Source organism: Streptococcus sp. XMC, assembly GCF_021341835.1.
Classification (GTDB): Bacteria; Bacillota; Bacilli; order Lactobacillales; family Streptococcaceae; genus Streptococcus.
Window position 1 is genome coordinate 57,672 of sequence record NZ_JAJTNQ010000002.1, and the last position, 230,686, is coordinate 288,357.

192 protein-coding genes, 2 tRNA genes, 1 other RNA gene and 4 pseudogenes (1 of these 199 running past the window's edge) are annotated in these 230,686 nt (G+C 42.8%); 31 read left to right on the plus strand and 168 right to left on the minus strand.

Going from position 1 to position 230,686, the window contains the following annotated elements; all coding sequences use genetic code 11:
* Positions 1-23: 23 nt before the first annotated feature.
* From fni to LXO72_RS05250, 7 genes are all read right to left on the minus strand, one after another.
* Positions 24-1,040 (minus strand): type 2 isopentenyl-diphosphate Delta-isomerase, encoded by a 1,017-nt coding sequence (gene fni, locus LXO72_RS05220; protein ID WP_125334966.1) that lies wholly within the window; start codon positions 1,038-1,040, stop codon positions 24-26.
* Positions 1,018-2,043 (minus strand): phosphomevalonate kinase, encoded by a 1,026-nt coding sequence (locus LXO72_RS05225; RefSeq protein ID WP_023027282.1) that lies wholly within the window; start codon positions 2,041-2,043, stop codon positions 1,018-1,020. Before LXO72_RS05225 ends, fni begins: the two co-directional genes overlap by 23 nt.
* Positions 2,033-2,983 (minus strand): diphosphomevalonate decarboxylase, encoded by a 951-nt coding sequence (gene mvaD, locus LXO72_RS05230; RefSeq protein ID WP_123159582.1) that lies wholly within the window; start codon positions 2,981-2,983, stop codon positions 2,033-2,035. Before mvaD ends, LXO72_RS05225 begins: the two co-directional genes overlap by 11 nt.
* Positions 2,965-3,843 (minus strand): mevalonate kinase, encoded by an 879-nt coding sequence (mvk, locus tag LXO72_RS05235; protein WP_233331736.1) that lies wholly within the window; start codon positions 3,841-3,843, stop codon positions 2,965-2,967. The genes mvaD and mvk overlap by 19 nt, the downstream gene beginning before the upstream one ends.
* Positions 3,844-3,962: 119 nt before the next feature.
* Positions 3,963-4,916, minus strand: a complete 954-nt coding sequence (locus LXO72_RS05240; protein WP_023027285.1) for a serine hydrolase domain-containing protein — start codon at positions 4,914-4,916, stop codon at positions 3,963-3,965.
* 35 nt (positions 4,917-4,951) lie between these two features.
* Complete coding sequence (locus LXO72_RS05245; RefSeq protein ID WP_023024457.1) at positions 4,952-5,686, minus strand: CppA N-terminal domain-containing protein; 735 nt, start codon at positions 5,684-5,686, stop codon at positions 4,952-4,954.
* Positions 5,687-5,791: 105 nt separating this feature from the next.
* Positions 5,792-7,072 carry a DUF308 domain-containing protein gene (locus LXO72_RS05250; RefSeq protein WP_023024458.1) on the minus strand — a complete coding sequence of 427 codons (1,281 nt, stop codon included), beginning with the start codon at positions 7,070-7,072 and terminating at the stop codon, positions 5,792-5,794.
* Positions 7,073-7,173: 101 nt separating this feature from the next.
* Here LXO72_RS05250 and LXO72_RS05255 point away from each other — a divergent pair, with 101 nt between their 5' ends.
* The 3 genes from LXO72_RS05255 to LXO72_RS05265 all read left to right on the plus strand — a co-directional run bounded on the left by LXO72_RS05255 (position 7,174) and on the right by LXO72_RS05265 (position 10,763).
* Positions 7,174-9,453, plus strand: a complete 2,280-nt coding sequence (locus LXO72_RS05255; protein ID WP_233331737.1) for a Xaa-Pro dipeptidyl-peptidase — start codon at positions 7,174-7,176, stop codon at positions 9,451-9,453.
* Between the two features lie 112 nt (positions 9,454-9,565).
* Positions 9,566-10,081: a DUF536 domain-containing protein gene (locus LXO72_RS05260; protein WP_048690819.1), complete on the plus strand. Its 516-nt coding sequence runs from the start codon at positions 9,566-9,568 to the stop codon at positions 10,079-10,081.
* Positions 10,082-10,169: 88 nt separating this feature from the next.
* Positions 10,170-10,763 carry a 3'-5' exonuclease gene (locus LXO72_RS05265; RefSeq protein ID WP_156676977.1) on the plus strand — a complete coding sequence of 198 codons (594 nt, stop codon included), beginning with the start codon at positions 10,170-10,172 and terminating at the stop codon, positions 10,761-10,763.
* A 313-nt stretch (positions 10,764-11,076) separates the two neighbouring features.
* Here the strand turns inward: LXO72_RS05265 and LXO72_RS05270 are convergent, their stop codons facing one another.
* Together LXO72_RS05270 and LXO72_RS05275 are read right to left on the minus strand one after the other, a co-directional pair.
* Entirely contained in the window at positions 11,077-11,376 is a 300-nt protein-coding gene (locus LXO72_RS05270; RefSeq protein ID WP_233331738.1) for a YbaB/EbfC family nucleoid-associated protein, read from the minus strand.
* Between the two features lie 140 nt (positions 11,377-11,516).
* Positions 11,517-12,863: an Nramp family divalent metal transporter gene (locus LXO72_RS05275; protein ID WP_233331739.1), complete on the minus strand. Its 1,347-nt coding sequence runs from the start codon at positions 12,861-12,863 to the stop codon at positions 11,517-11,519.
* Positions 12,864-13,150: 287 nt separating this feature from the next.
* Between LXO72_RS05275 and LXO72_RS05280 the strand changes: the two genes are divergently transcribed.
* From LXO72_RS05280 to LXO72_RS05290, 3 genes are all read left to right on the plus strand, one after another.
* Positions 13,151-13,681, plus strand: a complete 531-nt coding sequence (locus LXO72_RS05280) for a hypothetical protein (RefSeq protein WP_006595548.1) — start codon at positions 13,151-13,153, stop codon at positions 13,679-13,681.
* Positions 13,682-13,768: 87 nt separating this feature from the next.
* Positions 13,769-14,941: an NAD(P)/FAD-dependent oxidoreductase gene (locus LXO72_RS05285; protein WP_233331740.1), complete on the plus strand. Its 1,173-nt coding sequence runs from the start codon at positions 13,769-13,771 to the stop codon at positions 14,939-14,941.
* 197 nt (positions 14,942-15,138) lie between these two features.
* Positions 15,139-16,476, plus strand: a complete 1,338-nt coding sequence (locus tag LXO72_RS05290; RefSeq protein ID WP_233331741.1) for a sodium-dependent transporter — start codon at positions 15,139-15,141, stop codon at positions 16,474-16,476.
* A 40-nt stretch (positions 16,477-16,516) separates the two neighbouring features.
* Here LXO72_RS05290 and LXO72_RS05295 read toward each other — a convergent pair whose 3' ends face one another.
* From LXO72_RS05295 to tsaB, 9 genes are all read right to left on the minus strand, one after another.
* On the minus strand, positions 16,517-17,188 hold the full coding sequence (locus tag LXO72_RS05295) for a hypothetical protein (protein WP_442805156.1): 672 nt from the start codon (positions 17,186-17,188) through the stop codon (positions 16,517-16,519).
* Positions 17,189-17,310: 122 nt separating this feature from the next.
* Positions 17,311-17,640 (minus strand): AzlD domain-containing protein, encoded by a 330-nt coding sequence (locus LXO72_RS05300; RefSeq protein ID WP_006595542.1) that lies wholly within the window; start codon positions 17,638-17,640, stop codon positions 17,311-17,313.
* Positions 17,627-18,322, minus strand: a complete 696-nt coding sequence (locus tag LXO72_RS05305) for an AzlC family ABC transporter permease (protein WP_233331742.1) — start codon at positions 18,320-18,322, stop codon at positions 17,627-17,629. Before LXO72_RS05305 ends, LXO72_RS05300 begins: the two co-directional genes overlap by 14 nt.
* 99 nt (positions 18,323-18,421) lie before the next feature.
* Entirely contained in the window at positions 18,422-19,339 is a 918-nt protein-coding gene (locus LXO72_RS05310; protein ID WP_233331743.1) for a hypothetical protein, read from the minus strand.
* 398 nt (positions 19,340-19,737) lie between these two features.
* Positions 19,738-19,923 carry a hypothetical protein gene (locus LXO72_RS05315; RefSeq protein ID WP_233331744.1) on the minus strand — a complete coding sequence of 62 codons (186 nt, stop codon included), beginning with the start codon at positions 19,921-19,923 and terminating at the stop codon, positions 19,738-19,740.
* Between the two features lie 48 nt (positions 19,924-19,971).
* Positions 19,972-20,949 carry a hypothetical protein gene (locus tag LXO72_RS05320; protein ID WP_233331745.1) on the minus strand — a complete coding sequence of 326 codons (978 nt, stop codon included), beginning with the start codon at positions 20,947-20,949 and terminating at the stop codon, positions 19,972-19,974.
* Between the two features lie 136 nt (positions 20,950-21,085).
* Entirely contained in the window at positions 21,086-22,096 is a 1,011-nt protein-coding gene (gene tsaD, locus LXO72_RS05325) for a tRNA (adenosine(37)-N6)-threonylcarbamoyltransferase complex transferase subunit TsaD (RefSeq protein ID WP_233331746.1), read from the minus strand.
* Positions 22,086-22,523: a ribosomal protein S18-alanine N-acetyltransferase gene (gene rimI / locus LXO72_RS05330; protein WP_006595539.1), complete on the minus strand. Its 438-nt coding sequence runs from the start codon at positions 22,521-22,523 to the stop codon at positions 22,086-22,088. The genes tsaD and rimI overlap by 11 nt, the downstream gene beginning before the upstream one ends.
* On the minus strand, positions 22,520-23,203 hold the full coding sequence (gene tsaB / locus LXO72_RS05335) for a tRNA (adenosine(37)-N6)-threonylcarbamoyltransferase complex dimerization subunit type 1 TsaB (RefSeq protein WP_233331747.1): 684 nt from the start codon (positions 23,201-23,203) through the stop codon (positions 22,520-22,522). The genes rimI and tsaB overlap by 4 nt, the downstream gene beginning before the upstream one ends.
* Positions 23,204-23,486: 283 nt before the next feature.
* Here tsaB and LXO72_RS05340 point away from each other — a divergent pair, with 283 nt between their 5' ends.
* Together LXO72_RS05340 and rnjA are read left to right on the plus strand one after the other, a co-directional pair.
* A complete protein-coding gene (locus LXO72_RS05340) occupies positions 23,487-23,717 on the plus strand; it encodes a DNA-dependent RNA polymerase subunit epsilon (RefSeq protein ID WP_006595537.1) in 231 nt (76 codons plus the stop codon).
* Between the two features lie 3 nt (positions 23,718-23,720).
* Positions 23,721-25,403 (plus strand): ribonuclease J1, encoded by a 1,683-nt coding sequence (gene rnjA / locus LXO72_RS05345; protein ID WP_233331748.1) that lies wholly within the window; start codon positions 23,721-23,723, stop codon positions 25,401-25,403.
* A gap of 97 nt (positions 25,404-25,500) precedes the next feature.
* Here the strand turns inward: rnjA and glnA are convergent, their stop codons facing one another.
* From glnA to rsgA, 16 genes are all read right to left on the minus strand, one after another.
* Positions 25,501-26,847, minus strand: coding sequence for a type I glutamate--ammonia ligase (gene glnA / locus LXO72_RS05350; protein ID WP_154857235.1), 1,347 nt, complete (start codon positions 26,845-26,847; stop codon positions 25,501-25,503).
* Positions 26,848-26,888: 41 nt separating this feature from the next.
* Positions 26,889-27,254, minus strand: coding sequence for a MerR family transcriptional regulator (locus tag LXO72_RS05355; RefSeq protein WP_048715733.1), 366 nt, complete (start codon positions 27,252-27,254; stop codon positions 26,889-26,891).
* Positions 27,255-27,323: 69 nt separating this feature from the next.
* Positions 27,324-27,857 (minus strand): FUSC family protein, encoded by a 534-nt coding sequence (locus tag LXO72_RS05360; protein ID WP_006595533.1) that lies wholly within the window; start codon positions 27,855-27,857, stop codon positions 27,324-27,326.
* Positions 27,858-28,263: 406 nt separating this feature from the next.
* Positions 28,264-29,463: a phosphoglycerate kinase gene (locus tag LXO72_RS05365; protein ID WP_048715731.1), complete on the minus strand. Its 1,200-nt coding sequence runs from the start codon at positions 29,461-29,463 to the stop codon at positions 28,264-28,266.
* A gap of 212 nt (positions 29,464-29,675) precedes the next feature.
* Positions 29,676-34,478: an endo-beta-N-acetylglucosaminidase gene (locus tag LXO72_RS05370; RefSeq protein ID WP_233331749.1), complete on the minus strand. Its 4,803-nt coding sequence runs from the start codon at positions 34,476-34,478 to the stop codon at positions 29,676-29,678.
* Positions 34,479-34,705: 227 nt separating this feature from the next.
* Complete coding sequence (gene gap / locus LXO72_RS05375; protein WP_233331750.1) at positions 34,706-35,716, minus strand: type I glyceraldehyde-3-phosphate dehydrogenase; 1,011 nt, start codon at positions 35,714-35,716, stop codon at positions 34,706-34,708.
* A 254-nt stretch (positions 35,717-35,970) separates the two neighbouring features.
* Positions 35,971-38,052 (minus strand): elongation factor G, encoded by a 2,082-nt coding sequence (gene fusA / locus LXO72_RS05380; protein ID WP_223357270.1) that lies wholly within the window; start codon positions 38,050-38,052, stop codon positions 35,971-35,973.
* Positions 38,053-38,328: 276 nt separating this feature from the next.
* Positions 38,329-38,799, minus strand: coding sequence for a 30S ribosomal protein S7 (gene rpsG / locus LXO72_RS05385; RefSeq protein WP_003003105.1), 471 nt, complete (start codon positions 38,797-38,799; stop codon positions 38,329-38,331).
* A 19-nt stretch (positions 38,800-38,818) separates the two neighbouring features.
* Complete coding sequence (gene rpsL / locus LXO72_RS05390; protein WP_001142332.1) at positions 38,819-39,232, minus strand: 30S ribosomal protein S12; 414 nt, start codon at positions 39,230-39,232, stop codon at positions 38,819-38,821.
* Between the two features lie 216 nt (positions 39,233-39,448).
* Complete coding sequence (locus LXO72_RS05395) at positions 39,449-39,985, minus strand: hypothetical protein (RefSeq protein WP_233331751.1); 537 nt, start codon at positions 39,983-39,985, stop codon at positions 39,449-39,451.
* Positions 39,986-40,007: 22 nt separating this feature from the next.
* Positions 40,008-40,832: a pur operon repressor gene (gene purR, locus LXO72_RS05400; protein WP_223355954.1), complete on the minus strand. Its 825-nt coding sequence runs from the start codon at positions 40,830-40,832 to the stop codon at positions 40,008-40,010.
* Positions 40,833-40,962: 130 nt separating this feature from the next.
* Positions 40,963-41,913 (minus strand): 3'-5' exoribonuclease YhaM family protein, encoded by a 951-nt coding sequence (locus LXO72_RS05405; RefSeq protein WP_223355955.1) that lies wholly within the window; start codon positions 41,911-41,913, stop codon positions 40,963-40,965.
* Complete coding sequence (locus LXO72_RS05410; protein WP_233331752.1) at positions 41,900-43,156, minus strand: DNA recombination protein RmuC; 1,257 nt, start codon at positions 43,154-43,156, stop codon at positions 41,900-41,902. Before LXO72_RS05410 ends, LXO72_RS05405 begins: the two co-directional genes overlap by 14 nt.
* A gap of 1 nt (position 43,157) precedes the next feature.
* Complete coding sequence (locus LXO72_RS05415) at positions 43,158-43,823, minus strand: thiamine diphosphokinase (protein WP_073690263.1); 666 nt, start codon at positions 43,821-43,823, stop codon at positions 43,158-43,160.
* Positions 43,783-44,442, minus strand: a complete 660-nt coding sequence (gene rpe / locus LXO72_RS05420) for a ribulose-phosphate 3-epimerase (protein WP_125329235.1) — start codon at positions 44,440-44,442, stop codon at positions 43,783-43,785. Before rpe ends, LXO72_RS05415 begins: the two co-directional genes overlap by 41 nt.
* 15 nt (positions 44,443-44,457) lie before the next feature.
* Positions 44,458-45,336, minus strand: a complete 879-nt coding sequence (gene rsgA / locus LXO72_RS05425) for a ribosome small subunit-dependent GTPase A (RefSeq protein ID WP_125329236.1) — start codon at positions 45,334-45,336, stop codon at positions 44,458-44,460.
* A 182-nt stretch (positions 45,337-45,518) separates the two neighbouring features.
* On the opposite strand from rsgA, the gene LXO72_RS05430 reads away from it, so the two are divergent.
* From LXO72_RS05430 to LXO72_RS05440, 3 genes are all read left to right on the plus strand, one after another.
* Positions 45,519-45,601 (plus strand) — tRNA-Leu (locus tag LXO72_RS05430).
* Between the two features lie 202 nt (positions 45,602-45,803).
* Positions 45,804-46,475: a CPBP family intramembrane glutamic endopeptidase gene (locus tag LXO72_RS05435; protein WP_223363886.1), complete on the plus strand. Its 672-nt coding sequence runs from the start codon at positions 45,804-45,806 to the stop codon at positions 46,473-46,475.
* Between the two features lie 198 nt (positions 46,476-46,673).
* The gene (locus LXO72_RS05440) at positions 46,674-47,294 is read left to right on the plus strand and encodes a tetratricopeptide repeat protein (protein WP_223363885.1); all 621 of its coding nucleotides are present in this window, start codon (positions 46,674-46,676) and stop codon (positions 47,292-47,294) included.
* A 170-nt stretch (positions 47,295-47,464) separates the two neighbouring features.
* On the opposite strand, the gene LXO72_RS05445 is transcribed toward LXO72_RS05440, so the two are convergent.
* The 47 genes and pseudogenes from LXO72_RS05445 to LXO72_RS05675 all read right to left on the minus strand — a co-directional run bounded on the left by LXO72_RS05445 (position 47,465) and on the right by LXO72_RS05675 (position 103,668).
* On the minus strand, positions 47,465-48,781 hold the full coding sequence (locus LXO72_RS05445; protein ID WP_223363884.1) for a beta-carotene 15,15'-monooxygenase: 1,317 nt from the start codon (positions 48,779-48,781) through the stop codon (positions 47,465-47,467).
* A gap of 17 nt (positions 48,782-48,798) precedes the next feature.
* Positions 48,799-49,530: an ABC transporter ATP-binding protein gene (locus LXO72_RS05450; RefSeq protein WP_233331753.1), complete on the minus strand. Its 732-nt coding sequence runs from the start codon at positions 49,528-49,530 to the stop codon at positions 48,799-48,801.
* Positions 49,531-50,083: 553 nt separating this feature from the next.
* Positions 50,084-50,959 (minus strand): 16S rRNA (adenine(1518)-N(6)/adenine(1519)-N(6))-dimethyltransferase RsmA, encoded by an 876-nt coding sequence (gene rsmA / locus LXO72_RS05455; protein WP_156676964.1) that lies wholly within the window; start codon positions 50,957-50,959, stop codon positions 50,084-50,086.
* A 63-nt stretch (positions 50,960-51,022) separates the two neighbouring features.
* Positions 51,023-51,649 (minus strand): immunity protein Imm33 domain-containing protein, encoded by a 627-nt coding sequence (locus tag LXO72_RS05460; RefSeq protein WP_125329238.1) that lies wholly within the window; start codon positions 51,647-51,649, stop codon positions 51,023-51,025.
* Between the two features lie 20 nt (positions 51,650-51,669).
* Positions 51,670-52,254 carry a ribonuclease M5 gene (gene rnmV, locus LXO72_RS05465; RefSeq protein WP_185776833.1) on the minus strand — a complete coding sequence of 195 codons (585 nt, stop codon included), beginning with the start codon at positions 52,252-52,254 and terminating at the stop codon, positions 51,670-51,672.
* Positions 52,226-53,011 (minus strand): TatD family hydrolase, encoded by a 786-nt coding sequence (locus LXO72_RS05470; protein WP_442805157.1) that lies wholly within the window; start codon positions 53,009-53,011, stop codon positions 52,226-52,228. The genes rnmV and LXO72_RS05470 overlap by 29 nt, the downstream gene beginning before the upstream one ends.
* Positions 53,012-53,139: 128 nt before the next feature.
* Positions 53,140-54,279, minus strand: a complete 1,140-nt coding sequence (locus LXO72_RS05475) for a tyrosine-type recombinase/integrase (RefSeq protein ID WP_233331754.1) — start codon at positions 54,277-54,279, stop codon at positions 53,140-53,142.
* A 54-nt stretch (positions 54,280-54,333) separates the two neighbouring features.
* Positions 54,334-54,534: a DNA-binding protein gene (locus tag LXO72_RS05480; RefSeq protein ID WP_215672567.1), complete on the minus strand. Its 201-nt coding sequence runs from the start codon at positions 54,532-54,534 to the stop codon at positions 54,334-54,336.
* Between the two features lie 58 nt (positions 54,535-54,592).
* A complete protein-coding gene (locus LXO72_RS05485) occupies positions 54,593-55,447 on the minus strand; it encodes a rolling circle replication-associated protein (protein WP_233331756.1) in 855 nt (284 codons plus the stop codon).
* A gap of 236 nt (positions 55,448-55,683) precedes the next feature.
* On the minus strand, positions 55,684-56,241 hold the full coding sequence (locus LXO72_RS05490) for a hypothetical protein (protein ID WP_233331757.1): 558 nt from the start codon (positions 56,239-56,241) through the stop codon (positions 55,684-55,686).
* Positions 56,242-56,299: 58 nt separating this feature from the next.
* The gene (locus LXO72_RS05495; RefSeq protein ID WP_215672526.1) at positions 56,300-56,674 is read right to left on the minus strand and encodes a hypothetical protein; all 375 of its coding nucleotides are present in this window, start codon (positions 56,672-56,674) and stop codon (positions 56,300-56,302) included.
* 119 nt (positions 56,675-56,793) lie between these two features.
* Positions 56,794-57,228 carry a sigma factor-like helix-turn-helix DNA-binding protein gene (locus tag LXO72_RS05500; RefSeq protein ID WP_233331758.1) on the minus strand — a complete coding sequence of 145 codons (435 nt, stop codon included), beginning with the start codon at positions 57,226-57,228 and terminating at the stop codon, positions 56,794-56,796.
* A gap of 159 nt (positions 57,229-57,387) precedes the next feature.
* On the minus strand, positions 57,388-57,537 hold the full coding sequence (locus LXO72_RS05505; RefSeq protein WP_233331759.1) for a hypothetical protein: 150 nt from the start codon (positions 57,535-57,537) through the stop codon (positions 57,388-57,390).
* 13 nt (positions 57,538-57,550) lie between these two features.
* The gene (locus tag LXO72_RS05510) at positions 57,551-58,525 is read right to left on the minus strand and encodes a hypothetical protein (RefSeq protein WP_233331760.1); all 975 of its coding nucleotides are present in this window, start codon (positions 58,523-58,525) and stop codon (positions 57,551-57,553) included.
* A gap of 1,098 nt (positions 58,526-59,623) precedes the next feature.
* Positions 59,624-59,758, minus strand: coding sequence for a 50S ribosomal protein L34 (rpmH, locus tag LXO72_RS05515; protein WP_003003086.1), 135 nt, complete (start codon positions 59,756-59,758; stop codon positions 59,624-59,626).
* Between the two features lie 170 nt (positions 59,759-59,928).
* On the minus strand, positions 59,929-60,549 hold the full coding sequence (locus tag LXO72_RS05520) for a ribonuclease P (protein ID WP_125329241.1): 621 nt from the start codon (positions 60,547-60,549) through the stop codon (positions 59,929-59,931).
* A gap of 85 nt (positions 60,550-60,634) precedes the next feature.
* A complete protein-coding gene (gene jag, locus LXO72_RS05525; RefSeq protein WP_233331761.1) occupies positions 60,635-61,579 on the minus strand; it encodes an RNA-binding cell elongation regulator Jag/EloR in 945 nt (314 codons plus the stop codon).
* A gap of 15 nt (positions 61,580-61,594) precedes the next feature.
* Positions 61,595-62,410, minus strand: a complete 816-nt coding sequence (locus LXO72_RS05530) for a YidC/Oxa1 family membrane protein insertase (RefSeq protein ID WP_023024528.1) — start codon at positions 62,408-62,410, stop codon at positions 61,595-61,597.
* Positions 62,411-62,414: 4 nt separating this feature from the next.
* A complete protein-coding gene (gene rnpA, locus LXO72_RS05535) occupies positions 62,415-62,756 on the minus strand; it encodes a ribonuclease P protein component (protein ID WP_125329244.1) in 342 nt (113 codons plus the stop codon).
* 106 nt (positions 62,757-62,862) lie between these two features.
* On the minus strand, positions 62,863-63,558 hold the full coding sequence (locus LXO72_RS05540) for a CPBP family intramembrane glutamic endopeptidase (protein ID WP_223363882.1): 696 nt from the start codon (positions 63,556-63,558) through the stop codon (positions 62,863-62,865).
* Positions 63,559-63,686: 128 nt separating this feature from the next.
* The gene (locus tag LXO72_RS05545) at positions 63,687-64,586 is read right to left on the minus strand and encodes a TDT family transporter (RefSeq protein WP_156676960.1); all 900 of its coding nucleotides are present in this window, start codon (positions 64,584-64,586) and stop codon (positions 63,687-63,689) included.
* 142 nt (positions 64,587-64,728) lie between these two features.
* Positions 64,729-65,277, minus strand: a complete 549-nt coding sequence (locus tag LXO72_RS05550; protein WP_023024535.1) for a carboxymuconolactone decarboxylase family protein — start codon at positions 65,275-65,277, stop codon at positions 64,729-64,731.
* A 186-nt stretch (positions 65,278-65,463) separates the two neighbouring features.
* Entirely contained in the window at positions 65,464-65,688 is a 225-nt protein-coding gene (gene asp5, locus LXO72_RS05555) for an accessory Sec system protein Asp5 (protein WP_233331762.1), read from the minus strand.
* Position 65,689: 1 nt separating this feature from the next.
* A complete protein-coding gene (asp4, locus tag LXO72_RS05560; protein ID WP_233331763.1) occupies positions 65,690-65,878 on the minus strand; it encodes an accessory Sec system protein Asp4 in 189 nt (62 codons plus the stop codon).
* Entirely contained in the window at positions 65,871-67,226 is a 1,356-nt protein-coding gene (gene gtfB, locus LXO72_RS05565) for an accessory Sec system glycosylation chaperone GtfB (protein WP_233331764.1), read from the minus strand. Before gtfB ends, asp4 begins: the two co-directional genes overlap by 8 nt.
* The gene (gtfA, locus tag LXO72_RS05570) at positions 67,210-68,724 is read right to left on the minus strand and encodes an accessory Sec system glycosyltransferase GtfA (RefSeq protein ID WP_233331765.1); all 1,515 of its coding nucleotides are present in this window, start codon (positions 68,722-68,724) and stop codon (positions 67,210-67,212) included. The genes gtfB and gtfA overlap by 17 nt, the downstream gene beginning before the upstream one ends.
* Positions 68,725-68,734: 10 nt before the next feature.
* Positions 68,735-71,110, minus strand: a complete 2,376-nt coding sequence (secA2, locus tag LXO72_RS05575) for an accessory Sec system translocase SecA2 (protein ID WP_233331766.1) — start codon at positions 71,108-71,110, stop codon at positions 68,735-68,737.
* A 46-nt stretch (positions 71,111-71,156) separates the two neighbouring features.
* Positions 71,157-71,612 carry an accessory Sec system protein Asp3 gene (gene asp3, locus LXO72_RS05580; RefSeq protein WP_267913774.1) on the minus strand — a complete coding sequence of 152 codons (456 nt, stop codon included), beginning with the start codon at positions 71,610-71,612 and terminating at the stop codon, positions 71,157-71,159.
* Positions 71,609-73,153, minus strand: coding sequence for an accessory Sec system protein Asp2 (gene asp2 / locus LXO72_RS05585; protein WP_233331768.1), 1,545 nt, complete (start codon positions 73,151-73,153; stop codon positions 71,609-71,611). The genes asp3 and asp2 overlap by 4 nt, the downstream gene beginning before the upstream one ends.
* 1 nt (position 73,154) lies before the next feature.
* Positions 73,155-74,732, minus strand: a complete 1,578-nt coding sequence (asp1, locus tag LXO72_RS05590; RefSeq protein ID WP_233331769.1) for an accessory Sec system protein Asp1 — start codon at positions 74,730-74,732, stop codon at positions 73,155-73,157.
* Positions 74,733-74,740: 8 nt separating this feature from the next.
* Positions 74,741-75,943, minus strand: a complete 1,203-nt coding sequence (secY2, locus tag LXO72_RS05595; protein WP_233331770.1) for an accessory Sec system protein translocase subunit SecY2 — start codon at positions 75,941-75,943, stop codon at positions 74,741-74,743.
* Between the two features lie 289 nt (positions 75,944-76,232).
* Entirely contained in the window at positions 76,233-81,071 is a 4,839-nt protein-coding gene (locus tag LXO72_RS05600) for an accessory Sec-dependent serine-rich glycoprotein adhesin (RefSeq protein ID WP_233331771.1), read from the minus strand.
* Between the two features lie 239 nt (positions 81,072-81,310).
* Complete coding sequence (locus LXO72_RS05605) at positions 81,311-84,958, minus strand: LPXTG cell wall anchor domain-containing protein (RefSeq protein WP_233331772.1); 3,648 nt, start codon at positions 84,956-84,958, stop codon at positions 81,311-81,313.
* A gap of 186 nt (positions 84,959-85,144) precedes the next feature.
* On the minus strand, positions 85,145-86,605 hold the full coding sequence (gene gltX, locus LXO72_RS05610) for a glutamate--tRNA ligase (protein ID WP_233331773.1): 1,461 nt from the start codon (positions 86,603-86,605) through the stop codon (positions 85,145-85,147).
* 98 nt (positions 86,606-86,703) lie between these two features.
* Positions 86,704-87,486 (minus strand): alpha/beta hydrolase, encoded by a 783-nt coding sequence (locus LXO72_RS05615; protein ID WP_233331774.1) that lies wholly within the window; start codon positions 87,484-87,486, stop codon positions 86,704-86,706.
* Between the two features lie 74 nt (positions 87,487-87,560).
* A complete protein-coding gene (locus LXO72_RS05620) occupies positions 87,561-89,222 on the minus strand; it encodes a ribonuclease J (RefSeq protein ID WP_117744767.1) in 1,662 nt (553 codons plus the stop codon).
* Between the two features lie 217 nt (positions 89,223-89,439).
* Positions 89,440-89,928: a hypothetical protein gene (locus LXO72_RS05625; RefSeq protein WP_233331775.1), complete on the minus strand. Its 489-nt coding sequence runs from the start codon at positions 89,926-89,928 to the stop codon at positions 89,440-89,442.
* A gap of 567 nt (positions 89,929-90,495) precedes the next feature.
* Positions 90,496-91,254, minus strand: a complete 759-nt coding sequence (locus tag LXO72_RS05630; RefSeq protein WP_233331776.1) for an ABC transporter ATP-binding protein — start codon at positions 91,252-91,254, stop codon at positions 90,496-90,498.
* Positions 91,251-92,117 carry an ABC transporter permease gene (locus LXO72_RS05635; RefSeq protein WP_233331777.1) on the minus strand — a complete coding sequence of 289 codons (867 nt, stop codon included), beginning with the start codon at positions 92,115-92,117 and terminating at the stop codon, positions 91,251-91,253. The genes LXO72_RS05630 and LXO72_RS05635 overlap by 4 nt, the downstream gene beginning before the upstream one ends.
* 168 nt (positions 92,118-92,285) lie before the next feature.
* Positions 92,286-95,534: pseudogene (locus LXO72_RS05640) on the minus strand (SspB-related isopeptide-forming adhesin); the annotation flags it as partial.
* 338 nt (positions 95,535-95,872) lie between these two features.
* Positions 95,873-96,370, minus strand: a complete 498-nt coding sequence (locus LXO72_RS05645; protein ID WP_023024580.1) for a beta-class carbonic anhydrase — start codon at positions 96,368-96,370, stop codon at positions 95,873-95,875.
* 289 nt (positions 96,371-96,659) lie between these two features.
* Positions 96,660-97,354: pseudogene (locus tag LXO72_RS05650) on the minus strand (TIGR00266 family protein).
* Between the two features lie 82 nt (positions 97,355-97,436).
* Positions 97,437-98,798 (minus strand): DNA repair protein RadA, encoded by a 1,362-nt coding sequence (radA, locus tag LXO72_RS05655; RefSeq protein ID WP_442805158.1) that lies wholly within the window; start codon positions 98,796-98,798, stop codon positions 97,437-97,439.
* 13 nt (positions 98,799-98,811) lie between these two features.
* Positions 98,812-99,369 carry a histidine phosphatase family protein gene (locus tag LXO72_RS05660; protein ID WP_233331778.1) on the minus strand — a complete coding sequence of 186 codons (558 nt, stop codon included), beginning with the start codon at positions 99,367-99,369 and terminating at the stop codon, positions 98,812-98,814.
* The gene (locus LXO72_RS05665) at positions 99,329-99,775 is read right to left on the minus strand and encodes a dUTP diphosphatase (protein WP_233331863.1); all 447 of its coding nucleotides are present in this window, start codon (positions 99,773-99,775) and stop codon (positions 99,329-99,331) included. The genes LXO72_RS05660 and LXO72_RS05665 overlap by 41 nt, the downstream gene beginning before the upstream one ends.
* 238 nt (positions 99,776-100,013) lie before the next feature.
* Positions 100,014-100,703: a gamma-glutamyl-gamma-aminobutyrate hydrolase family protein gene (locus LXO72_RS05670; RefSeq protein WP_233331779.1), complete on the minus strand. Its 690-nt coding sequence runs from the start codon at positions 100,701-100,703 to the stop codon at positions 100,014-100,016.
* A 157-nt stretch (positions 100,704-100,860) separates the two neighbouring features.
* On the minus strand, positions 100,861-103,668 hold the full coding sequence (locus LXO72_RS05675) for a SpaA isopeptide-forming pilin-related protein (RefSeq protein WP_233331780.1): 2,808 nt from the start codon (positions 103,666-103,668) through the stop codon (positions 100,861-100,863).
* Between the two features lie 229 nt (positions 103,669-103,897).
* Between LXO72_RS05675 and LXO72_RS05680 the strand changes: the two genes are divergently transcribed.
* On the plus strand, positions 103,898-104,914 hold the full coding sequence (locus LXO72_RS05680; protein WP_129269872.1) for an NAD(P)H-dependent glycerol-3-phosphate dehydrogenase: 1,017 nt from the start codon (positions 103,898-103,900) through the stop codon (positions 104,912-104,914).
* Between the two features lie 60 nt (positions 104,915-104,974).
* Complete coding sequence (gene galU / locus LXO72_RS05685) at positions 104,975-105,886, plus strand: UTP--glucose-1-phosphate uridylyltransferase GalU (protein WP_233331781.1); 912 nt, start codon at positions 104,975-104,977, stop codon at positions 105,884-105,886.
* A 352-nt stretch (positions 105,887-106,238) separates the two neighbouring features.
* Here galU and LXO72_RS10195 read toward each other — a convergent pair whose 3' ends face one another.
* The 25 genes and pseudogenes from LXO72_RS10195 to LXO72_RS05815 all read right to left on the minus strand — a co-directional run bounded on the left by LXO72_RS10195 (position 106,239) and on the right by LXO72_RS05815 (position 131,502).
* Positions 106,239-108,848, minus strand: a complete 2,610-nt coding sequence (locus LXO72_RS10195; protein WP_325167120.1) for a C69 family dipeptidase — start codon at positions 108,846-108,848, stop codon at positions 106,239-106,241.
* Positions 108,849-109,090: 242 nt separating this feature from the next.
* Complete coding sequence (locus LXO72_RS05700; protein ID WP_233331782.1) at positions 109,091-109,765, minus strand: rhomboid family intramembrane serine protease; 675 nt, start codon at positions 109,763-109,765, stop codon at positions 109,091-109,093.
* On the minus strand, positions 109,749-110,288 hold the full coding sequence (locus LXO72_RS05705; RefSeq protein WP_233331783.1) for a 5-formyltetrahydrofolate cyclo-ligase: 540 nt from the start codon (positions 110,286-110,288) through the stop codon (positions 109,749-109,751). The genes LXO72_RS05700 and LXO72_RS05705 overlap by 17 nt, the downstream gene beginning before the upstream one ends.
* 12 nt (positions 110,289-110,300) lie before the next feature.
* Positions 110,301-111,434: an N-acetyldiaminopimelate deacetylase gene (locus LXO72_RS05710; RefSeq protein ID WP_233331784.1), complete on the minus strand. Its 1,134-nt coding sequence runs from the start codon at positions 111,432-111,434 to the stop codon at positions 110,301-110,303.
* Positions 111,435-111,494: 60 nt separating this feature from the next.
* Positions 111,495-112,193, minus strand: coding sequence for a 2,3,4,5-tetrahydropyridine-2,6-dicarboxylate N-acetyltransferase (gene dapD, locus LXO72_RS05715; RefSeq protein ID WP_195550580.1), 699 nt, complete (start codon positions 112,191-112,193; stop codon positions 111,495-111,497).
* Between the two features lie 209 nt (positions 112,194-112,402).
* On the minus strand, positions 112,403-113,317 hold the full coding sequence (locus LXO72_RS05720) for a hypothetical protein (protein WP_154854325.1): 915 nt from the start codon (positions 113,315-113,317) through the stop codon (positions 112,403-112,405).
* 69 nt (positions 113,318-113,386) lie between these two features.
* Positions 113,387-114,055: a hypothetical protein gene (locus tag LXO72_RS05725; RefSeq protein ID WP_129269862.1), complete on the minus strand. Its 669-nt coding sequence runs from the start codon at positions 114,053-114,055 to the stop codon at positions 113,387-113,389.
* Between the two features lie 260 nt (positions 114,056-114,315).
* Entirely contained in the window at positions 114,316-115,062 is a 747-nt protein-coding gene (locus LXO72_RS05730) for a hypothetical protein (protein ID WP_023024614.1), read from the minus strand.
* 10 nt (positions 115,063-115,072) lie between these two features.
* On the minus strand, positions 115,073-115,804 hold the full coding sequence (locus LXO72_RS05735) for a hypothetical protein (RefSeq protein ID WP_233331785.1): 732 nt from the start codon (positions 115,802-115,804) through the stop codon (positions 115,073-115,075).
* 308 nt (positions 115,805-116,112) lie between these two features.
* On the minus strand, positions 116,113-116,910 hold the full coding sequence (locus LXO72_RS05740) for a hypothetical protein (protein WP_023027341.1): 798 nt from the start codon (positions 116,908-116,910) through the stop codon (positions 116,113-116,115).
* A gap of 21 nt (positions 116,911-116,931) precedes the next feature.
* Positions 116,932-118,137: a hypothetical protein gene (locus LXO72_RS05745; protein WP_233331786.1), complete on the minus strand. Its 1,206-nt coding sequence runs from the start codon at positions 118,135-118,137 to the stop codon at positions 116,932-116,934.
* A 183-nt stretch (positions 118,138-118,320) separates the two neighbouring features.
* Positions 118,321-118,797, minus strand: a pseudogene (pgi, locus tag LXO72_RS05750) (glucose-6-phosphate isomerase); the annotation flags it as partial.
* 440 nt (positions 118,798-119,237) lie between these two features.
* Entirely contained in the window at positions 119,238-119,609 is a 372-nt protein-coding gene (locus tag LXO72_RS05755; protein WP_008808177.1) for a PTS glucitol/sorbitol transporter subunit IIA, read from the minus strand.
* A gap of 98 nt (positions 119,610-119,707) precedes the next feature.
* Entirely contained in the window at positions 119,708-120,688 is a 981-nt protein-coding gene (gene srlE / locus LXO72_RS05760; RefSeq protein ID WP_020992831.1) for a PTS glucitol/sorbitol transporter subunit IIB, read from the minus strand.
* Between the two features lie 16 nt (positions 120,689-120,704).
* Positions 120,705-121,247: a PTS glucitol/sorbitol transporter subunit IIC gene (gene srlA, locus LXO72_RS05765; RefSeq protein WP_023024625.1), complete on the minus strand. Its 543-nt coding sequence runs from the start codon at positions 121,245-121,247 to the stop codon at positions 120,705-120,707.
* Complete coding sequence (locus tag LXO72_RS05770; protein WP_023024627.1) at positions 121,244-121,741, minus strand: transcriptional regulator GutM; 498 nt, start codon at positions 121,739-121,741, stop codon at positions 121,244-121,246. Before LXO72_RS05770 ends, srlA begins: the two co-directional genes overlap by 4 nt.
* Positions 121,741-123,567, minus strand: coding sequence for a BglG family transcription antiterminator (locus LXO72_RS05775; RefSeq protein WP_117744786.1), 1,827 nt, complete (start codon positions 123,565-123,567; stop codon positions 121,741-121,743). The genes LXO72_RS05770 and LXO72_RS05775 overlap by 1 nt, the downstream gene beginning before the upstream one ends.
* A gap of 62 nt (positions 123,568-123,629) precedes the next feature.
* Positions 123,630-124,430, minus strand: coding sequence for an SDR family oxidoreductase (locus LXO72_RS05780; RefSeq protein WP_001000837.1), 801 nt, complete (start codon positions 124,428-124,430; stop codon positions 123,630-123,632).
* Between the two features lie 186 nt (positions 124,431-124,616).
* Positions 124,617-125,966 carry a glucose-6-phosphate isomerase gene (locus LXO72_RS05785; RefSeq protein WP_008808173.1) on the minus strand — a complete coding sequence of 450 codons (1,350 nt, stop codon included), beginning with the start codon at positions 125,964-125,966 and terminating at the stop codon, positions 124,617-124,619.
* Positions 125,967-126,285: 319 nt separating this feature from the next.
* An RNA gene (gene ffs / locus LXO72_RS05790) (signal recognition particle sRNA small type) lies at positions 126,286-126,381 on the minus strand.
* Positions 126,382-126,419: 38 nt separating this feature from the next.
* Positions 126,420-126,929 carry a tRNA adenosine(34) deaminase TadA gene (tadA, locus tag LXO72_RS05795; protein ID WP_207801603.1) on the minus strand — a complete coding sequence of 170 codons (510 nt, stop codon included), beginning with the start codon at positions 126,927-126,929 and terminating at the stop codon, positions 126,420-126,422.
* Between the two features lie 302 nt (positions 126,930-127,231).
* A complete protein-coding gene (locus tag LXO72_RS05800; RefSeq protein WP_049498605.1) occupies positions 127,232-128,809 on the minus strand; it encodes an ATP-binding cassette domain-containing protein in 1,578 nt (525 codons plus the stop codon).
* Between the two features lie 144 nt (positions 128,810-128,953).
* A complete protein-coding gene (locus LXO72_RS05805; protein WP_003009004.1) occupies positions 128,954-129,232 on the minus strand; it encodes a hypothetical protein in 279 nt (92 codons plus the stop codon).
* Between the two features lie 118 nt (positions 129,233-129,350).
* Positions 129,351-129,995, minus strand: a complete 645-nt coding sequence (locus LXO72_RS05810; RefSeq protein WP_031575622.1) for an HAD family hydrolase — start codon at positions 129,993-129,995, stop codon at positions 129,351-129,353.
* A 214-nt stretch (positions 129,996-130,209) separates the two neighbouring features.
* A complete protein-coding gene (locus LXO72_RS05815; RefSeq protein ID WP_049522949.1) occupies positions 130,210-131,502 on the minus strand; it encodes an adenylosuccinate synthase in 1,293 nt (430 codons plus the stop codon).
* A gap of 375 nt (positions 131,503-131,877) precedes the next feature.
* On the opposite strand from LXO72_RS05815, the gene hslO reads away from it, so the two are divergent.
* Both hslO and dusB read left to right on the plus strand, forming a co-directional pair.
* Positions 131,878-132,750: an Hsp33 family molecular chaperone HslO gene (hslO, locus tag LXO72_RS05820; RefSeq protein ID WP_023027349.1), complete on the plus strand. Its 873-nt coding sequence runs from the start codon at positions 131,878-131,880 to the stop codon at positions 132,748-132,750.
* On the plus strand, positions 132,737-133,717 hold the full coding sequence (gene dusB, locus LXO72_RS05825) for a tRNA dihydrouridine synthase DusB (protein ID WP_165851216.1): 981 nt from the start codon (positions 132,737-132,739) through the stop codon (positions 133,715-133,717). Before hslO ends, dusB begins: the two co-directional genes overlap by 14 nt.
* 204 nt (positions 133,718-133,921) lie before the next feature.
* On the opposite strand, the gene LXO72_RS05830 is transcribed toward dusB, so the two are convergent.
* The 10 genes from LXO72_RS05830 to LXO72_RS05875 all read right to left on the minus strand — a co-directional run bounded on the left by LXO72_RS05830 (position 133,922) and on the right by LXO72_RS05875 (position 152,470).
* Positions 133,922-134,707, minus strand: coding sequence for an NUDIX domain-containing protein (locus tag LXO72_RS05830; protein WP_233331787.1), 786 nt, complete (start codon positions 134,705-134,707; stop codon positions 133,922-133,924).
* Positions 134,708-135,490: a nicotinamide riboside transporter PnuC gene (gene pnuC / locus LXO72_RS05835; RefSeq protein ID WP_233331788.1), complete on the minus strand. Its 783-nt coding sequence runs from the start codon at positions 135,488-135,490 to the stop codon at positions 134,708-134,710.
* 12 nt (positions 135,491-135,502) lie between these two features.
* Positions 135,503-136,561 carry an AAA family ATPase gene (locus LXO72_RS05840; protein ID WP_233331789.1) on the minus strand — a complete coding sequence of 353 codons (1,059 nt, stop codon included), beginning with the start codon at positions 136,559-136,561 and terminating at the stop codon, positions 135,503-135,505.
* A 202-nt stretch (positions 136,562-136,763) separates the two neighbouring features.
* Positions 136,764-137,498 (minus strand): hypothetical protein, encoded by a 735-nt coding sequence (locus tag LXO72_RS05845; protein WP_233331790.1) that lies wholly within the window; start codon positions 137,496-137,498, stop codon positions 136,764-136,766.
* Between the two features lie 161 nt (positions 137,499-137,659).
* A complete protein-coding gene (locus LXO72_RS05850; protein ID WP_233331791.1) occupies positions 137,660-138,064 on the minus strand; it encodes a DUF4430 domain-containing protein in 405 nt (134 codons plus the stop codon).
* Entirely contained in the window at positions 138,045-138,533 is a 489-nt protein-coding gene (locus tag LXO72_RS05855; RefSeq protein ID WP_233331792.1) for an ECF transporter S component, read from the minus strand. The genes LXO72_RS05850 and LXO72_RS05855 overlap by 20 nt, the downstream gene beginning before the upstream one ends.
* Before the next feature lie 11 nt (positions 138,534-138,544).
* Entirely contained in the window at positions 138,545-140,974 is a 2,430-nt protein-coding gene (locus LXO72_RS05860; protein WP_233331793.1) for an ATP-dependent Clp protease ATP-binding subunit, read from the minus strand.
* Positions 140,975-140,981: 7 nt separating this feature from the next.
* Complete coding sequence (locus LXO72_RS05865; protein WP_048716682.1) at positions 140,982-141,440, minus strand: CtsR family transcriptional regulator; 459 nt, start codon at positions 141,438-141,440, stop codon at positions 140,982-140,984.
* 231 nt (positions 141,441-141,671) lie between these two features.
* Complete coding sequence (locus LXO72_RS05870) at positions 141,672-145,361, minus strand: alpha-L-fucosidase (RefSeq protein WP_233331794.1); 3,690 nt, start codon at positions 145,359-145,361, stop codon at positions 141,672-141,674.
* Between the two features lie 104 nt (positions 145,362-145,465).
* Positions 145,466-152,470 carry an Ig-like domain-containing protein gene (locus tag LXO72_RS05875; RefSeq protein ID WP_233331795.1) on the minus strand — a complete coding sequence of 2,335 codons (7,005 nt, stop codon included), beginning with the start codon at positions 152,468-152,470 and terminating at the stop codon, positions 145,466-145,468.
* 387 nt (positions 152,471-152,857) lie between these two features.
* Between LXO72_RS05875 and LXO72_RS05880 the strand changes: the two genes are divergently transcribed.
* Positions 152,858-153,328, plus strand: a complete 471-nt coding sequence (locus LXO72_RS05880) for a COG2426 family protein (protein ID WP_129269828.1) — start codon at positions 152,858-152,860, stop codon at positions 153,326-153,328.
* Between the two features lie 320 nt (positions 153,329-153,648).
* On the opposite strand, the gene tsf is transcribed toward LXO72_RS05880, so the two are convergent.
* Entirely contained in the window at positions 153,649-154,689 is a 1,041-nt protein-coding gene (gene tsf / locus LXO72_RS05885) for a translation elongation factor Ts (protein WP_125335075.1), read from the minus strand.
* A 78-nt stretch (positions 154,690-154,767) separates the two neighbouring features.
* Complete coding sequence (rpsB, locus tag LXO72_RS05890; protein ID WP_048716695.1) at positions 154,768-155,550, minus strand: 30S ribosomal protein S2; 783 nt, start codon at positions 155,548-155,550, stop codon at positions 154,768-154,770.
* Between the two features lie 313 nt (positions 155,551-155,863).
* On the opposite strand from rpsB, the gene LXO72_RS05895 reads away from it, so the two are divergent.
* Together LXO72_RS05895 and LXO72_RS05900 are read left to right on the plus strand one after the other, a co-directional pair.
* Positions 155,864-155,934 (plus strand) — tRNA-Cys (locus LXO72_RS05895).
* 120 nt (positions 155,935-156,054) lie between these two features.
* Positions 156,055-156,765, plus strand: a complete 711-nt coding sequence (locus LXO72_RS05900; protein WP_233331796.1) for a hypothetical protein — start codon at positions 156,055-156,057, stop codon at positions 156,763-156,765.
* An 88-nt stretch (positions 156,766-156,853) separates the two neighbouring features.
* Here LXO72_RS05900 and nusG read toward each other — a convergent pair whose 3' ends face one another.
* The 3 genes from nusG to rpmG form a co-directional block, all read right to left on the minus strand.
* Entirely contained in the window at positions 156,854-157,390 is a 537-nt protein-coding gene (nusG, locus tag LXO72_RS05905; RefSeq protein ID WP_006595435.1) for a transcription termination/antitermination protein NusG, read from the minus strand.
* 186 nt (positions 157,391-157,576) lie between these two features.
* On the minus strand, positions 157,577-157,753 hold the full coding sequence (gene secE, locus LXO72_RS05910) for a preprotein translocase subunit SecE (RefSeq protein ID WP_048716699.1): 177 nt from the start codon (positions 157,751-157,753) through the stop codon (positions 157,577-157,579).
* A 9-nt stretch (positions 157,754-157,762) separates the two neighbouring features.
* On the minus strand, positions 157,763-157,915 hold the full coding sequence (gene rpmG, locus LXO72_RS05915; protein WP_006595433.1) for a 50S ribosomal protein L33: 153 nt from the start codon (positions 157,913-157,915) through the stop codon (positions 157,763-157,765).
* A 126-nt stretch (positions 157,916-158,041) separates the two neighbouring features.
* Between rpmG and ypfJ the strand changes: the two genes are divergently transcribed.
* Positions 158,042-158,962, plus strand: coding sequence for a KPN_02809 family neutral zinc metallopeptidase (gene ypfJ, locus LXO72_RS05920; protein ID WP_233331797.1), 921 nt, complete (start codon positions 158,042-158,044; stop codon positions 158,960-158,962).
* Between the two features lie 421 nt (positions 158,963-159,383).
* Here ypfJ and pbp2a read toward each other — a convergent pair whose 3' ends face one another.
* Positions 159,384-161,615 carry a penicillin-binding protein PBP2A gene (pbp2a, locus tag LXO72_RS05925; protein WP_233331798.1) on the minus strand — a complete coding sequence of 744 codons (2,232 nt, stop codon included), beginning with the start codon at positions 161,613-161,615 and terminating at the stop codon, positions 159,384-159,386.
* A 183-nt stretch (positions 161,616-161,798) separates the two neighbouring features.
* Between pbp2a and LXO72_RS05930 the strand changes: the two genes are divergently transcribed.
* A complete protein-coding gene (locus tag LXO72_RS05930) occupies positions 161,799-162,674 on the plus strand; it encodes an RluA family pseudouridine synthase (RefSeq protein ID WP_233331799.1) in 876 nt (291 codons plus the stop codon).
* A 169-nt stretch (positions 162,675-162,843) separates the two neighbouring features.
* Here the strand turns inward: LXO72_RS05930 and LXO72_RS05935 are convergent, their stop codons facing one another.
* From LXO72_RS05935 to LXO72_RS06090, 32 genes are all read right to left on the minus strand, one after another.
* Complete coding sequence (locus LXO72_RS05935) at positions 162,844-166,053, minus strand: pneumococcal-type histidine triad protein (RefSeq protein ID WP_233331800.1); 3,210 nt, start codon at positions 166,051-166,053, stop codon at positions 162,844-162,846.
* An 8-nt stretch (positions 166,054-166,061) separates the two neighbouring features.
* The gene (locus tag LXO72_RS05940; protein WP_233331801.1) at positions 166,062-166,997 is read right to left on the minus strand and encodes a metal ABC transporter solute-binding protein, Zn/Mn family; all 936 of its coding nucleotides are present in this window, start codon (positions 166,995-166,997) and stop codon (positions 166,062-166,064) included.
* Between the two features lie 181 nt (positions 166,998-167,178).
* A complete protein-coding gene (locus LXO72_RS05945) occupies positions 167,179-172,515 on the minus strand; it encodes a Cna B-type domain-containing protein (protein ID WP_233331802.1) in 5,337 nt (1,778 codons plus the stop codon).
* A 449-nt stretch (positions 172,516-172,964) separates the two neighbouring features.
* Positions 172,965-175,136, minus strand: coding sequence for a GBS Bsp-like repeat-containing protein (locus LXO72_RS05950; protein WP_233331803.1), 2,172 nt, complete (start codon positions 175,134-175,136; stop codon positions 172,965-172,967).
* Between the two features lie 115 nt (positions 175,137-175,251).
* Positions 175,252-176,307 carry a galactofuranosyltransferase gene (locus tag LXO72_RS05955; RefSeq protein WP_233331804.1) on the minus strand — a complete coding sequence of 352 codons (1,056 nt, stop codon included), beginning with the start codon at positions 176,305-176,307 and terminating at the stop codon, positions 175,252-175,254.
* 10 nt (positions 176,308-176,317) lie between these two features.
* A complete protein-coding gene (locus LXO72_RS05960; protein ID WP_233331805.1) occupies positions 176,318-177,310 on the minus strand; it encodes a stealth family protein in 993 nt (330 codons plus the stop codon).
* Entirely contained in the window at positions 177,307-178,407 is a 1,101-nt protein-coding gene (gene glf / locus LXO72_RS05965; RefSeq protein WP_233331806.1) for a UDP-galactopyranose mutase, read from the minus strand. The genes LXO72_RS05960 and glf overlap by 4 nt, the downstream gene beginning before the upstream one ends.
* A gap of 13 nt (positions 178,408-178,420) precedes the next feature.
* Positions 178,421-179,419: an acyltransferase gene (locus LXO72_RS05970; protein WP_233331807.1), complete on the minus strand. Its 999-nt coding sequence runs from the start codon at positions 179,417-179,419 to the stop codon at positions 178,421-178,423.
* Positions 179,416-180,837 (minus strand): flippase, encoded by a 1,422-nt coding sequence (locus tag LXO72_RS05975; protein WP_233331808.1) that lies wholly within the window; start codon positions 180,835-180,837, stop codon positions 179,416-179,418. The genes LXO72_RS05970 and LXO72_RS05975 overlap by 4 nt, the downstream gene beginning before the upstream one ends.
* A 49-nt stretch (positions 180,838-180,886) precedes the next feature.
* Entirely contained in the window at positions 180,887-182,053 is a 1,167-nt protein-coding gene (locus LXO72_RS05980; protein WP_233331809.1) for a polymerase, read from the minus strand.
* 36 nt (positions 182,054-182,089) lie between these two features.
* Positions 182,090-183,118, minus strand: a complete 1,029-nt coding sequence (locus tag LXO72_RS05985; protein ID WP_233331810.1) for a glycosyltransferase family 2 protein — start codon at positions 183,116-183,118, stop codon at positions 182,090-182,092.
* Between the two features lie 18 nt (positions 183,119-183,136).
* The gene (locus LXO72_RS05990) at positions 183,137-184,111 is read right to left on the minus strand and encodes a glycosyltransferase family 2 protein (protein WP_061454658.1); all 975 of its coding nucleotides are present in this window, start codon (positions 184,109-184,111) and stop codon (positions 183,137-183,139) included.
* 133 nt (positions 184,112-184,244) lie between these two features.
* A complete protein-coding gene (locus LXO72_RS05995; protein WP_233331811.1) occupies positions 184,245-185,393 on the minus strand; it encodes a glycosyltransferase family 4 protein in 1,149 nt (382 codons plus the stop codon).
* A 2-nt stretch (positions 185,394-185,395) separates the two neighbouring features.
* Complete coding sequence (cps2T, locus tag LXO72_RS06000; protein WP_233331812.1) at positions 185,396-186,568, minus strand: beta 1-4 rhamnosyltransferase Cps2T; 1,173 nt, start codon at positions 186,566-186,568, stop codon at positions 185,396-185,398.
* Between the two features lie 37 nt (positions 186,569-186,605).
* Positions 186,606-187,979: a sugar transferase gene (locus LXO72_RS06005; protein ID WP_233331813.1), complete on the minus strand. Its 1,374-nt coding sequence runs from the start codon at positions 187,977-187,979 to the stop codon at positions 186,606-186,608.
* A gap of 19 nt (positions 187,980-187,998) precedes the next feature.
* Complete coding sequence (locus LXO72_RS06010; protein WP_233331814.1) at positions 187,999-188,694, minus strand: tyrosine-protein kinase; 696 nt, start codon at positions 188,692-188,694, stop codon at positions 187,999-188,001.
* Between the two features lie 12 nt (positions 188,695-188,706).
* Positions 188,707-189,402, minus strand: a complete 696-nt coding sequence (locus LXO72_RS06015; protein WP_233331815.1) for a Wzz/FepE/Etk N-terminal domain-containing protein — start codon at positions 189,400-189,402, stop codon at positions 188,707-188,709.
* 42 nt (positions 189,403-189,444) lie between these two features.
* Complete coding sequence (cps4B, locus tag LXO72_RS06020; protein WP_233331816.1) at positions 189,445-190,176, minus strand: capsular polysaccharide biosynthesis protein Cps4B; 732 nt, start codon at positions 190,174-190,176, stop codon at positions 189,445-189,447.
* Positions 190,169-191,647: an LCP family glycopolymer transferase CpsA gene (gene cpsA, locus LXO72_RS06025; RefSeq protein ID WP_233331817.1), complete on the minus strand. Its 1,479-nt coding sequence runs from the start codon at positions 191,645-191,647 to the stop codon at positions 190,169-190,171. The genes cps4B and cpsA overlap by 8 nt, the downstream gene beginning before the upstream one ends.
* 174 nt (positions 191,648-191,821) lie before the next feature.
* Entirely contained in the window at positions 191,822-192,469 is a 648-nt protein-coding gene (locus tag LXO72_RS06030) for a hypothetical protein (RefSeq protein ID WP_233331818.1), read from the minus strand.
* A 64-nt stretch (positions 192,470-192,533) separates the two neighbouring features.
* On the minus strand, positions 192,534-192,689 hold the full coding sequence (locus tag LXO72_RS06035; RefSeq protein WP_233331819.1) for a hypothetical protein: 156 nt from the start codon (positions 192,687-192,689) through the stop codon (positions 192,534-192,536).
* 300 nt (positions 192,690-192,989) lie between these two features.
* Positions 192,990-194,525, minus strand: coding sequence for a cardiolipin synthase (gene cls / locus LXO72_RS06040; protein WP_233331820.1), 1,536 nt, complete (start codon positions 194,523-194,525; stop codon positions 192,990-192,992).
* Positions 194,526-194,789: 264 nt separating this feature from the next.
* Positions 194,790-195,212, minus strand: a complete 423-nt coding sequence (locus LXO72_RS06045) for an SP_0198 family lipoprotein (protein WP_233331821.1) — start codon at positions 195,210-195,212, stop codon at positions 194,790-194,792.
* Positions 195,213-195,333: 121 nt separating this feature from the next.
* Entirely contained in the window at positions 195,334-196,581 is a 1,248-nt protein-coding gene (locus tag LXO72_RS06050) for a bifunctional folylpolyglutamate synthase/dihydrofolate synthase (RefSeq protein WP_233331822.1), read from the minus strand.
* Positions 196,582-196,757: 176 nt separating this feature from the next.
* Positions 196,758-197,063 carry a DUF1292 domain-containing protein gene (locus LXO72_RS06055; protein ID WP_233331823.1) on the minus strand — a complete coding sequence of 102 codons (306 nt, stop codon included), beginning with the start codon at positions 197,061-197,063 and terminating at the stop codon, positions 196,758-196,760.
* Positions 197,064-197,079: 16 nt separating this feature from the next.
* Positions 197,080-197,499 carry a Holliday junction resolvase RuvX gene (gene ruvX, locus LXO72_RS06060; protein WP_023027379.1) on the minus strand — a complete coding sequence of 140 codons (420 nt, stop codon included), beginning with the start codon at positions 197,497-197,499 and terminating at the stop codon, positions 197,080-197,082.
* A complete protein-coding gene (locus tag LXO72_RS06065; RefSeq protein ID WP_006597020.1) occupies positions 197,499-197,765 on the minus strand; it encodes an IreB family regulatory phosphoprotein in 267 nt (88 codons plus the stop codon). The genes ruvX and LXO72_RS06065 overlap by 1 nt, the downstream gene beginning before the upstream one ends.
* A 142-nt stretch (positions 197,766-197,907) precedes the next feature.
* The gene (locus LXO72_RS06070; protein ID WP_233331824.1) at positions 197,908-198,459 is read right to left on the minus strand and encodes an SP0191 family lipoprotein; all 552 of its coding nucleotides are present in this window, start codon (positions 198,457-198,459) and stop codon (positions 197,908-197,910) included.
* An 11-nt stretch (positions 198,460-198,470) separates the two neighbouring features.
* Positions 198,471-199,064, minus strand: a complete 594-nt coding sequence (locus LXO72_RS06075; protein ID WP_233331825.1) for an SP0191 family lipoprotein — start codon at positions 199,062-199,064, stop codon at positions 198,471-198,473.
* A 182-nt stretch (positions 199,065-199,246) separates the two neighbouring features.
* Positions 199,247-199,645 carry a transcriptional regulator Spx gene (spx, locus tag LXO72_RS06080; RefSeq protein WP_006595399.1) on the minus strand — a complete coding sequence of 133 codons (399 nt, stop codon included), beginning with the start codon at positions 199,643-199,645 and terminating at the stop codon, positions 199,247-199,249.
* A gap of 87 nt (positions 199,646-199,732) precedes the next feature.
* Entirely contained in the window at positions 199,733-200,875 is a 1,143-nt protein-coding gene (gene recA / locus LXO72_RS06085; protein WP_125335103.1) for a recombinase RecA, read from the minus strand.
* A 47-nt stretch (positions 200,876-200,922) separates the two neighbouring features.
* The gene (locus LXO72_RS06090; protein WP_233331826.1) at positions 200,923-202,191 is read right to left on the minus strand and encodes a competence/damage-inducible protein A; all 1,269 of its coding nucleotides are present in this window, start codon (positions 202,189-202,191) and stop codon (positions 200,923-200,925) included.
* Positions 202,192-202,549: 358 nt separating this feature from the next.
* On the opposite strand from LXO72_RS06090, the gene LXO72_RS06095 reads away from it, so the two are divergent.
* Positions 202,550-203,587: a S66 family peptidase gene (locus LXO72_RS06095; protein ID WP_233331827.1), complete on the plus strand. Its 1,038-nt coding sequence runs from the start codon at positions 202,550-202,552 to the stop codon at positions 203,585-203,587.
* A gap of 44 nt (positions 203,588-203,631) precedes the next feature.
* Here LXO72_RS06095 and LXO72_RS06100 read toward each other — a convergent pair whose 3' ends face one another.
* Genes LXO72_RS06100 through mutL form a run of 4 tightly spaced genes read right to left on the minus strand, consistent with a single transcriptional unit; the run spans position 203,632 to position 207,441 of the window.
* On the minus strand, positions 203,632-204,306 hold the full coding sequence (locus tag LXO72_RS06100) for a CPBP family intramembrane glutamic endopeptidase (RefSeq protein WP_233331828.1): 675 nt from the start codon (positions 204,304-204,306) through the stop codon (positions 203,632-203,634).
* Position 204,307: 1 nt separating this feature from the next.
* Positions 204,308-204,868: a DNA-3-methyladenine glycosylase I gene (locus LXO72_RS06105; protein ID WP_233331829.1), complete on the minus strand. Its 561-nt coding sequence runs from the start codon at positions 204,866-204,868 to the stop codon at positions 204,308-204,310.
* A 9-nt stretch (positions 204,869-204,877) separates the two neighbouring features.
* Entirely contained in the window at positions 204,878-205,471 is a 594-nt protein-coding gene (gene ruvA / locus LXO72_RS06110; RefSeq protein ID WP_154857045.1) for a Holliday junction branch migration protein RuvA, read from the minus strand.
* A gap of 20 nt (positions 205,472-205,491) precedes the next feature.
* Complete coding sequence (gene mutL / locus LXO72_RS06115; protein WP_154857043.1) at positions 205,492-207,441, minus strand: DNA mismatch repair endonuclease MutL; 1,950 nt, start codon at positions 207,439-207,441, stop codon at positions 205,492-205,494.
* Positions 207,442-207,694: 253 nt separating this feature from the next.
* Here mutL and LXO72_RS06120 point away from each other — a divergent pair.
* Both LXO72_RS06120 and LXO72_RS06125 read left to right on the plus strand, forming a co-directional pair.
* Positions 207,695-208,131: pseudogene (locus tag LXO72_RS06120) on the plus strand (LytTR family DNA-binding domain-containing protein).
* Positions 208,128-208,586, plus strand: coding sequence for a DUF3021 domain-containing protein (locus LXO72_RS06125; RefSeq protein WP_233331830.1), 459 nt, complete (start codon positions 208,128-208,130; stop codon positions 208,584-208,586). Before LXO72_RS06120 ends, LXO72_RS06125 begins: the two are co-directional and overlap by 4 nt.
* Positions 208,587-208,618: 32 nt before the next feature.
* Here the strand turns inward: LXO72_RS06125 and mutS are convergent, their stop codons facing one another.
* Positions 208,619-211,162, minus strand: coding sequence for a DNA mismatch repair protein MutS (gene mutS / locus LXO72_RS06130; RefSeq protein WP_154857037.1), 2,544 nt, complete (start codon positions 211,160-211,162; stop codon positions 208,619-208,621).
* Between the two features lie 106 nt (positions 211,163-211,268).
* The gene (gene argR / locus LXO72_RS06135) at positions 211,269-211,712 is read right to left on the minus strand and encodes an arginine repressor (RefSeq protein ID WP_048691892.1); all 444 of its coding nucleotides are present in this window, start codon (positions 211,710-211,712) and stop codon (positions 211,269-211,271) included.
* Positions 211,713-211,814: 102 nt separating this feature from the next.
* On the opposite strand from argR, the gene argS reads away from it, so the two are divergent.
* Both argS and LXO72_RS06145 read left to right on the plus strand, forming a co-directional pair.
* Entirely contained in the window at positions 211,815-213,503 is a 1,689-nt protein-coding gene (gene argS / locus LXO72_RS06140; RefSeq protein ID WP_154857032.1) for an arginine--tRNA ligase, read from the plus strand.
* 166 nt (positions 213,504-213,669) lie between these two features.
* Positions 213,670-213,915, plus strand: a complete 246-nt coding sequence (locus LXO72_RS06145; RefSeq protein WP_006596982.1) for a hypothetical protein — start codon at positions 213,670-213,672, stop codon at positions 213,913-213,915.
* 87 nt (positions 213,916-214,002) lie between these two features.
* Here LXO72_RS06145 and nrdI read toward each other — a convergent pair whose 3' ends face one another.
* From nrdI to malQ, 4 genes are all read right to left on the minus strand, one after another.
* Positions 214,003-214,458 (minus strand): class Ib ribonucleoside-diphosphate reductase assembly flavoprotein NrdI, encoded by a 456-nt coding sequence (gene nrdI / locus LXO72_RS06150; protein ID WP_325167121.1) that lies wholly within the window; start codon positions 214,456-214,458, stop codon positions 214,003-214,005.
* A 67-nt stretch (positions 214,459-214,525) separates the two neighbouring features.
* Positions 214,526-215,038, minus strand: coding sequence for an ABC transporter permease (locus tag LXO72_RS06155; protein WP_233331831.1), 513 nt, complete (start codon positions 215,036-215,038; stop codon positions 214,526-214,528).
* A gap of 173 nt (positions 215,039-215,211) precedes the next feature.
* Entirely contained in the window at positions 215,212-217,470 is a 2,259-nt protein-coding gene (gene glgP, locus LXO72_RS06160; protein ID WP_154857026.1) for a glycogen/starch/alpha-glucan family phosphorylase, read from the minus strand.
* A gap of 42 nt (positions 217,471-217,512) precedes the next feature.
* Entirely contained in the window at positions 217,513-219,048 is a 1,536-nt protein-coding gene (malQ, locus tag LXO72_RS06165; protein WP_154857024.1) for a 4-alpha-glucanotransferase, read from the minus strand.
* A gap of 472 nt (positions 219,049-219,520) precedes the next feature.
* On the opposite strand from malQ, the gene LXO72_RS06170 reads away from it, so the two are divergent.
* The 6 genes from LXO72_RS06170 (at position 219,521) to pulA (ending at position 227,094) form a co-directional block, all read left to right on the plus strand.
* Entirely contained in the window at positions 219,521-220,777 is a 1,257-nt protein-coding gene (locus LXO72_RS06170) for an extracellular solute-binding protein (protein ID WP_154857022.1), read from the plus strand.
* Between the two features lie 81 nt (positions 220,778-220,858).
* Positions 220,859-222,154, plus strand: coding sequence for a sugar ABC transporter permease (locus LXO72_RS06175; RefSeq protein WP_048690290.1), 1,296 nt, complete (start codon positions 220,859-220,861; stop codon positions 222,152-222,154).
* A 1-nt stretch (position 222,155) separates the two neighbouring features.
* Positions 222,156-222,998, plus strand: coding sequence for a sugar ABC transporter permease (locus tag LXO72_RS06180; RefSeq protein ID WP_006596980.1), 843 nt, complete (start codon positions 222,156-222,158; stop codon positions 222,996-222,998).
* 228 nt (positions 222,999-223,226) lie between these two features.
* Positions 223,227-224,039, plus strand: a complete 813-nt coding sequence (locus tag LXO72_RS06185; RefSeq protein ID WP_154857020.1) for a DUF1189 family protein — start codon at positions 223,227-223,229, stop codon at positions 224,037-224,039.
* An 11-nt stretch (positions 224,040-224,050) separates the two neighbouring features.
* The gene (locus LXO72_RS06190) at positions 224,051-225,034 is read left to right on the plus strand and encodes a LacI family DNA-binding transcriptional regulator (protein WP_233331832.1); all 984 of its coding nucleotides are present in this window, start codon (positions 224,051-224,053) and stop codon (positions 225,032-225,034) included.
* An 8-nt stretch (positions 225,035-225,042) separates the two neighbouring features.
* Positions 225,043-227,094 carry a type I pullulanase gene (pulA, locus tag LXO72_RS06195; protein ID WP_233331833.1) on the plus strand — a complete coding sequence of 684 codons (2,052 nt, stop codon included), beginning with the start codon at positions 225,043-225,045 and terminating at the stop codon, positions 227,092-227,094.
* Between the two features lie 33 nt (positions 227,095-227,127).
* Here pulA and LXO72_RS06200 read toward each other — a convergent pair whose 3' ends face one another.
* From LXO72_RS06200 to dltD, 4 genes are all read right to left on the minus strand, one after another.
* Positions 227,128-228,069 (minus strand): YitT family protein, encoded by a 942-nt coding sequence (locus LXO72_RS06200; protein WP_233331834.1) that lies wholly within the window; start codon positions 228,067-228,069, stop codon positions 227,128-227,130.
* A 73-nt stretch (positions 228,070-228,142) separates the two neighbouring features.
* A complete protein-coding gene (gene aspS / locus LXO72_RS06205; RefSeq protein WP_233331835.1) occupies positions 228,143-229,897 on the minus strand; it encodes an aspartate--tRNA ligase in 1,755 nt (584 codons plus the stop codon).
* Between the two features lie 100 nt (positions 229,898-229,997).
* Complete coding sequence (locus tag LXO72_RS06210) at positions 229,998-230,234, minus strand: hypothetical protein (protein WP_233331864.1); 237 nt, start codon at positions 230,232-230,234, stop codon at positions 229,998-230,000.
* Positions 230,235-230,378: 144 nt separating this feature from the next.
* Positions 230,379-230,686: the 3' end of a D-alanyl-lipoteichoic acid biosynthesis protein DltD gene (gene dltD, locus LXO72_RS06215; protein ID WP_233331836.1), read on the minus strand. The gene runs 961 nt beyond the window's last position; the window shows 308 of its 1,269 coding nt (coding positions 962-1,269); its start codon lies off the right edge, out of view — the gene reads right to left on this strand; the stop codon is at positions 230,379-230,381.

The window sequence follows — 230,686 nt, forward strand, 5'->3', positions numbered from 1 at the left end:
GGATTTTTGCTAGTTTCTTCAAGTCAATCATGGATGGAAGAGATTTGTTCGTGTCCTTCTTTTACTCGTCCGTAAAGAATATAGGGAACCTTTCTTAAATCGGCAATTGTCTGACAAGAAAGGGCACACATAATCAGGCGTAAATCCTCTTTCCAAGCATTGACTTGGGCGATGGCCTCGTCAATCGGCTTTGTCTCTACCAATTCTAAAATGGTCCGAGAAAGACCGACCCCCTTGGCTCCTAGAACCAGTGCCTTGATCATATCCAAGGGATGACGAACGCCACCAGAGGCGAGAACCTCGACCTGATCCATCAGTGGTTGAGCCCCAAGTAGGGCTTGGACCGTTGTTTGTCCCCAGTCATTGAGATAGGAGCGATTGCCTCCCCGACGGTTTTCGATATAGGCAAAACTGGTCCCACCTCTACCAGAAATATCAACTGTCCTGACACCTAGTTCGATAGCTCTTTGGATAGTTCCGGCATCCATACCAAAACCGACCTCTTTTAGCACCAAGGGCACTGGAAGTTGCTTTGCATAACCTGCTAAATGGCCTTGCCAGTTTCTAAAGCTTCGTTCCCCTTCGGGCATGAGAAGCTCCTGCATGAGGTTGACATGGAGTTGGAGAAAGAGGGGCTGGGTCTCTTCAATCGTCTGTATGCCCAATTCAAGCGGTTTGTCAATCCCGATATTGGTCGCAAAGAGTAGGTCCGGATGAAGGTCCTTGACTCGATAGGAGCTATCCTGAGGATCCTTCAAAGCTGCACTATAAGAACCTGTCACAAAGAGAATACCACAGGCTTCTGCCACCTGGGCCAACTTCCGATTGATTTCTCCCCCCTTGGCACTGCCACCTGTCATGGCATTGATATAAAAAGGGTAGTCCCAATCACGACCCGCAAAATGAGTTGTCAAGTCCACCTCATCTAAATCGATAGTTGGTAAAGAGGAATGAATCAACTCAACCTCATCAAAGCTATTGTAACCCGGAGTTTGTTCCAAGGCCAAACGAATATGTTCATCCTTTCGGTTGGTCGTCATACTCTCCCATCCTTTCTGAATATAATAAATCAATCCCTGCTTCTTGCCAGCGTCTGACGATTTCTTGGGCAGCAGCCTCCTCAAATGCGAGGGCGATTCCACAATCTCCTCCTCCAGCGCCACTGGATTTTGCAATGACCTTTAACCCCTCTTCTGCCCTCTTTAATTGGGCTAGTTTTTTGGTATAAATTACCTCATTAAGAGATAGAAGTAAGTCACTAGCCCGACCGATAGAGGACCAGGCTAAGTCTCTGTCTGCTTCTTGAAAGGCCACTAAGAGGTCTTGTACAGCCTGCTCCGTCCCCTCTAAGAAGACAGGATCAATAGCTGAACGAACCTGGTTAATCAAGTCCCTTGAAATAGCAGGTTCTTGGGTCCAACCCACTAAAAAAGTATAGGACAACTGAGGGGAAAGAGGCCGGATTTCATATCCCCAATCAAGGGCTAAGACCTGGTCCAGATCCTGATCTTGTAATTGATCAGCCAGCGCCCGTCTGTCAAAAGAGCGGTAGCTAACCAAGCCTTCATAGGCAATACAAGCTAGGTCTCCCATTGACCCATTGTCACCACGCTGAATCAAGACCAAACAGGCCAAACGAAAGAGCAAGTCTGCAGGCAGGGGGAAATCATAAAGAGCTGCCATGGCTTTGAGGGTCAACAAGACCACACTGCCACTAGAGCCAATTCCGAATTTCTTACCCTCTCGCTCAAATTTCCCCCCAATACGTAAATCAAAGGGAGAAATCGCTACTCCTTGTGACTGGAGGTAGGCGTTCATCAGATGCACGGTTTCTTGGATCAATGCATAGTCCGTATTCGGAGTCAAATCAACCGCAAAAGGAAACATGTCCGACTGAATCCGATAAGTAGATGCTGGTTGGATTTCTGCCTGCATGTAAATAGGGATAAACTGAATGATGGCTGTTTGTCCAGGAGTTAAGATAGAATATTCCCCAGCGACATACAGCTTCCCACCTGCACGAACTTCTTTCTTAATCTTCATGGGATAAATCCTTGGTCTTGGAGACAATGATACGGTAGTCTTGTTCAAAAAGTGGAACCAATTGGTCCAGATCCTCTTCTAGACAGAGAACCTTCACATTCGGACCTGCATCCATGGTGAAGTAGCAACGTTTCCCTTCTTCACGAAGAGAGCGCACGAACTCCATGGCCTCGTAGCTCTTATCCGTCAAATAGGAAAAGGCTGGACTTGCAGTCTTGGTTGTAGAATGCATGAGAAGAGCATTCCGTTCGGTCAATTCCCCTACTTTTTCAAAATCATTGTCCTTCAGGTAACCCAGCATATCTTGGTAATCCCGGGCTGACTGGCGGATCCATTCTTGGAAATTGGTAGAGGTTTCCGTGCACCGTTTCATCCCTTCCCGACTAGAAAGAATTTTTTGTTGGTCGTTTAACACTAGCATGATCATAGCCAGTTTGAGGTCCGTTTCCACCTGGTAAATTTCCCCAGTATCCTTGTCCCAAGCAGCTAAGGGGCCAAAGAAGGAACGAGAAGACGAACCGGAGGCAAACTTAGCCGCTTGAGCTTGTTCTGCCTGCGTCATTCCCAGTTGGTAATAGCGATTGCAGGCTTTTACCAAGGCAGATAAGCCACTGGAACTAGAAGAAAGTCCTGCAGCTGTCGGCATATTGTTGCTGGTATCAACCCGCACAAAGCCTGTCTCCCCTTCTGGTTTAAAACGGTCGATGACTGCTCCAATCTTGGCCTGCTCCGCTTCATTCTGGAAGACCCCATCAATAAAGAAGGCATGGGACTTGGCTTCAGGCCCCAAAGGACTAAGTCGAGTCTCCGTATACATATTTTCCAAGGTCAAGGAAATGGAACTAGTTGATGGCACCATTGCTTCACTGTTTTCCTTGCCCCAATACTTAATAATGGCGATATTGGCATACGATTTCACGCTTACAGGTTTTCGATCCATAACTCCTCCACTCCTTTATTTCTTAGTTCTTTTGCGATCATCTCTGCTTGTTCCTGGTCTGCAGCAAGGGCAATGATACAGCCACCGAGCCCACCACCACTCATCTTGGCTCCCAAGGCTCCACTCCCTAAGGCTAGTTCCACCAATTGATCCGCTTCTGGACAACTCACTCCCACTGCTTGCAAATGATGATGGCAGTCTGTTAAGATGCGTCCCAAGGTGAAAGCATCTTTTTGAGCAAGAGCTTTTTCTGCGTACTCAGTTAGAAGTCCAATTTCATGGAAACTAGCGAGGGCTGCTGTTCCCAACTCCTTGACCTTCTGAATGGCTTCTTTGGTATGGCCATGGATACCTGTATCTGCAATGACCAGCTTGGCACCCAAATTAACCTCTAATTCACTGATGCCGACATTTCGAATGAATTTAATCGGCTGATCGCTGAGACAGGTCTTGGCATCCAGCCCACTTGGATTCACATGGGCAATCATTTCCGCTCGATTAACCAAGATTTCCAAAGTCTCTTGACTCAAATCTCGCCCAAAGTAATCAAAGACTGCTCGAATTGCCGCAATACTGACAGCAGCCGAGGACCCCATCCCCCGCTGGGACGGAATCATGGAGTCAATCCGGCAAGCGATAGCCGCCTCCTCAATCCCCAAATGCTCTAAAGAAGCGTAAACGGCCATAGATAAGCTATCATTCTCAAAAAGGACCCACGGACGCTCCGCAGGTACAATCTGACAAGTGACCTGAATGTTAAGGAGGGGCAAGGCAATGGCTGGATAGCCATAAACAACCGCATGCTCTCCTATTAAAATAATCTTGCTATGTGCTTGTCCGACACCTATCGATCTAGTCATATGTCTCTCAGTTATCTTCGTTCTTTCTGCTATAGATTGCTTAATACAATCCTCTCTCCTTCCATTTTAATATAAAAAAAGAAAAAAAGCGATGGCTAAACCACGCTTCTTTCTCCGTCTTAGGAAGGATTTTTTCCGGTTCCTTCCATTTCTCTTTTGATGAGCTCCATGAGTTGATTCCGATCCAGGATCCATTGGGCCCGCTCATCTTTTTCATAGGTCCGATTGGATAGGAAAATAGCTGCCAATTGGAGCTTGCGATTATAGAGAAGGAAGGTTCCTGTATAACCTGTATGGTCCAACCAGTCTCCTTCCAGATTCCAGGCCAGAGAGCGCATCTTCCCTTTTTCTAAAGCATAGTTCTGCGATAAAATCTCTGCAAAAGGATCCTGTAAGTAATGCTCCAGGAAAATTTCCATATCTCTAATGGTCGAAAACAGACCTGCACTTCCGGCATGGACTCCCAGTACACGCGCTTTCGGATCATGGACGACACCAGCTGGAACGCCACGAAGGGTTGGCACCGCTTGAGAAACCGGGCCAAAAGTAGTCTCCTTCATTTGCCAAGGTGCAAAGACTTGCTCCTGAAAAATCTGGGCCAAATCCTGACCATACCACTTCTCCAGAAGAAAGCCCAACAAAAGAAAATTGACATCTGTATAGTGGAACTGGCGATTGTCCTTGAGCTTCAAACGGTGCAGGGCTTCTTTTAAGCCCTCAGCATCCAAGTCATCTCGTCTAGGGATGAAAGGATCCAGCCCAGAAGTATGGGTTAAAAGCTGACGGATGGTCACCTCTGCCTGCTCCATATCCGGATAGTGAGAAGCTAAGGGACGATCGATATCAATTTGCCCTTGTCGGACCAGAAAAGCAAGAACCGTTCCAACTCCGACGACCTTACTCACACTGGCTAAATCATAGGTCAAGCCAGGAATAACTGGCTCTTGCTTGTCTGGATCAGCTAGTCCCAAGTAATACTCCTGCCAGCTTCCTTTCTGATAGAGCGCAAGAGAGGCACCTGGGTAGATGCCTGCTCCTATTTGCTCTTGAATTTTTTGGATGATTTTTTCCATTTTTCTTCACTCATTTCAATCAGCCAAAGACTTGCTTAGGCTTCGAACCACCATTCAATCTTGCTTGGATCCTCAACCAAGACAAATTGTTGCCTTTTTGGTACAAAAGTCACCTGATCTCCAAAGCAAGAGGCCACTTCACTTGCTACAAATGGCTCTAGAATGACCTTGACCTGACAAAGGTCCCAAGTCTGTCCATTAGCTAGTGTGAGGTCCGGACCATCTGATGCTTCTAAGTCTAAATACTCTTCTAAGCCAGGTAGTTGTTGATAGAAAGCTGTAGAAGTCTCTACATTAGGTACACGAAGAACTATCTTTTCTACGAAAAACTCCGTCAAGGTTGTAAACTCTTCATTCGCTTGAAAATCTGGAACTTCCTCAATTTCAGTTAAACTGTCCACTTGCTCTTCCGCATGGAGCAAGATACGATCTCCTTCTGGCGAAAGAGCTTCAAAGGCATAGCCATTTTCCCCTCTGAAGAGGCGATCAACTTGATGACCACGAGCCAGAAGCCACTCAATTTCTTGCGGGTTGGTCACGCGAATCTTTAAGCAAGCCAAGCGTTTTGGTCCCTCAACCTTACGGGTTCTCATACTAGGGGATTCCTCTAAATAGAGGCGGTCTGTCTTCGATTGATCTCCAAGGGATAATAAAGCCCCATCTTCCAACAGGGTTTTCATTCCTAAGACCTTTTCAAAAAATTCTTGATTGACATTTCGATTGTTTGTTTTTAATACGGGTGAAATACTACTAATCTTATTTATGCACATAATTCCTCCAAGTCTTTTATATTTTAAAAGATTTTCTTTTTTTTTACAAGAAATCTTGTGCAAAAAAGACAGATTTCTCAAAATTTTGAATCTGTCTTTCTTTACTTAATATACTGTTCGTGTATGGACCCGCCCGTTTGGAGCTTCAAATTCGTATTCTAAGTAATCCTGATAGGTCCCTGGTGCAATCACTCCACGCACATCTAATACAGCCGTTCCCGCCTGTCCCACAATGGAATCTGCTAACAGGCAGCAATTCGTAGACAGAACAAAGTAAGATTTAAAACGCGAAGAAGTAAATTTATATAGCTCAGCCCCTAAATCATATTTCAATTTGTAAGCGTAGGTCGGCTGACCGTCTTCCAGTAACCTACTAGGTGGATCCCAAGGTTCTAACAACTGATCAATTTCAGCTAGACGCTTCTCTACTGCCTGATTCTCTTCTTCGGTAAGGGATAGGCTGTAGCCAAACAGCGTCTTTTGACTCTCTTTTTTACATAGTTCGATGTATGGTTCCTTATCCACTTTAAACAGTACGCCATCCCCAATCGTCCCAAATAGACGCTCTGAAAAGGGATCGTAACTTCCGTAAGAAATGACCTTCCCCTGATAACAAATATCTACATGCCCAATCGCTCCAAATAAGTTGCTGTCAGAAGTATGAACCAAAATTTCTAATTCCCTTGCCTCTTCTTCTTTTTTCACCAATCGATAAGGGCCTGTGTGTCCCGCCGAGCTCCCTTTTTGAAGAAACTGGTTAAACCGTTTTAACTCCTTAGCAGGGATAAAGGCTGCAAAGATAACCGGTAGGCTAATACGAAAGCGACGTTTTAACTCTTGGCCTTGTTGGTCTTTGTCAAATAAAATACCATCTCGAATATTAGAAATCCCCAACAAGACCAGATAAGCCCCCAAGAGGATAAATTGGAAGTGCCCATCTGAACCAGGTTCCAAGACAGTTGCTAGACCAATCCCACCGTTTAAAAGCGCATCCCATAAATAGAGCCAGCCTCCTTTTACCCGATTGGCCTTATAAAGCCAAAATGTGATCCCATAGACAATGGCACTCCCCAACTGATATGCCCCTAAACAAATCACAACTAAGTTTACGGGCAGACTACTCAGTCGATTCAACCAGATCAACGCAAGTGAAAGAAAAATAAACCAAATAGAGTGGCTATAGGAAATAGACTTGCTACGTAACAAAAAGCGAAGAAGAAAGCTTCCTAGTCCATCAACTAAAAAGTAAATGGCTAATAGATCCAAGGAAAATTTTGTGAAACCAACACCGTTTCGAAAAATGAGGATCCCAAAAATGACGGCAAGAACCCCAAACAATAAAGTCCGTCTTCTTGCAACTTCTTCAACAGATAATTTTCTCACCATGACACCCTCCTTCAGAGATCAAAGGTCTTTAGACAAATACTATTTTATCACGTATAATATAAGAAGTAAAGAAACAGTGAAGCTGATAAAAGGAGCATCCTATGAAATTCAATCAATATAGCTATCTACCAGTCGACCAAGCAGACATTCTAAAGGAACTGAAAGAAATCGGGTTTGACCTTCCCCTTCATCTTACAGAGAAAGAACTGTTTGAATGGTTTGTTCGCAAGGTTTATTTCACCTACAAAAATACAGATTATCCTCTCTCTAACCTAGTGGCGGATGCTGAAACAGATCTCCTGAGCTATTTCCAATCTGACCGCGAATGGTCTCCAAATATTTTCTACACAGTGGCCCTCCAATTGCTCGGTTTCCGCTATTTTATTGACTTTGAAAATACGGACAGCTTCTTAAAAGAAGTCCAAATTCCGATTGAGTATGGAAACTTGGTTGAGAACCTCTATCACCTCCTCAATACTCGAACAGTCAAAGGGAATTTACTCATTGAACAGTTGGTCAGTGATGGCTTGATCCCTGAAGACAATCGCTACCACTTTTTCAACGGAAAAAGTCTAGCTACCTTTAACTGCCATGATGTGATTCGTGAGGTGGTCTATGTGGAAAGTCGGATTGATAGCGACCAAGATGGCCTTCCAGATTTGGTCAAGGTCAATATTATTCGCCCTCGCTATGAAGGAAAAATTCCAGCCGTCATGACTGCCAGCCCTTATCACCAAGGAACCAATGACAAGGCCAGTGACAAGGCTCTCTATAATATGAATGTGGACCTGGAGAAAAAAGAAGCAAGAAGCATCCAAGTCAGTCAACCCACGCTCGAAACCGTTGACCCAGTTGGAGAAGCCCGACTGGTCTCTGAGGCTGAAGAAACCCTCACTCATATCAACAGCAGTTATACTCTCAATGACTACCTTCTCGCCCGTGGCTTCGCCAATCTCTACGTCTCCGGTCTAGGGACCAAGGACTCCCAAGGTTTGATGACTAATGGAGATTACCGTCAAATCGAGGCCTATAAAAATGTCATCGACTGGCTCAACGGACGCTGTCGTGCCTTCACAGACCATAGTCGCCAACGCCAAATCAAGGCTGATTGGTCTAACGGCAAGGTTGCTACGACGGGCTTATCCTACCTAGGAACCATGTCCAATGGACTGGCTACCACAGGGGTTGATGGCCTAGAAGTGATCATCGCAGAAGCTGGTATTTCCTCTTGGTACAACTACTACCGCGAAAATGGCCTTGTCACAAGTCCTGGTGGCTATCCTGGAGAGGATTTTGATTCGCTCGCTGAGTTGACCTATTCACGCGCCCTTCGGGCTGGAGACTATCTCCGCCACCATGCAGCCCATCTAGCGGATTTGGAACGGCTTAAAGAGCAAATAGATCGCAAAACAGGGGACTACAACCAATTCTGGCATGACCGCAACTATCTCCTTCAGGCAGACAAAGTCAAGGCAGAGGTCGTCTTCACCCATGGTTCCCAAGACTGGAACGTGAAGCCCCTCCATGTATACCAAATGTTCCAAGCCCTTCCAGCCAACATCAAGAAACACCTCTTCTATCACAATGGGGCCCATGTCTATCTCAACAACTGGCAGTCCATTGACTTCCGTGAGAGCATGAACGCCCTCCTTTCTAAAAAATTACTGGGCTATGATTCAAGTTATGAATTGCCAACCGTCATCTGGCAGGACAATACAGGAGAACAAAGTTGGACCTCCTTGGAAGACTTTGGCAATCAAACAGCCCAACGGGCCTTCCCACTCGGAGATGGTGAGAAAGTCATCCAAAACCGCTATGCGACAGAAGACTATGAGCGCTATGGCAAGGCCTATCCGACCTTCTTAACCGACCTCTACCAAGATAAGGCCCAACAAGTGACCATCGACCTTCCGATCGAAGAAGACCTGCACCTCAACGGAAAAGCTCGCCTTCACCTACGGCTCCAATCTAGCACTGACAAGGGCTTGCTCTCAGCCCAACTGATGGAGCTAGGAAGCAAGAAGTACCTCCAGCCTTATCCAGCCGTCCTATCCGTCCGTACCCTTGATAACGGTCGTTACCATATGCTAGACAACTTGACCGAGTTGCCCTTCAAGGAAGCCGGCCAACGAGTGATTACAAAGGGGTATCTTAACCTCCAAAACCGTCATGATCTCTTACAAGTCGAACCTGTGACCCCTGGAGAATGGATGGAATTCGACTTTGAACTCCAACCAACCATCTACAAACTGGAGAAAGGGACCACTCTTCGTCTCGTCCTTTATACAACCGACTTCGAGATCACTGTCCGCGACCAAACAGACTACCAACTCACCATTGATCTGGCCAACTCCAGCTTAACCCTTCCTGAGATGGATTAAGGAATTTCATGCTTTTTCCTTGTCGTCCCTTCCCTTGCTTGATTTGACAGCCTTGCCTACTTATGATAATATCTAAGAGAGTATTTCATAGAAAAAGAGTTTAGAGGATATTATGGCTATCGAAAAAACAGTCAGCGAAATTGCTGAAATTCTAGGAGTTAGTCGCCAAGCGGTCAATAACCGTGTCAAGGCCCTAGATCCTGAAGATACAGAAAAAAATGATAAGGGAGTTACCGTCGTAACCCGTAGTGGCTTGATTAAGCTAGAAGAAATCTACAAAAAGACCATCTTTGAAGACGAGCCCGTCAGCGATGATGTGAAACAGCGTGAATTGATGGAAATTTTGGTAGATGAAAAAAATGCCGAAATCGTCCGTCTCTACGAACAACTAAAAGCAAAAGACGACCAGCTAAAATCCAAAGATGAGCAATTAGCTAAAAAGGATGAGCAGTTGCGTGTCAAAGATGTTCAGATCGCTGAAAAAGATAAACAGCTCGACCAACAACAACAGCTAACCCTTCAGGCTATGAATGACCGCGAAACATTGAAATTGGAATTAGATCAAGCCAATGAAAAGGTTCAAGAACAAGAGAGTAAAGGCTTCTGGAGACGCGTCTTTGGTCGCTAAAAACTGACTTCGGTCAGTTTTTTCTATGCCTTTGCCTCCCCTCAATAATTAGAAAATCCAAAAACACCCATTAGATGAAGGAGTTCCCTTGAAAGAATTAAGCCACTATGTCTCCTTTGATTTAGAATTTAATCAATTTGAAGGAAAGTACCACATTATCCAAGTTTCTGCTGTCCGCTTTGCAGATGGCCAAGAAGTTGCCCACTATGATTCCTATGCCTATACGGATAAACCACTGAAGAGCTTTATCAATGGCCTCACCGGGATTACATCTGATAAAATCCTCCAAGCTCCCCCACTAGAGCAAGTCCTAGCGGAGTTCCGAGATTTTGTTGCAGATAGTCCCCTCATTGGATACAATGCCATCAAGAGTGACCTCCCTATCCTAGCGGAAAACGGGCTAGAGTTCACAGACCAATATGCTGTTGATGTCTTTGAGGAAGCTTCTAAACGCCGGCCTTCTGACCTCCATGGGATTAAAAACTTGCAGCTCCATACAGTTGCTCAGTTTTTAGGAGTAGCAGGAAAATCGCATAATAGTCTAGAAGATGCCCGGATGACTGCACTTGTTTATGAAGCCTTTCTCGAATCAGACCGGGCCCGACAACTCCTAACCGAACAAGAATCCTTTTCTACCTCTCCTTTTGGTGGATTGGACCTCTCCAATTTTTTTAACGACTAAAAAACCTCTATCATCTGATAGAGGTTTTTGAATATAGATAAACTAGTGTTTTACATAAAACAGCTAGATGACTTTCAAAAAATGACTTATATTTTTTAGTCATTTAAGAAGATGCAAAACTTTCCGCTGTGAGAAAAGTGCTAGAAACACTATTGTTTCTAGCACTCGGGAGTTTTGAGACCTTAGACTCAAAACTAAGTCATGGAACTTCTTCGAAGTTCGCTGACGTCCGTACTCACCTAAGGAAAGTTTTTCATAAGACTTTATTTTCAATCTAAAACCTCTATCATCGATAGAGGTTTTCTCTGTATGCTTAGAATGGTAATTTACCAGCAAAAGCTCCCAATTTTTTCTTGGTTGCTGCATCAATTTCTTCGATGGCTACATTGATAGCTTGAACAGTCATATCAGAAAGAGTTTCTGTATCTTCTGGGTCCACGACTGCCGGGTTAAATTCGATGGATACCACCTTTTTATCACCTGTCAAGGTAGCGACAACCAAGTCCTGAGCAGACTTGCCAACAAATTGAGAAGCCACCAATTCTGCCTGACTTTGTTCCATTTGTTTCTGAAGCTTTTGTGCTTGCTTCATCATATTTTGCATATTCATCATAAGATTTTCTAGATTCCTTTCGTATCAAGGGTTTAGGCCCTGTTTCTTAATTTTTACTACCCACTTCTGCCCATTTTCTAGCTAGATGGGAACTTCCCTTCTATTATAGCATGTTTTCCCCATCCAACAAAGCTGATTTTTTATTTAAAGAGCGTCGTCACAATGAGTTGGACGTTTAAAAGAGTCAGAAGAGTAGCTACTCCGTAAGCTAAGTAGGTATTCCATTTTGCATTGACAAATTCTCCCATGATTTTTTTATTAGAGGTAAAGTAAACCAAGGGAAAAATTGAAAATGGTAGAGCCAGAGACAAGAAGACTTGAGAATAGACCAGCAAATCATCTAGAACACTTTCCTGGTCTCCAAAGAGAAAGGCGACAATCAGGACAGGAGTGAGGGCCAACATCCGTGTAAAGAGGCGGACAAGCCATTGAGGAAGACGGAATCTAAGGAAACCTTCCATGACAATTTGACCTGTCAAAGTACCTGTAATTGTTGAATTCTGACCACTTGCTAACAAAGCAACAGCAAACAAGGTGGACAAAAAAGGACTTGCAATAGCTCCTGCAATGGCATTGTTTTGCAAGGCATCATACATACTAGAGAAGGCTCCAATTTCTTCTGCGTGTCCAAAAAAGAGGGCCGCTCCGAGAATCAGCAAGAGTGAGTTGACAACAAAAGCCAGGGTCAATTCAATATTAGAGTCCCAGGTCATGAAACGCACAGCCCGACGAACATCTGCAGGATCCTCATAATCAACCTTGCGTGTCTGTGAAATGGAGGAATGCAAATAGAGATTATGGGGCATGACGGTTGCACCAATAATCCCCAAGGCCAGTGTCAAGGCTTGTGATCCCTTAGGAAGACCGATACCTACTATTTCCTTCTGAGGTAGAAAGCCAGCAAAAATGCCACCTATATCTGGTTTTGATAGGACCACAAGATAGATAAAAATCCCCAAAATGGTCAAAATCAAGGCGGAGACAATAGCCTCAATCTTTCGAAAACCTAAGTGCATAAGTCCAAGGAGGAGGAAGACATCCAGGATGGTGACCAAAATAGAAAAGAGCAAGGGCCATCCGAACAGCAAATGGAGTGCAATCCCCGAACCAATGACTTCTGCTAAATCTGTCGCTATCAAGGCTAATTCAATCACTATCCAGAGAATATAGCGGAGCCACTTGGGCAAATGCGTCGCTGTTGTTTGGGCCAAATCTTTCCGATGGACAATCCCTAGTTTCCCAGCCATCTGTTGCAATTGCATGGCAATCAAGGAAGACAAGAGAACCACCGACAAGAGCAAGTAACGATAGTGAGCCCCTCCAACAACGCTGGTGATCCAGTTCCCAGGATCCATGTAGCCCACTGCTACTAGGCTCCCCGGACCTGAAAACAATAACAAGGTCTTCCAAAAAGAAGTTCCCTTGGGAACCTTGACGGATTGATTGATTTCTTGGAGCGATTTCCGCTCTAACTGTTCTAAACTCATGATACCCTTCTTTCCATGACGTCACTTCCCCTTGATTATAGCACAAATGAAAGACTTCGGTAAATTTTCTTTGCATTTTCAAAAGAAGATGCCCTTCTTCGCCCCCACTTCCTCATTTTCTTCGTATTCCTTTAGCGATTTTTTCTCCTTTGCTCCTCTAAAATGAACCGAATAGCTTCAAAAATGAACCAAATAGATTTTTCCCCCTATCTGACTCCAAAAGCTTGTATACTATTCGTAACTGAAAGATAGCTCAGTTATTTACTCAATAGCAAAGGAAAAAAACTATGATCTATGTCATTGAATACAATTATCCCTCTAAGATGTTGGTCGAACATATTAACAACTATCTAGAGAAAAAACGGGTTCGTAATCTACCAGTCAAGCTGGTCTATAATGGAAATATATCCTATATCGACTATGACTTGAAAAACATTTACTTCTTCTCCTGTCAAGGAAATTCTGGAATCAACGCCTACAAAGAGCTCGAACGCATCCGAAGAAATGATCCCTTCGGACGCATTATCGTTCACTCTAACAAGGTGGACGGACGTAGACTCATGGACCACAAGCTTCAAGTCTATGGTTTGATGGAACTAAGCCTTAGTGACTACGGAAAGCCAGACCTTTATTATCAAGAGCTCGACTTCTTGCTCGGTGATCTCTACGAAGAGCTCTGGGAAATGGCAGCAGAAGCCAAGTACGCTGCTGGGAAGAAAACCAATCAGCTCTTCCCACGCTGGGGTCCTGAAATCGGCATTTACCCACCTAAGCGTTATTCCATCCACCTCCGTCAAAATCCAGACGAAGACAATTAACTCATAAAAAGTGGAGCCTGGGGACAGGGTCCATTTTTTATGTTACAATGAACTGGAAATAAAACGAGACGAGAAAAAGGAGACCTTATGAACCACTACGATACCATTGTCATCGGAGGAGGGCCTGCTGGCATGATGGCCACCATCTCCAGTTCCTTCTACGGGCAAGCAACCCTCCTCTTGGAAAAAAACCGCAAACTAGGGAAAAAACTAGCTGGGACTGGTGGAGGTCGGTGCAATGTGACCAACAATGGAAGCCTGGACGATCTCCTAGCAGGCATTCCAGGAAATGGACGTTTCCTCTACAGTGTCTTTTCTCAATTTGACAACCATGATATCATCCGCTTCTTCACAGAAAACGGGGTCAAGCTCAAGGTCGAAGACCATGGTCGTGTCTTTCCAGCTTCAGATCGTTCCCAAACGATTATTCAAGCTCTGACAGATAAGATTGCCGAACTCGGCGGTCAAGTTCGCTGCCAAGTAGAGGTAACCTCTGTGAAGAAAATCGATGGACAATTCGTCATCAAATCCAAAGATGAAACCTGGACGGCAGACCGCTTGATTGTGACAACTGGTGGAAAGTCCTACCCTTCGACGGGTTCCACCGGCTTTGGCCACGATATCGCCCGTCACTTTAAGCACACTATCACGGAACTAGAAGCTGCTGAAAGCCCGCTCCTGACAGATTTCCCCCACAAGGCCCTTCAAGGGATTTCCTTAGATGATGTGACCCTCCACTATGGCAAACACCACATTACCCATGACCTCCTCTTTACCCACTTTGGACTGTCTGGCCCAGCTGCCCTTCGCATGTCAAGCTTTGTCAAGGGAGGAGAGGTCCTGACACTGGACAGTCTCCCTCACTATTCTAAGGAAGAACTCACTGCAATCCTAGAGGAAAATCGTGAGAAGTCCTTAAAGAATGTTCTGAAGGCCTATCTGCCAGAACGCCTGGCGGAATTCTTTGCCCAGGATCTTCCGGAAAAGGTGAAACAACTCTCTCCTAAAGAAATCAATTCCGTACTAGCGAAAGTAAAGGAACTCCCAATCCCTGTAACAGGGAAGATGTCCTTGGCCAAATCTTTTGTAACCAAAGGTGGCGTCAGCCTCAAGGAAATCAATCCCAAGACCTTAGAAAGTAAGTTGGTCCCCGGTCTTCATTTTGCTGGAGAGGTCCTGGATATCAATGCCCATACAGGAGGCTTTAACATTACTTCTGCCCTCTGTACCGGTTGGGTGGCCGGAAGTCTCCACTATTGACAGCTTTTTCAAAAGATGTTAGGATTATTTTTAGAACAAATCCAGCAACAAACATAAGAGTCGTCTTCTTAGAGATGTCACTTTGCGTTTTTATGGCTATTTAGTTCGTACTAAATAGCCTTTTTCTTTTGTCTATGAAAGAGCCTTTGCTGGCCTTTGCTTTCTTCCTATATTTGAATTAGAAATGGAGAATCCATATGGAAAAATCTCAATGGGGTTCCAAAATTGGCTTTATCCTAGCCTCTGCAGGTTCTGCAATTGGGCTTGGGGCTGTTTGGAAGTTCCCCTATATGACCGCTGCTAACGGGGGCGGAAGTTTCCTTCTTATTTTTTTGATAGCAACTCTACTTATCGGTTTCCCCCTTTTACTGGCTGAATTCACTCTAGGACGTGCAGCTGGTGTCTCTGCCATTAAAACCTTTGGAAAACTCGGTGGCCGTCGCCTCTATGATGGGATCGGTTGGATCGGTGCCTTTGCCCTGTTTATCCTCCTCTCCTTCTACAGTGTCATCGGTGGCTGGATCCTGATTTATCTAGGAGTCGCCTTGGGAGAGTTATTCCAGCTTCTCTCAGTTAGTGACTATACCCAGCTCTTTGGAGAGATTATTTCAAATCCCTGGTTGGCTCTTGGGGCCCAGGCCATCTTCATCCTCCTCAATGTCTTGATTGTTTCCAAGGGGGTGGAACAAGGGATTGAAAAGGCCTCAAAATTCATGATGCCACTTCTCTTCATTATCTTCTTAGTCATGATTGGTCGTTCCTTGACCTTACCTGGCGCTTGGGAGGGAGTTAGCTATTTCCTCAAGCCAGACTTCTCCAAGATGACTAGCCAAGGTCTGCTCTATGCTTTGGGCCAATCCTTCTTCGCCCTCTCGCTAGGGGTGACAGCCATGTTGACCTATGCTTCTTATTTGGACAAGGACACTGACCTGGTCCAATCCGGGATTTCCGTCGTCTTCATGAATATAGCCGTTTCCATCATGGCGGGCTTGGCGATCTTCCCAGCCATGTCAGCCTTTCAAATCCCTTCTACTAGTGGACCAGGCCTCCTCTTTGTAGTCCTTCCACAAGTCTTTGACAAGATGCCTTTTGGTACCCTCTTCTACCTGCTTTTCCTTCTTCTCTTCCTCTTTGCGACCATTACCTCATCCGTCGTTATGTTAGAGATTAATGTCGGAAATGTCACCAACCAAAACAATAAACAGCGGGCTAAATGGAGCCAAATCATCGGCCTTCTGACCTTTGTCTTTGGGATTCCATCTGCCCTTTCCTATGGGGTGCTCTCCAAGTGGACCCTCTTTGGAAAATCCTTCTTTGATTGCATGGACTTTTTGGTTTCCAATCTCCTCATGCCTTTTGGAGCTCTCTGCCTCTCCCTATTTACAGGCTATATCTTTGATCAAGTCCTAGCCCAAGAAGAACTCAAGGTGGGAGAAGAGAAAGCCAAGCGCTTCTTCTTCAAGCTCTGGATTTTCTTGCTTCGCTTTGTGATTCCAATCGTCATCCTCATTGTCTTTATTACACAATTTATCTAAAACAAAATCCACGACTCCTTAGGGATTCGTGGATTTTTCTTTATTTTGTAAGGGAAACACGGAAATCATTGTATTTGCTATAATCAAAGTCTTCATTAAGCCCTGTTACAAATACAATCGGTGTATAATGGCCCTCTTCTAAGATGAAGCCGGGTTTTACCTTCATATTGGCTCCCCCAAGTCCAGCAATCCCTGGAAGAAGGGCATCAAAAGCGCCAGGTTCGTCTGTTTCCCAGTAATATACATTACCAGATGCTTGAACTGCCTTGGCCTTTGTTGTTGCAGTACGAACAGGATTCAAATCAGCTTGATAAAAGTTCGCTGTTGTAGTGACCGTACCGTCCGCAGCCACGGTCATTTGAACATCTTTGGCAATTTCAGTTGTTCCTGTCCAAGTCCCTACCAGCTCTTCTGGCACCATTTGAGACGAATCTGTGGCCTTGTCAGTGCTTGTTGCAGCAGATCCTGCATCGGTTTGACCTGAGTTTCCTGCATCTTGAGAAGCAGCTTGTGCCCCTTCTTGCGCATCCGTTTCAGTAGCTTTTGTCTCTTTCTTACCAGAAGCTGCCTTTGTTTTTTTCTGGCTAGACTTCACCGTCGTTTGTGCTTCTTTAGCAGAAGATTTGTTCTCTTCTTTTTTTGAACCACAGGCTACGAGTAGGCTTGCAGAAGTTAATCCTAAAAGTGCTAAACTTGTCCATTTTTTCATCATGATGATCCCTCACTTCATTTGATAAAAACTATTATATTACAATATTACTCAATGTCAAGTATTTTTGAAATATTTTTGTAACATTCGTAATAGAAAGTAATCTATCTAAAAATTCAGGAGATTCAGGCGACAAGCAATCGTAAGAGGGCAACCAAGACAATCCCAAATAGAACTGTACCCATTAGGTTTTTGTAGCGAAAGGCTACTATCATGGTCGGAATGGTTGCGACCAGGTCGACCCACCGAACTTGAGGAAGCTGGCCTACTTTCCCCTCAACCAGACTGGAAAGGATCAAGGCAAAAATAATAGCAATGGGGAGGTACTTTAGAAAACGAAGAACTGGATCTGGTAACCCCCGGTATTTGACCAGAACGAAGGGCAGAATGCGTGGAATCCAGGTGACCACTGCGGACGTCAAAATAACCAAGAAAATCCAACTATTCACGCGCATCGCACATCACCCCCACGAAACAGCCTGTTAAAGTAGCCACTAAAACGGCCAAGGATTGGGTCAAAAAGAAGGTCAAGAGGAAAAAGCTAAAGGCCACAGCACCTAAAACAAGGAGCAAGGTAGCCATCTTCTCCGTCAAACGCATGCCTTGAAACTGACCTGCAAAAATCCCAATAAACATAGCAACTAAGGCGAAGTCCAGGCCGAAGGCACTAGGATTGGGCAAGAGAGACCCCAGGGCTGTCCCCAAAATGGTTGATGAGCCCCAGGCCAGATAACCGACCACATTATTGCCATGCATCCAGGGAACAGTGATCCGGTCACTTTTCAATTTTTCACTCAAATAAACCCCGTAACTTTCATCTGTCAACAAACTACCAATTCCAATATTATGGACCAGGCTAGCCTCCTTAAAATCAGGGGAGGTATGCAGACTCATAAGCATATTGCGCAAATTGATGAAAAAGACGGTTAAGGCAATATTCATGAGGGACGAATGAACCGCAATCAAAGAGATCATCGCAAACTGAGAAGCCCCTGCGTAAACCAAGAGACTCATCAAGCCCATTTCTAAAGGGGAGAGATAGGGCGACGCCACCACACCACAGGCTAAGCCAATACTGATATAACCCAAGGCCGTCGGAAGGGCATCCCTGACCCCCTGGTGAAAATTCTTTTCCACTCCTTCTTCCTTTCCTTTTTTGATGCTCTCTATTATAACAAAAGAAGATGAGTAAAAAAAGGGTTCTGACAGGGAAGTTAAGGGAGTCAACTGCTCTCTCTAATCGACTAGTTCCCCACCTTTTCCATTGTAGTATTGTTTAAACTCATCATAAGAACGAATCTCATGTTCTTGACCATCTATTGAATACCGAGCTTCAATTTTTACACCAGGTAAGGTGTCCTGTCCTCTAGGTGCAAACCAGTGAAGAAGAGTATCAAACCATTCCTTACTACTTAACAACTGTAATCTAGGTTCAATCCAGTACTTACCACTCAACATTTTCTCTTTGAACTCCGGATAATGTACAAATAAATTGATATCTGTCTTTACATTCTTGGCCTGTTTCTGAAATTTAAATCCTGCTTGAAGTTCAAAACCGGTATTCTTATTAATCAACTCTTTTAAATTTGTACAGTATATAATATTTTGCTTAACTGTACTGCCCTCTGGAATGGCATACTTGCTGTAGTATTTCTGTTCATCCAACTTGTAATAAATACTTTTCTCATCACCGATATTACGTTCCATAGCTCTACGAGACACATAATATCCCATATCCACAACACTCACTCCGCTATTAACGTTTATTTGATAATCATTAATAAAAGCTTTTGGTTCTGTCTTTCGAATCTCATCTAAAACATTTACGGTTGTTTCTTTAAATTGATTGTCAATCTCGTAATATCGGAATCCAATATACTCCTTTTTTACATCTTCATCTCCATTTACATAGTCAAACCCAACCAGATACTTTCCATCAACCAAGGTCAGATCCTTACTCAAAACAAATTGATTTTTCTCACCAAATAGCTGAACATCCTTGAGATTCCCTTCATGAATGACTTTTGTTGAGCTAGGTCTCTCTTCGACAGAATTTTTCTTAGTCTCTGAAGGTTTAAAATAGAATACCAAACCGACTGCAATAATTGCTAGACAAACCAGTTTTAAACTTAAAAATTTTTTCAATACGTCCACCTACTTTTTCAAAGGCCTCATGCCCATCAGAGATTTCCTTAATTACCGTTTTCCACTTCTTGAGATATGATCTCTATCATATCGAGCCATTTAGATAATTGGTAATCAAATTTGAACATAAATATCACTATAAAACTAATCATCAAAAAGAGTGCTACAATGGTTTCATTTCCGATGACAAACAAAAGAATAGCGGCTACAGTTAGGAACCTAAAAAGATTGATCAGAAATGTAAAGTACACCTTCCGTCTCTTTAATGACTTGATTAACTTCTTGCACTGATCCTCATCCAACTTGGATGGCTGTAATTTCAGGCTTGCATGGTAATATCGAATAATCCACGCAGCTAAGAAGTAGGAGATAACACCTAAAATCGGAATCGTTCCAAGTCGGACCAACTAATTGTCAAATATTCCAGCCTCCGCTAACCCATCCGAAATTTTGTTGATAATAAATAATGTAATAGGGAGCAGTACATAAGACCAGTAGTTAGGAGAATATGTCTCTTCTAGTAAGATTTTTTCCTCCCAATCAAAATGGTAATTCTTGTTCTCCCATATCCCTAAATTAATCATTGTTTGCATAACAACCTCTTTTTCACTCTCCTTGTATGTTTTCTATAAATCCTCTTATTACCAATTTGAAATAGGTTTTCCGTTATAATACTTTTGAATCTCATCAAACTGAGAGATTTTCGTATCTTTATTTTCAATACTCAGTTCCTTAGACAGATAAGCATGATCGTACACAGAGGAACCCAATTTAAGAAATTCTGATTCTAGATCTATCAGTTCTTTCCCATTCGTAATGGCACCATTCTCAGAATTGATCACTTTATATGCAAAACCTTCTGGTTTTGAAAAGAGGTTAAATGCTGTCGGATAAGACGCTTTTAAATTGATATCCCCTTTGAAAGATTTATCTTTCCAAAAACTATTATAAAAGTGATGGACTCCAGCGGTGTAATCTTTAAGTATAGAAATAAAGAGATACACTCTATTTTTCTCATTTACTTCTTCTTCCGTTATTTCTTTATCAATTTTAAGGGTTTTAAGATTAAGTAAAAAATAACGTGGCTGAGTTTGATTCATAATTTTAATGATAGCGTAGTCATTCCCATTCATTTTTCGAAGAGTTGGAAAAGATCCATAGAGTTCGAAATCATCATTTTTCACATACTCCACCATCATCTTCCAAAGATCGACTTCCTTTCGTTTCGCCTTACTCCCTGTCAAATCATAAATCTCTAAATGGGCATATTCATCCGACTTCATTTTTTTCGATGGAATAATACCTCTTACTCTGTTTCTTTGTCTAACCAAATAATTAGAGTTCACCTCAACCCAATCTGATGAATCGGGAGACTTCAAAGATTTCTTCCGTTCTTTTTCATCAAACTTCCATTCGACCACAAGCCCATTTTTATTATGGATAAATTGAAAGTCTTTAATGTCGGATTTCGCATTATAGACCGAAAATTCGTAGGACTCTTTATTCTTATCACTTTTTTCAATTTTCTTTTTCGATTCGCATCCTGCAACTAGTAGCAAACAGACAGCAAAGACAAGAATCGTACCAATTCTATATTTAGAGCTCTTCTCTTTCTTCATATCTATTCTCTTCCTCCTAGATCTTTCATTCCCTCTATCATAACGAATTTTTCTTAGGGTCGCAAATTCGCTACTAGTTGGTGAATTTTTGTCAAAAAGCCATCTGGATAGCGGTACCCAGATGGTTCTTCAATCCTTATTCAATTCCTTCAAAAGCAAGGCTAGGCTTAGCATTTAAGTCTAAGCTAGCAAAATTTCCCTTATTCCATTCGCTGACACTGGCATAGGCAATCATCCCCGCATTGTCCCCGCAGAGGCGCAGAGGAGGAATGATGACCTTAACATCTGTGATCTCAGAAGCCAGGCGTTCACGAAGACCTTGATTGGCCGCGACTCCTCCCGCCACCACCAGGGTCTTAACAGGGTATCTTTCTAGGGCTTTTTTGGTCTTGGCCATCAAGATATCCATCACCGCTGCTTGGAAGGAAGCCGATAGGTCTTCCTTGGACAGGCTCTCACCTTTTTGCTCGGCATTGTGGTGGAGATTGATAAAGGCTGATTTGAGCCCTGAAAATGAGAACTCCAGGTTGTCTTCCTTGATCATGGCGCGTGGGAAATCGTAGATATCCTGACCCTTATGTGCCAACTCGTCAATCTCACGACCGGCTGGATAGGTCAAGCCCATGACACGGCCGACCTTATCATAGGCCTCACCCACTGCATCATCACGTGTTTCCCCAACGATCTTATAATCACCCGCCTCCGAGACATAGACCAACTCAGTGTGTCCTCCGCTGACCAGCAAGGCCAAGAGTGGAAATTCTAAAGGCTCAACGCTTTGAGCGGCCATCAAGTGCCCTGCCATATGATTGACAGGAATCAAAGGAATCCCATGGGCCCAGGCAAAGGCCTTGGCTGCAGCAAGACCGACCAAAAGAGCTCCAACCAGACCTGGTCCGTAAGTTACCGCAACTGCTGTGACTTCTTCTTCTGTAATTCCTGCTTCTTCTAGCGCTTCCTCAATACAGGCCGTAATAACTTCGACATGGTGCCGACTGGCAACTTCTGGAACCACTCCCCCGAAGCGTTTATGGCTTTCAATTTGGCTGGCAATGACATTGGACAAGAGCTCTGTATCGTTCTTTAAGACGGCGACACTGGTCTCATCACAAGATGTTTCAAATGCCAAAATATATCTATCCTTCATTTGCTTCCCTTTTCATCATAATGGCGTCTTCGGTAGGTGCATGATAATACCCTTTCCGGCAACCAATTTCTTTAAATCCTTGTTTCTGATAGAGAGTCCGAGCCGGAGTGTTTCCTTCTCTCACCTCTAAAAAGACCTCTTTCTCCTGAGGAACCGTTTCTAGTAGCTGACCAGCAATCCCGCGCCCTTGCCATTCTTTTCGAACAGCAATTTGGACGACCTCTAACTCATAGAGAGTTTCTTGCATGGCCAAGAAGCCGACCAATGCTTCCCCACTATAGGCCAAGGCATACCAATTTTGAGCTTGACCGAGATCCGCAAGGACTTGCTCCAAGGTCCAAGGACTTTGTCCATAGACATCGTCTAAGATTTCTACCAACTGAGGGGCTAGGTCTAATCGCCCCGCATCCTTCTCGATACGAATCATAGGCGTTTGATGTAGGACTGACCGGACTCTTGATGGTCCTTGAGCCAGTTTTCCTCAGCTTCTACCCGCTTGAGGTAGTTGGGCACAAAACCATGAACGGAGACAGCTTCTTTTGTAAGTCCTAGTCGACCGATCCGTACCGCATCCGGTAGGGTTTCTACCAGCTGAGCACTTGGCAAGGCTTCTTGTATCTGCTCACGAAAGGCTTCCACTTCCCCAAGGAAGGTCACCTTTTTAGCTCCCTTTGCTCTTTCTAATACGGCTTCAAAAGAAAGATGCCCCTCCGGGTAGACCAGCTGATCCTCTTGGTAAAAGCCCGCATAGACATGGTTGCGCCGCGCATCCATGACTGGAATGGCCAGACCTTCTATCTCTTCTGGTACCAAGGCTAGTAAGCTCGACACCCCTACTAAGTCAATTTTTAGCGTTTGAGCTAGGGTTTTAGCCGTTGCTACCGCGATCCGTAAGCCAGTATAAGATCCAGGCCCTTCTGCTACTACGATACGGTCCAAATCCGTCGGTTTCCAATCAATGCTGGCCATCAAAAATTCAATGGTAGGCATCAAGGTAATGCTGTGGTTTTTCTTGATCGTCAGTGTCAACTCTGCTAATCGGTTTTCTTCCTCCAAAAGGGCAACGGATAGGGCCTTACTGGAGGTGTCAAATGCTAATACTTTCATGTTTTCTCCTCGTTGTCTGCTTCATATTATACTACAAATAGACGCCAAACGGTAGAGGAAGCACCCCCAGACTGTGAAATCACCAGCTCTCTATCCCTTCTAAAAAAGCGCTTCCTTCTGCTCTCAGAACCCGCTTGCATCTTTTCCTTAGAGCCTATTTATGGTATAATGGATAATAATTGTATCGAATCAGGACAAAAGAAAGCAAGAATAGGTGTCTCAGCTAGCTACTAGCTGTTTCTTTTCTGCTACAGTCCGAACAAGTGAAAGGAACCGAAACGAAATGATTTACAAAGTTTTCTACCAAGAAACAAAAGAACGCAACCCTCGTCGTGAAACGACTCATGCCCTCTATCTCGATATTGATGCGAAGAATGAGTTAGAAGGACGCATTGAAGCTCGTCGCCTTGTTGAAGAAAATACATCTTACAACATCGAATTTATCACTCTCTTGTCAGACCAACACCTAGAATATGAAAAAGAGTCTGGCGCATTTGAAATTACGGAGTTCTAATCCATGGCATATACCTTAAAACCTGAAGAAGTTGGTGTTTTCGCCATTGGAGGTCTCGGGGAAATCGGTAAAAATACCTATGGGATTGAATACCAAGACGAAATCATCATTGTGGATGCTGGGATCAAGTTCCCTGAAGATGATTTGTTAGGGATTGATTACGTGATTCCTGACTATTCCTATATCGTTGAAAATATCGACCGTGTCAAAGGTATCTTGATTACCCACGGACACGAAGACCATATCGGAGGAATTCCCTTCCTCTTGAAGCAAGCCAATGTACCAATCTATGCTGGACCTTTGGCTCTAGCCCTTATTCGTGGAAAATTGGAAGAGCATGGCCTCCTTCGTGGTGCCAAACTCTATGAAATCAACCAAAATACGGAGTTGACCTTTAAGCATATTAAAGCGACCTTCTTCCGTACAACCCACTCCATTCCAGAACCTTTGGGGATCGTTCTTCATACGCCTCAAGGAAAAATCGTCTGCACGGGAGACTTTAAATTTGACTTCACACCTGTAGGGGAGCCGGCCGACCTTCACCGGATGGCTGCACTGGGAGAGGAAGGCGTCCTCTGTCTGCTTTCTGACTCAACCAACGCGGAAGTCCCAACCTTTACCAACTCTGAAAAAGTCGTTGGCCAATCCATCATGAAGATTATTGAAGGCATTCATGGACGCATCATCTTTGCTTCCTTTGCATCCAACATCTTCCGTCTCCAACAGGCTGCAGATGCTGCTGTTAAAACTGGCCGCAAGATTGTTGTCTTTGGACGCTCGATGGAAAAAGCTATTGTCAACGGAATTGAGCTTGGCTATATCAAGGTACCACCTGGAACGATTATTGAACCAAGTGAAATCAAAGACTACCCGGCAAACGAAATCCTCATTATGTGTACAGGTAGCCAAGGGGAGCCTATGGCGGCACTGTCTCGTATCGCTAATGGAACCCACCGCCAGGTGCAATTGCAACCGGGTGATACCGTTATCTTCTCATCTAGTCCAATTCCTGGGAATACAACTAGTGTGAATAAATTGATCAATACGATTTCCGAAGCGGGTGTCGATGTCATTCACGGGAAGATCAACAACATCCATACCTCTGGACACGGTGGCCAACAAGAACAAAAGCTCATGTTGCGCTTGATCAAACCCAAATACTTCATGCCTGTCCACGGTGAGTACCGCATGCAGAAGATTCACGCTGGACTTGCGCGTGATTGTGGAGTAGAAAAAGATAACATCTTCATCATGAGCAACGGAGATGTTCTTGCCCTAACGGCTAACTCAGCTCGTATCGCAGGAAGCTTCAATGCTCAAGATATCTATGTCGACGGAAATCGCATCGGAGAAATCGGAGCGGCTGTCCTTCGTGACCGCAAAGATTTATCAGAAGATGGGGTTGTCCTAGCTGTTGCGACAGTTGACTTCAAGTCGAAAATGATTTTAGCTGGACCAGATATCCTCAGCCGTGGCTTCATCTATATGAGAGAGTCCGGTGACCTGATCCGTGAAAGTCAACGCATCCTCTTCAATGCTATTCGAATCGCCTTGAAGAATAAGGATGCCAATATTCAAACCGTACACGGTGCTATTGTCAACGCCCTTCGTCCTTTCCTTTACGAAAGCACGGAACGTGAACCTATCATCATCCCGATGATTTTGACACCAGATGAAGAAAATTAAGTAAAAAGAATGGATGAGACCGGTCGGTCCCATCCATTTTCTTTATATGAAAAATGAGCCAGGTCATCAAACCTAGCTCATTTTTGGATAAATTTGCTTAGTACAAGTCCAAGTAGTTATCAATTTCCCATTGTGAAACAAAGGTTGCATAACTTGCCCACTCGATCCGTTTGGCTTCCAAGAAGCTGGTATAGATATGTTCACCAAGAGCATCCTTAACAACTTCATCTTCGGTCAAGGCTTTCAAAGCATTGTGAAGGGTAGATGGGAGGTCAGTGATTCCAGCTTCTTTACGCTCTTCTGCAGTCATGATGTAGATGTTTTCTTCGATAGGAGCTGGTGCTTCGATTTTGTTTTCAATACCGTGCAAACCAACTTCCAAAAGAACAGCCATAGCAATATATGGGTTGGCCATTGGGTCTACTGAGCGCAACTCAAGGCGTGTTCCCATACCGCGTGAAGCTGGTACACGGACCAACGGTGAACGATTGCGGCCAGCCCAAGCGATGTAAACAGGCGCTTCATAGCCTGGAACCAAACGTTTGTAAGAGTTAACTGTTGGGTTCATGATGGCTGTGTAGTTGTAGGCGTGCTTGATCAAACCGCCAAGGAAGTGATAAGCTGTTTCTGACAACTGCATTCCTTTTGGATCATTTGGATCAAAGAAGGCATTGTTTCCTTCCGCATCAAACAAGGACATATTGCAGTGCATCCCGGAACCAGCGATCCCAAATTTTGGCTTAGCCATAAAGGTTGCATACAAACCATGTTTGCGAGCAATGGTTTTGACAACGAGTTTAAAGATTTGAATCTTGTCACAAGCACGAAGCACTTCATCGTACTTAAAGTCAATTTCATGCTGACCTACGGCCACTTCGTGGTGACTGGCTTCTACTTCAAATCCCATTTTGGTCAAGACGTTAACAATCTCACGACGAGTGTTATCAGCAAGGTCTGTAGGCGCCAAATCAAAGTAACCACCCTTGTCATTTACCTCAAGAGTTGGATCTCCATTTTCATCAAGCTTAAAGAGGAAGAATTCTGGCTCTGGTCCAAGGTTGAAAGATTTGAAGCCAACTTCTTCCATGTGACGAAGAGCACGTTTGAGGTTCCCACGTGGGTCTCCTGCAAATGGTTCCCCTTCTGTTGTATAGACATCACAGATCAATCCTGCGACACTGCCGTTCTCATCTCCCCAAGGAAAGACTGTCCAAGTGTCCAAGTCAGGGTATAGGTACATATCTGATTCGTTGATACGAACAAACCCTTCAATAGAAGATCCATCAAACATAGCCTTGTTTGAGAGAACCTTTTCCAACTGTTCATCTGTCGCTGGAATTTCAACGTTTTTCATGGTCCCTAAGATATCTGAGAACATCAACCGAATAAAGGTTACATTTTTTTCTTTGACTTCGCGACGAATATCTTCAACAGTAATTGACATGTGTGTCTCCTTATGAGTATAGCATTAAGCAAAAAGAATGATCAGCGTAACTGACCATATGGCGATGAGGTCGTATGAAAGCGGCTTTGCTGGAGAATGTCACGGTGAAGGGCCTTGCGGACATCCTTTTCACTGACAATCTTGGCAGCTTGACGTTGAGCTTCTTTCTCAGCAATCCGTTTTTTAATCCCTGCAATATTAAGGCCTTCAGACAAATAATCCTTAATCTCCAACAGGCGATCCATATCGTTGAGAGAAAACATCCGACGATTGCCCTCTGTACGATCTGGAGTAATGAGTTGTTGATCTTCATAGTAGCGAATTTGACGAGCTGTTAAATCTGTCAATTTCATAACACTACCAATCGGAAAGACCGCTAACGTTCGTCTTAATTCCTTTTCTTTCATACAAGACCCCCTTTCTATTCTATTATAACGCAAAAAAAACCGATGTCAAGATTAAAATGTCACATAATCTCACATGGTTTTTCTTCTTTCTTTTATAAAGTCCCGAATCCGATCCACATCTGAATTGACTAAAATCGCAACGAAGACACCGATAAAGGTTTCAAAGATGCGGGCAAAAACATATAGGAACGTTTCTCCTGTTGGAATGGAGAGGGTGATTATGAGCATGGCTGAAACACCACCGATGATTCCAGCTTTATTGTTCATAGCGACGTTTGTCATTATGGTTAACATGGTCGCAATGGGCACAAAAATCAGGGTCACCCAAAAAGCATTGTGGAAAAGAATCTTGATCATAAAGAACAGCAGGGCATAAAAACCACCGATGCTGTTCCCCATCACGCGCGAAGCTCCGAAGTGAACACTCTTATCAAAATCTTCTCTCAAACTAAAGACAGCTGTCAGCGCCCCAATCTGCAAGCCGCGCCAGCCAAAGATACCAAAAATCAATAGAACCAGAAAAACGGCTATCCCTGTTTTGAAGGTTCGCATTCCTAATCGAAATTTGGAACGGTCAAATTTATGTCGTTTAAAGTAATCCATTGTCCCCTATCTTTCTATCTCTTTTATTCTAACATATTTCTAGAAAGGTTCAAGCGGGGAAATGAAGATCGACTAGCTTCCTTCTACTCTACAAAGTCACCTTAAAAACTTCCCTTAGGTGAGTACGGAGGTTAGGTGAAATTATCCAGTGGATGATTTCAGCAATCCAGGAAGTTCCATGACTTAGTTTTGGACCTAAGGTTCCAAAACTCCCGAGTGCTAGAAACAATCATGTTTCTAGCACTTTTCTCACGGCGGAAAGTTTCGGTATTTTCTTGATTAATTTCAAAAATGAGATCTCATTTTATTTCGATACAGAATCACTTAACTTATATAAAAATTAGTTTGTATGCATTCTAAAAGAAGCACCTTTCGGTGCTTCTTCTATGGTTCATGAGGAACCGTCTTATTTTTCAGTCAAGGCTGCAAGTCCTGGAAGAACTTTACCTTCAAGAAGCTCCATTGATGCTCCACCACCAGTAGAGATCCATGAGAATTTGTCTGCACGTCCAAGGTTGATCGCTGCGGCAGCTGAGTCACCACCACCGATGATTGATTTAACGCCTGGTTGTTTAACGATAGCGTCCATTACACCGATTGTACCAGCTTGGAAGTCAGGGTTTTCAAATACACCCATAGGTCCGTTCCATACAACTGTTTTCGCACCAGTCAATGCTTCATCAAATTTAGCGATAGATTTTGGACCGATGTCAAGACCAAGGAATCCTGGGTCTACTGCTTCACCTTCAGTGTCTTTCACTTCAGTGTAGTCAGCAAATGCATTAGCTTCTTTTGAGTCAACTGGCAAAATCAATTTGCCGTTTGCTTTTTCAAGAAGAGCTTTCGCAACATCCAATTTGTCTTCTTCTACAAGTGAGTTACCGATTTCGATACCTTGTGCTTTGTAGAATGTGTAAGTCATACCACCACCGATAAGAACTTTATCAGCTTTTTCAAGCAAGTTTTCGATCACACCGATCTTGTCTGAAACTTTTGAACCACCAAGGATCGCCACGAATGGACGTTCTGGAGCTTCAACTGCTTCTTGGATGTAAGCAATTTCGTTTTCAAGAAGGAATCCAGCAACTGCTTTTTCAACGTTTGCTGAGATACCAACGTTAGATGCGTGTGCACGGTGAGCTGTACCGAATGCATCGTTTACGAAGATACCATCTCCAAGTGATGCCCAGTATTTACCAAGTTCAGGATCGTTTTTAGATTCTTTCTTGCCGTCAACATCTTCGAAACGAGTGTTTTCAACCAAAAGAACTTGTCCATCTTCAAGAGCGTTAATCGCTGCTTCCAATTCAGCACCACGAGTAACACCTGGAAGGAAAGCAACGTCTTGACCCAATTTAGCAGCCAAGTCAGCCGCTACAGGAGCAAGTGATTTACCTTCTTTGTCTGCTTCTTCTTTCACACGTCCAAGGTGAGAGAAGAGGATTGCACGTCCACCTTGTTCAAGGATGTACTTGATTGTTGGAAGAGCAGCAGTGATACGGTTGTCGTTAGTGATCACGCCATCTTTTACAGGTACGTTGAAGTCAACACGAACGAGAACTTTTTTCCCTTTCAAGTCAACGTCTTTAACAGTCAATTTTGCCATTGGATATGACTCCTTCTATTTTTAATACATGATAATTATATCACAAAAGCTGTAAAAGAGGTAGAAAAATAGTGGATTTCTACCTCTTATTAGCAAGTCTGGAGCCATGCTCCTCTATTAGAATCAGCATCATAAAACCTCCCTTGTTTTTTAACAAAGGAGGTTTACGATTCATCATGACCTTTTCAGTCAGTATCAAAACACCTAAAAAGTTACTCTTCTTTCTTCTTGCCAGCCAAGAGGAATCCGCCAAGCGCTGCTAGGAGAACAGCTTCTGCTGCAAACGTAGCCTCTGAACTTGCCGTTGTTGGCAATTCCTTGTCAGTATTCTTGCTAGCTTGATCTTGTTGAGAAGTTCCTTCTTTAGATGGTGTTAAATAGCGACTCAAAACTTGTTGAACTCGTTGATCCAAAAGATCTGGTCCGTTTTCCTTTTGATTCAATGGATCAGTTGGTTTCGTCGGATTCAATTGTTCTGGTGTCGGTTGATTGCCATCCGGTTGTTCTGGTTTTGTTGGATTCTCCGGCTGAACCGGTTGATCTGGTGTCGCTGGTTGATCCGGTTTAGTAGGCTCCTCTGGTTGAATCGGTTGATCCGGTTTAGTAGGCTCCTCTGGTTGAGTCGGTTGATCCGGTCCTTCCGTTTTTGCTGCCTTATAGACAATCGCATAGTGGGTAAAGTGAGGAGCTGTAAAGATAATGGTATCTCCTTCTCGCTCAAAGGCTAAGGATTGAGGTGCTTGACCTTCTGGGAAGAAGAGGACTTGCTCCACTTCTTTATCCTTATCCACAGGGATTTTCACAAGGGATGGATGATGGGTATCGACATCCTGACCACTTGCATCGACTCCTTCGATATCAAAGATAGTCGCTTCTCGTCCCTTCAGCTCTTCTTTTTCTGCCTGATTGGCTTCAACTTTCGCGACTTTTAGTCCCTTAATAGCAGTAGGCTCCAAGTTAGAGAATTGAACTTCGACTCCAGTCGCAGAGTCTACAAAGACAGCCGGCTTATCTTCTTTCAGGAGCGCAATCAAGGTTTCTAAACCTGTTTTTGCGGTTGCAAGCGCTTCAGGAGTGAGCTCTGAAGAGTCTAGGAGTTCTTTATTTTTCTCAACCAGTGCCTGCAAAGCGTCTCCAGAAGGGTGATTTGGTTTGCTTGCTAATAGAGCAGTCGCTTCCTCTGTCAGAGCAGAAAGAGCGTCTTTCTCTTCGACTAGATTAGCTTGTCCATCCAGAGCTTTCAAGAGAGCGGTCAATTGGTTCAACTGCTCATTGACTTGATCTTGTGTGCTGGTATCATGCTCTTTCAAGACTTTTTCAGAAGCAGCCATTCCTGCTAGCAAAGCTTCTTTAACTTCAGGAGTCGCAAATGTAAAGTCTACTTTGGCTTTTGCAGCTTCAGCTTCAGCCAATTTTTGCTTGAGGTATTCATCATTGAGAGCTGGTTTTGGATTGACGAGGACATCAAAGCTTGTGCTAGCTCCTTTGTAATGGACGGTGATGGTTTGACGGCCTTCCTTGCTCGCATCAAATCCAGTTACTTCCACACCTTCATCGGTCAAGGCGTGCGTTTCGGTTGTTTCATCATCAAAGACAACTGTAAAGCGTCCGCCTTCTTTTTCAAATGCTTCTCCGACGATATATTCTACTTTTGGTTTGTCGGTCAATTCTAGACCAGCAACTGCTTTTTCACCTGCTTCCTCTGCACTGACCACAAAAACAGTGAGAGTCTTATCCAATTTCTGACCAAGGTAAGAAACTTCTAGGTGTTGTTCTCCAAGCTTGCTACTGTCAAATCCATGAATCTCTACACCTGAGTTGGTGAGGTTGACCAGTTGATCTGCTTGGCCATCTTTATAATGAACACGGAGAGTCGCCCCTTTCAAGGAAAGAGCATCCCCTTCCCGGTAAACCTTCTTGGTCAAACCATCTTCAAATTGAAGTCCCGCAATTTCTTTATCATTTTTTGGAACTTCGATCGCTAGAACATTACTGATATCTTTACCAGGTTCTTGTGCACGATAGTAGAGAAGAGATGGGGTTGATTCAAAAGCCAGTGGTTTAAAGATCAGATTTCCAGCTTGATTGGCTGTCATGGTCGCAATTGGGCTAGTCGCTTCTTTATCGGCATAAAGAGTCAGTGTGGTATTGGCCGGTACATCTTTGAAGCCGACTTGGACAAAATGATTGCCTAAGTTTTGCGCTGCAGCATGTTTCATCGGGATGTTGACCGTTTCCGTATCCAGACTTTCATACATCTTCCAGTTGTAAATCCGGATGGCTTGCCATGGGGTTCCGTTATCTGCCGTAATGACATGGAGACGCCATTCTTGAGCCTTGATTGGATGGTCGAGTGTAATGTCGGACACATGGGCTTTATTGCCACGAACTTCCTTAGCGAGCTTCCACTCACCCGCTTCATCCTTGTAGTAAAGGTCGAAGTCACGGGTATTCATCTTGCCATCGTCGACAGATTCTCCACCCGCACCGGCATGGTCCATGACCCAACGAACAATGGTCCGTGGTTGTGTCAAGCGAATATCGACGGTTCCGCTCAATTGAGCAGAAGACCATTTATCTGAAAGACTGGTAATGGTACCATTTAACATACCTTCGATGCCTTCACTACCATCCGCATCTGGGAAGCTCGAACCAATGACTTTGGCTCCAATCACCACGTTTGGTGCAAGGGCTTTTGGAAGACTGGTATCTGACACGGTCATACCCCAATCAAAGGCCACAGTTCCTGCATCTGAACGTTGGCCGTTCTTCCCAACTGCCACAACCTTGAGGTCCTGAGTCGTTCCTTCAGCACTTGCTGAACGGCTAACTTTTGGTAGATAGACGGTTGTCGCAGAAGACCCTGTTAAGAGACGCCAGTTGTCGCCGTCTTTTTCATAGACTTCATAATAATCTGCGTCCGCAACCCCTTTAAAATTAAGGACAGCCTCCGCTTCCTGGGCATTTTGCAGGCGTTTTGCCCGAACAGTCACTTCAGATGGGGCTACTGGTTTTTCTTGGTTGGACGTAATCGACAATTGACCGAGGTTGAACTTGTAATCTTTGACATCTGCATCATGATCAAAGAACATCTTAACGGCATAAATAGTCTTACCCGCCAAGCCTCCCAAATCAAAGGTTTGAGTAGACCAATCCGCACTCGGTGTCAATTCCTTCCATTCGTATTCAGAGTAGTCTTCTTTTGTGGCAACAGCTACCCAAGCAGCAGCTCCGACCCCACCCTTGTGAGACACACTTAATTTTGTCGTTTCTGTCACAGGAATCTTAGTAGAATAGAGCATAACATTTTGACTGCTATTAGCTTTCAAATCCCCTTCAAAGGTTAAAGAGTTCCCTCCATTGTAGGCTTGATCAAAATCATAGCGCCCTTTCAATGGCGTACTATCTTCACTATGCTCTACCCACCAACGCCAGGTTGGAAGGTAGCCAGATACAGAACGGTAGTTCCACTCCCCTTCTTTAGAAATCTTGCCATCCACAAACCAATGTTTGCCGTGGCCTGTATTAAAGGACGTATTGAAATCAGCACTTGTAATTGGAGTTTTATCCACTACTAGATTGGACATCCCGTACCAAGATTGGTCTGCTGGTTTTCCTTTGGTTGGATCCCCTTGGAAACCAGTCCAGAATAGATCTTCATGGGTATGGTAACCTTCTCCTGTCTTTCCTAGACCTGTAATGGTATCAGGTGCATAAAGCCCAAGAGATAGACGCAACTTGCCATGCTCATCTAGAATCGCATTCCAGTCGACATTGGTCTTATAAGAACCTCCTTTTTGAAGTTCGAGACCCGCTAAAACATCATAAGGATTGCGGTTAATCCATTTGGCTGTACTAATCGAATAATCAACTTCTGATTTGCCCCAGTTAAAGTTGGCAAAGAAGGTATCAACTGGATTTTCGCCATTTTCAGGCTGCATGAAATTGTAGTTGTATTCACCCAGTGCATTTTCATGGTAGCGACCATATTCATAAGTCATGGCATCATACCAAGAATACTTGATCGGATAGTTGACGCTCTTCGCATATTCCTTGGTATAAAGAAGGAAATCTCTTAATTTTGGCCCCAAAGGCTCTACTAAGTTCCCTGTTGTTTCTTGGTTGATAAAGTAGCCATCGAAACCATAGTACTTGGCTAGATCAACCAATTTCCGAGCAATCGGGAAGGTTTTTGAGCCTTCACTATCTTCTTTCAAGGTTTCTGCAAAGCGCTCTTGATCCTTGATGCTACTAGACCAGTTGTAGAAGAGTGTCCCGTAGATGGGAACCCCATTTCGGTGAGCCGCATCAATCACGTCTGCTGAAGGGACAAGTCCTTCCCAAAAGACCATAGAATCCAAATATTGCCAGTAGTCAAAAGCATAAGCCTTAAACTCTTCCCCACCGACGGAAGCATGATCCTTAGCCTTTGAGTTCATGTTAGAAAGGGCTTGGATCTTTGCATCTGGGTTGGCTTGCTCGTTAATTTGCTTCCCTTGAAAACGGCTAGCAAGGTGGACACTTGCTCTGTTCAAATCATCATCCACTCGTTTTCCTGGTTCCCACTTCAAGAGATCGTCCCAGGTATCGAACTTAACTTCTTTCGGTCTTAATTGTTTTTCTTCATTGGTTGGTAAATCTTCTACTTTTTCTGCGACTGCTTTTGGTTGTTCCGTCGCTGAAACGGCTGGAGTATCTGTCGTCGTCGGGCTAGCTTCTGTACTTGCAGGACCTGATTCTGGAGTTGCTGGAGTTGCTACCTCAACTGGTTTTGCTGTTTCTGCAGTTGGCAAAGCAGCATCTGCAGTGTAGACTCCCGCTTCTCTGATCAAATGATTGACATCTTCCGTATTTGCTGTGGAAGCTTCTAAGGGTTGTTCATTAGTCGCATGCGTCTCATCTGCTAAGACTGCCCCCGTTCCTAAAAATGCCAATCCAATCAATGCAGAACATACTCCCACACTAAACTTTCGGATACTAAAACGTTGTTGTTTTTCAAATTGATGACCTTTCATCTTGACCTCCATCTTATTTTACTGATTTCCAATCTCCTAAAACACTCCTCCTTCACTCGCGTGCAATCGCTTACATTTTTTGAATTGGAAATCTTCACTCAGATTTAGTTTACCCCTTTAAAGAGAGGTCTGTCAATTCATTTTAGCAAATCCTATAATAAGGTGAGGAGGAACTAAAAAAAGTACAAAAAAAGAGGAGGTTACCCTCCTCTCATCATACAGATGAATTATTTAGCAATTTTTGCGAAGTATTCAAGAGTACGAACAAGTTGTGCAGTGTAAGACATTTCGTTGTCATACCATGAAACAACTTTAACCAATTGTTTACCGTCAACGTCAAGAACTTTAGTTTGAGTTGCGTCAAACAATGAACCGTAAGCCATACCTACGATATCTGAAGATACGATTGGATCTTCTGTGTAACCGTATGATTCGTTAGATGCTGCTTTCATAGCTGCATTTACTTCATCAACAGTAACGTTCTTTTCAAGAACTGCAACCAATTCAGTAACTGATCCAGTTGGAGTTGGAACGCGTTGTGCAGATCCGTCCAATTTACCGTTCAATTCTGGGATTACAAGACCGATAGCTTTAGCAGCACCAGTTGAGTTAGGAACGATGTTAGCTGCACCAGCGCGAGCACGACGAAGGTCACCACCACGGTGTGGTCCGTCAAGGATCATTTGGTCACCAGTGTAAGCGTGGATAGTAGTCATCAATCCTTCTACAACACCGAAGTTATCTTGAAGAGCTTTAGCCATTGGAGCCAAGCAGTTTGTAGTACATGAAGCACCAGAGATAACTGTTTCAGTACCATCAAGAATGTCATGGTTAGTGTTAAATACAATTGTTTTAACGTCGTTTCCACCAGGAGCAGTGATAACAACTTTCTTAGCTCCACCTGGGTGCAAGTGTTTTTCAGCAGCTTCTTTCTTAGCAAAGAAACCAGTTGCTTCAAGAACGATTTCTACACCGTCGTTAGCCCAGTCGATTTGTTCTGGATCACGTTCAGCAGAAACTTTAACGAATTTACCGTTAACTTCGAATCCACCTTCTTTAACTTCCACAGTACCGTCGAAACGACCTTGAGTTGTGTCATATTTCAACAAGTGTGCAAGCATAACTGGATCTGTAAGGTCGTTGATGCGAGTAACTTCAACACCTTCTACGTTTTGGATACGACGGAAAGCAAGACGACCGATACGACCGAAACCGTTAATACCAACTTTAACTACCATTCGTGATTTCCTCCTTATGAAAATCAAAAAATTTTTTATGTGAAAAGAGTAACTTGATAGGTTACAAATCATCTTTCAACAATATTATTATATACTTTCTTCCCCTAAAATGCAACTGATTTCATTAGGATTAGAAATATTACACAAACTTTCATATTCATTTTCACTATCTCTTATGAGGAAGAGGTCTTAAACTCTTTTCGAATCAAAAAAGCTTTCCTCCTATGAGGAAAGCTTTTAGCTAGACGGTAAAATTATGCTTCACCTTTAGCTTTTTTAATGATTTCTTCTTGTACTGATTTCGGTACATCTTCGTAGTGGTCAAATACCATCATGAACGTACCACGTCCTTGAGTTGCAGAACGAAGGACAGTAGCGTAACCGAACATTTCAGCAAGTGGTACATAAGCACGAACGATTTGGCTTGCACCGTGTGCTTCCATACCGTCTACACGTCCACGACGAGCAGTTACGTGACCCATAACATCCCCAAGGTTTTCTTCAGGAACTGTGATGGTTACAAGCATCATTGGTTCAAGGATAGCTGGTTGTGCTGATTTAGCTGCTTCTTTAAGAGCAAGAGATGCAGCGATCTTGAAGGCAGTTTCAGATGAGTCGACATCGTGGTATGAACCATCGTAAAGCTTCGCTTTCACGTCAACCATTGGGTAACCCGCAAGAACACCGTTCGCCATAGATTCTTGAAGTCCTTTTTCTACTGCAGGGATGAATTCACGTGGAACCACACCACCGACGATCGCATTTTCGAACTCGAATCCTTTACCTTCTTCGTTTGGAGTAAATTCGATCCAAACATCACCAAACTGACCTTTACCACCAGATTGACGTTTGAAGAATCCACGTGCTTGTGTAGAAGCGCGGAATGTTTCACGGTAAGATACTTGAGGAGCACCAACGTTAGCTTCAACCTTGAATTCACGTTTCATACGGTCAACAAGGACATCCAAGTGCAACTCACCCATACCAGAGATAACTGTTTCACCAGTTTCAGGGTTTGTTTCAACGCGGAATGTTGGATCTTCTTCAGCCAATTTTTGAAGGGCGATACCCATCTTATCTTGGTCTGCTTTAGATTTTGGCTCAACCATCAATTGGATAACTGGTTCTGGAACTTCGATTGACTCAAGGATAATTTTCGCTTTTTCATCTGTCAATGAGTCACCAGTTGTTGTATCTTTCAAACCAACAGCAGCTGCGATATCTCCAGAGTAAACTGTTTCGATTTCCATACGAGTGTTGGCGTGCATTTGAAGGATACGTCCAATACGTTCACGTTTACCTTTAGATGTGTTCAATACGTAAGAACCTGAGTTCAAGACACCTGAGTAAACACGGAAGAATGTCAAACGACCTACGAATGGGTCAGTCATGATCTTGAAGGCAAGAGCTGCGAATGGCTCTTCATCAGATGCTGGACGTTCTTCTTCTTCGTCTGTATCAGGGTTTACACCCTTAATTGCAGGGATATCAAGTGGGCTTGGAAGGTAGTCAAGGACTGCATCCAACATCAATTGAACCCCTTTGTTCTTGAAGGCAGAACCACACAATACTGGGAAGAATTCAACATTGATAGTTGCTTTACGGATAGCAGCCTTCAATTCTTCGTTAGTGATTTCTTCACCTTCAAGGTATTTCATCATCAAGTCTTCATCAGTTTCAGCAACTGCTTCAACCAATTTTTCACGGTATTCTTGAGCTTGGTCAAGGTATTCAGCTGGGATATCTTCTTCAAGAATATCTGTACCAAGGTCGTTGGTGTAGATTTCAGCTTTCATCTTGATCAAGTCGATGATTCCACGGAAGTCATCTTCTGAACCGATTGGCAATTGAATTGGGTGTGCGTTTGCTTGAAGACGATCATGAAGTGTGCTTACTGAGTAAAGGAAGTCAGCACCGATTTTATCCATCTTGTTCGCAAATACGATACGAGGAACACGGTATTCAGTCGCTTGACGCCAAACTGTTTCTGTTTGAGGCTCAACACCTGATTGTGAGTCAAGAACCGTTACAGCACCGTCCAAAACGCGGAGTGAACGTTGTACTTCGATCGTGAAGTCCACGTGTCCTGGTGTGTCGATGATGTTAACACGAGTGTCTTTCCATTGAGCGGTTGTCGCAGCAGATGTGATAGTGATACCACGTTCTTGCTCTTGCTCCATCCAGTCCATTTGTGACGCACCTTCGTGAGTTTCACCGATTTTGTGAATCTTACCAGTGTAGTAAAGGATACGCTCAGTTGTAGTTGTTTTACCAGCATCGACGTGGGCCATGATACCGATATTACGAGTTTTTTCAAGTGAAAATTCGCGTGCCATGAGGTTTTGTTCTCCTATATTTTTTATTTCTATACTATTATAACATGATTTAACAAAAACGGATAGGCAGGACCTACCCGTTCTCATTGTTTATCCTGTTTGGTTGGTTTCAACTTGCAAGATGGTAAGTTGAATTGTACTCGGGCTAAAGTTAGTTAGCCGATTTGAGCCGGAACGGGATGCTGTGTGAAAAAGATAAACTTCCTTGTATTCGTCGAATACTGCGTCAGTTTCCTATTTTCACCTTGCATCCTTACCGTTCCTAGCATCATGATCTTACCAGCGGAAGTGTGCGAAGGCACGGTTAGCTTCAGCCATACGGTGAGTGTCTTCACGTTTCTTAACAGCTGCACCAGTGTTGTTTGCAGCATCCAAGATTTCTTTAGCAAGGCGGTCAACCATTGTGTGCTCACCACGTTGACGAGCGATGGTTACCAACCAACGAAGTCCAAGTGTTGTACGACGTTCTGGACGAACTTCAACTGGGACTTGGTAGTTAGATCCACCAACACGACGTGCACGTACTTCAAGTACAGGCATGATGTTTTCCATTGCTGTTTCAAATACTTCAAGCGCGTCATTTCCAGTAGCTTCTTTGATTTGCTCAAAAGCACCGTAAACGATTGAAGCTGCTGTACCACGTTTACCATCAAGCATAACGCGGTTGATAAGACGAGTAACTAGTTGTGAATTGTAAAGCGGATCTGGCAATACATCGCGCTTTGGAGCTCTATTTTTACGACTCATTTCTCTTTATCCCCTTTCCTTATGCTTTTGGACGTTTAGTACCGTATTTAGAACGGCCTTGTTTACGATCGTTAACACCTGCAGTATCAAGTGCACCACGGACGATATGGTAACGTACCCCTGGAAGGTCTTTTACACGTCCACCACGAAGAAGCACCACGCTGTGCTCTTGCAAGTTGTGTCCGATACCTGGGATGTAGGCAGTAACTTCGATCAAGTTGCTCAAACGTACACGAGCGAATTTACGAAGGGCAGAGTTAGGTTTTTTAGGTGTCATTGTTCCAACACGAGTTGCAACACCACGTTTTTGTGGTGAAGAAACGTTTGTTTGAACTTTTTTATGACTGTTGTAACCAACGTTCAAAGCTGGTGATTTAGATTTTTCTACTTTTGATTTACGCGGTTTGCGAACCAATTGGTTAATTGTAGGCATCTACATTCTCCTGTATTTTTTTATTTTTGGTGATGATACACTTGGTGACAGCTATCATCTGTGTGTACTTTTGCAACATTTGTCAGCACGTCCCTGTACACTCTTGAGAGACCAAAAGTAAAAAGTACCGTCTATTATTGTAACATAGCGGTACTTTCACTGTCAAGATTTTTTTCTCTTTTTTGCACGATTGCTTCTTCTTAAAATCGCGCTAGATTATTGTTCAGTTTGTTGCGTTACAGCTGGTGTGGTAGCATTTGAAACCTGAGGAACCTCATTGGACTGATACTGAGGGACTTCTGCGGGAACGACTTGTTGAGGTTGAACTGTTTGGCTAGCTTGATTCGTATCAGTTGATTGAGTATTCTGATTGGTTTGCATTCCGTAATAGTCTACAATGTACTGAATACGAGCTTGAAAGGCCTGTTTCTTGGTTTCGTCCTTCACTTTTTCTACAGCCTCTTGCGCAGCGGTTAAGGTTTCTTGAGTTGCTGTGGTTTCAAAATGAGCGACTGCTTTTTCAGCAACTTCAAGGATTTTCGTTTCCTCTTCTTCTTTGGCTTTTTTAGGATCTTTCTTCTTAATAGGAAGAGAACCTGTTTTTTTGGTTTCTTGTTTTACCACTGTGACCTGGTCTGCAGAATTTTTACGAACCGTATAAAGCCCACCGACAAGAACTCCAGTCAAGATGAATATCGTTGCCAATCGAAGCCATAGGGGACTACGATCAAAACGGTCTAAAATTGTTTTCATTTTCCTTTCTCCCTCTCCAGCCTTAGTTCTTATCGAAAATATTTCCGATTTCTACATCAATTTTATTTTCTGCTACATCAATGTTGGTCACACGTAGAAGTGACTTGTGATCGAATAAATCTTTACTTCTAGCCGAAGCATTGTCCGCAAAAATAGCGACTCCTGCCAACTCTGAATCGAACTCAGCTAAGAGGCTAACCATCCCACTGATCGTTCCCCCTCCTTTAAGGAAGTCATCGACAATCAAGACACGGCTTCCAGCTTTCAAACTACGTTTGGATAGGAACATTTTCTCAATCCGATCGCCACTGGAACCAGATACGTAGTTGACACTGACCGTTGAGCCTTCTGTAATTTTCAAATCGCGTCGTACAATGACAAAAGGAACATTTAAGACATTGGCTACCGCGTTTGCTAATGGGACACCCTTAGTGGCTACCGTCATGACAGCATCGATTTTTTGATCTCGGAAGGCCTTGGCAATAATGCGACCAATATTATTTAAGATTTTTGGATCACTTAGCAAATCCGAAAGGTAGATATAACCACCTGGTAAAATCCGGTTACTTTCTGACAATTGATTGCACAAATTTTGGACGATTTCTTTTGAATCTGCATCCGAAATCGATGGTGTAAAGATGACCCCTCCACCTGCACCGGTAAGAGTTTCAATGCTTCCAATTTCCATTTCTTCAAAGGCCCGTTTAATAATGACAATGTCCTCAGAAATAGATGATTTGGCAGATTCGTATCTTTCGGCAAATGTATTTAAACTCGTCAATTCGTAGGGATGATTAATCAAGTAATTCGAGATTACAACCATCCGCTCACTTCTTCTTAGCTTCATTTTCTCTCCACATAGTTTTTTTATTGTATTATACCATATTATACCAAAAAACGAACATTGTTAGTCTCACAACATTCGTTTTTGGTTTTTTTACTAACAAACCAAGAGCAGGTTATTTAAGGCCAGTTTATTAGGAATCTTTTAAATTTGGCTTATAGAAGGAGCGATTGTCCAAGGCAAAAATCTTATTGGTCATTTCACCAGGGCCTACTAAAGCTAAGGCAGAAGTCATCATCATCATTTCTGCATCTAGGTTATCAATCATATGGATGATCTCGGCTTCCATGATTTTTGGACGAACCGGGCTACCATATTCTAGTAAACCATGGTGACTCAAAATCACATGGCGCAACACAATCACATCTTCTTTTTGATCGTAAATCTTTAACTCTTGTAAGACCTTGGTAATTTCTTCATCGATGAGAGCGATGTGCCCGATGAGGTTCCCTCGAACTGTATACTCTGTATTTTCAGGCCCTGATAGCTCCAGTACCTTGGCAAGATCATGGAGCATGATGCCGGCATAGAGGAGACTCTGGTTTAATTGAGGATAAACCTGAGAGATGCTCTCAGCCAAACGAACCATGGTGGCTGTATGATAGGCTAAGCCAGTCTCAAAAGCATGGTGGTTGGTTTTGGCTGCAGGATATGAGTAGAACTCTTTGTCGTACTTGCTGTATAGCGCCCGCACCACACGTTGCCAAACTGGATTTTCTATTTTGAAAATCATTCCCGATAGGTAATCTTTCAAATCGACTGGATTTACCGGAGGTTTTTCCTTAAAGTCTGCTGGATTTGATGGCTCCCCACTTTGAGGTAAGCGCAAGGTTAACTGATTGACCTGAGGCGTATTGTTGTAGACCTCCCGACGGCCACTCATATGAACCACACGCCCAGCCTGAAATTGCTCCACATTATGTGGCTGAGCATCCCACAATTTTCCTTCAATCGTGCCTGTCTCATCTTGGAAGACAAAGGCAAGATAGTTCTTTCCAGCACGTGTCTGACGAACATCTGCTGACTTAATGAGGTAGAAGCCTTCAAATAATTCGTCTTTTTTCATTTGATTAATTTTGACCATCATCTTCTCCATCTTCTAAATTCAATAGGCTTGCTATATCTAGATTCTCTGACGTTTCAATGTTTCGGAGTGTGCGCTCGATAGCATTTGTTCTTCGGTTTAAGAGGTCATCAATGTTGCCAGAGGCATGCTTCAACTGCCGTTGGGTCTTTTCTAAAACGCCTCCAAATTTTTGGAACTCCGTCTTGACGGATGCAAGGACCTTGCTAATATCATCCGCACTTCGTTGAATATTCAGGGTCTTAAATCCAACCGATAGGGAATTCAACAAGGCTGAAAGCGTACTTGGCCCCGCGACGACGATCTGTTCCTCTCTTCGGAGGCGATCAAAGAAGGCTGGATCGCGGACCACTTCTGAATAGAGGCCTTCCGTCGGTAAAAAGAGAATCCCAAAATTAGTGGTAGCAGGCGGATAGAGGTATTTTTGATGAATGTCCTTGGCAAATTGTTTGATACTAGCCAATAGGAGCTTGCGACAACGCTCAATCTCCTCTTTCTCTCCACTTTCATAGGCTTCTTCCAGTCGGTAATATCCCTCCAGAGGAAACTTAGAGTCGATTGGCAGATAGACGTATTCCCCTCTTACCTGACCAGGCATCTTGATTGCATACTCGACGCGTTCGCTGGAATGGGGAACTGTTACGAACTCTCTCTCGTATTGGGCGGGAGTTAGGATATCTTCGATGATCTGGCCCAGTTGGAGTTCTCCCATAATCCCACGGGTTTTGGTATTGGAGAGGACCTTATTGAGACTCCCCACATCTCTAGCGACCGTCTGCATTTCCCCAAGACCTTTATTGACCGACTCCAATTGTTTGGAGACTGTCTCAAAAGAGGTTTGAAGACGACTGTGCAAGGTTTTTTCCAACTTTTCTTCGACCGTTTGACGCATCTGCTCCAAGCGCAAATCATTGGAAGCTTGAATCTGTTGCATCCGCTCGTCCGTTTTGTCTCGGTTTTTAGTGAAATTCTCAGCAAGTTCTGCTCGTAAAGCAGTCGTTTGCTGATGCATTTCTGTCCGTAATTCCATAAGACGGTCACTGATCGCCATCTCTATCTGCTGACCAGTGATTTGCTGAGCTTGTCGCTCTCTTTCAAATCGGTAATCCAGCTGATCCGAAAGATGATCTTCTTGGTCCTCCAGTAAGTCACGGACCTGTTTGTTATCAGCTGTCCGTTGCTGGTAGAGCAAGAAGAGCAAGACAAGATTTCCCACTCCTAATACAAAAAGGATTAATTCCATCTTATTTCCCATCCTTGCTATAAATGATAAGGGCGTAGCCTCGATCAACGGTTAAGGTAATCGGCTGATTGATAAACTCGTTGGAACCATAAATAGCCTTTTTAAAATAATTGGTCTGATTTAGGGGATACTTGGCTCCTTCAATCTGGAAGGAAGCTCCCTCAACTGGCATAAAAGCTACATAGATATAGCCTGCTATAGGCAGAATGGTATGGCAGCCTACTGGACGATAGCAGAGATAATTTTGTTGGTCCATCAAGTAAAGTTGCGACATAAAGGGTGCAATCTCTGGATCGCTGGGCAAAAAAACGCTGGCCAAGTGGTGATCCAGGCGACCACCAAAGGCTCCAAAAATTAGGATTTCCGCTTGAGGCCAACGTTCTAATACTTCCTTAATCGCTAATTCCAGATCCGTATCATTTTTTTCTGCTACCGAGGTCCGTAATTCATGAGCCGCAGATTGAATACTCTGGAATTCCTCTGGCTCGACAGAGTCAAAATCTCCAACTGCTAAAGATAGTTCCAATCCTTGCTCTAATAGGAAAAGGCAACCTGCATCCACTCCGACATAAACATCCAAGTCTAGCGGAATGGCTTCCACTCGGCCTCCAGCTACAATCGCAACCTTAGTCTTGGATGGCTGCTCGAAGGGTTTGAACTCGTTCATTCACATCTCCATTAAACACATAGGAACCTGCTACAAAGACGTTTGCTCCTGCTTCTTTCGCAGCGTGAATCGTCTTATCATCAATTCCCCCATCGACTTCAATATCGAAATCCAAGCTTTTTTCTTCACGCAATTGAACCAATTGACGAATCTTATCCATGGTTTCTGGCAGGAAGGCTTGCCCACCAAATCCTGGGTTGACAGTCATGACAAGTACTTGGTCTACCAAGTTCAAGATGTGTTGGATACTTTCAACAGGGGTCCCTGGATTGATGACCACACTTGGTTTTACCCCTGCCAAGCGAATTTTTTGAAGGGCCCCATGGATGTGTGGAGTCGCTTCTACGTGAATGCTAATGATATCTGCCCCGGCACGCGCAAACTCTTCAATATGTTGCTCAGGATTGGTAACCATCAAGTGGCAGTCAAACACTAACTTGCTGTGAGGACGCATACTAGCAACTACACCAGCTCCAAAGCTGATATTAGGCACAAAGTGGCCGTCCATCACATCGATGTGAGCGTACTCCGCACCAGATGCTTCTAATTTTTTCAATTCACTTTCAAAATTTGCATAATCTGCACTCAAAATAGAAGGGGCTAATTTGTTTGTTTTCATATTATTCAGATCTCCTTATTTGGGTAATTTTTTCGATACTTTTTTATAGGTTTCTCGTCTGTTTTCGATCTCACTCAAAAACTGTAAGTAATTCTCAAAACGGAAGGAAGCAATAATCCCTTCCTCGACTGCAGGCTTGACGGCACAGGATGGTTCATGTGTATGGGTACAAGTACGGAACTTGCAATCTTGGCTTACCTTGGCGATATCTGGAAAAGCATGATTCAAATCTTCCGCATTATCGACTTCGTAATCTAAAGAGGAAAAGCCAGGGGTATCCGCAATTTTGCCCCCATTGAGATCATAGAAACTGACAGCTCGTGTCGTATGGCGACCTCGTCCAAGACTATCAGAGATCTCTCCTGTCTCTAGTTCCAACTCTGGAGCCAAGGTATTCAAGAGGGTGGATTTCCCCACTCCTGTTTGGCCAATAAAGACCGTTACCTGATTCTTCAAGAGAGGCAAGAGCTCTTCCTTGTCAGTGACAAAGTCATACCCCATTTTGCGATAGACTTCCTGGAAAGGAAGCATCTCAGCTGGATCTTCTAGTAAGTCCATTTTTGAAATATAGACAATCGGATGAATCACTTTTTGTTCCAAGAGGACCAAAAATCGGTCCAATAAATTAACATTAAAATCTGGCTCTTTGGCAGACATGATGACGACAGCCTGATCTATATTCACAATCGGCGGACGGACTAAGCTATTCTTTCTTGGGAATATTTTTAAAATATAGCCTTCCGAATTTTCTTCGGCTGAAAATTCTACCTTATCTCCAACGTAGGGAGTTTGTCCCTTTTTCCGGAAATTTCCTCGGGCGCGTGTTTGGTAAATTTCTCCCTCGCACTCCACATAATAAAAACCGGCCAAGGCTTTAACAATCGTTCCTTGCAACTGGCACTCCTTTAAAGTTAATACTACCATTATATCAAAAAATATACGATAGCGCTTGCGAACCTTAAATTCTATATATATTAGAATTTTATATCACCTTAAGAGTCAGTACAGAATCACTATATAAATTCTGTTACTATTTTTTCTTGGCATTTCTTCTAAAAAGAGTATAATAGAACTATGCGGAGGTGGTGGAACGGCAGACACGCATGCTTCAGGCGCATGTGCCCCTTCGGGCGTGAGGGTTCAAATCCCTTTCTCCGCATCTTGGAAAGGTAGCTCAGCTCGGTACGGCACCGGACTCGATTACCAACGACAACAGCGAATTGTTGAGTGTGTAACTTTGCTCGTGAAATCCTAGAAATCTTTTGGCGAAAGTTTTTTAAGTCTTGAATTGTGCACCTAGTTTGACAATTCAGGACAAATGAATAACCATGTCGCCCTACTAACGTTGAGGAGAAATATTTATGCCTGATTTTGCTAAAATAGATAAAAAGTCTGTATATACTACGATCATTGGTTTGTTTCTAATGGCAGTATTGTCTTTGACAAAGATAATACCTGAACTTTCTTTGTCAGGTCTCACTGTACTGATTGGTATTCTCTTTTTCTTTGTTCTTGAACATTTTGATAAAAAATCACATATAGAATCAGGTTTGCGCTTTAAATCATTTTTCGATGATCTGAAAAAACAAGGGGTAATTCTTTTGGTCTTGCTTCCTGTAGGAACCGCCGCAGCAACTTTGCTTATCGGCGATATGATATTCAAGGGCGCTTTTGCTAGTCATGTTTTGGGAAGAACGGATGGTATGTTATCCTTCGATAAAATACCGCTCCTTATGGTTCAAATAGTAATCGCAGCCTTGGGGGAAGAAATTGCATGGAGAGGTTTCTTTCTTGGTAAGTCAATGAGAATTATACCATTTTGGCTTTGTGCCATTCTATCTTCTTTATTGTTCGCGATAGCCCATATTTCTAGTGGAAGCGTTGAGCTTGTAAGCTACGATATTTTCATGATTTTTGTTGATAGTATCATCTATGCAATGATTTATAAAAAGTCTGGGAATTGTTTGATTTCTACACTTTCTCATATTCTTGGAAATGCAACAGGAATTCTTTTGCTAATGATGTATAGCTAGACAGATTTTAATGTTATCTAGCTAATAAAGGATTTTCATTATAGGGAGGAAATGGTCACTATCAGCAAAAGTGGGCTAGATGACTTGATTTATAAAAGTATGGTTTATTTGATTAAGTTTCAATAGGTAAAGATTAGTATATTCTTGTTGAGTGATTTTATTTTATGAAGGTTGTTTATAGTTGAAAGGGGGAAATAGATGGTCTCTAAACTTGATACAGCTTGGAACTTGTTTCTGGAGGGAAAAACATCAGAAGCTAAAAAGTTGGTTGAACAAGATTTTTCCATTGATACCTGTACAGATTTTAGCCTTTTAAATCTGATGGGGTATTTATTATTGGCAGAAAAAGACTATGCCTCGTGTACCCGTATCTTTGAGAAATACATTTTATTAGCTCAACAAAATGAAGATAAAGAACATGAACACATTGGCTTACATCAATTAGCGATGATCTACAGAGATCAGGGTGATTTTCATAAGGCTTTAAAGCTCATTGAAGATGAAGAGAAGATAATTGAAGAGCATTTTCCCAATGATAATCTAAAGAAAGCTATAAATAACTACGAACAAGGCTATGTGAGATTGAAATTAAACAATCTTGATGAAGCTCTTACATTCATGAATCTGTCACTGGAACAATCTTTAGAGACTGATGATGTGATTTCTCAGGCTTGTAGCTACAGAGGGTTAGGTGAGATCTATTTAGCCTTGGAAGATACGGAATTATCCCATAGACATTTCAAACGAGCTATAGAACTTTTCGAAAGTGTTGAAGAGTTTGAAGGGATAAAGGAAATTGAGGAATTGATTAATCGATGATTTGGCATTTAGATTTTGCCATTAGTTTGTTTTTGCTTTGAAACTATGTTAGTCTAAGTTGCTAGTATTTTAAAAAGACAAGGTGTTTTATCCTTGTCTTTTTCGTTTTAGTATTGCTTTTGTTTCAATGTCAATAAGTATGTTCTTTTTGAATCAGTAACTATTCCAATTTATCTATCTTGAAATAAATAAAATCCCTTTGTAATACTATAAAAAATAACTAACAAAGAAATAACTATAAGACTCGGTTGCCAGAAACCTGATATATCTACTAAACTACGGCCTAAAAGTTGGCCAATAAAGCTAACTAAAATTAAAATAATTAAATTGAAAACTACTGATACTAATAAAATTAATACCGAATGTATTATCGCCTCGGCTATACGTATTTTAAAAAGTTGTAATCTTGAAACTCCCAGTGTCTTTAATTGTTTAATGTCCTCAATATCTTTATTAGAAGATAAAATTGTAAGAGAAATAGAACTAGTAATAATCAGAATAATTGGAGCAGACAGATAAGCAATAAAGGAAGCCCTTGCTTCTTGTACACCGTTTGCTGTATTCATGAATGAATACATATTTTGGGTGTAAAGAATAAACCCAGAAATGAGAGTTACTCCCATGCTCATTGAAGTTTGTATACTTTTCAAATAGCTAGGATTGGATAGTATATCCCAAAAGCCTGTATTGATTACATAATTTTCAGTTGGAAATATCCTCATTAAAAATTTTATTAGAAACATTTGAATTGATGGAGATAGTGATTGAATAATAAGGATGTGAATAATTAATAAAAATAATATTATGCTTGACTGTGTTGCAATTATTACTTTGTTTCTGATAAAACCTGCTGAAACAATAAAACCTATACATAGTAACCATAGGAATAAATTAACAGAGATGTTAACAAAACCAGTTATTGTAACTTTTCTTTTTTTCTTTTTTGGTTTTAATATTGATGCTATTTTAAGTATTCGACTTGAATAAAAGTAAGCTCCTATCCCGACAATTGTTGGGACTATAAAAACACTCAATAAAATTGATTGAATGTTGGCTGTAATAACTAAATCAGGTAACTCATCTCTTCCTAATAAATTTTGTAAAAATTTGTAGTAACCATCTGCCATGAAGAATGAAAGTATTGTACCAATACTACTAACAATCACTGCCATTAAATAAAACTGTCCAGATACTAATAAAGATAGCTGAGTTCTGCTTGCGCCTAAGATAGCCCATAATTGGTAATCCTTTTTAAAGATATCTATTAGCAGTCTTATATTATTTGAAATAAGGAAAAATAGAGTAGTCCCGCCAAAAACTATTAGCATTTGAAAAAGTTGTGAAGCGTTAATATTAGCAGTCTTTATTGAACTAGCAATACCAAATGAAGATGTTCCAACAATCAGGCTAGATACAAATAGTAATGGTATTGTTCCTAACCATTGTCTTTTTGAGTACTGAAATTGGTAAATGATTAATTTTAGCATAATAAATCCTCCTCAAATTAATCTTTACTACTTTCAAGTGCTTGGTAGAGCTCATCAGCTGAAGGTTTAATAATTTGTCGAGATATTTTTCCGTCTTTTAAAATGAGTGCTCTGTCAGTTTTTGAAGCCAACTCAATATCATGAGTGACCATAAAAACACATTTTCCTTGACTCGCTAAATTACAAAGTGTTTCAAAAATAAGTCTTCTTGAGACGCTGTCCAGAGCTCCTGTTGGCTCATCAGCAAAAATAATTTTACTATCAGCTATTATTGCACGAGAAATAGCCACTTTTTGCTGTTCTCCACCTGATAAGGTAGCAACTAATGACGATAGTTCTGCTTTAAAATTTAAACTATCCAACATTTTTTTAACTTTATTGCTATCAACACTCTTTCCTGAAAGTCTCAGAGGAAGTGTAACATTTTCTAGAACAGGTAGAGCGGGTACCAGATTATAATTTTGAAAAATAATTGCAATATCTTGCCTTCTAAATTTAGCAAGTTTCCCTTCTTTTAAAGTGTATGGATTCACACCATTGATAACAACTTCGCCACTTGTTGGTTCAGATAAACTTGATAAACAACTTAATAAAGTTGACTTTCCAGAACCACTGACACCAAGGATTGATACAAATTCCCCATAATTGACAGATAAAGAAACATCTTTCAAAATAGAGACAGTTTTATCTTGTCCTAGTAAAAATTCTTTTGAAAGATTTGTGACTTCAACAGCTAGATTATTAACCATAATAAATCCTCCTGGTCCCAGCGTCATATTTGATTTAATTATACAATATTGGAATCCTGTTAATATCAAGTAAGTAACTTATGAAACGTATTTTTAATGGATAAAATTTCTATTTCCTCTGGATCTCGTATAAAGGTCATTAGCGAACTAAGAATTTTTTCTATTTTCATAATAGTATCATAAACGAGGTTTCTTTGAAAGCGAAATCATAACTTTATTAAGATGTACAGCTATTCCATACAAAATTTAAACATAAAACTTAGGTATACTTAATAAATGAGAATTAAAGTTAGCTATAACGAAGATAGTAGTATATGTAAAAAGTTTTTGATACAACAGAGTTACTAAAAAGTTACTAAAATTTGAAAAATGAGTCTATTTTGAAAGATTCAAAAGTCCTAAAACCCTATTAAATCAAGGATATAAGATTTAAAAAGTGTATTCATAGAACTCAAAATCCGGCAAGTGGGTTTTCTTCATGCGCGGGTTCAAATCCCGTCCTTTCCTTCCATCATTCAAAAAGACATGAGATTCGTATCTCATGTCTTTTCTATTACTTCATTCCTGCTTCTAGAAGGCCATCTGCTAAGCGGGCGAAGTCTTCTAAACTAAGAGCTTCTCCTCGCACAGATGGTTGCAGGCCTGCAGCTTCGATCCCTACTTCTAGTTTGGCTTTGATTTCTTCTGTCTTGCCAAAGCGACTGGTTAAATTGTTCCAAAGAGTTTTACGGCGGTGAACAAAGCTAGCCTTGCTGACAGAGAAGAAGAAATCTTCATCCTTGACGGTTACTGCCGGTTCTTCTCGACGCACCATCTTGAGGATGGCAGAGTCGACATTTGGTGCTGGCACAAAGACGGTGCGAGGCACGATAAAGGCTACCTTAGCCGTCATATAGTATTGGACTGCAATGGATAACGAACCATAAGCCTTGGTGTTGGGCTCAGCTGAGATACGGTCTGCCACCTCTTTTTGCATCATGACCACAAATTCTTGGAAAGGAATCTTGGATTCAATCAAGTGCATGAGGATTGGAGTCGTGATGTAATACGGAAGGTTAGCCACTACCTTGATCGGAAGGTCCGGATTTTTAAACTCCGCGATGTACTGGTTGAGGTCTACCTTGAGGATGTCTTGGTTGACAACCGTGACATTGTCAAAATCACGCAAGGTATCCGCCAAAATGGGAACCAAGCGGTCATCGATCTCAAAGGCCATGACTTCTGCCGCATTTTCCGCCAAAAACTCAGTGAGGGCTCCAATTCCAGGACCGATTTCGATGACATTGACCTGCTTATCAATCTCAGACGTATCCACAATTTTTTGAAGGATGTTGGTATCGGTCAAGAAGTTTTGACCAAAGGATTTTTTAAAGGTAAAACCGTGACGCTCAAGGACTGCCTTGGTCACGCTATAATCTGCAATTCTCATTTTTTCTCTTTTCTAATCAGTTTAGGGTGAGACATACACTCTCTTTTTTCTCCGCAGGCTAGTCTAACAGTCTTCTACAAAGGCATTTTGCTCCGCTTGGTAGACATAAGCTTCCCCATTCTTATCTAAGACAGTCTCCAACAAGGGCTCCATTTCCAAGGCGTCTTCAAGACTGATGATGGTAATCTTAGACGGATCGTCCAAGTCTTCCTGGGACTCATAACCTGTAAAGAACTGCCAACCACTATCTTGTGGATGATGAGGGACATCGTGAATCGCCCAATTAATCTCACGTCGTAGGAAGCAATCCTTGGTAATCATGGCCCCTCTTTGCGTATCAAGATTCAGCGGAGGAACCATCAGGCTTGCGATATGTTCCTGCGCAAAATCCAGCTCATCTCCAAGCTGGATGGAGGTAATATAAACCGGTTGATTGGTTAAACGTCCTTTAAATTTTCCATCACGAATCTCAGTCAGTTCAACCCACATACGCTCTGCTCGACACCCATTCTCCATAACTGTATCCAGCACAAAGATAAGACGAACCTGATCTCCAATCTTCAATTGGTCGATTTCTTCTTGACTAGGAATCAAAAAATGTCGCGGGTTCTTTTGGTGCTCCACTTGAACATTCTCTAACGAAAAGCCCAGCTCTTTTTTCTTATCTTTAAATAGGTCGAACAATCCCATCTTCCACCTCTATCTCTTTTTTAATAACTAGCCATCGTTTCTTCGACTTGCGCCAAACAAATTCCAAACAACTCCAAACGTTTGAGCAGTTGTTTGCCATTACAATAGCCGATGCGTAAGGCTTCGCCTAGATATTCCCGTCGTTTGCGACTGTCACTGCCCATCAGCAGGCCGAGTCGCATCAGATCTGACTTGGTAATATCAAAGAAATGCTCATCTTCATAGGAGCCCACCAGTCCAGCAAGGGCTTTTTCCAAGTCTTCAAAGCTGGCATGTTCTACTCCCAAGGAACGGCCCTTGGTTTTTGATTTGGGCACTGCCTCACCACGATTTAAAAAGGCATGCTTGGCTTGCGGAATTTCTTGCATGATGATCTTCCGAATGCGCTCCCCATTGTAATCCGGATCCGTAAAAACTATGACTCCACGCAGCTCTTGCAAGGTGGCAATTCGTTCGAGGTCATCTTGATTAATGGCAGATCCACGTGTCTCATAGGTATCCACCTCATAATAGCGTTTCAGATTAGCCGTATCGTCCTTGCCTTCAACAACAATCACTTCTGGTATTTTTCTTTTCTCAGTCAAGGGCAAATACCTTTCTCGCATTATCATAGGTGGCTTGAGCTACTTCTTCACTAGTCATTCCACGAAGCTCTGCAATAAAGTCTACTACATAACGGGTATAGGCTGTTTTATTTTCCCGCCCCCGCTTAGGAACTGGTGCCAGATAAGGGGCATCTGTCTCAACCAAAATCTTATCGAGCGGAAGGCCAGCTGCGGCTTCTTGGACATCTGTCGCCTTCTTAAACGTCACTACACCTGAGAAGGAAATCATCATTCCTAGATCCATGAAGCGTTTGGCTTCTTCAAGACTACCGGAGAAGGAGTGCATAATTCCACCTCGTGGACCCACTCCTTCACTCTTGATGATGGCGTAGGTATCTACAAGAGCATCACGCGTATGCACTACAAAAGGCAAGTCCAAGTCCTTAGACAGTTGGATCTGACGGCGAAAAACCTTCTCTTGAACATCCTTAGTTGCTGTCATCCAGTGGTAGTCCAGACCGATTTCTCCTAGCGCAACTACCTTGGGATGTTTCAATTGTTCAAGCAAGTAGGCCTCTACCTCAGGACTATAATCGCCCGCCTCAGTAGGATGCCAACCAAGGGTGAGATAAACTTCTGGGTGCTGGTCTGCCAATTCTAATGCTCGCTCAATGGTCGGTTTGTCAAAACCAACAATATTATGGGCAATGACTCCCATCTCTTTTGCTAGTTCTAATTCCTCTTCTTCTCTCCCTGCAAACTCTTCAACGTTGAGGTGAGTATGGGTATCAAAAATGTTCATGGTTTGATTTTTCATAATTCCTCTTACTTCCTAATAGCATCCCGATAGGCTCTACTATGCGTTTTTCAAATTTCCCTACTTCCTCATGTTTCCCAATAATTTCTCCTGCTTTGGTTAGTTAATGGTTAATCTCATGGTTAGTTTTATAGAGAAATTCGATTAAGTTTTTCCTTGACATCATCATGCATATTCTGCGTTACATGGCTATAAACTCTAAGTGTGATTGATTCATCAATGTGACCGACACGTTCCATGATAACTTTTATAGGAACCCCCAACTCCGCTAAAAGACTAATATGGGAGTGTCTCAGCATGTGGATGCCATAAACTCTCCCTTCCCCTAAAACTGTATCACATCTATCTTTGATAAATTGATAGAGTTTAGGTTGCCTCATGATTTGCCCTTTACTTGTCACAAAAATAAAGACTTCATCAAGGCAGTTCGTCCTAAAATAGTCAATAATCTTAAGGCATCGTTGAGACAGAATAATCGTTCTGACAGAACCGACGGTCTTAGTCGTTGTCAATACCCTCTCGTCGTATTTATGGGATACATAATCTATCGTATGGTCAATTTTCAGCAAGTGATTTTCAAAATCAACATCCTCATATCTCACACCAATAAATTCAGCAAACCTCAAACCAGTTAAAAAGATAAATTCCATTGCCAAGGTGTACCGAATTTCCTTATTATGGCTGTTACAATAGGCAACTACTTGACCTAGCTCTTCTTTGGTAATGAAATTTTCTTGAGCTTTTTTCAGCTTTTCATAGTCACGCTTAACTCTTGGTATCACAACGTTTTTGACAGGAGTTTTTGCAACATATCCAATCCGCTCGGCATAGCCAAAGATACCATTGAGATAGATTTTTCTATTTTTACGAGTGACATTCGCAATATTCAACCCCAACAAATACGATTGTATCTGTGGTGTTGTATAGTCCGAAAGTCGCAGATTTCCAACTTCTTCCATGAAGTGATGTAGAAAATTCATCTCACTTTTAAAGCTGGCTGGCTTGATTTCACTTCTACGAACATTCTGCCATTCATTCAGTAATTGGCTAAATGTCATATCATTTATTTTTTGAAGTTCCAACTCCTTCTTTGTGGACGCAGATAAAACTTTATCTATCTTCACAGCTAACCGCCTTTTGGCTTCTGACTGTGACACTCTTGACTTAGAGTTCATGGTCACAGTAACCTGCTTCCATTTTTGTTCTCTATCGTCGTAAAATTTTTCATAAAAACGATATTTACCATTTTCCAATTGTTTATAAAACATATCTTCTCCTTTTTATAAAAGAAAAGCTATGTAGCATAGCCTATTATACCATAACTACATAGCTTTCTCACGCTTCGATTGTTTGTACCTCAGGAATTGACGATACCCTTCTACATTGACATACACTCGTTTATGAGAAGGTTTAAGTATCGCCTCCTGAAATTGAGATAGCTTTCGCATTTCTGTCAAATCATTATTTAAAGTTTTCAAAGGAACATCAAATAACTGAGACAAGTGCTGCTTGTTTTTATACATTTCGTTATCCACAAAGTCCCCTCCTCATGTTATAATGAACCCATTGAGAAATAAGTTCTCAATTTTTATTGGGCTTGTCAGCTGCTCCGTTAAAAGTATCTGACAGGCTTTTGACATTGTCGTAAAACTCCGTGGTATATTCTTTCATACCATATGGAGTTTCGTGTTTTGTAGTCCGTGAAAAATTTGGTGGGCTATTTATATTAAAACTCTTCATGATCTCTCCTTTGGTTGTGGTTGCCTCTAAGGGATTTTTAATCCCTCTGCTTGTACGATAAATTCGAATACCCTTGGGATACATGTACAGGCGAGCTCCCTTGACAATTGCTTTTTTATCAGATTGATTATCCTCTAAATCCAAATTTGAAAGATAGGCAATAAGGTAGTTTCCGACTTTATCAGCCCGTTTCAAACGTTTGGTTTTGGTAAAGCCTTTTCCCCACACATCGGCAAGGTTACTGTTCGGAATGGTTAATTTGGAATCATTCTTTAAGAGTACATGCAAGTGCCATCTCCCACTAGCTTGTGGTTCAATCACTGTTATGTAATCTACCTGTCCAAATTCAGCACGAACACGTCTAATAAATGATTTAAAATCCTTATAGACAGTATGCGGTTCCGTGACATGCTCACGATAAGTCAATGTAATCCAGAGCTGATTGTCTCCTCCAGTAAAATTATGAGCAATTAGACGACGCAATTTCTTCATGGTTTGCTTTGTTGACTTTAGATTATCCAATCGAGTCTTACCAGTCGTATTCATATCACGTATTTCACCTGTTTCAAGATTTACATAGCGCTTACCTTCTATCACTTTGATAGTTTGTTTTTGTTGACCGTTAGCGGTTGTCATTTCGAGCGTATTACCATACACGTAACTTTTTACAATTTTACTAAGTTCTATTTGCTCCATACTTTATACCTATAAAAATATGCTTCGTGCTTTTGTATGACGCTTATCAAGTTAAGGCGTCAAATGTTTATCTTTATTCCAATTTCCTCCTTGACAACAAGTAACCTGAGCCGATTCTTTATGTCTTGTCGGTCGATTTCACTACACTTTCGCTCCGCTACACGACCTCCCAAGCCAGTCTAATCTTGCTCAGCTTGCTGTCAAGGAGTTTTCTCGGCATAAAAAGCAAACTGATTTTATGAATTTTTTAATCGAAACAAAGCACTCTTGAGGCCTCTCACATCCTTCTTGTCGCAAATAATAAATACTAAACGGCGAGAATCATGATTGTTATATGTATCGCAAATGCCATAGAAACCATGCACCCTTAGGTAATAAGCCCATTGTTCTCGCATTTTTAGGATAATTTTTGGTTCCAACTCACCAAAAATATCAAAACCAAAGACAATACATTTAGTCTCAAATTCCTCAATGCCATTGCTACGTTTGCAAATTGGAATGATTTCATCTGCAACATGATCCTTTTGAATTGACTTTCTTCCATCCTTAAGGATGATTTCTTGCTCTTCAAAAACTTGATGAGAATAATAAGCAAATTGATCAGAATTGATTTGCTGTTTCACTGACCGCATTAGAGTCATTTGAGTTTGAAAAAGGAAATCATTCCACTTCCTCTCATTATCTTGCTCCTGCACTTTAGCAAGGTACTCGTCCAGTTTTTTCTTGGTAAACTTAAAACCTTTGATGATCATTTTGACTGCTTTTTTAGGTAACTCTTCAATAATTGATACCATTTATAACCTCCTTTAAAAAAGCTAGTCAGATAGGCCATATCTGACTAGCCTAAACATCTTACAACTCTACAATCTCATCAGATTGAACGACTTTTGCAGTTAAAGACAACTGATTGCGAAAGTCACCATAGACAACAGCTTTTTCAATATCGATAACCTCACAGGTAGTTACCATTGGTTGAAAAGCGGAGTAGTCTTCGACTGAAGCAAATGGTACTTTGACCATGATTTGCTCTCCAACATTAGTCTTTTCGTTCGGGTATTCGCTGTTATCTTTATAGATAAGCAGTGAGACCTTAACACCTTTTTCAACCTCAGTGCCTGCTTCAGTTTTTTCAACCCAGCGGGTAGCAGAAATGAAGCGAACTTCTTTTCGAGAAAGAAACTGCGAAGCATTAAACTCAGTAAAATGTGATAAATTTTTAAGTGACATAAGCACCTCTTTCTAGTATCAAAAATTATAATTGAGCAAATCGTACTACATATTTTTGCTTGACAATAAAATTACCTCCTCATGTATAAGGAGAAAATATTAACTAACTCGGAGAGAATTTAAATAATATTTTCTTCCATTAGGTTTTTCTTCATTTTTTCTCTAGCATTTTCATAGTATTTCTTGGCTGTTTTATCGCTGATACTATACATTCTTGCTAACTTTGAAAAACTCCAACTATACTCCACTTGTCCTAAGAAAATTTCTCTTTCAATCTCTGTCAAAGTATAAAGTGCTTGTCTTAGGTGATTCTTTTCTTCCTCATGAATCAGAATCTTTAGAGGGTCTCGGTTATCAGAAATCGTATCAAGTAATTCACCACTTCCGCCTACATTTACTCTATTCAAACTACACAAGCCATATGCCCTATCTTTCCGATTTAAATTTTCTTCAATTAAGTACAACTGTCTTAATACTTCTTCCCAGTTTCCTTCTTTAGACGCTCTTTGAATAGCATCTTCTCTCTTTTGTGCAACCTTTCCGTTTGCTTTCATAGCGTTAGATCCTCCTTTTGGATTTACCAACACTACGCAAATAGGATGTTTAGTTTCTTGATTTTTCGAAATGAATAGTTCTGTTATCGTTTATGGCTAGTCAGATGAATAAAAAAATAGCAGTTATACAAAAAAGTACAACTGCTATGTATAATTATATTACAGAACAATACCACGAGAAGTATATTTATTCTTTAATTTTCCTGCAAAAATCGCTTTATTTCTCATAAAGGATAACATTACTAAAGGTTCAGCAAAATCACCGAATTGTTTAGGAAAGTGAAGACCACGATCCATAAGTTCACTCAATATTAGATTTCTCCTAAATTTTTTTCTTAAGTGATTTTTTATAATAATTAATGATGTAATTCACACTTTTTACAATTTGTGACGTTCTTTCTTCATTTTGATAGGTATTAAATTTTAATGTTCCTAAAACAAAATTGGTCACAGTATAAAACTCGTCAAAAGCTAATTTTGAACCATTTTCTTTTATGATATCAGAATGCTTTATATAAGTAGCGGCCTCTTCTGAAATATTAATTACATTCTTATATAATACAAAATCTTCAAATAACTCTCTTTCATACGCTAAACCACTATAACCAAAGTATGGTTTTTCAACCATGTAGGCAAAATCTTCATAAAAAAATATTATCACACCGATATTATTATTGTAATCAATATCATGGGATGCATCCACAATCTGAAATATTGGTTGTTTTTCACCAAATAGCGAATTAATTTTTTCCTGATAGTCTTCTTCTCTGCAACCTTTGGATAACCTGATTTTTTTATGAGATTTTAATAAATTTTCAGAATCATCACCTAAATTATATTGTAATTTAGGTAATTCAAATTTAGAATAATTTTTATTTTTATGGGAAGGCGAATCTATTATACTTCTTCCTAACGCAGCGTAATCAATCGGTTCATAATGGTAACTATCTTTATTGAATTCTGAATCATCTATTGTGCTTTCACTGTCTAACTTAAAGTTATGGTGCTTATTTAAAAAGTCTGATAAAGTTATCCCTGATTTGTATGTCCCATTTGGATAACTTGATACAAATTTATTAATAAGTATTTTTGTTGTATTAACCTTACCTCGGTTTTTACCACCTTTCTCACTATAACCTTGAGTGATTGCTGAAATTTTCCAAGCATAATTCTTGTTGTTATAATACTGTTCAGCAATTTCCTGTCCACATTCTCCCTTAACAAGGTATCTATACAGTACTTCTACTCGCTCTTCAACACTAGTCGTTAAAAAGTCACTTAATAAACCAAAACTCATATCTTATCTCCTATATTTTACCTTTCCGCATATATATTGTTCCATTCTTTTTAACTGCTTTATAATCTGCCATCTTTAACATTGTTATTGTTTTTGCAAACTGTTCAGTTTCTCTCCCAGTATTAAAATATACCTACATCGAAAGTCTTTTGCTTATAGCTATACACTTAGAGTTGAAGAGTTATAAAACTCATACAATGACACACCAAACACATCACTAGAAAATACTTTTAACTTTCCACTAAAATGACAACCAGTTTTTTTGTAACGTTCTATTGCATGCTTTTTAAACACTCTACAAAATTGTTCTCTTTGGGCAGTAATCATAATTTCTGTTTTATGATACAACTTATATACTTTAGCAGTTGAAACAGAATAAACTAACATATTGAGTTACTTTTTTATACTATTATACCATATTAGTTCATTATTGTTTTATATGTTCCTTTTAATGCGTTTATTAGTAAACATTTTAATGATAATTTATCATTAAAAGGGGCTAGCGTCTGTCAATGAATTATGAATTAACAAACTATATTATCCATCGTATCAAAGAATTACCGAATCAAAAAAATCTAATACAGTAACAACTTTCTCTATATTCAGAATTAGATACCAAATATATTAAAAAATTAGAAAATGGCCATTTCAGCTTTTGTTTTGAGACACTTTCAAAGATCATAGATATACTTAACATAGATTATTTTAAATTTAGTAAAACTCAACATAGTAAAACAATGAACGAACTAGTCAGTCATCTCACCACTTTTACAGATGAAGAACAAGAAAACAACATTTAATCCATTTTACAATTAATAAAATAAAAAGAGGAACTCATCATGAATTCCTCTTTTTTTATATGCTACATTGTGCTTTTCTTTGGTTAGTTTTTTGGTTAATAATTTTCTTCAAGTTCTAAAAATGTGTTAAATTCAATGATTTCCAATTGAGGTATGGGTATCAAAAATCTGCATGATTTTCCTTTTCTTCTGAGTTTTTCTTCTTTCTATTATAGCAGAAAGAGCCTCTAAATTCACTTTCGGCAAAACAAAAACCAGTAGTCTCGAGTTTCTACTGGTTTTTAGTTTTTTATCTGAATTACGCAGCCAAAACTTTGCGTCCTTTACGACGACGAGCTGCCAATACGCGACGACCGTTTTTAGTTGCCATACGGTGACGGAAACCATGTTTGCGCGCACGACGAAGTTTACTTGGTTGATAAGTACGTTTCACGATGAATACCTCCTCATAGATTTTGTATTCGTTTAGCCGGCTATAATGTGATCAGTTACTAAACATACTTTACTATTCTATCTGATTCACGCCTGTTTGTCAATAGCTATGAAAAATTTGTTGGGTCAGGTTCTATGATTCCGCTTTTATTGGGCTTCTCTTTCTATCCTTTAACGAGTCGCTTCATAATAAGGAAGTAGGTCGTCCATTCCTTTTTTTAATTCCTCAAGAATGGCATCTTGACTAGTCGCTTGCGATAGATTGACATCGACTTTTACCAAGACCTTTCGGACCTGTCCAGTTCCCACACCTTTGAGAAGCCGTAGGCGATTGGCTTCTGTCCCTTGGAATCGTTGACTGACACCTTCTATTTGGGCAAAGTAATAGACTGGCGAAGAAACCGGAAGAGTTAAAACGCGGTTCTGCTTTTGTAGACTCTCCTCATCCTTCTTTCGTTCGATAAAACTTACTTCCAGGGACACACCAAAGTCCCTCGCATCTCCATAAAGTCGCAAGGCAAACATTGGATCCGTGATCTCTCCCTCTCCTTGGAAATAAGCCCAAAAATGAGGGCGAAGGATTTGAGCTTGATTCATCCACTGACTGGTCCGGTCTTGTTTTAAATGCGGAAAGAGCTTCTGAAATTGGCTGGCCAAGTGGGTGAATTCCTGCCGAGCTTCTTGCCCTAACTCGCGATACCCTACCATTCGATCTGCATCCTCACCAGCTTTAGCAGGGGCTAGGTACTTGATCCCCTGACAATTCAAAAAGTCTCTCATCTTACTATACATTCTAGTTTTCCTTTCTCAGACAAAAAAGGAGAGAGCAAGCTTTCACTCCTCTCTCCCTTTAGTATCTTCCTTTTTAGACGGCAGATTAACCTTCAATATCGACGACAACGTAACGATTTGGTTCTTCTCCTTCAGAATAACTGGTTACTCCATCCATTTTCGATACGATGCGGTGGATGATCTTGCGTTCGCTATTAGACATTGGATCTGTATGTTGCGCTCGACCTTCTTCTAGAGCACGACTTGCCAATTTTTGCGCATAGCTTTGAAGGACTTCTGCACGGTGTTCAACATAATCATTAACGTTGATCGCAATGTAGAAATTCTTAGAATACTGATTGTAAAGGTAGTTCTGTGCCAACAATTGAAGGGCCTTGAGAACTTTCCCGTGGTAGCCAATGACACGACCTGGCTCATTGGTATCAATCTGCATATTGATAGTGCGACGGTTGTAGCTGCTTGAGATGCTAGCTTCGACATCCATTTCATCAATAACGGTTTGAACATAGGCAGTGACATCAGAGACAACCTTTTCAATGTCATAGCTTTCTTCTACTTCAATGCCCAAGCCAGCAAAATCAGACGTTTGGCGTGACTCAGCTTCGTTAAGACTTGAATCGAGAATCTCTCCATGACCTTGTTCTTCAAGAATGGTTTCAGGAGCCTTTTCATGTTTGAGAATCTCAGCCTTCACTTCTTCAGAAACTTCTTGGCCTTCTTCTTCAACTTTTTTAATCGCTGCTACCACGCGACCCAAATCAACAGTTTCTTCACTGACACTCTTGACAGGTTCGTTTTGAGCATTAATTGCCTCAGGAACTCCCTTAACAGCTTGTTGATTGGCTTTTGTCACTGTAGTTTCTGCAATCGGTTCGATATCTACCACAGCTGGCTTCTTACCAAAGAGACCGAGGAAGCCTTTCTTTTCACGAGAAACGATTGTAATATGTGCTTTCATGCGCGGGATATCTAATTCTTTCAAACCATTTTGAATGGCTTCTTCAACATTGATTCCTGTATATTGGACCATCTGTCAAACTCCTTCTTAGTTTTTCTTTTTCTGTGCTTTATTAAATGCACGTCGTTTTTGTTTCTCTATATCTTTGATTGCCTGTTGCTCTGCTTCACGCGCCGCAATGATCTTAAAAGGATTGTTCAACAGGTAAGTTTGCCCAACTTGGTAGGCATTGGAAACTACCCAATAGAGTGCAACCCCGCTGGCTGAGTACATGGCGAAGAAGAAAATCATCACTGGCATTGCATACATCATGGCTGTCATTCCACCATTTTTTTCTGGCATGGCTTTGTTGCTCAACCAGGTACTAAAGAAGGTGAAGACCGCTGCCAAAACTGGCAAAATAAAGGTTGGGTCTGTTGCGCTCATATCCAACCAAAGGAAATGACCGACTTTTAGAAATTCTACCCGACTCAAGGCTTGGAATAAGGCCATCAAGACTGGCATTTGAATGAACAATGGCAAGAAGGCAGAAGAAGTCTTGACTCCTTTTTCTTTATAGAGGGCCCGCATTTCCTCTGACATACGAGTGCGGCTTTCCAAATCTTTCCCAGGGTACTTGGCCTGGATTTCTTTCACTAGAGGCTGAATCTCCTGCATTTTGCGCGAGGAGGTCATTTGGTATTGGAAAACTGGTAAAAGAATGGTCCGAATCAAGAGAGTGAAGAGGATAATCCCGACTCCGATGTTTCCTCCAATAGAAAGGAAACGAATGACTTCTGCAAAGAAGTAAACGAATTTTTCCCAAACTCCTGATGATTGGGAAGTCACCTCAGACGTTCCACAGGCTGTTAATAAAAGGAGGGCTCCTCCGAGTAAGCTAGCTACTTTTAGTTTCTTTTTCACGTAATTACCTTTCCTGACGATAGACTTGCGCTAATTTTAATACATGGACTAGATTTTTTTCGACCTGGTCAAAATCCAGTTCTTCAACACCCTTTCGAGCAATCACAACAAAATCATCTGCTACAAGATGATCCTGGTGCTTCATTAAAACATGCCGAATCAAGCGCTTGATTCGGTTGCGTGTCACAGCATTTCCTAATTTTTTACTCACGGATAAGCCGACACGGAAATGGGGCTGCTCTTGCGACAAACGGTAGATCACAAATTTTCTATTCGCACAATTCATACCACTTTTAAAAATGGCATTGAAATCTTTTTCTCGCTTGACACGATAGCTTTTTCTCAAACTCCCACTCCCTCTTTTAAATTTATTCTATTATACCATAATTTCAAAAAAAACCAACGACCTTCTGGCTCTTGGTTTAAAGCCTCCTCCAGTACCGTCAAAACGACTAGGAGAAGAGATGCTGGATGATGGACAAGATAATGGGTAAGCTATAAATGAAGTTCAAGCCGATATGAGCAAGGATGGGATAATACAAGGAACCCGTCTTTTCATTCAATAATCCAAAAATAAGGGCGGGGATGGTATAGATCAAAAAACTCAAAAAAGTAAAAGGATGCTGGAGGAATTGAAGTCCACTATAAATAAGGGCTGGGGCCCATACACTAGCATAGAGGGGCCAGTTTTTAAAATAAGTTTGAACAAGGGCACCACGGAAGATCAACTCCACTGTCATCGGTCGAATGACGACCACTAATATGAATAGGATGAGAGAGCCTATAGCTTCTAAATTCACTGGAAAGGAGTGATAAATAGCTAAACGTCCTTTGGTGAACCCACTAAGAAAGTAGTCTAGCCAGTAGATGGCACAACTGGAGAATATAGTAGCGTAGATAGCGGGAAGGAATTGTTTCTTCTTTGCCCACTGAAAAACGGTACGTGGACTGTATTTCTTTACCAATGAATAAACAAGCATCAAATAACCTGCCTCTAAAAAGAGAAGGGTCCAAAAATAGCTAAGAGCTTGGCCGACTTGGTTGCTGATTAGTTGGGCCAACTCGCGAAATTGTGGCCGAACTAAGATATAGAAGACCAGTAGTAAAAGTGGATAAAAGAGCTTGGCCTTTGTCTTTAAAAATTTCATACATTCCTTTCGAGGGAAACAAAAAATGATTTATTGCATCTTACCATATTCATTCCTAGGATTCAATTAGAAAGTGAACCCAAAAAGGTCGAGACAACCGTCTCTGACCTCTAATTTCTATTGGAATGCTAGTTATCCCCTTTTATGTAAATCACAAAGCCTATAAGCACGGACACAAGAATGGCTAGACACAGAATAGTTTCTAACCATACAAGAGGCCTTAACAGAGAACTGTGCAATAGGCCTTGGGCCATTTTCAGGGAAGTAGCTGTGATGACCGTCGGGAAGGTTAAAGCTGAGAAGGCTGGTTGAAAGCCCTCTTTTATCATTCTGGGTAGGCGCGTTAAAACGAAGAAATAAAAAGCTTGAGAGACTCCAACCATGGTGTATAACAGCCAAACCGGTAGACTGGCTCCACCCACACGAACCAGGGCCGCTAACAGAAGAGAAAAGGGGGCACAATAAATCCCTTCTTGTCCCAATAAGTGGCTCGGTAAAGGGCTGGTTTTCAACCCCTGGTAGATCAAGGGGTAAAGAATCGAGGTTAAGACAAAGCCAAAGCCGAGAGTCAGATAGGCCAGCTCAACCACTCCTACCACTGGATAGGTCAAGGCTGCCACAGCAATCCCCACATAAAGGACGGTCCAACTAGGGGTGGCATTGGCTCTTGGTTTTGCCAATATATGAGTCTTGGTAAAGTAGAAAATCAAGCCACAATCTAAGAGGAAGGCAGTCCACCAAACTGCCTGGGCGAGTCCTCCAAATGTCGGAAAGAGTCGTAAGAGATAAGTCGATAGAATCATCCCTGCCATGGGAAAGGTCGCCATCCCAGACAGAAGGGCCGGTTCTTGTAGTTCAATCTTGGTTTCTCGCCAGTAGATCAGATGGTGACACAAAAAGAAAGCCCATAGGATCAAACCCGTCAAACTGAAGAAATGAGCCAGAACTGGGAAAGTATCAGACAGAAGGTTTCCCGCTCCTGCTAAACCTAATAGACAACCTGAAAATGCTAAAGGAATCTTTTTCATCTTGATCTCCAATCATTTTATCGCTTTCAGTATACCATAAAAGAGAAGGAAGCATATCAAAAAAGAAGTTAGGCATAAAAGCTACTTCTCATTTCCTTATTGTTTAGCTCAACTCCATCATGTCACGCACAAGCTTTTTCGGTTACGCGTAGGGTTGCAATTCTGGGTTGATGGGTGTGTTTGCTAGGTTATTGGCATAGTTACAGAGACTAGCTAGACTCACACCTAGCACCACATCCAAAGCATTTTGGTGACTATAACCTGCTTCCAAAAATTCAGCTAAGGCTTCATCCCCAACGCGCCCCTTGGTATTGATCACTGCTAGGGTGAATTTAGCCAAGGTGTCCAGTTTCGGATCAGTTTCGATTGGAGTACGATTGCGCAGAGCTTGAAGAAGGTCATCGTTCATTTGGATTTGCTTGATCGAAAACGCTGTATGACCTGCCACACAGAAGGCACAACCATTGGTCACCGCTGCAGTGATTTGGACCACTTCACGTTCAACTGGTGTCAAACTGTTGCGGCGGTTAATCGCACCGACTGTACGATAAGCTTCCAAAGCTGTCGGTGCATTAGCTAAAAGACCGATGAGATTCGGAATGTAGCCGTTATTATCTTTTTGGACGGTTTCAAGAACCTCTTTTACCTCTTCTGGTGCTGTCTCAACTGTATGAATCTGGAATGTTGTCATAAATGTACCTCTTTTTTCTCTTGGTGACACTTAGTCTATCATAGAAATGGAAGCTTGAAAAATATATATTTCATATAACTTCCATAAAAAATAGTTATCACCAGGAAGAAAAGATTGAGACGTGACAATCCCACTTCTGTTCCCATTCAAAGCCGCTACTTCAAGAAGAAGGTCCTTCCTATCCTTCTAAACCCGTGCAAAGAGCAGATAGATAAACAAGATTAAAAAGAAGAGGACACTAACGATCAGCGTCGCTAGCTTGATCCCTCGACGGGCTAGCCAATAGCTTGGTTTCCCTAGGTTACTGGTCGCATCTGTTGACAGCGATTGTTGTTGACGAGGTTGAAACATCACCAACAAGATTAGACTGATCGATAAAAGAAAAATCAGCACAACAAATAGCATTTCCATCTTAGCCTCCAAAAACTCGGAAAAGGGTAAGCAACACCCCCAACAAGATAACGAAACCGATGACAACATTTAAAGTCAGGTTGACGGTTTCTGAGCGCGTTGCTTTCTCTTTTTCTGCGGATCGTCGCTTCAGCGCATTCATCCGTCCTTCTACTTCTTTATAGAACAAGTCCTTCTTCTGATCAGACATCTCTATCACCTATCCCTTCTTGGAATCTCGAACGGAACTCTGCCTGTTCGATCGCATTAGACTGTGCAATTTGATTTGAAACTGCGTGTCGGTAGTTCTCTATTGATTGATAAACTTCCTTGATGCGTGCCACGAGTTCGTCTTTTTCTCCTTGCCTAAAGACATTTTCTTGAGCAAGATAAGGCGGGTCATGTAAGGTCTGTTCAAAGCCTAGGATCAGCTGTTGGTGCTCAAAGGCCTTACGAACAATTCCCTGTACCTCCCCAAAATGATTGATATCTAGATAGATACTGGATTGGTGAAGGAGCTCCTTGATCCGTTTCTGGCTAATATTCTGATACAAGACCAAATTGGGGTAGCGGACCAGAGACATGAGTTCTGGTGACATTTCTGTCACAGCAGCAACTCGGAAGGTCACATCCGGTAAGTGCTCTAACAAATAAGGCAAGGCTTCAATCTGATCTGAATTTGTTAATACAAAAGCATCCTTGCGAATATCGTCTTTGACAGCAAAATCATAGATATAACCAAGAGGGGCAAAACAATCCTTTTGCTCTGGTGATACCAACTCTAGGGCACGGCGATAGGTCTCCCTTTGAGGGATGAAAATCTTCTTCGTCCGTATCTCTGGACTATTAAGGATCAGTTGCATATTGCCTGGCAGACTATCCTGTAATGTCTCTTGCCAAACCAAGACATCCCGGCCTACCAGTCCCATTTTGCCAAGTTGCAAACTCAAAGCAAAAGACTGAGCCAGCGTATTAAAGAGCACTTGATCCAGAGCAAATCCTCGGTATTGGACATAAAAGACATAGAAATCTAGTCGATTTTTGAAAATCCGCATGGGCTCATGATCCAGCGTCAAAATCAGATCACCTGTTTGATGATTTTCTGTTAGGCGCTCCATCTCTTCTTCAAAGTAGGTGGTTAACAAAGGATTGCCCTGACCATCACAAGTGGTCACCGCTATTTTTCGACCGTATTGATCATAGTGATCCACTGCGCTTACTTGTCCCTCTTGATGGAACCACTCTACCCGTTCGACGATTCGTTTATGAGTAGTATCTTGGTAATAGATGCGTGCTTTTTCTTGGCCGTAGTAGGAAATCCGTCCACCAGATGCATCACCAGTGATTTCCCAAAAATCAGGGACTAAAATTTCGTTAAAGAAGCGCCCCCGTTTTTCACCTGTTGGTCGACCTAAAAAGTAAAGAAAAGGCGACTCTACTCCATCAGGTAAAAAGCCATTCGGTTCCAAGACGATCGTTGGATGCATGTAACCTGCTCTTTGTAAAGAATAGAGCAGATCTTGGCTCTCACGCGAAAACCGATCAAATACGTTCAGCATGGGTCACCTCCTCAATCAATCGAGACCAAGCTTTTTCAACCTTACTGGTCAGAAAATCTTCTGCACGCACATAAGATGCTTGACGCATGGATGGCATCTTTTGGCTCTGGTATAGCAAGCAGATCATTTCAGCAAAGGACCTCGCTATCCTGTCCACAACCTGGTCTGGTTCGGTCGGAAGCAAGTAGCCATTCTCCCCATCTCTAACAAAGTTCTGATTGCCATAGGGCACATCAAAGCCAATGATTGGAAGACCAGAACCAATGGCCTCCATCAGGGTCAGGCCAAAGCCTTCGCTGGTAGAAGCCGAAAGGTAGACTTCATAATCTTTGTAAATATCGGTCAAGTCCCTATGGCCTTTGAGCCGGATATAGTCCATCGCTCCTAACTCTTCAATCAGTGATTGCAACTTACCTTCCTCTCCACCTTTTCCATAAATATCAAAAGAAAGGGACGGTAGCTCTTTTTTGGCTTCGACAACTGCTCGAACTAACCAGTCGATGTGTTTTTCTGTCGCCAGACGCGAAGCAGTCATCAGAGAAAAAGGTCTACGAGAGTCGTTTTGCGGTAGACTGGCGAGACTTCCTACCGGAATGGTGTAAATAACAGGAGCATGAGGGGTATATTTGGCGAACTGCGCTGCTAAAACTTCCTTTTGGCGATCGGTTGCGACAATAAAGAAGTCCACCTTGTCCGCATTGGTAAATTGGTAATCGTAATAATTGTTCCACAAAATATATTGATCATCGGTATGATTGACACTATAGTGCTCCGCATGGACCACGACTCCTAGACGAGCTTTTTGGGTCTCTTCAAAAATAGGTTGGCCGATGTCAGTCTCCCGATCCAAAATCACCAGATCTTGTTTGGTCAAGTTGAGACTTTGCATAAAGTAGCGGATCAATTCCTGCCGGCCCAGGAGATAACGATCTGGAAAACGGTAAATCTCCTGACCATCTGCTAGCTGCATCCGATAGGCCACACTTCCATCCTCATTGTAGAAACGTCGCTCAATCAAGTTTGCTTGATTATTCTTGGGGATAAAGTACTCTGTACAGTAGCGAGTATAGGAAAAATAGTCTTTTCTGACTAGGATCCCTCTGGAAACATACTCACAGCGCTCTACATAGGGACTCTTTTCGTCCCGAAGATAGCAGGTCAAAAAACTGTCTTGGTCTTCATAGAAATAGCGCTTCACCTTCCCCGTGGTCTCTTCTCGCGTTGGCTTCCCAGCGAACCCAGCCAGGACTTGATCCACCGTATAAGTGGTTGGCGCAATTTTGATATCCGTAAAATGGGTGTAGATCCATATGATTTCATGGTCTTTAAATCCAATATTCTCTGTTAAGTGTTGAATATTGTCTGCTAATATCATATCCATAAAAATAAATTTTGCAGGTTCTTGGATCTGTCTTAGCAACTTGGCCCGATAGGCTTGTGCATACTCGACGCCACTACTGGCCCATCCAATCCCAAGATTGATATTGTATACTGTCATAAATCCTCTTTTATGGGAAATACAGGACAATTTCCCCTTTTGTATTGATTTCTACTCGACTGAGTAAGAGATTGCGAACCATCTGCTCTTTTGCCAAAGCCTTCATCCAATCAAAAGATAAAGAGGCTTCTTGGTAAAACTCGACCAGTGGATTCTTTTGACTGGCGTACTGACCAGACAAGGCCACACGTAATTGTTGCAAATAATCCACTTGTTCCACCCAATTTTCGTCAATAGCCTTTAAGAGCACCATCCGTTGAAATTGGGCGATTACCTCATCGGATTCCAGCCTTTGATATTTAGCAAGCAACTCAGAGCGAGCTAGCTCCCAGAGGAAATCCTCTTTTGCCTGCCTGGAAGGAAAGGCTTGATGGATCTGAGCAGGATCAACCTGATAACTGATATGATCTAAAATATAGTGATAGAAGGCAATCGGGTCTTGATACTTCTTATTTTTAGCCACTTGGGCAAACACTTCTCGAGCAATTTTCTCGATTAGTCCATCCAAACGTCTGTCCAGCCTGATCAACCGATCCCGCTCCTTATAAACCAAATCACGCTGAATGTTCATACTCTCTGCGAACTCTAAGGTCAAGCGACGACTAGCTTGCGCAGCACTTTCACTCGCATCCTGAGCTTGAGCGACGATGCGATGGTATTTCCTCCGAGTTAGAGGTTTGGCTTTTCGAAGTCGATCCTCTACGTCGTAATCTTGATACCTATCTTGGATCCAGTTTGGTCCCCAGTGTTTGATTAAATCATCCTCCAGAGAGACAAAAAACTTGGTTTTTCCGGGATCTCCTTGACGTCCTGATCGTCCTCGAATCTGGAGATCTATCCGGCGATTCATCATCCGCTCCGTCCCGACGACAACCAAGCCACCTAAGGCAGCTACACCCTGCCCTAATTTGATATCTGTCCCCCGACCTGCCATCGAGGTCGCAACGGTCACTGCGCCTCTTTGACCAGATTCAGCAATAATCTGCGCTTCACGAGAAGCCTTATTGGCATTCAACAGATTATGGGGAATTCCTTCACGAAGGAGAAGGTTTGAATACAAGACAGACATCTCAACCGAACCGGCAAAGATCAAAATCGGGTTTCCCTTTGCATGGACTTCTTTGATGTAGGCCATAGAAGCATAGACTTTTTCTGGCAAGGTCTGGTATATCTCATCTGGAAGATCCTGCCTAATCCGTTTTCGATTGGTTGGGATCTGAACCACTGACATGGCATAGGTCTCCAAAAATTCAGCTTCTGCAACCTTCCCGGTTCCCGTCATACCGCCAAGTTTTTGAAACATCTTGAACAAATTTTGGTAAGTGATCGAAGCCATGGCCCGTGTCTCTGGCGTCAAGGAAAGTCCTTCCTTGGCTTCAAGAGCCTGATGCAGTCCCCCTTGAAGACGAGTCAATTCCATAAGACGCCCCGTTGCTTGATCCAAAAGGACAAGCTCCTGTTCTCCTTTTTCATTCGAACGGACGACATAGTCCTTGTCCCTTTTATAGTGTTGATGCGCTTGTAAAGCCAGACTAATATGGCGGACAAGATCACGGTGCTCAGGATCATACAAATGCTTCAGGGATAGAAAAGCCTCAGCTGCTTTTACACCTTTTGGGGTCAACCACACCTGTTTCTTGTCCCCGTCGGCCTTGTACTCTTCACCTTCTTTGAAGGTTCGGATCAAGGTGTCTACAATCCCATATAGATTGGACTGCACGCGAGGAGAGCCCGAAATCACTAAGGGTGTCTGAGCACTATCCAATAAGATAGAATCGATTTCATCTACAATCGCATAGTTTAAATTTGCTAGGAATTGGCCATCAACAGAGGCGGTTAAATTTTCTGAAAGATAATCAAACCCCAAGCTGCTATTGGTGGTATAGACAATGTCAGATTGATAGAGCGACCGTTTCTTAGCTGGGGAGAGTTCCCCCTCAGTATCTTGAAGTGGAACTCCGACTGTCAAACCTAGAAAACGATAAATCTTACCCATTTCTTCCGCATCACGAGTTGCCAGATAAGTATTGGGGGTAATCACCATAACCCCCTTCCCTTCTATTGCATTCAGGTAGGCGGGCATGGTTGCCGTTAGGGTCTTTCCTTCCCCGGTTTCCATCTCTGCAATATTTCCTTGGTGGAGGACGATTGCTCCCATGACTTGGACATCGTAAGGAAACATCCCCAAGACTCGCTGAGAGACTTCTCTCACGACTGCATAAGCTTCTGCTAGCAAATCGTCTAGTGACTCTCCTTGTCGGAAACGACGGCGGAATTCCTCTGTCTTTTCTTGTAACTGCTGGTCTGTCAATTGGGACATCCGATCTTTCCAGCTATTCACCTCATTTAAGATCTTTTTTATTTTTTTCAATTTTATAGAATCCACTGGGTCCTCATTTACTATCCATCTGCTTGATCTATCTCAGAATACCTCATTGTTCAGACGAAATCGGTGAAATTGTGAAATAGCGAAAGGTAAACTCTTGCATCCCTGCGCTGAGGAGACGCACTTGGTAAGAATAGGCTTGCTCTGGATACACCAACTTAACTTGCCCTTCTGTACTGACCTGCCGGTCCACTATCTTGCCAAAACGATCCTGGCAAATAACTTCTAGCAGAACCGTATGAGCAGGCCTAGAAGTCATCTGAACTTCAACTACATAGGTCTGGCCTCTCTGTAAAAGAGGCAGACTGGGTGCCATCCGATCTTCCCCATAGCTTGTGAGGGATTTCCAACTTTTTAAGACTTGACCAGAAGGCATCAAAGGATTCGTAAATCGAATCTGATCTTCTGCTAGTCTTTCTATCACAGACCCCCACAAATAATCAACTGAAGAGATCGACCCCCAATAAAGGGGACGATCTTTTTGCTTTCTCATCCTAATCATCCACTTCTTCCAAAATCTCTTTCCATGATTTCTTTGTATTGGGTCAAGAACCACTCGATGATAGACTCCGTTGCATCATTGTGGCGACCCGGGCGACTTGAACTAATGATCCGAATAGGCTGGTGATAAAGAGCTTCTAAAATATCCGAGTAAGCCTTCTGGTCGTAGTCATCGTCTCTCATATAAGCCAAGGCTAAGAGAGTATCCTTTAACTCTGCCTGATGAAATCGATCCCAAAAACGCTTGTTCAAGGCCTCTATCCCTTCACTTGACACTCGACCAAGAAGCAATTGCATCATATCGAGCGAGGTTCCAAATTCATCCGGCCGTTTAAACTTCAGATTGGCAGCTACATCCCCAAGGTTGACAATCGGTTTCCCAACCAAGATCGCATGAGGTGAGTAAGAGGCTCCATAGTAGAGAGCTCCATAAGTGCCCATCGATAGACCTGAAAAGTTCAATTCTTTGGGACCAAATCCTAAGGATTGTAGATGGTCATCGATAAAATCCTGAATCTTCTTTTCCAACTCCGGAGAGCCTAGATAGAAGCATCCCCCCTCTAGACGTGGATCCGAAAAGAGAATAAAGGGCGCTCCCATATTTTTCATCATGGCAAAGCCTTCAAAGCCCTCTGCAGGACGATAACCGGAGAAATAGACATTCAGAGGTGGCTTCAGGTCTCCTGGATGGAAATAAGCAAAAATTTCCTGACGCTTGCTGTCTCTGAGAGTCTGTGAACCAAGAGCAATTTCTCCAAAAGGGCCATGAGAGAAGCGCTTGTGCAAAGCACCGATTATGAGTCGCCCCTGGCCCTTCCCTTCTAGTGAAAAGGATAGGTAATAACGATCGGGCTCGTCAATCAGAACCGGCCTTTCCAAATCTGCTTCTGAATAGACAAGCTCCTTCACTAAAGATCCCAAGGTCCCACTCTGGAAAAATTGGACCCGCAACTGGATCTGGCAGTCTGGCGTTTTCTCGTACTCTAGCCATAGATCTGTAGGAAGGTCCCCATCATACGAATAGGTGTTGACCCACTGGGCGATGGGAGTATATTCTTCTCCATATGAACCCTCTAACTCCAAAAAGTGTTTCCCTCTGACCGTTTGACTGCCTGCAAAGTCAGCTCTAACTCGTAACTCCCTGACACTAAAGGCATCCCCATACTGGCCGTCATAAAGGAAACGATGAAGTTGATAAAGAAAGGGAGCCTTATCGGAAAAATCCCAAGCCTTAGCCTGAACCAGTTGCATCAAATGATCCAGTTCTTCTGTAACTGACTCTTGATCATATACTTGATCATAGAAAACAGTGTAGGGCTGAAAGAGACCCTGCTCTTCTTTGAAGCTCAATAACCTCTCAGGATGATCCAGCACCAAGGCCTGAAACTCCTCGATACCTTGCTCCGCCATGTAGTCCTCTATCTGTAGAGGGGTTTGGATAGAAAAATAATGCCAGTTCAGACCTTCTGGAATTGTCACTTCTTCCTGCCAATTTGTAGGTCCAATTTGAAGAATATGGCCTGTTTCCAACTTCCTGTCCATTCTAGTTTTTCATCCATCCTTCCCATTTGGCGATCAAGCGCTGGCCTGTGTATTCTTGGATCTTTTCGACGGAATAAATCAGCGCTTCATTCCACGGTTTCAGATCTCTAAGGAAATAGTCTATCGCTTTTTCTAGTTCTTCCTCCATCTCCCCCAAGACATATCCATTTTTTAAATGGTCTACATACTCCGTATGGGTACGATTGATCTGAGGAATTCCTGCCGAAATGCCTGCAATTTGTGTATACAGATTGGGTTCCTCACTTACGTCTACTATTAAGCGAGTCTGTTCTAATTCTTTGATGATATCATTTTCGTTAAAGAAATTTCGAACCTTATAACGATCTAGCTTCTTTTCAAAGAGGGAGGCATCTTCGAGGAGGTGGTTTTCTCCCAGTTCTCGAGAATCAACCTGAACACCTAGAGAAGCTATCCCCATTTCGCTAGCCAAGTCTTCTAACTGATGTTCCAGTGCCGCTACGGCTTCATCAGAAGCATTGTAAATCGCGAAAACGACCTCAAACAAGGGATTTTTCGCTAAGATTTCATACATTTTCTGTAAAACGGATTGAGAGGGGAGATCCTTTTCATCCAGGTGGAAAAAGATTTTCGATTCCTTCCTCTCCTGACTGCTTCCCAACCTCAGCCGTGAATCAAAGGACGTCAGGCGATGGATCTTAGAAGCGAGACTTGGAGCAAGACCAAGCAAGTCCTGTTTCGTTTTTTCACTATCTGTCAGCACCAAGTCAACCTCTTTTAAAGAAAAATGAAGCGACGAATCTTCTTGAGATAAGGGCTGGCGTTGCCCATAAAAAGAGAGAACCTTTGAAACACCTAGTCCCACTTGTTGGACAAAGGGTAGATTGACCGGATGGGCTGCAATCACCAGACGATCTTGACCCGGAACCAGGTCTCCTAGGTTGGCTTTCAATTTTTCAGCAACCACTTCTCTCATGTCCGGATAGGTTTCTCGTTTAAACTGCTTCTGAAAAGCTTCATTGACAAAGACCATGTGGTTCGCATCTGTCAACAACTCTCTCAAGACCCAGTCTCCTTCGGGGGTTAGATAGTCTTGGAAATAGGGACTTCCCTCTTTGTAGTAAATAACACTGGAAATAAAGCCTCGGTCATCCAGATACTGTACATAAACCGTTTCCTTATCCTTTACCCGTCTCACTGAGAGGATATTCCCGTCTACCCCCAGATCGATATTAGCAATCTCCTGGCCACGACAGAACGCCACTATTTGAAAAGGCGTATAAGTAAAGCTTGTCTGAGCAGGCCATTCCAAATCCTCGACCTGAATCGGAAGCATCTCTTGATGAGGGGAAATCCCCTGAATGTGATCAAAAATCGACAGATAGTCTGTTTCTAACAAATCTTGCCGATGGAGGTCGTAACGCAATTGCGGGCAATAGTGCGGAATCACTAATTTCCGCTCCACTCCCGCTTCCTGGAAGACCCGAAGCTGGTGAATAGTCTCATCAAATTCAATCGTAGCTTGCGTCCAATACCAAGGCGTCATCCTACTGTGCCAAATCCGCTCACTGCCATACCAGGCTGGTATAAAGTAATACATAACAACTCCTAAAACAATCTTGTATAGCCTTGGTTCACGCGAAGGGCTCTAACTTCCTCTCGGATGGTCGACATCATCCCCACAAACATGAGAAAACTCCCTGGAATCATGGCCAAACGCAAAAGTCCTCTATCCCAGAGCAGAAGAAGGAAAGGCAATGCTGTAAACAGAATTAAATAAAGTGTCCCAAAGACCGTTAAACGAAAGACAATTCGATTGATGTACCGACGTGTCTCTTCGCCAGGATAAACGAAATCAATATACTCTGAGTTTTTCATCATCTTGTCCGCAATTTCTTCCTCATTGACCGTCACAAATGCAAAAGCAAAGGACAAAATTGCTATCATCAGACCGTAGAGCAGGATCCAAGCTGGCGCTCCTATTACCAACTCCTTTGCGATACTGGCAGCCCATGACGCACGGGAATTGATAGCTTGGACCAGCAAAAAGATATACTGCGGGATAGAAACCAAGGTCATGGCATACATAAAGGGCATCCCCCCAGCTGGATTGAGCTTGACCTCTAAAAAGGTGTGAGGTTTCAAACTATTATGAATCCCCAGCTTATTCACAGGGATCCGATAGCGAGCATACTCGATGCATACGACCATGAAAATAAATGCTAACAAGAGAGGCACTAGAAACAGGAGACCCCCACTCTTTGACAAGGTTCCAAGGACATCCTCTGGCAAGTACAGGAGCATCCCCGCCATCATGATCACAATAGAATTCCCCAAGCCTAGGGCCGTATTTAAATCAGCTAACCAGACCAAGAAAAAGGTTCCTGCAATCATTATCAAGGCATTGAGCGAGACGACTAGAAGGGGGCTCAGGTCTGTTTGTATGGGGAGATAAAGAGAGATGGCCAGAGATTGAACAAGAGCCAGAGCAAATGTCAGGTACATCTTCCGTCGCTCCACAAGGTCCGAACTGGTCCTCTCCAGGTTATGACGTTTAGATACCGTAAACAAGCGCCACAAAATCATGGAAGACATCCAAGGAGAAAGTCCAAGAGCGAAGATAGACATGCCACGAAGGTTCCCACCCATGATAGCACTCGTCAACTCCAGACCCCTTGCAGCACCTTCATTCACATTTAATACCTTTGCTAGGTCTACAAAGGGCAAGGTGATTTTACTTCCTAAAACATAAACAAAAACGAATAGGATCGTCCAAAATAATCGATTCCTAACTCCAGATTGTTTCATCATATCCTACTCCTCTACTCCCCCTTCTCTCGAATGCTTATCCTAACTAAGTCCTCTCATCAAATTTGACCATTTCACCTAAATGATTTCTGATCTATAAGAGAAAAAAGTTCTTCAGAAGATGATCTGAAGAACCACTATTCATCTAGCTTTTCTCCATTCATTATACCATATTTCACTAGGCTTTTCACCCGACATTCTCAATGAAAACCGACAAATCCTCCCATGGATCTGCCGGTATATCAGAAGAATCGAAAGAAGCAAATTTTCAATTTAAGAAAGATGATTGTATTTACTTTTTACGATGGAAAAATGAGGCCAAGCCTGCAAAGAAAGCTACTACAAGCGTGATGAACAGCTCACGTGACGTCACTCCTAGAGAGTCCGACGTCGATTTTGCTTCAGAGACAGAAGCAGCCGATTTCTCGCCAGAAGAGCTCATCTGAGGAGTCGCTTGACTTTGTGAATGGGATTGGCTTGCCGAGCTAGAGGTAGAACGACTCGTTGAAAGAGAAGTCGATTCTGAGGAGAGCTGGCTTGCTTTTGATGAAGCAAGTGTGCTCGCTGGCTCCTGAAGACTCGCCGAAGCAGACCCGTACACCACTGTAGATTCGTTTACCGCATTTGAAGCCAAGGCGGAAGCGGATGACCAATTTGATGCCTGTGACATAGAATGACTAGACGAAGTCGATTCATCTGTCGAAGTCGAAGACTGATCAGAAGCACTCGTTTGATGCGATGCTGAAGTCAAGATTGAGATGGACTCCGATACGGAAATTGACTCTGATTCACTGCTTGAGATTGATGCTGAATTCAATACTGATTCAGAGCTACTTACTGATACAGACTCACTAGTTGACACTGAATCAGATGTTGACTCTAACTCAGAAGCTTGCTTGCTTGAATCTGATTCGGATGCGCTACTTGAAACTGACTCAGAAGTTAAGGCTGATTCTGATACACTCATGAAAATCGATGCACTTAATTCTGACATACTTGTCGATGCTGAAGCTGAAACACTAGTTGATTCAGAACTCAACTCTGATGTTTGCTTACTTGAGGCAGACTCAGAAGCACTTGCTGAAACCGATGTAGAATTCAATTCCGATTCGGATGCGCTGACTGAAATCAATGCACTTGTTTCTGACACACTTGTCGAAGCCGAAGTTGAAACGCTTGTTGATTTCGAAGTCAACTCAGACACTGAGGCAGATTGAAGTTCAGAAGATTCCATACGAGCTACAGATTCTGATGTGCTAGTTGAGACTGATTCAGACGCCAAAGCGGACGCCAACTCAGAAGCTTGTTTACTTGAGATTGATTCAGATCTACTTACTGAAACGGACTCGGAACTCAAGACGGATTCTGAAGCGCTACTTGAAACTGACTCAGAAGTTAAGACTGATTTAGATAGGCTTGCCGAAATCGACGCACTTGCTTCTGAAGCACTTATCGATGATGAAGTTGACACACTAGTTGATTCCGAAATCAACTCAGATACTGAAGCGGATTGAAGTTCAGAAGATTTCATTTGAGCTACAGATTCTGAAGTACTTGCCGACGTTGATGCAATCGACTCTGATACAGACAACGAACCACTCAAGGATTCTGAAGATAACTTCTCTGATGCTGACAATGAACTGCTTGCTGAAGCAGAAACTGATAATTCTGATGCTGATGCTGAAGTACTTGTCGAAGCTGAAGAAATCGACTCTGATACAGACAGGGAGCCACTCAAGGATTCAGATGCGGATTTTTCTGAAGCTGACAGAGAATCACTTAACGATTCTGAAACGACTACTTCTGATGCTGATAACGAAGCACTTGTCGAAGCTGAAGAAATCGACTCTGATACAGACAACGATCCACTCAAGGATTCTGAAGCTAACTTCTCTGATGCTGACAACGAGCTACTTGCTGATTCTGAAACGGATACTTCTGATGCTGATACCGATGAACTTGTCGAAGCTGAAGAAACCGACTCTGATACAGACAGAGATCCACTCAAGGATTCAGAAGCGAATTTCTCTGAAGCAGATAAAGAACCACTTGCTGAAGCAGAAACTGATACTTCTGATGCTGATAACGAAGCACTTGTCGAAGTTGATGAAATTGACTCCGATACAGACAAGGATCCGCTCAGTGACTCGGATGCAGATTTCTCTGAAGCAGATAAAGAACTGCTTGCTGAAGCAGAAACGGATACTTCTGATGCTGATACTGAAGCACTTGTCGATGCTGAAGTAATTGACTCTGATACAGACAAGGATTCGCTCAAGGATTCAGAAGCGAATTTCTCTGAAGCAGATAAAGAACTGCTTGCTGAAGCAGAAACGGCTACCTCTGATGCTGATAACGAAGTACTTGTCGAAACGGAAGTGATCGACTCTGATACAGACAGGGAACCACTCAAGGATTCAGATGCAGACTTCGCTGAAGTCGACAACGAATTGCTTGCTGACGTTGATGCAACCAATTCTGACACAGACAGGGAGCCACTCAAGGATTCAGATGCGGACTTCTCTGAAGCTGATAGAGAGCTACTTGCCGAAGTAGAAACAATCGATTCTGATACAGACAAGGATGCACTTACCGACGCTGAGGCTGAGACCTCTGAATCATTCTGCAAATCAGACTGAGAAGAAGATAACGATTGAGATTCAAGTACCTGTGAAATCGATAGACTATCTGATACTGAATCGCTACTTGACATCGACTCAGATAATGACCTTGATTGACGATCCGATAGAGAAACAGCTGCAGACAGAGATTGAGACTCTGAAGCAACGACTTGTGAGTTACTTTCTGAGTAAGAGAGACTATCTTGTGCTGACATCGAATGAGAAGAGGAATAACGGAGTGATTGAGATGCCAATTCAGAAGCATTCATTCTTCGGTAATAGTAATTCACACTCTTCGATGGCGAGTAGCTAACTCCGGTCGAAACTGTATGATAAAACTTAGAAAATCCATCAGTGCCTTGCAAAGATGCATCATCTCCCACAATATGGCTACCACTCGACTGTCCTTGAGTTTCTGGGGCGGAAGTATACGGTTTACGGAAAGAATATTCTTTACCCGTTTTTTCATCCGTATAGCTTACCTTTTCTTTCAAGGAGAACCAACCTGAGATCTTTAACTTAAAGTTTTTTCCATCCGAAAACTCAGGAGTAACTGTAAGAGAATAATCTTCTTTCTTACTTTTTACCTCTCGCGTCTCAAGATGTTCAAAGGTTTCATTCCAATGGTCATGTCTAAAGGCCTTTTCATACACTAAGGTATAATTTGCAAGGTCGAATACAGTTCCGTTATCACTTTTCCGGTAATACCATTGTTTAGAAGGATCTAAGACATAATATTTTAAGGTGTAATCACCATTTGGGCTCGTCACTTCTCGGACAAGCTTAATATAGTGGTCTCTTGCCCCTCCTCTATAGGATTCGACAGTCTGTTTCCCAACTTCACTAAGATCAAAGACGCCAGACATTTTATTCTGATGATAGTCTACTAGCGGAACTTGAACAAAACCATCCAATTGTCGAGCAGCTGAAGCTGTGTACTCCTGACCTTCAATACCAACCTGGGCATAAGAGGCCAAAACAGTTTCCCTACCATTCGGGACGTAAGATCCTTGCCGGAACTCACCCTTGTCGCGAATGAGCTTGTAATAGGTGACATGTTCAGCACTTCGTGATGGAACAATGGCTGATACTATCGATGGTGCATAAAGACCTACATTTTTAGGTTCTACCACATCATAAAGCTGTTGAATCATAAATTTAGGAGTCTGGTAGCTCACACTTTGCATCCGTATAACTCCAGGTTTCCCATCATCATAAATTGAGTAAAAGACCCTGTATTGGCGGTTTGTATCTGAACCAACTAATTCCTTTGGTAAATCAAATTCAACTACACTATTTGCTTTAACTGTTTGAGCATAAACCTCCGTACCACTAGACTTTTTAACCAAGCGGAAGTATACGTCGACACCTTTAGGAGTCGTTGAACCAATCGAGCTACGATCGACGGATAAGGTTGCATAATAATCCAGAGGATCCGGCTTCACTCGATTAACGAAATCCCAAATAGCAAAGGTATAACGCGTCACATCATGGGTTTCAGACAGAGACTTATGAGTCGCAGGATCGAGGTTTATTACAGATTTATCTAAATGCGGATCCTTTTCGATGTCTTCATATTCCAAAGCAGGGTCTTTTACGCTAGCCCCATTTCGATCATCCAGATTAGGAGTGATATTGGACAACTCATCAGAATCCGTTACGGTTTCATAAATCGGTGCCAACTGAGCTGCAATGGCAGGTTTGCCGTTTACACTGCTATTCCCCACAAAACCCGATGCTTTCAGAGCAAGCATCATTTCATCAACAGACTCATTTAACCGTTGACGCTGCTCCACATATGCTTGCGTCGCAACATTTTCATGAAGCAACTGAGTACTGGTTGACAATTCTGTTTGCACCTTAGCGATCGCAACCGAGAGAGCTGCTTTCTGATCCGCATCTGTAAGGTTTGAGGCATAGTTCTCGGCCATCTGGGTCAATAAGGTCGCCTCTGACAGATTCTGTTCCAGACCAACTTTATCCGTTGCTCCTAGCACCCTTTCGGTCGTTTCTACGCTTGACTCTGATGTCGTCGCAGCTTCTGAGGTTGATTCGCTCAGAGACACAGTAAGGCTCTCAGAACCGTGCTCGCTTAAAGAGACAGAAGCACTTGTCGATTCTAGACTTTCTTCTGACATTGATCCAGCTTCAGAGACAGAACCAATCACTAAGCTATGGGCCTCTGCTAAGGTTTCTTTCTGTAATTCAGAGGTTGTCACCACATCAGCACTTGCTTCATCCGCATAAGCTGTATTGATAATAGCGGTGGCGCCAACAGCTGCTCCCGTCGCCAATAAGCCTTTCAGTACGAATTGACTTGTAGAACGGATCCCATCCCGCTCCTTCTCTGACTTCGTTATGACTGTTGTTTCTACTTCTCCACGAACAATTTTAAATAAACCTAAGGTAGAATTTTCAGAACGAACCCAGTGCTTCCCAGACTTGATTAATTTAAAACGAGTCGTTCGGTCCATCTCCCTAACTTTTCCATTCAAACGTTTAAAAAACATGAATATCCCCTCAACATTATAGTCATTAAATATTATACATTATTACTATACATATTCAAGTAATTTGATGTAGATAACAATTCCATTTTCAAAAAATTTCCTCCCCAAAAGCAATTGAATTTTATTTTCCTAAAATCCGTAAAATCTAGTAGGGTAAAACAGAAAAAAGAATCTCAAAATGAGATTCTTTTGTAAACACGCTGAAAATTAGATGGCTGTTTTCTCATAGAGAAACGTCATTATTCTTCCTTTTCTTTTTTACGGCGCCCCAATGCAGTTAAGCCTATAAAAGATGCTAGGGTACCCAATATGGTTAAACTTGCAGAGCCCTTTTCACCAGTTGCTGGAAGAACTGCTTCCGCTGAGTTTTCACTGTTGGACAGGGATTGGATGAGTAATTCTGAAGTCCCATTAGATTGGACTTCGCTTGTTGAATCCAGACCTGAAAGAGACTGAGAATGACGGATTGACTCTGAGTGACTTTGCGAGTCAAATGAAGACTCAGAGCGGGTTTCACTTGTTGAGATTGAACCACTCAGGGATTCAGATGTCGACTCGGTTAGACTAACTGAATCAGACTGACTCTCAGACCTAGACTCCGGTGTTGAGACAGACTCGCTTGTTGGAGCAGATTGACTCAAAGAACTTGAGATAGAAACTGAATTTCTTACCGACTCGGATTGAGAAGTTGACATAGATTCACTTACGGAAATTGAGGCACTCATTAATTCAGAGACTGACTCGGATAACACGGCTGATGTCAACTGGCTAGTTGAAGAAAATTGGGAAGCTGAGACCGACTCTCTTGTAGAATCCGAGATACTCAAAGAGACTGACTCTGATTCCAACTCAGAAGTCGAAGCTGAGTCACTTGTGGAAACGGATGTACTCAAAGACCCAGAGACACTCTCTGACAGGCTCTCAGATGCTAATCGGCTTTCGACAACCGACTCTGACTGGAAAGTTGAAATCGACTCACTTGCCGATACCGACTGACTGAACGACTCAGATTCAGAGGTAGAAAGAGATTCACTGGTGGAAACCGAAGTGCTCAACGATTTTGAGACAGATTCTGAAACACTTTCTGATGCAGACTGACTAATCGAATCGGATTCAGAGGTAGAAAGAGATTCACTGGCGAAAACCGAAGTACTTAACGATTCCGAAACCGACTCGGAGGTGCGTTCCGACACCGACTGGCTGACAGATTCGGATTGAGACCTAGAAACTGACTCACTGGCGGAAACTGAAGCACTCAATGATTCTGAGACAGATTCAGAAACACTTTCTGATGCAGACTGACTTAACGACTTGGACTCAGAGGTCGAAACGGACTCACTTACGAAAACCGATGTGCTTAACGATCCTGAGATTGACTCGGAGGTGCTTTCCGACACCGACTGGCTGACAGATTCGGATTGAGACCTAGAAACTGACTCACTGGCGGAAACCGAAGTACTTAACGATTCCGAAACTGACTCAGAAACACTTGCCGATGTAGACTGGCTGAGCGACTCGGATTCAGAGGTCGAAAGAGATTTACCGGCGGATACAGAGGTGCTTAATGATTCTGAGACAGATTCAGAAACACTTTCTGATGCAGACTGACTTAACGACTTGGACTCAGAGGTAGAAATGAACTCGCTTGCGGAAACCGAAGCACTCAAAGAATCAGAAACTGACTCGGAGACACTTGCTGATACAGAATGGCTAATCGACTCTGATTGAGAGGTTGAAACGGACTCACTGGCGGAAACCGAAGTACTTAACGATTCCGAAACTGACTCAGAAACACTTACCGATGTAGACTGACTAATCGAATCGGATTCAGAAGTCGAAAGAGATTTTCTGGCGGATACAGAGGTGCTTAATGATTCGGAGACACTCGCCGAGGTCGACCGACTGACTGATTCGGATTCAGAGGTCGAGATAGACTCACTTGTCGAAACTGAGATACTCAACGATTCTGAGACTGACTCAGAGGTGCTCAACGATTCTGAAACTGATCCTGAAACACTTTCTGATGCGGACTGACTAATAGACTCGGATTGAGACCTAGAAACTGACTCACTGGCGGAAACCGAAGTACTCAAGGAGTCAGAAACTGCCTCGGAAACACTTGCCGAGGCAGACTGGCTGACAGATTCGGATTGAGACCTCGAAACTGACTCACTTACGGAAACCGATGTGCTTAACGATCCTGAGATTGACTCGGAGGTACTTTCTGAAGTAGACTGACTGTTCGATTCAGAGATTCTTAATGACTCCGACTCGCTGACTGATGCAGACTGACTCTCCGATACCACCTCACTGACTGATTTAGACTCACTAACAGAAACCGAAGCAGATTCCGAAAGGCTCTCTGATTCTAGAACACTCAAAGATTGAGATGCCGCTGTTGATACCGAGAGACTTGTAGAGAGCGAGCTGCTTTGAGAAGCGACGATTGAGGTTGATGCACTTTCCGATTCTGAATAGCTCTCAGACAGAGACTCTGATAGCTCAGCCGATTGTGACCGCATTTGAGAAGTACTTTGCGCTTCAGATACACTCTGGGAATAACTGATTGAGAGCGACTTCGTACGAGGATCCTCTGTCAAAGGTACCTTCACAGTATTAGACGTCAAATCCTTGAAGACAACCGTAATTTCTCCAGTTGCAGAGACTGAATAGCTCTTAAAGTCTTTAGACGCTAACAGACGTGGGTTTGCCGCTTTGAACTTTTCCCAAACCTGCGCTTTTTCAGACTCAATCAGATTGGTCAAATCAGTCACCTGAGTATTAGAAGTCACTGGAGCAATCGGATTTCGGATACCATCATTTTGAGGCAAGACCTTAATGCGGAAAGAACGATCGAGAAACTGATTTCTAGCATTGGTAAAACGAACGGTTATCGTATACGTCTTCCCTGGTTCTACAACCTCTGTGCCTCCAACTTTTCCTTCGATTAACATAGGAGCAAAAGGTGATTTCAAGGTTGCATTGGGAACGAGAACACCCTCAACCCGTTCACTGTTGGGAGCATAACCCATATAGGTGAGAATGACCCCACCATTCTGCTCTCTCACAATGTACTGCAACCGAATCGGATCTGAATTATAAGCTGTGATCAGATGATTATTTGCTGGACCACTCATGATAAAAGGAGCACGAAAAGCACTGTCCACTTCTAAGGCACTACCTGTACGCGGGTCTCTCTCCCCTGATTGTTCTCTTAACACAGAATTGACCAAGCGATTCCGAACAGACTTGGCCTGAAGAAGCGTCGCCTCTCCTTCTTGACCTGGATTGGCTAATTGGTTGCGGATAGCCTCCAGAGCTTCTTCCGCTTCCAACACAAGTCCCTCTCCATCCTTCAATTCTTTCGCTTGCTCTATATAAGAATAAAGGTCTTGAGCTATACGTTGAAGCTGTTTATCCTGAGCAGGATCTGAGACGGCTACAGACTCCTGATCCCCATTTGAAAGGACGCTAGTTTCCGCCATTGAAGTAGAGGGAACTGCTGAACTCGTCATAGATAATGTAGTAGAAAGCGAATCACTCTGTAACTCTGATGGAGACCACTCGCTCGTAGACAGACTTGTCGTGGACGACTGTTCCACACTGCTCAACACCAAGCTATCCTTACCTACTACGCCCACTTCCGAAGCCACTTCTGACTGCAAAGTTGGGCCTGCTAGCTCGTCAGCATCCGTTGGATGCGCAATTGACGTCGCACCCATAATGGATCCAGCAGCAATCAAGCCTTTTAAGGCTATGGAGCTTGGAACATCCATACTAGAATGATTGGAAACATCTATTTCTTTTTTAGCTCGCAAAAAAGAAGCATTCGAACAGGCTACTCGAATCCAATGTTTCCCCGATTTTATTAACTTAAATCTCGTCACTCTATTCCATGTTTTTTTCAGCAAGGTAAGGATGCCCCTCTCTCCTCAAAAATTATTCTCTCTTGATTATACATGATTGAATCCTATTTTCAATCATTTTGGCTAGATCTATGCTCGATCTCAGAAAAAAAGCCATCGAATCGATGACTTTTTAAAAATGAACAGCATGTTTTTAAAAGCTGGTTCCTATTTTACAATTTCTTCCAACATTTTTTCAATGTGTTGGATGGATTTCTCACGTCCAAGCAAGTAGATGGTATCTGGCAATTCAGGACCATGCATTTCACCTGAAACAGCGATACGGATTGGCATGAAGAGATTTTTCCCTTTGATACCAGTTTCTTTTTGGACCGCTTTGATTTGTGGGAAGATATTTTCTACCACAAACTCATCGTCTGACATGGCTTCGAGTTTGGCTTTAAAGGCCTCAAGTACCGTTGGCACTGTTTCACCAGCCATGACTTCTCGCTCAGCTTCTGTCAATTCTGGGAAGTCTGAGAAGAAAAGGTCTGTCAATGGAACGATTTCATCCACTGACTTCATTTGTGGTTTGTAGAGTTCAACCAATTTCTCAGCCTTGTCTGTCAAGCGTCCTGCTGCTTCAAGGAATGGTTTGGCCATTTCAAAGATGGTCGCAAGGTCTGCATTCTTGATGTAGTCATTGCTCATCCAGTCAAGTTTCTTCTGATCGAAGGCTGCTGGAGACTTGCTGAGACGGTTTTCGTCAAAGAGTTTGATGAGTTCTTCGCGAGAGAAGATTTCATCTTCCCCACCAGGATTCCAACCAAGAAGGGCGATGAAGTTAAAGACTGCTTCTGGAAGGTAACCTTTCTTACGGTAATCTTCGATAAATTGAAGAGTGTTGGTATCGCGTTTAGACAACTTCTTACCAGTTTCAGAGTTGATAATCAAGGTCATATGACCAAACTCTGGTGCTTCCCATCCAAGAGCCTCATAAACCATAAGTTGTTTTGGTGTATTGGCAATGTGGTCGTCTCCACGGATAACGTGAGAGATTTGCATATCGTGGTCATCAATCACAACGGCAAAGTTGTAAGTTGGATAGCCATCTTTCTTTTGGATAACCCAGTCTCCGCCGATATTGCCACCTTCAAACTCGATATCACCTTTGACCATATCATGCCATTTGTAGATACCTGACTCATTGACTGCCAAACGAACCGTTGGAATCACACCTGCCGCTTCGCGTTCTGCGATGTAAGCCGCTTTTTCTTCTTCGCTCATGCCGAGGTATTCGTTGATGTAGCGAGGTGTTTCACCAGCTGCTTCTTGGCGTTCACGTTCCGCTGCCAACTCTTCTTCTGTAACGTAAGATTTGTAGGCTTTTCCTTCAGCCAAGAGTTGATCGATGTATTTTTGGTAGAGTTCCAAACGCTCAGACTGGCGGTAATTTTCATGAGTCTCTGGACTTTCATCCCAGTCCATGCCCAACCAACGAAGGTTTTCCAGCTGGGAACGTTCGCCATCTTCGACGTGGCGCTTACGGTCCGTATCTTCGATACGGATAATAAAAGTTCCACCATGATGGCGCGCATACAAGTAGTTAAACAATGCTGTACGGGCATTTCCGATGTGTAGTAGTCCGGTTGGACTTGGTGCATAACGCACACGAATATCTTTAGTCACGTATGTTTCTCCTAATTGTTCATTGATTCTGGGCTTCTCGTCTAACTGGCCCAGGCACTTTTCACTCTATTATAGCACATCTCCAAAGGAGTAGCTTCCTAATCGAGTCGTTCTTCTAGTTCAAAATCGATTGGCAGGGTTGCTAAGAAATGCTCCAACTCCCGCTCCCAATAAAACCATTCATGTTTTCCTGGTCCATGGTTGTAGGTGATATCAAAACCGAGGTCCTTCAGATGATCCACAGCTGTATTGTTGGACTCATACAGAGCATCCTGCTCGCCACACCACGCCCATAAGACCGTCTTTTTATCTGAGTACTTCTCCGCAATGCTTTCCAAGGAGTAAGGACTCGTCGTCCAATCTTCTAGCTCTCCAAAGACCCCTTGCCAATAAGCCTTACTGCCAAGATCGGTATCTGCTAGTTGACGCCCCTCAAAGCTAAGAGCACCAGAAAAACTAGCAGCATGCGAGAAGCGATTGGTTTGAAGGGCCAGTTTAAAAGATCCATAGCCCCCCATCGATAGGCCAGCAATAAAGGTCTTCTCCCGCTTCTTAGTCATATTGGGGAAGAAGCGGGCCAAGGTCTTAGGCAATTCCTCTGCGATGGCTGTGTAGTAGGAATAACCATACTGGGTATCCGTATACCAACCATTATTGGTATTAGGCAAGACAACAATCAGATTGGTCGAGCGTAGGATCCGTTCGACATTGGTCCGTTTCAACCAAGAGTACTGATTGCCATTCATCCCATGAAGGAGATAGAGGACCGGGATATCTTGATCATCTGGATTTTCCACCCGAGACGCATCTGGGTAGAGGACGTTGATCCCCCATTCCATTGCGAGCGCTTCTGAATAGTATTCAATTTGCATTACTGCCATCTATCTTTCCTCACTATTTCTTCTTTTCCTTGACAAGAAAAAGCCGACGATCGACTTTTCCTCTTATCTTAATCCTAGCGTACTTCCATGACGACTGGCAAGATAGCTGGTCGACGTTTGGTCTGGTCAAAGAGGTACTTGGCCAAACTATCACGAACAGCACCCTTGAGCTCGCCCCAATCGAAGCTGTCCTGGGCTAAGTATTCTTCCACACTTTGGTTGACGATCTCTGCACTTTCGCGCAAGATATCGCGACTCTTCTTCACATAGATAAAGCCACGGGTGTGAACTTTTGCCTTTGAGATAATGCGTTTTTCACGACGGTTAACCGTAATAGCCACAATAAAGATACCATCTTCTGAAAGGACTTTCCGGTCACGGAGCACGACATTTCCTACATCCCCAATGGCATTCCCATCGATGAGGACATCTCCAGCAGAGACGCTACCTGCAGGAACGAAGTCACCATTGTCATATTCCATGATGGTGCCTTTTTTCGGAATGAAAATATTTTCAGGCAAAATCCCCACTTCCATAGCAAGCCGTGCATGGGCATCCAATTCGCGGTATTCCCCTTGGATTGGGAAGAGATAGTTGGGACGAAGGAGGTTGATCATCAATTGAAGATCACGCGCATTTCCGTGTCCTGATACACGCAAGCTTTGAGTAATCGCTTTAACGACTCCGCCTGCTTGATAGACCATGTTTTCGACACGTGCCATAACCGCTTCTTTGGCGATAGATGGAGTTGTTACGATATAGACCAAGTCGCCATCCTTGATTTCAACATAGCGGTGACGGCCAATGGACATTTTACGGAGTCCGTTGATTGGTTCACCCATCCGCCCCGTTTCAAGAATAATCAATTCATGATCCTCAAAACGAGACATTTCTTTTGGCTTGATCAATATTTTTTCGTTGGCCAAAGACAGTTTATTTAAACGAATCCCTGTCCGGACAATATTTTCTACGTCAAATCCAGTCAAAACAACCCGGCGCCCTGTCTCTGCAGCTGCGTCAAAGACTTGCTGGATCCGTGATAGGTTACTTGCAACAGCGGCTACAATGATACGGCCATCCCAGTCAGCAATGGTATCTAGGATTTCATCCCCAACCTCTTGCTCACTAGCCACTTGAATTTTACTATCAGCATTGGCAGAGTCACTCAAGAGAGCGAGGACGCCTTCTTGTCCAATCTCTGCCAAACGAGCAAAGTCAGTCGCATAAAACTCACTCGCTGTCTGGTCAAACTTGAAATCTCCGGTATAGACGATATTTCCTTCAGAAGTCTTGATGACAATTCCTAAACTTTCTGGAATAGAGTGGGTTGTCTGGAAGAAGGAAACAACGGTTCCTCCAAAATCAATCTCTGAGTTGGCATCGATCACATGGAAGTCATTGAACTTCTTGACACTATCATTGCTCTTGACAAAGAGCTTGGCCAACTCGATGGTCAACTCTGACCCAAATACGGGAACTTTAGCCTCCGCTAAAAGATAGGGAAGGGCTCCAATGGCATCCGCATGCCCGTGCGTTAAAAAGACTCCTGCGATACGATCGCTATTCTCAAAGAGGTAGTCCATGTTGGGAATAACGACATCGACCCCTAGTTGTTCATTTTCTGGATACTTGAGACCAGCATCCAAAACAAAAATAGAGTCATTTACTTCAGCTATGTAGAGGTTTTTCCCGTTTTCACGGACTCCACCTAAAGTAATCAACTTAATGTTACTCATGTTTTCTCCTTTATGTGATGGTTCATACTTACGGTCCTTGGCTCACCAAGTCGAATTACAGTTTTGCAAATTTCTTGCATATCTAGAACATTATACTATTTTTTCACGATTTTTTCAAAAGTCAGATCAAACAAAAAGCCCTCCACCATCTGATGGAGGAACCTTTACTAAGACCAAAGACGATAGCCTAGATTGTCAACTTTGTCAAAAAGAGACCCTAGTCCGTATGATAGTCATTTTTCTTATTCTCAATCACCCGTATCGCTGCCTTGATGACATGAAACTCATTTAGCAGTTCTTCTAGGTGGTGGTAATTCCGATCGCTGAGAGCCCCTTTCTTAAGGGTTTGAGACAAGCTATAAAACCGATCAACATGCTCATCAATATTGGCCAGCAATTCTTTGGCTTCTTTCAACCGGTAGCGATTCAGGAGCTTGCTTTGACTATGTTTATAGGCGAGCACATTCTCACGATGAATGTCTTGACAGACTTCCTTCTGTTCTTCATCCACCTTCAAATTGACCGCTTGGAAGCAGGTAATAAACTCCCGATTCTTCAGATCACACACAAAGACGACACCGTCCTCTGCTACATAGGCTTCCGTATCGGGTCGTTGATCAAAACTGCTATCAAAATGATGAAGCGAGGGTACGTGTTGATTGACCCAGAGTCTCAACTGCTCGTTATCGACTCCAAATCGTTCCATTGCTCTTTCTTTAAAATGATCTCGACAGCTATATTCATGTGCATATGGCAATCCCACAGCCCTCACCTCGACTTTCTACCACGACAGACAAAAAGACCTCCAGTCTTACGGGACTAGAGGTCTGGTCTGCTTCACTGACAAGAGGCGATTAACCATTTAGGCTAACGAAAACAACAGTTATGATTTTCATTTCTTTTCATGGTACGATTCACATACCAGTGGTTTTCTTTGCAAGTTCTCTTTCAGTTTTGTTACAAAGCACTCAGTTGAGCATACCGAAGTTCGAAAACCATCTAAAGCTTCCACTACTATTTCCACGTATTTCAATGTCATTTAGTAAGTTAAGCAGACTTACTTGACGGCTCAACCGATTTAACATTTCCGACGTTCTGGCTTTTCTATAAAAAGCACGATCAAGTGTCAGCGAAGGCAAACCTAAAACGAAGTAACCTAATGTATGAATCTATAAGGCATTGGTATCAACCCCTTCTCCCTTATCTTCACCTATAGTATACTCCTTTAATATCAGTATTGCAAGCGATTACACACTGAAACTAGTTTCTAAATTTACTCAAAGAAACGGTAGTAATCAGTCAAGGCCATCTTAGCCTTTTCCTCTTGATTCAAGTCCTGGATAATCTTTCCATCCTTCATGACAATCAAGCGATTTCCGTACTTGAGCGCATCCTCCATATGATGGGTAATCATCAAGGCAGTCAGGCGATCTGTTTTGACAAAACGATCCGTCAGCTCCATCAAGGATTGACTCGTCTTGGGATCGAGGGCGGCTGTATGCTCATCCAAGAGCAAGAGTTCTGGCCGTTTCAGGGTAGCCATCAACAAGCTCAGAGCCTGACGTTGTCCACCAGATAAGAATTCTACCGACGTATCGGCATGCCTTTCTAAACCATTGCCAATCTGGCTCAAAACCTCTTTAAATTCGTCTTTGTACTGGGCAAGGCGACGAGGAACCAAGCCCCGCTTTTCTCCTCGGAATTTTGCAATCAGGAGATTCTCAGCCACTGTCATACGTGGGGCTGTCCCCATCTTTGGATCTTGGAAGACACGGGATAGGTATTTTGCCCGTTTTTCTGGACCATAGTGAGTCACATCCTCTCCCTTAATCAAGACTTGACCACTGGTCAGAGGAAGGGTCCCAGCCAAGGTGTTGAAGAGGGTTGATTTCCCAGCACCATTGCCCCCAAGAATGGTGATAAAGTCATGCTCATGAATCTCCAAAGAGACATTATCCAAAATGACTTTTTCTTCATTCAAGCCATTATTCACCACGATGGTGGCATTTTTTAATTCTACAATTGCAGTCATTTGCTGAGTTTGACTCCTTTCAGCAGTTTCTCTTTAAAGGTTGGAATCATGAGACAGATTGCCAAGATGATAGCACTAAAGATACGGATGTAGCTAGTATTGACACCGATGGCAATCACAGCCCAAATCAAGAATTGATAAATGATTGATCCAATAACGATACTGAGCAAACGTTCTGCTAAGGTTAGTTTTGAGAAAAGGACCTCTCCGATAATCAAGCTGGCCAAGCCAACGACGATGACCCCGATTCCTCGAGAAGCATCTGCATAACCTTCTTGTTGGGCCATCAAGGCACCTGACAAGGCAATAATCCCATTAGAAACCACTAGTCCCATCAACTCCATCCAGCTGGTATGAATCCCAAAGCTCTTAGCCATCTCAGGATTATCCCCTGTCGCAATATAGGCCTGCCCCAATTTGGTATCCAAGAAGAAGAGCATAGAGGCAATCACTAGGGTCACAAAGATGATCCCAATGATAATCTCATTTACGCCACTGGCAATAGGAATCATATCTTGGATTTTTGAGTATCCTAATAAGCCTAGGTTAGCCCGTTGCATCACAAAGAGAATGACTGAGTTACAGGAAGTCATCACCAAAATCCCTGATAACAGCGTCGGAATCTTCCCTTTGGTATAAAGAAGACCTGTTGCTAATCCAGCCAAACAACCCGCACCAACGGCGGCTAGGGTGGCTAGCAAAGGATGAACCCCTTTGGTGATCAGAGTTACCGCAACGGCTCCCCCTAATGGGAAAGAGCCCTCTGTAGTCATATCTGGGAAATCCAAGATACGAAAGGTCATAAAAATCCCCAGTCCCAAAATAGCCCAGATCAAGCCTTGTGAAATAATCGAAATAAGCATATCTTTGTCCTAACTATTGTAAATATCCTCTATTGTATCATATTGCAAGACGTGATTTCAATGCTTTCAAGAAATAACAAAAAGGCCCCACTCCTTAGAGCGAGGCCTCCTTGTGGAAAACTAAACCATTTACGATCCTAACGGGAATCGTTAGTGTCTACCACTTGTTTAGTCTTCGTTTTTCTTGCGTCTTGCAAGACCAGCAAGTCCTACCAAACCAAGAGCAGCGCCTAACAATGCAGCAGAAGCTGATTGTTCTTCACCAGTAGAAGGAAGTTCTGGTGCTGGCGGTGTTACCGGTGGTGTTACCGGTGGTGTTACCGGTGGTGTTGGTGGTGTTACCGGTGGTGTTGGTGGTGTTACCGGTGGTGTTGGTGGTGTTACCGGTGGTGTTGGTGGTGTCACCGGTGGTGTTGGTGGAATTACCTTGTTGTTGAACTCAGTATCTTCCGGTAATTGAGAAGTTGCTGTTAAGACTTTGCCTTCTTTAGTAACTGTTACTGTTACTGTAGCTACCATCTTATCGTATTCAACTCCTGCTTCAGTACCTTTAACCTCTTCCACAGTGTAAGTGTAAGTTTTAGCTTCTTCATCTCCACGTTTGAACTCTAATGCAGAGAACTTGATGTTTCCTGATGCATCGTTCTTAACTGTTTCGATAACTTTTCCATCTTTATCTTTAAGTACGAAGCTAAATTCACCTTCTTTTAGCTCACGTCCTTCAAGTTTCTTAGTGAAGTTAAATTCAACTTTAGTTGAGATGTTAACGACACGTTTTTCTGTTGGTTTTTCTGGTTTCTCAACAGATTTCTTAGTTGGATCGTATTGGTGAACAGTTTGTGAAGCAGTGTTTTCGATATCTACACCATCTTTAGCTGTTGCTTTGATAGTTGCAGGGATCTCAAACTTGTAGTAACGTCCGAATGCCAATTTAGCAGTGTCGATTACTGGAGTGTTTTCTGCGTCTCCAAGTGACTTAGTCAAGTCTGTCTTAGAAGTTGCAGTAATCACACCATTTTCAACCTTGATATCAAATTTAGCTGTCACATCTTCTCCTGTTACAGAGTCGTATGCTTTAATTTCTGCTACGTTGACGTCTAAGTTTTCGCTGTCATATTTATCTGTTACACCTACAGATTGAATATTGTGCGCTTCAGTGAACTTAGTTGTATCCAACCATACTTGGTAGTATACTTTATCACCCTTCTTAAGTGTCTTCGTATTGATATTTTGAGCTTCGTTGTTATCATCCTTATCGGCATATGGATCTTTATTAGTATCCGCTACCTTGTCTGCTAACTCTTTATCATCGTCAACAAGTTTGTCACCTGTAATATCGAATTTAGATTCATTCAGGATATACTTCTCTGGGTTGAATTCTGGAGTTTCTGGTGGAGTCACCTTGTTGTTGAACTCTTTATCAGCGATATCGCCTACAGTAGCTACAAGAACTTTAGCTGTTCCATCGTGTTTAACTGTGACTGTTACATTCGCTTTCATCGCATCATAAGTGACAGTTCCGTCAGTACCTTTCACTTCTTCAACTGTGTAGTTGTGTACGCCTTCTTGACCCTTCTTGAATTCAAGAGCTTTGAACTTAACGTTACCAGCCGCATCATTGCTTACAGTTTCAAGAGTCTTACCTGTTGAATCTTTAAGAACGAAGCTGAATTCGTTAGCTTTAAGCTCACGACCTTCTAATTTCTTAGTGAAGTTGAATTCCACTTCAACTGGTACGTTGTTGACACGTTTTTCTGTTGGTTTTTCAGGTTTTTCAACTTTCTTAGTGGTTGGGTTGTAGTAGTTTACAACTTGAGCCGCAGTATTTTCGATATCTACACCAGCTTTAACTGTTTGTTTAACTGTTGTTGGAATATCAAATTTGTAGTAACGTCCGAAGGCGAATTTAGTTGTATCGATGATTTGAGTATTTTCTGCATCGCCAAGTGACTTCGTGAAGCCATCTTTAAGGGTTGCTGTGATTACTCCGTTATTAACTGTAATATCGAATTTATCTGTTACTTCTGCACCTGTTACTGAATCGTAGGCTTTGATCTTAGTAGAATCAAGATCCAACTTCGCTTCATCATAGTCATCTGAGATTCCTACTGATTGGATGTTTTCTTTGTTAGTTTCAGAGAATTTAGTTGTATCCAACCATACTTGGTAAACCAACTTATCGCCACGTTTAACAGTCTTGGTGTTCAAGTTTTGTTTTTCGTTGTTAGATGCATCGTCCGCATATGGGTTCGCATTGGTGTCTGCGACCTTGTCTGCCAATTCTTTGTCATCATCAACGAGTTTGTCACCTGTGATATCGAATTTCTCTTCAGAAACAACGTATTTCTCTGGTTGGAACTTAGGTTCTTCCGGAGGAGTTACACGGTTGTTGAACTCTTTATCAGCGATATCACCAACAGTAGCTACAAGAACTTTAGCTGTTCCATCGTGAGAAACAGTTACTGTTACATTCGCTTTCATGGTGTCGTATGTAACGGTTGCGTCTGTTCCAGCTACTTCTTCTACAGTGTAGTTGTGAACGCCTGCTTGTTCTTTCTTGAATTCGATAGCTGAGAACTTAACGTTTCCTGCCGCATCGTTGCTTACAGTTTCAACAACTTTACCTGTTGAATCTTTAAGCACGAAGCTGAATTCGTTAGCTTTCAACTCACGGCCTTCCAAGCGTTTAGTGAAGTTGAACTCTACTGGTACTGGTACGCTGTTGACACGTTTTTGAGTAGGTTTGTTTGGAGTTTCAACCTTCTTAGTAGTTGGGTTGTAGTAGTTTACAACTTGAGCCGCAGTATTTTCGATATCTACACCAGCCACCACATCAGCTTTCACTGTTGTTGGGATGTCGAACTTGTAGTAACGTCCAAATTCGAATTTAGTTGTGTCGATAACTTGAGTGTTTTCTGCATCACCAAGTGACTTAGTGAAGCCAGCTTTAAGAGTTGCAGTGATGACTCCGTTATTAACTGTAATATCGAATTTATCTGTTACATCTGCACCTGTTACTGAATCGTAGGCTTTGATCTTAGTAGCATCAAGTTCCAATTTCGCTTCATCGTAGTCATCTGAGATTCCTACTGATTGGATATTGTCCTTGTTAGCCGCGTCAAATTTAGTTGTATCCAACCATACTTGGTAAACCAACTTGTCGCCACGGTTAACAGTCTTCGTATTCAAGTTTTGAGCTTCGTTGTTTGATGCATCGTCCGCATATGGGTTCGCATTTGTATCTGCGTACTTGTCTGCCAATTCTTTGTCATCATCAACGAGCTTGTCGCCTGTGATATCGAATTTTTCTTCAGAAACAACGTATTTCTCTGGTTGGAACTTAGGTTCTTCCGGAGGAGTTACACGGTTGTTGAACTCTTTATCAGCGATTTCGCCAACAGTAGCTACAAGAACTTTTCCTACTTTTAATATGGACAAGGGGCGAGTGTCAAAAACAGATCTTGTGAGGTCGCGCTCAACAAGTCTACCAATAGCATTGTCAAATAGGCACTGATACCGCACATGATAACATAATCCGTTTTCACAAACAAATCGCTAAAAACTTTTTTCATCATAAAATTCCTCCAACTGATATTTTATCATAATTTTATACTTCAAACCTAGTTTGGACTAATATTTTTGGAATCTATTCATCCATTTAGTTCCTTCGATTTTCACTCCGTCTGATCTAGTTTCATAGTTTTGTCTTTGCATACAAAAACCGTTAGGCAAAAAGCTAACGGTATAAGTTTAAGTCAATCCGTCACCTCAGTGATCAATCCTGTATCGACATCATAGACAGCTCCTGAGATAATGACATCGTCTGGAATCAGCGGTGAGGCTTTTAAGAGAGCGACATCCTCCCGGACGCTCTCGTAAATATCTTGAAAGGGTAGGAAGTCTTGGTCTCCAACATCAACTCCCAGTTCCTTCTTCAGATGCTGACGGAATCCTTCATTCTCAAAGGTTTGCGCTCCACAGTCTGTATGGTGCAAGACCACGATTTCTCGAGTCCCCATCTGTTGCTGTGAGATGACCAAGGAACGAATCATGTCCTCTGTCACGCGCCCTCCTGCATTCCGTAAAATATGGGCATCCCCCAGAGCAAGCCCCAGTGCTGGTGCGACGTGAAGGCGAGAGTCCATACAGGTCACAATGGCTACTTGCGTTTTCGGTTTGATTGGAAGATGGAGGTCTCCGTGCAATTCAACATAGGCTTGATTGGCTTTTAAAAAATTCTCAAAATAGGACATTAGAAACTTCCTTTCTGGTTGGTAAAATAGTTTGAATGCCAAATTATTTACACTCTATCTTACCATCTTTTTCCCAAATTGTCAGTTGTCAGCCTACATGAAAAAGAGAGTGAGACAGAAATCGGTAATTCGTTAGAATTCGATTTCGTCGTCCCACCTCCGCACAGTTGAGTAGGGCTGTAAAAGCTGATGAAATCAGCGTAGTAGAGCACACTCAACCACTGCGTCTTGCTCGATAATCCAAATACAATTGAGAGGCTAGGACTTTTGTCCCAGCCTCTTTTATGCATTATGATCGTCTTGGTAAATAGCGATTCAGCAAGCCAGCAAAGGTCTGAAGGTTGAGACTTTGAACATAGACCTCGCCAGTCCCTCTAAAGGTATTGACAACACCCTCACCTGTTCCGATGGATTGCCAGAAACCATTTTCCAAATGGATATTATAATCCAAAGACTGGCTCCAAGCAACGACATGGGCATTATCGATGGTGATTTCTTGATTGTTTAACTCGATTTTTTAATAGAGCCATAGGCATTCACCAAGAGGGTCCCTTGCCCTTGGGTCGTCATGACGAAGAATCCTCCCTGGCCACCAAAGAGAGCCTTACCGATCGATTGGGTTTCCATTGTATAGTAAGCTGTACCATCCAGTGCAAGGAAGGCACCATCATTCAATCGATACTGCTTTTCACCCAAGTAGAGAGGCACCACCTGACCTGGTGAGTCGGGCGCCAATGCTAGGTATGCATTATTAGACTGGGCAAATACCTGGGTAATAAAGGTGCTTTCACCCGAAACCATTGACCGTCCAACTGCTTTCACAAAGCGTCCCACACCAGAGCCACTTGCATTCAATTTGGTGTTGAGGGTCACATTAGGTGTATGGTAGACCATACTCCCCCGTTGAATATAGACAGTTTCACCTTGATTGAGAGATAGCTCGACCAAAGGGAACTGCACATTGTTATCTGTAAAAAATTGCAAAATAAGTAACCCCCTATGTTTAGTAAGTATAGAAAAAGTATAGCACAGGAAAAACCTTTTTGCAAACGATTCCAAGACCTGGTTAAGAAAAGACTTTTTTCAAAACTTCCCCTACTGTGGAAACTGCTATCACTTGAATGCCATCTGGAATCGCGATCCCTTGGAGAGAATTTTTAGGCACATAAATCTTGGTGAAACCGAGCTTAGCAGCTTCATTGATCCGTTGCTCGATCCGATTGACTCGGCGGACTTCTCCGGTCAAGCCCAACTCTCCAACGAAACACTCTTGCGGGTTGGTTGGCTTGTCCTTGTAGCTCGAGGCAATGGCAACTGCAACCGCTAGGTCGATAGCTGGCTCATCCAACTTGACACCACCTGCAGACTTGAGGTAGGCATCCTGATTTTGAAGGAGTAAACCTGCGCGTTTTTCTAGCACCGCCATAATGAGACTAGCCCGATTGAAATCAAGCCCTGTCGTCGTCCGCTTGGCATTTCCAAACATGGTTGGTGTCACCAAAGCCTGCACCTCCGCCAAAATCGGACGCGTCCCTTCCATTGTCACAACGATGGACGAGCCAGTCGCCCCATCCAAGCGTTCTTCCAGAAAGACCTGGCTCGGATTGAGGACCTCAACCAGTCCACCTGATTGCATCTCGAAAATCCCGATTTCATTAGTGGAACCAAAACGATTTTTGACTGCTCTCAGGATCCGGAAGGTGTGATGGCGTTCCCCTTCAAAGTAAAGCACCGTATCCACCATGTGTTCCAGCATCCGCGGACCTGCCAAGGTTCCTTCCTTGGTCACATGCCCTACGATAAAGATAGCGATGTTATTGGTCTTGGCCAGCTGCATGAGCTCAGCTGTCACCTCACGCACCTGAGAAACAGACCCCTGCACCCCTGAAATCTCAGGAGACATAATGGTCTGAATCGAATCGATGATGAGGAAGTTAGGCTGGATGCGTTCCACTTCTGCTCGCACGCTTTGCATATTGGTCTCAGCATAGAGATAAAACTCACTGTCGATATCCCCCAAGCGCTCTGCCCGTAACTTGATCTGCTGGGCCGACTCCTCGCCACTAACGTAGAGGACCGTTCCCACTTGGGACAACTGGGTCGATACTTGAAGGAGCAAGGTCGATTTCCCGATCCCTGGATCTCCCCCGATGAGGACCAGACTTCCTGGTACCACACCGCCTCCAAGGACGCGGTTGAATTCCTCCATCTCCGTCTTGGTCCGGTGAACATTGATAGAGGTCACGTCCGCCAATTTCATGGGTTTGGTCTTTTCACCCGTCAAGGATACCCGGGCATTCCTAACTTCTGCAACTTCGACTTCCTCCACAAAGGAAGACCAAGAACCACAGTTAGGACAGCGCCCTAGGTATTTGGGTGAATTGTAGGCACAATTTTGACAAATAAATGTCGTTTTTTTCTTTGCGATGATAAACCTCTTTCTAAATCTCTATCTCACACTCAATCACTTGGCAAAAATCAATCTTCTCATTTGGCACAAACTGGCGCATGAGCATACGATGGGTAACCACTACAAGCTTTTGATAGTCTCGGTACTTGGCCAACGATTCAATAAAGCGAGCTCTCATATCCTCAGCGGTTTCATATTGAATTGGGCTATCCGGAAGGAGCTTCCCATTATTTTCTAGAAACAGAGTCCGAGCTGTTTCAAAATTCTCTATACCACTTTCGTATACCTGCCATTCGTGCAATAAGGGTTCTACTCTCAAAGGAAGTCCAGTAGCACAAGCCAGATAAGAAGCTGTTTCTAAAGCTCGCGTTACTGCTGAAGCTACTAGTAGATCAGCTGATTGCAACAAGGGGTTTTGGCAAAGGTCCTGAGCCTGTTTCCTTCCCTTCTCAGATAAGGGAGCTAAATCCATTCCAAATCCGGAATAAGCACGCTCCTCTAACACACGATAATCTGGCTCCCCATGACGGACAAAGATAATCTTCATCTTAGTGCCCTGTTGACCCAAATCCACCAGTCCGCACGCCATCTGCTTCATCCCCATCCGCGATTAAGAAAGGAGCAAAGACAGCCTGAACCACACGTTCCCCAACTTCAAGGATAACTTCCTGGTCGGTAATATTTTTCATCTGAGCAAAGATATGGCCTTCATTTCCTGGATTGCCGTAGTAGTCTCCATCGATAACCCCAACAGAGTTGATCAAGACCAGACCTTTTTTACGAGGGTTAGAGGAACGGTCATAAAGATAGAGTACTTCAGTCGGTTGCATATAGGCCTTGACCCCAGTTGGGACGAGGACGATTTCCCCAGGAGCAATCACCGTGCGCTCTGCCACCTTTAAGTCGTAACCAGCTGCATGGGCTGTCTCCCGTTTTGGCAGTAAGTCCTGATTGGTATAGCTTGATACAAGTTCAAATCCACGAATTTTAGTCATCATGATTCCTCTTTCATTCTAAAACGTTTCTATCTCTTCTATTATACCATCACTTTAGCGAACCGTCTCCTCAATTCTACTATTCGTATTTTTTCTGACAAAGACACAAAAGCCCCCTCAACCGAGGAGACTTTTGCAGGAGATTATATGAAAAAAAGTAAACTGTATCAAACAAAGTTAGGAGGTCTTTGTTGATGAGACTAGTTTACCTCTTTCTCCTTAAAAAATCCTAAAGACTTTACAATTCTTTTAACAGATAGCGGAAGAGTTCGAGATTGCCTTTTTCTTCTTTGACTAGGAACTCTGGATGCCACTGCAAACCGATGATGCGATGACCATCCACTGCTTCGATGGCTTCAATGGTCTGGTCGCGTGGGTCAATGGCTGTCACTCGAAAGTTAGGCGCCAAGTCCTTGATGCTTTGGCGATGAACAGAATTGATCTGGCTGGCTTGTCCAAAGAGACGCTCCACCACACTGCCTTTTTTGGTCTCAATCGAATGAGAAGTGCCAAAAGGAAGCCCTTGCCAGTGCCCTTCCACTTCTTGATGGAGAGTCCCACCGAAGGCCACATTGACGAGCTGAACTCCTCGGCAGATGGCTAGGACCGGCTTATTTTGACGGACTGCTTCTTTTAACAAGGCCAATTCAAACTGATCGCGCTCGAGATTGTAGTCATCACTATCGATGGCGATCTCTTCTCCATAAAAGCTAGGATGGACATTTTGCCCCCCACTGAGGATAAGCTTGTCCACTGTCTCGATGTAATCTTTGGCAAAAGACGGATCTCCCACTGGGATAACCATAGGAAGGCCACCTACTTGCTTAATGGTTTCCGCAAACTTACAAGATACAGACGAATGGATATTTTTCCCATCTGGATCCACTGCACATAGATTGGCAGATACTCCAACAATCGTTCTACACATGGCCTTCCCTCCTTTGATATTTCTATTCCCTATTTTATCATCCCACTTCAAGAGCGTCTAATATGTATTTTTTAAGGGCTTGATAAATATTTTTTATCACCTATAGACAAAAAAACAGGCTTGTCTAGCGAGGCTAGAACAAAACCTGTTTTAATGATTAATTTTCACGCTTTTTATAAACCAAGGCGCTTCCAGCTACTGCCAAAGCAAGTCCTGCAGCTACTAGTCCTTCACTCATTGATTGACCAGTAGAAGGAAGAGATTTCTTACCTTCTCCCTTAGGAGGGTTGTTTGGAGTTTTCTCATTGACAACATTTCCTTTGTCTAGAACCAAATCCTTCGCTGCTTCAAAATCTGCTGCTGAGATCTTGATTGGAGCCTCTAAAAGTTGGTAACCTTTCGGTGCTGTCAATTCTTTCACTACATAGTCCTTAGCTTCAAAGCCTACAAAGCTTACAAGACCATTAGCATCTGAAGTTGCTGTCGCTTGACCTTCGCCGTAAGGGTTGGCAACTGGAGTTGTACCATCCTTTTCGAATAGGCCGAAGACCGCACCTTCCAAAGCTTTACCTTCACCATCAACCTTGTGAAGTTGGATAGTGTAAAGTTTAGCTTCTGGCATGTCATTAACTGGTGGTGTTGGTGGGATGGCAGTAAATGGTTTATTCACCACACTACCCTTATCAACTACCAAGTCTGCAGCAGCATTCAATTCTGACGCAGAAACTGTGATTGAAATCGTTGACAATTGGTAACCTTCTGGTGCTGTCAACTCTTTCACCACATAGTCCTTCGCTGTAAAGCCTACAAAGCTGACAAGACCATTGGCATCTGAGGTTGCTGTCGCTTGACCTTCACCGTAAGGGTTGGCAACTGCTGTCACACCATCTGCTTCAAAGAGGCCGAAGACAGCTCCTGCTAGAGCTTGGTTTTCTGCATTGACCTTATGAAGTTGGATGGTATAGAGTTTCACTTCTGGCTTCTCAACAACTGGTGGTGTTGGTGGGATTTCACTTGTCACAAAAGTATTGATAAATGATTTCTTCGCACCATAGGCCACTGTTGCGCTGATGGTATTGCTTGCATCATCTTTCGTAACCGTTACTGTCACTTCGATGCTAGCTTGGTCGTAGGTCATTCCTTTTTCTTGAGATGTAGGGATCACTTCCTTAATCGTGTAGTGGAAAGTTTTTCCTGCATCTTCTTGTGAATAAGAAATTTCATCAAATGCTACTGAACCATCTGCAGCATTTTGTTTTGTTTGAAGAACTTTTCCAGCTTCATCCAACAAGCTAAAGCTGAATTCGCCATCCTTCAAGGCACGGCCTTCTAAAATCTTGCTGGCTGAAATCTGAGCTTTTGCTGGACTTGGAGCTGAGTAAGTATTTGCAAAGACCTTGCTTTCTGGATAGACAACTGTTGCTTTTAGATTGTCTCCATCTTTTGTTACCTTAACGGTTACTTGTTTTTCGGCTGTATCGTATGTGATACCTGGGGTAGTCCCCTTGACTTCCTTCACAGTGTAAGTGTGTTCACCTTCTGCTGTGTAAGAAACAGATTCAAAGGTTACTTTACCAGCTTTGTTGGTAACAGTTTGAAGTTTGTTAGTACCTTCGTACAATTCAAAGCTAAACTCACCGTCTACCAAGTCACGACCTGTAAGGGCCTTATCTAATTCGATGACCGCACTGGTTGGTGTCGGTTCTTTAACAATTTTCTTGTTTGTAACTTTTTTAAGAGCTGTTTTCGTTGTTCCAAAATCTTCTGCTTTGACTTCAATTGGAGTTGCATCCAATTCATATCCTTCTGGAGCTTTTGTTTCAACTAATTGGTAAGCTGTGTTCAACAAGCCACCAATACCTGCTTCTCCCTTTGCATTGGTTGTCAACTTACCGACAACGGCACCTGTTGCAACACGGATCACGTTAAATTCAGCACCTGCTAAAGCAGTGTTTTCATCCTGGCTATCAACTTTCTTGAGGTTGATTGAGTAGGTATAACCTTGGGCTTCCCCACCAGCAGTTTGATAAACGAACGGGTTGCTCTTCGTTTCAGTAACTTTTTGAGCCTTCAAGGTTACATTGTTAAGGAACTCTTCCCCATTTGCAGGTGTATAAGGAATCTTGACCTTATAGGCAATCGAGTAACCTTCACCTTTGGCTACATTTCCCAGGCTGATATTGAAGCTCTTCTTGTCTGCTCCAAACTCAACTGGCAAAGAAACAACTTGCCCGTTTTTCAAGGCTAATTTATGCGAACTGTTAACGACCCAATTCCCTTTTTTAATCACAAAGGAATCTTCTACATAGCTCATTCCTTCTGTTTGCAATTGGTCAGTTACAATCGCTTCTGTTAAAGCCGCATTCGCTGCATTGACACGCACTTCATATTGACGTGTGATGCTGCCATCTGCTAAGGTTTCTGTTCCCCAGCTAACCTTATCCAAAGTCTTTTCAGCATTCCCCGGGTCAACTACGAAGTCAACTTCTCCTACAGGGACAGGATTGTTGTCCACATTCAAGGTGATTGGCACCTTGCTTGGAGATTCAGTTGCCGGATCTACCCGAACTGCAAAGAACATGCTTCCTGAAATATCTGATTTCGTTTCCACATAATCTTCATAAGTCAGGGTGATGGTTTTGTTGGTAGCATTAATGACCGCTTTCGCAACCACAGACTTACCATCCGGACTCATGACATCAAATGTCTGATCCGAGATAAATTTTAAATTCTGAGGGAGGGTAATGACCGCTTGATCCCCAGATTTGACCTCCTGCGGAACATTGAAAGTTAGATCAACCTTAATGTCCGTGTACTGGTCCACGGGTGACTTAGCAGGTGTGATCGTTTTACTTGTAATTTGGATCTTTCCTGTTGCGCCATCAGCATGGGCCGATCGAATTTCGGACAAACCAAAGACACTAGCTAAAACTAAGGTCAGTATTAATTTTAAGCTCTTTTTCATCATAAACTCCTTTTTCTTTTTGTTTCTCCTATATATCACTAGCTAGAGTAATATATGAAAGGAATTTTATCATATTCAACATATAAATACAAGAATAATTTACTAAAATTACCAACATTTTTTCAGTTATCATATTATTTGCTTTTCCTATGAAATTCAGCTAGATTCCAAAGCTTTTTTCTCTATAGTATGGTAAAATAGAAATGAAATCTTCACGAAGGAGAATACTATGGATAAACAAACCGTTGCGGTCATCGGTCCTGGTTCTTGGGGAACTGCCCTTTCTCAAGTCCTCCACGACAATGGCCATGAAGTGCGGATCTGGGGAAACGTCCCAGAACAAATCGACGAAATCAATCAAGAACATACCAACAAACGCTACTTTAAGGATGTCCTGCTAGATCCAGGGATCAAGGCTTACCACAACTTGGACGAAGCTCTTTCTGGAGCAGATGCGGTCCTCTTTGTCGTCCCAACCAAGGTGACACGACTCGTTGCCAAGCAAGTAGCTGAACTCTTGGACCATCCGGTCAAGGTCATGCACGCGTCCAAAGGGTTAGAACCAAACAGTCACAAACGGATTTCTCAAATCTTAGAAGAGGAAATCCCTGCTTCTCTACGTAGCGAGATTGTGGTCGTGTCTGGTCCAAGTCACGCTGAAGAAACCATCGTTCGCGACATCACTCTGATCACAGCAGCTTCTAAGGATTTAGAAACAGCTCGTTACGTTCAGGAGCTCTTCAGCAACCACTACTTCCGCCTCTATACTAACACAGATGTGATCGGAGTAGAGACAGCCGGTGCCCTGAAAAATATTATCGCTGTTGGTGCTGGAGCCCTCCACGGACTTGGATTCGGAGACAATGCCAAGGCTGCTATTATCACGCGTGGACTAGCTGAGATTACCCGTCTAGGAGTGAAACTTGGAGCTAGCCCCTTGACCTATAGTGGACTATCCGGAGTTGGGGATCTGATCGTGACAGGCACTTCCATCCACTCTCGTAACTGGCGAGCGGGAGATGCCCTCGGTCGCGGTGAAAAACTAGAAGATATCGAAGCCAACATGGGTATGATCATCGAAGGAATTTCAACCACTAAGGCTGCCTACGAACTTGCCCAAGAGCTAGACGTCTATATGCCGATCACACAAGCCATCTACCAAGTGATTTATGAAGGGCAAGACATCCGCGAAGCCATCAACTTCATGATGAACAACGAATTTAAAGAAGAAAATGAGTGGAACTAAGGGTTATTTCTTACTACTCAGTCAACGAAACCTTCATTCTTTAGTTAGAAAGGAATTATTATGATAAAAGTTAGAAAAGCAGTCATTCCTGCGGCTGGACTTGGAACGCGTTTCCTACCTGCAACCAAGGCCCTGGCCAAAGAAATGTTGCCAATCGTGGATAAGCCAACCATCCAATTCATCGTTGAGGAAGCCCTTAAGGCTGGCATTGAGGATATTCTCGTTGTCACTGGTAAATCAAAACGTTCAATTGAAGACCACTTTGACTCAAACTTCGAACTTGAGTACAACCTCAAGGAAAAAGGAAAAAATGACCTGTTGAAACTAGTCGATGAAACTACCGGGATGCGCCTCCACTTCATTCGTCAAAAACATCCGCGTGGCCTTGGAGATGCTGTCCTTCAGGCTAAGGCCTTCGTCGGAAGTGAGCCTTTCGTCGTGATGCTGGGTGATGACCTGATGGATATCACAGATGATACAGCCACTACTCTCACCAAGCAATTGATGAATGACTACGACGAGACACATGCTTCAACCATTGCCGTCATGAAAGTTCCTCATGAAGAAGTTTCTGCTTACGGAGTCATTGCTCCTCAAGGGGAAGGCATCAACGGACTCTATAGCGTTGAAACCTTTGTCGAAAAACCGACACCAGAGGAAGCACCGAGCGACCTTGCCATTATCGGTCGCTACTTACTGACTCCTGAAATCTTCCAGATTTTGGAAAACCAAAAACCAGGCGCTGGAAATGAAATCCAATTAACTGATGCCATCGACACCTTGAACAAGACCCAACGAGTATTTGCCCGTGAATTTAAGGGCAGACGTTACGATGTGGGGGACAAGTTTGGTTTCATGAAAACATCTATTGATTATGCCTTGAAACACCCACAGGTTAAAGATGATCTCAAACAATACATCATTGATCTTGGAAAAAAATTAGAAGAAACAGGAAAAGTGACCGAGGAGTAAAAAATGCTCCCCTCGAATTTTCGACTATGAAGTAAAGAGACCGGACTAAACGTCCGGCCTCTTTTTAGTAGTGCATAAAAAGCTCAGCTACTTCTTAAAAAAATAATTTACTATTTTTTGAGTCATTGAAGAAGGAACTGGAACTTTCCGCAGTGAGAAAAGTACTTGAACCATTGGTGTTTCAAGTACTCGGGAGTTTTGGAACCTTAGATCCAAAACTAAGTCATGGAATTTCTTCGAAGTTCGCTGACGTCCGTACTCACCTAAGGAAAGTTTCTAAGATCACTTTATATTCAATTTGAAAGACCGGACAATACGTCCGGCCTCTTTTCATTTCTTAAAAAGTTGCTTTTTAGGCCTTGTTCTGTTTGCGTTTTTCTACATAGAAGGCAAATCCAAGTGCACTAATCAAGACACCGCCGATGATACCAACCATTGAAATGGTTTGTCCAGTAGATGGCAATTTCTTGCTTTCTGTTTTTTCTTCTACCTTGGCTGCTGTTTTGTAAACAACTCCATAAGATGAGAAGTGATTGGTTGTGAAGGTTACCTTGCTCTTGTCTTCATTCAAGCTGAACTGGTAAGTCTCAACCTTGCCATCTTCTCCAATGCCTACAACAGATTCTACTTCTTTAGTAGGATCAACTGGCATGGTCACCACAGTTGGGCTGAATTGATGAACGGCTCCATTTTGATTCGACAACTGAATGTCATAAATCTTATAATCTTTACCTTTAAGAGCTTGGACATCCTTCAAAACAGCAACTGCCAAATTAAAGCCACCTTGGGCAAAATCTGGGTTTTGCAGGGTGATTCCAGTAACAGGATCTACTAAAATATAGGAATTCGTCGGAAGAACTGGACGATTGTTTGTTGTTGGAGCAGGGACAATCTTAGTTGATGTGTTTACATTCTTGTTTGGATCGGTACTTGGTTGAGTTGGCTTGGTTTCGTCCTTGCTTGGTTTAGTAGTTGTAGTTGTTGTCGTGGTTTCTTCCTTACTTGGATCGGTAATTGGCTCACTTGTCGTAGTTTCTTCCTTACTTAGATCGGTAATTGGCTCACTTGTCGTGGTTTCTTCCTTACTTGGATCGGTAATTGGCTCACTTGTCGTGGTTTCTTCCTTACTTGGATCGGTAATTGGCTCACTTGTCGTGGTTTCATCCCTACTTGGATCAGTAATTGGCTCACTTGTCGTGGTTTCTTCCTTACTTGGATCGGCAATTGGCTCACTTGTCGTGGTTTCATCCCTACTTGGATCGGTACTTGGCTCACTTGTCGTGGTTTCTTCCTTACTTGGATCGGTAATTGGCTCACTTGTCGTGGTTTCATCCCTACTTGGATCGGTACTTGGAGCTGTTGTCGTGGTTGCGTCCGTTGGATCCTTGTAATCATCTGGAAGAGATGCCCGGTATGGATCATCCGTTCTACCTGCTTCTTTCAAGGTAGCTGAAAGTTCAGCTTCATATTGTTTAAATTGTTTGAACAGACGTTCAGAACGCGCTATTGCTTCGGCAGTCACTTGATCCTCTGCCCCTTTTGCAGCTGCTTCATCAGCTTTCAAAGCAGCATATTTTGCATCACTCACTTTTTGTTCAATAATGAGCTGTTCTTCTAGTGCTTTCCAGTGATTTTGGATAGATTTTCCAAAGAGATCTTGGTTATTGATGGCCATTTGGTCGATGTGCCAAACTGTCCAATACCATGAATTTGGATCATAAGTAGCTGTTTGAGGTTTAAAGGCTTCGTAAGTATCTTTTACGTTTCCATAGAACGGAACATAAGGGGTATTCCGTGAAGGACCCATTCCTAGCCAAACTGTACCACCAAATGATTTTGGAAGGTTTGGATTGATTTGATAGACATGGGCATCGATAACATTTTCGTTTCCTAAAGCATATTTATACTGGTCTTTACGAACAGTATCGTTGCTACCATCATCACCTTGCTTCTTAACACCAATTTGATCATCTGGTACAAAGCGTCCATTCAAGTGTTCAAAACGATTCCGTTGTAATGCAAAAGCATCTTCTAAGGTGTATTTTTTGTTTGGATCGGTTGGCGAACGGAAGAGCTCATACTCATCATCCTCATAAGTAACTTTAGAGTCTGGATCTAGCAAGGTGATTCCTGCATAGGTCCGTGAGCGGTCTCCTTCAGCATATTTCTCTGGGCCATAAGATTTAGCAATATGGAAGTTGCCATCTTTATCAGTCTTGTAGTTGCCAGATTCCTTGGCTACTTTTTCAACATCTTTAGAGGCAATGACATTTTCAGTATCATTCAAATCAACATGACCTAGGTAGTAGGTATTTGCAAAGACTGCGTACTTATCTTCTGGCACCTTCACCGCTACATATTGGTGACCAGAAAGAATTTCCATATACCAGGTTTCATTTTGGTCTGCAAAGACCACCACGTTTCCTTCAGCTGAACCTTTTTCTTCGATAACCTTAGCCAGTAATTCAACCCCTTCACGGGCAGTTTTAACACGTGGTAAGATAACATCTAGCATAGCTGATTCTGGAAGTCCGTCAGCTTTCAAAGGATCCGTTGTCAAGACCTTCTTATTTGGGATAGCTGTCACTGTCGCAGTCATGGATACTCCGGCCTCATTAAAACCGTGTTCCCCGAAAGCACCATTGCTACCGTCACCACGAGCAGAGTCATAAGCAGCTGTGTATTTCATTTCGTTGGCAGCATGCGGGTAGGTGAATCCGTTGGATTCATCCTCGATTTGATCTCCCTCATTATAGTTCTTGGCATCGACAACAACATAGTTTTTGTTGTGTTTTCCGCCATTTGGATAATAAGGATAGTCCTCAGTCCGACCAAAAAGGGTGGTACCATCCTTGGTTAACTGGCGACCAATAATAAACCCACAGCAGGCCTGAACGGCTTGAATTGGTAGGAGTAAGAACGTCATCGCTACCAAAGCTAGTTTAAACAACCATTTCTTCATCGCAAATCTCCTTTTTGCTTATTTTATGTCCTCAAGCGTTTTTTGGACACAAGAAGGTTTTATATACCACCAGTCTACTCTTTTCCAATCAACATTGCAAGCGCTTTCTTTTTTACATTTTTATTCATTTATTTGTGATATTTTTAGCTTTCTCTATCATTTTTAAGAGATATATACAAAAAAACTGAGACTTCACTCAGTTTTCAGATAATTTACAAATGTGCTACAAATCCTTGGAAAGACTAAGATATAAGAGCCCAAGCATATAGAAGACCTGCAACAGCTGTATAAAGGAGCAGAGCTCCCAAGCGCCAGCTTTTTTTCACGCTATCTCGCTCAACATAGACGGGAAAGACAAAGGCTAGAATCCCTCCTCCTACCAAGCCTCCTAGGTGACCTGCTAGACTAATCCCGGGCATAAAGCTAAAGAAGATATTGACCAAGATCAATGAAGTATAACTTTGGCTCAGATACTGAATGTAGGGACTCCGAGCAATGAAGCGCAAACTGGCAATAGCCCCAAAGATACCGAACAAAGCGGTAGAAGCCCCAGCTGCGACGACTTCTGGAGAAAAGGCCAAGACAAAGAGATTCCCCATCAAGCCAGATAGCAGATAGAGGGCTAAGAAGGCCTTTGAGCCAAATAAATCTTCAGCGATCCTTCCGAGGAAATAGAGGGTAATCATGTTCAAAACAAAATGCTGCAAGCCAATATGAACAAACATGGCAGCAAGCAAACGCCAGCTCTGACTCGGGTCTACCTGAATTTCAGCTCCTAGGACACCCCCAAAATCATAAACAGTCTGGACAGATTCATAGTTAAAGCCACGAACCAGCAACATGGATAGAAAAACGCCGGTTGTTAATAGAAGCAAGCTACTGGTCACTGGGTATTTCTTATCAAATAGTTGATTCATCCACTAGAACCTCCTTAACAGGGATATCATGGGGAGCAGGTGAAAAGTCTGCTTCTTGGCAAGCATAGATGGTGCTGACGGTCGCTCCGTCAAAATCTGCCAAATAGCGATCGTAATAGCCTCCTCCATAACCCAGCCGATAGCCATCCTTTTGAAAGGCTACTCCGGGAACATGGATTAGGTCAATCTCCGACTTATCTATTGCTTGAGTCCCATCCTCTGGTTCCATGAGGCCAAAGGATGTTTGTTTCAACTTCTGAGGATCATAGGCCACAAATTCCAGGCGTCCTTTTGGATAGGTTTTCGGAATGACGACCTGCTTGCCATCTGCTTGAGCTGCGTCAATCAGAATACTCGTATCCACCTCATGCGGGAAGGACAAATAGGACGCTATAACACTTGCTTCTTGGTAAGCTGACAAAGAGCGTAAACGCTGGATCAAGGCTTGATCGGCCCTTCGCTTGGTCTCCGACTCCAAACCTTTCATCTTCTTCAACACACTTTTTCGAATACTTGCTTTCATTTCCATCTTTCTTTATTGATTAGCTTTCATTTGTAAGAAAGGACTAATGGCCTTTACACCGAAGGACAAGGCCTCTTCCTTGGGACTCATCTGAGGATGATGAAGGGCATAAGGACTGTCTACTCCCAACCAGAACATGACCCCATCCACTTTTGACAAGAGATAACCAAAATCCTCTCCGGTCATCGCGGGCAGGATATCAATCAAGGTGACATCTTCTGCTTGATCAAAGAAGGTCATCAGTTCATCTGCCAAGTCTGGATTGTTTTCCACTGGCAAATAGCCCCCTTGCTTGAGTTCCAAGTCTATGTCCATATCAAAAGCAGCTGCAGCTCCTCTCGCAATCGTCTCGAGTCGCTTCTGGGTCAAGAGGTTCATTTCCATGGTCAGGGTCCGAATCGTCCCATGCAGAAAGGCCGTCTCCGCAATGACATTATTGGTCGTCCCCGCATGCATGGAACCAAAGGTCACAACTGCTCCCTCGATAGGATCGACATTACGGCTGACAATGGTTTGAACCTGGGTGACAAAATAGCTGGCAGCAACCAAGGCATCCTTAGCTTCATGCGGAAAAGCGGCGTGTCCACCTTTTCCTTTAAAGGTCAGCTTCACTTCACAGGTCCCTGCAAAGAGGGTCCCCCGATTGGTCGCAATCTCACCTACCTTTAAGTCTGGTCGGACATGGAGACCGTAGAATTGATCAGGCAGCCAGTCTCCAAAGGCACCATCTTCATACATGAGCATGCCTCCGGCTTCATTTTCCTCGGCTGGTTGAAAAAGGAACAAGAGATTGTTCTTAGGCTGTTCTTGGACCAGTTGCTCCAACAAGCCCAAGGCTAGGGTCATATGAACATCATGGCCACAGGCATGCATCCGACCTTCGTGACGGGACGCAAAGTCAAGACCAGTCTGCTCAACAATGGGCAGTCCATCAATATCCGTCCGCCAGCCAATGGTCTTTTCGGGATTGGAACCCTTCAGAAAAACCAGGATCCCCGTCCGCCAGGTCCGTTGCTCAACGAACTCTTTTCCCTCGGTGATTTCTGCAATGCGCTCCAAAAGATAGGCTTGTGTTTTAAATTCTTCTAGTCCAATTTCTGGGATTTGATGCAGGTCCCGTCGAATCTTTACTAAATCAAGTATCATATTCGTCTTTCTCTTTTGAGAAGAAGCCGAGGTATCCCCCAGCTTCCTACTTCTATACTCTTAAAGGTTACGCAAGGCATCCTCAAGTGCTGTTTTTTGTTGCGTCTGCTCGTCAATGGTCTTGATAACGCGCGCAGGTACACCGGCTACCACTACATTTTCAGGCACATCCTGGGTAACAATCGCACCTGCCGCTACGACAGAGCCATTTCCAACTTGAACCCCTTCAATGACGACGGCATTGGCTCCCACCAAAACGTTATCCCCGATTCGGACTGGTTCTGCAGAGGCTGGTTCAATGACACCAGCTAGAACCGCTCCTGCCCCGATGTGGCTGTTTTTACCAACCGTTGCACGGCCACCAAGAATAGCTCCCATATCGATCATGGTCCCTGCACCAATTTCAGCACCGATATTGATGACGGCTCCCATCATGATCACCGCATTGTCTTCAATGGTCACCTGGTCTCGAATGATCGCACCAGGTTCAATCCGAGCATTCAAATAACGCTTGTCCAGCAAAGGCACCGCCGAATTACGCCCATCTTGCTCTACGATATAATCTTTATTTTCTGTTAAGTTGACAAGAAGGGGCTCAATCTCTTTCCAGTCTCCAAATAGGACATTGCCTAGTTTCACAACGGATGCTGGAAGATCTCCTGCCAGTTCCCCTTCGAAGGTTACTTTTACATTGGTTTTCTTTTCTGCATTTCCGATAAAGGCGATAATCTCTTGTGCAGTCATTTTTTGTGCAGTCATGGCGATACCTCTTGTTCTATGTAGTCAGTCCTCTAGGAAGATAAACTCCTTTTGAACTCTTAGATTTTACTATTATAGCATAATTTGCAAGAATTCTTTCTCATCTAAAAATTTCATCAAAGCAACACGTTCTGGACCAATAGAGACAAGTAGAGAGGCCAGAATTTTTTGACAACCCCTAAATAGGAATTCTCAGATGATCTTATCGATTATGATTTATCCTCAACACTCCTTATACTCTTCAAACGGAATCTTCCCCCAGTTTCATCAAAAGACATAAAGACACTCATCTTATCCCTTGTAGTATAGACGATTGTAATTCGTTTGACTCCCCCAATAGCATAATTATTATGCATAAAGTCAGGAGTTCCTAATTCTTTTACAGCTTCTGTCAACTCTAGACCTTCTTCAGATGAAGCTTGCAAAGCCTTATAGTCTTTACTTGTTTTCGTGACTTCTCCTCTAAAACTTTTCCTAGTATAATAGGTCACACTACTGAGTTCCATAGAATCTTGTTCTTTCTGAAAATTAAGAGACAAGCGCCCTGTATCCCCGACGAGCTCATATTCTAATCCGATTCTCTGGCTACCGTCGGAGCTAGAGGACAGGTGACCAGAGACCGCTTTCCCAATCTGATCGACAATCTGCTCTGGCGTTACATTAGGTTCATTCGCTTTTCTCACTAAAGAAATGAAATCCTCTATGGACAATTCAATTCTGTGGTCCTTGTCAATATAAGGAGAATCTTCTCCAAAAAATGTAAATTCAGTTTTTACGGATGAATCTGTTGGGAGCTTCTCAGTCTTTTTAGTGGTTGAATAGGAATCTCTTTGATGGGAAAGGTATCTTACATAGTGGAGAGCCCCACAAAAGAGACACACAATGACGACAAGACCTATCCCTAGCTTCAGGAGACCACTGCGACGAGAAAACCAGGATGCTTTGAACTGGCCCATTTGGGATGCGTATACTCGATCTGATCTCGAATATTTGTCTTCCTCAAATTGATCTTTGGATTCAAATACCTCTCCTTGTGGTTGACCTTCTGAAAACACCTCCGGTACTTTTTTATTCCCCCCTGGCACTTTTGACCATTCTCGTTGAATTTTTCTACCTTTTTGCATTTCACTCTCCCTTATTCTCGTTTCTCAGGATGGAAGAAAACGGAATGAGACTCCTCCTTCTCACTTTAGTTATTCTTTTTTATCCTTTAATTTCGTCATACTTCCCAAACGGAAAAAATCTCCATCTTGATCAAAATACAAGGTAACTCGCATCTCATCACTTGCTTTATAGGAGATAGCAATTTGAGCCTCCGTCCCAGGTAAAAAACTGGAATAGAGCCAATCTGGTACTCCCAATTCTTTGATAGCTTCCATCAACTCCACCCCCTCTTGACCTGGCTGAGGAATAAGAGCACTATAATCATCACTTGTTCTTTCAGTTGATTCTCTCTGGCTTTCTAGGGTAAAATACTGAATCGAATGCAGAAGGAGGCGATTCTCCTTTTCACTAAAATCAAAGTCCAGTGCTGCTTTATTATCGGTAAGGAGATACGTCAATACACTTCCTCGACTACCATCAGAGTCTATACTCACATATCCATCTCTTGCTTTTCCTAATTGGTTGAAAATATCATCCATAGTAAGGTTGGCATCATTAATTTTTCTAATGTATGCGACAACCTCCTCTATATTGATATCAATTTTATGATTTGGGTCTGTATAGCGAGAGTTTTTATTAAAAAGATTTTTAAATTCCTTATCTGATAAACGAGCCTCTGTCCCCTTGCTTAATTTTACAGAGTGAGAATCATGCGCAGGTGATTTCACATATCGAGACACAATGTTAAAAAGGAACAAGAGGAACAGACCTCCTAGCACTAGCTTGAAGAAAATAGAGAAATGAGCTAAGTAAGACTTCTTAAGCACACTTTTTTGAAGATTCTCTCCACCATTTCGCTTCCCTGTTTTTGCTTCTTTGACCCTGCTTGGTAGTTCCATCCTATCATTCTGCAGATTACTTTTTGAAGAGAGCTCTGAAGAGATTTTATTTCCACCTGGGACCTTAGTCCATTCTCTCTGAATCTTTCTACCTTTTTCCATTCAATTTCTCCCCTCTATCAGGTAAGACTTGTAATCCCTTGAGAGTCCACCTGGCTCTTTCGCAACAAATAGCAAGAACCATCCATTATTTTAATCTCTAATAAATAAGATTTCCCCTTCTCATCCTGAAAGGATAGTTGAAATCCTTCCTGATCAGGGCTGATTTGGCGTCGGACGAAGGATTGTAGGCCCTGATAGCTACCTAGAAGTGCTTTAAGATCCATCTTTTCTCCAGGTTCTAAGCTCTGGTAAACTTTTTCTGAAAAAGCTTTGTTCCCCTCCCGGTCTAGATTGGCTAGACTGGCGTCGATCTCTTCTAGCAGATAGCTCCCATCAGCCCCCTTGCTAAAAAGCAAACGGATGGAGGCTCCCTTTCCCCTATCGTCCCATCGATAGAGCAGGGAGAGACTGGGTTGCTTGCTTGCTGTAGATTGAAAGAGAACTTTCTCTTGGGGGTGCCCCATCTCCTTCAGAAGGGTCTCCAGGCGACTTCCAGTCTGCTTCAGACTACCGTTTTGGTTCTTTATCGATAGAGGGAAGCGCTCGATCTGTTCCAAGGTCCATGGCGAATCCTTTTTTTCATTCGTTTCTTTTAAGAGTCGCTCCCCTTGAAATTCTTTCGCTTTAAAAGTTGATAAGTTCTTTATTTCACTTATCGCTGTAGAACTTTTGGGTGGATGACTAAGGACCTCTAGACCCATCCCTAAGAGGAACGCTAGCAGCAGGAGACCAGGAATTTTTAGCTTCTTGATGACTGTATCCATTTACTCCTCCTTATTCGACCTTAACTAGATGATAGTGAGCATCTTTTTGGGCTTGCAAAGTGAGAAAGACGAGCCCCTCTTGTGCACGGTAGGTTAGGACCAAAACTGTCTTTCCATCCTTATGATTCAAAAGCAATGATTGTGGCAAGCCAACCTTTTGTAAAATGTCTTCTAGTTTCATGCCAGTTTTCTCTTTCCCACTAGCAAGACTGGTCAAGGCTGCCTTTTTCAGCTGTTTACTTTCTAAATTGTGCTTAGAGCTTGGTTGATAGCCCTGAATAGCTGTTAGATAGTAGCCATCCTTCATATGGGTAAATTCAAATTGGTATCTATCTCGACCATCTTGTGTCGTTCCATAGCTGAGACGAAGGAGCTGCGTTCTAGCTTTTGACTCCAGCCGAGCTTGCTTAGCTCCCCCTAATTTTTTGACCAGGGTCTCCGGTGTCGTCCCCTTGGTGCTTAGCTCACCAGTCCCATCTCCTATTTTAAATTCTAGCAATTCCTCCAAATGCACCCCAACTTCTGGTCGATCTGATTTCGCCAGGAAGGCCTGCAGATAAGCTTCTTCCTTACGAAAGGTCACTTGCTGGTCTGGATTTAGCTGGTCTTGTGGACTCCCAGAAGCAGCAAGCCCGTATCCTACTCCCAGCATTCCGAGGAACCCTAAAATAATCCCTCTTTTTTGGATGAAAGCTAAGAGGGTCTTCAGATGTTTTCTTGTTGTTTCCTTTACATTATCCATTCTGCGATCGTATCTGTATCCCTTTCCGTCCAACTGTTCACACCTGTTTCCTTTGGCAACATATCCTACTATACCATAAATAGCCCGTCCCCGCTAGAACAGAGAAGAGAGTGGGACAGTTGAGTAGGGCTGTAAAAGCTGATGAAATCAGCGTAGTAGAGCCCACTCAACCACTGCGTCTTGCTCGACAATCCAAAGACAATTAAGAGGCTAGGACTTTTGTCCCAGCCTCTTTTCTGGCTTTTAGGTGAATGAATTTTTCTTCCTTCACATCTTTCAAAGAGAATGAATGAAGAGCCCCTTCTTCATCATAATTTTTTTTCAGATAAAAGGAAATCTCCATCAGATTGTCTCACAAAAGTCAACCTATATTCAGAAGAACTTGAGGATTTTATATTTACTGTCATTGTAGTAACAATATCTTTAGTTTTGTAGTCTTCATCTGCAGACATTGAAAGACTAGAAATAGTATGATCCTTAATCACTTCCTTGTAGGATACTCCATCCTTACCAGTTTTAGCATCTCCCACTTTCAGTTTATCATAGTAAGATGAGGTCATAAAATCGTCCTCAGCTTCTTTATGATTCCCTAAATAATAGAGGTTTTTTAAATAGTAATTGTCTCCTTTCTTCTGAAACGTAAGGCGCATTTCACGAACAGTACGATAACTAGTCAGCGTATCATCCTGATCTTCTTGTAACTCGCCCCATTCTAAATCAATTTTATCTTTTCTAAACGTGCCTTTCAAAGCTTTGCCATGTACATCCACAACATCTTCAATGCTTGTTCCTAAATCTGGAGTTTCGTATGTACCAAACTCCAAATCAGCTAAATCATCAATGTTCCAAGAAAATTCTGCTTCTTCCGGATCAATATACTTACCAGCCTGATCTCGTTTTGATTCTCCTGCGTTAGCTGTTGGGTGAAGGGCTGGTTCGCTACTTTTAGCATTTGCTGCACCAAAAGAACGACCAAGAAATAGACCTGCAATGACTCCTAAGACTGCAAAAACACTAACACAAGCGATTAACAGACCTTTCCCTGGCTTCTTTTGATTACCAGTTTCTGGCACACCAAATGGTGCCTGTGATTGATTCATATTCATCTTTCATCTATCTCCTCTATATTAATAACGTTCTGGACCAATGTATAAGAAATCTCCATCTGGTTGTGCTAAGAAGCGCAATGTCTTATAATCGTCACCGACCTTAAAGTTAACGGTTGCAATAACACGAGTAGAGTCATACTTTTCTCCGTCCTCAGTCATTTTTGTTTCTGTTCCAATTCGGACAACATTTGATTTATGCTTTTTCAAAACTTCTGATAGGGAAGTTCCACCTTCACCAGTTTTCTTATCTCCTGTTTTCAGATTTTTGAATTCTTTTGTACTTAACTCACGATCTGCAGAAGTATCTTCATCTTCATCGTCTGCATAGAATTCTTCTAAGTCAAAAGCTTCCACAGTTTTCAAATAATAGTTGCCATCAACTTTTTCAAATCGGAAATAAACATTCTGATGTTCAGCATTCTTTGCGCGATCCCAATAAAGAGTAAGGCTATTCTTATCATACTCTACACTGGAAGCCAATCCATAGGTTTCAACAATCTGATCAGCAGTCAACCCATAACCATCCTTGTTGGTATAACTCAAGGTAGCAAGGTCTTTAAGAGTCCAGGTGAAAACAGTCTCCTTCTTTTCTGTAATGAAGCTGTTTTTTACCTTCCTTGCTTCTTCATTAGCGAGTTCTAAGCGTTTTGTTCGATTAGCATCTGCTTGAGGCTTAGATGAATTTCCCCAGAAATAGCCAGCACCGCCACCAATTAATCCACCAAGAACAAGTGCAAGAAGGGAAAAGACAACAATTTTCGTCCATCCACGCTTCGGTTTTGGCTGAACATTCCATTGCGATTGGAAGGCTTGAGGGTTCCCTTGTTGGTAGAAAGGATTGTTTTCTACCTGAGGAGCTTGGTTTTGGAAAAATTGTCCCTGCCCTCCAGCTTGTGGTCCTTCTACTGGAGAAGACTGTTGAAAGGCTTGCGCTCCTGGTGCGCCAAATGGCTCATAAGCTGTTTGACCATTTTGTGCTCCAAAAGGTTCTTGAACAGTCTGCCCTCCTTGTGCTCCAAAAGGTTCTTGAACGCTTTGACCAGTTTGGGCTTCAAGAGGTGGTTGAACGGTTTGTTCATTTTGTGCTCCAAAAGGTTCTTGAACAGTTTGTCCCTCTTGTGCTCCAAAAGGTTCTTGAACAGTTTGTCCCTCTTGTGCTCCAAAAGGTTCTTGGACAGTTTGTCCCTCTTGTGTTCCAAAAGGTGTCTTGTCTTCTGTTGTCATAATCTCTCCTTTACTAAGAACCTTCGCCCATCATCCTCCCCACTTTTTGTGGCCATAGTTTGACGTGCAAAGTATAAATATCGTAGTTCTACTATATCATAAAACCGTCTACTTTTCCACCTCATTCTGAGATATTGAAAGCGATTAAAAAACGACCTCTTTTGAGATCGTTTTGTCTGTCGATTAAAGGCGAGCGTTGAGTTCTGCTCCAAGTTCTTCAAATCCTGGTTTACCAAGAAGGGCAAACATGTTGCGTTTGTATGCTTCAACACCTGGTTGGTCAAATGGGTTGATGGCATTCAAGTAACCTGAAAGGGCGATAGCCAACTCAAAGAAGTAGATAGTGTAGCCAAGAGTGAAGGCATCTTGCTCAGGAAGAGTTACGTACATGTTTGGTACGTCACCGTCAGTGTGGGCAAGAAGAACACCGTCAGTCGCTTTTTTGTTTACGAAGTCAACGTCTTTTCCTTGGAGGTAACCAAGTCCATCAAGGTCTTCTTCCAATGTAGGGATGATCACGTTCTTACGTGGTTTATCCACACGGACAACTGTTTCAAACATGATACGAGTTCCTTCTTGGATAAATTGACCCAATGAGTGCAAGTCTGTTGAGAAGTTAGCTGAAGTTGGGTAAATCCCTTTTTGGTCTTTCCCTTCTGTTCAGGCACCCCTTATGGATGCATCTGCTGGAAATTCCCTTGCACTGGCTGGCTAGTTTGATTGACTTCAAGCTCTTTGCGCTTGACCCTGACCGTCTTTTTCTGGCATGTTTTTATCCTTATAAATTTTGTTGATTTGTCATATTGCGAAAACATTGAAAAACAATGACAAATTTTACAATATTAAAACATAAATTATTTTCCCTATCAAAAAGGGAGTGGGAAAGAACTTCAAACAAGTTAAAAAGTTCATCTTCCCACCCCCGCACAGTTGATCAGGCAATCTTTGGGGCTTAAAAAGCGAAGGAAGATGCCAATCAACCACTGCGTCATCTATTTTTTCTAATTTAGACCCAGAAGCCTGGACTTTTTGTCCAAGCTCTGAATCAATTTTTTAGACTTTTATTTTTCTAAATTGCTTGATTTTAAATTTTGTTATGGTCAAGCAGTTTCGAAAATCTGAATGGTAGAGTCCTTTTCAATTACTACTGCTTGGTCTGCTGCAACATGGAGAGTGCCCGGCAGGCTGCCCTCTTTTGAACCATCAAAAGAAATAGTGATATGGCCCAGTCCAGTTAAATTTTTTTCTACTACATTTCCTACTGCAGTAATCGAATATTCCTGACTATCTACGACCAGCTTTCCACCTTCTAGTATTGCACCTAGAAGATTTTTGTTATCGATTTTAAAACAATACTCTGCTAAGTCTTCTGGAGCTTCTTCTCCAAATAAAATGAGCATATTAGCGTCTTGAATCATATTCTGAGCTTCAGGCCCCACTTGAATTACTTTAGCTTCAAAAATTTTCTTCATCTAATTCCTATTCATCCTTTCTCAAATCTGTCATAAACTTATGTTTGTAGATAAGTTTAACATAATAGTTGCTATATTTACGTGCATCTATCAAAGGTCTACTGATAAAGGCCAATACTAGCTATCCAAGCTACTAGCACCCGCGGAACACCATTGAGAAAGCGTGAATAAAGCACAGAAGGGACACCAACCTCAACTGTTTCAGCCTTGGCTTCAGATAGACCGAGTGCTACAGGAATGAAATCACAACCGTTTTGAGTGTTGATAGCAAATATAGCTGGCAGAGCCATTTGGGGCGGAATATTCCCTTTGCCGATTTCAACTCCAATTAAGGTTCCAATAATCTGACTGATAACAGCTCCGGGGCCTAACAAAGGAGATAGGAATGGCAAGGAACAGATAAAGCCAATCAAAATGAGTCCCCAGATGTTCCCAGCTAGGGGAACCATTAATTTTGCCAGCCAATTTCCAACACCTGAACCTTGAATAACCCCAATCAGCAAGGAAACAAAGGCCATGAAAGGAATGATCGTATTGAGCATTGTTTGTATGGCTTCACGAGCAGCCTGGTTGAAAGTCGCAACGACCTTCCCAGCACCCATCCCAATTCTTGCTACAATACTTGTTTCAGCTTTTTGCTCTGTAATTTTTTTACTAGTATCGTAAGTTGGCTTTTCTGTTACCACAGTTGTCGCTTTTTCGTCTTCATTAGCAGCAGAAATTTGATTAAGACCAACTGCTGACACATAGATTTCCTCGGTTATATATTGAGCTAGAGGCCCACTTTTCCCTGTAGCGACAATATTTATTGTAGGGATCCCCTTTTTAGGATAAATACCACAGCGAAGAGTACCGCCACAATCCACGATTGCTAAAGCAATTTCCTCATCTGGGATAGAAGTTTTAAACCCATTAACAGCTTCCATACCGGTCAAATCAGCAATTTTATCTACAATATCTGGCTTTTCTCCTCCGCCAGTGATATAGATGAATTTATGCTTAGCTTCACTAGGTGTAATGACCAAAGGTCCTCCGAAACCGCCATTTCCTTTAACAACTTTTATACTCTTATATGACATAATTTCACTCTTTCTATCAATCAAATGTTTTACTCAAGGTAACACCTTGCTGTTTTGCTACATAAGCAGTTGTAAAATCGGTCACCCAACCGCCTACAAAGTTCATGACAAGCCCAACAAGCATGTAACGAATGGCTAAGTCCATTTGACTTAAACCTAAAGTTTGAATTCCTGTTGCAATTCCCATCCATACAAACAATTCCCCAGGATTGATATGCGGAAATACACCATTTGAAGTATGGCAGAACTGCATCTGAGCTGCTACAAAACTAGGTTTATAATATTCTGGTAAGAAACGTCCCATACTGATTGCCATCGGATTCCCCAGCATAAAGGCTGAAATGAAAGGTAAAATCATATACCGGCTAACAGGATTTTTGGCAGAAATCTTAGCCAGGGAATTGACCTTCTCTTCTCCCAAGAAAGCGATAAGGGTATTCATTGCAATCAATAGCATTAAGACAAGCGGTACAATATTTGTCATCCAGCTAATAAAGGTTTCTCCACCTAATTGGAAGAGTTTCATAAAACTCTCTGCAAAATTTGTAATGTGATTCATAAGGAACTCCCTTTCTTATTTTTTTTTAATAACTGTTTAATAGATAATTGTAAGTAATTCGCATAAAAGCCGAATCCCAGAAAAGAATCAGATGAACTTGTCTCTTTCTCAATACCTGCCTCATGCCAAAGATAGACTTTTCTAGCATCTTCTATGGCTGATTGCATCAACTTATTTTCTTTTCTCACAAGAGGATTATACTTGTCAAAATAATGGATGTCTTCTCCAACATAATCGTCCATATTTTGAAAACGTGCTAAGATTGTGACTCCTTGCATTTTGCTAGCTTTAAGAACCCGACCGTTTTCATCAACCGCGAACATGACAATCGTACCGGATTTGATTCTTCCGGACTTCCTGCCAATCGCTACGCGCCCCAGTCTTCGGAGCATCGTATAGGTCTTATTGAAGTCTTTGAGTTGCTGCCAGCCGAGGAACATTTGAAATATATAAGCTGCCATGATAAATACAGCGAAAATTATTAGCGAATTCATTAAAATACTCCTTTGCTCTTAGAAAATGATAGAAACTCTGTCTCTGTTTCTACAGCCCTCAATGCTTCTTTTAGAGAAGGCTCTCCTGCAATTCGAAAAATGTCGTCATACAATTCCAGCAATTCACTCTCCATTTTGCTTTCAATTTCTGAGGGAATGGCGACTAGAAAGATAAATTCAATCCAATCATCTCCTTTTTGATAGGGCTCTTCTAGCTTTCCAAACATTAAAATAGTTTTTGCATAACCCTGGTTAATTGTATGGGGGAAGGCAATTCCTCCACCAAAAATGGTTGATTGTTTTTTATCCCTATCAATTATCCGATTTCTAAAACCTTCATCAATCATCTGAAGTTTCTCTAACTCTGCAACCATATTTAGCAAGTATTGCTGATAGGTTTTTTGGGGACTCAACCGAAGAAAACGTAAGCTGACTGTTTCTAGATTTTTTTGATGAAAAGCATTGACCCTCTGCCATTCTTCCTGCAGCCATTGATCATCAAAAAGATGATTAACTTGAATGACTGGAGATTTAGAATCTTTATATTTTAGAGGAACTGTCGTAAAAATCGCGAAATAGTCCTGATTCAAATCCAGATTAAAATCCTCTTCAGAATACTGAGTAATGTCTACATCATTTCCAAGTATTCGTCTGAGTTGCTGAATAATCATCGCAGCAGTTCCTCTTCCTGTTGTGCAAACTACAGCTATCTGCTTGCGAGAACCATTTACAACAGAGTTTTGCTTTCTTAAAATCATTTCAAAATACAAAGCCAGATATCCGATTTCAGATAATTCCAATTCAGAACCAAAAATTGCAGATAGTTCTTCTCCAGCAATTTTCGCCATTTCAAAAGCAAAAGGATATTGAGTTTGAACCTCGCCATGGAATATATCATTAGCTTGCACATGGAAAATCAGTCGATTGATTAAGGGGCCTAGATGAGACTTGATTTCTTCAAATAATTCTTCATCATCAAAGTTAACCAACATTGTTTCTTTGACTTTCTTGACAATCCCTTGAAAAATGTTTGCAAGCTGTTCAGATTGATAAGACGGCTTGCTTAAAGTGTCAATAAAACGGATATTAAACGGAAAACACAAAAAGTCTATCTCAAACTGACTGAGGGAAATCTTATAAGTCATCTCAATATGATAGATTAATTTTTCAACCAAAGGTGTCTCTGTTAAATCATTCCTATAGTAAGGAATAGGGCAACTCAACACCCTAGATGCATGAATACGCTCCACCATAATTGAAATTGTCTTTCGAAGGAGTTCCTTTGTTTCTTTCGGGATTTTATACTCCTGGACTAGCGTCTCCAGAAAAGAAGATGTTGCCTCGGTGAGTGTCTTTCCTTCAAAGTAAGGGGCCACTTGGTGAATATAGAGCAAGCGCAAATTCAGCTCGGACCCCAAGACCTCCAGCCCACGGTTGGGCTTTCCTGAAATAGTGATAGAGTAACTCTCTGCCAAAGATTTTACTTGTTTTAAATCCTTATTAAGGGTACTTCTACTAACACCTGCTTCCTCAGCCAAGTCGTCAATAAGAAGAGGGGAGGTTGACTTAATTAAACGTTTTAGTAAATAGGCAATTCTTTTACTGGAAGAATTGAAGTCACTCTCCCGTTTTAAACTACCAGATAAAATCCTTTCCAACTCAGTATAGTCATACACCTCTAACATTAACTTATCATCTTGTGAGATAATCTGGATACTCGGAGCCAAAACATCATTTAATTGTTGGATACTCTTTTGCAAGGTTTGCATACTAATATCCAGCTCTGAGCGCATATCTACCAAGGAATAAGTTGGCTGTGAGACCATTTTTTCTAAAATGTTATACCATCGATTTACTATGGTCAACTCTCTTCCTCACCTTCATTTTTTTAACCGCGAGTTTTCCCTCCGGCAATATTTGTAGTGACTCCAGTTATATAGCTAGAACGGTCTGAAATATAGAATGCTACAAGGTCAGCTACTTCCCGTAGTTTACCACTTCGTCCCAAAGGAGTTGTTGAAGTTGAAGCATAACCAGCTCGAATATCTTCTACCGTCTTTCCACGGGTATAAGCAAGAGCTTCCTCATAAGAAAGAGTTCGAAGTCCCGTAGCTTCCATAATTCCTGGAGCAATTCCAACCACACGTACACCATGCTTACCCAGCTCTTTTGCCCATGAACGAGTGTAACTATAGACTGCTGCTTTTGTGGCAGCATAGGCACTTTGTCCTTCAGAACCTTCCAAGCCTGCTTCTGAAGCCATGTTCACAATTACACCTTTTCCATTTTTCACTAAAATACGTCCCACTGCCTGACTAACCAGATACAAACCTTTTTGATTAATCATCGTTACTTTTTCGAACGTCTCATCGTCCAATTCGTAAGGACCTTTAGGATTTTCTGCATCGATTAATAATCTAGGGATATTAATCCCTGCATTATTGACCACTGCATCAATATTGCCAAATCTTTCAACTATTTTGGCAACACCCTCTTCTACTTCAGAGCGAGAAGTTACATCAACTTTTACAAATAATAGATTTGGATGACGCAAATCGTTGTCGCTAAGATCGAAATTCGCTACATTGACACCTAATTCCAGCAATTCTTCAACAATTGCCTTACCGATCCCAGATGACGCGCCAGTCACAAGAACTGTTTTGCCTTTTATGTTTAACCAATCATTCATTTTGATACCTCTCAAATTTTATTTACAAGGCAATTATATAGCGCTTTCATAAAAGAATTAAGACACTCTTTTTTATACTGTTCAAAAAAATAATAAACTAATTATGAGGCTTGTACTAAAAAATCCACAAGAAATGAACTTGTGGATCTCTTTTTATACTCTAAATGAACTCAAGGCATATAAGAATCAAAGGCGTGCATTCAACTCAGCACCCAGCTCTTCAAAGCCTGGTTTTCCAAGAAGGGCAAACATGTTTTTCTTATAAGCCTCAACTCCAGGCTGGTCAAATGGATTGATACCATTCAGGTAGCCAGAAAGAGCAATAGCCAACTCAAAGAAGTAAATAGTGTAGCCCAAAGTGAACTCATCTTGCTCAGGCAGTGTCACAAACATATTTGGAACTCCACCATCAGTGTGTGCTAACAGCACTCCATCTGTAGCTTTTTTATTGACAAAGTCAACATCTTTTCCTTGCAAGTAGCCAAGACCGTCCAAGTCTTCTGCCAATTCAGGAATCAGCACATTTTTGCGAGGTTTATCTACACGTACAACTGTTTCAAAGAGGATACGGGTACCTTCCTGGATAAATTGTCCCAGAGAGTGCAAGTCTGTTGAGAAGTTGGCTGAAGTTGGGTAAATCCCTTTTTGGTCTTTCCCTTCTGACTCACCAGCCAGTTGCTTCCACCACTCAGAGAAGTATTGTAGAGATGGTTCATAGTTAGCTAGAACTTCTGTCAGATAACCTTTACGGTACAAGATATTGCGTACAACTGCATATTGATATGCTTCATTTTCAGCCAACTTATCAGAAGCATAAGCCTTGCGAGCAGCATTTGCTCCTTCCATTAACTTGCTGATATCAGCCCCTGCAGCTGCGATTGGCAAGAGTCCCACTGCTGTCAATACTGTAAAACGACCACCTACACTATCAGGCACTACAAAAGTATCCCAGCCATTAGCATCTGCTTCAACCTTAACTGCACCTTTAGCGCGGTCTGTAGTTGCATAAATCCGTTTATTTGCTTCTTCCTGACCATACTTCTTAACCAAGAGTTCTTTGAAGACACGGAAAGCAATAGCAGGCTCTGTAGTCGTTCCTGACTTAGAAATAACGTTGACAGAGAAATCTTTGTCTGATACATAGTCTACCAAATCAGCCAAATAGCTTGAAGAAATAGAATTTCCAGCATAGAGGATTTGAGGTGCCTTGCGTTCTTCCTTGCTTTGTAGATTTACAAAAGAATTATTCAAGAAATCAATAGCTGCACGAGCTCCTAAATAGGAACCACCAATACCGATTACGATCAATACCTCACTATCAGATTGGATTTTAGCAGCAGCCTTTTGAATACGAGCAAATTCATCTTTGTCATATTCTTCAGGCAAGTTCAACCAGCCAGTCATTTCTGCCCCAGGACCTGTACCATTTCGCAGAGCAGAATCTGCAGCAGTCACTTGAGGCTGCATATAATCTAGTTCATGTGGTGCTACAAATTTATCTAACACCTTTGAGTAGTCAAATTTAATATGTGACATGTTTATCCTCCAATTGTTCTTTTCTTTTATGATAACGCTTTAAGAAAAAATAAGCAAGTGCTTTCGCTATTTTAAAACGTTTACATTTGTATTCTATACTATTTTTCTAAATAAGCTAACCTTAGGACATAACCGAGAGCAATCGTTTGCGTGAGTCAACAAATTTTAGGCCTATTTAGGCCTATTGAGAAGAACAATTTTGATTGACAAGAAAACAAATATGCTTCTTAAGATTGGATGTCAGCTGAATTCATTTCAGGTCCGTTCAAACTAGATTCGCTGCTCCAATATTCATCTGCACCTTTTAGGCTTGACTCATCAAGAGCAATAGAAAAGAGCACACAGTTCACTTCGCTTAGGGCTGCTGGATTCCTCCCCTGACCCGCTTCACGCAGAACTGTTGCTCCGATAGGTATTATATCATAATTTGTTCGATTTGCAAAGGTCCGGTTTTTATTCTTGTGTTTCGGCCTTGGCTGCGAGTTTGGCTTGTTTTTTTCGTTCTCGACCTTGGCGAAAAAAGGTCTGCATGATGGCTGCACATTCTGCTTCCAAGATTCCTGTTTCTACTTCGACTCGGTGATTGAGACGTTCATCTGTCAAAATGTCGTAGAGACTCCCTGCTCCACCGAACTTCTGATTGGTCGCCCCGTAAATCACCTGGGGAATCCGAGCTAGACCAATGGCACCACTACACATGACACAGGGCTCAATCGTGACAAAAAGCGTCGTATCCAGCAGGCGCCAGCTATTTTCACGCTGATTGGCCTCCTCGATCGCCATGATTTCCGCATGCATGACCGCCCGCTGCAGCTCCTCACGCGCATTATGTCCACGCCCGATAATCTGACCATCCTTGACCAAGACACAGCCAATCGGTATTTCATCATTGGCGAGGGCAATTTCCGCCTCCTTCAGGGCTTCCCTCATAAACATCGCTTTTTCCTCTATCGTGTAGTCCATCTCTTCCTTCTTCCTTTTAGTTTCTTTGTTCATTATACCATAGGCAGCTTACGACTCACAAAAAAAGCCGCCGATTGGGCGACTCTTATGGGAGATTATTATGAAAAAGTTTAGGAGGTTTAAACAAAGTTAGGAGGTCTTTGTTTATGCTTCTAGTATAGCTGGCCTATCTTAAATAAAGCTTAAGTTCTCTGAGTATTGATGATTTTGGAAATATCACCACTTAGAATCTCAAAAATATCTGACAAATTGCTGGCTTACTACTATCCGCTTTGTCGCAGAACCAACTATTGTGGCATCGCTCATCCTTTACGTAACTCAAGGATTTGGTCATAGCGCTCTTCTTCATCAATATGATGGGCTATTTCTAGTACCGTGATCGGCAAAGAAAAGATTAGGTCTCTAACCAGACGACTATTTTTTTCGTCCAAAGCTGATGTCACTTCGTCCGCTAATAAAATATCCTTCTCGCGTAAGAGAAAACGAGCCAACTCTAATCTGACACGCTGACCTCCTGAAATGTTTTCACCATTATTATGAATTTCTACATTCAAAATATCCTGAAATTCATCTATTAAGCCAACTCGGTCCAATACCTCCAATAATTCATGGTCCTGAAAAGGCTGACCAAAAGTTAGATTATAGCGGATAGTATCGTTAAACAGGAAGGGATGCTGGCTAATTAAACCGATATTCCCTTGGAAATGACTCGTTATTTGATTTCCATCATACTGAACGAAAATGTCACCCTCATCACATACTTCTTCTCCTAAAATCAAGCGAAAAAGAGTCGTCTTTCCAGACCCGCTCGGTCCTTTGATTAAGACCTTCTGACCTACTGAAATCGTCGCCGTCAAATCAGAAAAAAGCTGACGTTCAGCAAAACTTTTTGAAATATGATTTAAGCGCAACGATTCGAGATTTTCAACAAATTGATCCTTTGTCTCTTCGAAATCAGGTTCTTCCTCGATAATCTTAAACAGGCGGTTCGCAGTCGGCAAGGCACCTTGGAGATTGGCTGCACTGTACATCAGAGTTTGGATCGGTTCTACCAGCATCCCCGCAGCAACATACATAGAGATGAGGCTTGTAATAGAAATAGAATTTCCCTGTAAACTCAAATAAAAGCCTAAAGCAAGAGGAACAACCTGACTAAAAAAGACCATAAATCCATTAAAGAAAAAAATAATATTATGTGTGAAACAAAATCTTTGGATGGCTTTTTGATATTCTCCGTTTAAATCATTCACGCGCTCTTCATTCAGCCTCATGGCCTGATTAATCCGTAAGGTTTGGCTGCCTTGCATACTATCCGAGACAAGCCCATGTAATTTCGTTCTAAGCTTGGACCAGCTGTCTCCCGAATCTTGTAAACGACGATTCATGATGAACTGAGGAATAGGTCTCATAATCGTAAAAATGACAAAAATAAGTCCTAAGAGAAAATTTTGTGAAACAATATAAATGGCTGTAACAAGGGCGACAAATCCCCAACTCACCATAACATTTATATTTTCCAAATAATTATCGCCCACATATTCCATATCTTGAGTTAGCAGACTAACTTTTTCATCATTGGAAAATTTAGGATTCAATATGACTTTCTTAAATAAAAGGGCACGGACACTTTTGTTGATTTCTCTTCGGAATATATTGTGCGAATGGTTTGAAAACAGCATCAGACTATAAATAACAAGATAGACAGACAAACCAAATAAAACAAAATTGAGAATTTTTCCATAAGAAAGGCCGTCTTGATCTAACTTCAAGGCCTTCGTTAAAATCAGAGGTTGCGCCAACACCAAACCACTATTCACAATACGCCCTAAAAAAATAGGAAAAAGATACTTCTTATCAATGTACTTATAAATATTTCTCATAATTATCATCCATCAAAATAGAGGGCTAGCACAACCCTCTTCTCTAATTTATTTAAAATCGTGATTATTTACAATCACAATTATAGTTAAATACTCTAGGTTTAGCATTCATTTTGTCATCGAATTTGTTATTCACTTTAACCTTCACCGAAAATTACAATCTCCATGTGTCAAAATTGTTAGTTCCAATAATTCAGCATCTGTATCGCTTATTTTAGATAGATACTTTTCGACCTCATACTCACCCTCACTTAAATATTTATTTTTATCAAGATAAGCATGAAACTCTTTCCTAATCACATCATTGCTGTCGACTACTCTATTCAATTCATTCGTAAGAAAAAATGAATGATTGGTTTTAGTATTAAAATACAACGTACCATCATCAGTACTATATTTTAATATATATCGTGACAAATTCATATTATCACCTCTTAATCTGTGTGACTTAACCTACAGTAAGTATACACCGATAGAAATATTAAATAAAGCAATATTCAGCAGATTAGAAAAGTTCCAACTTTTAATATTTTGGAAAAGGTTATCCTATAAAAGCTGCAATTTCGCCAACTTCTTGAGCAATATAGGTGGCGCCGGCTTCTTCCAATTCTTCCCTGCTTCCAAAGCCATAAAGGACACCGATAGAATCAAACTTTTGCGCTTGAGCGCCAAGCACATCGTGCTCCCTGTCTCCAATCATGATGGTATGCGCCAAATCTGTAATCCCATTTTGCTCCAAGGCATACTGGATAACATCGCTTTTTTTACTACGTTTTCTATCCATGGTCGCACCAGCGACAAAGTCAAAATAATCATACAAACCAAAGTGTTTGAGAATTTGAATGGAAAATTCTTCAGGCTTTGACGTAGCTACAATCAACTGTTTGCCAGCCTGCTTGAGAGAAGCCAGCAAGTCAGGAACGCCTAGATAGACCTCATTTTCATAAAGGCCTTTTTCGGAAAAATACTCATGATAGTAGTCAATGGCCTTTAAACATTCTTCCTTAGAAAATCCATAAAAGCGCTCAAAAGACTCCTGCAAGGGCGGACCGATGAAAACTCTCAATGCTTTCTTGTCTGGCACTTGAATCCCATATTTTCCTAAGGCATAGGCCACCGAGTTGGTAATCCCTAGTTCTGAATTGGTCAAGGTGCCGTCTAGGTCAAATAAAATCGTTTGATACATTTTTTCCTCTTTCTGCTTTCAAAAAGAGGCTGGGACAAAAGTCCTAGCCTCTCAATTGTCTTTGGATTGTCGAGCAAGACGCAGTGGTTGAGTGGGCTCTACTACGCTGATTTCATCAGCTTTTACAGCCCTACTCAACTGTGCGGAGGTGGGACGATGAAATCGAATTCTAACGAATGACCGATTTCTGTCCCACTCTCTTATCTTCATTTGCTTATAAACTAGACCACACACTTTCAAGGATATTGGTTTGGTCACGATCTGGTCCGACTGAGAAGGTTGAAATGCGCACACCAACTAATTCACCGACACGGCGGACATAGTTGCGGGCATTTTCTGGAAGCTCATCCAAGTGGCGGACACCTGTGATGTCTTCTGACCAGCCTGGTAATTCTTCATAGATTGGTTTGCAACGTTTGAGTTGCTCCAAGCTTGCTGGGTAGTGGTCGATGCGTTCCCCATCCAAGTCGTAGGCTACACAGATTTTCACTGTATCCAAGCCGGACAGAACGTCGATCGAGTTCAAGCTAAGGTTGGTAATTCCTGACACGCGGCGGCTATGGCGCATGACAACTGAGTCAAACCAACCAACACGACGAGGACGACCGGTTGTTGTCCCATACTCATGCCCCACTTCACGGATCCGGTCCCCCACTTCATCAAAGAGTTCTGTAGGGAATGGTCCGTCACCGACACGGCTGGTATAGGCTTTACATACACCGACAACCTTGTCGATCTTGCTTGGGCCGACACCTGATCCGATGGTCACCCCACCAGCAACTGGGTTTGATGAAGTAACAAATGGATAAGTTCCTTGGTCGATATCCAACATAACCCCTTGGGCTCCTTCAAAGAGCACGCGCTTGCCGTTATCCAAAGCATCGTTCAAGATGACAGAAGTATCGGTTACATATTGTTTGATTTGTTGACCATATTCATAGTATTCTTCGAAGATATCGTCAAAGGAAAGAGCCTCTGCTTCATAGAGTTTGGTAAATTGACGGTTCTTTTCTTCCAAGTTGATGCGCAGGCGTTCTGCAAAGACGTCGCGGTCCAAAAGATCCGCGATCCGGATTCCCACACGCGCAGCCTTGTCCATGTAAGCTGGTCCAATCCCTTTGATGGTCGTTCCGATTTTGTTGTCCCCTTTTGACTCTTCTTGGAGACGGTCCAATTCGATATGGTAAGGGAGGATGACATGGGCGCGGTCTGAAATGCGCAAACTGTCTGTTGTCACACCTTCTTCATGAAGATAAGCCAACTCTTTGACCAATGATTTAGGATTGATCACAACCCCATTCCCAATGACAGAAATCTTTTCAGGGAAGAAGATACCTGAAGGAATCAAGTGCAACTTGAATTTTTTGCCGTCGATCACGATGGTGTGACCGGCATTGTCCCCACCTTGGTAACGCGCAATGACTTCTGCATTGGCTGATAGGAAGTCTGTAATCTTCCCTTTTCCTTCATCACCCCATTGGGTTCCTACTACAACAACTGATGTCATAATTCTTTTTCATATACCATAGATAGTTCCCTATCTATGCCTTTCTTCAAACTAGGGGCAGGAGTCTCACCTGCAAGTTTGTCTTACACCCTATTATAAGAAATTTCCTCTTTTTTTTCAAGGTCAGCTATTTCTTTGCTTGGTTTTTTACCCTTAAAAGTTGTCTCTCATTTTCTAAACATCCATCTTTTGGCCTTCATATCCCAGCTTATACAATGATCGTTCGTCTTTTACCTTCTTTTCTCCCTAAATTAGATCTTATTCTTTTCAGTTTTTAAGCAAGGTTCTCCTCAGAAAGATTTTTTCCCTTTCAAGTCTAAATAAATCAAGTTACTCCCTTCACCTCTTTTCTTTTTTTATGCTAAAATAGAAGCTATGGACAAAATTATTAAAACTATCTCAGAAAGTGGCTCCTTCCGTGCCTTTGTACTTGACAGTACAGAGACCGTGCGAGCAGCCCAAGAACACCATCAGACACAAGCAAGCTCAACAGTGGCCCTCGGTCGGACCCTGATCGCTAGCCAAATTTTAGCGGCCAATGAAAAGGGAAATACCAAGATTACGGTGAAAATCCTAGGTACTAGCTCACTGGGGGCTATTATCACTGTGGCAGATACTCAAGGAAACGTCAAAGGCTACGTTCAAAATCCTGGTGTGGATATCAAGAAAACAGCGACTGGTGAAGTTGTGGTCGGACCATTCGTCGGAAATGGGGAATTCCTAGTGATTACCGACTACGGCACAGGCAATCCTTACCACTCCATGACGCCCCTGGTCACTGGAGAAATCGGTGAAGACCTGGCTTATTATTTGACTGAAAGCCAACAAACGCCATCTGCAGTGGGGCTCAATGTTCTACTCGACGAAGAAGACAAGGTCAAGGTTGCTGGTGGTTTCTTGGTGCAGGTCTTGCCAAATGCCAAGGAAGAAGAAATTGCCCGCTTTGAAAAACGTATCCAAGAAATGCCGGCCATTTCTACCCTTTTAGCGTCTGACGACCATATTGAAGCTCTTCTTGCTGCCATCTATGGCGAAGATCCCTACAAACGTCTCTCTGAAGAAGAACTTCGTTTCCAATGCGACTGTAGCAAGGAACGTTTCATGGATGCCTTGGCTAGCTTACCAGCCAAAGACCTTCAAGAAATGAAGGACGAAGACCAGGGAGCGGAAATTGTTTGCCAATTCTGTCAGACAGCTTATCACTTTGACGAAAACGACTTGGAGGAACTCATTCGTGACAAATCTTAATACACCTTTTATGATTGGGAACGTCGAGATCCCAAACCGGACGGTCCTAGCACCTATGGCCGGTGTGACCAACTCCGCTTTCCGGACGATTGCTAAGGAACTGGGAGCAGGGCTTGTAGTCATGGAAATGGTCTCTGATAAAGGAATCCAATACAATAACGAAAAGACCCTGCATATGCTCCATATCGATGAAGGAGAAAATCCTGTATCGATCCAACTTTTCGGGAGCGACGAAGATAGCCTAGCACGCGCAGCAGAATTTATCCAAGAAAATACCAAGACCGATATCGTTGATATCAACATGGGCTGCCCAGTGAATAAAATCGTGAAAAACGAGGCGGGTGCTATGTGGCTCAAGGACCCTGATAAGATCTACTCCATTATCAACAAGGTCCAATCCGTCCTTGATATCCCTCTCACTGTCAAAATGCGGACAGGTTGGTCAGATCCTTCTCTAGCAGTGGAGAATGCCCTAGCAGCTGAAGCGGCTGGTGTTTCTGCCCTTGCTATGCACGGACGGACCCGGGAGCAAATGTACACTGGTCACGCTGACCTTGAGACCCTTCACAAGGTTGCGCAAGCTCTGACCAAGATTCCATTTATCGCAAACGGAGACATCCGGACGGTTCAAGACGCCAAGCAACGCATCGAAGAAGTCGGTGCAGATGCGGTCATGATTGGCCGTGCCGCTATGGGCAATCCTTACCTTTTCCATCAAATCAATCACTACTTTGAAACAGGAGAAATCCTGCCTGATTTGACCTTCGAAGACAAGATGAAGATTGCTTATGAGCACTTGAAGCGCTTGATCAATCTGAAAGGCGAGCACATTGCCGTCCGCGAATTCCGTGGCTTAGCCCCTCACTACCTCCGTGGTACCTCAGGCGCAGCCAAACTACGCGGAGCCATCTCGCAAGCAAGCACTCTGGCTGAGATTGAAGAACTTCTTCAATTAGAAAAAGCTTAATGACAAAAAGAGAGTGGGACAGAAATCGGTAATTCGTTAGAATTCGATTTCGTCGTCCCACCTCCGCACAGTTGAGTAGGGCTGTAAAAGCGATGAAATCAGCGTAGTAGAGCCCACTCAACCACTGCGTCTTGCTCGACAATCCAAAAACAATTGAGAGGCTAGGACTTTTGTCCCAGCCTCTTTTGTATCTTATTGATCCGCTTAAGATTCGCTTTCTTTCCAGCGATAGGTCTTGCGCGGTTTTTTCTTAGGTACCCGCTTAACCCCCACTTCTTCAACGTAAGAACCATAGGTCACAAGGAAATTATTGGTCAAAATTTCTTTATCTGGATGAATCAGATTCACCAACTCGGTTGCTTCGTATACGGTGAAAGGCTCTTCTAGAAGATGGAGGAAGGTTGGATTCCAGGCCAAGCGCCCTTGGATCCGCTTGATGGATTCTTGGACAATCTCATAGTGGTCAAAGGCGAAATCTTCAGCTGTCAAGACACGGCCATCTAGAGAACATTCCCCATGTTTGAAGTCCACATCGAGAAAGAGAACTTCTTTGGCATCATCTCCAGCTCGGACCATATCTACTGCTTCAGCTGGCAAATAAACCAAGTGAGCAATGGTAATGACCCAACCCCGAGGGTCCCGACCAGGAGTAGAAACTGTCATTAGTTGCTCGACCTTTTGAGGGGTCAATTCTAGTCCAACTTCTTCCTGGACTTCACGGATACAAGCCTGGATAGCATCTTCATGCTTTTGCAAGAATCCTCCAACCAAGGCCACCCGATGCTGACAAGGATGCGTTTTCCGACGAATCACTAAGAGTTTTAGGCGCCCCTCCACAAAGCAGTAGGCCACCATATCTGCTGTCACACTTGGATTTTCATAGGTGGGGTGATCCTGCTCCTTATACCAACGAAGGAATTCTTCCTCGCTGACGACCGTCTCGTAGTATTCCTTTTCATTCATCCCTTCCGGAATGCTGATTGTTGCCATCTAAGCAACCTCCTTTTTCACTGCTTTACTCCATTGGTACCAACCAACCAAACTATTGAGGGTGTAGACCCAATACATTCCCTGAATATGGATACTTTCTCCCCACCAGAGGTAGATACTGAAGAGGTTGGTCGCAATCCAGAAAATCCACTGTTCGCGATAGAGACCGGTCATGAGAAGTTGACCGACTCCATTGGTCGCATCTGTCACACTATCACGGAAAGGTCGAGCGCTGTGGATGCTTTTATAAGCATAACCCATCCCTATCCAAATGAGAGCAGTTAGGACCAAATACTTGATCCATTCCATTAAGGTTAATTTCTTGGCCTCAAAGTGAGACTCTTCTGCTCCTCCTTGGTCATTGATCCGATTCGACAACCAGACATAGAGACCGATTGGTTGCATCACGAAGAAGTACAAGGTTGTCAGAACTTCTCCATAGAAGTTTTTGTTCAAGGCTAGGATGAGGTAAATCGCTGAGTTAACTGCTCCAAAGAGATAGTTACTAGCCCGACCTTCTGCTACTAGTATAACACAAACGATTCCTGTCCAGGAGGCAAAGAGCCCTAACCAATCGTGACTTGCTTCCTGATTGGTAAACTCTAAGACAAAGGGCACGCTAGATAAAGCAAGCAAATAGAGCCATTGTGTCAAAGTGCGACCAGCGAATAGGTCTTTCCAAAGGAGTTTCATAATCCCTACGAAGCCAAGTTTGCCAGCTTCCCGATGGACATTTTTTAAATGCTCTCCAAATGTTTGAATTTTTTCTTGTAGTCGTTTCATGTTGCTTCTCCTTTAATCAGCTTGATAAATCGTATCGATGACACGCTTCGCTTCTTCGTAATTCCCCAAGTAGTCTTGCCCGAGATAAGCTGTAGGGATATCCGAGAGGTATTGGTGGCGGAGGTGATCCAGGTGATTTGAAAAACTGTTGCGAATTTCATCATCTGCCATGGTCATATCACGGAAGCCATCATTGACATAGGATCCAATGGGTTGAACAAATAAAATCAGATCCCATTTTTCCTTAGCTAGGATACTGACAAAGAGGTTGTCAAAAGTATCCGTCATACTGGTCTCTGGGCCTTCTACTTCCATATAGTAGTCGTAATAGCCCTTGGTCACTAGCGAATTCGTATCCGCAATCACTAGCCCTCGATTGGCGCTACTATCGATTAATTTAGAAGTCTGATCGTATTGCCCCAACAAGAGGTAATAGTAATCTTTTGGTGTCAGCTCATCATCCCGTACATTGTTTCTAATCTGGTACTCGCGAGCATATTCTAAGCTCACTGGTGCATCATAGAAGCGGGCCAAATCTTTTGCCAAGGTCGTCTTCCCATTACTAGCACTCCCCATGATGAGGACCTTTTTGGTAAACTGACGGCGGAAGGGTTGCGCAATGTATTTCCAATACTTGCTGGGATTTTCCCGGATGAGGGTCCCTGAGATCCCAAACTGACGCTCCTGTAGGTGCGCTTGAAAGCCTCGCGCTTCAAGCTCCTCTTGGTAAGCTTTCTCTCCAACGAAGAAAATAAGCTCTTCACTCTCTGCATCATATTGAATGGTTTCTAAGGCTGTTTTCAACCAAGGCTCCCATCCTAATGGATAGCGAGGAAGTTCTGTCTCGTCTAATTTATAAATTTGGGTAAGTTCATCATTTGAAAAACCTTCTCGAATATAACGAAAACGTTTCTGCAAAGGAAGGCCAACTTCTTCTCCTCGGTCACCTTTGTAACCAGAGACTATCACACAAACGCGGTCGCATTGGCGTTTTGCCCGTTGAATTAAATCAATATGCCCTTGATGAAGGGGGGCAAACGTTCCAAATACTACTGCCACTTTTTCTTTCATCTAACTGGCTCCTTTATCATAATGTCAAAACATGTTTTGCTTATGATTTTATTATAAACTATAATTTCAATCTGTCAATACCTTTTTATAAAAAAATATATTTTTATAAAATAAAAATTAAAAAGATTCAACTCTGTATGTTATTATACAGAATTGAATCTCTGATTTCAATCATTTTTTTAATTTTCTCATTGGCGAGCCATTATTCCCGAACCAAGGCATGCGCATGGCCATTTTCTGTCACTTGAACACTTGCCACTTGACCATCTTGACCGACAACTATATCCAAGCTAGCCGCAGATCCATCTTGGGCGGAAATCAAGCCAGCATGGTAATGGCCTTGATCCAAGTTGTATTCATAACTTCCAATTGTATAGCCCACTGCATCGCCACCCGGAGTTTGAATGGTTACTTGTCCACCTTGTCCGATGCTTACGCCTGTATCACGACCGTCGGTCCAACTACCTGCTGCTCCTGAATAATCTCCTGAGGCATAGCTCAAGACACCTTTATAGCGTGGGTTCTCTGTCTTAGAGGCTTGCTCTTTGGCGCTTGTGCGACCTTCCTCCAAGCTAGGACGTTTTTGTTTTTCTGGTGCTGGGGTCACTGCTGGTTTCATTTCTTTGCTAGGACTTGGGGCCAGGCCTTGATTGGCTTCTGGAAGTCTTGGTGTCACCGGAGTTTCTTGTCTCGCTTGTGTTTCGCTCGAAGCGATGGCAGGAGTTTGTGCTACATCAGCGCTTTGTTGACTTTGTGTGGTTTTGCTTGCAGTCTTTTTCTCTTCTTTTTTACTAGTAGAGCTTTGTTTCACTTGCGCAATTTTACTAGTTGAAGATGGACTGGTTTCCTTTTTCTTTTCTGATCCACAGCCACTTAAGAGAAGAGCAGCTGTTAGAGCAAGGGTAGATAGACTAAATAAGGTTCCTTTCGTTTTCATGGCAATACCTCTCTTTTGTAACATTTGTTACATTTTGTAATGTAATTGTAACATTCATCTATAGGGAAGTCAAGAGGATTTACAAGTCTTATAAAAATAGAAACTAGTTTCAAAAAAAGAGTGAACAAATGGAGCCCTACTCCAAGCATTCACTCTTTTTCTTATTGATAAACTTCTTGATAAAATTCGATGGTATCTCCATCTTGGACAGTCGTTTCTGCTGCCCCTTTTGGTGCCATCTCTCCATTGATCTCGTACATCCAATAGAGTCCCTTGCTTTCATCCTGGGTGACGCCATCGATCGAGGTGATGAGGCCGCTCTTCTCCTCAATCTTGTAGTTAGCTTTCAGGACTTCCATCAGGTTGGCTTTTTCAGCAACCTTCAAGGTCTTGCTTTGGGCTTCTTGGCCTTCAGGGGCGATACTGACTGTAATGGTAATTTGTTTTTCTTTGGCTACTTGTGAGCTAGAAGCTGAGCTTTCCGTAGTCGATGGTGTGCTTTGTCCGCAACTGACCAATACAAGAGCTGCTAGGACAGCAAAGAAGCTATAAAGTGTTTTTTTCATGATACAATCTCCTAAATACTACATAAAGTAGAGGGTAAAAACAGGCGGTGGAAAGGGCGTGGGCTAGGTTAAAGCTAAAGCCATTCACCAGTGCGTAGGTCCACCAAGGCATGTGATAGAGGACAGCATAAACACTATCAATCAACATCCCGTAGAGAAAGGATAAAATGCCGGCCACCAGGGTTTGGACTTCCAAAGACAAGTGGCGATAAAGCCCCCGCCAAAGAGTCAAGAGAAAGGCAAAGGCCAGTATCTGAGCGAGCACCACTGGACTCATCCCCAAGAGAAAAGCCGAGGTAAACATGGTGACCGCCATCACCAAACAGGCAAATTGCCAGTCTTCAAATAGCACTAGTAAAAAGAAAATGGCACTAATGGGTTGGACATTGGGCAAGAAGGCAAAGACTTGTCTCAGCACCACACAGAGGGCTGCTAAGAGGGTGATTCGGGTCAAGCGTTTGAGAGGCACTGCATATCCTCCTAGTCAATCGTGAAGTTAAGCTGACCAGACTTGACACCTACCTTGAGGGTTTGCCCTTCAGCCACTTCTCCTCTCAGGAGGATCTCTGCCAAGTAGTCTTCCACCTGGGTCTGAATGGTTCGGCGCAAAGGACGTGCTCCCATCTCTGGATCATATCCGTGAGTCGCCAGCCATTTAAGGGCAGACGCTTGGAATTTCAGAGTAATGCCCTTCTCTGCTAGAGATTGAACCAATGGTTTCACCATAATCTTGACAATCTCATGCATTTGGTCACTGGTCAAGCTATGGAAGACAACCTTCTCATCAATACGGTTGATAAACTCTGGTCGATAGGTCTTCTTCAACTCTTCAAAGATGCGTTTCTCCATATTGGCTTGGTCAAAGCAAATATCCTTAGCTCCAAAGCCAACCGTCTTATCATCTCGTAAAGCGGTAGCTCCCAAGTTTGAGGTCATGATAATAATCGTATTGGAGAAATCTACCTTGCGTCCCTTGCTGTCGGTCAAGACACCGTCATCCAATACTTGCAAGAGAACGTTAAAGATATCTGGATGGGCTTTTTCCACCTCATCAAACAAGAGGACTGAATAAGGTTTGTTGCGGACTTTTTCCGTCAACTCACCCCCTTCTTCATAACCGACATAGCCTGGAGGGGCTCCGTTGAGACGACTGGCCGCAAATTTCTCCATGTATTCACTCATATCAAAGCGAATCAAAGCGGACTCGTCATCAAAGAGAACTTCTGCAAGGGCCTTCGCGAGCTCGGTTTTTCCGACTCCAGTCGGACCAAGGAAGAGGAAAGAGCCAATTGGCCGTTTGTGAGACCGGATTCCAGACTGATTGCGACGAATCGCTCGGCTGATACTTGAGACTGCCTGATCCTGACCAATCACGCGCTTATGAAGTTCCGCTTCTAATTCCAGGTATTTCTTAGCCGCTGTTTGGGTTAGTTTTTCCACAGGAATGCCAGAAAGCTGACTGAGCGTCTTCAGGATATCCTCTTCCTTGACTTCTAGCTGGTAACCTTTCGGACTGGCGTCTTCTTTTAGTAGCTGAGCAACTTTTTTCCACTGTCCCTTGAGCAAGGCCTGATCGGCAGCTGTCAAATCGGACTGAAGACCCGCTTGAGGTCCCTCGTTTTGCACGGTCGCTGCCGCCTCATCCAAAAGATCAATAGCTGAGTCTGGCAAGAGGCGACTGGTCAAATACCGATGGGCATAGACAACAGCTGTCTCAATGGCTGCATCCGTAATATGGACACGGTGGTGACGCTCATAGGTCTTCTTGAGCCCTTGTAAAATCGCGATGCTATCTGCGACAGAGGGTTGCTCAATCAAGACCTTAGCAAAGCGGCGTGACAAAGCGGCATCTTTTTCAATGTGTTTCTGGTATTCTTCTTGCGTAGTAGCCCCTACGGTCCGTAAGGTTCCACGGGCCAAGGCAGGCTTTAAGATATTGGCCGCATCCAAGGTGGAGTCAATCCCTGATCCAGATCCCATAATGGTATGGAGCTCATCGATGAAGAGAATGACATGGCCATCTTCTTCAATGTCATTGATGATGTTGTTCATCCGCTCTTCAAAATCTCCACGGAACCGCGTTCCTGCGACAACATTCATCAAGTCCAACTCTAAGACCCGCATTTTAGCCAGCTCCGTTGGAACATCGCCGCTGGCAATCCGTTGGGCCAAGCCCAAAGCCAGAGCAGTCTTTCCGACACCCGCATCTCCAACGAGGACCGGATTGTTTTTTGTTTTGCGGCTCAAAATCTGAATCATCCGCGAGATTTCTTGGCCCCGGCCAATCACCGGTTCCAAACTACCATTGCGAGCCATTTCTGTCAGATCTCGGGTGTAGTCTTCCAAACCACCACTGGTAGAGGCCGGCATGCCCATCATATTTCCCATGGTTTGACGGTTTGGTTGCTGGGCCCGATAGAGCGAACGAATAGCTTTCACAGCTTCCTTGTCCCAACCTGCTCTTTGTTCCAAGCTCTTACGAAGCTCGACGATTTTAATACCCTCTTCCTGATCATCATAGCGGAAGCCGACATACTCCAATACTTGAGAAGCCAAAGTTCCTCGCTCTAGTAAGAGCGCCAAGAGGACATGCTCTGTTCCAAGACTTTTGGCATGGACTGCCTGGGCAATCTCTTGGGACCGGTTCATGATTTCTTCGACACGGAAAGAAAAAGGAAATACCTCATAGCGGCCATCCCGTTGGTAGACTTGGCCCGTGATGTGCTCCGCCGCATCTTGAAAATCATCAATCTGCATAGGATAGTCACTTAAGACGGAACCAGCTACACTATAAGGATTATTGGCTAGGGCTACTAGGATATGCCAGGTATCTAGCGTTTGAGACTCAAAATGACCCGCCAAGATTTGAGCGGCTTCAATCGTTTCTAATAGGGCTTTTGAATAGTTCATAAGGAGATTACATTCCCTTTCTATCGACTTGTTGGATAATTTTTCGTAGGATATTGGCTCGTAAGCGATGGGCTTCACTTCCCAGAACCTCGTCTGTCGTCGTCACTGACAAAAGCTCTGCTTCTCTCTTTGTAAGGAGTTTTTCTTCAAATAGCATTTGAAGGATATCGCCAAAAACAGTCTGACTGATTTGTTCCCCGATACTTGCGCCAAGCTCTTTTAGCATCTGGTGTTGGTCTGAAAATTGGACCTTGCCAATCCGGATGTACCCTCCGCCTCCACGCTTGCTCTCTACGATGTAGCCTCGACTTTCGGTGAAGCGGGTCTTGATCACATAATTGATTTGACTAGGAACAACTTGGAAAACATCCGCTAATTCGCTTCTCTTGAGCTCTGCGATGCCTGCTTGAGCCAGTAGCGACTTGATATAGGCCTCAATGCTATCTGATGTATTTTTACTTGCCATGATGCTCCTTTCTAACCTTTTCATTCTAGATGAGCCCTCTGCTTTTCAGAGGATCAAAAATGGTCTCATCATCCATGATGTCATTATTGACCTTATCTGACTATTATACAATTTTTGCGCCTGTAAATAAAGCAAAGACTACGTCGAGATAGAATCTGAAGACCCCTTGTTGGTAGCCAGAAGGAGGCCAAAAAAGAGGCTAGCCATTGCTAACCTCTTCTAGAAGGGGCATTAGGATTTCCGACGAGCGAATTTTACTCTTCCGCCTAAGAAGCCTAAGCCGAGTAGTCCGATCCAGGCTAAGAAACTTGCCTTCTCTGATCCTGTCTGTGGCAGTTTTTCTTGGGACGGCACAGGGTCCGGAGTTACAGCTTCTACCACAGGAGAAAGAGGAGTTTCTTTCAAAGCCGTCGGTGTCAACAGCCGAGAAATTCCACTTTCTTTTTTATCTTCTGGTGGAAGGAGCGGTTTCGTTTCTTGTGAGTCTTCACTTGGACTTGTTGGTAGCGGTACTTCGGGAATAATAGGACTTTCTTCCACTTCCTTTGTTCCGACTTCTGTGATCTGGTCCCGGGCCTCCACCTCGACAAAGACATCGACTTCTTTCCGAATTTCTTTGCTTTCTTCTTGTCGAACCTCGATCAATTTCAGCCGGCGTCCAACCTTCCCTGCTTGAAGGATCCGGCTTTCGCCCTTGGCTAAATCCTTGTTTTCACGCGTTTGACTCTCAAATGGAATCTCCTCCGCTTCGATGAGCAGTTCTGGTTTTTCAAGAATCAAATCCCGAACACCTTCGTCTGGGCGTGTCTGCATCAGCGGTTCATAATTGCGAGCATCTTCTAAGATGGTTGCAAGGGCTTCTACTTGATTCGCTGCAGCAACCAAATCTGGGCGCTCTTGATCCAACAACTGAGTCAAATCCGTCAATTGTCCTTGAACCGTCGGTTTGAGGTCTGCTTTCAAGCGTTCGAGAGAAGTAGCCTTGATCTTTTCTACTCCTTTTCTGATGATCTGTTGCAGCTCTTCTTGACTGAGCAACTGGCTATCTTTCCCTGATAGGATAAATCGGTCTACCTGGATGGCTCTGGATGACTGAGGGTCATTGAGGGCTGGATCCAGGTGCAAGCGTAGCTGGTGGTAGCCTTTTGCTAGACCTTGTAGATTGACCAAACTCTGGTCGAGTTTGCGTTGGTCTCCATAGCCACTGAAGTAATGGTCACCTTCGATCTCATAATCATGGCCACGACCTTCCTCGAAGGCCATTTCTTTTCCATCCAGGGTGACGCTGTAGAGTCCATGACTTGGATCAACCACTCCTCGAACCTCCACACCTGTGCCCTTAAAGGTAATGGTCACTTCAATGTGTTTCTTGCCTTCCTCATCGGTCACTTGGTTAAAGCTCGACCAGGATTCTGTTCCATTTGAGAAGTTTGGATTGTCTGTCTCGTGGTGCCAGCCCTCACTGTAGTGCAGTTTTGGATCTTGGTCATCTACTTCTTTGCGATTTTCTGGAAGCAGGTCCTCGTTCATTACTTGGACTGTCAGTTCTGGAATAAAGCCGACTAGACTTCCTTGATCCGGATGCAACAATTTGACCTTAAAGTCATAGACATCGGTCGCTTTTCCTGCAAAATCAAGGGTTGGGACTTGGACTGTTTTTTCCGTCTCGCCATCTGCGAACTCAAGAGTGACGTTGGTATCTTTGTAGACCTTGCCATGAACCCCTGTTCCCGGTTCTGTGATTAATTTAAGACTAGCGCTTCCTTTAGAGCCACCTTTTCTCTTGACGACGACTTGCGCTGGGTCGCCTTTCTTAACGGCTAGGGTTGGCTGAGCAAATTCAAAGAGACCCTTTTCTTGGTTATTGAGCGCATAAATCCCTTCCGTTGCGATCGCATCTCCCTTGCTATTGACCAAGGTCAAGGTATGAGCCCCTGCTTTCAAATCTGGTGTTTCATAAACCTTTTGGCTACGTTTCCGAGTTGGACTTTGGGTATTAACCGTCGCTAGCTTTTGGCCATCGACATAGACATCCATTTCTCCATGACCAGGGTCGACAGTTGCGACGACATAGGCTTTGGTGCCTTCAAACTGATAGGTCACGGAAGCTCCCTTTTCCTTGGTCCACATAGAGGTGCCTCGAACGCCTTCTCCCTCTTCATTCCATTGGCTATTGGCTCGGTCAGCAATCCGGTCAGAATGATAGGCCAAACCAAGCGGATAGCCATCGGTTTCTTCAATGCTAGCTGGGGTCTTATAGACAGAGACACCGTTTAAGATTGGAGTAGCTTGGGCATCGGTGATGGACACCCGGATATAGCGACTATCAACTGGTTGCCCTTTGATCAATCGGCGGTATCCTACGGTTGAACCAGCCCCAAAAGGAACCCATTGCCCATTCACTGCCACATCAATAGTGAAGCCAGAAATCCGTTGGCCTTTCTCGATGGTTTCTTTGAGCTCTACCACATCAAAATGTTGCTCTTTTCCAAGATCCAGGACAAAAGAGCCGGTCTTGGCATCATCTGCAGGTGCCCAACTGGTCTTTTCATCTCCATCCGTCAAATGGCTGGCTGAGTAATGAGCATTGCGTCGTGTCGAGTCAGCTTCGACCAAAGCTCCTGCCGCATAGTCCACACTGTAGAGTTGGTCCAAGGTCTGGCGGAATTCTTTCAAACGGGCCACATCGGCATCCGCAAATTTCCCATCTTGATTGGGTGGAATATTGAGCAAGAGTGGCGTCCCACGACCGACCGATTTGAAGTAAATGTCCATCAATTCGCGCAAGGACTTAGGCTCTTGGTTGTCATGGTAGAACCAACCGGAGCGAATAGAAACATCAGCCTCTCCCACTGAGTATTGCTTCCCTTCTGGATCCCCGTGATTGAGGTAGCTATTGGATGGATTGTTGCGGATCTTATCTGGATTGACCTTTTGCCAAACCGGATCTCCGGCAATCCCCTTTTCATTTCCAATCCAACGAACATTGGTCGGCTCAGCTGAGAAAATGGCAATGTCCCCTTGGGCCTTGCGAATGGCTTCAAACCACTTGTCAAAGGTATAGGTAACCTTTTGAGCCCCATCGCCGCGCGCTCCATCCATCCAGACTTCTACGAACTTGCCCTTGTTTCCATATTTTGGATCTTCAAGGATTTCCTTAAGCTGGTTGAGATAGTATTCATTGTATTGGTCCTCTGTATCCACATGGTAGAGTGGGCTGTGAGCATCCCAAGGCGAGAGGTAGACCCCCATGTCCATGTCATACTTGCTGGCAGAAGCTGAAACCTCGGCTAGGACATCGCCTTTCCCTTCCTTCCAACCACTTTTGGCAATGGTATGGTCGGTGTATTTAGAAGGGTACAGGAGGAAACCATCGTGGTGCTTGACGACCATGATAGTTCGTTTAAAGCCAGCATCTTTCAGGGTTTTGATCCACTGATCGGTATCCAGATGCTCTGGATAGAAATAATAAGGATCTTCTTGCCCATCTCCCCATTCACGGTCGTAGTAGGTGTTCATCCCAAAGTGGATGAAGGCTGCCAGTTCTTCGCGGTGGTATTGCATTTGGGCCTTGCTAGGAAGCGGTCCGTAGTCTGCAATTTCAGGCTCCTCATCTAGAGAAGTGGCTGGTTGGGTTGCTTCTGTCCCTTGGCTGACTGCTCGATTTTCTTTCTCACTCCTTACGGGTGAGGAAGGTTCTGATTCTTCTTGGTGTTCTTTCACAGCTGTTTCCTCCTCCCCTTGATGCTCGACATCACTGGTTTCGACCCGTTCTTCACGAGTCTCATTCCTCTCAGCTTGTTCCTCTGCATAACTGGTAGTGACTCCTAAAAAACAAGTCGCTACGACTACAGAGCAAACCCCTACTGAGAGTTTGCGAATGCCAAATCGATTTCTCTTATCAACTAATCTTTTTCCCATATTCCATTCCTTTATGTCATCAGGTAAAGAGGGTGGAGACTCCCCCATCCTCTTTCTGTTACCTGTGAACTTTTCACCGTATAGTTGCTGGCTTATCCAGCTTTTTACTTGGCCTTATCGGCTCTTTTTTTCTGATCATCCAGCACAGCACCGGCAAGTCCTGCTGCTAGGAGACCTGCAACAAGGCTTGCGACGCTTTCTTCTGATCCTGTATGTGGCAAGGAAGCTTGCTCAGAAGTCGTAGCTACTTTTACCCCTTCCCCATGTGAGTCTGAGACTACTGAGGATGATGGTGCTTGAGGATTTGCAAGAGACTCCTTGGTACCGACTTCGATGATTTCTGCTAGAGCTTCTGACTCGACCAGACTGTCAATCACCGTACGAGTCTCAACTCCATTTTCTTGAGAAACTTGTACAAAATGAAGCTGACGACCTTTGCGTCCTGCTTGAACCACTCTCTGTTCACCCTTCGGCAACTGATCATTTGGTCGCTCTTGGCGGGCAAATGCAAGCTCTTCTGCCTCAATGACAAGTTCTGGTTTATTGTGAACCAAGTTCTTCACGCCTTCTTCAGGAACGGCTGTAGCTGGAAGGATTGGCTTGTTGGTTGGATCTTCTGGAGTTGGCGTTGGCTTGTCACTAGGATTTTCCGCTGGAACTTCCTTGGTGCCGACTTCTGTGATCTCTACTACTGGTTCTACCTCGACAAAAGCATCAACTTCCTTACGAGATTCCACTCCATTTTCTTGTGATACTTCTACAAGATGGAGCTTGCGTCCTACTTGGCCTTCTTGCACCAGCTTCTTCTCACCTTTCGGCAAGCTATCATTTGGACGTTCTTCACGCGCAAAATCAAGTTCCTCTGCCTCAATGATGAGTTCTGGCTTCGTATGGACCAAATTCTTCACATCATCTTCAGGAATAGCTGTTCCTGTACGTGCTTTTGCGGATAGAGAAAGTTGATAAACTTTTTCGAGCTTGCCATCTTCTGAGACAACCTTGACAAGAACCGGAGCATTGGCACTTTTAGCATCCACGACCGTAACGACTGTTCCATTCTTGCCTTGTACTGAAACGATTGGACGTTCTCCCTCATACTCTAGATGATAATCCGTCACATCCGGATTGAACCCTTCCAACTCTTTGCCATTTACTTGGATTGAGACATCCGTCGTTGCATTAGGTTCTTCAGTTGGAGCATAGGCACTCAATTCAACGATTCCAATTCCTTTTAGATTTTCATCACGGACCATTCTTAAACGGATGGCTTTCGTTCTGGTTTCGTTGAAGCTGAGGTTAGAGATATAACCAGGCTCAAAGGCATAATCCAAGCTGTAAGGAATTTCTTCCCAGTTAGAGGCCTGGTTAAATGGATGATCTGGAAGATTCTTCAGATTGCCATAATCATCTGGGACATCAAAGTCTGGACCAATGTAGCGTTCAAGAACCGTCTTAGTTGGCAGACCGGTTTCCTGATCTGCAAAGAAGTCGACCGCTACTTTATTAACCAAACGCTCTGTTACTTGACCATTTTTCTTGAAGATGAGACCAGCAAACACTTCGGTTTGATCCGGTTCTCTCTTCCAGTTGGTCCAACGGTAGTACTCGTTGTAGCCACCATCATTGATGTAATCGATATAGTCGATTTGATTTGGATCGAGATCGTTGGTTTCACTGGCAAATGCTCTGGTATCCTCTGCATTGTAGTCACGGTTCACAGAGAGGATTTCTCCGGTTTTTTCGGACACCCGGACGGTCAGATGAGCGATCAGATCATAGCCGAGGACTTTTCCTTCTAACGTGAAGCTGCCTTCATGAGAAAGTGCATCAGCTGGGATAGCCTGCCATTCCACCGTAAGTTCCTTGCGTTCGTAACCTGTATTCCCTTTGAAGTAGACACCTACTGTAGATGGTAGAGCCAGATCTTGACCGACTTTGACAAAACGTCTACCTGCTTCTACTGCTACTGGAGCAGCTTGTTTCAGTTTTTTAGCATCACTTGTGAGATGGAGGCGGTATTCTTGTAAGATAGTACCATCTTCTGCTTTATGGATGACACGGATTGGCTCACCTTCATGGACGCTTGGCACAACTGTTGCAAGACCGTGATGACTAGCTGTCGCTTCCACCTGAGGATAAGCCCGATCACGCGCATCGATATAGTAATCGGTCACACTTGGATTGACCCCTGGCAAAACCTCACCATTGACACGAATGGTCACCTGGCTCTTTTCTTCTGCCGCAACCTTATTGGCAAATACCTGAATCTCTGAAATAGAGCTTCCACGTTTACCTTCCGGTGTCTTCATGCGGATACGAACGGCATAGGTGTCGACTTTATCAAAACTGAAATGATTCATCTTGCCAGCTGTCACTGCTTCTTGAACACTTAGGTTGCTGACTTCTTTCCAGTTGGCTGGGTTGTTAAATGGATGGTCTGTTTCGTCTTTGACGCGATTTGGATTGCTTGGTACTGTTGGGATTTGCTCCCCTACATAGTACTCAATCACGTATTCACTTGGAGCTCCAACGCCGTGGTCTTCATGGAAACCAACATGGAGATTGTCCACTGCTCGCTTGGTCAAGATACCAGAATCTCCAAACAAGATACCGACAGAATCTTCCGCATTGTCACGGCCCCAGTTGGTCCAACGGTTAGCTGGAGCATCGGTAAAGGAGATGACCTTATCATTGACCTTAGCAACTGGATCTGCATCATTAGAGTCACTTGCAAAAGCAAGTGGCAAGACTGAGCCTGTCCATTGTTCTGCTACGTTTGCTCCCTTGACTGTGTTTGCGGAAACACGGATATGGAGACGGGTTGGAAGGTTGGTTCCTTCTACACGACCGGAGATAACAACTTCTCCTTCTTGGGCCAAGAGTTGCGGATCGACCGCATCCCAGGCTACCTTAGCAGCATAGGTCTTACCATTGGAGTGATAAGTCCGCACGCTTTCTGGAAGTGCCGGTTTTTCACCGACTGGAGTTGTGGTGCTGACTTCTTCTACAGCGATAATGCCTTCAACTGTGACTTGGGCTTGGGCTTCTTTTTCCACACCCTCTACCTGACCTGTGACAGTAAAGCTATGGTAATCCTTAACTTGATCTGCTGTTACGGCATCCCAGGTCACGCGTTTTTCTTTCGGAAATCCCTTGTCATACTCAACCAAGACTGTCTCTGGAAGAGCTGGCAACACGTTTCGATCTGTACTAATCCGTACAGGACGCACCTTCACAACTGTCTTTTCTTCTGGATTTGGCGTGATAGTAAAGCTGACTTCTCCCGTTTGTCCTTGGAAGTTGGCTTCTAAATGAACCAATCCTGCTTCCCTTAGTTCCAATCCTTTCTTGCTTGCGACTGCTTTTCCTTGGCTACCAGCTGTTGTTGCCACATCGATTTGATCTGCTTGGAGGCTAGCCACACTGCCATCTTGGTAATGAGCAATGACTTCAAGTGGCACCGTTTGATCTTCCTTGAGTTCTTGCCCTTCTGGCAGACGCAATTCTAGGCGCTGGATCTGTGGACTTTCTTCTTGGAATTGTACCACATAGGTCTGTACTGCTCCCGTATCCTTAGCAGTTACAAAGATTTGAGCTTTCAAACCATTTTCACGGCTAGCTTGTAAGACTGTCACTTGGGCATTTTCTGCACTTGCTGTGACTTGACCAGGCTCTTGCCCATAAGCCAATGGGCGGAAAATAGTATGGTTGCCACTACCAAATTTTGGAAGAGCTACTCCATCTAGTTGCACGGTTGGTTTCTTAGCCTTGGCTACATCTCCTCCTGCAACCACTAGAGTCGCTTGGACGGCTTCCCCATTGCCTAGGAGTCCTGTCGCTTTCAAGCGTGCTCCTGGTGTGGACAACTGATCTTCTTGACCAGCTTCCAAGGTCCATTGATCAACTTCATAGCTAACTGTCCGGCCATCTGTGAAGACCAATTGCACAGTCTTATCCACTGTCGCTAGATCTGCTCCCTGTGGGATTTGTTTGATGACTGGAAGAACTTGCTCCACACCGATCACATCGACCAGAGCTTCGACCGTCCGTCCTTGAATATGACCGGTCACACGGACTTGGCCAGCACGACTATAGTCTGCCACATCCCATTCAACGGCTTCTTCTTGAGCCTTGCCATCGCTATAAACAACAGATACGTGACTTGGAAGTTCAGGATTTTGTCCCAAGTACACTTGAGTCCGAACCGGTTCGACTCCCAAGACAGAGCGTTCTTCCTGGTCCTTCTTCCCAGTAAAGAGGCTGACTTGGTCTGACTGCAAGCGGTCTGAGGCTGCGTACAGGGTAAAGGCACCTGCTTGCTCAGTCGATTTGACAATGACAACCCCTTTGCCGTTAAAGGCCCGACGTTGCCATGAGCCATCTTCCTGTGCTTTGTAGCGTTCACGGCTGGCTTGTTCCCCGTTGTCGACACCGACAATTTGGCCTTGCCCATGCAGATGGAAATGCACCAAGTTATTGGCAGTTGGAACCACACGGCCTGCTTCATCGACGATTTCGTAGGTAATATAGGTCAAATCTTTGCCGTCCGCTGCAATCGCGTGTTCTTCTTTCAACAAACGGACACCGGCTGGCTTCCCAGCTGTTTCAATCTGATCGCGGGCAATCACTTCTCCTGCTTCGTTGCGGGCAATAGCTTCCACCTTACCTGGCACATAAGGAACCAACCACTCTAGATAGAGTTCATCCGGATTTGCCCCTTCTTGGTAAGTCCGGCCATCTGCTGTGGTCTTCTTGGTAAAGGTCTTGACTCCTTGTGATTCCCCATTGACAATCAATTCCACACTGTGGGCATTGGAGAAGGCACGAACAGGAATCCGACCTTCTTCATCCATGACACGATTGGCTAATTCTGGATTGTCCCAGTTCCAATGTGGTAAGAGATGGACCATTGGATGTTTCTCAGCTGACAACCATTGACTTTGGTAGAGATAAAAATCATTCTTTGGAAGGCCGGCAGTATCGACAATACCGAAATAAGAACTTTTTACAGGTGTGTCATTTTGGTTGTGCCATGGTGTTGGCTCACCGATATAATCGGTACCTGTCCAGATAAATTGCCCTGCATAGCCGGCATGATCACGGTCAAAGGTCCAAGAGGCTGTTGCTGTCCGACCCCAACCAACCCGGTCATTGCCGTAATCTGATTGTTCATAGTGGCGGTCTTCTTGGTTGCTTCCGACCCATTCTCTTTCAGGATGGTAGTAAGAGCCCCGTGTCCGCGTTGCAGAAGAGGTTTCCGAACCATAAATGAGCCAGTTTGGATGTTTGGCCCGTAAGCTTTCATAGTTGGCTTCTGAATAGTTGAAACCAACCGCATCGAGCTCTGCGGCTACCTTTTCATGGCCTCCTGAACCATCACCAAAGCGGAATTTATCAGCTCCCATGGTGACATAGCGGGTTGCATCCACTTCCTTGATGGTCTTGACGAGACGACGAACGGTTGCGACAGACTTATCAGATCCATCTGCTTCACCGACTTCGTTACCGATTGACCACATCACAATAGAAGGATTGTTCTTGCCTCGCTCTACCATGGTCCGAAGGTCATAGTCAGACCACTTATCCCCTTTACGAGCTTCTGGATGTGTTGCATCCTTTTCAAAGAATCGACCGTAATCGTATTGTTTCTTGCCACCATACCAGGTATCAAAGGCTTCTTCTTGGACCATCAAGCCCAACTCAGCCGCAATTTGCAGGGTTTGTTCACTCGCTGGGTTGTGGGTCGTCCGGATGGCATTGACCCCCATGTCCTTCATCTGTTTGAGACGGCGGTATTCAGCCTTGTAATTTTCCTCAGCTCCGAGGGCTCCATGATCATGGTGAAGGGAAACACCATGGAATTTCGTAGCCGCTCCGTTAAGGAAGAAGCCACCTTCTGGTGTCCAGTTGAGAAAGCGATAACCAAAGCGTTCCTTTTGCACATCGACCAATTGCGAATCCCGATAGACCCGTGTATACAGAGTATAAAGGGCTGGGTTATTGGTTTTGACATCCCAGAGGGTTGGTTTTTCAACATGAAGGGTATGAGACAGGTTGATCTCTTGACCAGCTAAAACAGATTGCACTTCACTGCGCACCTTTTCACTGACCACTTGACCATTTTGATCGACGATTTCGTATTCCGCATAAATACTGTGGGCTTGATCATCTTGGTTGACAATACGACTCTTCACAAGAGTATCGACTGCCCCATTCTGTTGTTCTTCTAATTTTGGACTCGTGATGGTAGTCCCATACTTAGCTACATGGACCTTATCCGTCACACTGAGTTTGACATCACGATAAATCCCACTTCCAGAATACCAACGACTACTTGGTTGTTGGTTGACCACATGAACCGCGATGGTGTTTTCACTTCCATCCGCATTCAAATAAGGGGTAATATCATAAGAAAAGGCATTGTAGCCATTTGGATAATGACCCACAAATTGTCCGTTTACATAGACTTTGGAATCCATGTAAACTCCACCAAATTCCAAGCGGACTTTCTTATCTAGATCTTTATCATCCAAACGGAAGGTCTTGCGATACCAAGCATCCCCACCGTTTAATTGCCCCCCTTCATTTTGAGCAGGAGAGTTGTGATCGAAGTCAAAGAAGATTGACCAATCGTGTGGCAAATCTAATTTTTTCCAGTTTTTGACATCCACCTGGCGACCTTCTGCACCAGGAGCTGCGTTTAACTTGAAATACCAGTCCTTGTTAAAGTCTCGTTCGCGATCTTGCACCATGTCCTCCGCTACTTGTTTTTGATCCTTGGTAGCCTCTTCAGTAGCCCCAGCAGAACGTTCACTTGTTTGAGGTTCCACCTGTGGCTTTTCGATTTCGCTCTCATTTCTTTCAGGAGTAATCACAGCAGGCGCCTCTAAAGTTGTTGAAGCTTTATCACTTGTCCCAACTTCTCCATTCGTCACCTCTGACGCTTCCCTTGTAGCTGTCATCTCCTCTTCTGTTACAGCTCTTCCTTCTTCTTCAGCTAAGACAGATGGAGCTCCAAAAAAAGATACACCGATTAATACAGAACAAGCTCCAACCGCGAGCTTGCGAATACTAAATACACTGCGCTTTTCAAAAAAAGACTTTCCCATATTTAACCTCCTCTTGGGATTTTTAATAATGTAAGCGCTTTCTAAAATGCGTTTGCAAAAAAAGAAACTCTACATTTTAACTATACCAAAAGTTGAGGCTTAAACAAGAGAGCTAGCTAAGAATATATAGTTTGTACTGAAAGAACTATACTTTGTCGAACTGATTTTTATTAGCAAAAATAGCCTTATCTGGAGAATTAATCTATACTAACAGTCCTTTCATATACGAGAACTTGAGAAAGAAATCGTGAGGATGATCCCCATTTAATATAAAGGATTCGAGCTCCCTCTATTTCCATGCCTTCAAAAGGAATTCTCCTGTTTGAAATAGTTGTCATTCTAGCAGAGATAAGGTAGAATGAAAAGGATGAATTGAAAGGATGACACATGAACTACATTATTACTTTTTTAATCTCCATGATTCCTCTGGTAGAACTTCGTGGAGCCGTTCCCTACGCCATCTCTAGCGGAATTCCTCTTTGGCAAGCCCTCCTAATCGGGGTCATTGGCAATATGCTTCCTGTTCCTATTATTTTCTTTTTCGCTCGCCATATCCTGGAGTGGGGGAAAGAAAAGCCTGTTATCGGGAATTTCTTTACTTGGTGTCTCAACAAGGGCCATCGAGGAGGACAAAAACTAGAAGAAGCTGCAGGGGATAAGGGAATCTTTTGGGCCCTACTCCTATTCGTCGGCATTCCCTTGCCAGGAACTGGAGCTTGGACTGGAACCCTCGCCGCCTCTATTCTAGATTGGGACTTCAAACGGAGCGTCCTTGCTGTCATGCTGGGGGTTGTCCTAGCAGGCCTCATTATGGGATTTCTCTCACTCCTCTTTGGACTAGATACCTTTGCGCATTAATCACAAAAGGACTGAAACATCTGTTTCAGTCCTTTTTAGTATGTAGACAAACTGTTTTTTTACAAATCTAATAAATTCTATAAAACAAAAAAATTATTTAGTAGAATTATTCAGTCATCTACTAAAACTTTCCGCCGTGAGAAAAGTGCCTGAAACAATTGTATTTCAGGCACTCGGGAGTTTTGAAACTTTAGGTTCAAAACTAAGTCATGGAACTTCTTTGAAGGTCGCTGACGTCCGTTCTCACCTAAGGAAAGTTATTTAGATGACTTTATCTTGCAAAAAAAGAGGTTCCCATCGAAACCTCTTATTTTTTATTCTTAGTTGTTAAGAGCTGCTGCCATTGTAGCTGCAACTTCTGCTTCAAAGTCATTTGAAGCTTTTTCAATACCTTCACCAACTTCAAAGCGAACGAATTCAACAACTGAAGCATTTACTGATTCAAGGTAAGCTTCCACTGTCTTGCTGTCATCCATGATGTAAACTTGTGCAAGAAGAGTGTAGGCTTGGTCAACTTTCGTGTTGTCCAAGAAGAAGCGGTCCATTTTACCTGGGATGATTTTATCCCAGATTTTTTCTGGTTTACCTTCAGCTGCCAATTCAGCTTTGATATCTTCTTCAGCTTGAGCAACCACTTCGTCAGTCAATTGAGCTTTAGAACCATACTTCAAGTGTGGAAGAGCTGGTTTACCAACCATTGCACGACTTTCGTTGTCTTGGTCAATCACGTGGTTCAATTGTGCCAACTCATCTTTCACGAATTGCTCATCCAATTCTTTGTATGAAAGCACAGTTGGTTTCATTGCAGCGATGTGCATTGAAATTTGTTTAGCAAGTGCTTCGTCTCCACCTTCGACAACAGAGATAACACCGATACGTCCACCGTTGTGTTGGTATGCACCGAAGTGTTGTGCATCTGTTTTTTCAAGCAAAGCAAAACGACGGAATGAGATTTTTTCTCCGATTGTAGCAGTTGCAGATACGTATGCTGCTTCAAGAGTTTCACCTGAAGGCATTGTCAAAGCAAGAGCTTCTTCGTTGTTAGCTGGTTTACCTTCAGCGATGACTTTCGCTGTTGCGTTTACCAACTCAACGAATTGAGCGTTTTTCGCAACGAAGTCAGTTTCAGCATTTACTTCAACTACTGCTGCAACGTTACCGTTCACATAAACACCAGTCAAACCTTCAGCGGCAACACGGTCAGCTTTCTTAGCTGCCTTAGCCATACCTTTTTCGCGAAGCAATTCGATTGCTTTTTCGATGTCACCTTCAACCTCAACCAAGGCTTTCTTAGCGTCCATGACACCAGCACCAGATTTTTCACGCAACTCTTTAACAAGTTTAGCTGTAATTTCTGCCATTTTGATTCTCCTATATTTTTTTAAAAATAGGAGAGCCGGGCTAAGCCCCGCCCTCCTAGGTAATTACGATTGTGATAATTAAGCGTTGTCGCCTTCTACAACTTCAACGATTTCTTCGATTGAATCTGCTTGAGTTTCAGTTGCTGCCAATTCAGCTTCAACTGATGCAACTGCATCTTCACCTTGACGTCCTTCGATAACAGCGTCAGCCATTTTCGCAGTGATCAATTTAACAGCGCGGATCGCATCATCGTTAGCTGGGATGATTACATCGATATCGTCCGGGTCAGTGTTTGTGTCGACCATCGCTACAACTGGGATACCCAATTTCTTAGCTTCTTTAACAGCGATTTGCTCTTTGTGTGGGTCAACAACGTACATTACGTCTGGGATACGAGGCATATCTTCGATACCACCCAAGAATTTTTCAAGACGAGCGCGTTGTTTGTTAAGAAGTGCAACTTCTTTCTTAGGAAGAACGTCGAAGATTCCTTCTTCTTCCATACGTTTGATTTCTTTCAAACGAGCGATACGTTTTTGGATTGTTCCCCAGTTAGTAAGGGTACCACCCAACCAACGGTGGTTGATGTAGTATTGACCTGAACGAACAGCTTCTTCAGCAACAGCTTCAGCAGCTTGTTTCTTAGTACCAACAAACAATACAACTGCGTCGTTTGCAGCTGCTTCACGCATGAAGTCATATGCTTGGTCAGCGTATTTTACAGTTTGTTGCAAGTCGATAACGTGGATTCCGTTACGTTCAGTGAAGATGTACTTAGCCATCTTAGGGTTCCAGCGACGAGTTTGGTGACCGAAGTGTACACCAGCCTCAAGAAGTTGTTTCATTGAAATTACTGCCATGAGTAAATTCTCCTTTTTGTTTTTTTCTCCTCTCCCAGACGTCAGCTTGCAACACGACCACAAGGGCAACGGTGCCACAATGGTTCCGGGATGAGTATTTATTGCTTTACGCAACTTTATCAGTATAGCAGATTTAGAAGCTTTTTGCAAGCTATTTGAGAGAAATTCCTAGACTTTCCTGCTTTTCTTCAGAGCTCTCCCTCCTTCTTTTCTTTTTTTCTGCACGATTCTCATTCTTTCCCTTTTATAAGCCTTTTGTCCGAAATTTTTTCTTGACCTTATCTGATTTTTAAGATAAAATAGAATATGTTGTGGCGGTATAGCCAAGTGGTAAGGCACGGCTCTGCAAAAGCTTGATCGTCGGTTCAAATCCGTCTACCGCCTTCACAAACCAGTATCAATGAGCCCAGCAATGGGCTTTTTTGATACCATCACTTGATTGGACTGCATCTGCGCTCCTTTGCGAGCGATCCTGTTCTCCATTCATGAAAGGAAAAGATGATAATGAAAAAAGTTACCTTATATGCGCTTAGCATCCTCTCTTTGGCTGTGCTGGCTGCTTGCCAACCGGCCGCACCAGAGACTCACCAAAGAAAACCTCTTGTGAGCAGTTCTAAAAAATCTTCTAAGAGTTCTAAAAGTTCTTATTCTAAAAAATCAAGTAGCAAAAAGGATTTTTCATCAGGCTTAGATAAGGATGATTCTTATAGCTCTTCAGACTCTAATACCCGCGAGGATCCTAACTATACAATGAGCTTGATGGACCAAGGGGAATCGCTTGAGGCTATCGGGGATATCCCTGAAATGCCAAAATGGGCTGCCTTCAAAGAGATTAAAGTGGAAATTCTCGTTGGGAATGAAGCCCTTGCCCCTACCACAAAAGATGAAGCCATCAGCAAGTTAGGTCCTACTGATTCCACTTCTGATAATAGTGGTTACTGGCATGGGGAGGGCAGTGGTATCATGATTAGTTTTAATGAAAAAGGCCAAGCTACTAACAAAATTGCCACCTTGCCTAACTCTAAAAAGGTTACGAATCTCAAGGATATTCAACCTGGAATGACCGCTAAAGAAGTCATTGAAAAACACGGCCGTCCAGAAACTGTTTTCGTCTTTGGCTACGCGACTATCTTTACTTGGAAAGGTGAAGACGGGAAGGACTACTCTGTCGGTTTTGACAAAGAAAAAGTCTTCCAAGTCTCTGAGCCTGCATAAAAATCCCTTCTCAGCAAACACAAATCCTCCAAGACCAGCGTCTTGGAGGATTTCTTTCTATTCAAGGGGAAGACCCTTTTTTCATTTCTTACAATTCTGCGATTTGATTGAGGTTGACTTCTGCCACAGTGTCATTTCCAAACATGGTGATAATCATTTTCACCTTGTTGTTATCGATTTCTGTGATCTTACCAGTGTAATCTGCAAAAGCTCCATCGATGATGCGTACAGTATCTCCCACCTTCACATCAATATTGAAATCTTGAACTGTTTGTCCCATCGAAATCAAGATGTTGCGAATCTCGTCTTCCAAAAGTGGAGTTGGTTTTGAACGATTCCCGTGTGAACCAACAAATCCAGTAACGTTTGGTGTATTCCGAACGACAAACCAAGCTTCATCGGTCATGACCATTTCTACCAAGACATAACCCGGGAAGCGATTTTCTTCGATTTCTTTTGTTTTCCCGTTCTTCTCGATTTGCACAGTTTGAGTAGGGATTTCCACACGCAAGATGTTTTCCAACATGTTATATGTTTGTGCGCGTTGAAGAAGGTTTTCCTTCACTTTGTTTTCATATCCTGAGTAGGTCTGTAGGACAAACCAGCCTTTGTCAAAACTATCCATTTTTGTTTCCTTTCTTATCTACCAGAAGGTAATCGTTTCATCACGATACTAAAAAAAGCCTTCTGGCTCTTGTTTTCCTAGCTCCATTATAACATAAAACCGGAGAAAGCAAAGAAGTTTCTATCATTTTTTCTTCCTTAAGGCAAGAAAAAAAAGCATCCACATGGGACGCAGATTTGTTTCTTTTTAGAACATATCGATCAGCTTCAAAATACCTTTAGCCACTACTTGGTCAAACAAATAAATCAAGACCACGAAGAAAGCTGTGTACTCAATCACAGAGATAAAGTTTTTCCATCTTTCTTTACGAGTAGGCCAAGTCGTGTTTTTCAGCAAGACAAAAATATCTTTAAAAAATTTCACAACAATCTCCTATCTGGTTTCTTTATGAATTGTATATTTGCTACAATGTTTACAAAACTTGTTAACTTCTAGACGTTTTGGTTTTGGCGTCGCACTCAACTTGATTGAGTAGTTGCGTGACCCACAAACCGTACACGCTAGACTTGCTTTTTTTAATGCCATAACGCCTCCATTCACACCATTATAGCAAGTTTTCCACTTTTTGACAAGTTCTTCTACTCTCTGGGAGCGCATTTTGTTTGGCTTTTCTCTACGATTTGGTACAATATAGAGGATAAAGGAGAAATTATGAAAAGCGATCATCTGAAAGAAAGTAAAAATATTGAAGACCGTCGCGGACAAAGCGGCGGAAGCTACTCATCAGGCCGGTCTGGTGGGAATTTAGGGGGTGGTCTTTTACAGATCCTCCTCTCGCCTGGAAGTTTTAAGAGCAAACTCATCTTGATCCTGGTCCTCATCTTTTTGAGCGGGGGCGCTGGACTAAGCGGGTTCTTTGACCAGGGGCAGACCACGCAGAACTATAACTCAGGCCAAGTCACACGCCAAAGCAATACCCAGGTAAGTGACGGAGATAGTAAATTTGTCAGTCAAGTCCTTGGAACTACTGAGGATTTCTGGGGGCAAACCTTCCAAAATGAAGGCTGGACCTATCACAAGCCAACCTTGGTTTTCTATACGGGTCAAACTCGAACTGGCTGTGGTGTGGGGCAAGCATCTGCTGGTCCCTTCTACTGCCCGACAGACCAAAAGATCTATTTAGACATCAGCTTCTACAAAGAACTGACCACCAAATACAAGGCTAGCGGAGATTTTGCCATGGCTTATGTCATCGCTCACGAAGTCGGCCACCATATCCAAAACGAATTGGGGACTCTTCAGAGTTACCAAAAAGCCATCCGAGGGAAAAGCGAGACAGAAAAAAATGCCCTCAATGTCCGTTTGGAACTTCAAGCTGACTACTATGCGGGTATGTGGGCTCGCTACATTGAAGAGCAAGGCCTCATGGAGACAGGAGATATCGAAGAAGCGCTCAATGCAGCCCATGCCGTGGGAGATGATACCCTTCAAGAACAAGCCTATGGCTACTCCGTCCCTGACAGCTTCACCCACGGGACGTCTGAACAACGCATGCGCTGGTTCAAACGTGGTTACCAATACGGTGACTTTGAACACGGAGATACCTTCAGCGTCTCCGACGAAGACTTGTAATGAAACTAAAAACAAAAGCCTTTCAGATCATCATCTGAAGGCTTTTTTAGCATCCTATCTACAGTGATCTAAGCTTTATAATGGCTGGAGGTATTCAATAAATTGTTTTCTTTTTTATGGAGTTGTTCAACTCTATCTTGAAACTTTCCACCGTGAGAAAAGTGAGAGTGGGACAGAAATCGGTAATTCGTTAGAATTCGATTTCGTCGTCCCACCTCCGCGCAGTTGAGTAGGGCTGTAAAAGCTGATGAAATCAGCGTAGTAGAGCCCACTCAACCACTGCGTCTTGCTCGACAATCCAAAAACAACTAATAGGATAAGACTTTTGTCCCACTCTCACTCGGGAGTTTTGAATCTAAGGAAAGTTTCTAAGATGACTGTGAATGGCAAGGAACCTTACCATCTTTTAAACGTCTATTTTTTAAAAACCAAACCAACCTTTGAAAGTATCCCAGGCATTTTTTGCTTTTCCAGGAATATCTGCTTCATCGATGGCTTTCTTGGCATCGTCTACGATACCTGCAGCGCGTTCTTTGACCGTATCAAAGAAGCCCTTGTCCTCTTCTGGAGTCTCTGTTTCTGTTTCTTGACCGACAGGGGCAATGCCATTTTCCTGGTAAGAATTTTCCTCATTGTCAAAGCTGGTTCCTTCTGTATATGGAAGGACGCTGTTGGCTACATTTCGGAAGATCACTGAGGCCGTCTCTGCACTGGTTCCTGTCAGATAGTGGGTTTCATCCGTCTTAGGGAAGCCTAGCCACTGACTAATGACCACATCTGGCGTATAGCCGATGACCCACTGGTCACCAGAGAGATCGGGGTTGAAGTCCGTTTCAGTCGTACCTGTTTTACCAGCCATGGTATAGCCATATGGTGCTGCATTGACACCCGTTCCATTGGTAAAGGTTCCCAGCATCATATTGGTCATCTTCTTATTGGCCGATCTACTGAGCACCCGTTTTGATTTTTGACTGTGACTCTTCACGACCTGACCACTGGCATTTTCAATCTTGGTAATGAGATGGGCATCGTTCATCACTCCGTCATTGGCAAAGGTTCCATAAGCCTGAGCCATTTGAAGAGGGTTGGTCGTCACGCCTGATCCCAAGGCTACTCCGAGAGATTTGTCCACATTGTCCATGTTGAGACCAAATTTTTTCCCATAATCAAAGACAGTATTGAGCCCTAACTCATTGGCTGTCGCTACAGCTGGAAGGTTGAGAGATTCTGCCAAGGCTTGGTACATAGGAACGGTCGGGCTACCTTGAATGCCACCGTAGTTATCGACTGTATAACTGCCGTAGACTTTAGTCGTATTGTCCAATTCTTTGTTGGTCGACCAGCCGTTGGCAACAGCTGGACTATACACGACGAGAGGTTTAATGGTAGAACCAGGACTTCTAGCAGATTGAGTCGCATAGTTATAGCTTCGGAAGCCAGCATCTTGGTCACTAGCCACGCGTCCAACGATCGCCCGCACTCCTCCAGTCTTAGGATCCAAGGCCACACTACCAGATTCTGCCCGTGTACCATCTTCGGCTACAGGGAAGAGATCTACATTGTCGTAGATGACCTGCATGCTGGCTTGGTAATTCTGGTCCATCTCTGTGTAGATCCGGTACCCATTCTTAATGATATCTTCTTCTGTTAGACCATATTCGTTGACAGCCTCGTTGATAACCGCATCGAAATAGGACGGGTAGCGATAATCTTCTGACTTGCCTTCATAGGCATCCACCAGTTGGCCATGAATATCGACTGCAGCGGATTGATCTGCTGTGGCTTGGTCGATATAGCCAGCTGCGACCATATTTTGTAGGACCGTATTGCGACGATTGGTTGCGTTCTCGACTGAATAAAGGGGGTTATAAATTTCTGGCCCCTTGAGCATACCAGCGAGGACAGCCGACTGATCCAAAGTCAACTCACTAGCGGATACACCAAAATACTTCTTAGAAGCATCTTCAATCCCCCAAACCCCATTTCCAAAATAGGCATTATTGAGGTACATGGTCAGGATTTCTTTCTTACTATACTTTTTGTTAATCTCAAGGGCTAGGAAGAACTCCTTAGCCTTCCGCTCAACCGTCTGATCCTGAGAAAGATAGGCATTTTTAGCCAACTGTTGGGTGATCGTCGATCCCCCACCTGAGCGACCAGCAGTCAAAATCGCCAGGAAGAAACGACCATAGTTAATCCCACTATTTTTGTAGAAACTCCGGTCTTCCGTCGCAACAACCGCATTTTGTAAATTTTCGCTAATGGCATCTAACTCAACGTAAGTCCCTTTTTGTCCTGTTAGGCTTCCTGCTTGGTTCCCATCTTTATCATAGATGATCGTGGTTGCCTTGAGGGCATTTTGCAGATCTGCTACATTGGTGGTCTTGGCTATGTAGAAAAGATAACCTCCGACGACGAGACTAAAGGTCAAGCCAATCAGTAGGAAGATCTTGGTCAAGTGATACTTGCGCCAAAAACGTCTGATCGGATGTTGGGAGTGAGATTTTCTCCGTGACTTCTCAGAGCGGCTATAGGTTGGAGCTTGCTCCTCCCCGTCTGTTGATAACTCAACCTCTTCCGCAATTTTCGTTGGTTTTTTTTCTCGTTGGAAATGACGAATCATTCCCTCCATTAATTCTTTTAATTTGTTCATAGTCCCTATTTTATCACCTTCCTAACGTCTAGACAAGAAAGACCTTCGCAAGAAAGGATGCTTTTAGCTTTCTTTAAGGTTACCGTCAAGTCCACTCTATATAGGGGTTCAGCGTCTTGTTCCTCCCTCCCTCTTCCTCCTTCTCGCCTTTTCTTTCCCCCCGCTTTCTGATACAATAACACTATGCACTATATAATTACGATACCAAGCTCCTTGCCCGCCATGACGGTCAAAGAGGCCCTTGAAGATTACTTTCTCATCCCACGAAAGATTCGTCATTTTTTGCGAACCAAAAAACATGTCCAAGTCAATGGGGAGACTGTCCATTGGAAATCGATGCTTGAGGCTGGTGACCAACTCACCCTCACCTTTGATCCGGAAGATTATGAAGAAAAGGAGCTCCTAGCAGGAGATGCTAGCCTGGTCCAAGCCCTCTATGAAGATGAGCACCTCATCATCGTGAACAAACCGGAAGGCATGAAAACGCACGCCAATCAACCAGATGAAATCGCCCTTCTGAATCATGTCTCCACTTATGTCGGGAAGACCTGTTATGTGGTCCATCGCTTAGACAAGGAAACCAGTGGGGCTCTTGTATTTGCCAAGAATCCTTTTGTTTTACCCGTCCTGAATCGACTTTTAGAAGACAAGAAAATCCAACGAGACTATTGGGCCTTAATCCTAGGCAACTTACCCAAAAAGCAGTTAGTTTATAAGGACAAATTGGGACGAGATCGCCACGATCGACGCAAGCGTATTGTCGATCCTCGAAAGGGTCTCTATGCAGAAACCCATGTGACCAGCTTAAAGACTTTCAAACGCACCAGCTTGGTCAACTGCCAGCTCCAGACAGGTCGCACCCACCAGATCCGCGTCCACCTCTCTCACCATGGCCATCCGATTGTGGGAGATCCGCTCTATAACCCCGAAAGAGCTCCTCGCCTCATGCTCCACGCCCATCGCTTGCGGCTCACCCATCCCTTCACCTTAGAAAAAATTCAAGTCGAAGCCTTCTCACCAAGTTTTGAAAAGGGATTAAAAGAGCAGACATCTCCATAGGGACAAGCGACTGATGTTTCTAATCTAGTGGACTAGAAGAAGCTTTCAGATTGAAGATAAAGTCATTTTAGAAAATCATCTAGCTGTTTTATGTAAAAAGAAAGATTGTCTACATCTAAAAACACAGAATCAAATAGATTCTGTGTTTTCTGTTATTTCTGCAGGCTTCCTAGTTCGTCGTTTCTTCACTTGCGACTGGACTGGTTTCTGTGTTTTCTGACTCTGGAGATGGAGTCTGTGAAGGGTCCGAAGCTTCTTCCTTATTCAGACTAGGATCGCTTGTGGCAGGACTTTGAGGGGCTGGGGCTGCTTTGTCTGCTTCCGCCACTGCTGTCGATGGCGCCGCTAGCAAATCATCTCGAAGAGCTTGGATTGCTTGTAGCAAGACTTTCTTGTCGCTCTTCGGATCAGCTAGTTGATCAAAGAGGGCTTCCAAGCGTTCAAACTGAGCATCACTGGCTCCTTTTTCGACCAATTGTTGGTGGAGAGCAATCAACTGGTTATAAATCTCTTGATAGAGGGCTACGTCTCTCAGTTGAGGTTCATCTGTTTTCTTTTGCTTTTGTTGTTCAATCGTTTCACCAACTTCACGCAAAAGAGTTTTCCCAGTTGTCAAAGCCTTATCAGTATCTGGCTCTTGGCGCACCTGTTCCAAACGTTCTTCAAAAGCAGGACGTTTGCTTTCTTCTACTTGTGGCAAAAGAGAGGAGATTTGATCGAAAAGGGCTGTTAAGAGATTAGAGCGTTGACGAGACTCTGTCTTTTCATCCAGGTCCCCATAGACTCCCTTGAGGAAGTCGTAAACAGCTAGGTTATAGGACGGAGCATCTGCTCCCTTTTGATCCAGAACTGTTTTTTCAATTGGATAGGTTGGAGCATTTTCCTGAGACACTAGTTGGTCAATGGCTTGCTTGGCTTGGTAAAGCTCCATGAAATGGGCTTTTGAGTCCCAAGCTTCTTCAAAGGCCTGAGCCCGGTAAAGCTTCAAAGCAAGGTCTGCTGCTGTCGCCCGCAATTCTGGTGTCAAGCGCGCATCGCTTAAACTTTGGTAGAAATACTTGAGGTAGTCCACCGAAGTCACACCGGTCCGATCTTGCATCTCCTGAATGGCTTGGAGCAATTTTCCTTCTTGCTCCAATCGTTGACTATCCTTGGCCGTATAAGCTTCCTGCAACTGAGCAACGAGGCTTTCTTTCTTGAGTTGGAAGGCTTCGGTATCTAGCAAGCGAACCTGCTCCAACAATTCCTGGTAGCGACGGTCCAAGGCCGTCTCTTCTTTTGGTTTGACTTCCTGGGTAGCGTGGATATATTCCTTGTCAACTTGGTCAAGACTAGCCAAGTATCCTGCTGTCGAATTGCTTGGGAAGTTTTTAACAGTTTCTAAGAATTGACCCAAGTTCAACTCAATCCGTCTTTGTTGCAGAGGGTCTGAAGCGTATAAAGTCCGACTTTCTGCTAGAAGTTGATTGACCTTATCCTCTACAGCTTTCTGGTCCAAGTCACCTTTCTGGTAAGCTGATTGGATGGTCGGTAGACGATGAGCCAGGTAGTCCGCCAAGCCTGCTGAGCGCACCTTGATATAGTGGTTATGGTCCCCATGTGGAATAACAAACTGACCATTCTCGATTTGCATCGTATATGGTGAAATACCAGAACGAAGCGCTGTTGCATAAAGCTCGTTGATAAAGTCTAGCTCAGGATTTCCTGTTTCAAGTGGAATCCGGACATGTTCCTTACGAACTGCATAAGGGTGGATATGGGTTGGATCGTATTCTTGGTCTGGATTGTTAAAGACAAAGAAACCATTGGAAATCTTGATGGCTTCCCGAGGGACGCCGTAAGTCTGGCTAATGTACTGGATTTTTTCTTCATCCGAAGCATCGCGCGAATAGGTCGCCACATCATCTGTCAGTGGTTGACCCTTGTCCTCTTCCTTCTTACCAGCCAACACCGCCTCTGCAGCAGCGATTTCTTGAGGAGAAAGATCCTTCTTGTAGAAGTAATGGGCATGGTCTCCGTGAGCGACCATATAGCCCTCGTCATCCTTGCTGATGACCTGATCTGCATGGAAACCATGATCATGTTCGCCTTCATGATGATGGTCATGATCGGCTTCATGGTCCTCATGGTCATGCTTGTGATGAGGATCTTCCTTCTCATGGTCGTGGTCCTGATCGACTGGTTTTGTATCTGGACTTGAAGGTTGAGTTGGCTTTTCTTCAGTTGCGCTAGCCCCAGTTTGAGAACGGAGGATTTGGTACTGCCGTGCCAATTCCCGCTCTAAAGGCGAAAGCACACTATAAGGGATGAAATGGAAGTGATCTCCATGCGGATACACCACTCCTTGCTCTGTCCATTTGCTAATCTTACTTGGGTCAAAGACAGAACCATCCGACTCAACGTGGCGCTCTGAAAGCGGTGTATGCTGTAACTCTTCCTGAAGACTTTCCAGACTTCGTCCGTCTGTCGTCACTGTTGGGTGGGGAAGAGGAGTGGAGAGCGCTGGAGTGACAGGCGCTGGAATTGGCTGATTCGGATTAACCGGTGCAGTCAGCTGGATAGAAGGAGGCAATACAGGTTTCACCTCATTTTTTCCACCTCTACCATTTAAGATAGATAAGGCAGCCGCTAATTCTCCAGCTGATAAGGCGCTCTTCGGAATAAAGTGGTAATGCCCACCATGAGGCACGATAAAGCCATCCCCGGTATCAGAAATCACATCCCCAGGATGGAAGACATAGCCGTCATCTGTCCGGTAGCCAGCTTGACTTGGCTTGACTCCGGCTGTTAGACTAGCGACTGTTTTCCCTTCTCGTAGGGCCTGACTCGGCTGACTGAAGTCACGAGTTTGCCCAGCTTTTTGGGCACCCTCTTTCGAACCTGAAACCAGCTCTCCTTTTTTCTGTTTGGCAATGTCCTCCACTGAACGAACATTCAGCGTATGTTGCGGATCAGTTAGGTAAAGGTAGTAGGCCCCATCTTTCTTGATAATATAGCCATCTCGCACCTGTGTGACTATGTCCGATTGTTGCAGTTGGTAAGAAGGATCCCGTAAAATCAGCTCCTCACTAAAAATCGCATCATAAGGGACCTTGCCATTGTAGTAATGGAAATGATCTCCGTGGGAAGTCACAAAGCCCTCGTCAGAAATCTTGACCACAATCTGCTCTGCCTGAGTCTTTTCCTTCGAGTTGACGGATTCAATGCTTTCTTCCTGTTTGTTTGAGTGGCTAGCTGACTTTTTCTTGTCTCCTTGTAAATACTGCACCTGATTCTGACTCTTTTTGTCTTCCTTGACTGGTGCTTGTTGACTTAAGGCATAGGCACATAAACCCAAACCTAGGGTTGCTACTAATCCAATTGTTCCTTTTTTCTTCATTCTTCTACTTACTCCTGTAATTCTTTCGCTAAACTCGCCATATTTTCTTCTAGGTTCTCCAAGAAATCTTTGTTATTTTCTGGATCTGCTTCGAGAGGATCCAAGACCTTCACTTTTGCCCCTGTCGCCTTGGCAATGCTATCGGCCACCTTAGACGAGGTATGCTTCTCAACAAAGATAGTTTGAACTTGATAGTCCTTGACAAACTGCTGAATCTCAGCCAATTGACGGGCTGTTGGTTCCTGCTCAGGCGAGATCCCTGCGATTCCTAATTGTTTCAAGCCAAAGCGCTTGGCTAGATAAGAGAAGGCTGTATGCTGAGTTACGAAGGTCTTTTGTGTTGCTTTTTCAAAGAGAGGCTGGTATTTAGCCACCAAGGCCTCACAGCGTTTTTCAAGCTTTTGGGCATTGGCCTCATAATAACTTCTGTTCTCTGGATCGATGTCTCCCAACTCTTTGGCGATGATCTTTCCTTCCTCGGCAACTTTTAGTGGATCCATCCAAGTATGAGGGTCATACAAGTGCTTTGCATCCTTCCCTTCCGTATCCTCAATATCCTCTAAGCCAGAGACCTTATCCAATTCCATTCCTTTGCTGGCTTCGATGACCCGCAGTTTCGAGTCTTGCAAGCTAGGATCTAGACGTCCAGCCCAAGATTCGAGTGTTTGAGAATGGTAGACGAAGACATCCGCATCATAGATCTGGGCTGTCTCCTTGGCCGAAGGTTCGTAATCATGAATCCCAGCACCTGACTGAACCATCCAGACTTCGTTTCGATCGCCTGAAATTTCCTTCACCAGGGAATAGACAGGATAAAAACTCGTCACAATTTTAAGCCCCTTTTTAGTAGAGCCAGCTCCCGAACTCCTCTGGCTCCCACAAGCCACTAGCAACAAAAGGCAGATGAATCCTATTCCTAAGGCCCTTAGTTTCCTCCCAAACATGTATAAATCCCTTCTTTTTCTTAATTGGTTTATTAAACAGTTAATTAACTAGTTAATAATAGCGCTAATTTTTTAGTTTGTCAAGAATTTTTTTGTATTTTTCATCACACAGAAAAAAGAGGCCCCTAGGGGCCTCTTCTATTCTCTTGATTAGTTAGACAAGATGAATCAAACCATGCGCTTATTTTTTCTTCTTTTTAAGGAGATAAGCTGCACCGCTTGCGACTACAAAGGCTAATACCAAGCTAATCAAGGAGATGGTGGTTCCAGTGCTTGGCAAGATACCAACCTTCTTACCTGGTTTCTTAGGTTCTGGTATCACTGGCTCTGTTGGTTCATGTTTATTGGTCAGAACAACATTACCTTGACCGTCATCTGTTTTCGTCACTTGGTAACCGGTTGAAACATCGACTTCTTCCACCGTATAGGTGACAGCTTTGCCCTTGACATTCTTGTCTAGATCCGCAAAGGTGTGAGTCCACTTGTTCTCAGCTGACAATTCAATGACGTCACCAGATTTCTTACCATCCGCATAAAGTTGCACTTTCACACTCTTCGGACGAAGGCCATCTTTGTCCTCTTGGTCATCCCACTGTTTGGTTACAGAGAGGGTGGTCTTACCTGGAGTGTGCGTATTGGTAATAGTGTAGCTTTCTTGGTCAATACTTGGTGAATAATTCTCAACTCGTTCTTCTTGAAGGGTGTAGACGATTTTCTTACCATCCTTAAATTCAGGAAGTCCAGTAAAGGTTTCTCTCCAATCTGTCTCGCTTGTGATATCTTTGTGGGCCACCTTCTCACCGTTGGCATAAAGATTCACAGTAATCTTAGCCGGACGAAGACCATCTTGGTTGTCATTGTCCACCCAGATCTTAGTGACTGGAATATCTACCGTACTTGGAGTGTGCGTGTTGGTCAAGACGATATCGCCTTTTTCCTTGCTCTCTTCTGTTACGGTGTAACCTTCAGGGACTGCCACTTCTTTCACAGAATAGTGAATCTCTTGTCCGTTTGCTTTTTCAGCAAGTTTCTCAAAGGTATGAGTCCATTTATTGTCAGCTGACAAGGCAACTTCCTTGCCTAGCTTTTCATCACCCGCATACAATTGGACGCGAATTTCTTTTGGACGTAGGCCATCTTGGTTATTAGCATCATCCCATTTCTTAGTGACCTTGACCTGAGTGACAGCTGGTTCATGCTTATTGGTCAAGACAGGATGTGTTGGATCCTTGTCATCAATTGAAAGGGTGTAGCCTTCTGGGACATTTTCTTCTTTCACAGTGTAGTGAATAGCCTTGCCGGCTGCTTTTTCATCAAGGTTTTCAAACGTTCCTTGCCACTGATTCGCTTCTGACAATTCAAGGGTCTGATCTGTAGCGACTCCATCTTTATAAAGTTTGACCGTAATCGTCGCTGGGCGAAGGCCATCTTGGTTATTGGCATCTTCCCATTTCTTGGTTACTTGAACTTTCGTCTTAGAAGGAGCATGCGTATTGCTAATCACCACTTGACCTGGGTTCGTAGCTTCTACAGTTTGAGTATAGCCTTCTGGAACTTCTGTTTCTTTCACGGTATACTGAACAGCTTGACCAGCTTTTTTCTCATCCAAATCAGAGAAGGTGTAGGTCCAGTCGTTGTCTGCAGAAAGTTCTACCTCTTTGCCTGATTTTTGATCATTCGCATAGAGTTGAACCTTGATGCTCTTCGGACGAAGGCCATCTTGGTTTTCTGCATCAGCCCACTTCTTGGTTACTGTCAAGCTAGTTTTACCTGGTTTGTAGGTATTGGTAATCGTCGAACCTTCGATAGCTGTTGAGTAGTTGGCAACTGTATCTTCCGTTACCGTATAGACTAGTTTTTGACCATTCTTGTAGACTGGTAGGTCTGTGAAGCTATGGCTCCATGTATCTCCCTCACCAGATAGAGTAGCAGTCTGTACTTCCTCTCCGTTGGCTAGGAGATGGACCGTGATGGTTGATGGACGGAGACCGTCTTGATTTTGAGCATCGTCCCAAACTTTTTTCACGGTTACTTCTGTAGTTTCAGGAGTACGCTTGTTGGTAATCGTTGCTTTTCCATCGACGAACTGAGCTTCTTGACTTTCAGCTGTATAATGAGTCGGTACGTTGACTTCTTTTACAGTATAGGTAATCATATTACCATCATTGTCTTTGTCTGGAAGAGCACTAAAGGTTACTTTCCAATCATTTCCTGCTGAAAGAGCTACTGGCTTACCTTCTGCTTTTCCATTCTTGTACAATTGGAATTCAATCTTTTCTGGGCGAAGACCTTCGACGTTGTCTTGGTCATCCCAGACTTTTGAAGCTTCCAAATCAATATAATGGATATCTTTCTCATTTGCAATCACTTTTGGTGAAGCCTTTGAACCAATCGCTTCGCCATCAATCGTGACATGGTAGAGCTGTTGATCTGCATCGTAGGTCACCACGACTGCATGTTCAGTCTCATCCAACTTGTAGTTGTTTGGAGCTTTCGTCTCTTTAAGTGTGTAAGTTCCTTCTGTTAGGGTGGTGAAGGAAAGGTCGCCATCCTTATCAGAAACTTGGGTCGCAAGGACTGCACCACTAGCATCCAATAAATTGAACTCAGCACCTGCTAAGCCTTTGCTTGTATCGTCTTTATCTACTTTCTTCACATGGAAGCTTGCTGCGAAGATTTGAGACGTTACGGTATTGGACTCACGGTTTCCTTCATGGCCTTTAGCCTTGTAACCAAATTGGTTATGAGCTTGGACGACACCTGAACGGCCACCATTATCCTTGTTATCTTCTGTCCGTTCTAGCATCAACTGCTTGACTTGGTCTGTCAATTCGCTTGGGTTGACCACTGGCACCGCAACATCTACTTGGCTACGTGCACCGATAGTGGTTCCCTCATTTGCAACGACCTTAATTCCTGTTACTTTACTAAAGTCTGTGACATCTGCTGACCAAATATCTTTATCTGCAGCTTGTGCCATGGTACTAGCTGTAACTGTAGTATCTGTTGTGTAATATGCTGTCCATCCTTCTGGAGCAGTGATAGGACCGCGAAGACTTACAGTGTATTCTGTCTTACGGGCTGAAGCATCAAGTGTATTGACATCCCCAACTTTAGGGAGGACGTCATAGATAACCGTATTTTCGACAGGAGTATCTGTATTATTTTTGATTGTTAATTTATAATTAAAGGTTTCCCCTGGTTTAAAGGTACGAGTTACTGTTGAGGCATCAGATAAGTCGTCATTCTTGGCGATGAACTTACGAGAATAAACTCCTTCAGCTGCAACAATAGTATAGTTGGATTCTGCATGTGGGATTTTATCCGTTGTCGAACCATTGTTATTCAAATCGTAGCTATCAACTGCAACCTTATTGGGGTTAGCAGTTTCTAGATCCCAGAGACCTTCTCCTGCCATATACATATGGTTGGTAAAGGTTCCCCCATCTGCCTTCCCTTTTAGTTTGGTATAGATAAATGGCAAACGAACTTGACCACCCGTTTCTAGGGAGCGTTTGATAAATTCCTTTTGATCCAAATGGATAATCAAAGCAGAACGTCCAGAGTTGTGGTAGTTTTCGATGACCTCATAGGATTTGTACCAAGGGGCATAAAGACGAGTGTTATTCTTATCAAAATATTGATCTAGGTAATTGAAGTCAATATCTAAGGTATTTGGATCAAAGAGATCGATGACACGTAAGTCTTTGTAGTCCTTACCTGGATCCAAGCGAACATTATCAGCAGATAGGGCAAAACGAATGGTTCTTCCATCTGTGAATTGGACATTGTTATAATCTGTATTCTTGGTCAGATTAACATTTTCTGTCAATGGAAGAAGTTTGAACTGCCATTTAGCAGATTGGTCTCTGTCTGCCCCTGACTGAGTTTTGTAAGTAATCCGTCCAGTATTTTCATAAGCATTCTTGGTATCATCATTCTGATCAATATGAGTCTTTTCTGGATCCTTGAAGGCTGTATAGGTAGAAATATAAATCCCTTGACCAGATGGAAGTTCAAAGTCGTCCTTCATCTCTAGTCTCCAGCCGACGACCGTTCCATATTTGGTCAAATCAGTGCTTCCATATCCATCCTTGTCTATCTCTGGTTGGATTTCTTTGGTCGAACCATCTTCCATTGTAAGGATGATGCGTTTTACATATTGATTGATTAGAGGCCCGTTTCCATAGTTCCCAATCATCATACGAGCATATTCAATCTTAGTAAACTTCAAGCGAGAGTCTACTTGCTCATCATAAAAGACAACATTCTTTTGAGCAAATGGTGTAATGTTATTGTATTTCAAGAGCCACTTATAGTTGGCTGACTTGTAGTCGGTTGAGTCGTAAACATTTCCTTCTGCTTGCTTAGCAAAAGCTCCTTTTCCTTCTAAGTCACGAGAAGTGAGTCGGAAGATGAGAGAATCTTCAGCCGTTACATCCGGTTCTCCCTCACCACGTTCTGCAGGAATTCCCACTACAGTTGCGGTGTTGGTCAAGTCTTTGACTAAGACATCTTCTAGGGTTTGGTCTTTTTCCATGACCAAATCAGGGAATTTCAAGTACAAGAAACTCTTGTCTTGAATCTTTTGCATCAAATCTGAGTGGTAACTTTGAACATTTTTATTTTCATCAGCTACAAAAGTTTTTGATACAGTTCCGTCTCCGTTATCAACCCAGCCTTCTGATTTTTCTGTATCTAGAACGGCTGTACGAGTTTTTCCATCTTTGTCAGTATAAGTTGGCAATTTGTCTGTGATCGTTGCGGATTCCAACTGACGATAGGCACCATTGTACTGTCCACGCATCCCATCTAACAAGAAGGCAAACGGAACCGAAGTAGTTTTTTCGATGTACTTTTTGCCATCTGCTCCAGTTACAATCCCTGGAGATGCTTCCGCATAGTCTCTGGACATGGTCGCATCATAGTTCTGATTGACAAACTTGGTTAAGATATAATCCTTGTATTCAGGTTTCCAAGTGATACTATTTAAAGCAGTCTCAGCACCGTTGATATTGAGCGTCCCTGTAATATTCATCGAGTAGTTGGTCGGAGGAAATCCTAACTTAAACTTGGCGATGAATGGTAGGGTTAAGACCTCAGATTTTTGGTAGCCAGTAAAATGTAGGCTGACATGGTAATCATCTCCTACCTTGGTCACAACTGGTGCATCATGTTGTGAGCTACTATTGAAATCGGGAATATTAACCTCATCCAAGTATTTCCCTGGAAGCACTAGATTAACAGCCACATCATCGAGATCTGTCGTCAGATTCTTAGGTGTAATCTGGATGTATCCAGACATCGTGTCACCCGTTCTGTAGGCCATGCCACCAGGGTGATCTTGTTTATCTCCATACAAGAGGCTAACATCTAAAGCACCACTATCTCCGACTGCTAGTTCTTGCGCCAGGGCTGTTACAGCACCTTGACCCAATTGACCCAGCATCATCAAAATGGTGAAGAGGGCAAACCCTTTTTTCAAAAAGGTTTTCCATAAGGACGGTCTCTTTTTCATTCTTTCATCTCCTTTTATCATTTTGAACCAAAAAAGTTCCTCACTCCATTTTTATCATACATAAGTCAATTAAGCCAACGATTTTATAAAAAGTGTCGCTAAATAGACAAACAGATTACTAAGTGTTTTTTTCAAATAAGTTTTCTTAATTTCTGCATCAACTAGCCAATTTAGGTTAAGTCCTCCAAAAATATGATTGCAAGCTGTTTTTTTGGATCTATTTGATACCTCCATCCCTTGTTTTTCATAGCTTTTTTATACACTTCTACAACACCTCTAAAGACCTTGCATGGATATCCTTAGGCTATTTCTGAGATTTTTAACATAAGGACCTTTTCTAATGACTTCTCCTTTCATCAAAGGGATGCAAAAAACCAGCCCCTTCATAGAGCTGGTTGTCTTTCTATTATAGAAAAGTTCTTAGGCAAAAATGCTGAAAAGCATGAATGTTATTTATAACGTGGCGTTGCAAATCCGCGGATATTGCCGTGTCCGATACGGTAAACATTGCGTTTTACAGTTCCAGCTTCACCTGAATTTCCTTCGATTGTATGAATCAGTCCATTTTCAACATATTCAACAATCCCAATATGATCCGCCCAACCATCATTTTGTTGATAGTCTTGGTCCCAGTTAAAGGTAATGATATCACCTGACTTCGGTGTAGAAGCCCCGTCTTCATTCCAAATACCAAGGTTTTTAAAGATTTGGATATGGCGTTCTACTCCACACTCACGACCAATCAAATGGCTAAGCCCTTCGCGTTGGAAGACAGTTGTGACAAACACATCGCACCAATCATCTGTACTCTTCACCGGATATCCAACTGGCAACGGATAAACGCTATTGTAATCTTTAACCAACTTAAGATGCTCAGGAGTTCCAGTCTCAACACCAATCAGGTTTGTTGCAGCTTTTAGAACCCGGCCTAACTGACTGTCAGCCTCTCTTGCAGAAATATGCTTCAGATAAAGTTGATTTCTAGTTACAAAGCTCTTGTTCTCTACCTGTACAGTTGTTGCTCCAATACCAACACGACTATCATCCCCCTGGATATAGTACAGATGAACATGGTATGTACCTATCGAGAACTTGTGGTCAGAAGCCTTCACGCTTAACTTGTAAGTCCCATCCGATTGACGAATCGCTTCATACCAAGCCAAATCATCTTGACCATTCACATCAGACCAGGTAGGAACCTGAACGGCACGAACACCTTTTGGACTATATACATTACTGATAATGACATCGAAAGTCCCATTATCCTTGTTATTGTTTTGGATAGTGATTGTACCAGTTGGAGTTGTTTTCTGAACTTCCACAACAGTCTCTGTAGCATAACGACGTCTATTATTTTGATCCAGATAATGAACGTGTACTTGGTACTGACCTAAAGTATTCTTATGATCACTTGCCTTTATAGTCGCTCGGTAGGAACCATCACTTTGACGGACAGCCTTATGCCAGATCAAATCATCTTGACCTCCTTCTACACTCCATGATGGAATTAGTACTTCCTTGAGACCTGTTGGCGCAACTACATTACGGACAACCGCGTCAAAGGTTCCTGTACTTGAATTATTATTCTCGATCGAGAGTGTTCCACTTGGTTTAACCTGACGTACTTCTGTAATTGTTTCTGTCACATAATTTCGATGATTTTTAGCATCTATAAAATATACGTGAACATGGTATTTACCTATGTCGTTCTTATGATCACTTGCTTTAATTGTCGCACGGTAGCTTCCATCACTTTGACGGGCAGCCTTATGCCAAATTAAATCATCTTGCCAGTTCTTATCAGACCATGTTGGAACTAAAACTTCTTTCAAACCATTTGGAGCCACAACATCACGAATAACAGCGTCAAAGGTTCCTGTACTTGAATTATTATTTTCAATCGAGAGCGTTCCACTTGGCTTAGATTGACGCACTTCTACAACCGTTTCTGTAACATAACGGCGTCTATTTTCCTGATCAAGGTAATGAACATGAACTTGGTACTGACCAACTGAGTTCTTATGATCACTTGCCTTGATTGTTGCTCGGTAGGAACCATCTGACTGAAGACTTGCTTTATGCCAGATTAAATCATCCTGCCACCCTGCTACACTCCAAGACGGAATCAAGACTTCCTTTAAGCCAGAAGGTGATACTACATTACGAACAACTGCATCAAAAGTTCCTGTGACTTCGTTGTTATTTTCTATACTTAAATCTCCTTGAGGACGATTTAGAGTACTAACTGTCCGGCCAGATGGGGCCTTGGAACCCGCACTATAGAAAGTAGTAGTTCCAGTTACAGATTTCGTAGCTGACTCAGAAGATGGTGCAGTTTGTCCTTCTGAGATAGGCTTTGTTTCTTCCTTTGGTTCGTCTGCCTTCGTAACTTCTGAGCTAGTGACTGGAAGCTCTGTTACTGGGGCTGGCGCCACATATTGATGAGCCCCTACTTCTTGTTTAGCCTCAACAACCGGTGCTGGGCTAGCTTGTGTCGTAACTGCTTCACTTTCAGTGACTGCCGATTCTTTCACTCCCACTTCATCGGCATGGGCAACTTGGACAGAGGCAGCTAGCAATACAGCTGCACTGGCAAAATAAATGAAATCCTTTTTTCTCATTTCCATTCCTTTAATCATATTTTATACTTTTCCTATTTTAGCATACCGAGAGGGATTCGAAAAGGTTTCTAGGCGTTTTTTCTACGGAATATAAAAAGGAAGCCTTTTCAGGCTTCTATTTTACAATTTTATTCAAGGCATCTATTAAATATTGTCCCCCTCTAATCCCTTTTCCAACACGCTTGGCATTATCCACCAAGTTTTGGTAATCAGCATCAGAGAGTTTGTCGATTGTCACCTTCAAATCGTGTAGCGACTCTACTGCAATCCCACAGCTCTTCTCAAGCACAAAGTGAGACAGAGCTGACTGTTTCCATACTACAAGTGGGAAACCCGATGCTAGGTAAAGCGAAGCCTTGTGAGAGTTGTTATAACGAAGGTATTCACCAAAGACACCACTACAGGTCTCAGCGCTATCCCCGTCCCAGACAAGACCAAAACCACCTTCAAGGGCTGCAGGTAGCTCGTCAGGAAGGAAAGAACCATAGTAAGTCTCATTGGTAAGAGCTCTGCTCTCATCAAAACCAACACCATAGAGGTTATAAGCTGGTTCCCCAGGGAGAGAGTATAGATAACCAGCTTTTTCTTGTGCCAAATTACCAGCCACAATAATTGGCTGATTCTTAGTTAGACCTGTCTTCTCTTGGAAATTTGGAATCAAATAGTCGAAAATACCGAGGCTAACAATCTTATCTTCCGCAATCCCTTTATCTACCAGAACAGATTTCATAATTGGGTTGTGAGCGATGATCCCATCAGCTGCACCTAGAAGACCTGATTCTTGAACCTGAACTCGAATCTTATGTTTCAAAGGGAAATTCTCAACATTGACATAACGAAGAGCTTCTAAATCGTGGATAATAAAATGAACTTTTACGCCTTTTTTCTGCGCTTTTCTTACATGATGCGTTGTGAAAAAGCTATGATGAAGCATTGGAAACTGAATCAGTAACTCATCACCTTGCTTTAGTTGATCCAAGGCTTGTCCAAAAGCCTTTGATTTATGAAGTTGTGCTTTAAGGGTACTCATCTCGTACCAATTATCAACCGAAAGAATCAAGGCTTGATAGCCCTCTCTCTTTACAATTTCTTCAATATCATTACGTGCCTTATTACCGGCATTTTTTACATTGTTATCGTGTAAAAACTCTTCTTTTAAATAGTATTTCATCTCTTATTTCTCATTTTTCAAAAGCTGATTTTTCAGGATAGCGTTCTTTCAAGATTTCCTTAAAACGAATGACATTCTCCTCTTTAAAGTCAACATCATCATTCACACAAAGAAGTTTTTTATGTTTATCTTTAAAGATACTCTCTAATAGATCCACTTGATTCAGGTCTATCGACTCTCCAACATTCTTTGGCATAGGATAAAATTGATTACTTTCAATTTGCCAATGCTGACAGATGTATTGATTAACATCTACTCCATAGTCTCGCAATTGATTTCGTGACGTTTTATCTAAGGTTTCACCCTCAATTTCCCATAAATGTGCCAAGGTACTCTTTTTCATTGGAACAGGTACATGCTGGTTCACATAGCCTGTTGGTCCCCATGGCAAAAGTAACAAGTTTTTCAAAACCAAGGAACCATAGCGGTAATTAAAGAATTTCCAAGGTGAAGATTTTAAGGCTTTTTTATTAGGAAAATGACGATAAATTAATTCAACATTATTGTGATAAGTATTGGTAAATGGTGACCAAGGAACCAAAGCATCATAAACCGCTAAAAGCTTCGGTTGCCCATTCTTATAAAAATCTGAAGGTTGACTATCTCTGATTAAGTACATATCATCATTGAAATAGAGATAGTTTTCCGACAAGCCTTCAATCCGATGGAGGTTAAGCTCAATAGCCGCTGAATTATAAGTAGGTAGATACTCTTTAGGGATAAATTCCTTATGAGTAACCAACTTGAGTTTTGGATGCTCCAAGTTCAACCATTCAGGTTTTTGCACATTTGTGACTAAATAAATATGATTTACCCAAGGAGCATGTTTTTCAATCATTCGAAACCAATAATTAAAAATGCCGTAATCACGATAGCGTTGCTCACCATCGATTTCTTGGTCTATTTCTGCTATTTGACCTGTCACGGCTTGTTTCTCGCGGATAAACTCCGGGTCACTACCATCAACCCAAAGAACCACGATATCAATTTTTTCTTGTGTCATTTAGTAAATTCTTTCTCAACGACTTCTAGAGCACGCTCAATGACCACGTGCATGTCGTAGTATTTATAGTCTGCTAGACGTCCACAGAAGATAACTTTATCGTTTTTGACTGCTTCTTCTTGATACTTGGCAAACATGGCGTTGTTCTTTTCATCATTGATTGGGTAGTAAGGTTCATCTCCACGTTTCCAATCAGCTGGGTACTCACGGGTGATGACTGTCTTTGGTTGAGTTCCATACTCAAAGTGCTTATGCTCGATGATCCGAGTGTAAGGAATCTCACGCTCGGTATAGTTAACCACGGCATTCCCTTGACGGTTTTCCTCATCCAAGACTTCGTGTTCGAAGCGCAAGCTACGATATTCCAATTCCCCATGTTTGTAGTCAAAGTACTGGTCAATCATTCCTGTAAAGACAACTTTATCAGCTGAAGCTTCAAGCTCTTCACGATTGGCAAAGAAGTCAACCCCAAGTTCTACTTCTACATCACCAAGCATGTTTTCAATGATGACGTTGTAACCACCGATTGGAATTCCTTGGTAACGGTCGTTAAAGTAGTTGTTATCAAAGGTCAAACGCACTGGAAGGCGTTTGATGATGAATGGTGGAAGGTCTGTGGCAGAGCGTCCCCATTGTTTTTCAGTGTATCCCTTAATTAACTTTTCATAGATATCTGGACCGATCAACTTGATGGCTTGTTCTTCAAGGTTTTTAGGCTCAACATCTTTCATATCAGCCGTTTGCTCAGCAATCTTGTCCTTAACTTCTTGAGGAGTCTTAGTGCCCCACATAGCATAGAAAGTGTTCATGTTAAATGGAAGATTGTAAAGACTGCCCTTGTAGTTAGCAATTGGTGAGTTGATATAGTTGTTGAATTCAGCGAACTGATTGACATAATCCCAAACTTTTTTGTTTGAGGTATGGAAAATGTGGGCACCATATTTGTGAACGTTAATACCTTCAACATCTTCACAGTAGATATTACCACCGATGTGATCACGCTTGTCAATCACTTTTACTTTTTTACCGCGTTTAGTTGCTTCGTGTGCGAAGATTGCTCCAGACAAACCAGCACCAACAATCAGATAATCGTACATTTTGAGCTCCTATTTATAATTTAACAATTCGATTGAAATAAGGAATTTTTATTAGTATTCCAACCACAATGAAACTGACACTTAATGTGAAGATGAGAAAAAGCAAATATGCTCCTACAAAACTAAATCCTACTAATTTCTCCCATACTTTCATAACATATGTATGTATAATAAAAACACCCATAATTTGATTAGAAAGATAAATTATCCATCTATTCTTATCTGTATTTAAATCAATTGTTAGTACGGTCAAAAAAATTCCTAAACTTACAATTTTCACAAAAATACTATCATAAAAATATTCAGCATAAAGATTATGGTGAATACCCTTCGCTAGCACATATAAGATAAATGGTGAAATAAATAGTAAAACTAAAGTTACTACTTTCATCCAATTCTTAAAGCAATTTCTTAGAGTTGCTAAGTTAAATTGCGCTATAAAACCACCTAAAATATAGTAGAAAAACCAGGTCCATAATCTAAATGTCTGTATAACATAAACTTGCACTGGCTTTTGAAGTAAATAATTTGTCAGCTCAAGTACAAAACCAATAATTACTAAGAGAGATAGAGCCAACAAATACCGATTTTTTGATTTTAAAAATTTTTTCAAAATTGGTAGACACAAGTAAATAAGAACTAAAGCACCAAAAAACCAAAACTGGAAAAAATAACCTCTTTGTAATAAAGAACCCAAAACTTTTTTTATTGGGTTTTGTGAAAAATCCCTCTTATAAATCCAAATGATTAATGTCCATACTGATACTGTTACAAGAATCCATTTTATTTTTTGTAGGATGTATGAATAGCTTATTTCATTTTTTCCCAATAATAAATAGCCATTTACCATAAAAAATAGTGGAATTGAATAGGTACCTAAGTAATATAAATATGTTAAATAATTCCAAGATTCGGCTTCTTTAAATCCTGGCATTGTAGTATGGAGTATTATAACTCCTATACAAGCCACAATTTTAAGGAAATCTAGGTTTGTATTCCGTATTTTCTTCATTTCGATTGTTTCCCTATTATTTGTTTTATTTCACCCATATTTACTACTCTAAGACATATTACTGTGATAAGATAAATCAATCCGCCAAGCACCCCATAGACTAAAACATTTAAAGTTGGTGTCAAATGTAATATCGGTTTTATAAGTAATAATAAAGCATACATAACAGCTGAAGCCAAAAAAATCTTCATCATTGGACCCAGAATCGGCACTTCTTTAAGATAAGTTCGTGTGAAGTAGAGTTGAATCCCCCATACCAAGGCTTCTGTCAACACTGATACAATCGCTGCTCCAATAAAGCCCATTTTTGGTAGGAAGATGAGGTTCAATCCGACACTGACAATGGCAGGTACAGTGGTCGAAATCATAAATTCTTTATTTTTATTATGAGGGATTAGAATTTGAATCCCCATGATATTGGTCCATCCGATAAAGAACATTCTAAAAATCATGATGGCAATGGCATAACGCGCATCCTGGAAGTCCTTCCCTAGGAAGAATTGAACAAAGTCATCATTGACGATTAACATACCGGCAATGATGGGAAAAATGACCAAATTATAAATCAAAAAGGACATTTGGTGCATCTTATTAACCGCCTTATGGTCCCCTGAGGATAAGAGGCTCGATACCCGAGGCAACATGACGCTGCCCAGTGAGGTCACCAAGGTCAACAAGATATTGACGAGTTTTAAGGCCTGGTCATAAATCCCCACATCCTTTGTAGAGGCAAGAGCTCCCAGCATGGTCCGATCCAAGGTGACATAGAGGGAAATAGCAATCTGCGGTAAAAAGAGCAGAATGACTGGCTTTAAATGTACCCGTGCATAAGCCATATCAAAATGGGCTTTCCCAATAAATTCACGAGCGGGTAGCCACATGCTCAGCTGACCTAAGAGCTCAAAGATGGTTAGTAAGAATACATAGAGATACAGATCATTGGCAGTTCTAACAAACAAGAAGATGGAGATGACTCCAACCAGTTTAACCGTGATATTCCGAATCGTAATCTTGCGGAAGTCCTCTAACCCCTGAAATAGCCAAGAAATATCAAGACCTTTTGAAACCAAACTAAGACCTAAAATATAGGCGACAGGATTTTGCATGGAAGGTAGGGCCACACATAAAAGAACATAGAGGGTAAGGGATAAAATCGTAGCCCCCAATTGGAGGGTATAAATCCCCCAGAAATTCTTTTGGATATCTTTTCGGTGTCCCGAAATCTCTTTAGTTCCATAATTGGCCACTCCCAAGGTCGCCAAAAGGATAAAATAGGTAACAACGGAGTTGAAATAGCCATAGGTCCCCAAGTCATTTGAACTAAAGACCCTCGTCACATAAGGGGTGGTGATAATCGGCAAGATAATCACCAGTAACTGGTAGGAGAGATTATAGGCGTAATTTTTAAGAACTTTCATAAGGATGTAACTCGTCTTAATCTTTCTTTTTAACTGGACTTAACTCATTTTATTCAATTTTATTATCTGGATTCATAATAAATAATCGACTTATAAACAAAATTAATGGGGAGTAGCGAAGAACCAACATCTGAGGATCAAACATACCATGGATAATCATAATTCCTAAACAGGCAAGTACGATATCTTTTCGAATGGATACAAAATATTTCATAACTTTTGTAAGAGCAAACAACATAAAGGCACTGACGATTAAACCATCAATAACCAACAACTGAACAAATGAGCTATCAATGAAATTATAATTACTTGTAAAATTCCCAAATAAATCTAATGTAGAAAAAGATATTCTTTGCCCAAACAAAAGGACTCCAAAATTTTGAAAACCTTCTACACTAAGCCGTAGTCGATTGTGAGTGAATTTATCCACGAGGTGGAAGAGATTTCCAGATGAATAAAAACAAAAATATAATAAGATAATTAAAGCAATTATAAAACCATAATTTGCGATTATCTTCATCCCGAAGTTTTCTATAATAAAATCTTTCTTAAAGATTTTGACACTAAACAAAGTATAGGAAAGTAGCAAAAGACTTAAGTAAAATGGACTAGTTGTCGAAGTTTGTTGATACAAATATATCGTAGCCGAAAGTAAGGCTAGCAATTCCATATAAGAAATTTTTTTACCACGAAACATCAGATAGCTACACAATGCAAAAAACAATCTCTGTGAAGCAAATGAAACATAGTTAAACCCTAGACTAAAACGATAGCCACCATCTGCCCTCATAAACATATTGGAAATCACGCCCTTGTTGCTAGCAAAAATTGTCAAAACAAGGACTAGAAATGTGGCAAAAGAGAAAGTTCCCAATAACTTCCTAAAATCTATATCTCTAGCAGAAAAAACTAATAATAACACGTTTATGTCAAGTAAACCATCACGATTTTTTGAAACTATCAACATCGAAAAGAGGAATGCAAGTGCTATCAACAGCGATTTCCAATGAAATCTAAAGTAATACAAGGTCTTGGGAAGAGTGATGAACTCTTTTATTAAAATCATGACAATTGTAAAATAGAGGAGCATCCTATACAGGGATAGAAAACCTTCTAATCGAATAAAATAGGTAGTTGTGACTAATGATGCGACAACAACCCATATAAATAAGGTAAATAAATAAATTTTTTCAGAGATAAAACGATTGTTCACCACTATAGTCTTCCAAACCTTTCATTCATTAGAATAAGATTAATATTTATATGGCACACCATTATGAAATGATGGGTGCCTCCACTTCAACAACATTTGCAACCTTTTGAGAAAAATCACTGCAATGTACATTCTCCAATACAATAAAAATCTAACAAGCGGATTAAGGAAAGAATCCACTTGATTTAATAAAGCAGTCATCTCTGAATTTTTGCACAATGTCTCAACATATCTCCGTTTCAAAAACAACGATATGTTTTGAATCGAAATATTCTGTATGTTACTCATCAAAATACGAGCTTTTATTTGATCAATAAATTGATCATTATGAATATTCCATCTCATCATCAGCTGATCAATTTTACCTAGTTCTTCCAATTGACAGCTCATTCGTTTGGGATTGTACTGTCCCATCGCAGAGCCTACTCTACCCGAGATATAAACATAATAACAAGTTTGTGAAAAGGAAATGCTATTAACACGCTCGTATACTTTTAAATTGAATCGAACATCTTCCCCTAATTCATACTGCTCAAACATTATTCGATGCTCTTCCAAGAACTCTCTACGATAAATTTTATTCCAAACAGTATACATCATGTCTGATAAAAATAATTCTGTAAAAAGAGCAATGAACTGATTCCTGTCTTTTTTTCCTTCAATAGGAAGAATTTTTGCTGATCTAGCTGTTTCAAAAAAATTCTTTTCAATAGAGTTATAGTAGCTAAATACCAACATATCCAATTCAGAATCCAGCTTATTTTCCATATCGGAAAATAGGTTTCCTACTAAATAATCATCTGCGTCTACAAAACAAATAAATTCACCTTGAGCTTTTGCTAAACCAAAATTTCGAGCCGCACTAACACCATGATTGGGTATATGGTAGGTTGTAACATTTGAAAATCGTTCTGCATAATTATCGCATAGTATCCCACTACTATCCTCTGATCCATTGTCGATCAATAAAATTTCTAAATCAATATATTCTTGAGTAAGTATACTATTGATGCAACGATGAAGATAGTTCTCTACATTGTAAACCGGTATAATGACTGAGTACTTCAAAATAATCCCCTAAATCTCTTACTTCATTCCTTGTATAGTAAAAGCCATCTTCAACAAGTTCAAACGGTATAACAAATATTTCATCCTATTTGGCAGGTATTTTATTTCACTATACATTATTTTATTTTTTCTTAATTCCTGATTGACATCATTTCTTATTTCAGCATATTGACGATCTAATTTAGATTTATACAAACTAGCTAACAAATGAATCAATCCATTTACATAATAAAGTTGCGAGACATACAACTCTTCTCGATTTAAGTGCGAACGTACAAAATCTGAATAAAATATCTCTTTATAAAACCCAAACATATCTCGAAACTTTTTCTCATTCCAAGACTGTGTAATAGAATCTGGGTTATCGATCAAGTAATGATAATACTTTTGGTTAGTTGCATAGACCTTCTTAGCTGAAAGAAACAGTTTGTAATTGGTTCCAAGATCCTCATAGTATTTACCAATTGGAAACTGGATGTTATGATCAGAGAATAAGGATTTCCGATAGAGTTTGTCGTTAGCGAAACCAGTAATATAACTATGCTTCAGCATTTGCACAAAAGCATCTTTACCTTCAAACACTTGAGTCACTTCTGGTTCCGAAACTATAGCATCTTCTTCACTCTTTACAAACTCACGATTAAAAGAAATAATATCAAACTCTTGAGATTCTAACGCTTCTGCCAAGGCTATAAAGGTATCTGGTTCAAGCCAGTCATCAGAATCAGGAAAATAAACATATTCACCCTTAGCATGTAAAATACCAGTATTGCGAGCTTCAGAAAGCCCTCCATTTTCTTTATGAATCACTGAGATAAAGTCATAATCTTTAGCATATTCATCACAGATTTGAGGAGAATGATCAGTACTTCCGTCATCAACTAGTAGAATCTCATAGTCCTTCCATTCTTGGACAAGAATACTTTCAATGCAACGTTTTATATATCTTTCAACATTATATACTGGAATAACGACAGTTAATAGTGGCTTCATAGATTCTTTACCTAAATTTTATTCTACTCTAAATCTTCTCCTCTCTGATCTAACTGACTTACAACATTCAATAATATATGGTAAATCTTTAAATCAGCTTGGATATAATCCTTTTTTCAGCGAATTTGATTATTTAATATTTTTTATACAAGTCCGAAAAATTCCGAATATAACTTTGTAATGAGAAGAGTTCTTTTTGACGTTGGACAGAGGCCTTACCAAATTGCTCTCTCTTCTCGGTATTGTTAGCCAATTCTTGAATAGCCTTAGACAATTCTCCAGGCTGATTCGGTATAGCAAGAAGACCGTTTTCACCTTCCCTGACCATCTCACAGACACCACCATGTCGGTAACCCACTACAGGTTTGCCACAAGCCATGGCTTCGAGGACGACTGTTGGTAGTGGATCTGGATTGGTACTTGGCAAGACAAAGATATCAAACATATTATAGAGTTCTGTCGTCTTGCTATAATAGTCAATCCGCTTGATTTGGCTAGCTACTGGTGAGTCTGAAATGACTTTTTCCAATTCATCTACGCGCCACTCTTCACCTTCAAATGCACTACCTGCAAGGAAAGCAACCGCCTTTGGATTGGCTTTTAAGATTGGCGTCACAGCTTCTAGGAAGTCGCCTTGCCCTTTCCAGGCATTCACACGACCAACCATACCGATCACCAAGGCATCCTGCGCAATTCCAAACTGGTCACGAACAGCGCTAGCATCCATCACCTGATAGACAGCATTGTCAACACCATTATAGATGACTTGAACCTGGTCATCTTTGACATAACGAGACTGCTTGACATGATTGGCTACCGCATTTGAAACTGTCACAATCGTATCCGCATAGCGCCCCATTAAAAAGTTAATAAAATCTGAAATGGCTTTTGGTTTGACAATAATCTCATGGACATGCCAAATCAAAGGAAGTTTTAACTTCCGTTTGAGATAAATTCCCTCCAGCACCGCAGTCGTATTATTGTGAATGAGGGTTATACCATTCTCCTTAGCATACTGAGCAATTTGTTTGGAGTATCGGTTATAGGAGCCAAAGTACTCAAGAATGCCTTTTGGATTAAAATATTTACGACGCAAGATTGGGTAATCAATGACTTTAACCTTAGCACCGACATCTTCTAAAGCACCAACTAAGACACCGTCGTTGGGTAAAATAACGTGTGCTTCAAAAGAATCTTTATCCAATCCTTTAATAAGCTCCAACAAAACCTTGTCAGCACCATACATTTCGGCACCAGCATGGAGATATAATATTTTCTGCATTTCTAACCTTTAAATACTTTCTCGTAGTCTGTGACAATCTTTTCCCAAGTGAAGGCTTCTGCGATCCGTCGGCTTGATTTCTCATTGAGGTCTGCGATGGATTGAGCGTCCAATTGTTCAGCCTGATCAATGACATGTGCCAATTGATCTTTCTTCCAATAAAGAGCCCCCTCTTCACCAACTTCTCGGTTGAAACCAACATCTAACAAGAGGTTGAGTTTAGTAGACTCGAGCGCCTCAAGAAGGGATGGATTGGTCCCGCCTACCTCATGACCATGGAAGTATGCAAAGGCATTCTCACGGATGTATTTGAGTAATTCTTGATCATAGACAGTTCCTACAAACTTCACTCGAGGATCCTTATCAAATCCAGTATCTTTACGCAACTGTTCATAGAACTTGTTTTGTTCCACATTGGTAATCAGAACAAAATCTTTTTGGGAGTTTGACTGCATAAAGCCACGAATCATAGCCTCATAGTTGTTTTCAGGTACAAAACGTCCCACGACAAGATAGTAGTTTCCTTCGGAGACTTGCTTGTCCGCAAACCAAGTCCCTACTTTATCGTCTTCTTTACTCAGGATAGACTTGCTTGTATCGGTTCCATAAGCAATATAGATCGTCTGTGGCTGATACTTAGCATAGTCCTTCTGAATATAAGCTTCGATATTCTTGCTATCACAGATCAAATGATCAGCATGTTTAACCATGAGTTGCTCAGAAAACTTCCAGTACTTACGGACTGGAAGACTCCATTTCGCACGAAGCCATTCATGACCGTCTGGATTGACCATCAAAGTCCCTCCAATCGCCTTGATCTTCTTCTTAATCCCAGCAATGAAAGGTCCGATACGGCACGCTAGGACATAAAAGATAGGAGCTTGATCCTTGTTTTCTTTAGCCATTTCAATGGCCTTATTGAGAGCTGCGATATCATAAGCAATGGCACGCGCAGGACCGATATTAGGGACATCAATGTTGTAGCAGATTGCTCCATTATGCTCGAAGGTATCTGAAGTAATCCCTGATTTTGCAGAATTCTCCCGCATACAAGCTACATAGTATTGAATCTCTCGGTCTTGTTGGCACTCTGTCAGCTTTTCGACAAAGGTTTCAAAACCACCATATTTCGCTGGAATTCCCTTAGAACCCACGATATAAACTGACTGTTTCATTTTTCTCCTTACATGGAAAGGACGAAGCAGGAATTTCCTACTTCGCTCCATCTCGTTTAAATACCACTTTGATCGTTTTCAGCAAGATTTTAATATCTGACCAAATGGTCCAATCATCAATATAAGATACATCTAAGCGAACCACTTCGTCAAAGTCTGTAATCTCACTGCGGCCACTCACCTGCCAAAGCCCTGTAATACCAGGCTTAAAGCTTAAGCGGCGTTTTTGTTCTGGAGTGTATTTCTCATACTCATCCACTGTTGGTGGACGAGTTCCAACTAAACTCATATCTCCCTTTAGAACATTGAAGAATTGGGGCAGCTCATCCAGACTGGTCTTGCGGATAAAGCGCCCGATCGGCGTAATCCGGGGGTCATTGTCCATTTTGAACATCCCACCGGTCATGGTATTTTGATCCATCAATTCTTTTTTCCGCTCCTCTGCATCGACGTACATGGAACGGAATTTATAAAATTTGAAATAGCGACCATTTTTCCCAACCCTCTTCTGGGCAAAAATAGCAGGACCTCCATCCTTGCGAATCAAAGGTACCAATACGATCGCTACCAAGCCACAGATAACCAAGCCCACCAAGGAACCACAGATATCGATCACACGTTTCGCGGTCACGTGGCTAGGTTTGTAGAAGTTGGTCGAGAAAGTGACGACATTGAGCCCAGCCACTTCTCGAATCCGTTTGTTGCCAGCAAAGTTCAAATCAAAAGCATTGAGGTTAACGGTGACGTCGATCCCCATAGTCTCAAATTGTGAGACATATTCACCAATGTCATACTCTTCACTTGGAAGATTGAGAAAGACTTCGTCTACCACTTCATAGGTCGCATAAGCCAACAGGTCTTCCTTCGGAACAACCCGAACAGTTGGGTGTTGAAAATTTGGGCGGTCCAATACCGTCACTGCAACCACTTCACCACCGCTATCATTTGACGAAAGAAGGCGATCAAGCACTTTATCTAGACGAGAATTGGCCGTAATCAAGAGAATCTTGTGACTTCCTTTGAGGCTGTAATAGAAGCGTCGCCAATAGCGTTTGATGAGGTAGTTCATCAAATAAAGGACAAGTGTTAGAAGAAATAGAAAATAAATCATCCCCCGACGGGAGAGGGAAAACTTCTCCTCCAAAAAGAAGCTCGAAAAACTGATGGCAAGCGCGAAACACAAGCTGTATTTCAAGGTTTGTAAGAAATCAACTAGATGGCCCCGCTTGAAATAATCTTGATTGTAATCGCTGACGTAAAAGGCTACGTAATGCAACAAATACAGATAGAAAATTGTATTAGAGTGGATTTCTGTCTCTGTCACAAAACTAAACACATAAGCCACAACTAAGACTGGTAAGCTTTGGACAAAGGCCAAAGCAAATTTGTGAAATCCCCTTCCTTCTGTCATAATATCCCTATCCTATTCCTTATCTTTTTTTCCCATAATTACCATAGTTCCCGTAATTACCATAGGAACCATATTTTTCTAATTGAACATCAAATTTATTGAGGACCACTCCTAGGAATGGTGTCCCCGTCTGCTCCAGTTGCTCTTTGGCCTTCTGCACAGCCTTGCGACTCACAGCTCCTGCCGCCGTCACAACAAAACTTCCATCACACCGTTGAGCGATAATTGCCGCATCAATCACCATCCCGATCGGAGGAGTATCAACGATAATGTAGTCGTAGTGATTGCGAAGCGCCTCAATGATGACCTCGAAGTTTTTACTTTGCAAGAGACCTGTCGGGTTTGGAGAAATCTGCCCTGACAAGAGAAAGTCCAATTTTGGATAGTCTGTTGTCGCAATCGCTTGGGAAATCTCACTCTTCCCAGAAAGTACTTCAGTCAATCCAGCGACACGACCTTGGCTCTTGAAGACACCTGTCATGACCGAATTACGGATATCCGCATCAATCAACAAGGTACGATAGCCCGCACGCGCAAAGGCTGTCGCCAAATTCGTAGAAATGGTTGATTTTCCTTCGTTTGGTTGCACAGATGAGATGGCAACGACCTTAATATTGGTCCCACTCAACTGAATATTGGTACTCAAGGCATTAAAATACTCTTCAGCCTGAGTCATCGCTGCTAATTTGCTTTTTACAATTTCTAAGGTTGCCATGAATTCTCCCTCTTACAGTTTCTTCACACTAGGGATCACACCTAATAGTGTAATGCCCATCACTTCTTCGATATCTTCTGGTTTCTTCACACGGTCATCCAATACTTCTGACAAGATCACCAGAATGGAAATCAAGACACCACCAAGGACAAAGCCAATGACAACATTTCGTTTGATATTTGGTGAAGAAGGATTTTGCGGGACAACTGCCTCATCCAAAGTTGTTACGTCAGATACCTTAGTCACAGCAATAATTTTTTCTGCCGCTACATCTTTCAAGCCATTTGCGATGCGAGCTGCCTCTTGTGGATCTGAGTCGGATGCTGTGATGGACAAAATCCGAGTATCCGCTGGTACTGCCACTGAGACTTTCTTAGCAAGCTCTGCTGGAGTCATATCCAACTTCAACTCTTCAATAGCCTGGTTCAAGACATTTTGAGAAAGAATAATCTCGCGATAGTCTTTAACCAAATAGGATCCCGCTTGAAGATCTTGGTTGGTCAAGGCATTGTTTTCTTGGTTCTGACGACTGACCACATAAATACGGCTGGTGCTTTGGTAGATCTTTTTCGCTACAAAAGCGCTGTAGCCTAGGGCTCCAATCGCAAACAGCAAGGCCGTAATAATAATTGAGAATTTACGACGCCATAAGGTTTTAAAGAGGGAGACCACATCCAACTCGATCTCTTTGCTCTCTTGGTTTTTCATATTCACTTTCTCCTTTTCAATCCCCGGGATGGACCTTGATGATTAAAATAATTCGTTATCCAATAATGTTTGTTGATTTTCAACAAAGAGGGCACGCGCCCGATCACTGCCGTAGCGTTTTTCAATCAACTGATAAGCTTTTTCCATGTATGGAGGGCGCTGATCGACATTGTGCATATCGCTTGCAACGAAATGGACCAAGTCCTTGTCCAAGAAATATTGGGCACGATGTTTCATGAACTTGTAGCGATCACCAAATAGTTTGGGCTTGAGAACGCTAGAACTATTGATCTGGGTATAGCATCCCATTCGGATCAATTCCCGCACCCGTTTTTCATTCTTTTCCAAACAGTGGTACCGTTCAATATGGGCAACCACCGGAGTCACTCCTAAACGCAAGACCGCACTTAAGGCTTGGTGAATCTCCTTGTAGGGCGTTGCCATACTAAATTCAATCAAGGCAAAGCTGGTCTCAGCCAGTGTTGGAATAGTCCCAGCCTCTAGCTTTTCTAGGATATCTCGCGTATAGTAGATTTCTGCTCCGAAATGCAGTTTCATTTCAGGCAGATAGGTCTCTACCATCTCTTTTACTGCCAAGTAATTTTGATAGATCTTTTCTTCCGGGGTTTCAAACATCCCTTTTCGACGATGGGACGTCGAAACAATGGTACGAACCCCTTGACGGTAGCTTTCCTCGATGAGGAGCTTGCTATCCTCAATCGTCTTTGGTCCATCATCCACATCAAAGACAATGTGTGAATGAATATCAATCATTGTTTTTTCCTTCCATGGTTTGGTTTATCTTTTCTTTAGCTTGGGCCACGCTATCAGGATTCAACTCCATCATGTAAAGAGCAGATCCTGGCATCGCATATGAAGGCAAGTCATTTCGTCCTTGTCCAGTGACAGCTTGTGAAGTCACCTTGTAGCTTCCGCCAGTCTCCAACTGTGTATTCACCAAATTCATAATCGTTGGCAGTGGCATATTGGTTTGCAAGGAATCCTGTAAACCAGAAACGATTTCATTATAGTTGCTCAACGCTTTGGTCGATGTTAATTTATGGATAATGGCTGCGATTACTTTTTCTTGGTTCTTCCCACGATCGTTGTCTCCACCTTCAAGAGAGTAGCGTTCACGGACAAAGCCAAGGGCCTGTTCCGAATCCAAGTGGACTTTTCCTACAGGGAAGTGGTAGTTCCCGTGTAAACTTGTAAATTCTTGATCATTTTCTACATCAATCCCTCCGACTAAGTCGACAAGCTTCAAGAAGGATGTGAAGTTCAAGCGGACATAGTAGTCAATCTTGATGCCGTACAGATTTTCTAAGGTATGAATAGACGCATCTACTCCGTAAATCCCAGCGTGGGTCAACTTATCCCCTTGGTTGTTCCCACCATCAGCGATCGGTACATAGGCATCACGCGGAGTCGTCGTCAGCAAGACTTGCTTGGTCTTTCTGTTGACCGTCATGATAATATTGACATCAGATCGAGAAACTGAAGTAACTGGACCATAAGTATCAATCCCACTGACATAGATGTTAAAGGTGTCCGCATTAGCATCTGCCTTAGCTTTGGTTTCAACTTGACGGCGAATCTTGTAAGAGTAAATTTTCTTTAATTTTTTCGCATAGTCAGCATCCACACTGGCAATGGTATCTTCAAAGGTGCTATTCAAGACAATGGCTTGTGTCTTGTCTTCTTGTAGGGCCTGGTAGGCTGCCGCATAAGATTCCACATCTTCAATCGTCAAGTCATGCTGGCGCGTTTTCTTCACTTCTTCTACCAAGGCTTGAAGATCATCTGCATTGTTATTTCCCGTAGGTGCCGCTACACTACTAATTTCTTTAATATCTTGGATTGGACTATCCGCTTTGACATAGACAGCCATTTCAAATTCTGTATAGTTGGCATTCCGGTTCACATTCCCAGCGACATCGACCAATTGCTGGGTCACATAGGTCCCCACGGAAGTTCCTAGCAAGCCTAAAATCAATAAAAATAGCGTCGTCTTTTTAGCCTTGCCTGCAAGGATCAAACCCAAGGTTAAAAAAAGTCCGCCGACTAGCAAGGCCGTCACAAGGATATTCAAATAACGGAAAGCTAGGATATTGTAGCTAAAGACATTATAAAGAAAGAGCCCAGCCACAAGTAGCGTTAAGACCCAGAGACCGCTATTGACAATCCGTAGCTGATCCCAACTGCTAGTTCTGGTTGAACGTTTGTTTTTTCTGCTTCGATTCATTTTATCCCCCATACTATTTTCTTAAATATTATAACATAAAATCATCCTAAAAATCGGAATCTATGCCCAATTCTCCACTATTAATTTTATACTATTCTGAGCTCTCTGTACAGCAATATGGGAAAAAGAGATGAGCAAATAAAAAAGGTGAGAAAACTCACCTTTTGTATAGATTTATACTTTATCTTTTGAGGTTGAACTTGTATCTGAATCCTTGCTAGTTGAAGAATCACTCTGTGAAGAATTGCTTCCTTTACGAGTCTCAGCTCCATCAGCAGAATATTCGTTTACAAAGATTTCCTTACGCAATTCAAGGAAGCTTTCATCGCTAAGGATGTAACGTCCTTCTTTGGTTTTAGTCAATTCCAAAGTGTACTCGCGTGGTTCAATGTAACCGAAGTCTTCGTTCAAACGATCAAAGGCATAGTAGAACAAGAAGTTGTTCAATAGAGACAAGCGTTTTTCTAGATCTGGATCTGTGTTGTCTTCTAATTTTTTAACATCTTCAATTCCGTTTTCAAACAGACTAGATTTTGCACGGTTGATCAAGTTAGCCAAGTCACGTGTTGCAATCGCACGAGATTTGAAGGTAACTGTTGCCGTATCTCCTTCGTCTTCAACTTTAGTGATTTCATAGTCATCACCAATTGTTGCTAACACTTTGAAACGAGCTTGGTCAAACAATTCCAAGATTTTTTCTGGAGTGAATGTTTCAGTTGTCAATTCAAGTGTGAAGTTTTCTGCAGGTAGATATTTTGATGCATTTTCATCAACAAATTTTTGGGTAATTTGTTTTTTCCACTTATCAACTGATGTTCCCATCAAAGTTGTGAAACCAGAAGAATGGTCCGTGAAGATGGCACGAAGAATGATGTCTCCATCTTTCTCAATTTGTTTTTTTTGTTTTTTCTTCTTTTGATTCGCTAGATTGTTCTACCTTGTCCTCTTTGGCTGGTTTTTTCTCAGTAGCTGGTTTTGACGAACAAGCTGCCAACAACAACAAGCAGGCTGGTAAGACACCATATTTTACGAGCTTTTTCATAAGTTCTCCTTATTTTTTATAGATTAAGTTCATTATACCAAAAATAGACTCCTTGAACATTCTTAGACAAGCGTATGTAAAGAAATTGTAATATTTTGTCTCTACTTCGTAATAAAAAAGAGGCTGGGACAAAAGTCCTAGCCTCTCAATTGTCTTTGGATTGTCGAGAAAGACGCAGTGGTTGAGTGGGCTCTACTACGCTGATTTCATTAGCTTTTACAGCCCTACTCAACTGTGCGGAGGTGGGACGACGAAATCGAATTCTAACGAATTACCGATTTCTGTCCCACTCTCAATCGCCTATAGCATGGGCGCAAATAACTGCATAATTTCTTTGACCAAATGCTGGTACCAGGTGATCCGGAAAGTGTCCAACTTGATTTGCTGAGACACGGAAAAGATCTCTTCAAAATCAGCTCGAATCTTGGTCAATTCTGGGCTGCGATACATCCAGACAGCATTCTCATAGTGATGGACTAGGCTCCGATAGTCAAAGTTGATGGTCCCGACTACTGCGACTTCATCGTCGGCCAATACTTGCTTGCTATGGATAAAGCCTGGGGTGTATTCATAGATTTTCACCCCTGCTTCCATCAGGTCTGGATAAGCCCCTCGCGTAACGATTTGGATCAATTTTTTATCTGGAATAGAGGGAGTTAAGATACGTACATCAACACCACGGAGAGCCGCATTTCGAATATCTTCTGTCAAATCATAATCAATGATTAAATAAGGGGTCGTAATGTAGACATAGTCTGTCGCCTGATTGATGATATTCTGATACACAGCCTTCCCCACCTGGGACTTATAGATCGGTTTCGGTCCACTACCAAAGGGGATATAGAAACCTTCGCCATCTACTGCATTGTTTTCCATATGGTATTTATCAAAATCTTCAATTTCTCCCTGGTTAATGTACCAGTTCATGAGAAAAAGTCGCGTCAAGGCCTTGACCGCTCGACCATCCAAACGTACAGCGCTATCCTTCCAATGACCAAACCGTTCTATATGATTGATATACTCATCCGCTAGGTTGACCCCACCTGTATAGCCAATCTGGCCATCAATGACCAAGATCTTGCGGTGATCTCGATTGTTGTAAGCCACCGTCAGACGCGGGACCACCTTATTAAACTTGTGGGCATCGATGCCTAACTTGCGCAAACGTCTGGTGTAGTTCCCCTTCAGGGTCGCCATACAGCCGATATCATCGTAGAGTAGCTTCACTTCGACCCCTTCTTTGACTTTCTCAAGTAGGATATCTAGGATGCTGTTCCACATGAGACCTTCCTCAATGATATAGAATTCGAGAAAGATAAATTTCTTGGCTGAGCGCAAATCCTCCAACAATTGGGGAAACATCTGATCCCCTAGTGGGAAAAAGGTCGAAGCTGTTCCGTTGTAGAGGTCTGCAGTATGGTCCATGGATAGAATAGACTTGACCATCCCATAGACGGTCTTGCTCTCTTCCTTTAACTGGAGGCGAAGCTCACGGCTGTTGTCCTCACGGAAATTCATGGACTCCATATTTTCCAACTGGACCAATTCTTTCTTGGACAGACGACGCTCCCCAAACATGAGGTATAGAAGGAAACCAAAGACGGGGATGACGGCGATTAAGAGCCAGGTCACCTTGCTCTCTGGAGGCATATTTCGGTTGACGATCGCCAAAATGGTCGAGATATACAAGAGGACCATGATGGTGACAGACATCCAGTTGGGGAACCATTCATTTAACCAAAAGAAGGCCGCAAAGGACAGCCAGAGTTCAAACCCCATAAAGAGGATACTGAACCCATATTTGGACATTAACAATCGAATCTTTCGAAAACTCACCCTCATTCTCCTTCTTTTATAATCCCTACTAGTATACCAGTTCTACGAAGTGAGCGCAAACCCGATAAAATGAAAAAGAGAGTGGGACAAAAGTCCTAGCCTCTCAATTGTCTTTGGATTATCGAGCAAGACGCAGTGGTTGAGTGGGCTCTACTACGCTGATTTCATCAGCTTTTACAGCCCTACTCAACTGTGCGGAGGTGGGACGACGAAATCGAATTCTAACGAATTACCGATTTCTGTCCCACTCTCACTTCTACTAATTTATTGCTTGGTCAGAACGATTGTATCCTGATCATTCAAGTCTTGATCCGCTTCTTTCAGGGTCAGTTGTTGCCCCTCCAGTTGATAGCGGTAGCCATCATCTCCGATAAAGAGGATCTGGTTGGCAGCATCTAGCTTGACTTGTTTCAGCTCTTGCTCTCCATCTGCCTCTACAGCCGTCCAAGTACCTGAATCACCAGCGATGACGAGCGTCACTTGATCGCTTTCATCCATTCCCATATAGGTTCCGTCAAGACCTGCTTGGTTTACCTGCGGACTAGTCGTTGTCTGTTGAGAAGAAGTTGCCGTTGTGGTCGTCGCACTTGATGACGTGTTCGGTTGCGATGGTGTTTGCTGATTCGAACAAGCTCCAAGTAGGAGGACTGTAGCTATTGCTAATAAAGCAGTTACTTTCTTTGCCATGAATGGTCTCCTTTCGCGCCAACTTTTCAACGGACTTCCCCGTTCATTTGTGGCTCACCTTTAGTATACGATAGAGCCTGTTTTGGGTCAATCTTTATGACTGGCCGATGAGAGTTGTTGCCTATAAAGGATTCTTTCCCTGCTCTAATAGATATGCGCGAACTTCGGAAATAAAGTAGAGAGAGCCAGTGACAAAGAGCACCTCTTGACCATCTTGTCGGCTATAAAAGTCTTGCAAATAATCTCTGAAATCTGCTACATAAGGATAGCCTAAGCCATCCGCCTCTTGGACCACTTCCCCATAAGCAAAGGTCGTCACCGTCAAGTCCGCCTCCGGCAAGTCGCTTGCAAAGATCTCCAACATCCCTTGGTAATCCTTGCGTTTTAAAGCACCAAAGAGGATCTTCACGCGCTTATCTGAAAAGGTACGGGCATATTCGACCAAGCGATGGATGGCATGGGGATTATGGGCGCCATCTAGATAGACGCCTTGGTCAAAGTTCTCCAGACGACCCGGCCAGCTAGTCGCTTGCAAAGCCTCCCGAACACCGTTTTCATCGACCGCCAGACCTCTCTGCTCCATAAAAAGGAGAAAGGCTTCGAGAGCCACCGCCGCATTCTCTTCCTGATAAGCTCCATTGAGCCCAATTTTTAGTGAGTCAAACCGATGTTGCCCATCTTGGAAGACGCCTTTCACCAGTTGGAAATCTTCTCCATAGCGAGCTAGCGAACAGCCGATTGCCTGGGCCTTTTCTATGCAGACTCGCTCGGCCTCTTCAGCAAGTGGACCGATAACAGCCGGCTTCCCGGCTTTAAAGATCCCAGCTTTTTGCGTAGCAATGGCCTCTAGACTTCCTCCCAAGGTCTCCTGGTGATCCAGCCCTACCGAGGTGATCACTGCTACCTCTCCTGTGATGACATTGGTCGTATCAAGGAGGCCTCCGATCCCAACCTCGATCAAGGCCAAGTCGACTTCTTGCTCATGGAAATACAAAAAGGCCAAGAGGGTGATGATCTCAAAGTAAGAGAGTTGGTCGTGGGTCTCGAGAAGCTGAGACTCCATTGCTTGAATGCTCTGACCCAAGCGAATCAGGTCCTGATCCGAAATTGGTTGCCCATTGATACAGATCCGATCATGCATACTAACGATATGCGGAGAAGTAAAGGTCCCGACTTTTAGGCCATGCTGTTGGAATAGTTGGCGCATAAAAGCAATGGTTGATCCCTTCCCGTTAGTCCCCGTCACATGAATCATCGGAACAGCGTTATGAGGGTCCCCTAAGAGCTTTACAGCCTGTTGCATCCGCCCCAAGCCTGAACGAAAATTGAGTCCAATTCGACTATTCATCCATTCTTCAATTTGATTCATTTCTTTCTCCTAAAAGAAAAGAGCGATCAAGCCTTTTTGCTGGCTCACGCTCCCCTATTTCTTTGGTTTCTTATTTCACTTCCAGTATTTTTAGAAGCTGGGCTAAAAACATCCACTGGATGTTCCAACTCTTTCTAGATTCTAGGAGTTGGGGTAAAAATGTTCACTGAACATTTTTACTCCTCCATAAAGCTGTTGAAGACTTCTTCAATCATGTTCCATTCATCATCTGAATCTTCTGGGATTGGTTGAAGGTCGCCTTCTGTTCCGTCTTCGTTTTCAGTAAATGAGTAGGCTTGGATTTCTACTTCACCGTTTTCATCTTCTTCTGCATTTGCAGGAATCAAAAGAACATAGTTTTTACCAAATTCTTCTTTTCCATCAATGGTCAAAAGGATTTCAAACAAAGTTTCGTTCCCTTGCTCATCTACCAATGTAATCAATTCGCGTTCGTCATGGTTGTGGTCATGATTGTGTGCCATCTTATTTCCTCTTTTTCTAAAATTTTCGATCTAAATAATTTTGCAAAATCAACTGGGCAGCTAATTTATCAATTACTTTTTTTCGCTTATTTCGGCTGATATCCGCTTGCTCAATCAACATCCGCTCTGCGGCAACGGTCGTCAAACGCTCGTCCTGATACTCAACCGGCAAGTTGAATAACTCTTCAAGGCGCTTTCCATAAGCTTGACTCGCTTCCACTCGAGGACCGCTTGTGTTGTTCATGTTTTTCGGCAAACCAACGACAAAGCGATCAACCCGGTATTCCTTCACCAGTTCAGAGAGACGGTCAAAACCAAACTCTCCTTTCTCCTCATCAATCTGAATAATCTCCAGACCTTGAGCGGTAAAACCTAATGGATCACTGATGGCTACTCCGACTGTCTTCGAGCCAACGTCTAGTCCCATAATTCTCATTAGAGATCGATCCCTTGCCCTTTCAAGTAGTAACGAACCAATTCTTCAACAATTTCATCTCGTTCGTACTTACGAATTTGGTTGCGAGCGTTGTTATAACGAGGTACATAAGCAGGATCACCACTGAGTACATAACCAACGATTTGATTGATTGGATTGTAGCCCTTCTCATCCAAAGATAAGTAGACATCCTTTAATGTATCACTAATTTCTTTACGGTTTGAATCGTCAAGATTAAAACGTACTGTTTCGTCTGTAAATCCCACAATACCACCCTCTTTCTTTATATTCATACTATTATATCATAATTTCCATACTTTCTCAAACGAAAATTATTGATTTTACGGGCTTTCTTGGACTTTTCATCACTTATTTTCGAAAGCAATCTGCTACATTTTTTCAATGACTTTATTTTACTTCTTTAAAGCCATTCTTTTCCAAGTTTTTGATGAAGAGCGTTGGAGAGTAGGTCTTGATCATTTTGCAAATTTCTCCCAAGTCTTCGCTGTTTTTAATGTCATCGAAGTCTACTTTATCAGGATCAATCTCAATCTCAGAGATCATTGCTTCACCTGTCCAATCTGATGTCACAGTGATTCCATCGTAGTCTCTCAATTCATCAATGCCACCTTCACCTTCGTATCCTTCGATCAAGGCTTGTTTGGCACCTTCTTTATCATCCTCAGCATCGATCAATTTCTTGACTTCATCTTTGAATTCATCCGACACATGAGTCGCTAGTTTGATGGAAACTTTTTTGTATTTCTTACCTTGGTAGGATACGGTTACTGTAATTTCCTGTTTGGCTACCTCGTCAGCCTCATTGACATCTCTGTTAATCTTAAAGGTCCGAGTAACGACGCTATCTTTCGATAAGGACTTGCCCCCTTTTGATTGAGAGTTCCCACAACCTGCCAAGATAAGCAATCCAGCAACGACTAGTAATAGAAATTTTTTCATGTTTTTTCTCCTTATTCTTCTTTTGCTCCATTACGGAGTAGATTATTCATATATTCTGTTGGTGTCAATTTCAACAAATCTGCAATATTAGCCGATTTGAAGTACTCTAACTCAACCGCTTTTTTAGTATCCAACTGGGTAAAATCATAGGTGATGACCGTTTTGTATTCATTTTCATTTGGGACGGTCAGTTCAATGGTAAAGCCTGGAAGAGTCCGTGCTTGTTGGAGTTGTTCGTCCTTGTCCATCGACTCCACCATCAATCGTTGGGCTTCTTCGAGGCCAACTTCTTGAATGGCATTTTTTAATTCATCACTAGCAGGAGTGGTATTGGTCATGACCAATTTTTGTAATTGTTCCCCTTGATAGGTGATGGCCTGCTCTTGACGAATACCTTTCTCATCTGTTGGAAGAACAAAATGTTTGGTAAAGACTTGCTGCTCTTCTGCCTTCTCTAACAGATTTCGATTTTCTTTATTGAACGATTCAATTTTAGCACTGTTGGATTTTTGAACACTGGAAGAATCGGTTTTCCCATGTTTCTTCTGTCCACAAGCTGTCAGCGTCAGGAGCAAGACTCCTAGACAAATAAGCTTCTTTTTCATGTTTTCTCCTTTGATAAGCTTCTAGAAAGGGATTTTCCCCACAGAAGTATTGTACCATAGAATGCCCCGCAAAAACATTCTTACAACCATTTTTTCGTGGATTCTTTGGCCAGATACAAAAGAAAAAGTCGAGACCTTGACATCTCGACTCTTCTCAGTAGCTCAATGATTGGCTACTTTTCTTATAGGGCTGCTCTTAAGCGAGCCTCCGCATTTTCAACATTTCGTACAGAACGTGGTAAAAAGGCGCGAATATCATCTTCCTTATAACCAACTTGAAGTCGCTTGTTATCCACTAGGATAGGACTTTTCAAGATTCGTGGTGTTTCTAAGATGATATCGATGACTTCATTCATGCTGAGATCTTCAATATCGACACCTAGATTCTTAGCATATCGGTTTTTTGAAGAAACGATACTTGCAATGCCATTTTCTGTTTTGGTCAAAATATCGAGTAATTCTTCTTTTGTAATCCCTTCTTTACCAAGGTTTTGTTCTTTATAGATCAACTGATGAGCATTTAGCCAAGTTTTGGCTTTTTTACAACTCGTGCAACTTGAAACTGTGTAAATTTTAATCATGCATGCACTCCTTTCGCCACACGATAATAACATTGTAGTATATTATACCATAAAAACCATCAGTCTTTCGACCTATTTTGAAAAAAATTACTCTTCAATCTCAATAGCATCATCGAGATCTAGTGTTACTTCTTCAAGAAGTGGGCTTTCAGCTACTTCATCTTGTGCAACTACAGCAGTGTCATCATCGATCAAGCCGAAGCGCACGCGCACTTGGTGGTCAATCTCATCAAAAATTTCTGGATGGTCTGCCAAGTACTTCTTAGCATTTTCAGAACCTTGGCCAATCTTCTCACCGTTATAAGAATACCAAGCACCAGCTTTTTGGATCAAATCAAGATCTGTCGCAATTTTTAGCAATTCACCTGTACGTGAAATTCCTTCCCCGTACATGATTTCAACCATGGCTTCTTTGAACGGTGGAGCCACCTTGTTCTTCACAACCTTGATCTTGGTTTCCTTACCAACGTTGGTATCTTTTTGGTCCCCAGTCCCTTTGATTTGAGTATTTCCACGAACATCTAGACGAACAGAAGCGTAGAATTTAAGGGCACGACCACCAGGTGTGGTTTCTGGATTCCCAAACATGACCCCAACTTTTTCACGCAATTGGTTGATAAAGATAGCAATGGTCTTGGTCTTGTTGATCGAAGCTCCGAGCTTACGCATAGCCTGGCTCATCATCCGAGCTTGCAAACCAACGTGGCTATCACCGATATCACCATCGATTTCTGCGCGTGGGACCAAGGCAGCAACAGAGTCGATAACGACCAAGTCAACGGCACCAGAGTCAATCAATTTACCAGCAATTTCAAGTCCTTGTTCTCCTGAGTCTGGTTGAGACAAGAGGAGTTCATCAATATTAACCCCAAGAGCTGCAGCATAAGATGGGTCCAAAGCGTGCTCGGCATCGATAAAGGCAGCAATGCCTCCTTCTTTCTGTGCTTGCGCTACTGCATGGAGGGCAACGGTTGTTTTACCAGATGATTCTGGACCATAGATTTCGATGATCCGACCTTTTGGATAACCACCAGCACCCAAGGCAATATCAAGAGCCAAGGAACCTGAGCTCATGACTTGAACTTTTTGCTCTGCGCGTTCGCCCAGACGCATGATGGATCCTTTACCAAAGTCTTTTTCAATCAACTTTAGGGCATCATTGAGCGCTTTTTCACGCTCATCTCCAAATTTCTTAGAGATATCATCTAATTTTTTCTGTTTTTTCGCCATTCTTTTCTCCTATATTCAAAGCGTAATGCTATACAAGCTTCTTATCATTATAGCAAATTTTCATCTAATAATACAGTCCGGCGTACCAGATTAAAGGCATGAAGGACTGCAACTTTACGAACATCCATACGACTCCGGCCAGCGATATTGACCTTGATCGATTGGACTCCTTTAGGACCTGCAATTCCAATAAAAACGGTCCCTGCTGGGTGGCCTTCTAGACTGTCTGGACCAGCAACACCTGTCAGACTGACTCCATAGTCGGCCCCTGTTAAGAGACGGGCTTGCGCTGCCATCCGCTCAGCTGTATGGGCAGAGACCACTCCATGTTCTTGCAACTCAGCTAGGGGGATTTGGAGCATTTTGCTCTTTTCCTCTATGCTGTAAGTGACGAAACCTCCTGGTAGGACTGCCGAGGCTCCTGAAAAATTAGCCAGAGTCGACTGGAACATCCCGGCCGTCAAGCTCTCTGCTGCGGTTAGGGTCAAACCTCTCTCGCGCAAGAGTTCAAAAGCAACCTTGGCTAGGGAATTGTCATCTCCATAGCCATAGAAGAGCTGGCTCAAGGCTTGACCATCCAAAGTCTCATGACGGAGGATCACTTGCTCCAACCGATCCAATTTCTGATCAGCCTGCTCTTGTGACACGGCCTTGGTCGACAAGCGCAAGGTCACTTCTCCGGTCTTGGCATAAGGAGCCACCGTCGGATCAGTCTGGCCATCAATCACATCGGCTAGAACGGTTACCAGCTGGCTTTCCCCAATCCCAAAGAAGCGCAAGACGCGTGAGTAGAGCTTTTCTCCTGTTGCTAGAAGAGGCACTAACTCATCATTGACCATAGGTTTCAATTCACTAGGGGGACCAGGCAAGACCACGTAGCTAACGCCCTCTACTTCGATTAGTCCTCCCACTGCCAAACCGGTCAGATTTTGGAGCGGTGTTGAGCCTGTTACTATTTGAGCTTGTCTCAGATTGTTGGGAGTTCGAACATGGTCTGGCCGACTGGCAAAGAAACGGTCCAACTTGGCCATTGCTTCTGGATCAAATGTCAGATCTTTACCCAAAAACTGGGCTAGAGTCTGCTTGGTCAGATCGTCTTCGGTCGGTCCGAGGCCTCCCGTGAGGATGACGAGATCACTTCGATCACGCGCAATCGCAAGAACAGATAAGAGACGATCGGCATTATCCCCAACTGCAGTTTGGAAATAAACGTCGATCCCTAGACCGGCCAACTTTTCTGATAAGAATTGCGCATTGGTATTGACAATCTGTCCTGTGAGAATTTCGGTTCCCACTGCAATGATCTCTGCTTTCATAACGCCTCCACTTATACTATTCGTAATTTTTCTTCATTGTAACACAATTTCCTAAATTATTTTAAAAACAGATTGAAGAAAAAGTTCATTTTAGGTAACTTTCTTCAATCTGTTTCTTTTAGAGTATTATAAAGTAAAAAAACTCTTATAAATTCCGTTACATCAATATTCCTAAGAGATTTAACTACGTGGTAACCAACTTCTAAAAGGGCTTGCCTATATTCTGAAGTAAGCACATCGAGCGGTCATTTTTATATTGCTTTATTGACATAAAATCGTATCTCTAACGCTATTCCTTATATTTTCCTATCATTTTTTATGATACAATAGCATCAATTTATTTTTAGGAGGATAATATATGACTTCTACTATTGGTATTATAAGTTTATCTAGTGGGACTATGGGTGAAGACTTTGTCAAGCACGAAGTGGACTTGGGTATTCAACGTCTCAAGGACCTCGGACTCAATCCTATCTTTCTACCTCATTCGCTAAAAGGCTTAGATTTTATCAAAGAACATCCTGAAGCTCGTGCAGAGGATTTGATTCAGGCCTTTTCTGATGATAGCATCGACATGATCCTATGCGCCATTGGTGGAAACGATACCTATCGCTTGCTACCTTATCTTTTTGAAAATGACCAACTACAAAAGGTTATCAAACCAAAGATTTTTCTCGGTTTCTCGGATACGACCATGAACCATCTCATGTTGCATAAACTAGGAATCAAGACTTTTTACGGCCAATCATTTCTAGCAGACATTTGTGAGTTAGACAAAGAAATGTTGCCATATAGCCGCCACTACTTTAAAGAATTGATTGAGACTGGAAAAATCTCAGAAATTCGCCCTAGTAACGTTTGGTACGAGGAACGGACTGATTTTAGTCCCAAAGCCTTGGGAACACCTCGTGTCAGCCATGCAAATACAGGTTTTGACTTGTTACAAGGCAATGCTCAGTTTGAGGGAGAAATCCTCGGTGGTTGTCTTGAGTCTCTCTATGATATTTTTGACAACTCTCTACACGCAGATAGCACAGACCTCTGCCAAAAATACAATCTTTTCCCTGACTTATCCGACTGGGAAGGAAAGATCCTACTGCTAGAAACCAGCGAAGAAAAGCCTAATCCTGAAGACTTCAAAAAGATGTTGCGGACTTTAAAGGAAACTGGTATATTCGAGGTCATCAATGGACTATTAGTCGGAAAACCTATGGATGAAACTTTCTATAACGACTATAAAGAGGCACTATTGGATTTCATTGATAGCAATATCCCGATTGTCTATAATCTAAATGTTGGTCATGCAACTCCAAGAGCGATTGTTCCCTTTGGAGTCCACGCCCATGTAGATGCAACAGAGCAAGTCATTCGCTTTGACTATAACAAAGAAAGCTGAGATAGAATTCTCAGCTTTTTTCAGTATCGTTACTAGCATTTTCATCACATACTACCGATAGCTAAAATAATAAAGGATAGGCTATTGCCTAACATGTGAACAAGTAGGGGATAGTAAATATTCTCCTTTTCTTTCACATAAATAATAGAAAAGGCAAGGCCACCACCTAGGTATCCGACTGCACCGACCCACTCTGACAAAGACAAACTGTGCATATGGGTTAAAGCGAAGGCAAATCCGACTATTAAGATACTCAGCCAAGTTGGTAGACTTTTCCTTAAATATCTCAATAAAATTTGACGGAAAAAGAGCTCTTCCACCAAAGGTCCAATGATACAGGCGAAAACCGCTATCAGTATTGGTTGCTCTTGAAAGCTGCTTTGAATATTCGACTGGTTTAGACCTTGTCCGTCTAGCCCAAAGAACTGCTTCAACATCTCTGATACAAAGCCAAAGACAACAGTCATCAGAATAAGAAAGAGCCATCCTGTTAAGACGCCAAAGATAAATTTCCTTTTAGAATTTCTAACCTCTTCCCACTTTTGGAGCAATAGGGACTTAAATAAGAAGCAACCATACACAAACATGATGGTATAGACCAAATAAGTCCCTGAAGAAGAAGGCAATGGAGCATCAAATACTCGTATACCATCAAAGACAAAGAGGACTGTATAGAGAATCGAAAAAATCAGAACTTCCTTATTTTTATTAGACTTCATTTCACTTTCCCTTCCAGTCACAATCATTCTCATGATCATTGATCAGGCCTGCAGCCTGTAGATAGGACAAGACAGCGACAGGTCCAGTGAACTTGAAACCCCGCTTTTTGAGATCTTTAGCAAGCTTCTCGGAAAGAGCTGTCTTCGCAGGAGCCAGCCGGTAATCCGGAACATCATTGTTGATGGTTTTCCCCTCAACAAAAGACCAGAGATAGGCATCAAAAGAGCCGAATTCAGCCTGGACTTGCAAAAAGGCCTGGGCATTAGCTCGTGTCGCAAAAATCTTGGCACGATTGCGGATGATGGCTGGATTGTCTAACAAGGATTCCAGTTCTTCATCCGTCATATCTGCGACACGATGAATGCAGTAACCATGAAAAGCTTCACGGAAAGCCTGCCGTTTATTGAGTACCGTTTCCCAAGATAGTCCAGCCTGATAGGTCTCCATACAGAGCAACTCAAAAAGGGCCTGGTCATCATGTAGGGGCCGCCCCCATTCTTCATCATGGTAAGCTATATATAATGGATTGGTCATTTTGACCCAACCACAGCGTTTTGGCATAGAAATCTCCTATTTGACCAACATCTTCAGGGCAGATTTGATGTAGTTTTCAGCAGTATCTGAAGTTCCTTCAAAGAATTTCTTGATTTTCTTTAGTTCCGTAGCCTTGTAGCCCAATGCCAACATGGCTTCCATGGCTTCTTCCAAGGCTTGGTTCTCTTCTGTCGCCTTAGCTTTTGTCTGAGCCGGTGCATCTTCTAGATCGAGATTGATCTTACCTTCCAAGTCCAGCACCATCTGTTGGGCTGTTTTCTTGCCGATCTTTGGAAACTTGGTCAAGTAGGTGATGTTCTTGCTTTCGATGGCTTGGACAAGGCCTGCATTGTCATCTGCAGCAATGATAGCCAGAGCTGAGACAGGTCCAATCCCAGAGACTGAGATCAAGTTTAAAAAGAGCTGTTTCTCTTCTTCAGTCGCAAAGCCATAGAGAAGGTGAGCATCTTCACGGACCACTTGGTGCAGATAAACTTGCACCTCTTGGTTCATTTTACCAGAGTAGGCATAGGGGTTGGCCACATGCAAGAGATAGCCGATCCCAGCCGTTTCCACCACGATGTATTTAGCGGTGATTTTCGTTAAAATTCCTTTAATGTATTCGTACATAAGATTCCTTTATTGTTTGTTTAATATTTGCCCAATTCCCGTAAACTGGTGTGATTTTCCTGAATGCGTCGGAACATCTTTTCCATATCTGACTTGGTAAAGTTAACCAAAACCGGACGGCCATGAGGGCAGTTATAAGGGTTGTCACATTGGGACAGTTGGTAGATCAGATCGCGTGCAGAGTAATCGTCCAGTGTATGGTTGGCCTTGATGGAGCGTTTGCAGGACATCATGATGGCCAACTCAGCCCGGTATTTCTTGATGGACACTTCTTTGGTCAAGAGGAGCATGTCACACATTTCGTAGATACCCGACTCGATCTCTTCTTCCTTCATCCAGATCGGATGCTCCCGTAAGATCAACTGGTTGACTCCGTATTCTTCTAAGTAGACACCCACTTCTTCTAGGAGGTGCTTGCGCTGTTGCAGGCGGATCAGATCATCTGCAGGGAACTCAAAGATATAAGGTACCAGCAGCTGTTGCTGACTGCCGTCCACGTCCCCGATGCTCTCCCGGTATTCTTCGTATTTGACCCGCTCTTGGGCCGCATGCTGGTCAATGATGTAGAGGCCCCCATTGCCTTGGGCAAAGAGATAGGTGCCATGCATCTGACCAAAATATTCCAACTCTGGGAAGGTCGAATGTTCTTCCCCTTCCAACTTGTCATAAGCCTTATCTAGACTAGCTAGATCCAACTCTGGGTGGTCCAGTTGATCATACTGAGGCGCCTTTCGCTCCGCGAATTTGATGGCTGGTGATTTGGCCTCCTGCTTTTCCTCTTCTGGGGCAAAGAGAACCGTTTGCTCTGGGGTCAATTCACCACTTGGTTGGGATTCTGCAACCTCTGGACGGACAAAGAAGTCTCCTTTGTCTCGGTCGTAATAGAGGCTATTTTCTTTTAGAGGGAGGCTGGTCTGGACTGGCTTTTCTGTTCGACGAAGCGTTGACTTGGCTAGATTTTCTAGGGCATCTGGAATCAGATCCTGCTCTTTCAAAGCGGAGACAATGGCCTGGGAGATCAAGGCCATTAGTTCTCGTTCTTTGGAAATGCGCACCTCTTGCTTGGTCGGGTGGACATTGACATCCGCTAGATAGGGGTCAATCTGAATATTGAGGACCGCTATCGGGAAGCGTCCGACCATGAGTTTACTGCCGTAGCCGTCCAAGATGGCCCGATTGAGCAAGAAATTCTTGATGTAACGGCCGTTGATAAAGAGACTAATGTAATTGCGATTGGCCCGGGTCAATTCTGGCAAAGAGACGAACCCCGACACTTCAAAGTCCAAATCACCTGTCTCGATGGCAACCATTTTCTTAGCGGTAGCGAGCCCGTAGACTCCTGCGATGGCTTGGCGGAGATTCCCCGTCCCTGCTGTCCGTGTCATTTCATGGCCGTCATTGATCAAGGTAAAGGCAATCTCTGGATGGGCCAGACTCAAGCGGTTGAGAATGTCGACGATATGGGACAACTCTGCCTGTTGGCTCTTCATATATTTGAGGCGAGCTGGTGTATTGAAAAAGAGGTCCTCAACTGTAATTTTAGTCCCCACAGGGCTAGTCGCCGGCTCAAGAGAAGTAATTTCGCCCCCTTTAGCCTCTAGCTTGGTCCCATGACTAGCTCCTTCCTGAGCTGTCAGGATGGTCATGACACTGACAGAGGCAATAGACGGCAAGGCCTCGCCACGGAAGCCTAGGGTCCGAATACGAAAGAGGTCGGCTTGACTCTTGATCTTACTAGTCGCATGGCGACGAAGAGCTAATTCCACTTCCTCATGGGCAATCCCTTGTCCATTATCCGTGATTTGAATGGTCTTTAAGCCGGCTTCTTCGATCTCTACGACAATCTGACTGGCCCCCGCATCGATGGAGTTTTCAACCAGTTCCTTGACCACACTAGCAGGGCGCTCGATGACTTCACCGGCAGCAATCTGATTGGCTAGAATTTCTGGTAATTCAATAATCTGTGACATAGCTTCCCCTCTTATGTTTTATACGCGCATAGGTAGAACTATTATACCATATCTCCAAGGAAGGCCTCCCTTTATAAAACCTTGTGCCCTAGCTCCACTAGAGACACTACCCTTTGACCAGATAAACAGACAAACTGACCGAATATGCGAAAAGCCTTGTCTTGAGACCTGAAAAAGTGTTTAATAGACTTGTAAGCAAGAAGTCCTGCTAGCGGATCGCTTACCTGACGTCAATATGTTAGAAGGGATATGTATGAAAGTAACAGTTACCATTGACCCCCATTTTCAAGAAGAAGGCGTAGCCATCACAGGGCAAAAACTAGCGAACGCATCCAGAAAGTCCAACAGTTCATTGAGGAATTGGACCAAAAGGAACGCTTGCGAGCGAAAAAGGAGGGCGAAACCTATCTTGTAGAGACTCACTTGTTTCATCGGTTCTATATTGAAAGCCGTCAAGTCGTTGGGGAAACAAAGGATGACCACTTCATCCTCACCGGTCCCCTCTACCAACTCTCTCAAGACTTGCCCATCTACTTTTTAAAAATTTCCCAATCTGAAATTATCAATACCAAAGAAATCGATCACCTGCATTTTACCAGCAGCGGATCGGTTCAAATCTATCTCAAAAACGGACAGATGACTTACTCATCTCGTCGCTATTTAAAAGCTATTAAGGAGAAACTCTCATGATGAAAAACCATTTTACCAACGCTCTAAAAGGGATCTTAATCGGTCTCATCCTCTCCATCCTCTTTTCTTTCCTATACTCACCTTCCACTTATATGCCCCTCAGTCCTAGCTCAGCTGTTGGCCAATGGATGCAAGCCCATGAAGTGCATGGATCTTTAGTCATGCTCTATTGCCTCTTCATTTGGGCTGGTATCGGCCTGCTCTTTAGCTTGGGAAGCAGCCTGTTCACCAAGGATTGGAGCTTGCTTCGTGCAACCGTCAGCCACTACCTCTTGATGCTCTTTGGCTTCCTACCCTTAGCAACCTTGGGAGGCTGGTTCCCATTCCAAATCAGCTTCTACATCTCCGTCATTATAGAGTTTAGCCTGGTTTATCTCATCGTCTGGGCTGTCTCTTACTACCTCAACAAAAAGAAAGTAGACGAGATCAACCGTCAATTACAAGGGAAAGCCTGAGGAATAAAAAAACAGTTCAAATGAACTGTTTTTTAAATTATCTTTTTCATCTCAGCAACTGCCATCATGACTTCCATCGGGGTCATGTTGTAGATATCAAGATTCTTCAATTCTTCTAGTACTGGGTGAGTAGCATCTGCTGCAAACAGAGATAGCTGTTCTCCAAGCTCTGGAGAGGATTGCTGTGTTGGAGTCGCCATTGGCACTTCTTGGCTTTGGCCTTCTAGTTGACTCAAGATTGCATCCGCTCGCTTCAAGAGATCGCTTGGCAGACCTGCAATCTTGGCCACATGGATCCCATAGGATTTATCCGCTGGACCCTCTTCGATCCGGTGTAAGAAGGTCACTTGGCCATCCTTCTCCAAGGTGGCGACGTGGACATTGCGCAAGCGAGATAGGGTCTGCTCCAAGTCGGTCAACTCATGATAGTGGGTGGCAAAGAGCGTCTTGGCCCCTGTCCGGTCATGGATGTATTCGATGATGGCTTGAGCCAAGGCCATCCCATCATAGGTCGCCGTCCCCCGTCCCAACTCATCAAACAAGATGAGAGAAGCCGGAGTCGCTTGGCGAATGGCATTGTTAGCCTCCATCATCTCAACCATAAAGGTCGATTGGCCGGACACCAAGTCATCTGCAGCCCCAATCCGGGTGTAAATGGCATCAAAGAGAGGGAGGGTCGCCGCTTGAGCCGGTACAAATGAACCAATCTGAGCCATAATGACAATGATGGCCAACTGGCGCATATAGGTGGACTTCCCGCTCATATTAGGTCCCGTAATCAACTGGATATCACAGGTCTCATCCATGGAAATGCTGTTGGGGATGTAGCTTTGAGCTCCCATCACCTTTTCAACAACTGGATGACGACCCTTCTCAATCCGGATATCACGCGCCTCTTGGAAGACCGGCCGGGTCAGTTGTTGTCTTTCAGCCACACAGGCCAAGCCTTGCAAGACGTCCACCGTTGCTAGAGCTTGGGCTAGGGACTGCAAGCGTTGAATGTACTTGCCAACTTCCTCTCTGATCCGTAGGAAAATCGCATACTCTAGACTAGTCGACTGTTCCCGAGCTTCTAGCATCTCTCCTTCGATCCGAGCCAGTTCTTCTGTCCCAAAGCGCTCAGAATTTTTTAAGGTTGCCTTGCGGAAGAAATGAGCTGGCACACGGGATAATTGGGAATTGGTCACATGGAAATAGTAGCCATCTTTTTTATTGTAGTCAATTTTAAGTCCAGTAATGCCACTGGCCTCCCGTTCTTTAGCTTCAATCTCTGCAATCCAGCCAGTCCCTTCTCGAAGGACGACACGGTACTGGTCCAGAGTTGGGTCAAAGCCGGTACGGATGATATTGCCTTCTGTTAGAACAATCGGGGCATCCGGATCAATGGCAGCTTCGATGAGACGGCAAAGCTCTGGTAGCTCATCTAACTGATCAATGAGAAGGTCTAGCACCGGCTCGCCCATCTCGACCAAGAGCGATTTGATCAAGGGAACATGACGCAGGGTTTCGCCCAACTGCAAGAGGTCCTTGGGAGTGGTCTTACCAAAGGAAACCCGACTGGCCAAGCGCTCGATGTCATAGACACCCTTGAGACGATCTGCCAGATCGCTTCGCTCAAAGAAATGGTCCAAGAAGACCTGGATAATCTCTTGGCGCTCCTCGATCCGATGGCGGTCCATCAAAGGCTTCTGGATCCAAGCCCGCAAGAGACGCCCTCCCATAGCTGTCTTGCTTTCATCTAGGAGCCAGTAGAGGCTACCATGTTTTTTGCCAGTCCGAGCATTTTCTGTCAAGTCCAAACTCGCCTTGGTCGCATAATCCATCTGCAAGAAATCGCGGACTTCATAGTGATGGGCAGGCTTGATATGGTGGAGTTCCCGCTTCTGGGTTTCCTGGACGTATTGGAGCAGGCCTCCTGCCGCTATTCTCTCCAAATGAGTCAATTCAGCCCCTAAAAGTTGGACATCCTCCGCCACTTCTGAAATAGGGGAGAGCAAGAGGTTCATTTGGCCAAGAAGGACTCTTTCTTCCATTTCTGACAAGGAGTAGGTCAGGACAATCTCCCGTGCCCGCAGGTTGCGGATCTCCCCACAGACCATGGCAAAATCATTCAGACTGGTTACCTGAAACTCTCCGGTCACTAGGTCCATATAGGCAAGGCCATAGGCCGTCTCATCATGAGACAAGGCTACCAGGAAGTTGTTGGCGCTGTCTGGCTTGGTCGAATCGACAACGGTCCCCGGAGTAATGACTTGGACCACTTCCCGTTTGACCACACCGACGGCTTGCTTGGGATCTTCCATCTGCTCTGCAATAGCTACCTTGTAGCCTTTTTCGATCAAGACATCGATGTACTGCTGGGCCGAATGATAGGGAACTCCAGCCATGGGAATTGGATTTTCTGCATTTTTATTCCGAGAGGTCAAAGAAATCTCTAAAATCTGTGCTGCATTGACGGCATCTTCATAAAAGAGCTCGTAAAAATCCCCCATCCGAAAGAGCAAAAAAGCATCCGGATAGTCTTTTTTGATATCTAGGTATTGCTGCATGCCAGGTGATATTTTTTCTGCTGCCATATCGTTCCTTTTCTATATCATTGCATTTATTCTGAGTGCTTACTCCAACTCTAAACTGACATAAAAGGAGGGCCGATCCCTTTCTGGACTGGTCCCTCGCACTTGACTAGTGACTAGAATGTTGGAGAATGGTCTGCTGGACTGTTTGTGCTACTTCTTGGTCCTTGCAAACAATTAAGAGGGTATTGGCACCTGCTACGGTACCAAGGATTTGATCATCCAAAATCTCATCGACTGCGTTGGCTAAAATAGCCGCTTCTCCCAGCTCCGTCCGAACAACCAATGTAAACTCCGCTCTCGAGACCACTTGTGCATATTGAGCAATCAGTCTAAAAATATCTGTTCGATCTGGTTCGTCTGCTAATTTATAATAGAGGCCACCCTTTTCTTTTACCTTGATCAGACCGATTTCTCGTAGGTCCCTGGATAAGGTGGTCTGGGTCACTCCCGCCCCTCTTTGATCTAGGCGGTCTTGAATGTCTTTTTGCGTCGATAACTTCTCATGTTGAATAATTTCTCGAATCAAAAGCTGACGTTCATCTTTTTTCATTTTTGCTCCACTTTTGAATAATTATACTTTGATTATACCAAAAAGTTTGAAGAAAGGCCGAATTTTGTGATAGAATAGTAACAAAAGACCAAAGGAGCTACTATGAATCATAAAGAACTTATTGCAAGTGAATTGGCAAAAGTCATTGAAGGCTTAGACCAAGAAACTATCTTAAATTTACTAGAGCAACCAAAATCTTCAGACCTCGGAGATATCGCCTTTCCTGCCTTTTCTTTGGCTAAAATCGAACGCAAAGCTCCTCAAGCGATTGCTGCTGATATTGCGGAAAAAATCGATGCCTCTCACTTTGAAAAAGTCGTTGCTACTGGTCCTTACGTAAATTTCTTCTTAGATAAATCACAAATCTCTGATCAAGTCATCAAAGCGGTTATCCAAGCGGGTGCAGCCTATGGACAACAAGTAGAAGGTCAAGGAGCGAACGTGACTATCGACCTTTCTAGTCCAAACATCGCAAAACCTTTCTCAGTTGGTCACCTACGTTCAACCGTTATCGGGGATGCTATTTCAAACATCTATAAAAAAATGGGCTACAATACCATTAAAATCAACCACTTGGGAGACTGGGGCAAACAGTTCGGTCTCTTGATGGTCGCTTACAAAAAATGGGGTAGCAAGGAAGCCGTCGAAGCCAATCCAATCGATGAATTGTTGAAACTCTATGTCCGCATCAATGCCGAAATCGAAAATGATCCTGCTTTGGATGAGGAAGGACGTCTCTGGTTCAAGAAATTGGAAGATGGAGATCCAGAAGCGACTGAATTGTGGCAATGGTTCCGTGACGAAAGCTTGGTTGAATTCAACCGTATCTACAAACTCCTCGGTGTTGAATTTGATAGCTTAAACGGAGAAGCTTTCTACAATGACAAGATGGATGAAGCTGTCCAAATCCTTGAAGAAAAAGGCTTGTTGAAAGAGTCTAAGGGAGCTAGCATCGTTGAGTTGGATGACGTCAACCTTCCACCAGCTATGATTAAGAAATCAGACGGTGCCACTCTTTATATCACGCGTGATATCGCCACTGCTATCTATCGTGCACGGACTTACAACTTTGTGAAAAACATCTATGCTGTAGGTCAAGAACAATCCAACCACTTCCGTCAGTTGAAAGCTGTTTTGAAGAAAATGGGATTTGACTGGAGCGACGATATGATCCACGTTGACTTTGGTTTGGTTACAAAGAACCGCCAAAAATTGTCAACTCGTAAAGGAAATATCATCCTGCTCGAACCAACTCTTCAAGAAGCCATCTCTCGTGCCAAAGCTCAGATCGAAGAAAAGAATCCTGAATTGGAAAACAAGGAAGAAGTGGCACATGCAGTCGGTGTTGGTGCCGTTAAGTTCTACGACTTGAAGACAGACCGTCGCAACGGGTATGACTTTGACCTTGAAGCCATGGTATCCTTCGAAGGAGAAACTGGACCGTACGTTCAATACGCATACGCACGTATCCAATCCATCCTTCGCAAAGCCAACTTCACTCCATCTGCAGATGCAACATACAGCTTGAACGACCCAGAAAGCTGGGAAATCATCAAACTTCTCCAAGACTTTGCTCGTGTCGTGAAACGTGCTGCTGAAAACTATGACCCATCTTTGATCGCTAAATATGCCATCAACTTGGCTCAAGCCTTCAACAAGTACTATGCTCACACACGTATCTTGGATGAAAGCCCAGAACGTGATAGTCGTCTTGCACTTAGCTACTCAACAGCAGTAGTCTTGAAAGAAGCGCTTCGTCTATTGGGTGTTGAAGCACCTGATAAAATGTAATATCTTCCTTACTTTTTGATAGGAAACCATCTCTTTTAGGGGTGAGAGGAATCGCTAAATAAACCTTATTTAGTTCCATCTCACTCCTTTTCTCATGCTAAATACACCTATATTTTTAGGGATTATCGCTTCCCTTTATCCATTATCTTATCTTCTGGAGAACCCTATGAATCAAACTGTTTATATTCTTATTTTAGTTAGTCTGCTTATTCTCTTTTTAATCAATAAATACGAGAGAGAAAAACTGCAAAAGATTTTACAAGAGCAACTCTTAAAAGATGAAGCATTCAAAGCAAGCATCAAGGAACAAATCCAAACGACGGAAAACATCAACGATGTCATCCACGCCATCAATAAGGACTATCGCCTCGGCCTCTTGCTCTCGAAAGAAATCACAGATCAATTAAAATAAGCAACAAAAAGGAGGAGTCATACAAAGTATGCCCCCTCTCTCTTCAACCGTAATAAAAGAACCAAGCCTTTGCTTGGTTCTTTTATTTTAAAAGTGATACAAATCTTCTACAATGGCCGCTACTTTTTTGATATCCCCTAGCATTCCTCGCATCTCAAAGTCTGCTAGCATAGGGAAACCAAAGCGTTGGCTGTACTGCTTGGCCGTTAGGCAATATTGATTGTTGAAGTTGCGATTTCCTGATCCTACAACTCCTAAACATTTAGAGGCATTGTCTCCATAGGCAATAAAGTCTGCTACATCGGTCGTTAAAATCTCCACATCCCCATTATCAACACCATTTCCTCCTTCTAGGTAGGTCGGCAAAAAGGCGATAAAAGGTGTTTCGACTTCAAAGAAGGGCTTCCCTTCTTTGACTAGGTCTTTGACATGGATTTTTTCAATGTCCAAGTCAGGGTACTGCTCCCATAGATAATCACTGAGGCGACGAACAAAACTTTCAGTATTGCCACTTAAACTGATATAGACAAAACATACTTTCATTTTCTTCTCCAATCAGACCAGTTCCTCTTCTTTGTCCAAGACTTGAGGAGTTTTTTAATGCTATAATCTAAGCTTGAAGGTCGCTAGCTGGTCTATTTTTCAATTTGTAGAGGAGGATTCCCAAGTAAACAAGGGCTACAACCACACTCAAGACAAGTGCATATAAGCTAGAAGCCTGTAACAAGGTCCGCAATTTGTCTGACGTGATTACAGACATGGAAGAACGATAAGACAAGAAATTATGCAAGCTCATTAAGACAAAAGCACCAATTTGACCCATATAGGCATAGGTTGCCTTGACAATATCCTTTTTAGACAGGAAGAAATAGCCAACTGCAATCAAGCCCCCAATTAAAAGAGATAGCAACAACCAAGCAATCGGTCCGCGTAAGGCTACGATTAATTTCTCAAGGAAGGCTTTGTATTCTTCCCGTTCAAGAGCAGTGGCTAAGTTCAAAGAAGCTGCCATTTCATCTGTGAGCTCCACTTTAGCCAATCCAAAGAAGGACTGAGCAGTTAGTAGAGTTCCCATCGCTGACAGAGCTAGCAAGACATACATATAAATTGGATTTTTCTTCATTGTATTTCCTCATTTCTAATATCCATAGTATTTATTATAACGTGAACCTTAGGGAAGCGCAAGTTTAGATTTTCCCAGAGATCCTGTGCTAAAAAAGCTCCCTCTAAATCAGGAAATGATTCAAAAGGAGCTCTTCTTTCTAAGTATATTGCTTCTAGAATGTTGAAAACAAATTAGTTCAAGTGCCAGATATCTTCGTTGTACTGAGCGATGGTACGGTCAGATGAGAAGAATCCTGCTTTGGCAATGTTGACGATGACTTTATCCAACCATGCATCACGATCTTCGTAGTCAGCCAACATTTGCTCTTTGACTTTAATGTAGTCTTCCAAGTCAAGAAGAGTCATGAACCAGTCTTTGTTGATCAACTCATTGTGAAGGCGTTCCAAACGTTCTTGGTTACCAACTGCAAGAACAGCGTCGCTGACGATGAAGTCAACCAATGGTTTGATAGCTTCACGTGCGTAGAATTCACTTGATTTGTAAGCAGATTTTGCATAAAGGTCGATAACAGTTTCTGAATCTTCACCGAAGATGTAGATGTTTTCGTCGCCAACCAACTCAGCGATTTCCACGTTAGCCCCGTCCATCGTACCAAGAGTCAAAGCTCCGTTCAACATGAATTTCATGTTACCAGTACCTGAAGCTTCTTTAGAAGCCAATGAGATTTGTTCTGAGATATCACATGCTGGGATCAAGAAGCTTGCGGCTGTTACGTTGTAGTTTTCAACCATCACTACTTGCAAGTGTGGAGCCACTGCTGGGTCGTTTGCGATGACTTCTGACAAGCAAAGAATCAAGTGGATGATGTCTTGAGCGATTGTGTAGGCAGGAGCTGCTTTACCACCAAAGAATACTGTGATTGGACGAGCAGGGATGTTTCCAGCCTTGATGTCAAGATATTTGTGGATCACATACAAAGCGTTCATTTGTTGACGTTTGTACTCGTGAAGACGTTTGATTTGGATATCAAAGATAGAATTTGGATTGATTTCCACACCTTGGTGATCTTTCAAGTGACGAGCCAATTTACGTTTGTTGTGGGCTTTGATGTTTTCCAATTTTTCTTTGACAGCAGCTTTATCTTCGTATGAGAGAAGGTCTTCCAACTTAGAAGCATCATGGTGCCAGTCACGTCCAAGGATCTCATCTAAGTAGTGAGACAAGCTTGGGTTGGCATGCATGAGCCAACGACGGAAGGTAATCCCGTTTGTTTTGTTGTTGAATTTTTCTGGGTAAAGGTCGTAGAAGGCCTTCAACTCAGAGTTTTTCAAGATTTCTGTATGGAGAGCTGCAACCCCGTTTACACTGTATCCGTAGTGGATATCCATGTGCGCCATGTGGACACGATCGTGTTCATCAATGATTTGAACAGCTGGATCTTTGTGTTCAGCACGAACACGACGGTCCAATTCTTCAATGATTGGTACTAAGTGAGGAACCACTTCTTGCAAGAATTCAAGTGGCCATTTTTCAAGGGCTTCTGCAAGGATTGTGTGGTTAGTGTAAGCAGTCATGCTACGAACGATAGAGATAGCTTCATCAAGTTCGATACCACGCGCTGTCAAGAGACGGATCAACTCAGGAATCACCATTGATGGGTGAGTATCGTTGATTTGTACAACTGCGTAGTCAGCAAGGTCATGCAAGTTACTTCCTTTTTCGATCGCTTCGTCGATGATCAATTGCGCACCGTTTGAAACCATGAAGTATTGTTGGAAGATACGGAGCAATTCACCTTGTTTGTCACTATCGTCTGGGTAAAGGAAAAGAGTCAAGTTGCGAGCGATATCTGTCTTGTCAAAGTTGATACCCTCTTCAATGATAGATGAATCAACTGATTCCAAGTCAAACAAGCGCAAACGGTTCTTGGTATCGATCTTGTAACCAGGTACGTCGATATCATAAAGTGTTGAAGTCAATGTAAAGTGTGCGAAAGGCACTTGGTAGCTACGACTTGAACGAACGAGCCAGCTTTGATCAGTCAACCATGCATTTGGAATGGTTTCTTGTTGGTTGTTTTTAAGGACTTGTTGGAACAAACCAAAGTGGTAGTTCAAACCGATCCCGTCTCCGTTTAATCCAAGAGTAGAGATGGAGTCGATAAAGCAGGCTGCCAAGCGTCCCAAACCACCGTTACCAAGTGATGGTTCCAATTCCACTTCTTCAACTTCGATCAAGTCTTTGCCAGCATCAGCCAATTCTTTTTTGACATCATCGTACAGACCCAAGTTGATCAAGTTGTTTGACAAGAGTTTACCAATCAAGAACTCAGCTGAGATATAGTAAACTTTTTTCTTACCAGTATTTAATTTCTTTTGGGCACTTGCTTGCTTGGTGTAATTAAGCAAAGCAATGTACAATTCTTCGTTTGAACATTCTGCAATTGTTTTTTGATAATGATCAATCACATATTTTTGTAATGATTCCATGATTAAGTGTCTCCTTGTGTTTTGATTAGATAGGGGGAAAGATTATTTTTCTGCTTTTTTCGCTTTTTCTTCTTTCACCAAGTCAGTATTTTCACGACGATAGATCGTTGTGAAATCAAGCAATTCTTGCTCGACAGCAGGAGTCAATTGATCCGCTGTCATCCGCCATGCCCAGTTGCCACCAAGGGTAGATGGGAAGTTCATACGAGCTGAGCCATCCAACTCTAACAAATCTTGCATGGTAGCGATGGCCATAAAGCTGACTGAAGCAAAGACGGTACGAAGCATCGCATGTGGAACAGATTCGTATTCTTTACGGTTTGTGTAACGAGCAAGGTACTCGCGAGTTGGATCGTCGATTTCATTGCGGTACCAACCAAGAACCGTGTTGTTATCATGTGTTCCAGTGTACATAACAGAGTTATTTGGTGCTAAGTGAGGGCTGTCGATACTTTCATCGTCAGGATTGAAGGCAAATTGAAGAATCTTCATGCCTGGGAAGCCTGTGCGCTCACGAAGCTCAATGACTTCGTCCGTCATGAAGCCAAGGTCTTCTGCGATGATGTTCAAGTCACCCAGCTCTTCTTTCACTGCTGCAAAGAGTTTGTAGCCAGGTCCTTTGACCCATTTACCTGGTGCCGCTGTATCAGAACCAGCTGGGATTTCCCAGTAAGACTCGAAGCCACGGAAGTGGTCAATCCGCACGATGTCGTAGATTTTGAAGCTCTCACGCAAGCGTTCAATCCACCATTTGTAACCATCTTTGTCCATTGCTTCCCAATCATAGATTGGGTTGCCCCAAAGCTGACCAGTTGCTGAGAACTCATCTGGCGGGCATCCTGCGATGCAGGTTGCTTTTCCATTTTCATCTGTTTTGAAGAGATGAGGATTAGCCCACATGTCGCTTGAATCTTCTGCTACGTAGATTGGCATATCACCTACGATCTCAATATGGTTGTCGTTAGCGTATGCTTTCAATTTCAACCATTGTTTGAAGAAGAAATACTGTGTTACTCGATGGTAAGTCAATTTGTCTTCCAATTGAGCGCGGTATGAAGCAAGGGCCTCCGGTTGACGTGCACGAATCGCAGCGTCTGGCCATTCTGTCCATGCTTTTAATTCAAAGTGCTCTTTAATAGCCATGTATTCAGCAAATAATTCCAACCAAGCTGCATTTTCTTCAGCAAAACGGCTGAAGTCATTCCAATCACCGTTTTCGATAAAAGCTTTAACTGCTTTTTCTAGAAGAGGACGACGTTGTTCGAAGATCTTCGCATAGTCTACTTCTGTTGGGTCTTGACCAAAATCAACACCCTCGACATCAGATTCATCCAAGAGCCCTTGCTCGATCAAGAGATCGAAGTCAATAAAGTGGGTATTCCCTGCAAAAGCTGAGAAGGATTGATATGGAGAATCTCCATAACTGGTTGTTCCAAGAGGCAAAATTTGCCAATACCGTTGCTTGGTCCGAACGAGGAAATCTACAAAATCGTAAGCTGCTTGACCAAACGAACCGATTCCATACTTCCCAGGCAAGGATGAAATGTGCATCAAGACACCACTTTGGCGTTTTTTCATTGAGGGTACCACCTTTAGTTTAATATTTTTTGTTTCAAAGAAAAATAGACCAACTTTCTATTCTGTTCCCGTTTTCACTCCGACTCTTAGATAGAATAGAAGAAGACTAATTGTCAGACATAGAAAAAATTTAACCTATTTATAAATGACCCTAGATCATCTTTATGCAACGTTCAAGGAAAACGTTTGCGTTACGTGTCCATTATAAAATATTCTTGTGGTTTATGCAAGAGGTTTCCTAAACTTTTATGATTTTTTCTGCAGGTTCACCCCACGCCTAGTTTATCCCTTTCTCATTTTCATGTCAACTATTTGTGTGTATTTAATAGAAGATAAAAATTTTTTAAAAAATTTTGCACAAAGAGCTTGCAAACGTTTTCTCCCTGTGATATACTATTCGTGTTAAGGAAAACGTTTGTCTAAAACGTTTTCAACTAATAATCTTATTTTTATTCTTTAGGAGGAATAAATCATGAAACGCACAATTCTTCGAAGCGCTGCTGTACTTGGTACAGTTGGGTTCGCATCACTTCTTTTGGTAGCTTGTGGAGGCAAAAAAGATGACTCTGCTGCTTCTGAAAACGAGTTGACAGTATACGTTGACAATGGCTACAAAGCCTACATGGAAGAAGCTGCGAAAGCTTTTGAAAAAGAAAGTGGAACAAAAGTAACGATCAAGACAGGTGACGCTCTTGGTGGATTGGACAAATTGTCTCTTGACAACCAATCTGGTAAAGCTCCAGACGTTATGATGGCACCATACGACCGCGTTGGTGGTCTTGGTAACGACGGTCAATTAGCTGAAGTGACATTGAACAAAGACAGCAAGACTGACAAAACAACTGAATCACTTGTAACAAACGGTGGTAAAGTATACGGTGCACCAGCAGTTATCGAAACATTGGTTCTTTACTACAACAAAGACCTCTTGCAAGAAGCTCCAAAAACATTTGGTGAACTTGAAGAATTGTCAAAAGATAGCAAGTACGACTTCGCTGGCGAAGCTGGTAAAAACACTGCCTTCCTTGCTGACTGGACAAACTTCTACTATGCATACGGACTCCTTTCAGGTAACGGTGGCTATGTCTTCGGCAAAGATGGTACAGATCCAAAAGACGTTGGTTTGAACAACCAAGGTGCAATCGACGGTATCGAATACGCGAAAACTTGGTACGCTAAATGGCCTAAAGGATTGCAAGACACTAAAGGTGCTGCAAACTTCATCCAAACTCAATTCCAAGAAGGTAAGACAGCTGCCATCATCGATGGTCCATGGAAAGCATCTTCATTGAAAGAAGCAAAAGTAAACTACGGTGTAGCAACAATCCCTACTCTTCCAAATGGAAAAGCATACTCTGCCTTCGGTGGTGGTAAAGCTTGGGTTATCCCTGCAGGTGCTAACCACCCTGAAGCAGCTCAAAAATTCGTAGACTTCTTGACTTCAACTGATCAACAAAAAGCTTTCTACGATAAGACAAACGAAGTGCCAGCTAACACAGAAGCTCGTGAGTACGCTGTTGGTAAAAAAGATGAGTTGACAACTGCCGTTGTTAAACAGTTTGAAAATGCACAACCAATGCCAAACATCTCTGAAATGAGTACTGTTTGGGATCCAGCTGCAACTATGCTCTTCGACGCTGTAAGTGGTAAGAAATCTTCTAAAGATGCTGCTGACGATGCTGTTAAATTAATCAAAGAAACTATCGAACAAAAATTCGGTGGCAAGTAATACAGTTCCCAAGGGGCTGGGAATGTTTCCCAGCCTTTCGCTGTGATGTGGCCTTTGGTCGCTCACTTATAAGGAGTCGATATGGAAACACAACAAAATCCCAAAAAAGCAATGTGGCTATCCCTCATTCCTGGCTTGGGACAAATCTATAACAAACAGAAAGCAAAAGGATACATCTTCCTCGGTGTAACACTTGTCTTTCTCGCATACTTTTTCGGTATTGGTTTGGAGGAATTGTCTAAACTAATTACCCTAGGTACTGTCCGTGGAAAAGATAATTCTCTTTTTATCTTGATTCGTGGTGCCTTCCACTTAATTATCACCGTCGTTTATTTGATGTTCTACGCCTTGAATATCAAAGATGCGGGTACTGTAGCTAAGCGGATTAATAACGGTATTCGAGTGCCGAAGACCCTAAAAGAAATGGTGAATGCTATCTATGAAAATGGCTTCCCATATCTCTTGATCATCCCTTCTTATATTGCCATGACCTTTGCAATCATCTTCCCTGTTTTGGTTACCTTGATGATTGCCTTTACCAACTACGACTTTAAGCATACAGCTCGTTTTACGCTCCTTGATTGGATCGGACTTCAAAACTTCACCAACATGTGGACTTTGAGTACCTTCCGTTCTGCCTTTACATCTGTATTGGGCTGGACCTTGATCTGGGCCTTGGCAGCTTCAACACTTCAAATCGTTCTTGGTATCCTAACGGCTATTATTGCCAACCAACCATTCATTAAAGGAAAACGCATCTTCGGTGTTATCTTCCTTCTTCCTTGGGCGGTTCCTGCCTTCATTACGATCTTGACATTCTCAAACATGTTCAACGATAGTATCGGGGCCATCAATGCGCAAGTCCTTCCGCTCTTTGCGAAGATTTTCCCATTCTTGGATGGGGTTCTCATTCCTTGGAAAACGGATCCTACTTGGACAAAAATTGCTTTGATTATGATGCAAGGTTGGCTCGGCTTCCCTTACATTTACGTCTTGACACTCGGAATCTTGCAATCTATTCCAAACGACCTTTACGAAGCAGCCTATATTGATGGGGCCAACGCTTGGCAAAAATTCCGCAACATTACCTTCCCAATGATTTTGGCGGTTGCGGCACCAACGCTCATCAGCCAATACACCTTCAACTTTAACAATTTCTCCATTATCTACCTCTTTAACGATGGTGGACCTGGATCTGTTGGTGGTAATGCTGGTTCGACAGATATCTTGATTTCTTGGATCTATAAATTGACAACGAACTCATCACCTCAATACTCAATGGCTGCTGCGGTTACGTTGATCATCTCTCTGATTGTCATCTCGATCTCGATGATTGCCTTCAAGAAACTGCACGCATTTGATATGGAGGATGTGTAAAATGAAAAATTCAGTTCAATTTAAACGCCGCCTTAATCATTTCTTGACTTACCTCTACTTGGTTGTCCTTTCCATCATCATCATCTATCCATTGTTGATCACGGTTCTTTCAGCCTTCAAAACGGGTAACGTCAGTGCCTTTACACTTGATTTCAGTGGCAGTCTCAGCTTTGATAACTTCCAAAAACTCTTTACGGACACCTTATATGGTACCTGGTATCTCAACACCTTGATTATCGCCATTATTACCATGGTTGCTCAAACATCCATCATTACCTTGGCAGGATATGCCTACAGCCGCTATAACTTCTTGGCTCGTAAGCAAAGTTTGGTCTTCTTCTTGATTATCCAAATGGTCCCTACCATGGCTGCTTTGACTGCCTTCTTCGTTATGGCCTTGATGTTGAACGCCTTGAACCACAGCTGGTTCCTCATCTTCCTCTATGTCGGCGGGGGAATCCCGATGAACGCTTGGTTGATGAAGGGTTACTTCGATACAGTCCCAATTTCACTTGATGAATCTGCAAAATTGGATGGTGCTGGACACTTCCGTCGCTTCTGGCAAATCGTCCTTCCATTGGTTCGCCCAATGATTGCGGTCCAAGCACTTTGGGCCTTCATGGGACCTTTTGGAGACTACATCTTATCTAAATTCTTGCTTCGCGATGAAATCAATTACACGGTAGCTGTTGGTCTTCAAACCTTTATCAGCGACCAAAAAAATCAAAAGATTGCCTTCTTTGCGGCAGGTGCGATTCTGATTGCAGTCCCAATCTGTGTTCTGTTCTTCTTCCTCCAAAAGAACTTTGTTTCAGGCTTGACAGCTGGTGGGGATAAAGGATAAAATAAACTTTTCTATAACCTTCCAGCAATGATGAAAAGGATGAGATCTTCTCTCGTGCTTTTCTCCCAGTCACATAAATTTTATCTTTAAGGAAAGGATGGGAGTGGGACAAGGGTAGCAAGTTGATTGATTTGCTACCAGTCTCTCTCCCATCTTTGGTTAAGGATAAAATCATGTTATGCTCTCCATACAGGGGAAATCCATCCCGGAGATTAGAAAGGTCACTTCATGCCCTATCCATTTAATTATTTTTCCAGCCTTTTTCAGGTAAGAAAAGCATTTGCCAACCGCAAACAACTCAATTGGTTCCAAATGATCTTTACCTCACTCTTTCTTCTATCCTTGACCCTGATCCCTGTTGCCGTTCAAAATGCGGAATTACAGACCTACCCCTTAACCACCTTCGTCAGTGATGTCTTTGATCCCCTGTCAGATGAAGTCATGGTGGACTTGAAGGAAAACGGGGCCTTCTCTCAAGGAGAATTCACCTATCAAAACAATTCAAAAGTATTTGAAAACAAATCTGGTCAAGTCATTCTTGGCCAACACGAGGATGCTGAATACGGAGCAGCACTGACGCTTCACTTTGATAAGAAAGCCTTAATCATTCTCAAAGAAAAGAAAGAACTAGCTACGATTCCTTACCAAGCCATCAATCAAGAGAGCATTCAGGACAAAAAGGAACTCACTAAGGCCATTTCCAAAGATTGGTTCCAGGCCAATCGATTGGCTGTCAGCCTCTTTCTCGTCCTCTTCTCAGGTTTCTTATCTGCTGTGAATTTTGCCATTTTAGTATTTGGAGCTTCCTTCTTCCTTTTCTTGACACGGAAGTCACGTCTCTTCTCTCTCAAGACCTTCAAAGAATGCTTCAATTTCACCCTCAACTGTCTAGGATTGCCTATTCTTGTGAGCGTCCTAATCAGTTTAGTATTCCACCAAGTCTTTACGACAACCATCTTGATCCAAAATATCCTATTTGTCTTGTTCCTCGCACTTGCTTTCTATAAGACTCATTTCCGGGATCCAGATTACAAACCTTAGGGAGGTCCTTTATGCGTGTCACCATCAAAGATGTAGCCAAACTTGCTGGCGTTGCACCATCTACCGTTACACGAGTGATTCAAAATAAATCTACCATCAGTGAAGCCACTAAAGAACGGGTTCGTTCTGCCATGAAAGAACTAGATTACCATCCAAACCTCAATGCTCGTAGCTTAGTGAGCCAGTCCAGTCAGGTGATTGCCCTTGTCTTGCCTGATGAGAGTGATGTGTTCTTCCAAAATCCCTTCTTCCCTACGGTCCTCCGTGGGATTAGTCAGGTTGCTTCTGTTTATGGCTATGCCATTCAGATTTGTACAGGGGCTAATGAAACCCACCGCCTCGATCAACTCAAACAAATGATTTATGGTAAGCGGGTAGATGGACTCATCTTCCTCTATTCCAAATTGAATGATCCTTTGGTTGACTTCTGTATTCAAGATAAATTTCCTTTCTTGATTTTAGGAAAAGCAACTTCTCCTTTTATATCCTTAGTCGATAACGACAATGTTAAGGCCGCCTTTGATGCGACCGAATATTTCATCAAGAAAGGATACCAACACATCGCCTTTGTTGGAGGAAATAAGGAATTGGCCGTTTCTCAAGACCGCTACAAGGGCTACCAAGAAGCTCTTGCCAGTCACCAGATTCCTCTCCGTGAGGAAATGGTCAAGTTCTCCTTTGGTTTCATGCTAGAAGAAAATTCTTACCAAATTATGGATACCCTGCCTTTTGATGAACTCGAAGCACTCATGACAACGGATATTTTGGTTGCTGAAGGGGTTCGGAGATACCTGAGAGACAAAGAAGTCGATCTTCCAATTATTTCCTTCGACTCCATTCAACCACGAATCCCTATTGATGCCTATATTGATATCAATACAGTCGAATTGGGACGCGAATCTGTCAGAACCTTACTCCAAATTATTAAGGACAACAAGGAAAACAAAACTGTTTGCTACAGACAGCTCATTGAACACTCGATTATTGAACTTTAGGAGAACCTATGACCACCAACTTTGCAGCTTATTTAGACGACCAAGACTTGATTCGCATGGAAGGAGGAGAGAGCGTAATGGCCTCTCTTCCTTTTACATTGATGTCTGGTTCGAAAACGATTGAACTTCTGCCAACTGAGGAAGAAAAAACTCTTCGAAGCCCTCTTCCCATCGACTTAAGTCAAAGCTATACCCTCTCCAACGCTAAAGGAGAAACCTGCCTCCTACACTATCGCGACATCGTCCGCCAACCCATCTTTGATCAGCTATATGCATATGATGGAGAGGATTTAGGGGCTCACTACTCAAGAGAAAAAACAACCTTTGCCTTCTGGGCTCCTATTTCTCAAGAGGTTCAACTCTTGATCAACCAAACTGTCTACCCGATGGAGCGGACAGAAAAAGGTGTATGGCGTATAGAACTCGAAGGAGACTGGGAAAAAGCCTCTTATTACTACCAGCATCAAGTCAACGGTGTAACCCATATCGTCCATGATCCTTATGCTCTTTCTTCTGAAGCCAATTCAGGAGCTAGCTATGTCGTCGACCGACACAAGATCGAACGCCCTATTCAGAGAGCAACAACCCAACTAGATCCGACTCAGGCCATTATTTATGAATTGAGCGTCCGGGACTTCTCTATGCAAAAAGAAGCTGGTTTCCATCATCCTGGAACCTTCCCAGCCCTCTTAGAATCTCCTAAGCATGGAGAACAGACCTTTGGCTTTGACTATTTGAAATCCCTGGGCATTACTCATATTCAGCTTTTGCCCCTCTATGATTTCGGAAGCGTGGATGAAACAAATCCTACTGCTGGTTATAATTGGGGCTATGACCCTGTGCAATACAATGTTCCTGAAGGAAGTTTTAGTAGCCAGCCAAATGATCCATACCAACGGATTCTCGAGCTACAGCAGGTGATTGATGCCTATCATAAGGCAGATCTCAGCCTCATCATGGACGTTGTCTATAACCATGTTTACCTCTCTGATGAATTTGCTTTTGAGCGGATTGTCCCAGGCTATTTCTATCGCTATGACCAAGACCGCCAACGAACCAACGGAACCTTCTGTGGAAACGATGTAGCCAGCGAGAGAGCCATGGTGCGCAACTACATCAAGCAGTCAGTCAAGCAGTGGGTTCAACTCTACGGCTTTGATGGTTTCCGCTTTGACCTGATGGGTATTCTTGACCGCCAAACCATGATGGAAATTCAAGAAGAATTAGCAGCCATTTACCCCAACATTTACCTTTATGGAGAAGGCTGGAAGATGGATACTGGACTGGATCCTGAACTCCTGGCCCATCAATACAATGCCAGTCAACTTCGTCCGTATGGCTTCTTTAGTGACAACTTCCGTGATACCATTAAACGAAGCATCCTGAACGAAGGACGTGTAGACAGTCACTATCAGGCCAATGACCTGGCTAATATTTTGACTGGTAACGTCGGACTCAAAGGAGCCCCCCACTTTGTGCGTCCTCAACAGGCAATTAACTATGTGGAATGCCATGATAACGCAACCTTCTTTGACTACCTCAAGGTTGAAAATCCAAACATTTCAGAGGAGGTGCGTCAGGCTAAAGCTCGACTTGGCTTGCATCTCGTCCTCTTGGCTCAAGGAGTTCCCTTCCTACATGCTGGTCAAGAGTTCTATCGCAGCAAGGGCTTAGAAGAGAATACTTACAATCTTCCAGATGCTCTAAATCAACTAGACTGGCTTTCTTCTACAGCTTATGAAACAGATATTCAGTTCCTGCGTGAATTGATTGCCTATCGAAAAGAGGAAGAGCTCCTTCGCTTTGACAAGGCTCAAGATATACGGGATTACTGCCAAGTCACTTGGATCTCAGAGAAGACCTTCTCTTACAGTATTGAGAAAGACGGTCGTAAGTTGCTTATCTTGGTCAACCTTGGGGATCAAGAATGGACTTATCGACTCAAACAATCAGCAAGATTAGTAATTGCCTACCCTCATGTGTTTGGGAGAGAGCAAGAGCTTTCTCAAGAAGAATTTACCGTTCCAGGCTATGGTTGGATCTTGGTAGAACAAGCATAAAAAAATTCCTGCAAGAATTTCTTGCAGGAATTTTTAATCTTCTACTTCGACAAAACGTCCAATAATATGAACATTGTCTGAAATTGTTATAAAAGCTTGAGGGTCTGCTTTTTTCATTAAAAATTTAAACTCATTAAACTCTGCTCGGGTAATAACCGTGAGTAAGACGGCTTTTTCCTGATGATTATAGGTCCCTTCGGCATTATGGATAATGGTTGCCCCACGGTGCAATCGTTTATGGATTTTCTCAATAATCTTATCCGGTTGGCTAGTGACAATCATGGCTTGCATCCGCTTCTGCTTGGTAAAGACTGCATCTGTCACTCGACTGGACACAAAAATGGTAATCATCGAATAGAGGGCATATTTCCAACCAAAGGTCATCCCTGCTATCAACATGATGGTCCCATTGACGATGAGAGAAATTTTTCCGATGTTCTTGCCCGTTCGCTTTCGAATGGTCAAGCTAACAATATCGGTTCCCCCACTGGAGATATTGTTGCGAAGCGCAAATCCAATCCCTGTCCCCATTACAACTCCCCCAAAGAGAGCATTCATAATAGGATCATTGGTCAGGGTAACCACTGGCATAAATTGGATAAAGAAGGAACTCATAGACACCGTGATAAAGGTGAAAATAGTAAACTTATGACCAATTTGATACCAAGCGATGATCATTAATGGCAGATTGATGGCATAGAATGACAAAGAGACCGGAATGGTAAAGCCTAAAAATCGATCACTAAGGGCGGATATAATCTGGGCCAATCCTGTCGCACCACTGGAATACACACGTCCCGGCTGGAAAAAGAAGTTCACAGCAACGGCAGATAGGAAGCCATAGACCAAAGAAGCCGAAATCTTTTCATCGTACTTCTCTCGGGAAATACTTTTTAAGACCCGTAGTAATTTAAAGTTATAGGCCAATCTTCGTATATAATAACGCAAGATCTTGCCTAAGCGAGTTTTTTTCATGATTATCTCTCAATTTATAAATAAAGGGAAAATCCCACAAGTTGCTTATGGTAATTTTCCGCTTTTACTTTTCTTATTCCTCAGTTTTTACTTCTACTTGTAGGCTCAACTCTTCCAGTTGTTTGGTAGCTACTGTAGAAGGGGCTTGGGTCATTGGATCCGTTACCTTATTGTTCTTAGGAAAGGCAATCACTTCACGGATATTCTCCTCACCAGCTAACAGCATGACAAAACGGTCCAAACCAAGAGCTAATCCACCATGTGGAGGGAAACCATAATCCATGGCTTCTAGCAAGAAACCAAATTGCTCTGTCGCGTCTTCTTTTGAGAAACCGAGAGCGGTAAACATCCGTTCTTGCAATTCTTTTTGGTTGATCCGAAGACTACCACCACCAAGCTCGTAACCATTGAGCACAATATCATAGGCAATGGCCCGTACCTTGGCAAGATCGCCCTCTAATTCATGAGCTGTATCTGCTTGCGGAAGTGTAAATGGATGGTGGGCACTCATGTAACGACCTTCTTCTTCAGACCACTCAAACATTGGCCAATCGACCACCCATAGGAAGTTGAATTGACTATTGTCAATGAGGTCCAATTCCTTGGCAATTCTACAACGAAGGGCACCTAGAGTTGCATTGGCCACTTCTAGTGTATCAGCTACAAAGAGAACCAAATCCTTTTCTTCCAACTGTAAAGCACTTGTCAACTCTGTTGTCACACCTGTCAAGAACTTAGCTACTGGCCCATTTAAAGCACCATCAACTACCTTGACCCACGCTAGACCTTTTGCCCCATATTGCTTGGCTACTTCAGTCATCTTATCGATATCTTTACGAGAGTAGTTGTCTGCTGCGCCTTTAACAACGATGGCTTTAACGGCAGGTGCTTCTGAGAAGACCTTGAAGTCTACACCCTTTACAACTTCTGTCAAGTCTGTCAAGAGCATCTCAAAACGAGTATCTGGTTTGTCAGAACCATAAAGAGCCATAGCATCGTCGTACTTCATCCGTGGGAAAGGAAGTGTCACTTCGATTCCCTTAGTTTCTTTCATAACACGTGCGATTAAACCTTCCGTAATATCTTGAATTTCTTGCTCTGTCAGGAAGGAAGTTTCTAAATCGACCTGTGTAAACTCCGGTTGACGGTCGCCACGTAAATCTTCATCACGGAAACATTTGACGATTTGATAATAGCGGTCAAAGCCAGCATTCATCAACAATTGTTTGGTAATTTGAGGGCTTTGAGGTAAGGCATAAAAGTGACCCTTGTTGACGCGAGATGGTACGAGGTAGTCACGCGCCCCTTCTGGAGTTGATTTAGAAAGGAATGGTGTTTCCACATCAATAAATTCCAACTCATCCAAATAATTACGGATAGAATGGGTTACCTTGGCACGCAATTTTAAGTTTTCCAACATTTCTGGACGACGCAAGTCCAAATATCGATAGCGTAGACGAGTATCATCGTTTGCTTCAATGCCGTCCTTGATCTCAAATGGCGTGGTTTTTGCAGTATTGAGGACAGTCAAGGAAGAAACATGCATTTCAACCTGACCTGTTGCAATTTTATCATTCGCTTGCTGTCTGGCAGCAACTTGACCTGTCACTTCGATAACATATTCGCTACGAAGACTCTCGGCCGTTGCCATGACTTCCGAACGAACAGTTTCTGGATTGATGACCAATTGCATAATCCCTTCACGGTCCCGCAAATCAATAAAGATCAAGCCACCCAAATCACGGCGTCGACTCACCCATCCTTTGAGGGTTAGTTCTTGTCCAATGTGTTCCTCGCGAACACGCCCAGCATACATGGAACGTTTCATTGTATTTTTACTCTCCAAACTAATATTCTTCCTTCTATTTTACCATAAAGCCTGTCAGATAAGTGCTTTTCCAGAGATTTTTCCAGAAAAAACAGTTCTTTTATTCAGCTTCTTTCCTGGTAGGAGCTTTCTCTTGTTTTTCCTCTTCATCGTATAACGTTGGGGCTAACATTTTCATCAGACTAGCTGTTCCAAAACGCATGACAGCTGCCAAGACCCCAAATATTGGAGCCAAGCCACGGAAAAAGAAATCTCCTCTGACGAATTGGGTGATGAAACCCGTAATGAGAAAGATCACTATTCCTTGAAGAATCGCATAAAAAGCTATTTTCTTCATTGTTTTCATCTTGTACCAGTTCCTCTCTTTGTATTAGACAGACTTATCCACAAGCTTGTGGATAAGTCTGTGAATATGGGGATAAGTTCATTCAAAACCATAGGAAAAAAGGTTGAGACTGGGTATTCTCAACCTCTTTGCATCTTACTTAAATTGATCCGGCTGACCTTTATAGTTAGCCCAGTCCTGACTTAAGAAACGATTGTTAATCTTGTATTCAGGGGCAGGTTGAGGGTTGGAGACAAAAGGATCAACTGCTTTATCAAATGCCAACCATCCATTCCAGCCCATATGAATGGTATCTTGCATAAAGTAGGGTTTATCACCATCTTTAGAAAAATCAGCAATATGGGTAAAGCCTTGACTTTCTAATTGGTAACGGATTTTTTCAACTGTCCGTTGATACATTTCTTTACTCAAACCTGTATAGGCCATCCATTTAGAGTTAACTG

Bases quoted from the DNA above. Each gene is read 5' to 3' on its own strand.
- dapD (WP_195550580.1), bottom strand. From the start codon at position 112,193: ATGACTGCACAAAAAATGACTGCACAAGAGATTATCGCCTTTATCGGA.
- LXO72_RS05700 (WP_233331782.1), bottom strand. From the start codon at position 109,765: ATGAATCAACTATTTGATAAGAAATACCCAGTGACCAGTAGCTTGCTT.
- LXO72_RS06210 (WP_233331864.1), bottom strand. From the start codon at position 230,234: ATGAAGAAAATAGCTTTTTATGCGATTCTTCAAGGAATAGTGATCTTT.
- LXO72_RS05940 (WP_233331801.1), bottom strand. From the start codon at position 166,997: ATGTTTGGGAGGAAACTAAGGGCCTTAGGAATAGGATTCATCTGCCTT.
- LXO72_RS05490 (WP_233331757.1), bottom strand. From the start codon at position 56,241: ATGGTATCAATTATTGAAGAGTTACCTAAAAAAGCAGTCAAAATGATC.
- LXO72_RS06075 (WP_233331825.1), bottom strand. From the start codon at position 199,064: ATGAAAAAGAAGCTTATTTGTCTAGGAGTCTTGCTCCTGACGCTGACA.
- argS (WP_154857032.1), top strand. From the start codon at position 211,815: ATGAATCATAAAGAACTTATTGCAAGTGAATTGGCAAAAGTCATTGAA.
- LXO72_RS06175 (WP_048690290.1), top strand. From the start codon at position 220,859: ATGGAAACACAACAAAATCCCAAAAAAGCAATGTGGCTATCCCTCATT.
- LXO72_RS05645 (WP_023024580.1), bottom strand. From the start codon at position 96,370: ATGTCCTATTTTGAGAATTTTTTAAAAGCCAATCAAGCCTATGTTGAA.
- LXO72_RS05930 (WP_233331799.1), top strand. From the start codon at position 161,799: ATGCACTATATAATTACGATACCAAGCTCCTTGCCCGCCATGACGGTC.
- LXO72_RS05620 (WP_117744767.1), bottom strand. From the start codon at position 89,222: ATGAGTAACATTAAGTTGATTACTTTAGGTGGAGTCCGTGAAAACGGG.
- LXO72_RS05285 (WP_233331740.1), top strand. From the start codon at position 13,769: ATGAACCACTACGATACCATTGTCATCGGAGGAGGGCCTGCTGGCATG.
- ypfJ (WP_233331797.1), top strand. From the start codon at position 158,042: ATGAAAAGCGATCATCTGAAAGAAAGTAAAAATATTGAAGACCGTCGC.
- fusA (WP_223357270.1), bottom strand. From the start codon at position 38,052: ATGGCACGCGAATTTTCACTTGAAAAAACTCGTAATATCGGTATCATG.
- LXO72_RS05710 (WP_233331784.1), bottom strand. From the start codon at position 111,434: ATGATACTTGATTTAGTAAAGATTCGACGGGACCTGCATCAAATCCCA.
- LXO72_RS05730 (WP_023024614.1), bottom strand. From the start codon at position 115,062: ATGGATACAGTCATCAAGAAGCTAAAAATTCCTGGTCTCCTGCTGCTA.
- jag (WP_233331761.1), bottom strand. From the start codon at position 61,579: ATGGTCCAATATACAGGAATCAATGTTGAAGAAGCCATTCAAAATGGT.
- LXO72_RS05810 (WP_031575622.1), bottom strand. From the start codon at position 129,995: ATGTATCAAACGATTTTATTTGACCTAGACGGCACCTTGACCAATTCA.
- LXO72_RS06030 (WP_233331818.1), bottom strand. From the start codon at position 192,469: ATGGGAACATCAGTTGATAAGTGGAAAAAACAAATTACCCAAAAATTT.
- LXO72_RS05415 (WP_073690263.1), bottom strand. From the start codon at position 43,823: ATGAACGAGTTCAAACCCTTCGAGCAGCCATCCAAGACTAAGGTTGCG.
- LXO72_RS05470 (WP_442805157.1), bottom strand. From the start codon at position 53,011: ATGAAAAATCAAACCATGAACATTTTTGATACCCATACTCACCTCAAC.
- LXO72_RS05600 (WP_233331771.1), bottom strand. From the start codon at position 81,071: ATGTTTTTTAAACGTTTGAATGGAAAAGTTAGGGAGATGGACCGAACG.
- LXO72_RS05745 (WP_233331786.1), bottom strand. From the start codon at position 118,137: ATGACAACAGAAGACAAGACACCTTTTGGAACACAAGAGGGACAAACT.
- LXO72_RS05970 (WP_233331807.1), bottom strand. From the start codon at position 179,419: ATGAAGAAAATACGGAATACAAACCTAGATTTCCTTAAAATTGTGGCT.
- secY2 (WP_233331770.1), bottom strand. From the start codon at position 75,943: ATGATGAAACAATCTGGAGTTAGGAATCGATTATTTTGGACGATCCTA.
- LXO72_RS05320 (WP_233331745.1), bottom strand. From the start codon at position 20,949: ATGAAGAAAGAGAAGAGCTCTAAATATAGAATTGGTACGATTCTTGTC.
- LXO72_RS05260 (WP_048690819.1), top strand. From the start codon at position 9,566: ATGGCTATCGAAAAAACAGTCAGCGAAATTGCTGAAATTCTAGGAGTT.
- LXO72_RS05900 (WP_233331796.1), top strand. From the start codon at position 156,055: ATGAAAAAAGTTACCTTATATGCGCTTAGCATCCTCTCTTTGGCTGTG.
- LXO72_RS05625 (WP_233331775.1), bottom strand. From the start codon at position 89,928: ATGGAACGATTTGGAGTCGATAACGAGCAGTTGAGACTCTGGGTCAAT.
- aspS (WP_233331835.1), bottom strand. From the start codon at position 229,897: ATGAAACGTTCCATGTATGCTGGGCGTGTTCGCGAGGAACACATTGGA.
- LXO72_RS06095 (WP_233331827.1), top strand. From the start codon at position 202,550: ATGACTTCTACTATTGGTATTATAAGTTTATCTAGTGGGACTATGGGT.
- tsf (WP_125335075.1), bottom strand. From the start codon at position 154,689: ATGGCAGAAATTACAGCTAAACTTGTTAAAGAGTTGCGTGAAAAATCT.
- LXO72_RS05270 (WP_233331738.1), bottom strand. From the start codon at position 11,376: ATGATGAATATGCAAAATATGATGAAGCAAGCACAAAAGCTTCAGAAA.
- LXO72_RS05770 (WP_023024627.1), bottom strand. From the start codon at position 121,741: ATGAATTCGCTAATAATTTTCGCTGTATTTATCATGGCAGCTTATATA.
- LXO72_RS05550 (WP_023024535.1), bottom strand. From the start codon at position 65,277: ATGACAACATTCCAGATTCATACAGTTGAGACAGCACCAGAAGAGGTA.
- rpsB (WP_048716695.1), bottom strand. From the start codon at position 155,550: ATGGCAGTAATTTCAATGAAACAACTTCTTGAGGCTGGTGTACACTTC.
- LXO72_RS05495 (WP_215672526.1), bottom strand. From the start codon at position 56,674: ATGTCACTTAAAAATTTATCACATTTTACTGAGTTTAATGCTTCGCAG.
- LXO72_RS06185 (WP_154857020.1), top strand. From the start codon at position 223,227: ATGCCCTATCCATTTAATTATTTTTCCAGCCTTTTTCAGGTAAGAAAA.
- LXO72_RS05830 (WP_233331787.1), bottom strand. From the start codon at position 134,707: ATGGCAACAATCAGCATTCCGGAAGGGATGAATGAAAAGGAATACTAC.
- LXO72_RS06050 (WP_233331822.1), bottom strand. From the start codon at position 196,581: ATGAATCAAATTGAAGAATGGATGAATAGTCGAATTGGACTCAATTTT.
- spx (WP_006595399.1), bottom strand. From the start codon at position 199,645: ATGATTAAAATTTACACAGTTTCAAGTTGCACGAGTTGTAAAAAAGCC.
- LXO72_RS05740 (WP_023027341.1), bottom strand. From the start codon at position 116,910: ATGAATATGAATCAATCACAGGCACCATTTGGTGTGCCAGAAACTGGT.
- LXO72_RS05340 (WP_006595537.1), top strand. From the start codon at position 23,487: ATGATTTACAAAGTTTTCTACCAAGAAACAAAAGAACGCAACCCTCGT.
- tsaB (WP_233331747.1), bottom strand. From the start codon at position 23,203: ATGAAAGTATTAGCATTTGACACCTCCAGTAAGGCCCTATCCGTTGCC.
- srlA (WP_023024625.1), bottom strand. From the start codon at position 121,247: ATGAATCACATTACAAATTTTGCAGAGAGTTTTATGAAACTCTTCCAA.
- cpsA (WP_233331817.1), bottom strand. From the start codon at position 191,647: ATGAATCGAAGCAGAAAAAACAAACGTTCAACCAGAACTAGCAGTTGG.
- LXO72_RS05545 (WP_156676960.1), bottom strand. From the start codon at position 64,586: ATGAAAAAGATTCCTTTAGCATTTTCAGGTTGTCTATTAGGTTTAGCA.
- LXO72_RS05780 (WP_001000837.1), bottom strand. From the start codon at position 124,430: ATGAATGATTGGTTAAACATAAAAGGCAAAACAGTTCTTGTGACTGGC.
- LXO72_RS06090 (WP_233331826.1), bottom strand. From the start codon at position 202,191: ATGAAAGCAGAGATCATTGCAGTGGGAACCGAAATTCTCACAGGACAG.
- mvaD (WP_123159582.1), bottom strand. From the start codon at position 2,983: ATGGATCGAAAACCTGTAAGCGTGAAATCGTATGCCAATATCGCCATT.
- LXO72_RS05520 (WP_125329241.1), bottom strand. From the start codon at position 60,549: ATGTATAGTAAGATGAGAGACTTTTTGAATTGTCAGGGGATCAAGTAC.
- argR (WP_048691892.1), bottom strand. From the start codon at position 211,712: ATGAAAAAAGATGAACGTCAGCTTTTGATTCGAGAAATTATTCAACAT.
- LXO72_RS05295 (WP_442805156.1), bottom strand. From the start codon at position 17,188: ATGATGAAAAAATGGACAAGTTTAGCACTTTTAGGATTAACTTCTGCA.
- asp2 (WP_233331768.1), bottom strand. From the start codon at position 73,153: ATGGACAGGAAGTTGGAAACAGGCCATATTCTTCAAATTGGACCTACA.
- LXO72_RS10195 (WP_325167120.1), bottom strand. From the start codon at position 108,848: ATGAAGAAATGGTTGTTTAAACTAGCTTTGGTAGCGATGACGTTCTTA.
- LXO72_RS06015 (WP_233331815.1), bottom strand. From the start codon at position 189,402: ATGAAAAACCAAGAGAGCAAAGAGATCGAGTTGGATGTGGTCTCCCTC.
- LXO72_RS05370 (WP_233331749.1), bottom strand. From the start codon at position 34,478: ATGAAAGGTCATCAATTTGAAAAACAACAACGTTTTAGTATCCGAAAG.
- pnuC (WP_233331788.1), bottom strand. From the start codon at position 135,490: ATGAAACGACTACAAGAAAAAATTCAAACATTTGGAGAGCATTTAAAA.
- LXO72_RS05300 (WP_006595542.1), bottom strand. From the start codon at position 17,640: ATGCGCGTGAATAGTTGGATTTTCTTGGTTATTTTGACGTCCGCAGTG.
- LXO72_RS05315 (WP_233331744.1), bottom strand. From the start codon at position 19,923: ATGCAAACAATGATTAATTTAGGGATATGGGAGAACAAGAATTACCAT.
- LXO72_RS05355 (WP_048715733.1), bottom strand. From the start codon at position 27,254: ATGAAAGAAAAGGAATTAAGACGAACGTTAGCGGTCTTTCCGATTGGT.
- cps4B (WP_233331816.1), bottom strand. From the start codon at position 190,176: ATGATTGATATTCATTCACACATTGTCTTTGATGTGGATGATGGACCA.
- LXO72_RS05950 (WP_233331803.1), bottom strand. From the start codon at position 175,136: ATGAGAAAAAAGGATTTCATTTATTTTGCCAGTGCAGCTGTATTGCTA.
- LXO72_RS05955 (WP_233331804.1), bottom strand. From the start codon at position 176,307: ATGAAATACTATTTAAAAGAAGAGTTTTTACACGATAACAATGTAAAA.
- LXO72_RS06045 (WP_233331821.1), bottom strand. From the start codon at position 195,212: ATGGCAAAGAAAGTAACTGCTTTATTAGCAATAGCTACAGTCCTCCTA.
- LXO72_RS05435 (WP_223363886.1), top strand. From the start codon at position 45,804: ATGCCTGATTTTGCTAAAATAGATAAAAAGTCTGTATATACTACGATC.
- LXO72_RS05665 (WP_233331863.1), bottom strand. From the start codon at position 99,775: ATGACTAAAATTCGTGGATTTGAACTTGTATCAAGCTATACCAATCAG.
- LXO72_RS05395 (WP_233331751.1), bottom strand. From the start codon at position 39,985: ATGAAAACAATTTTAGACCGTTTTGATCGTAGTCCCCTATGGCTTCGA.
- pbp2a (WP_233331798.1), bottom strand. From the start codon at position 161,615: ATGAACAAATTAAAAGAATTAATGGAGGGAATGATTCGTCATTTCCAA.
- nusG (WP_006595435.1), bottom strand. From the start codon at position 157,390: ATGGATAGTTTTGACAAAGGCTGGTTTGTCCTACAGACCTACTCAGGA.
- LXO72_RS05785 (WP_008808173.1), bottom strand. From the start codon at position 125,966: ATGTCACATATTAAATTTGACTACTCAAAGGTGTTAGATAAATTTGTA.
- rpe (WP_125329235.1), bottom strand. From the start codon at position 44,442: ATGAAAACAAACAAATTAGCCCCTTCTATTTTGAGTGCAGATTATGCA.
- LXO72_RS05670 (WP_233331779.1), bottom strand. From the start codon at position 100,703: ATGTGTAGAACGATTGTTGGAGTATCTGCCAATCTATGTGCAGTGGAT.
- LXO72_RS06190 (WP_233331832.1), top strand. From the start codon at position 224,051: ATGCGTGTCACCATCAAAGATGTAGCCAAACTTGCTGGCGTTGCACCA.
- LXO72_RS06070 (WP_233331824.1), bottom strand. From the start codon at position 198,459: ATGAAAAAATTTCTATTACTAGTCGTTGCTGGATTGCTTATCTTGGCA.
- LXO72_RS05245 (WP_023024457.1), bottom strand. From the start codon at position 5,686: ATGTGCATAAATAAGATTAGTAGTATTTCACCCGTATTAAAAACAAAC.
- LXO72_RS06125 (WP_233331830.1), top strand. From the start codon at position 208,128: ATGATGAAAAACCATTTTACCAACGCTCTAAAAGGGATCTTAATCGGT.
- LXO72_RS06155 (WP_233331831.1), bottom strand. From the start codon at position 215,038: ATGAAGAAAAATCCAATTTATATGTATGTCTTGCTAGCTCTGTCAGCG.
- LXO72_RS05840 (WP_233331789.1), bottom strand. From the start codon at position 136,561: ATGAAAGAAAAAGTGGCAGTAGTATTTGGAACGTTTGCCCCCCTTCAT.
- LXO72_RS05860 (WP_233331793.1), bottom strand. From the start codon at position 140,974: ATGAACTATTCAAAAGCCCTATTAGAAACGATTGAAGCCGCTCAAATC.
- gap (WP_233331750.1), bottom strand. From the start codon at position 35,716: ATGGTAGTTAAAGTTGGTATTAACGGTTTCGGTCGTATCGGTCGTCTT.
- rpsG (WP_003003105.1), bottom strand. From the start codon at position 38,799: ATGAGTCGTAAAAATAGAGCTCCAAAGCGCGATGTATTGCCAGATCCG.
- LXO72_RS05755 (WP_008808177.1), bottom strand. From the start codon at position 119,609: ATGAAGAAAATTTTTGAAGCTAAAGTAATTCAAGTGGGGCCTGAAGCT.
- LXO72_RS06010 (WP_233331814.1), bottom strand. From the start codon at position 188,694: ATGGCAACCTTAGAAATTGTAAAAAGCAAATTAGCAGCGATGACTCAG.
- hslO (WP_023027349.1), top strand. From the start codon at position 131,878: ATGGACAAAATTATTAAAACTATCTCAGAAAGTGGCTCCTTCCGTGCC.
- LXO72_RS05635 (WP_233331777.1), bottom strand. From the start codon at position 92,117: ATGCTTATTTCGATTATTTCACAAGGCTTGATCTGGGCTATTTTGGGA.
- LXO72_RS05540 (WP_223363882.1), bottom strand. From the start codon at position 63,558: ATGAAATTTTTAAAGACAAAGGCCAAGCTCTTTTATCCACTTTTACTA.
- LXO72_RS05290 (WP_233331741.1), top strand. From the start codon at position 15,139: ATGGAAAAATCTCAATGGGGTTCCAAAATTGGCTTTATCCTAGCCTCT.
- recA (WP_125335103.1), bottom strand. From the start codon at position 200,875: ATGGCGAAAAAACAGAAAAAATTAGATGATATCTCTAAGAAATTTGGA.
- glnA (WP_154857235.1), bottom strand. From the start codon at position 26,847: ATGTCAATTACTGTTGAAGATATTCGTCGCGAAGTCAAAGAAAAAAAT.
- LXO72_RS05250 (WP_023024458.1), bottom strand. From the start codon at position 7,072: ATGGTGAGAAAATTATCTGTTGAAGAAGTTGCAAGAAGACGGACTTTA.
- LXO72_RS05405 (WP_223355955.1), bottom strand. From the start codon at position 41,913: ATGGTCAAAATTAATCAAATGAAAAAAGACGAATTATTTGAAGGCTTC.
- LXO72_RS06170 (WP_154857022.1), top strand. From the start codon at position 219,521: ATGAAACGCACAATTCTTCGAAGCGCTGCTGTACTTGGTACAGTTGGG.
- asp5 (WP_233331762.1), bottom strand. From the start codon at position 65,688: ATGGAAATGCTATTTGTTGTGCTGATTTTTCTTTTATCGATCAGTCTA.
- LXO72_RS06200 (WP_233331834.1), bottom strand. From the start codon at position 228,069: ATGAAAAAAACTCGCTTAGGCAAGATCTTGCGTTATTATATACGAAGA.
- ruvX (WP_023027379.1), bottom strand. From the start codon at position 197,499: ATGAGAATTATGGGACTAGACGTTGGCTCGAAGACAGTCGGAGTAGCC.
- LXO72_RS05255 (WP_233331737.1), top strand. From the start codon at position 7,174: ATGAAATTCAATCAATATAGCTATCTACCAGTCGACCAAGCAGACATT.
- LXO72_RS05990 (WP_061454658.1), bottom strand. From the start codon at position 184,111: ATGAAGCCACTATTAACTGTCGTTATTCCAGTATATAATGTTGAAAGA.
- asp4 (WP_233331763.1), bottom strand. From the start codon at position 65,878: ATGTCTGATCAGAAGAAGGACTTGTTCTATAAAGAAGTAGAAGGACGG.
- LXO72_RS06100 (WP_233331828.1), bottom strand. From the start codon at position 204,306: ATGAAGTCTAATAAAAATAAGGAAGTTCTGATTTTTTCGATTCTCTAT.
- LXO72_RS05680 (WP_129269872.1), top strand. From the start codon at position 103,898: ATGGATAAACAAACCGTTGCGGTCATCGGTCCTGGTTCTTGGGGAACT.
- tadA (WP_207801603.1), bottom strand. From the start codon at position 126,929: ATGGACTACACGATAGAGGAAAAAGCGATGTTTATGAGGGAAGCCCTG.
- LXO72_RS05485 (WP_233331756.1), bottom strand. From the start codon at position 55,447: ATGGAGCAAATAGAACTTAGTAAAATTGTAAAAAGTTACGTGTATGGT.
- LXO72_RS05845 (WP_233331790.1), bottom strand. From the start codon at position 137,498: ATGAAAACGAAAGGAACCTTATTTAGTCTATCTACCCTTGCTCTAACA.
- LXO72_RS05440 (WP_223363885.1), top strand. From the start codon at position 46,674: ATGGTCTCTAAACTTGATACAGCTTGGAACTTGTTTCTGGAGGGAAAA.
- glgP (WP_154857026.1), bottom strand. From the start codon at position 217,470: ATGGAATCATTACAAAAATATGTGATTGATCATTATCAAAAAACAATT.
- mutS (WP_154857037.1), bottom strand. From the start codon at position 211,162: ATGGCAGCAGAAAAAATATCACCTGGCATGCAGCAATACCTAGATATC.
- LXO72_RS05225 (WP_023027282.1), bottom strand. From the start codon at position 2,043: ATGAAGATTAAGAAAGAAGTTCGTGCAGGTGGGAAGCTGTATGTCGCT.
- LXO72_RS05630 (WP_233331776.1), bottom strand. From the start codon at position 91,254: ATGACTGCAATTGTAGAATTAAAAAATGCCACCATCGTGGTGAATAAT.
- LXO72_RS05935 (WP_233331800.1), bottom strand. From the start codon at position 166,053: ATGAAGAAAAAAGGAACAATTGGATTAGTAGCAACCCTAGGTTTGGGT.
- LXO72_RS05360 (WP_006595533.1), bottom strand. From the start codon at position 27,857: ATGGATTACTTTAAACGACATAAATTTGACCGTTCCAAATTTCGATTA.
- rpmG (WP_006595433.1), bottom strand. From the start codon at position 157,915: ATGGCATTAAAAAAAGCAAGTCTAGCGTGTACGGTTTGTGGGTCACGC.
- LXO72_RS05995 (WP_233331811.1), bottom strand. From the start codon at position 185,393: ATGCAGAAAATATTATATCTCCATGCTGGTGCCGAAATGTATGGTGCT.
- LXO72_RS05850 (WP_233331791.1), bottom strand. From the start codon at position 138,064: ATGAAAAAAACACTTTATAGCTTCTTTGCTGTCCTAGCAGCTCTTGTA.
- LXO72_RS05975 (WP_233331808.1), bottom strand. From the start codon at position 180,837: ATGAAAGTTCTTAAAAATTACGCCTATAATCTCTCCTACCAGTTACTG.
- LXO72_RS05870 (WP_233331794.1), bottom strand. From the start codon at position 145,361: ATGGGAAAAAGATTAGTTGATAAGAGAAATCGATTTGGCATTCGCAAA.
- LXO72_RS05615 (WP_233331774.1), bottom strand. From the start codon at position 87,486: ATGGCAGTAATGCAAATTGAATACTATTCAGAAGCGCTCGCAATGGAA.
- LXO72_RS06105 (WP_233331829.1), bottom strand. From the start codon at position 204,868: ATGCCAAAACGCTGTGGTTGGGTCAAAATGACCAATCCATTATATATA.
- LXO72_RS05945 (WP_233331802.1), bottom strand. From the start codon at position 172,515: ATGAAAAAGAGACCGTCCTTATGGAAAACCTTTTTGAAAAAAGGGTTT.
- LXO72_RS05480 (WP_215672567.1), bottom strand. From the start codon at position 54,534: ATGTATAAAAACAAGCAGCACTTGTCTCAGTTATTTGATGTTCCTTTG.
- nrdI (WP_325167121.1), bottom strand. From the start codon at position 214,458: ATGAAAGTATGTTTTGTCTATATCAGTTTAAGTGGCAATACTGAAAGT.
- rnjA (WP_233331748.1), top strand. From the start codon at position 23,721: ATGGCATATACCTTAAAACCTGAAGAAGTTGGTGTTTTCGCCATTGGA.
- malQ (WP_154857024.1), bottom strand. From the start codon at position 219,048: ATGAAAAAACGCCAAAGTGGTGTCTTGATGCACATTTCATCCTTGCCT.
- LXO72_RS06005 (WP_233331813.1), bottom strand. From the start codon at position 187,979: ATGACAGAAGGAAGGGGATTTCACAAATTTGCTTTGGCCTTTGTCCAA.
- LXO72_RS05240 (WP_023027285.1), bottom strand. From the start codon at position 4,916: ATGGAAAAAATCATCCAAAAAATTCAAGAGCAAATAGGAGCAGGCATC.
- LXO72_RS05960 (WP_233331805.1), bottom strand. From the start codon at position 177,310: ATGACACAAGAAAAAATTGATATCGTGGTTCTTTGGGTTGATGGTAGT.
- LXO72_RS05805 (WP_003009004.1), bottom strand. From the start codon at position 129,232: ATGAATTTGTCACGATATATATTAAAATATAGTACTGATGATGGTACG.
- pulA (WP_233331833.1), top strand. From the start codon at position 225,043: ATGACCACCAACTTTGCAGCTTATTTAGACGACCAAGACTTGATTCGC.
- rsmA (WP_156676964.1), bottom strand. From the start codon at position 50,959: ATGAGAATTGCAGATTATAGCGTGACCAAGGCAGTCCTTGAGCGTCAC.
- LXO72_RS05460 (WP_125329238.1), bottom strand. From the start codon at position 51,649: ATGGGATTGTTCGACCTATTTAAAGATAAGAAAAAAGAGCTGGGCTTT.
- LXO72_RS05720 (WP_154854325.1), bottom strand. From the start codon at position 113,317: ATGCAAAAAGGTAGAAAAATTCAACGAGAATGGTCAAAAGTGCCAGGG.
- LXO72_RS05705 (WP_233331783.1), bottom strand. From the start codon at position 110,288: ATGAAAGCAAGTATTCGAAAAAGTGTGTTGAAGAAGATGAAAGGTTTG.
- LXO72_RS05875 (WP_233331795.1), bottom strand. From the start codon at position 152,470: ATGGGAAAGTCTTTTTTTGAAAAGCGCAGTGTATTTAGTATTCGCAAG.
- asp3 (WP_267913774.1), bottom strand. From the start codon at position 71,612: ATGATTAGGATGAGAAAGCAAAAAGATCGTCCCCTTTATTGGGGGTCG.
- LXO72_RS06145 (WP_006596982.1), top strand. From the start codon at position 213,670: ATGAATCAAACTGTTTATATTCTTATTTTAGTTAGTCTGCTTATTCTC.
- LXO72_RS05410 (WP_233331752.1), bottom strand. From the start codon at position 43,156: ATGGAATTAATCCTTTTTGTATTAGGAGTGGGAAATCTTGTCTTGCTC.
- galU (WP_233331781.1), top strand. From the start codon at position 104,975: ATGATAAAAGTTAGAAAAGCAGTCATTCCTGCGGCTGGACTTGGAACG.
- LXO72_RS05880 (WP_129269828.1), top strand. From the start codon at position 152,858: ATGAACTACATTATTACTTTTTTAATCTCCATGATTCCTCTGGTAGAA.
- purR (WP_223355954.1), bottom strand. From the start codon at position 40,832: ATGAAGCTAAGAAGAAGTGAGCGGATGGTTGTAATCTCGAATTACTTG.
- LXO72_RS06055 (WP_233331823.1), bottom strand. From the start codon at position 197,063: ATGGCACACAATCATGACCACAACCATGACGAACGCGAATTGATTACA.
- LXO72_RS05450 (WP_233331753.1), bottom strand. From the start codon at position 49,530: ATGGTTAATAATCTAGCTGTTGAAGTCACAAATCTTTCAAAAGAATTT.
- LXO72_RS05500 (WP_233331758.1), bottom strand. From the start codon at position 57,228: ATGAAAGCAAACGGAAAGGTTGCACAAAAGAGAGAAGATGCTATTCAA.
- LXO72_RS05800 (WP_049498605.1), bottom strand. From the start codon at position 128,809: ATGAGAAATATTTATAAGTACATTGATAAGAAGTATCTTTTTCCTATT.
- LXO72_RS05365 (WP_048715731.1), bottom strand. From the start codon at position 29,463: ATGGCAAAATTGACTGTTAAAGACGTTGACTTGAAAGGGAAAAAAGTT.
- mvk (WP_233331736.1), bottom strand. From the start codon at position 3,843: ATGACTAGATCGATAGGTGTCGGACAAGCACATAGCAAGATTATTTTA.
- LXO72_RS05275 (WP_233331739.1), bottom strand. From the start codon at position 12,863: ATGAGTTTAGAACAGTTAGAGCGGAAATCGCTCCAAGAAATCAATCAA.
- tsaD (WP_233331746.1), bottom strand. From the start codon at position 22,096: ATGAAGGATAGATATATTTTGGCATTTGAAACATCTTGTGATGAGACC.
- LXO72_RS05865 (WP_048716682.1), bottom strand. From the start codon at position 141,440: ATGGCAAGTAAAAATACATCAGATAGCATTGAGGCCTATATCAAGTCG.
- srlE (WP_020992831.1), bottom strand. From the start codon at position 120,688: ATGTCATATAAGAGTATAAAAGTTGTTAAAGGAAATGGCGGTTTCGGA.
- LXO72_RS05675 (WP_233331780.1), bottom strand. From the start codon at position 103,668: ATGAAAAAGAGCTTAAAATTAATACTGACCTTAGTTTTAGCTAGTGTC.
- LXO72_RS05445 (WP_223363884.1), bottom strand. From the start codon at position 48,781: ATGCTAAAATTAATCATTTACCAATTTCAGTACTCAAAAAGACAATGG.
- LXO72_RS05735 (WP_233331785.1), bottom strand. From the start codon at position 115,804: ATGGATAATGTAAAGGAAACAACAAGAAAACATCTGAAGACCCTCTTA.
- LXO72_RS06035 (WP_233331819.1), bottom strand. From the start codon at position 192,689: ATGAAAAAGCTCGTAAAATATGGTGTCTTACCAGCCTGCTTGTTGTTG.
- LXO72_RS05510 (WP_233331760.1), bottom strand. From the start codon at position 58,525: ATGAGTTTTGGTTTATTAAGTGACTTTTTAACGACTAGTGTTGAAGAG.
- LXO72_RS05660 (WP_233331778.1), bottom strand. From the start codon at position 99,369: ATGGCGTGCGGACTGGTGGATTTGGGTCAACAGGGCACTAAGATGAAG.
- LXO72_RS05280 (WP_006595548.1), top strand. From the start codon at position 13,151: ATGATCTATGTCATTGAATACAATTATCCCTCTAAGATGTTGGTCGAA.
- gtfB (WP_233331764.1), bottom strand. From the start codon at position 67,226: ATGCTGAACGTATTTGATCGGTTTTCGCGTGAGAGCCAAGATCTGCTC.
- fni (WP_125334966.1), bottom strand. From the start codon at position 1,040: ATGACGACCAACCGAAAGGATGAACATATTCGTTTGGCCTTGGAACAA.
- glf (WP_233331806.1), bottom strand. From the start codon at position 178,407: ATGTACGATTATCTGATTGTTGGTGCTGGTTTGTCTGGAGCAATCTTC.
- cps2T (WP_233331812.1), bottom strand. From the start codon at position 186,568: ATGAAACAGTCAGTTTATATCGTGGGTTCTAAGGGAATTCCAGCGAAA.
- gtfA (WP_233331765.1), bottom strand. From the start codon at position 68,724: ATGACAGTATACAATATCAATCTTGGGATTGGATGGGCCAGTAGTGGC.
- rpsL (WP_001142332.1), bottom strand. From the start codon at position 39,232: ATGCCTACAATTAACCAATTGGTTCGCAAACCGCGTAAATCAAAAGTA.
- rnmV (WP_185776833.1), bottom strand. From the start codon at position 52,254: ATGCGAGAAAGGTATTTGCCCTTGACTGAGAAAAGAAAAATACCAGAA.
- LXO72_RS05775 (WP_117744786.1), bottom strand. From the start codon at position 123,567: ATGGTCTCACAGCCAACTTATTCCTTGGTAGATATGCGCTCAGAGCTG.
- mutL (WP_154857043.1), bottom strand. From the start codon at position 207,441: ATGTCACAGATTATTGAATTACCAGAAATTCTAGCCAATCAGATTGCT.
- asp1 (WP_233331769.1), bottom strand. From the start codon at position 74,732: ATGTATTACTTTATACCAGCCTGGTATGGCAGTGAGCGGATTTGGCAC.
- LXO72_RS05475 (WP_233331754.1), bottom strand. From the start codon at position 54,279: ATGTTTTATAAACAATTGGAAAATGGTAAATATCGTTTTTATGAAAAA.
- LXO72_RS06180 (WP_006596980.1), top strand. From the start codon at position 222,156: ATGAAAAATTCAGTTCAATTTAAACGCCGCCTTAATCATTTCTTGACT.
- ruvA (WP_154857045.1), bottom strand. From the start codon at position 205,471: ATGTACGAATACATTAAAGGAATTTTAACGAAAATCACCGCTAAATAC.
- LXO72_RS05815 (WP_049522949.1), bottom strand. From the start codon at position 131,502: ATGACATCAGTTGTTGTAGTAGGAACCCAATGGGGTGATGAAGGAAAA.
- rimI (WP_006595539.1), bottom strand. From the start codon at position 22,523: ATGATTCGTATCGAGAAGGATGCGGGGCGATTAGACCTAGCCCCTCAG.